We start from the raw sequence: 165639 nt of genomic DNA, 5'->3' as shown, positions 1-165639 counted from the left end.
AGATTTTTCGTATGACAGCAGATTCTGATCGATATTTGCTTGATGAGGATTTTGTCGATCCCGTCAATACGTTATGTGCCTCGTTGATTGGTCCTTATGATGTGGATTTTCTCGACGCGCGCCAGTGTCGTCTACTAGCTGGGTGGCTTGAGGCTCGTCTTGAGCAGCCGATTACGCCTCGATTGGCTGAGATTTACCGCAAGTTGGATGATTTCGCCCGTCGCGCGGTCGACTACAACACTGGTGTGGTTATCGAACTGTAGAGAAGGGGCAAAATGAAAAAACATATCAACTAATTGGCGTGTTTTGGGATCATCGGCCGGAATCTACTGTTTCTCTTGAACCGAAAACCTATGATTCGTTCTACCTGGAAGCGGGTCATCCGGATTGCCTTTTCGATGGTAATGGAAAGCATCGGTACGTCACGCTCACTGAGCTTCTGTCGTTGAATTCACAGAAGGATGCTGACGTGCTTGTCGCTCGCTTGGTGGGTAGTGCCGATATCGCTGTGATTTGTGATTTTGTGGTGCAATCTCGTGGCAGTGTAGTGCAGATGTTTCTTCGACATCGTGTATTGCAAGCGGTGCGCTTGCTTGAAGACATGATGCCCGAGTCTTCGGTGACGTTGATGAACCCGCCGGAACTGGGGATGGCTGCATGATCAGTGCTTTGACGGATATATTGGCTTTGATTGATGAGTATTCTCGATATCTTGAGGAACACGGCGTTCGCTGTGATGATCAAGGATTTCCATTGATGCAGCCTGAATGGTATTTGAATGAGTGGCCGGATTTGGTGGTGACGTACCGGGAACGAGGGTCCCAACTCGTTTCCGATCCGGCTCATACCGTACTCTGTTTTTACTGTTCGGATGACCGTATCTATCCACGTCTAGAGCAAGTATTGGAAGAACTGGACGAGTATAGGCCGTTTATGGGCGTGATTGGATCGGATGTAACCGTCACTGCGGATATGGATATCGAATGGCAGCGGTTGATTATCCTGCTCAATCAGTTGTTCGATGCGGTGCTTGCGGTTAATGGGATCAAACTTGTCCAGAATCTGCGCATAGGGCTGCCGTCAACGTTGGTGTGTCTGCTCAATGTGCCGGAGGGTGTCATGGCGGCTTCCGGAACGCTCGGATGCGAGCCGACCGCAGAGGGTGATTTCTCTTATGCGGTCAAAGTTCATACGCTCATGCCATCCAAGGTCATACTGTATGGACGAAGAGACCCTGTTATGGAGAGTCAGTTGGATGCTGCCCGCATTCCCTATAGGCATTATGACGATGTTCATACGCTGTACAGGCGGAGACTTACCTGACTTTGCTATCGCATGATGCTGCCGACCGTATGTGATTGCCGCGATATTGAGTGGCCGCCGCTATGATGGTGCCTTGTATGTGCAGTCTGAGGGCCGTGCATCGGTTCGCGACGATGAGGGCTTGACGAGGGGAGTGGAGCGGATGAACACGAGTAAGTTGCAGGCGTTTGCGGCCGGGGCTCGCGTGGAGCTCATCAAGGCGGTGCGTGCGAAGCTGGATGCGGCGATGGAGCCGGATTCGGCGGCGCGCGTGGACAATCCTCGAGCATTCGCCAAACTGGAGGAGGAGATCCGCACCAACGGCGGCGGCGAGGAAGGCCGTGCGAAAACCGCCGAACGGCATGCCTACCGCTGGTTCAACCGGATCATCGCCCTGCGGTACATGGATGCGAACGAGTTCACCAACCCGCATGTGGTGTCCGGCGATGATGCGGACAATCCGAATGCGCTGCCGGGTGTGCTGTCGGCCGCCAAGCGCGGGGAGTTCGACGAGAGCGTGTTCGGCAATGTCGGTGCGAAAGCCAAGGTGATGCCGACCATCCAGGCGCTGCTGGACGGCACCAAGACGAGCAACGACCCGCAGGGCGACGCCTACGGCCTGCTGCTGCGCGCCTACTGCGACTACTGGCACCGGTTCATGCCGTTCATGTTCGACGAATCCGGTGCGGCCGACGAACTGTTGCTGCCCGCCGATCTACTCGCCTCCGATTCCGTATTGCGCCGCGCCGTGGAGGCGATGCCCGTCGCCGACTGCATCGGTGACGATGGCGAGGGCACTGTGGAGATCATCGGCTGGCTCTACCAGTTCTACATCGCCGAGCGCAAGGACGAGGTGATGGCCGGCTTCAAGAAGTCGAAGAAGGCCGGTGCCGCCGAAATTCCCGCCGCCACCCAGCTGTTCACGCCCGACTGGATTGTGCAATACCTCGTGCAGAACACGGTCGGCCGCCTCTGGACCCAGAACCATCCCGAATCCAAGCTGCATGAATCGTGGGAATACTACATCGACTCATCCTCGGCCCCCTCGGCTGAGGGGGCTCCCGGCGTAGCCGGGTGGGGGAGAGACCCCCAGCAGTCCATTATGCCTCCCTCTGATGAGGGAGGGGTCAGCGAAGCTGACGGAGGGAGAGAAACATCCCAGCAAGCAATCCTCAAGATCGCCACCCCTGAAGACCTCACCGTCTGCGACCCGGCGTGCGGTTCCGGCCACATGCTCACCTACGCATTCGACCTGCTCTATGACATCTACGACGAGGCCGGCTACTCCGCCAATGAAATCCCCGGGCTCATTCTGGAACATAACCTGTTCGGCATGGAGATCGACGAACGCGCCGCCAACCTCGCAGCCTTCGCCCTGACGATGAAGGCGCGCGGCCGCTATCGTCGCTTCTTCCGCAAGCAGGTGCAGCCCAACATCCAGCGCATCACGCCCGAGTACTTCACCGACACGGAAGTGCAGGAGCTCAACGACCTCTACGATGTAACCTTCGACGCCGGCACCTGGAACATCTACCAGCACGCCGACGTCTACGGCTCTCTCATCCAGCCCTCAACTGATTTGACCGATTTGGCTGCTGCGTTCTCGGCCCCTTCTGATGAGGGGGCTCCCGGCGAAGCCGGGTGGGGGAGAGACAGTGGGGCAGCTTCCCTCTTCTCCGACCCCCTCGCCGACCGCGCCCACACCGTCCTCGCCCAAACTGCCTACCTCGCTCGTAAGTACGCCGCGGTCGTCGCCAACCCGCCGTATATGGGTTCAAGCAACATGGGCGGTGAACTCAAGGAGTATGTGAACGAGCATTACCCGGACGGCAACAAGGATCTGTTCGCCGCGTTCATCCTGCGCAACCTGCAACTCATCAAACCGAACGCCCTGCTCGGCATGATCACGATGCAAAGCTGGATGTTCCTCTCCTCGTTCGAGGAACTGCGTAAGGGATTGCTCGCAAAGCATTCCATCGAAACGATGGCGCATCTCGGTGCCGGCGCGTTCGACAGTATCAATGGTGAAGTCGTCTCCACCACGGCGTTCACCATTCGCAATGGTGTTTCCGACGGCAAGGGCACGTATCTGCGATTGGTTGATGTGCAAGGCGATGACAATCAGGCGGCGGCATGCGCGGAAGCAGTGAGCTTCCCTCTTCGAGAGGGGCTGTCGGCGAAGCCGACTGAGGGGAGCAAATCCCCGGTGCTCTTCACCGTCAACCAGCATGATTTCGCCCAGATTCCCGGCTCGCCAATCGTGTACTGGCTGTCCGACGCAATGTTGCACACTTTTGTCGATGTCAGATTCGTAGGGGATTTAGCAGAGCCTAAAAAGGGCTTAGACACGGGGAATAATGAACGGTTTCTTCGTTTCTGGAACGAGATTTCTTATGCCTCTATAGAGATGGAATGGGGCAAGGATAATAAATGGTATCCATACAATAAAGGTGGTGATTATCGGAAGTGGTATGGTAATCGTGATTATGTGATTCTCTGGGAGAATCATGGATCTGCTATCAAAAATGAGCTTGAAGCAAAATCTCATAAACCGACTATTAGAAATCCGATGTTTATGGGAAGAGAAGGATTGACGTGGACTACCGTTTCATCGGGTGATTTCTCTTTGCGCTACTGTCCGAGGGGCGCTCTTTTTGATAATGGAGGGTGTACGTTATTCTCTCAACAAGGAGAAGAAGTATTTCTTTCAGTATTGAATAGTTCGACTGTATCGAACCTTCTTTATGCAATTAATCCGACCCTTAATTTCCAGCCGGGAACAATAGCTGATATACCTATGCCCAAGAAGATTCTCGGTGGGGTATCCAGCTTAAATAAAGGTGACGTGGATTTACTTGTTCAGTCTTCTAAATCCGACTGGGACTCCTACGAGACCTCGTGGGATTTCACGGGTTTGGAGGTGTTGGACTACCCCTCAGTCGGCTACGCCGACAGCTCCCCTAACAAGGGGAGCGGAGAAGAGAAGTTGGGTGCCAGCCCCCTTGACAAAGGGAGCCTGGGTGCAAGGATTCCGGCGTACATTGCACATTGCAAGCAGATCGCCGAGGAACAACGCCAGCGTGAGATTCGCAACAACGAGCTGGTGGCGGATGCGTATGGCGTGCGTGATGAGGTTCCGTGTGACGTGCCGATCGAGCGCGTCTCGTTGAAGCGCAATCCGGCGTTCGCCTATCCGAAGGACACGCCCGCCGAGCGTGACGCGAAGATGGCTGTCGATGTCGTTAAGGAGATCATCTCCTACGCGGTCGGCTGCATGTTTGGCCGCTATAGTCTCGACAAGCCGGGCCTGATTCTCGCCTCCCAAGACGAAACCATCGATGATTATCACGCGCAGATCCCGAACCCCACGTTCGAGCCGGACGCGGACAACGTCATCCCCGTCACCGACGACGAATGGTTCGAAGACGATCTCGCCGCCCGCTTCCGCACGTTCCTTGCCGCATCGCTCGGCGAGCAGCATGTGAACGAGAACATCGCCTATATCGAACAGGTGCTCGGCAAGCCGTTGCGGAAGTATTTCGCCACGGATTTCTACGACGATCATGTCAAGATGTACAAGAACCGGCCGATCTACTGGATGTACTCCAGCCGTACCGACAACAAGGGCACGTTCAAGGCGCTCGTCTACCTGCACCGGTACACACCCGCCACCACGAACACCGTGCTGAAATACCTGCGCGAGTTCACCGGCAAGCTCAACGCCCAATCCGAAGCCCTGCTCGCCTCCGGCAAGCCGGCCGAAGTCCGCAAAGGCGAAAAGCTGCGCACCACCATCACCGAATGCACCAGCTACGAGCGCGACATCCTCTACCCGCTCGCCACCGCCAATCTCCCCATCGACCTCGATGACGGCGTGTTGGTCAACTACCTGCGCATGGGCCAAGCCGTCCGCGCCATCAAGCCCATCGAAGCCAAGCGCAACCTCGTCCAATCCTGGACCTGGCCCACCAATCCATTGGAGGGATGAAATGTCTGATAAGTGGCAACTGACTGAGCCCTTGACTGGTTATATCATTCTTGATAGTGGTCTTGAATCTGTAATACCTGCAGTTCTTAGGGATACTGGCGAACGAATTGAACTTTCTGTTCCATTTACAGATATACAAAACATTCCCGGAAACTGGTTCGTGTCTTCGTGGATGGCTCCTGATGGTGGTCTTGTTGTCGGAGGACAATTTCCTGACATTATGCCGCATGAGTTATTGTTTGTTTGTAATGCGCAAAGCTTCGCTTTAGTGGATTGTCGTATTGCGGATATTACTAGTTCCATATGCTTCGGACCCGGCACAGGAACAATTGTTCCCACGTATGTGATCTGTGGTGCAAGGAATAATCGATATGCAGAAATCAATGGCCTTAGAACACAATGGCTGGATGCGGTTCGCTGGTTCAATTTACCCTCCACGACCTATCATGTCGAACAAGACGAAGAAGGAAAATGTCAAGGCGTAGAAGTCTGTTCTAAATCTATTCCACCGATTCTCGTTAGTGATAATCTGGGTTTATCCATTCGGCCCGATTTTAATGTTGCTCCATTGAGAAAAAACGACTCAGTTATTTCACGTCAATTAGTCTATATTGAAACTAAAACGAATGTTGCTAAGAGCTGGGAAGAGCATCTTGCAACCCATCGGGCAATAAAAGATTTAATATCAATAGCCGATTGGAATTCGCGAGATTTTATTGACATGTCTGTCATGAGGACAGATGATCCAGAAATCATTGGAGGTAAGGGAGCCGTAAGGGATCGATGGTCTCCGGTTGTCTCTTACTATCCGCTTGTGCAGAGAGATAATAACGAGAATTTCCAAAATACTTTCCTGTTTGACTATGAGGATATAGGTAATACTGGAATCACGAAGTGGTTGGATTTGAGAAAAAATTGCGAGCAGGGTATGACCTTACTGTCCTATCTTGCACGTGATCATGGCCACTTAGCATTGGAAACCATGTCTATGCTTGTCGGCACTGCACTGGAATGTGTGGGTTGGTATATTGTGCAATCTGAGCGTCAAGAAACACGAATAAATAAGAGGTATGGAAAGGAACAGCCTTCCACATACAAAGATATGTTGGAAGCCATTATTGAAAAAATTGAAGTAGGTGATTTCTTCAAAGAGCGTGATTTATGGATAGAGGCTATGAGGGATGTCTATGTCGGTAATAAACATGCCGATGCTCATAGTTCAGACTTTCAAACTACATATGAGGCTACTATGCAGAGTCTCGTTGTTTTGCGTGTCTGGCTAGGTCTTCAATTAGGCGCAGATATTGTAAATATGAAAAACCGACTTGCAAGTGATGCAATTGGTAAACATATTACCAATCTACTTGCTTAAGTAGGTTAGCTAATATGACATCACACGGCTTCGCGCCGTATTGGCGCAGGGTGAGGATGCATCGGTGGAATTCAAGCGGTGCGGGACTCATCCTGAGCGTGTTTGTAGCTAGAGTTCCGGCCCCGTGGAACACGCAGATTGATGACGGGAAAGTGCCGGATACTTCATTGGGAGTGCGGGATACTGTCAAGAAAGTGCGCGATGCTCTGAATGGGGTGCCGGATACTGCTGCAAAGGTGCCGGATACTATGTCTGAAATGCCGGATACTGCCGGAAATTGCCGGATACCGAATCCGGAGTGCGCGATACTGCCGGATAAGTTCGCGATACCGCTGGCCTTGACGAACAGGAGCGTCAGGTCTACGCATTTATTCAACAACGTCGAGGTGCGCAGTCTGATGATGTTGCGGGTCTTCTCAAAGTCGGCAAACGTCAGACTCAGAAAATCCTTGCCAGACTTGTCGATTGCGGACTGTTGCGCCGTGTGGGTGCTGGGCGTTCGACACGATATGTGCTTGTCGGGGAGGTCTCGAAATGAGCGGCAGTACACAGATTGATAGCGATTGGGTGTTCATTCTCAATCATCCGTGAGCAGCAATGTCGAGGCTCCTGGGGATGGATGCCGGACCAATGACGCATTGGTACCGGAAGTGTGTTCCGGTGATTTGGATCGGTTATTTGATGGGTATGACGGTGCGTACAGGGGAGTTGAGCTTGATTCTGGCGCTCCGGTTGGTGAGGAGCTGATTTGATGCGTGATATGGAGTCATCGGTTATACGCTGATAATGGGCGTCGTCATATCGGGGTAGTGCAGCAATTGTAAAGTGTCGACTATACTCGATGCCTTCAGTGCAGCAGTGGTGCAGTTTTATTCATGTTGGATACCACAGAAAGAGAAGGACTCGCATGAGCACAGCTGAGCAGATTGGACGGTTGCTGGCGGCGCGGTTCGCCGGTTACGACGGCACCATGTACGGCGAGGGGCGCGTGGTGTTCTGGCATGACGAGCACGGCGAATTCGCCGATCTGCTGGATGAAATCGCAGGTCAGCAGGCCGCCGACGAGGCATTGCGCGACGTGGAGGTCGTGCGGTTGGAACGCAACCCGTTCGCCGTCAAATACCGTATCCTCCTTGAACGGCCGACCACGAAGTTCCTCGTGTACCTCACTGGCAAACTGCCGGCGGACGAGAACAATTGGCTGCTTGACCTCGAACTGGCGTACGGTCCTATGTTCACCGCCGATCGCCTGTCGATGATCATCAACGAGTTGTTCCCGCGCGAGGCATCCGCCGCCACACGAGACACTTGGCTCGCCATCATGCAACGCACCAAGCCGTTCTTCGACGACGACGATCTGGTTACCGGGCTGGCCGAGCGGCTGCGCGCGGACGACGACGAGCGGGACTTCCAGGCGAAGATGATCGCCGTACTGCTCGGCTTGCCGGCGGGGGAGCACAGTCTGCAGGCGATCTGGCGCGCGTTGCTCGCCCAATACTCGCAGGACGAAACTGACGGCATCGAGCGCATCGCGGCCATGAGCTTGGCCGACTATCACTGGGCCGGCACACGCGGCATCTACCGGTTCGACGCGGCCCGCGAACTGGAACACCCTACGGTGAAGGACTTCGCGCTATGGCTGTTCCGTCTGGCATGGAACGGATTCGCCGACGCCGAACACGGTCTGGATTATTACGCGAACATCCGCCGCGACTTCGATCTATGGCGCAACGATCCCCGATTCGCCCCGGTGGTCCGCACCTTGGCGGAGGATGCGTTCGCGGACCTCTCGCTTACCGACGACATTACCGGCATGGGTCTTGACGAACTGGCGTCGCACGACCTGTTCCGTGAGGTCGATGAACAGCTCGTGGAACTGCTGTATGCGGGTCTTGGCAACGAGAGCGTGACCGATGACGACGTGCAGCGCCTAGTCGCCTCGCGACGATACGGTCTATGGCACGACGAATTCGCCAAGGACTACGCCATCATCGCCTCGGCCAGCGCCCTGCGCGCCCGATTGCGTGCGGCACGGCCCGTCATGGAATCCATATCGTCCGCGCAGGAGGGCTTCCGTCTGTATGCGAACGACCTGTACCGGGTCGATGCATGCTACCGTCGGTTCATCGCCTCATGGAAGGCCGGAGGCCGGTTCAGCGGCAACATGGTCGCCGAAAGCCTGGAACAGGAATACGCCCGCTATCAAGCCGATCTGAGCGTGCAGTGGCAGGCGCAGGTCAACAAGCTCGACGAGTGGTCGATTGACGGCGTTCCCGCCCAGACAGACTTCTACGCGCGCAATGTGAAGAAAATCACCGATGCCGGCAGAAAGATCGCGGTCATCATCTCCGACGCGCTGCGCTACGAGGTGGCCGAGGAATTGCGCGAATGGCTGGATGCGCAGAGCCGTTGGAACGCCACGCTCGAAGCCCAATTGTGCGTACTGCCATCCTACACGCAGCTCGGCATGGCCGCTCTGCTGCCACACACGAGTCTGGCGCTGACTCCCTCCGACCATTACGGGGTGCTGGCGGACGGCAACTCCACTGTGGGATTGGCTGCACGGCAGTCGGTTCTTGGTTCTGTGGGCGGCGCTGCAGTGACGGCGAAGACGCTACTCAAGATGAAGCGCGACGAATACCGCGAGCTGGTGAAATCCTGCAGCGTGCTCTACGTCTACCACAACGTCATCGACTCCATCGGAGACGATGCAGCCAGCGAATCGGGGGTCTTCGATGCCTGTGCGAAGACGATCGACGAGCTTGACACCATCGTCAAGCGTCTGGCCAACGCGAACGTGACCAATATGATCGTCACCGCCGACCACGGATTCCTCTATCAGGACCACGATGTGACGGACGCCGAATGGCTTAGCGTCGGACCTTCCGGAGATGCGGTCTGGGTGAAGAAACGCCGGTTCGTCATCGGCTCGAATCTCGTCCCCAAGCCTGCGTTCACCACATTCCCCGCCGCCCGCGTCGGTCTGGACGATCCGGAAAACAAGGGCGTGACCATTCAGGTGCCCAACGGCATCCATCGACTGCGTATCTCGGGTGATGGCGTACGGTATGTGCATGGCGGTGCTTCGCTGCCCGAGATCGTAGTGCCGGTCATGCACATCAACAAGGGGCGTTCGGCCTCCGGAGACGCGCGATTGGTGGAATTCCGCATCCTGCAGAACACCGATCGCATCACCACCGGGCAAATCACGGTCGATTTCCTGCAAACCGAACCCGTGGGCGGCAAGATATCCGAGCGAACCGTACTCGCCGGCCTGTGGGGCGTGGAGCCCGGCGGCAAGGCTACGCTCATCTCCAACGAGGTGCCTTTGGCGTTCACGTCCACATCCAACGACGCTGCCGACCGACATGTTCCGGCCACGTTCCTGCTCGCCGGCGAGGCAGGCCGGTTCAACAACACCGTGGTCGAGCTGCGACTGGCTGAGCGAATCCCTGGCTCCAGCCAGATGCGCCGGCTGGATATCAAGGCCGAGTACCGGTTGCAGCGCGGGCTTATGTTCGATGACGGATTCGACTTCTAACGTAGCCGGGTGGAACGCGGAACCGTCCGGCTTTGATTGGTGGGACTACCCCTCAGTCAGCACGCTGACAGCTCCCCTGACAAGGGAGCCACGAGGGATGGGCATACAGGTAAGGTGGGAACATGGCAGACGAAGAGCATATGGAAAAGACAATGGATAAGGATTCGGGCGAGCCTGAGGAGACTGCGGCGAACGAAATTCCCGTGATGAACGACCTCGACCGCAAGGTGACTGCTGAATTCGCCGATTACACGGTGCGCAAGGACCTGGTCAGCAAGGTCAAGGGCAACGCCCTCGTGCCCTCATATGTGCTGGAATACCTGCTTGGAAAACACGTGACCACCACCGACGAGATCAGCGTGCAGGCCGGTGTGGACCGTGTCCGGGCCACTCTCGCGGACAACTATGTGCACCGCGAGGAAGCCAACCTCATCCAGTCGAAGATCCGTGAAAAGGGACGGTACAACGTCATCGACAAGGTGCAGGTGGCGCTCAACGAGAGGCTTGACCAGTATGAGGCCACGTTCGAGAACCTCGGCATCAGCCGCGTTGTAGTCGACTCGCAGACCGTCAAAAACAACCCGAAGCTCATGGTCACCGGCATCTGGTGCATGTGCGCGCTGGTCTATGCCTACTCCGGCGACTCGAAGGACGTGCCTTGGCGTCTGCAGCGGCTCATGCCTGTGCAGATGTCCCACGACGACAGGGAGAACTACCTCGCCATGCGTGAGAAATTCACCGCCGACGAGTGGATCGACCTGCTTATGCAGTCGGTCGGATTCAATCCCGACCTGTTCGGCAAACGGGCGAAGCTGCTGCATCTCGTGCGCATGATTCCCTTCGTGGAGCGCAACTACAATCTCATCGAACTCGGCCCTAAGGGCACAGGTAAATCGCACATCTATTCGGAATTCTCCCCGCATGGCATGCTCATCTCCGGCGGTGAGGTGACGGCCGCGAAGCTGTTCGTCAACAATACGAGCGGGCAGATCGGATTGGTCGGCTACTGGGACACCGTGGCGTTCGACGAGTTCGCCGGGAAGACCAAGAAGGCCGACCGAGCGCTCGTGGACATCATGAAGAACTACATGGCCAACAAATCGTTCTCACGCGGACGCAACACTATGCAGGCCGAAGCGTCCATGGTGTTCGTCGGCAACACCTCCCACAACGTGCCGTACATGCTCAAGAACTCCGATCTGTTCGAGGAGCTGCCGGCACAATACCACGATCCGGCGTTCCTCGACCGCATCCACTACTACCTGCCAGGCTGGGAGTTCGAGCAGATCCGCTCCGAGATGTTCACACGCGGTTACGGCTTCGTGGTGGACTATCTGGCCGAGATCCTGCACAACCTGCGCAACGTGGACTACGGTTCGGCGTTCGAGCGGTATTTCACACTGTCGCCCACGCTTTCCACACGCGACAAGGACGGCGTGCGCAAGACCTTCTCCGGCCTGATGAAGCTCATCTACCCGTCCGGCGAGGCGACGATGGACGAGATGGAGCCGCTGCTGCGTTGCGCCATCGAAGGACGCAAGCGGGTCAAGGACCAACTGTGCCGCATCGACTCCACCATGGCCGAGGTCGACTTCAGCTACACGCGTGTAGGGGCCGCGGAGCCAACTGCGGTACAGACGTTGGAGGAGATCGAGTATCCGGAACTGTATTGGAGGGAAGGGCATCACCGGTCGGATGATGCCGAAGAGCCGTCGTCAGCTGCCGGTGAGCCGGCCGAGCGAATCGGCGAGCCCGCCGGCAAGTCCACGGATGCCGAACGATCCGGGCGATCTACCCAGACCGTGGCGGTAGAAGCGGCGTCTGTCACAACGCAGCAGTCACCCGAACCGGCCACGCAGCCGAAGCTCAACCGAATCGAACGTGCCGCTGCGGCCGCCCGGGAAGGACGCCTCTCGTATGCCGAAGACCAGCGCGGAGTCACTTATGACAAACTCTTTGGCGCATTCGTTGCCGGTGCGCGCAACATCACCATCGTGGACCCGTACATCCGACTGTTTTATCAGATTCGCAATTACGCAGAATTCCTGGAAACAGTGTTCAACTACACCGAGCGGACCGAAGAGGTGCACGTTCATCTCGTAACCAAGCACGCGGACAAACAGCATATCGACGACCAACTTGCGAACTTGGCTGCGGTACGGGATTCGTTCGGGCAGTTGGGCATCACTGTTACCTATGAGTTCAGCGACACCGCCCACGACCGTTACATCGAGAGTGATACAGGGTGGATCGTCACGCTCGGACGCGGTCTTGATATTTTCCAGCAATATGACGCCTCCTGGCTGAGTCCTATGGCACGAAAGCAGCAGCTGCGCAAGGTCAAGGAATTCACAGTCATCTATCAGCGGGACCGATCCGCGGAACCTCATGCATTACACTGATACGGTTTGAGCTGTTGAGCATGCCGGGCGGGTGGACTTGTGCCATGATCGCGTCCGACACGTACGAGTGAAGGAGACCCATGAATCCGAGGCGGGGACCGTTCCAGGCGGGCGAGAAGGTGCAGTTCACCGATCGTAAGGGCAAGAAGATCACCGACCAGCTGGTGCCGGGAGGCTCCACACAGACCGAGCATGGGCTGATCCTGCATGATGACGTGATCGGCAACACCGAGGGCGCGGTGATCACCACGGTGCATGCCAAGCGCGAGGCGCAGGTCAATCAGGTCTACCCGGAGAAGGACAGGAACAAGCCGTGGAAGTCGTCGCGTGCAATCGGCGGATGGGACTATGCGGCCATGCGTCCGCGTCTCGCCGATTATGTGCTCTCCATGCCGCGCGGCGCGCAGATCATGTACCCGAAGGACATCGCCCAGGTGATTCAGCTCGGCGACATCCGGTCCGGCATGCGTGTGCTGGAATCGGGTGCCGGTTCGGGTGCCATGAGCGTGAACCTGCTGGATGCCGTGGGGGAGGGCGGCCATGTGACCACCATCGAACTGCGACCTGAGTTCGCGCGCGTGGCCAAGGCCAACGCCACGCTCTACTACGGCGAAGAGCCGGCATGGTGGGACCTGAAGACCGGCGACTTCGACACCGTGGCCGCGTCGCTGCCCGAACACTGGTTCGACCGTGTCATGCTCGACATGCTCGACCCGTGGAACCGACTGGAGCAGGCATACCGTGCGATCGCGCCCGGCGGTGCGCTGGTGTGCTACATCACCACCACCACGCAGATGAGCCGACTGGCCGAGGCGCTGCGAGATGCCGGATGCTGGACCGAGCCGCAGATCCAGGAGACGCTGGAACGCACGTGGAAGGCGCAGGGTCTGGCTGTCCGCCCGGATCATCAGATGATCGGACACACCGGTTTCCTGGTGGTCTCGCGTGCCATGGCACCCGGATTCGCCGCGTTGAAGAAACGCGAGCGGTATTCCAAGGACACTGTCACCGACATCGACGCCATGACCGACGAGCAGCGCGAAGCGCAGATCGAGGAGCTGGAGCTGCGCGACATCTCCGACCACAAGCTGCGCAAGGTGCTGCGCGACCTGGAGCGTCAGGTGAACGAATTGCATCAGCTTGGTGACGAGGCTGCTTGAGTGATTATGTGAACGCTCACATCAAGCGTATAATAGTTTTTCTCAATGTTTGTTGTGAGCTACGCATATCCGGAAGGGGAGCATAACAATGGGCATCAAGCTGAGCAAGGTGGCCAAGGCGGCCAAGAAATACAAGCACATCCTCATCGTCATGAGGCATGCCAAGGCCGAGCCGTTCGGAGGTAGTGACGACGCCGAACGCGAACTGACCGAAAAAGGCCTCAAGCAGGCGAAGGCGGTCGCCAAGGGCATTGAGGAGCTCGGCCTGAGACCCGATCAGATCTCCTGCTCGGCGGTGACCCGTGCCCGTCAGACACTGGACCGTATGCTGAACATCTTCGGCGACGGCCCCATCGTGGATTACCGCATCAATCTGTATGAAGGCGGCGTGCAGGCCATATTCGACGAGCTTGCGCACGTCAAGCCCAAGCAGCGCGTGTTCATGATTGTAGGCCATGAGCCCACCGTGTCCATCGCCTCGCAGTGGCTGTCGTCCTCGGATTCGGATGCGGAGCGCCTCGACCTGCTCAACCTTGGTCTCGCCCCGGCGGCGATTGTGATTCTCGGCTCAGACAAGCCGTTCGACGAATGGCAGGTGCACAGCGGCGACCTGCTTGCCGTAATCAACGTGAAGGACTTCGACTGATTCCGTGCCCTAGGGTCTGCGTCACTGATTAACGAGTATTTCAGATATCTCTTCCCCAGTCGGCTTCGCCGCCAGCCCGTCCTGCAATCATGGACGCGCTCTGCGCGCAGCCTGCCAGCTCGCCTGTCGGCTCGCACGTTGCCTACAAACAGCTCCGCTGTTTGCTTCACGGCAACGTCCCCTTAGTCCCGCTTCGCGGGACAGCTCCCCTGACAAGGGGAGCCGATAATACAGTCACCATATTTTGGCGTAGGATACTGGCTTCTTACCCTCGTGGTGTGGGGAATATCCCCGGGGCCTATAAATTTCAGCTATAACGACACTCAAACCGTTCTTATGGGCCCTCATGGACGATGGTTTGATAGCCTAAGTCGGGTTACGAACGCAACTATTGGAGGATTCATGTCCACTCTCACTTCCGTCTCCGGATTCCCCCGCATCGGGCAGAACCGCGAACTGAAGAAGATCATCGAAGGCTATTGGAAGGGCGCCAACGACCTGGCAGCGGTAAAGGCCACGGCGGCCGAACTGCGCGCCAAGCACTGGAAGCTCCAGCAGAACGCCGGAATCGATCTGATTCCAAGCAATGATTTCAGCTACTTCGACCAGCTGCTGGACACCGCCATCCTCCTCAACGTCATCCCGAAGCGTTACGAGCGTCTGGCCTTCGAGAACCAAGAGGACACGCTGTTCTCCATGGCGCGCGGCTATCAGGGCGACAAGGGCGACGTCACCGCACTGCCGATGAAGAAGTGGTTCACCACCAACTATCACTACATCGTTCCCGAACTGGAATCGAGCGAGGGGATCAAGCTCAACTCCACCAAGCCGTTCGATGAGTTCAACGAGGCCAAGGCGCTCGGCATCCTCACCAAGCCGGTGCTCATCGGCCCGTACACCTTCCTCAAGCTCGCCCGTGGCGCCAACGCGCAGAAGCTCGAGTACGACAAGGGCCTGGTCAACGCCGTGGCCGCCGTCTACGCCGAGGTGCTTGGCAAGTTCAACGAGCTGGGCGCCCAGTGGCTGCAGCTTGACGAGCCGTATCTCGTGCTCGACAAGGAACCCGGCGACGTGGAGCTCTTCAAGAGCCTCTACACCAAGATCCTGGCCGCCAAGGCCGGCGTCAAGGTGCTCCTCAACACCTACTTCGGCCATATCGCCGACATCTACGAGACCGTGAACCTCCTCGGCTTCGACGGCATCGGCCTCGACCTCAACGAGGGCCGCGAGGAGAATCTCGAAGCCGTGTCCAAGTACGGCGTCGCTTCCGAGACCACCATCTTCGCCGGCGTGATCAACGGCCGCAACATCTGGCGCAACAATTACGCCACCTCGCTCGGCCTGGTGGACGCCATCAAGCAGGTCACCGCCAATGTGGCCGTCTCCACCGCATCCTCGCTGCTGCACGTGCCGTTCAGCACCGAAGGCGAGACCGGCATCCCCGCCGAGGATCTCAAGCACTTCGCTTTCGCCGTCGAGAAGCTCGATGAGCTCAAGGAGGTGGCCGTCCTCGCCGATGCTACCGAGGACGAGAAGAAGGCGTCCGCCGCCCTCGCTGCCAACCAGGCCCTGTTCGACGGCACCCGCGTGGCCGCCGATCCCGCCGTCGCCGAGCGCGTGGCCGGGCTCACCGCAGACGATTTCGTGCGCCAGCCGGCCCGCGAGGAGCGTCAGAAGCTGCAGCGTGAGGCCCTTGGCCTGCCGCTGCTGCCCACCACCACCATCGGTTCCTTCCCCCAGACCAAGGAAGTTCGCGCCGAGCGCGCCAAGCTGCGCAAGGGTGAGATCACCAAGGAAGCCTACGACGAGTTCATCAAGGCCCAGATCGACGCCTGCATCAAGCATCAGGAGGAGATCGGCCTGGACGTGCTGGTCCACGGCGAATTCGAACGCAACGACATGGTCGAATACTTCGGCCAGAACCTCAACGGCTTCCTGTTCACTAAGAACGCCTGGGTGCAGTCCTACGGCACCCGTTGCGTCAAGCCTCCGATCGTCTGGGGTGACGTCTCCCGCGCCAAGCCGATCACCGTCGAATGGTCCGCATACGCACAGTCCCGCACCGAGCACGTGATGAAGGGCATGCTCACCGGCCCGGTGACCATCCTCAACTGGTCCTGGCCGCGCGAGGACATCACCCATGAGGAGCAGACCAAGCAGCTGGCTCTCGCCATCCGTGACGAGGTGCTCGACCTCGAGGCAGCCGGCATCAAGGTCATCCAGATCGACGAGGCAGCACTGCGCGAGAAGCTGCCGCTGAGGAAGTCCGACTGGCATGTGAAGTACCTCGACTGGGCAGTGCCCGCCTTCCGTCTGGTGCACTCCGCCGTCAAGCCCACCACGCAGATTCACACGCACATGTGCTACTCCGAGTTCAACGACATCATCCGCGACATCGACGCGATGGACGCCGACGTGATCTCCTTCGAAGCCTCCCGCGGCGATCTGGTGGTGCTCGACGCCATCCACGATGCCCACTTCGAGACCGAAGCCGGTCCGGGCGTCTACGACATCCACTCGCCGCGCATCCCCTCCGAGCAGGAGATTGAGGACCGCATCTACGAAATCCTCAAGAAGATGAACGTCGAGAAGGTGTGGATCAACCCGGACTGCGGTCTGAAGACCCGCGGCAACGCCGAGACCTGGCCGAGCCTCGAGCACTTGGTCGCCGCAGCCAAGGCCGTGCGCGCCAAGCTGGAGAAGTAGTCCTTATTCGGCTCTCTCATCAGAGGGAGCCGATAGCCAGCGCTTGCGGTTGTTGATTCGTTGTGATGGTTCCCCTCAGTGAGGGGAACCATAATGCGTGTAAGGAAGCTAATATGCATACGCCCATGTTTTCATTGGAAGTGTTCCCGCCGAAAAGGAACGCGCCTGTGGGAACGATCTATGACACGCTTGACGGCCTCGAGGGGCTGGAGCCGGACTTCATCTCAGTGACCTACGGGCACGGCACCCACACGGACCGAACCGCCACCGCCCGCATCGCCAACACCATCCGCAACGAATACGGCATCCCGGCAGTGGCCCATCTGACAGCGCTCTATTCCGATCGGAACAAGGTGGACGAAGCGCTCGACATGTTTGAACAGGCAGGCGTCCAGGCCGTGCTCGCCCTGCGCGGCGACTACATCGAGGGGGAGGAGCCGGTCGGCGTCTTCGAACACGCCAGCGACCTCGTCGCCTACATCCGCGAACGCAAGCCCGAGATCAAGGTGTTCGGCGCGTGCTATCCGGAAGGCCACTATCAGTCCTCCTCGCTCGACGAGGACATCGTCAACCTGAAGACCAAGGTGGATGCTGGCGTCACCCACCTGATCTCCCAGCTCTTCTACGACAACGACGACTTCTACCGGTTCCTCGACAAGGCCCATGCGGCCGGCATCGACGTGCCCATCGAGGCGGGCATCATGCCGGTTCGCGGCGCCAAGTCCGTCCGCCGCATGGCCGAACGCAACGCTTCTCGCATCCCCGACCATCTGGCCGTGATGCTGGACCGTTGGGAGGGCGACGCCGAAGCCATGCGCGCGGCCGGCATCGCCTACGCCTCCGAACAGATCACCGACCTCGTGGCACACGGCGTGGACGGCATCCACCTGTATTCGATGAACCACCCCGCGACCACCCGCCGCATCTGGCGAAACGTGCAGCCGCTCTTCAGCGAATAGTTCTGCGCCGTCTTCGCTGCGGCCATGAAGGTGCCGGTCTGCGGGAACCAAGACAATAACGGGCGGACCGTCGCCCACGGTATATAGTGGTGCCTTATGGATGCAGTGACGACGTTTACGCTCAGCTCGATGGCGCTTATCCGTGCCGGCATACAGGACCTGGACAAAGCCCGCGACCTGTTCCATCAGCTCAAGGTGGACGGCATTGACGATGCCCAGTGCTCCGAGCTGCTCGGATATCTATCCCATGCATGCGATCCCGATGTGGCTTTGGGCAATTTCGTGGACATCGTCAATGCCATGCAGTCCGGTGGCCGCGATCTGCGACAGGTGATACCGGACGGGGCCGCGCTCAAACGTCTCGTCACCGTGCTGGGCGTGTCCGACGCCATGGGCAAATTCATGCGTTTCAGGCCCGATCTTGTGGCGGCTGCAGCTGTGGACGACTGCAATAGCCACCTGTTCAACCATGCGCAGCGTCGCGCGCGGCTGCTGCAGGCGGTCGGTGCGGACCCTGAGGAGCGGACCAGCCCGAAAGCAGGCAAGGCGTTGGCGGAAGCGGCCACGGCTTTGCGGGCCGCATACCGCAGGCAGCTCGCCGCCATCATCGCCCAGGATGCGGAAGCGGATGATCCCACGGCCATCCAGCCCATCATCAGCCATGAGCTGTCCGATCTCGCCGACGCGGCGTTGGAAGGGGCGTTGGCCATCGCCCGCCGAGAGGTGGAAGGCAGCGATCAGGTGCGCTTCACCATCATCGGCATGGGAAAGCTCGGGGCGCAGGAGCTGAACTACGTATCCGATGTGGATCTCATCTATGTAGTGGAGCCGGCAAGCAAAGACGTCGACCATCAGACGCTGATTCGCGTGGGCACCAAAATGGGCACTATGCTGCAACGTGTATGCCAATCCACGATCATGGGAGTCGCAGAGCAGCCATTGTGGCAAATCGATGGGGGATTGCGGCCCGAAGGCAAGGACGGCCAGCTGGTGCGCGTGCTCGAATCGCACAAGAACTATTACGAGCAATGGGCCGAGAACTGGGAGTTCCAGGCGCTGCTGAAGGCCCGTCCTGTGGCCGGTGACCCGGAACTCGGCCAGGCGTACATGGCCATGACCCGTCCGTTCGTCTGGAGCGCGTCCAAGCGCAAGAACTTCGTCTACGATTGCCAGAAGATGCGCAAGCGAGTCGAGGACCTGATTCCGGCGCCGTTGAAGGACCGGGAGATCAAGCTGGGACGCGGTGGCCTGCGCGATGTCGAATTCACCGTGCAGATGCTTCAGCTGGTGCATGGACGCACCGATGAAACGCTGCGCACCAGCAACACGCTCGACTCGCTGCAACGACTGTCCGAGGGCGGATATATCTCCCGCAAACAAGCCGCGCGCATGTCCCAGGATTACCGATTCGAGCGCGTGATGGAGCATCGCCAGCAGATATGGTCGCTCAAACGCACGCATCTGTTCCCCGACCTCGGCCGCGCCTCGGTGGGCGGACTGGAGAAGAAGCGGGACATCGACGTCGACGAGCTCAACCGGAACCAGGAGCTGCGCCGCCTCGCCCGTGCATTCGGGCTGCATCCCGAACAGCTCGTGGACAAGTATGACGATACTCGCCGCGAGGTGCGTCACCTGCATCTGGACATCTATTACCGTCCGATGCTGCCGGTCAATGCACAACTCGAGGATGACCAGATCACGCTAAGCGTGGCGGCGGCACAGGAGCGTTTCGCCTCCATCGGATTCGGAGACCCGGATGCCGCCATCCGCCACGTGCAGGCGCTTACCGCAGGCGTGGGCCGGGCGGCGAAAATCAACCGCATCATTCTGCCTGCCGTGCTGCAATGGCTCGGTGACGGCCAGAATCCCGACATGGGTTTGCTGAACTGGCGCAAGCTGGAAGAGAACTTCGGCACTGAATCCGGCTATCTTGGATTCCTGCGCGATTCCACCTCCGCCGCGCAGCGCCTCTGCCATGTGCTGTCGAATTCGCGATTCCTTGGTGATGCGCTCAACAAATCCGTGGAGTCCATCAGCTGGCTCGGCGATGACGGCAATCTTCAGGCGCGCACCCGTGAGGCGCTGGATGTGCAGACCAGCTCCGCGCTCGAACGGTTCAGCGCCAGCATGAACGAGTTCGCCAATTCGGTGCGAGCCATGCGCCGCCATGAGATCGAGCGCATCGGATTGGCGTGGATGAGCGGCGTCATGGATGACGGGACAAGCCTGAAGGCGATGACCGACGTGTACGACGCCATTATCGACGCATCGCTGAATTGGTCGATACGCCATCAGACCGAAATGTTCGGCTTGGACCATGCGCCGGCGGATATCACGGTGATTGCAATGGGCCGCTACGGCGGGCGTGAAGTGAACTTCAGCTCCGATGCCGACGCGATTCTGATCTACCGTCCGACCGATGGAGCCGAAGACACCCAGGCCAACACCTTCGCCAAGAAGGTCGTGGAGGATCTGCGCAACATTCTTCAGGGCCCCACCACATTCGAGCCGAAGATCGAACTCGACCTGGACCTGCGGCCGGAAGGTAAGAACGGGCCGATCATCCGCTCCTACGCCTCATGCGAGGAGTATTACGGGTCCTGGGCATCCACATGGGAGCATCAGGCATTGCTGCGTGCCCGCTATGCGGCGGGGGACGCCGAACTGGCGCGTGATTTTCTCATCAACATCGCCGACCCGCTGCGTTATCCGACGCAGGAGCTGAGTGACGCCGAACTGCAAAGCATACGCAAGCTCAAAGCCCGTATGGAAGCCGAACGACTGCCGCGCGGCGTGCGTCGTGAGCGTCATCTGAAACTCGGCAAAGGCGGACTTTCCGACGTGGAATGGACCGTGCAACTGCTGCAGCTCCAACATGCCGGAACCATCAAGGACCTGCGTGTCAACGGCACGCTCGAGGCTTTGGACGTGCTGGAGGCCAAGAAGCTGGTCAGTCCGATGGACGCCATGCAGCTTCGCAAGGCATGGACGACATGCACCGCGGCGCGCAATGGCAACTACCTATGGTCCGGGCGCGCCAACCAGGCGGATATCCTTCCGGACGACATCTATTCGCTTGGAGGAATCGCCGTATATCTGGGCTATGGAGCACACCGTGGCCAGCATTTCGAAAACGATCTGCTCGCCGTGATGCGCAAATGCCGTGACGTGTGCCAGCGCCTGTTCTACGGACAGGCGGAGGACGATTATTCCTCGGGGCCCGGTTTGACGGTCGGCGGTCGCTCAGGAGCATCGGGCGGCGCAGCCGGTTCCGCCGGTGCGCAGAAGCCGGCGAAGCCTCGCATGCACGTCATAGCGCCAAGATTGGAGGCCAACCGCCGCCGCGCCCAGCGTTGACACTATATGAACGCGGGGTGACGCGCGGGTGACGGCAGGGCCCTGCGGGCGTCCTGAAAATGGTCTATAGTCGGAGAGGTCACATTAGTGGCCACCTTATCCGCTTCACGCACGAAAGGTGAGCCGTGTCAACTCCACAAGAGCCGGCGGAGACGCCGATGATCGGTAAAAGCGTCATCTCGCTTGATGATCTCTCCATCGCACAGATTCGGGATTTGCTACACAAGGCGCAGTACATCGACGCGCATCGCAAGGAGGTGTCACACACCTGCGAGGGTAGGGTATTGGCCACATTGTTCTATGAGCCGTCCACCCGCACGCGCCTGAGCTTCGAGACCGCGATGCTTCGCCTCGGTGGCAAGGTCATCGGTTTCGCCGGAGCGCAGCTTGCTTCGGTGACCAAGGGCGAGTCCATCGCCGACACGTTGAAAACCGTCTCCAACTATGTTGATGTGGTCGCCATCCGTCATCCGAAGGAAGGCGCTGCGCTCGTCGCGTCCCGTGCCGCCTCCGTGCCCGTCATCAACGCCGGCGATGGCGGCCATATGCACCCCACGCAGACGCTCGCCGACCTGGCCACGCTGCAGTCGCGCTTCGGCCGTGTCAACGACCTGACCGTGGGCCTGTGCGGAGACCTCATGTTCGGCCGCACCGTGCACTCCCTGATTGAGACCCTGTGCCGCTTCGGCAACGTGCGCTTCATCCTCATCAGCCCTGACGAGTTGAAAACCCCGCAATATGTCATAGACCGCATCAACGCCACGCCGAGCTGCTCCTATGTGGAGGTGCGCGACCTGGCGTCCGTGATCGGCGACCTCGACGTGCTGTACATGACCCGCGTGCAGAAGGAGCGCTTCTTCAACGAAGACGACTATCTGCGCCTGCGTGATACCTACATCCTCGACGAGGACAAGCTCTCCCTCGCCAAGCCCAACATGGCCGTGCTGCACCCGCTGCCGCGCGTCAACGAGATCGCCGTCGAAGTGGACGACGATCCCCGTGCCGCCTACTTCGAACAGGTCAAGAACGGCATGCTCATGCGTATGGCCCTCGAAAGCACCGTGGTGGGCGACGACCTGCCCGGTTACGAACCGCTCAGCTCCAAGGAGGTGCAAGCCTGATGGAAGTCACCAGCATCCAAAACGGCATCATCATCGATCACGTGCCCGCCGGCACCTCGCTGAAGGTACTGGAATACCTGAAGATTGATCCGTCAAAAACCAAGCTCGCGCTGATCATGAACACCACATCGCATCGGTTCGGCTCCAAGGACATCATCAAGATCGAGGACGACAAGGACATCGACCTCGATGTGCTCGGCTTCGTCGCACGCCAAGCCACTGTGGACGTGGTCCGTGGCGGACACATCGTTGAAAAGAAGCAGCCTCGCCTGCCCGAACACATCGTGGGTGTCATCAAGTGCGTCAACCCACGCTGCGTGACCACCACCGAACCGGGCATCAAACAGATGTTCCATCTGGTGCATTCCGAACGTCTCGAATACCGCTGCGATTACTGCGACGAGGAAGCAAAACTGTGAGCATCACCCTACGCAACATCAAGGTCTGGAACACCGGCGAAATCATCGATCTGACGGTTCCCGGCCTTGCGGACGCATACTTCGCCGACACCGATACCGTCCGTGACGGCGCCGACATCGACGCCACCGGTCTGACGCTGGGCCCCGGCTTCGCCGACCCGCATGTGCATTTCCGCGACCCGGGCCAGACCTACAAGGAGTCCATGGTCTCCGGGTGCCGCGCATCGGCTTCGGGCGGGTACACGAATGTGCTCATCATGCCGAACACCTTGCCGGCGCTCGACGGGCAGGCCGTCACCACGGTGGACGCCGAGGCCGGCAAGCCCGGCGCGCGCGAAGTGGTCGACGCCGGCTTCGCCAATGTCATCGATTTCCTGCAGAACTACGATGCCGCGCATGACGTGAAACTGCCGGTCCGTTACGACCTGTGCGTGTGCGCATCCAAGGATCGCGCAGGAGCGGAGGCCAGCGATATCTCCGATTGGCTACGCTATGTGCCCGGATTCCAGGATGACGCCAAGACGCCGGCGATGAACGAACACCCTGTCACCGCGATCAGTGACGACGGCGCTGCGGTTCCCGAGCCGATCCTCGACCAGGTGCTCGCCAATGCCAAGGCATCCGACCTGTACCTCATCGAGCATTGCGAGCATCATGACACTGGTGCGGTCAACGAGGGGCCGGTCTCCCGCAATCTTGGCGTGCCAGGCATCCCCGAAGACACCGAACTGAAGATCGTGACGCGGGACATCGAAGCCGCACGACGCACCGGCATCCATGTGCATTTCCAGCATGTGAGCACGGCGATCTCGTTCGAGGCCATACGCAAGGCCAAAGCCGAAGGGCTGCCGGTCACCTGCGAGACCGCGCCGCACTATCTGGCGCTGAGCGACGAGGCGCTGCTCGAATACGGCACACTCGCCAAGATGAATCCGCCGCTGCGTTCCGAAGCCGACCGTCAGGCCACCATCGCAGCCATCGCAGACGGCACCGTGGACCTGCTCGCCACAGACCATGCGCCACACACCATGGATGAGAAGGCGAAGGGCTTCCTCGAGGCTCCCAACGGCATCATCGGACTGGAATGCGCGTACGGCGTATGCCACAAGGTGCTGGTGGATGGCGGGCACATCTCGGACGAAAGGCTGATCGAGCTCATGTCCGTCGCACCTCAGGCCCTGATGGGCCATGATGCCACGGATATCGCGGCGCTGGTTGAAGATTGGGCCGAGCCTGCGCCCACCGGGGATGACCCGGACGGTGTGATCGCGGAGGAGAAGGCCGACTCGTCACAGACCGCCCGCGAGGGTGTGAACCGTCTGCTCGACCTGAGCCGCGTCGACGATGCCTCTGTCGTGGATCTCGTGGTACTCGCCACCGACAGGCCATGGACCGTGGACCCCGAACGGTTCCATTCCAAGGCCCGCAACACCCCGTTCGGCGGGTGGCAGGTCACAGGACGTCCGCTCGCCACCATCATCGGCTCGAAGTTCATGTTCAGCCGCCTGTAGTAGACAACGGCAAGTCCACCTCACAGCAGGAGACTTACGAAAAGCGCAAAAGGAACAGCATGGATCGTCTGATCGAAGCAATCACCAACGTACAGAATCCATCCGTCGTCGGACTCGACCCCACTGAGGCTCTGGTACCGCCGCAGGTGGTGGCGAGTTTCGCGGAAGAGGTACGCGATTCGGTGGACAGCCCGGAAGAGCTTCCGGCCGCCCAACTGGCCGTGGCGTATTTCGAGTTCAACCGAACCATCATCAATGCGGTCGCGGATATCGTGCCCGCTGTCAAGCCGCAGATTGCCATGTATGAGGCGCTCGGCCCCGCAGGCGTGGACGTGTATACGATGACTTGCGAATACGCCGCCCAGCAAGGCCTGTACGTGCTGGGGGACATCAAGCGCGGCGACATCGGCTCCACCGCCGCCGCCTATGCGCATCATCTGAGCGGCGTGGGCGCGGATGCTGCGAAAGGCGACGATGCCGCCGATAACGGCGAATCCATCATCTTCGACCCGTGGCATGAGGACGCCGTCACCGTCAATCCCTATCTCGGCACGGATGGCATCACCCCGTTCGTGGATGCTGCCGTCGCTTCCGACAAGGACATCTTCGTGCTCGTGCGTACCTCCAACCCGTCCTCCAGCGAACTGCAGATGCTCGATCTGGCCGACGGCACGAAGGTCTATGAACATGTGGCCGACCTCGTGGAGGGCTGGGGTGCCGAAACCCGCGGCCAGCACGGCTATTCCCGGGTGGGTGCCGTTGTGGGAGCCACGCATCCGGAGGAGGGCCGGGCCCTGCGCAAGCGTATGCCCCACACGTTCTTCCTGGTGCCAGGCTATGGCGCCCAGGGAGGCACCGCCCAGGACGTGGCCGGCATGTTCGACGAGACAGGCAGCGGCGCAATAGTCAACTCCTCGCGCGGTATCATCGGCGCATGGAAGAAGAGCGGCAGGTATTCCGAATCCATGAGCGCCGACCAGGCGCTCGAGCTTGTCGCGGAAAGCGCCCGCCAAGCCGCCATCGACATGCGTGACGCCCTTCGTTTCGCCGTGTACCGTTGACCGATCGGAGCAGGAATCCATAATGACAACATTCACACCAACGTATGATGTGGTGGCGGAAGCACAGGCTGCAGGCTATTTCCCGCCTCGCCACAGCGTCGAGATTACCGGCGTGCGTGAACTGACCGATAGGGTCATGCGCCTGACCTTCCGGGACCCGTTCATCGCATCCCACGCCAAGCCCGCACAGTTCGTGAACCTGTTCACCCACGACGATTTCATGTTGATGCCGCGCCCGTTCGGCGTCAGCGAGGTCGAAGGCGATGAGGTCAGCGTCATATTCGCGGTCATCGGCCACGGCACCGAACAGCTTGCTCGACTTGAACCCGGCGACACCGTGGATGTGCTCGGCCCCTTGGGACGAGGATTCAACCTCAAGGAGGACGCCAACTACATTCTGGTAGGAGGCGGGCTCGGCGTGCCCCCGCTGATCTATGCCGCGCAGAAGCTAGCCGAGAACGACGCCTCCTTCGCCACAGCGGTATTCGGCTACCGCAACGACCATTTCGCCGAGGAATATGTCTCCCGGTATGCGGACTGGTCCTGGAGCATCGACGACGCCGAGGGCAATGTAGTCGATCTGCTCAACAAACTCGAACAGAGTGATGACCTCAAGGCCTACGACCGCAAGCCAGTCATCCTCTCCTGCGGACCATTGCCGATGATGAAGGCGGTGGCCGCTTGGGCAGCCGAACGCGACATCCCGGCCCAGCTCAGCATGGAACAGCGCATGGGATGCGGCTACGGCACATGCGTGCTGTGCACCGTGGACACCGTGGACGGGCGTCTCAAGGTCTGCTCCGACGGACCTGTGTTCACCCGCGAACAACTGGGATGGGGGGAGTGACGATGATCGACAGCAATCAGAACGACAACCACATCAACATCTACGAACCGCACGAGTGGAAGCACTCCACCAAGGTCGCCGGCGTGGAATGGAAGAATCCCGTCGGAACCGCATCCGGAACCTTCCAGTATGCCGCGGTCCGTTGGTTCTATGATGTCAGTCAGCTCGGCGCGGTAAGCACCAAGGGTTGCTCGCCGGTGCCGTGGGAGGGCAACCCGAGCCCACGCACCGCCGAAGGCCCCGCCTCGAACCTCAACGCCGTAGGCCTGCAGAACCCCGGCGTCGACCATTATCTCGAGGACGATCTGCCGAAGCTCAAGAAGGCAGGCGCGCTGGTTGTGGCCAACGTGGCCGGTCACTGCGATGACGATTACATGCAGGTGGTGGCCAAGCTCGCCGACTCCGACGCGGATATGCTCGAAATCAACGTGAGCTGCCCGAACGTGACTCATGGAGGCATGAGTGTCGGCACCGACCCGGTGGCCCTCTCCTCACTGATGGATAAACTTCGCCCGATGACCGACAAGCCGATCATCGTCAAACTCACACCGAATGTCACCGACATCACTGTTCCTGCGCGCGCCGCAGTCGAGCACGGTGCAGATGCCCTGAGCATGATCAACACCGTGCTCGGCATGCGCCTGAACATCCGCACGGGCGAGCCGATCATCGCCAACAAGACCGGCGGCGTGTCCGGTCCTGCAGTTCTGCCCATCGGCATCGCCGCGGTCTACCGTACGCGCACCGTGCTGCCGGACATCCCGATCATCGGCATCGGCGGCATCGACTCCGGCGAGAAGGCGCTTGAATACCTGTACGCCGGCGCCAATGCGGTGGAAGTGGGAGCGGCCGCCCTATTCGACCCGGTGGCCCCATTGCGCATTGCCCGCGAATTGGATGATCTGCTGGACTCCCGTCCCGAGCTCGCTGCTAAACTTGCCGCAGGCAACACATGGAGGTAACACGGTTCGGCCGCCGATTCCCCTCGCCGAGGCGAACGTTGAGGCAAATCGGCGGTCGGACCGTCTGGGCGTCCGATACAAGACCTGGAGGTAGCTACAATGGCAGAAACGCTCGCACATCGCTTCACCGAATTCCTGCTGGAATCCAACGCGCTGAAATTCGGTGACTTCACGCTGAAGTCCGGCCGACAGAGCCCGTACTTCATCAACGCCGGCGCTTTCGACGATGGCCGCAAGATCGCCACTCTCGGTGCCTTCTACGCCGAGAAGATCAGCCAGGCGATCGTGCACAACACCATCCCGCGTGATGTCGACACCGTGTTCGGACCGGCCTATAAGGGCATCCCGCTCGCCGTCTCCACCGCCATCGCGCTGACCGCACGCCACAACATGACCGTGGGCTACACCTTCGACCGCAAGGAGAAGAAGGACCACGGCGATGGCGGCTGGATGGTCGGCACGCCGCTCAAGGACGGCATGAAGGTGCTGCTCGTCGATGATGTGATGACCGCCGGCACCGCTGTGCGCGAAGTGATTCCGAAGCTCAAGGCGGAGGCAGATGTGGAGGTCGTGGGTCTCGTGCTCTCCGTGGATCGCATGGAGAAGACCAAGGACTCCGACCTGTCCGCCGTCAAGGCGGTGGAGGCCGAGTTCGGCTTCCCGGTGCTCGCCATCGCCAACGTGCGCGAGATCTTCGACGCCGCAGCCAAGATGAAGAACGCAGACGGCACCCCGCTGCTCAGCCACGAGCTCAGGCAACGTGCCGAATCCTACCTCGAGCAGTACGGCGCCTGACCCTTCCGTGCTTCCGTGCTTTCAGGGACCGACTGAAAAACGCTTCTCGTATTCGGGAAGCGTTTTTTGATGCCCATACTTACCAAAGGGGAGCGAGGCTTAAGATCACGTTGAGATTGCGGGGAGATCATGGATGATCATACCTTCCAGACACGCTGTCCGGACACGCTGCATGTGTCGGGAATCGGAAAAGATGAACTTTAGGTGACAAAGCCCGCATCCAATACCTCGCCTCACTAGAGTAGAGGTATGAGGGAAGGTTCCAAATCTCGAAAGCCGATCATTCTGGTAGTCGGATTCATATTCATCGCCGCAATGGTGTTTGCCGGCGCATTCGCGGTGGGACGAGTCACCAAGGATCCCACCACCGACCAGAGCTACAAGGAAGTGGCATCACAGGTCGCCAAGACCGAGAATCAGATCAAAGCCAACCGCAGCACGACAAAGGAGCTCACCAAGAAACGGAATGAGCTGCGCGAGGATTTGGCCGAAGAGAAGAAGCAGGCGGAAGCAGACAGGAAGGTGTTCGAACAATACGGCGGCGATACCCAAGCAGGGAAGCCAGCCCTGATCGTCGAATCTATCAGCCCGGATGAGGACCCGCTGTATGCCGCTACCGGGGGCAGTATCGATTTGTATTATTACCCGAAAATCACCGTGCGCAACAACACCGGTCATGTCTTGCTCGGGGCAGTCGTCAAATACACCATTATCGGATCGAACGGAAACGTGCTGGATGGGGAGGGCAATGCCTACGTATCCAATGTGGTCGTATATCCCGGCAAGACCGTGGTGGCGGAGGACATGGTGAAGGATGCCGGGTTCTCCGGTGCCACAATCAAGCCGGTCAGTTTCAACGCGACGATTGCCGACAGCAAGGACCCCGATTCCACGAAAACCATCGGCGCACAATACGCCGATGACGTCAAGACGGTGACAATACCATGAGCCAGGACAACAAGAAGAACGAGCACAAGGCGGAAGAATCCAAAGAACCCGGATGGCTGAACCATGATGATTCGATAGGGGGCCACAACGCGGCGGACACTATGTTCGAGGCGTTGGACTCCTGGCTCACTGCCGTAAAGCACATTGCGCGCGGGATTATCCGGCATCATGGCGCCGACACGGACGAAGATAGCGCAGAGAAGGCGGGGAAGGGCGCGGCATCGGCACATATCGATGCACATCATATGGCCTCACCGGCCAAGCTGGCGGTGAGTCTTGTCGCATTAATCGTGGTTGTGTGGCTCGGCGGGGTCGCCTATGGTTTGGGAGGCAAGTCCGTCGTCGTGCAGCAGAGCCCCGACTACATCCGGGAATCGCAACGGCTCACCTGGGCGAACAGCGATTTGGAGGAGTCGAAGCAGGACATAGCGAACCGTGAGCGGCAGATCAAGGATGTCGGCACTCAGATAGAGGAGCTCAAATCAGAGCGCGAACGCTATGGCAATCTACTTGAAGAGATCAAACAAGTCCAGCGGCAGGACAAAACTCCGGAGCTGTCCGTCGCCGCCATCGGTGATGTCTCGCAGTCATCGTCTTCGTATTTCGCCATTACCGCCACTGTGCACAATCAGACGCAGTATACGTTGACGAGTTTCTCCGTCTATTATCAGGTTGAGGATGCTCAGGGGAATGTGGTGGGTACCGGCTTCGCCATGGGGGAGACCGGCGCCACTTGCGCTCCGAACGCGGATTGCCCTATCAGGTCACTCACCATGAACAATCCTACGGGCACGAAATTCGTACCCGTGAAATGGGGTGCCACCGCGTCGGACGGCAACAGCGAATACGGCCGGTATGGCACCGACGTCATGACCAAGCAGTTTTGATTCGTCTATATTGCACGTCCGTATCGCATGTCCATATTGCAAATGCCCCGAAGCGGCTGTATGTTCGCGCCTCAACGAATACGCCGCAAACATACGGTCGTTTTGAATGGTCTTGGCGGCTGTATGTTCGCGCCTCAACGAATACGCCGCAAACATACAGCCGCTTTGATGGTCATAACAGACCGTATGTTCGCGGCACCTGCGTTTGAACGCGAACATACGGTCGTTTGGCGTTATATCAGTGGCTCTTCCGCCTAGATGTTGGTGGTATGTATGCCGGTCGTATACCTACATACGGAAAAGGTGCTTCCTTCCTCAGTCAGGAGGGAAGCACCTTTTCCGCCGAAAGCGGCTGGTCAATGACACCTGACAGGTATGTCAGTCGATGAGCTTGTAGCCGTGGGACGCCACGACCGACTTGAGTTTCTCAAGATAGGTTTCGGCGGCCTTGGACAGCTTGGCGCGTTCGTTGGTGATCCAGCCGAGCAGCATCGTCTCATCGGATTCCAGCGGGACCGTGACAATCTTCTCGTTGTTGAGGTCGCCGTTGTCGATGCCGGTGCACACCGTGTAGCCGTTCAGGCCGATGATGAAGTTGAGGATCGTGGCGCGGTCGGTCACGTTGATCTGCTTGGGGGAGTACTCCGGCCAGACAGCCTCCTCGTAGAAGTAGAACGAACCTTCCTCACCCTGCTCGTACTGCAGGAACGGGTAGGGCTTCAGATCCTCCATAGTGATGACCTTCTTGGCGGCCAGTGGGTTGTTGCGCGAGATGAACACATGCAGCGGGGCGCGGAACAGCGGATGGAACTCGAGATGCTTCTCGCGCAGCAGCTTGCCGAGCACGTCCTTGTTGAAGTCGGACAGGTAGATGATGCCGATTTCGGACTGCATGTTGGCGACCTGGTTGATGATGTCGCGCGTGCGGGTCTCGCGGATGGTGAACTCGTATTCATCGGACTTGATGGAGTTGATCATCTCCACGAACGCCTCGACGGCGAACATATAGTGCTGCGTGGAGACCTGGCACAGCTGCTTGCGCGGCTTGGCGTGCTTGTAGCGCTCCTCAAGCAGGTCTGCCTGGTCAAGCACCTGGCGCGCGTAGGTGAGGAACTCCGCGCCGTCCACGGTCAGGGCGATGCCCTGCGAGGAGCGGGTGAAGATCTCGATGCCGAGCTCGTTCTCCAATTCCTTCACGGAGGAGCTCAGGGCGGGCTGGGAGACGTACAGGGCGTGCGAGGCCTCGTTCATCGAACCGCATTCGACGATTTTGACGATGTATTTGAGCTGAAGCAGAGTCATAAGCAACGGTTATAGCATCGGGCATGGTCGATGGGTTCGGTTATAGCCAGTTGTTTCCATGTTCCAGTCTGTCCTGTGAGATACGGATAGCGGTGAAACATGCGGTCTGTATGCCGGATGACTGCTAACCTGTTGATGTCGAAATCCACGAAATGGGGGAAGCAGGCCTCGAAATCCGCGGATGACAACGAAAACACGAAAGGTGGAACGGGTGGAAACCGTCAAGGTGCTGATGCGGCACATCGGGGAATTCAGGCGGGATGCCATCCTGACCCCGCTGGTGATGATTGGCGAGGTCATATGCGAGATGATCGTGCCGCTGCTCATGGCCACGCTCATCGACGACGGCGTCGAGAAGGGGGATATGGGCGTCATCGTGCGCACGTCGCTGATTATGCTCGTGGTCGTGCTGTGCGGCCTGACGGTCGGATGTCTCGGCTCGGTGTTCGGCTCGAAGGCCGCCGCCGGCTTCGCGAGGAACCTGAGGCAGGACCAATACGACAACATCCAGACCTTCTCGTTCACCAACATCGACCGGTTCTCCACGCCGAGCCTCGTCACACGCCTGACCACGGATGTGATGAACATCCAGAACGCGTTCATGATGATCATGAGGATGGTTCCGCGCGCCACGAGCTCGCTGATTGTCGCGATGTGCATGGCGTTCGTCGTCTCGGGGCGCATGGCCCTCATCTATCTCGGCGTCGTGATCTTCCTCGGCATCGTGCTCGGCGTGCTCATGAACATCGCCGCGCGCTTCTTCCGCCGCGCGTTCCCCGAATACGATGTGCTCAACGAGAACACCGAGGAGAACATCACCGCCATCCGCGTGGTCAAGGCGTTCGACCGCGGCGACATGCAGAACGAGCTGTTCCGTACGATCTCCAAGCGCATCTACGACATCTTCATGAAAGCCGAACTGACCCTCGCCGCCGTCAACCCGGTCATCCAGCTCACCGTCTGGGCCTCGATGCTGCTCATCAGCTGGTTCGGCGCGAACCTCATCGTCGCGGGCGACCTCACCACCGGCGACCTGACCTCCCTGCTCATGTACTGCATGAACATCCTCATGAGCCTTGTGATGCTGTCGATGACCATCGTGATGATCACGATGTCGTCCGCCTCCGCGCGCCGTGTGGCCGAGGTGCTCACCGAACGGGTCGACATGCCCGTGGCTGAGCATCCCGTCATGGCCGTCAAGGACGGGGCCATCGACTTCAACGACGTCGATTTCAGCTACCCCAAGGTCACGCTCTCCGAAAACGATCCCACCGCCAAACGTCGCGCCAACATGGCCGCGAGGATCACCGGTACGAGACGACGCGAGCGCGTGCTCGACGACATCGACCTGCACATCCCCTCCGGCGCGGTCGTCGGCGTGATCGGCGGCACCGGTTCGGCCAAGACGTCGCTCGTCAACCTCATCCCTCGCCTCTACGATGTGACCGGCGGCGAGGTCATGGTCGGCGGCGTGGACGTGCGCGACTACGACCTCGACACCCTGCGCGACAACGTCGCCGTCGTCCTGCAGAAGAACGTGCTGTTCTCCGGCACCATCGCCTCCAATCTCAAGTGGGGCGACCCGAACGCGACGCTCGAGGACATGCGCCGCGCCTGCCATATCGCCTGCGCCGACGAGTTCATCGACCGGATGCCCGACGGCTACAACACCGTGGTCGAACAGGGAGGCCAGAACCTGTCGGGCGGACAGCGGCAGCGCCTGTGCATCGCCCGCGCCCTGCTCAAACACCCCAAGGTGCTCATCCTCGACGACTCCACCTCCGCAGTCGATACCGCCACCGACGCGCGCATCCGGCACGCCTTCGCCACCGAGATGCCTGAGGTCACCAAGATCATCATCGCCCAGCGCGTCTCCAGCGTGCAGGACGCCGACATGATCGTCGTCATGGACGACGGGCGCATCCACGGCGTCGGCACGCACGCCGAACTCGTGGCGAGCGACGATATCTACGCGAGCATCGTCGAACTGCAGACCAAGGGCGGCGGCGACTTCGACGAGGCCGCGATGGGCGACCATGACGAAGCGCATGACGAATCGCACGATGAATCGGAGGTGAAGTGATGCCGGGGCCAAGGGGCAATGCGGGCAGGAACGCGGCCGCAGCCAAGGACTATCTGAAGATGGGCCACCCGTGGCGCACGTTCACGCGCCTCATGGGCGACCTCTTCTCGCACTACGGCGTGCAATACGCGCTCATCATGGCGTGCATCCTCGCCACCGTGTTCGCCAACGTGCGTGGCAACCTGTTCATCCAAAGGCTCATCGACGACTACATCATGCCGCTCGTCCACGCGAATCCCGCCGCACGCGACTTCGGCCCGCTGCTCGGGGCCATTCTTGGCCTCGCGGGCCTGTATGCGGTAGGTGTCGCGGCGACGGCGGTGCAGTCCGTGCTCATGGCGTTCGTCACCCAGGGATTCATGCGCCGGCTGCGCAACCGCATGTTCGGCCACATGCAGAAGCTGCCGCTGGGTTATTTCGACACCAACTCGCGCGGCGACGTGATGAGCCTGTACACCAACGACATCGACACGCTGCGCCAGATGGTCTCCCAGTCCATCCCGCAGATCCTCACCTCGGTGCTCCAGCTTGCCATGGTGCTTGTATCGATGATCTACCTGAGCGTGCCGCTGACCGGCGTGATGCTCGTCATCGCCGCGATTATGGTGCTGCTCACCAAGGTGCTCACGGGCCGCTCCGGCGCGCATTTCTCGCAGCAGCAGAAATCGGTCGGCAAGCTCAACGGCTTCGTCGAGGAGATGATGAGCGGGCAGAAGGTCGTCAAGGTGTTCACGCACGAGGATGCCGCCAAACGCGACTTCCGCGAAGTCAACGAGAAGCTGTACGACGCCTCCAACAAGGCGAACAAGTTCGCCGGATACTTGGGGCCCATCAACAACCAGCTCGGCTACATCGGCTATGTGATGTGCGCGCTCATCGGCGGGGCGCTCGCGATGACCGGCGCCACGGGACTCACGCTGGGCGCGCTCGTGAGCTTCTTGACGTTCGTCAAGAGCTTCACGATGCCGATCTCCCAGGTCTCCCAGCAGCTCAACTCCATCGTCATGGCGCTGGCCGGCGCCGAGCGCGTCTTCGCGCTGCTCGACGAGCGGCCCGAGGGCGACGACGGCCGCGTCGCGCTCGTCAACGTCACGCGCGACGACTCCGGACGCCCAGTCGAATCTCGGGAACGCACCGACGACTGGGGGTGGAAGGACCCCTCCGACGGGCATATCACGCCGATGCGCGGCGATATCCGGCTCGACCATGTGAACTTCAGCTACGTGAAGGGCAAGGAAGTGCTCCACGACATGACGATGTTCGCCAAGCCCGGCCAGAAGATCGCGCTCGTAGGCTCCACCGGCGCCGGCAAAACGACGATCACCAACCTCATCACCCGCTTCTACGACATCGACTCCGGTTCAATCACCTACGACGGCATCGACATCCGGAACATGCGCAAGGGCGACCTGCGCCGGTCTCTGGGCATGGTGCTGCAGGACACGCACCTGTTCTCCGGGTCCATCATGGACAACATCCGCTTCGGACGGCTCGATGCCACCGACGAGGAGGTGAAGGCTGCCGCGCGCCTCGCCAATGCCGACGCCTTCATCGCCAAGCTGCCCGACGGCTATGAGACGCAGCTTGCGGCAGACGGCGCGGCCCTGAGCCAGGGACAGCGGCAGCTCCTCGCCATCGCGCGCGCCGCGGTCGCCGATCCGCCCGCGTTGATCCTCGACGAGGCGACCTCGTCGATCGACACCCGCACCGAATCGCTGGTTCAGCACGGCATGGACGAGCTGATGAAGGGGCGCACCACGTTCGTCATCGCGCATCGCCTTTCGACGATCCGCAACGCCGACTGCATCATGGTCATCGAGGCCGGGCGCATCATCGAGCGCGGCACCCATGACGAGCTCATCGCCTTGAAGGGACGGTACTACACGCTGTACACCGGGCTCAAGGGGTGATGGAAGGCCGTGCCGGTGGGCACGGCCGAAAGCGTTACAGCGTTATATCGTTACAGCGTTACAGCCGCACGCCGAGGTTGGCGAGGGAGTCACGCGCCGCGATGGCCCCGGAGAAGAGGATGCCGTGAATGCCCACCTCGTTGGCTCCCACGATGTTCTTGGCGGTGTCGTCGAAGAAGACGCAGCGTTCGGGCGTGAGGCCGAAGCGTTCCATGGTCAGGTTGTAGATGTCGGCGTTCGGCTTGTGCATCTTCTCCATGCCGGAGACCACCGTGCCGTCCAGCAGCTGTTCGAGGCGAGGGAACTTCTCGAAGGCCAGATGGAAGGTCTCGTGCGACCAATTGGTCAGACCCCACACGCCGTAGCCGTGGCGCTTGAGGTCGGCGAGCAGCTCGGTCATGCCCGGCAGCGTGCGCGGCAACGCATCCGCGTAATGCTCGATGTAATAGCGGAAGATCGACGCGATGTCCTCGCCCTGCTCGCGCACCACATCCGGGTAGATGCTGTCGAAGTCCTCGCCGGCGTCCATACGGTCCTCATAGCGGAAAAAACCATGCGGATCGTCGGGCGCGCAGATCGCGGACACCACGTCATCCGCGAATCGTCCGGTCAGGCAGGCACGGGTGTCCCAATCGATCAGTACGCCGCAGAAATCGAAGATTACATCAGTGATGGTGGCGGGGGAGTCAGCCATACAAAAGCTCCTTGCATATCCCAAGAAAGGTTCCGGGAACCAGTGTACGGGAGCGACGGATATCGGGGGAGCGGCGGACGGCGTCGCGAGCCTTGCTCACAGTATCCATGGCGGAAAGGATAACTGAGTAGCCTGGTTTGGCCAGCGTCCTCGCCACACTGCATTCCCTCAATGACGCATCGTTCGACTGTTCGCGAACGTCCAGCCAAACGTCCAGCCAAACGTCCTGGCGAACATGAAAACAGTCATCGAATGCTCATCTGACCAAGATAGAAATGAAGGTGTTAGCGATGTGTTAGGAAATCGCCGCAGTGCGATAACGGGCATGTATGTAAGCCGTAAAAACCGTCACAAAACCATCACCGAATTCATAAGCTTGAGAATCGCAATGACCCGATGGTGTAGTCTGGGCTGCCCTGAACGGGGAAGCCGGAATGCTCTATCGGGTTTGTTCGATAATGAAGGAGAAAGCATGCCCTGGTGGGTTGATGTTGCCTATGTTGTCGGCACGGTAGTGTTCTTCGTTCTCGTTGATCTGTTCGGAAAGTGGGTTGACAGACTATGATGACGTTCTTCACTGTGCTGGGTGTCGTACTGGGGATCGTGGGCATCGGCTACATGATCTACTCCCTGTGCCGTCCTGAGAAATTCTGACGACCGAGCCAAAGCAATACAGAAATCCCGATGGATCCAGCCGCAGACAGCCGCAGACAGCCGGAGAGAAGAGCCTGCAATACAGGACGAAGGCTGCACAACAGTCTTGCTGCCTGACATCGGGAAAAGGAAACAAAGGTTCATCGCATGGTATATGTGTTTGCTGTTATGGCGTTCGCGCTGATCGCCATAATCCTCGCGGCCATCTACAAGCCGCTGGGTGATTACATGTTCAATGTGTTCACGTCCGACAAGGATCTCTTCTTCGAGAAGTGGATCTACAAGATCATCGGCGTGGACTCCAAGAAGGGACAGACCTGGAAGGCATACCTGCGCGGCGTGCTCGGCTTCTCCCTCATGAGCGTCTTGGTGCTCTACCTGCTCCAGCGCGTGCAGCAGTGGCTGCCGTTCTCGCTGGGCTTCCCGAACGTCGAAGGCCCGTTGGCGTTCAACACCGCCGCTTCCTTCGTGACGAACACCAACTGGCAGTCCTATTCGCCTGACGTCACGCTCGGCTACACCGTTCAGTTCGCCGGCCTCGCCGTGCAGAACTTCGTGTCCGCGGCCGTCGGCATCGCCGTGGCGATCGCGCTGGTGCGCGGCTTCGCATGGCGCAAGTCCGAGACCATCGGCAACTTCTGGGTCGATCTGACCCGCTGCACGCTGCGCATCCTCATGCCGATCTCCATCGTCATGGGCATCATCCTCATTGCGCTCGGCGTGGCCCAGAACTTCGCCGGCTTCGTCAACGTGACCACCGTCGCAGGTGGCCAGCAGACCATCATGCAGGGCCCAGTGGCCTCCCAGGAGGTCATCAAGGAGCTCGGCACCAACGGTGGTGGCTTCTTCAACGCCAACTCCTCGCACCCGTACGAGAACCCGAACATGTGGACCAACCTCATCGAGATCCTGCTCATGCTGTGCATCCCGGTGGCCCTGACCCGCACCTTCGGCCGCATGGTCGGCGACATTCGCCAGGGTTACGCGCTGCTCGGCGCGATGGTGATCCTCTTCGGCATCAGCTTCCTGTGCGTCGTCACCGCCGAATCCTTCTCCAACGACCCGATCACCTCCCTGACCGGCGGTTCGATGGAAGGCAAGGAGACCCGCTTCGGCATCGTATGGTCCGGCCTGTTCGGCACGACCTCCACCTCCACCTCCACCGGTGCCGTGAACTCCATGCATGACTCCTACACCGCGCTTGGCGGCATGATGTATATGCTCAACATGATGCTCGGCGAGGTCAGCCCGGGTGGTGTGGGCGCCGGCCTGTACGGCATTCTGGTGATGGCCGTCGTGGCAGTGTTCATCGCAGGCCTCATGGTGGGCCGTACCCCTGAATACCTCGGCAAGAAGATCGGTCCTCGCGAGATGAAGATGGCTTCGCTGTACTTCCTCGTCATGCCGATCACCGTGGTCGTGGGCGTCTCCCTGAGCTTCGCGCTGCCGTTTGCCCGCCAGTCGATCTTCGACACGTCGCTCAACAACAGTGGCAACCACGGCTTCTCCGAAGTCGTCTACGCGTTCACCTCCGCTGCGAACAACAACGGTTCCGCGTTCGCCGGCATCACCGCAGACACTCCGTGGCTTGATACCGCGCTGGGTCTCGCCGTGCTGCTCGGCCGCTTCCTGCCGATTGCTCTGGTGATCGCTCTCGCTGGCTCGCTTGCCAAGCAGGACAAGGTGCCGGTGACCGCAGGCACGATGAAGACCGACAATGGTCTGTTCGTGGTCCTTCTGGTGTTCGTTATCTTCCTTATTTCCGCGCTGACGTTCTTCCCGACACTTGCTCTGGGACCGTTGGCAGAAGGTTTGGTGGCCTGATATGACTTCCGCATTTGCGAATGACGTTGCGAACAACGCGGCTTCCATCGCGGACGACGTCAAGAAATCCAATAACAAGTCGCTGGGTGCCATGCTTGGCAAGAGCCTGCCGGATGCGTTCCGCAAGTTCGACCCGCGCAACATGTGGCACAACCCGGTCATGTTCATCGTGTGGGTTGGCGCTGCATTCCTGACACTGCTGGGCATCTTCCAGCTGTTCGACGCCTCGCTGGCCAACGGCGAGCCGGTCTACTTCACCTGGATCGTGGCCATCGTGCTGTGGGCCACCGTGCTCTTTGCCAACCTCGCCGAGGCTGTGGCCGAAGGCCGTGGCAAGGCGCAGGCCGACGCATTGCGCAAGACCCGCACCACCACGCCCGCCCACATCGTCAAGGGTTATGACGAGAAGAACGACCCGGATGCCCGTGGCCCGGAAAAGGGCGAAGGCCCCGCCTACATCGAGGAAATCCCGAGCTCTGATCTGAAGCTCGGCGATGTGGTGGTCGTCTCCGCCGGCGAGCTGATCCCGGGTGATGGCGACATCATCTCCGGCATCGCCTCCGTGGACGAATCCGCCATCACCGGTGAATCCGCCCCGGTGATTCGTGAGTCCGGCGGCGACCGTTCCTCCGTGACCGGCGGCACCCGTGTGCTCTCCGACCGCATCGTGGTCCGCATCACCCAGAAGCCCGGTGAGAGCTTCGTCGACAAGATGATCGCCCTGGTCGAAGGCGCGAACCGCCAGAAGACCCCGAACGAGATCGCCTTGGACGTGCTCCTGAGCTCCCTGACCATCATCTTCCTCGTCGTGGTGCTGTGCATCAACCCGCAGGCATCGTCCGTCGGCGCCTCCGTGAGCCTCACGGTCCTGATCGCCCTGCTGGTCTGCCTGATTCCTACCACCATCGGCGCCCTCCTCTCCGCCATCGGCATCGCCGGCATGGACCGTCTGGTGCAGCACAACGTGCTCGCCACCTCCGGTCGCGCCATCGAGGCCGCCGGCGACGTGACCACCCTGCTGCTCGACAAGACCGGCACCATCACCTACGGCAACCGTCAGGCCTCCGAATTCCATGCCCTGCCCGGCGTGGACCATGACGAGATGGCCAAGGCAGCAGCGCTGAGCTCTCTTGCCGACGCCACTCCGGAAGGCCAGTCCATCGTGGCCCTCGCCAAGTCCGAAGGCTTCGAACTTGATGAAGTTCCGGGAGCCGTGGACGTGCCGTTCACCGCCGAGACCCGCATGTCCGGCCTTGACCTGCCGAACGGCGACCGCATCCGCAAGGGTGCCACCTCCGCCGTCGAGGCATGGATCGACAAGGAAGGCGGCGTCATGCCCGTCGAGGTCCGTGACGCCCTGCACGAGAAGGTCAACGCCATCTCCGGCCAGGGCGGAACGCCGCTGGTCGTCGCCGAGCAGTACGCCAACGGCGAGGTCAAGGTCCTGGGCGTCGTCCAGCTCAAGGATGTCGTCAAGAAGGGTCTGAAGGAACGCTTCGCCGACCTGCGCAAGATGGGCATCCGCACCGTCATGGTCACCGGCGACAACCCGCTGACCGCCAAGGCCATCGCACAGGAGGCCGGTGTCGACGACTTCATCGCCGAGGCCAAGCCTGAAGACAAGCTCGCCTACATCAAGAAGGAGCAGGCTAAGGGCCAGCTCGTCGCCATGACCGGTGACGGCACCAACGACGCCCCTGCCCTTGCCCAGTCCGATGTCGGTGTCGCCATGAACTCCGGCACCTCCGCAGCCAAGGAAGCCGGCAACATGGTCGACCTTGACTCCGACCCGACCAAGCTGATCGATATCGTGGCCATCGGCAAGCAGCTGCTCATCACCCGTGGCGCCCTGACCACCTTCTCCATCGCCAACGATGTGGCCAAGTACTTCGCCATCATCCCGGCCATGTTCATGGAGAAGTTCCCAGGCCTTGGTGTGCTCAACATCATGGGTCTGCACAGCTCGCTGTCCGCCGTGCTGTCCGCGATTATCTTCAACGCGATCATCATCGTGCTGCTGATTCCGCTGGCCCTCAAGGGCGTCAAGTACCGTGCCGAAGCCAGTGAGAAGATCCTGGGCCGCAACCTCAAGGTCTACGGTCTGGGCGGCATCATCGCCCCGTTCATCGGCATCTGGATCATCGATCTGTTCGTCCGCCTGATTCCGGGCTTCTGATCGAATCCGCTGAAATAAAGGAAAGATGTCATTATGAAATCATCAATGTCATTGAATCTGCGCAGCTACTGGGCCGGTTTCAAGGCTGTGATCGTCTTCACCGTCATCGTTGTCGTCTACACGTTCGTGTTGGCCGGCATCGGTCAGCTCGGCATGCCGGACAAGGCCAACGGCTCGATGATCACCAACGCTCAGGGTGAAGTCGTCGGATCCTCGCTGATCGGCCAGTCCTTCACCGATGAGAATGGCGATGCTCTGCCGCAGTACTTCCAGTCCCGTCCGTCCGCGGCCTCCGACCCGAACAAGGAGGAGGACAACCAGGGCTATTACGGCGGCGCTTCCTCCGGCACCAACAAGGGTCACGCTGACGAGGACCTCATCAAGAGCACCACGGAACTGCGCAAGGCCATTGCCGAGCGTGAAGGCGTGAGCGTCAAGGATGTTCCCGCCGACGCCGTGTCCGCTTCCTCCTCCGGTCTGGATCCTGAGATCAGCCCTGAGTACGCGGCCATTCAGGTCAAGCGTGTCGCCAAGGAGCGCGGTCTGAGCGAAGAGCAGGTCGAGAAGCTGGTCAAGGAGAACACCACCGGACGTGGTCTCGGCTTCATCGGCGAGTCCACGGTCAATGTGGTCAAGCTGAACCTCGCGCTCGACGAGCTCGAGTAACGGTTCGACTGTTCGCAAAACAACAAGTTGCAACCGATCATCAGGGGTGATGGTGTGCATTGCGTGCGCCATCACCCCTGATGGTGTTTATCGTATACAGTCATAGATAAGGGATTCCATCATCCATCGGGGGAAGGCAAGGTATGGCAGAGGCAAGGGGTACATTCAGGGTGCTGCTGGGTGCCGCGCCCGGTGTGGGCAAGACGTGCGCGATGCTCAAGGAGGGGCATCGTCTTCAGGAGGACGGCAAGGACGTCGTCATAGCGTTGCTGGAAACCCACGGACGCACCGCCACGGCGAAGGCGGCCCTCGGACTCGAACAGGTCCCGCGCAGGCGCGTCCGGTATCGTGGCATGTGGCTTGAGGAGATGGATCTCTTCAAGATCATCGAACGTCACCCGCAGGTGGCGCTGGTCGATGAGCTGGCGCATACCAACGCGCCCGGCTCGGTGCATGAGAAACGTTGGCAGGATGTCGAGGATCTGCTTGATGCGGGCATCGATGTGATCACCACCATCAATGTGCAGCATATCGAATCGTTGAACGACGTAGTCCGTGAGATCACCGGCAGTACGCAGAAGGAGACCGTGCCCGACAAGGTCCTGCGCTCCGCGACCCAGGTCGAACTTGTCGATCTGCCACCGGAAGGCCTGCGCGAACGTCTTTCTGCGGGCCTTGTCTATAAGCCGGATCGTGTTGATGCCGCGCTCAGCAACTACTTCCGTGTCGGCAACCTCACCGCGTTGCGCGAGCTTGCCTTGCTGTGGCTTGCCGGACGCGTGGATGAAGCGCTGAAGGAATACCGCGACGAGCATCACATCAACGCCAAATGGGAGACGCGCGAACGCGTGATCGTGGCACTGTCCGGCGGACCCGAAGGCGAGCAGCTGCTTCGACGCGGCGCCCGTGTGGCCCGCGCTTCCGGCGGCGGCGACCTCATCGCCGTGCATGTGACGCCGGAAGACGGTCTGGCCGGCTCGAACCCTGCGCTGCTGATCAAACAACGTCAGCTGGTGGAGGAATTGGGAGGCACCTACCATCAGATCGTGGGCGAGGACATTTCCGATGCTCTGCTGGACTATGCGCGGGCGAACAACGCCACGCAGGTGATCGTTGGCGTATCGCGGCGGGGCATGTTCGCCAGATGGTTCGGTCGCCCCTCCACACCGAACGGCATCATTGAGAAATCCGGCGATATCGACGTGCATATCGTCACGCATTCCTTCGTGAGCAAGGGCATCTCCATGCCCTCCACGAATCGTCAGCCCATCGCGTTGAAACGTCAGGCAGCCGGTTTCGCATTCGCCATACTGTCGGTGATGTTGACGGCATTGGCGTTGTACGAGTTCAGCGAACCGTATTTCGCGCAACGAGACGCACTGATCCTGCAGCTGATGGTGGTGCTGTCGGCGGTCATAGGCGGGTTGGTTCCGGCCATGGTGTGCGCAGTGCTTTCGGGATTGGTGCTTGATTTTCTGTACACTGTGCCCATCGGGACGTTGCACGTCGTGCATGCCTCGGATGTGATGACCATCATCCTCTATGTCATCGTGGGCATCATCGTCTCCGCTGTGGTCGATCGGGCCGGCACCATCGCGCGTCAGGCCCAGCGCGCCAGCGCCGAGTCGGAGACCCTGGCCAGCGTGGCCGGAGCGGTGCTGCGCAGCGATGACCCGTTGCAGGCCATCGTCCATCGCACGCGGGAGGCGTTCGGTTTCAGCTGCGTGCGCGTCGTGCAGGACAAGCGCGTCATCATTTCGGATGGCGAACCCGGCACGAGAATGGATAACGAGGACGGCTCGGATGTCTCCTCGCCCATCGAGGAACCCGAGACTGTGTCGCTATCGGATCATGGGCCGAAGCTCAAGTTGTATGGCAAATCCATCGAGGCATCGGACCAGCGCATGCTGCTGGCGATCCTCTCGCAAATCCAGACCGTGCTCGAACATAAGGATCTGGAGCGCAAAGCCAGCGAAATCGGGCCGTTGGCCGCCGCCGAAAAGGTTCGTACCGGCCTGCTGAACGCGGTGAGCCACGATCTGCGCAGGCCGCTCGCCTCGGCCACTGCTGCGGTGTCGGGATTGCAGCGCATGGGCGACACCATGAGCGACCATGACCGCAAGGAACTGCTCAATGTGGCGTCCAACGGGTTGAAGCAGCTCACCAAGCTCGTCACTGACCTGCTGGATGTCTCGCGCATACGCGAAGGTGCACTGCCCCTGTCTTTGGTCGCCACCGACGTGGGGGAGGAGATCATCCCCCTGTTCGACGAGCTTGGCATCGGACCATGGTCCATAGATCTGGACATCGCGCCGGATCTGCCGCTGGTCGTGGCCGACCCCGCGTTGCTACGCAGGGCGCTGTCGAACGTGGTGGTCAATGCAATGCGATTCACGCCCGCAGGAAAGCGTGTGCGCTTGTCCGCTTCCGCGTTCAACGGTTTGGTGGAGGTCCGTGTGGCCGATCAGGGGCCGGGCGTTCCCGATGCGCGCAAGAACGACATATTCCTGCCGTTCCATCGTCTGGGCGACACCGACAACACGACCGGACTGGGGCTCGGCATGGCGCTTTCCAAGGGATTCGTCGAATCGATGGGCGGGTCCATCAGTCCTGAGGACACTCCGGGAGGCGGATTGACCATCGTGATCACGCTGAGGGAGGCCGACCATGCCCTGCGCGTGGGCCAGATGATTCCGGCGAACGAGCGCCCGAATCCCGCCGAGATTCTCGAACGGGATACATTGAACGTCTCTGGTGCGGTCTCGGATGTGATTCTGCCGTTGCCTGGACACGGCAATTCCGACGAACGCGGTCTTGATCGGTTCATCACCTATGGCATCATGCGCGGCGGCAAAGAAAAACAAGCCAACGGTACTGCAGCCGCCGCTGCGAAGAAGACAAGCACCACGCAGGTGCAACAGGGCGACGGGGAAGCAGCCGACTCGACTCATGCTCCCGTCCCCGTACCGGCAGTTTCGGACGACAAGGGACATGATGATGCAGATTCATCTGCCGGTCATGCACACAACAGCGAAAAGAAGGAGGCCTGACGATGAAGATTCTCGTGGCTGACGACGATCCGCAGTTCCTGAAGGCGCTGAAGATCACCCTGCATTCGCAGGGATACGACATCGTTACCGCACGCGATGGAGTCGAATGCATCACCGTGGCGGTCGAAGAGCATCCAGATCTGTTCGTGCTTGATCTGGGCATGCCGCGCATGGACGGCATGGGGGTGATCCAAGGAGTGCGAGGATGGACGGATGCTCCGATTCTCGTGGTATCCGGCCGTACCGACGCGCGTGAGAAAGTGGCCGCATTGGACGCAGGTGCGGACGACTATGTGACCAAACCCGTATCCATCGATGAACTGCTGGCGCGTATCCGCGCGTTGTTGCGAAGGGTCGCGCAAGAGAACCCTTCGGACAGCGAAACCCCACTGATCCAGTTCGGGGATATCACGGTGGACCTGAACGCCCATGCCGTGTTCCGTGGTCATAAAGGACGCGAAGTGCGTGTCAGGCTCACCCCTACGGAGTGGAAAGTGCTCGAGGTGCTGGCACGCAACACCGGCAAGCTGGTGACCCGTCAGGATCTGCTCACATCCATTTGGGGTTCCCAGCATGTCAAGGACACCGGATATCTGCGCCTGTATATTTCGCAGCTCCGCAAGAAGATCGAGCCGGATCCCGCGCATCCCAAATACCTGAAAACGGAGACGGGCATGGGGTATCGGCTTGACATCGACGGCGAACCCGAGGTGTAGACGGCCGAATCATCGGAACCGGTGTCGGGTTGTATTGGCGACTATCTCTTGCTTGTGGTCACCTATACAACCCGACACGCTAGGTGGATGCCTAAGCCTGGGCATTCACGCGATGATGTCGGCTATTGCCTCGGGAATCGCCTGAATGACATCACTGGCTACAATGGGGTGGCCCAGAGTCATGAATCGCTGGCGATGTGTGCGGCCGATCAGATCAGGTTCCTGCCACCCCTGTTGCTCGGATTCAGACGCGATGGCCGCCGCCTGCCCATGCAGATACGCTCCGGCGGCCGCGGTTTCTGCTGTCGTGATGGCCTCACCCTGCTGGGCGAGCAGAGCGCCGACCATGCCGGCCAGCACATCACCTGACCCTGCAGTGGCCAACCAGGCGGGAGCGCTGCCGGAGACATAGGTGTGGTCCTCGTCCACCACAATGGTTACCGCGCCTTTAAGCAACACCGTGGCACCGGTCAGCTCATGCGCCCTGCGCGCGCAAGCCAACGGATCCGATTGCACATCCTGTGCGGTAAGACGGGAAGCACCACTGGCGGACGCATGTTGCGGACGTCCTGCATGTGAACCGACACCATGCGCAGCATGGGCGCCGTCAGGCGTCGTGCTCCCGGTCCGTATCGACAACGATGACGGTTCGTCAAGAGGTTCGTCCGGTTGTTCATGAGGGAGCACATCCTCATCTGACGGGATATCGCGAGAGATGCTGTTATTGCGAGCAGCATCGGAGGATGCCTCATCCTCCAGTCTGTTCAGCAATGATGCCATCTCGCCGGCGTGCGGCGTGATCACCACCTGCCCCGGCACGCGGGCGGGAAGCAGATCCAACGCACCGGCATCGACCACGACGGGAGGCATATCGTAGACGATATCATCCGTCGCGGCATCACCGTTCAATGCATAATGCTTCAGCAGCGCCGCAATCGTCTCGCGTTGCGCATCGGCATCCGCCCCGGCAGCGCCTGCGGACGGCACTCCGGAACCGATCACCCAGGATTGCACGTGCCCTTTGCCAATCACCACCTCAGGCATGGCGGACAGCACCATGTTCTGTGCACGCTCCGGTCCCAGATACCGGACCATCCCCGTATTCGTACGGGCAGCCGCGCGGGCCGTCAGCACGGCGGCACCGGGATAACGCTGAGAACCGGTCACCAATCCCACAACACCGCGCGAATACTTGCCATCATCGACATGCGGAAGACGGATGGCGTCAGAGGCGAATGCGCCATCCACCACCTCCACGGCAGGTTCGACCTCATCGATGTCGAATCCGAAATCGACCAGGTCGATACGCCCGCATCCGAATGTTGCCGGCGGCAGTACCGCACAAGGTTTCATCGCGCCGAACGTCACCGTCACCGTGGCGGGGATATAGGGACCGGGCAACGCACCATCGTCCACGCCCACTCCAGACGGAGTATCCACAGCCACGATCAGAGGGAAGTCACCGGACGATTCACGCCCGGGCAACGCCGGTTCGTCAGGAATCGCGCCATCTCGGCCCAACGCCTCCGCCAGCGCAGCAGGGATGCCCCGCAATGCGCCATGCACGCCGATGCCGGTCATCGCATCGATGACCAGATGGGCCCGCGAAGCGACTGAGATGGCGGTCTGCAGCCGTTCTCCGGCCTCGCCGGCGGAGAACCCCGAAGCACAGCCGGGGATGTCGGCAGCCGGATCCAGCACTAGGATCTTGCCGCCTGACCGCACGAATTCGGCGAATCCCGACTCATGCAGAGAACGGCCCACGGCAATGGCCGTGACGGAAGCGCCCTCCTGAGCCAACATGGCGGCGCCGAAGAGGCCGTCGCCACCATTGTCGCCGGCTCCGGCCAGCAGAACGATTGACGCATCTTCCAGAGCAAGATCCTCGTCATCGAGCAATCCGGCAGCCACATGCGCCACAGCTTGCGCCGCCATGCGCATCAGAGGCACGCCCCTGTCCAGCAGAGGGCGCTCCATATCCCGTACGGTCTGCGTATCGTAGGCACTGTGCAGCAACAGTGCACGGCGTTCCGCATCATCGGTGTATTCCATGGCAATCCCCCTTGTGAGAACGGCATGACCATGAATCATTCTAGCCGTCACGCCACCATTCTTCACGCCTTCCGCTACCATGGTCTGTTGGTTTATTCGCAATAGTTCAGGATTCGAAGGAAAGCGGCAGGTGAGGCATGGCGATTGATGCACAGGGTCTGGAGATTCAGATCGGCGCGCGGACACTGCTTCACCCCACGGATTTCCACGTGGCCAAAGGGGACAAGATCGGTCTCGTAGGCCGCAACGGCGCCGGCAAGACGACGCTGACGCGCGTCATCACCGGGGATATGCTGCCCACATCTGGCAAGGTGCGCGTATCCGGCAAGCTCGGTTATCTTCCTCAGGACACGCATGCCGCCGACCCTACGCAGACCGCGCTCGACCGTATGATGAGCGCAAGGGACATCGCCACCATCATCAGCCGGATCCGCAAGGCCGAGAAGGAGATGACCGACCCCGACCCGGATGTGATGAGCAAGGCCATGACCCGGTACGACAAGGCCATGCAGGACTTCGAAAAGGCCGGGGGATATGCGGCCCAATCCGAAGCCACTGCGATGGCCGCATCACTGGGTCTGCCGCAGGATGTCATGGAGCAGCAGCTCGGCACCCTCTCCGGTGGCCAGCGCCGGCGTATCGAACTGGCGCGCATCCTCTACTCCGACGCGGACACGCTCATCCTCGACGAGCCGACCAACCATCTGGACGCGGATTCCATCGAATGGCTGCGTGGCTTCCTGAAGAAATACGAGGGCGGTTTCCTGGTGATCTCCCACTCCACCGAACTGCTCGACGAAACCGTGAACAAGGTGTGGCATCTCGATGCCCAGCTCGGACAGATCGACATGTATTCGCTCGGCTGGAAGGCGTATCTGCACCAGCGCGTCGTGGATGAGGAGCGTCGTCGCCGTGAGCGCGAGGTGGCCGAGAAGAAGGCCGAACGCCTGATGAAGCAGGGCATCCGACTGCACGCGAAGGCCACGAAGGCCGTGGCGGCGCAGAACATGATGCGGCGCGCGGAGAAACTGCTGGAGAACACCTCGGAGGCGCAGAAGAAGGAGAAGGTCGCCGACATCCGCTTCCCGGAGCCGGCCGCCTGCGGCAAGACGCCGATCATGGCCAAGGACATCTCCAAGGCGTATGGCTCCAACATCGTGTTCGCCGGTGTGAACCTCGCAATCGACAAGGGCTCGCGTGTGGTGATCCTGGGATACAACGGCGCCGGCAAGACCACCACGCTGCGTCTGCTGGCTCATCTGGAGCAGCCTGACACCGGATCCGTGGACTACGGCCACGGATGCAAGATCGGCTATTTCGCCCAGGAGCACGACACACTGGACCTCAACGCCACCGTGCTGGAGAACCTCACGCATGTGGCTCCGGAGCTCAACGACACACAGGCCCGCTCCATCCTCGGCTCGTTCCTGTTTTCCGGGGATGACGCGATGAAGCCGGCACGTGTGCTTTCCGGTGGCGAGAAGACGCGTCTGGCGCTGGCTACGCTGGTGACCTCGCGCGCCAACGTGTTGCTGCTCGACGAGCCCACGAACAACCTCGATCCGGCCTCCCGCGAGGAGATCCTCAAGGCCATCGCCAAATACGAGGGCGCGATCGTGCTCGTCACCCACGATGAGGGCGCGGTCGAGGCGCTCAACCCCGAGCGCGTGCTGCTCATGCCCGACGGCGACGAGGACCTGTGGAACGACAGCTATCTGGAACTCGTGGCGGAGGAGTAGCTGGCATATCAAGGCTCCCGCGCCAAGCGGAGCCGTGGCGGAGGTTTGCCGAGGAGGAAAACTCCGCCACAACGGACAATCGACAATCCCATTGAAAAACCAAAGGACCAACGGAGCAAAGGAGCCGATCATGGCAACCCCGACAGGACAGAAGATCGCCATCGTCACCGGTAGTGCCATGGGACTCGGTTACGAGTTCGCCAGCCAGCTCATCGCCAAGGGCTGGCTCGTGGCGGGCATCGACTTCAACGCCGAGCGGCAGGAGGAGCTGTCCGCGCAATGGCCGGCCGAATCGTACCGGGCTTATGTGGGTGACATCACCGACGAGGCGTTCGTGCGCGCTTCCGTAGCCGACATCGCCGCGCTTGGCCACATTGACCTGCTCATCAACAACGCAGGCCAGCCGTCGTTCAAAGTGCCCACCGCCTATGAGGCCTCCGACGTGGACAAGTGCCTCAAGGGTCTCAAGGGAATGATCCTGTGGACCGTGGAGACGTTGAAGGCCTGCGATGAGCAGAACGTGAAAATCGCGCAGATCATGAGCACCGCGGCCACCCGCGGCAATGCGAACGAAAGCGTGTACTGCGCCACCAAGTGGGGCGAGAAGGGCTACACCAAGAGCCTGCAGGCCGCGTACAAGGGCACCAGCGTCAAGGTGGTGGCCGTCTACCCGGGCGGCATCGACACCGCCTTCTACCGCGACAGCCATGACTACGTGTCCGAGGCCAAGCAGCATACATTCATGCAGCCCGGGCCCCTGGCCGAGGTCATCCTGTTCAACCTCGTCAACGAGGCGAACCTCACCGTCACCGACATCGAGATCAATCGCAACAGCTGAAGCCACTTCCTGGCCACCCGACAGGCGAGTCGGCATGCCGCGCACGCAGTGCGTTCCCAATTGCAGGACACGGACCATGTCGCGTCTCAACGCGAGCTAGTGGATTGCCTCGCCAATAACTACGGATTCCAGCTTGTATCTCTCTCCCAAGTCATTCGCTGCCGGCTCGTCCTGCAAACAGCTCCGCTGTATGCTTCGCGGTGAGCTCGACTACTGCAGGTGGTGCAACGCGCGGATGATTGCGCAACGGTCCTGGACGGTGCCCTCATCGGCGCACATGGTGGCATACCATCGCGGATTGTGTAGGGTCTCCGTGGCTGAGCCGGACGCGGTGCCTTCTGCATGAATGTCGGCATCCGGTTCTCCGCTGACGACCAGCGTGGCGAGGTCATTGGCGTACTGGAAATGCAGATGACTCAGCAGTCCGCCTTTGGTGAACGCCCTGCGCGAGGGCAATGGCGCGATGACCAGCAGCCAGCGGAACGGACTGTCCTCGGCATTGGGGTCGTCGGTCGTGAACACGAAAGTCGGGGAGCCTTCCAGGCCATGTTCGATCACATGGTCGATGCGGTAGTCGTAGATGTCGAGGCTGGTGTTGTCCTCGGCGAACCATTCGATGCGAATCACAGCGCTGGCGGCGGCACCGGCTCCGCCCGGCTCGCTCACCCGCCACCATCCGATATGGATGATGTTCTCTGGACTTGTGGTGGCGCACGCCATTGACCAGAATGTGCGGATGCCATGGGCGGCCATCGGCGCCATCCGGGGATCTGCGAGCACCGCCTGCTCGGCGGCCTCCCAGGTTTGCTGGATGGTGGGGTCGTCCGAATCAATGTAATGCTCGAAGCTTTCCCAGTCCCCAAGCCAGTCGGCGATGTCGAACGCCGGTGCGCCCGCTGTGCCTGACATGTTTGTCGCATTCATGATTGGTTCCTTTCCAGATTGATGATACGGTCGCACCAGCCGGCGGCCAGCTCCTCGTCGTGCGTAACCACGAGGATCGCCTTGCCGCGGGCGGCCAATTGACGCAGTAGTCCGCCCACCTGCTCCATGTGGTAACGGTCGAGTCCGCTCGTCGGCTCGTCGAGGATGATGAGGTCCTTGCCGCACATCAGCGCGGAGCCTATGGCGACGCGCTGCTTCTGCCCGTCCGATAGGCTCATCGGATGCCGGTCGGCGAACGCGGTGAGATCGAGGTCGTCCATCACCCGGTCAGCCTGCGCGATTACGGCCGGGTCGGTCTCGTCCAACCCGATCATGAGCTCCTCGCGCACGCTGTCGGAGAACAGCTGATAGTTGACGTCCTGCATCACCATGAATCCGGCGCGCGTGAGGTCACGCGGACGGGCCTTCCGACCGTTGAGCATGATGGTGCCGCCGGCCGGCTTGACGAGCCCGGTCAGTGTCTTCACCAACGTGGTCTTCCCACAGCCGTTGTGCCCCATCAGCCCGGTGATTTCACCGGCGCGGAAGGCCATGTCCGGCACATGCCGCATGAAGCCGTCGCGTCCTCGGTAGCCGATGGCGAGGTCGCGTGTGGCGAGCAGAGGCGTCGCCCCGCTGGAAGAGGAGGGGAATGCTCGCCGCCTCTCCAACTCCGCGATCTGCTTGCGGTACGGTTCGAGGTTGAGCGCGCGCAGACCCATCGCGGCGATGCAGCCGGGGGAGAGAGCGAGGAATTCGCTGGCCTCGTACTCCCTGACGATACGGCCGCCGTCGAAAACCACGTACCGGTCGGCCACACCGTTGAGCCATGCTAGCCGGTGTTCGGCGATGATGATGGTGAGCCCGTCGGCCTTCATCCGCTCGATCATGGTACGCATGTCCGCGATGGCGTGAGCGTCGAGATTGCTGGTCGGCTCGTCCAGCACCATCAGCCTCGGATTCAGCACGCTTGCCGCCGCCATGGCGATGCGCTGCTTCTGTCCGCCGGATAGGTGGAAGATGCTGCGTCCAAGCAGCGGTCCGATGCCGAACCGGTCGGACACCGACGCGATGCGCCGGTTGATGTCGTCCGCAGGCAATCCCATGTTCTCGGCGGCGAATGCCAGTTCGTCGGTGACGTTCGCGTTGAAGTACTGGGTCTTTGGATTCTGGAACACGCTGCCGACCAACGGTGTGAGCCGGTCAATCGGCACGGTCGACGCGTCGAGGCCGCAGGTGATCTGTCGGCCGGTGAACTCGCCGTGGAAGAACTGCGGCACAAGCCCGTTGACTATGCGGGAGTAAGTGGTTTTGCCACAGCCGCTTGCGCCGCACAATACGATGCATCGGCTTTGATGGACGTCCAATGAGACATCGTGCAAGGCTGTTTCCTGTGCATGCTCATATCTGAACGACACGTGGTCTGTTATGGATTCCCGGTTCCGCACGCTCATCTCAATACCCCAGCCATGTCAAGGATGATCGGCACGCTCACCACAACCATCGCCAGCCAGTCGAGGACCCCCATGCGAATCCGTGTGCGTGAGGTATGCGCTCCCTCACGACCCAACCCCTTGGTCAGGGCCGCCACGGACAGGTCCTGCGCCACGGTCGTGGCATTCATGAGCAGCGGTATGAGGATGTATTCCAGCGACTGCGCCGGATGCCTCAGCAGTCCCCAGCCGCCAGCCGCGATGCCTCGCAAAGCCATCGCGTTGCGGATCTGACGGTAATCCTCGGCGATGGTGGGGAAGAACCTGATCACCACCACACAGGGAATCACCACTGCCTCCGGCGCATGCATGCGCCGCATCGAACAGATGAACTCGCTGGCCGACGTGGTGGTGAACGCGTAGGCGCCTGTGATGAAGCAGGGCAACATCATCGCCAGCCCTACCGCCAGCGCCGAAACCACATGCAGCCACGGCAGTCCGAGCGCGTCCGGGTCAAGCAGGCCCAGCGCCGTGAACGCGGCATAGGTGATGGCGAAATTGAGCGTGGTTTTCCATCGTCCGGCCGCCGCCAGTGGGATGAGGAACAGGACGACCATGACGATCTGCGTGGTCAGCGCCACATGGAAGAACAGCATGAGATTGGCCGCGAGCAGCAGGAACAGCTTTGTACGCGGGTCGAGCGTGGGCCGGACGGCATATGCGAACGCCCCCGTCGCCGGTGTAGCCGACGGACGTGAGGCGTTCACTGAAGAATCATTCAGGTTGGCCCGCATCAGACGATGCCGGCCTTGACGAAATGCTTCTTGAGCATCTTCTGTCCGAACCAGCCGCCGAGGGCCGCGCAGACCAGGATCGCGCCCATCGCGAGGAAGAACGAGCCGGTGTTGATATTGGCGAAGACGCCATCGATGTACGCCGCGTCCTTGCCGCGGGCCTGCAGGCTCGCCACATAGGCGTCCTTCATGAACCACAATGGCAGGATCGGGCCGGTCAGGCCGTAGGAGAAGACCATGTAGCTGACGAGCAGCAACACCTTGCTCTTGTACTTGCCGGCGCGCGCGATAAGGTCGGCGGCCACGGGGAAGACGATGCTGGCGATGAACGAGAGCACGAAGTGGCCGGAGACGAACAGGAACAGGCCGATCACCACGCCCATGACGGTGATGCCGCCGAACTTGCCAAGACGTGCTGCGAGCAGCATGTACACGCAGCCGGAGATCAACGCGGCCACGGCAGGAAGGAAGATCGAGCCGAAGCCGCCCATGGCGATGGTGCTCACCAGCGTGGCGATGCACACCATCACGAAGTACAGCGCCGCGAAGACGCCGATGGTGATGAGGTCGGCGACCTGGAGCTTGCCGGGCTTCCTGGCTTCCGGTGCGGACTGAGACACGGACTGCGCGGGCTGGTTCGGGGTTTCTGCGGGTGTATTCGGTGAGGTCACAATGATTCCGTTTCGTATGAGTTCGCGTGAATGTTCGTATGAATGGATAATGGTCCTCTCGCCAATGTATCGGTGATTCGGGGGAAAGGCAATACCTGTTTTACCAACGGCACTATCCGGCCTGTCGCGCCGGATAGTGCCGTTGTCTCGGCTCAGAACAGAATCGCAGCGTGGAATCTATTATCCTCAGTTCGCCCCAGTTCCAATGTGGCGCCCATCGCCTTGCACGCGGCATCCGCGATGGACAGGCCCAGCCCCACGCCGGGCACGGCGCTGATACGCGAATTGGTGCCGCGATGGAACGGCTGCATCAGGTCGTCCAAGTCCTCCGGCAAGGTCTCGTCGGTGGTGTTCGTCACGGTCAGGGCGACGGATCTTCCGCCGGCCGTCATCCCAGGGGTGGCGTTGTCGTCTGCTGTCTCGGCGCCGCCCGGCACCTTCCCGTTTCCGTCGCTATCCGCGCCATGATCAACATCGATGGCGACCTCGATAGAGCCGTCCTGCACGTTGTGCACCGCGGCGTTGCGGATCAGATTGCCCACTGCAAGCGCCAGCAGCGACGGATTGACGGGCACTGTGACTGGATCGGCGGATTCGTCTGGACGGTCGACCCGTACAGTGAGGCTTTGCGCCCGGATGTCCGCGCCGATATCCTCGAGCGCGGCGCCCACGCAATCGTTCAGATTCGCGACGGTGCCGTCCGCCACGGTGCGGTCTGTCAGGGTGTCGTCCGTTATGGTGCGGTCGCCGATGACGCTGAGGCTGCTGCCACGATTGCCGCCATTACCGGTGCCATCTCCTGTGCCATCGAACGCCCCGCTCTGGATGCGCGACAGCGTCAATAACGCCTGCACCAAGGCCGCGCCGCGCCGGTTCGCGGCGAGCGCACGGCGCACGGACGGCTCCACGTCCTTGGGGAACCGGCCTTGGGCGAGCGGTGCGTCGAGGTTAGTTTCCACGGCGGCGATCGGCGTGCGCAGCTCATGCGAGGCGTTGGACACGAACCGTCGTTCGGCCTCGGAGGATGTCTGCACGCGGTCGAGCATGCCGTTGATCGAATCCACGAGCCGGTCGATGTCGTCATGGCCGGGCTTCACGTCGAGCCGCGCGCTCAGGTCGTCCGGCTGCAGCGCCGCCACCTGACGGTCCACGGCGGTCACGCGCCGGGAGAGCACCGTGCCGATGAACCATGCCGCCCCGACCGCGAGCAGACCGAACAGGGCGAGCATCACGATGGACACCGTACGCATCATGCCGGTCAGGGAGTCGGTGACGGCGTTCGCAGTGCCGATGATCACGCCGTTGCTCCGATCGAGGATGAGCGGCTTGTCCTGGGATGCGCTGGATTCGACGTCGTCCCATTCCTGCGTGTTCGCCGGGGAGTACAGTGTCGCCCCCCTCAAGGTTGCCGCGCGTGCCCGAGTAGCAGGCCATGGGGATGTCGCCCGTCGGGGCGGCGTCCGAATACTCCTTGCGCGTGGAGACGGAGACGCTGCCGTCGGAGTTCATGCACAGCGACATCATCTCATTCTGTCTTGCGGCGGTGCGGGTCACGATGATGTTCTGTGCGACGATCAACGCCGTCATCATCGCGATGATCGTCAGCGCGACGGCCAAGGTCACCTTCGCGCGGAACGATGAGGGACGCAGCCGGCGGGCCAGGGCGGCGAGACGGTTGAGCAAGGGACGGAGTCCTTGCATGCGGCCGCCCGCAGGGGAGGTCGGGGAGAGAGTTGTCATGACAGCCGGTATCCTTCCCCTCGCGTGGATTCGATGGCGTCGCGGTCGCCCAGCTTGCGGCGCAGCGAATAGATGGTGGTCTTGATCACGTCCGCCGGTTCGGCGGCGGACGCATCATCCCAGACCGTCTCATACAGTTCCTGCACGCTCACATACCCGCCGTCCGCACGCATCAGTTCGAGCAGTACGCCGTACTCCTTGGGCGTGAGTTTGACAAGCGTGCGGCCATGGTCGCGGAAGACCAGCCGGCGCGTGGTGTCGAGCGTCAGATCCCCATGCGTCAAGACCACGGCCGTGGCGTCGGCCCGGCCGGCGCGACGCTGCAATGCCCGGAGGCGCGCCAGCAGTTCCGGATAGGCGAACGGCTTGGTCAGATAATCGTCCGCACCGAGATCGAGCCCGCTCACCCGGTCGCTCACCTCGGCGGCGGCTGTGAGCATGATCACCGCCACAGGCAGACGGTTCGCGGCGATCGTGGCCATCACCGCGTCGCCCGACAGCACCGGCAGGTCGCGATCCAGCAGCACGATGTCGATGGTTTGCTCGGAGATGGCCTGCAACGCCTCGGTGCCGGTCGTGGCCATGCTCGTCGCATACCCCTCGTATCGCAGCGCGTCATCCAACGCGTCCGCCAGCTCACGGTCGTCCTCGACGATGAGAATCCTCATGATTCCGCCCCTTCCGCATGGTTCCGCTGGTCGGGTCTGGCCGGAACCATGTACGTCAATTATCCATCCGCCGTTACTCATCCATCGTTGCGGCACCACGGTAAGGCGAAGGTAAGGGATTCTCCCACCATCGCGCCACCGGTCCGGAGGTGTCATGGAAGCGACGCCGCGATGATGCCGTATGTCACGAAGGATGCGATATCCGCTACCGGCGTGGAACAGGAAGCGAGGGAGCAGCCGATGAACACGGGAAACAGGTTTGCAGGCAATAACGCGACGGCCGATGAGTCGCTGGCTTTGACAGCCGACCGCTACTGCCGGGACGCCCGGCCTTTCAGAACACTGCTGGCGGCCGTTGCCGTCATGACCTGTCTGATCGGGCTTGCCGCTTGTTCGTCCTCAAGCGCCGGAGACGGTACAACGGATGCTGCGCGGGACTCCGATCCGGCATCAGAGACCGGTCCTCAGGCTCAATCGGGCATGTCGTCGGACGGCATGGATGCCGACCCTGTCGCGAACCTCACCACGGCCGAACTGGAGACGATCGCCAAACGATTCACGGCCTGCCTGGTGGAGAAGGGCTTCGACGCGAAGGTGGTTGAAAGCAGCGCGCTGGCATCCATCGGCTCTTCGGAGCCGGCCCCCAAGACCACCGTAGTGGTGCGACGGCTCGACGCGGACGGCACCCCCATCATCCCCGGGCCCGGCACGCAGATCTCCGGCGACTCCGACCCGCTCTACCCGGACGTGATGTACACCATCGTATCCGCGGAAGAGGGAGCATGGGTGGGGTTCCAGAATTCCAAGGCGCTCTCCGGCTCGATCTACGCGGACAAGCAGGCCGACTATGCCGCCTGTGAACAGACGAACCCGGACTTCGCGCAGCCTAACTATGCGACGACCGTCGGATCATCCGATGGTACGGCGGACTCCGAGGCGCAACAGATCCTGATCGATTTCGCCCGTCAGGCCCGCGCGGACGGATTCGACTGGATGCCCGACCCCGCGCCGGGCGAGGACAAGATCGTGGAGATCCCCTCGGACGTCTCTTATCAGGAGCTGCGGCGCTTCTTCGACACCTATTCGGGCGACAAATGGCCCACCCATGACGGCATTCCATTCGGCGTCGGCTGCACCGGCGAATGCGAGGCCTACAACCGCATCCTTGCCGAACAGCCGTAAGGCGAAGGTAAGGCGATCGCTCACCGACACGCCACCAGTCGGGCTATTGAATGGACAGCGATGACAACGGGCCGGACAACAGCCCGTACACACAACTCGAGAAGGAACCCATCATGCGCACTGCAATCGTTGTGCCGACAAGCCTGAACGACAACTGCAAGAACAATTCATCAGGTGGCCGCCCGACCCAGTCCGCCGGACGTCCAAACGCCCGCGCAATCCGCCGTACGCTGGCCCTGACACTCGCGTCCGGCCTGTGCATGGCCGCGCTCGCCGGTTGCTCCTCGCCGTTCGCCGCGAACGGCGGCGACGATACGGGCGTCACCGGTATCGATACGTCCGCGAACGACGGCGGCAATGCAGCCGATGCCCTCCCCACAGATGCGACCGCCAAGCGGTTCCTCTCCTGTCTCACCGGCAAGGGTTTCGATGCGCAGGCGAGCGCGGCCCCCGGCATACCGGATGCGGAAGGCAAGGCGAAGGCGGCGACCTCCAAGAACATGGTCATGCTGCGCATGATCGACGCAAGCGGGCAGCCGGTCGCGTCCGGTGACGGCGGCACGAGCGTGAGCGCCGGCGCCGACACCCAGTCGTTGTACGCGAACGCCATGCTCACCTCCATCGACTATGGCACCGTATGGGTGGCGTTCAAGGACGCCACGGCGCTCGCCGGCTCGCCCTACGAATCGAAACAGCAGGAATACGCTGATTGCGAGGCGAAGAACCCGGACTTCACACAGCCGGCTCAGGATCTCACCGCAGGCGCGCCCACCTATTCCGAGGAAGAGCGGCAGGCGGCGCTCGACTACGCCAAGAGGGCGCGCGCCAAGGGCTTCGGCTGGGTCGCCGACCCGGCCGGTGACGAGCCGACGACGATTCTTATCCCCAAGACGGTCGGCGAGGAGGAGCTGCGACGCTTCCTCAAGGAATGCCCCGTCGGCGACGCACGCATCGCCTTCGGCTTCGATGGCACGGCCGAGGAATTCGGCTACGACTACATGAAGGTGCTGGACGAGGCGACGGGTGCGGTCTCGTGACGGCACAGTGTTGCGACGGCATGATTTCGCGACAGCACAGGCTTGTGACAACACAGTGGCGTGGCGGCATGATTTCGATGCGATACGCGTCTCATGTGTGCGAGTCCCATGCAAATCCTGTTTGACCCAGATTCCGACGCAATGACAGTGAAGGAGCCATAACCATGACACGGACGGAAGCCAGACGGTTTTCGAGTAGGCGGCGGATAGCCACGGTCGTCATCGTGCTCGTCGCAGCGACCGCACTGGCCGTGACCTGCGCCTTCATGAAGCCATGGACGCTCATCGGCCACATGACGGCGGATAGCCAGCAGACGACGCAATCATCCGCACCACGGAAGGTCGATGTGACCACGCTGCGCGCCCAGCCGGTCACCAAAGGCGTGCTCAACGCCGAAACCCGGCTCGGCGCCACCCTGACATATGACACGGCATCCGACTTCGCCGAGGCGACCGGCGTCATCACCCAGCTGCCTGTGGCCGGCAAGCAGATCGGCGCCGGTGAACAGGTGTACGAGATGGACGGCGTGCCCGTGGTGCTCTTCCACGGCGAGCGCCCGTTCTGGCGTACGCTCGACATCGGCGCCACGGATGGGCCGGACGTGGCCCAATTGGAGCAGAACCTCGCCGAACTCGGCTACTTCTGGGGCGCGCCGGACAACCATTTCGACGGATACACCAAGGAGGCGGTCCGCCAATGGCAGCGGTGGTCGCTCGGCCTCGACGGGGACGTCGCCAACGGCGTCTTCCAGCCATCCAGTGTGGCCGTGACCCCTGCGGCGCCGATCCGCATCAAGACCGTGGCCGCCAAACTGGGGCAGACCAATGTGAGTCCGGCCAGCTATACGGGCGTCACCCTGCACGCGCAGGCCACGATCACCGCCGGACAGGCCGCCACGTTCAAGGCCGGCGACAAGGCGAAGGTCGTCCTGCCGGACAACACCACCCTCGACACCACGCTCACCGCGGTCGATCAAGGTGGCCAGTCCTCCGGCGCGTCCACCGGACTATCCTCCGGCCAGTCCAATGGCAAGGATGGGCAGGTCACCCAGCCTTCGGTGCGCATCGACTTTCCCGATCAGACACAGGTGGCGGAATTCGGGGCCACGGCCATCCAGATCATCGTGCCGAACGCGGACGCCGCGACCGAGGAGACGCTTATCGTGCCGGTCACCGCGCTCATAGCATCCGCCGGCGACCAGTACGCGGTCGAGGTGATCAGAGGGGAGTCGCTCGAACGGGTGCCGGTCGAGATCGGGCTCGTGGCCAACGCGCAGGTGCAGGTCCTTAAGGCCGACGGCCTGAAGGCTGGAGACAGGGTGGTGGTCTCATGATGCAGGGAGGTCTCATGAGGCGCGATGATGCGGCGATGGGTATGACGCGGGGTGGCCTCGCGGCGTGCGACGATCCTGTGGCGTATGACGATCCTGTGACGCGCGAGGATTCCGCAATGCACGCCGGTCCCGATTCCGACCGGGGCGGGGACGCGGGGCATCCGCCGTTGCTGACGTTGCGGCATGTGACCAAGGCGTTCGTCGGCAAGGACGGTTCTCCGTTGGAGATCCTGCACGACACGTCGCTGGCGATCGGCCGCGACGAACGGATCGCCATCGTGGGCCCGTCCGGCTCGGGCAAATCGACGCTGCTGTCACTGCTCGGCACGCTCGACATGCCCACCTCCGGCATGGTCGCCTACGACGGTGCGGACGTGGCCTCCATGGGGGAGCGGCGTCGCAGCGCATTGCGCGCCGAACGCATCGGCTTCGTGTTCCAGCAGTTCCACCTCATCGCCACCGTCTCCGCTCTGGAGAACGTGATGACCGGACTGCAATACACCGCGTTGCCGCGCAGGGAGCGGCGCCGTCTGGCCGTCGAGGCGCTGGAGCGCGTGGGACTCGGCGAGCGCATGTACCACAGGCCCTCGCAACTGTCCGGCGGCGAACAGCAGCGAGTGGCAATCGCCCGCGCATTGGCCAAACGTCCGGACATCATCTTCGCCGATGAGCCGACCGGCGCCCTCGACACCGCCACCGGGCACGCGATAGTCGATATGCTGCTCGCCGCCGGTAAGGCAGGGGCAAGCCTGGTGGTCGTCACGCATGATCCGAACGTGGCCGCACGGTTCCCCCGACGCCTGCACATCCAGGACGGCGTGGTCACGGAAACGGTCAAGGAGGCGGTCGCATGAACAAGTCTGCAAACGTTCTCACCAATAATACTGCAAACGGTTGCAGCCAGGAAGTTGCAAACGATTGCAGAAGGACTCCGGCGCGAAGGACGATCGGCACCCGCGTCCTCGACCTGCTGCGCACGGCATGGTTCGGGGCAACCGGGCGCATCTCGCGTACGATACTGGCATCCTTGGGCATCGCACTGGGAGTAGCCGCCTATGTGGCCCTCTCCGGCATCGCCGCCTCCAATCAGGCGGCCCTGCTCGCCCGGCTCGACGCGCTTGGCGCGAACCTGCAGGTCGTCACCCCCGGTCAGGATTCCAGCGGACAGTCCGTACCGCTGCCCGAATACGCGCCCGAAACCATCGCACGGCAGAGCGCTGTCGAACGGGTGGGCGTGTTCCTCACCGCGCCGGACGGGGCGCAGGTGTTCAAAAACGAGCTCGTTCCCTCCACCAACGGCAACGCGCTAGCCGTCATGGTCATGCGCCCAGACGCGCTCGACGCGGTCGGCGTCGGCATCGCCCAAGGCCGAGGCATCGACCGGAACAACGAGCATCTGCCGGTCGTGGTCCTCGGCTCCGAGGCGGCATACCGGCTCGGCATCAACGAGCCGGGCGACCGTGTGCTCGTCGACGACGCCTGGTACGGGGTCATCGGCATCCTCGAGGCCGCGCCGCAGGCTCAGGACATCGACTCGTCGGTCCTCATCGGCGCCGACTACGCGCTCGCGCACTATGCGGACCAAGCCGACGACATCGGCCGTATCAGCCGGATCTACGTGCGCACCCGCCCCGGTAACGCGGAGGCATTGCGGCGCATGATCGCCCACGCGGCCAACCTCTCCGGCGGCAACGTGTCCGTGAGCGCGTCGGCGAACCTGTCCGAGGCGCGTAACACCACCAACGACTCGCTGACCGCGCTCGGCCTCATGATCGGCGTGATTGCTCTGGCGGTGGGAGGTATGAGCATCGCCAACATGATGGTCGTCACCGTGATGGAGCGGCGCGGCGAAATCGGCCTGAGGCGGGCATTGGGCGCCACGCGCGGCGCCATCCGCATGCAATTCGTCACCGAGGCGGCTATGCTCTCCGCCATCGGCGGACTCGCCGGCGTGACAGTCGGCGCCGTCACAGCCGTCGGTGTCGCGACCGGCATCGGCCAGCCTCCTGCACTCGACTGGCATGGCCTTCCGACCGCCTGGGCAGCCGCCGTCATGGTCGGCATCCTCGCCGGCATCTATCCCGCCTCCCGAGCCGCCCGCATGACCCCCACCGAGGCATTGCGCGGGGTTGTCATCTGATGCTGTATTCGTTTGATCTGCTTTGTTCTGGCATGTTATAATTTATTTATGCGTGTCAAGGAATGGGCGGCTCGTGAGGGTTTGAACGAGCAGACGGTGTGGAAGTGGTGTCGTGAGAATCGCATGCCCGTTCCGTTCGAGCGTTCGGGGAGCGTGTGGCTCATCCATGATCCCAAGTATGAGCAGCAGTCCGCTCCCGTCGTGGGGTCGCGTACCGTATGCTATGCGCGTGTCTCCTCCGCCGACCAGAGGACGGACCTGACGCGGCAGGCGGACCGGTTGAAGGCGTTCGCCATCAATATGGGTGTCGAATCCCCGGAGGTGGTTATGGAGACCGGTTCGGGCATGAACGACAGGCGGCGTAAATTGAACCGCATCCTCGCGGACCCCACGGTCGGCACCATCATCGTGGAGCATCGCGACCGTCTGGCCCGCATGAACGCCGGACTCGTCGAAAGCGCGTTGAAGGCGCAGAATCGCCGGCTCATCGTCGTGGACGACACCGAACCGGACGATGATCTCGTCCGGGACATGACCGAAGCGCTCACCTCGTTCTGCGCGCGCCTGTATGGCAGGCGTGCCGCACGGAACAAGGCGGAGGCCGCGTTGAAGGCGGCGCGTGATGCTTGAGGCCGTCAAGGTCGCGTTGGACCCGACACCAGCGCAGGAGCGTCTATTGTTTGCGCATGCGGGGGCGGCCCGGTTCGCGTTCAACGCTGGCTTGGCGCACGTCAAGGCGACGATCGACGCACACGGGAAACCGGAGTGGTCGCTGTACGCGCTGCGACGCTGGTGGAACGCCAACAAGAACACGCTGGCCGTGGACAAGGACGGCGTGCCATGGTGGCCGGAGAACAGCAAGGAGGCGTACAACAGCGGACTGGAATCATTGTCCGACGCGCTCATGAACTGGTCGAAAAGCCGGAAGGGGCGACGCAAAGGCCGTCGTATCGGCTTCCCCAAGTTCAGGGCGAAGGACCGGACGACACCCCGGTTCGCGTACACGACCGGCTCATACGGTCTGATCGACAATGATCCGAACGCGTTGAGACTGCCCCGGATAGGGCGCGTGCACTGCATGGAGAACATCACCGCCCGGGTCGGCGACGCTCGGGTGCTGCGCATGACCATCACCCGGCATGCGGGCCGCTGGCACGCCTCGCTGACCGTGGAACGCGCCGACCCCACACCGACCATCCCACCCAAGGGCGGCATGGTCGGCATCGATCTGGGAGTCAAGACGCTGGCCGTATTGTCGGACGGCACCATGATCGCCAACCCGCACACGCTCAAGACAGGCGAACGCCGGTTGAAACACGCCCAGAAGGCGTTGTCCCGCAAGGTGAAAGGCTCGAACCGCCGCCGCAAGGCACGCGAACGGGTCTCGCGTCTGCACGCCCACGTCGCCAACCAGCGACGCGACCTGCTGGACAAGCTCACCACACGACTCGCCTCCACCTACTCGGACATCTCGATCGAGGACCTGAACGTGAACGGCATGATCAGGAACCATCGGCTCGCCAAATCGATCATGGACGCATCGTTCTTCGAGATACGCCGCCAACTGGAATACAAGACCGCACGAACCGGCGCGCGACTCCATGTGATCGACCGCTGGTATCCGTCAAGCAAGACATGCTCGAACTGCGGGAGAGTGAAAGCCAAGCTCTCCCTCGACGAGCGCGTCTACCATTGCGACGGGTGCGGTCTCATCATCGACCGCGACCTGAACGCCGCGATCAACATCGAGGTCGCCGGGAGTGCCCCGGAGACCCTAAACGCGCGCGGAGCGGGCGTAAGACCCGCCACCCTCCGGGATGGCGGGCAATCCGCAGTGAAACGCGAACCAAGCAGCCGCACACGCGGCGTGAGACTTGGAGCGGACACTCGCAAGAGCGTCCTGCAAGCCAAAACAAACTAGCTTGCAACGGAATGAGTCTCCGGCTCATGTGCTAGCGTCGATACGTTGCGATCAATGGAACGTAAAGGAGACGCATGGGCGACATCAGGCGGGAGATGGAACGTCTGCGGCCGATCTACGAGACCGGCGTGCTCCGACTGCTGCTGCGCCAGCACGCCATGCTGTATGTGGCGCTGCTTCGCGCCGCGTTCGACCCATTGACCGGCGAGCTGCCCCGCGAAACCGTGGAGGAGCGCTTCGCGCAAAGTCTGCAGCTGTTGGAGAAGACCGGCGACTACGTACTGCACGACCAATCCTATGGCGATGCCGCGCACCGCATCCTCACCGACCTCACGCGTGAAGGGGAGGGTGACTACGCGTGGCTCGCCAATTCCCATGATGCGGCTTCCCACCGCTTCCTCTACCGGCTGACGGCCCGCGCCCATCGTGCCATCGAAGCCCTGAGCCGTCTGGAAGACCAATCCAGCGCATTGTCCGGCGCGCAGGCCAACAGCATCATCATGGAGATCGAGCACGCACGCATGCAACTGACCGCCGATCCCGGCGAGCGCGTCAGACTGCTCAACAAGGAGATCAAGGAGCGGCAGCATGAGATCAGACGGATCCAACACGGTCAGCAGCATGCCACGCTGAACCGGTCGCAGGTGGAGGACATCATCGCCGTGATCCATAATACGTTGCGCGGTGTGCCGATAGACCTGCGTGAACTGGTGCTCACCGAACGGGACAACGGCGATGCGCTGCGCCGCCGCATGCAGGCCGGAGCCATGAGCGTGGACGACACGCTGAACCGCTACCATGAGGACTATCGCCGTTCATTCCGCGAATCCGATGCCGGACGCCGGTTCGAGGACGCCTTCCAGGTGATCATCACCGATGAAGGACGCCGGCAGATCGACTCCGCATTGCGCGATATTGCCAAAACCCCGTATCTGGCCGGAGACTCGGCGACGCTGCTCGGGCAGATACGTGACGAGCTCGCCCGCATCTACGTAGGGCTGGAAGCGGTCCGCAACCAGATGCGCGTTTCGGATGAAGCCATCAGCCGTCTCGTACGCCAGCAGACCGACACCCGCTACCGCACGATGATGAACAGGCTCAACCGTCTGTATGTGAGCCTCAATGCCTCGGCGCAAGCCCATATGGGCGATGCCTCGCGACCATATGCCACCGATACGGCAAACGCGCTGTTCGCCCCGCTGCCGATGCGACCGGCACGGTCCATGACCCACACCGCGACGCCAAAGCTGAGCGGGGGACCATCGGCACCCGACACCGACATGGTGAGCCTCAAGGACATGGTCACCAGCGGAGGTCCACGGCTCAGGCACATGATCGACCTTATCCGGCACAATCCCGTCATCCAGGACGGTCTGGTGGATGTGGCCGCCAGCTTCAACCGGCTTCCGGAACGCGAACGACGCGAAAGCGAGCTCGTCGGATTCCTCGGAGGGCTGCCCTCGGCTGCCAAGGGGAACGTCGATGACGGACCGGCAATGGACGCAACCTGGCATTGCATCGCACTCGACGGCTCGGATAGGGATTGGCACACCATCCCCTTGTGGGCGACTTTGGAGGAACTTGACGCTATTGCGGAGGAGGAGCAGGCATGAACGAACCAGTGGCCAACCCATACGCCTTGTTCGAAGGCGATTGCGGCGACATGTCCGCAGACGCGCGCATGGCGGCCATCGCCCTGAAACGCGAGCGCTATATTTCCGGCCGGCTATATGATCTGGTGGACGACAACCGTGATGCAGTGCTGCGCTCGCTGAACAACGACCTGTTGGATCTGGTCGTCAACGAACGATACCGCATCATGTATGCGACACCTGTCGCCGGAGACGACGTGTCGCTGCGTTCGCTCAAGACGCGCTCCAGTCTGAAACGCGAGGAGGCGGCGCTGCTCGCCTTCCTGCGCATCCGCGTGCTCGAATACGAGAACACCCGGGTGGGCCGTGACGAATGGCTGGTGAGCTTCGAGGAGATGCGCGCGGCGCTCGCCTCCGGAGCAGGCTACCTGGCCGCGCGCAACGACGAGGAGGGCGTGCTCAAACAGATTGGCGCCGTCGTATCCTCAATGATCACCTACGGGTATCTGAATCGTCTGGACGACGAAGCCATGTATGTGATCACACCGCTGGTGCCGGTCGTGCTCGACCGCGAGCTCGCCGACACATGGCTGGATGCCGCCGCCCATGATCTTGAGGGACGAGACGAAGAGCGGGACGCTGCGGACGGCGACCGGCCTGCGTCGGATTCCACGCCATCCGACGATGCTCCTGACGATGGGGAAGCCATGCCCGATGAGTCCCTGTTCGCCGAACCGCTGTTCGGAGCCACGAATAATGCCACGGATGGCTCCGGCGAAGACCATGCCCGCAATAGCGTCGAACAGACGGATGCCGACACCGGCGCATCCACCGACTCGGACAAGCAAGGGGAGTGACGATGCCATCCACTGAACTGCATATGATCGCCGACCGATGGATGATGACCAGCCGTCGACTCGTCAACTGGGGGTCCTACGAGGGATACCACGAATTCCGTCCTTCCACGGATTCCGCACTGCCCGTGACGCTGCTCGCCGGCGCCAGCGAATCCGGCAAATCCACATTGGTCGACGCACAGATATCGCTGCTGTACCCGACCGGAACCCCATTCAACAAGGCCTCGAACTCCGGGCGTTCCGAACGCAGCGATTACACATACCTGCGCGGCATGATCGGCGTGACCAGCACCGCCCACGGCGACGAGCCGGTGTATCTGCGCGGACGCGACTCGGCCACCGGCGCACCTCAGGCCGTCTGGGGCGCGATTGTGGACACGTACCGCAACCAGACCACCGGCCAAGTGCTGTCCTGCGCCAAATTCCTGTATCTGATGCCCGGAGACGGCCGCGGAGACATGCGCCGCCAGTACGCGGTATGGGGCAAACCCATCGATCCTAGGCTGATGGACCAATACCGAGAATCCCCCTTCACCCCCGCGCAATTGCGGGCGGCGTATCCCGAATGCCTGACCTTCCCCAGCGCGGAATCCTTCCACAGCCATATCTGGTCCGTCATGGGGTTGAGCGAGGAGGCCTGCCGCCTGCTGCACAAAATACAGTCCGCAGACGCCCCATCACGTCTGGACGACATCTTCAAACAAGGCGTGCTCGGCGTACCCGAGGCGCTGGACCTGTCACGAGCCACCGTGCACGACTATGAACGCTATGCCACGAACTTCCATGCCATGCAGGAGAAAACCGAACGCGTGGAGGCTCTGCACGGCATCCAGCGCGCGTATGACGATTACGCCAAGGCTCGTGGACGCGTACATATGTTCGACACCATCCGCCCGATAGGCACAGGCGCATCCGCATCGCTGCACGACTGGGCGACAGCACGCATGGGCGCGGAAGTCAGCGCACAGCTGCCCATCGACCGCGCCGAAGCGCAGGCTTACGAGACCGAAGCGCGCAACGCAAAACGGAAAGCGGAAAACCTGCAAAGCCGCATCGACATGATCCGCGGCCAGATGCAAGGCCTGGACGGCGGAACCCTCTCCCGACTCGAAATGGAACTGAACCAGACCCGACGCTCCTGCGAGGACGCCGAATCGAACCACGCCCGAATGGAACAGGTGTTCGAATCCGTCGGCGAACAGCTGCCCTCCACCGAACAGGCATGGAACGAGCGGCGCATTAACGCAGTGAACTTCAAACGGTCCTACGACGAACGCGCCACCCGATGCGAGGAACAGCTCACCGCAGCCATCAACGCCCGCGCGGACGCACGCAACGCGATGGAACGGCTGCAACATGACTACGACCGTCAGAAATCCCGTCGCACCCGCATCACCCAACAGATGGACGACAGCCGCGCCATGCTCGCACGCGCCACCGGTCTGTCGCCGGACGAACTGCCCTATGTGGCCGAACTCATGGATGTCCGGGAGACAGAGGAATCCTGGCGACTCGCGATGAACGTGGCCTATGCGCCCATCGCGCAAACCATCCTTGTGGATAAACGGCACGAACAGGGATTCGCCGCCAAGGTAAGCGCCATCGACCCGCATGCCATGACCCGCAGAACCTGGCAGTTCATCGACACCGAACGCGAATACGCCGACGAAGCCACGCAGACCGAAACAACATCGCGAACATCATCGCAGGAATGGCTCTCCGACAAACTGCGCTATCGCGAGGACTCACCGTTCACCGGATGGCTGCGCTCGCAAACCCGGTCCGAACGTCTCGACGCCCTGTGCGTGGACGCCATCGACGATGCCGATCGCGATACACGTCAGATACAGGAGGACGGCCAGATCAAATCCGGCTCACGCGGGCAGCACGGCGTCAAAGACCGTACGCCGATCATCGGTTTCGTCAACGAGGCGTATCTCGCCGAACTCGAAGTGCAGATCGAGCAGTCCTGTCAAGCCTTCCAACAGGCCAGCCGCCAGTACGACGACGCCAAACGCGAGTCGGAAACGCTGCACCGCAGGCTCGAGCTCGCCAACCAACTTGCGTACACCTCATGGGAGCGCATCGATGCGGCGGGCCAGCGCAAGGCCGTCGCCGATATCGAGGCGTCCATCGCCTCGATCAAGGAAGACCCCAAGCTCGCCGAGCTCGCCCACCGCAAAGACGAACTCACCGAGGAACTCGAAAGTGTGGAACACGAACGCATGAACGCCAGGCAGTTGGCGACCGCATGCGCGCAGGCCGTCGAGGCCGCGCTCATCTGGATGCAGCGTCACACCACCGACACGGATGATGGCGGGAAAGGCGACGCCCTCCCATCGGCGGCCGACCTGCCGGAGACGGCGGCGGCAGCGTTATCCGAAGCATATGAGAACCGGTTCGCCGGCATCGATGACCCCGCCCTTCGCGCACACATGATCATCGGAGCCGGAACGCCGGCGACCGGCGGGAAAGGAACCCAATCGCCTGCACCGTCCTTCGCCGAACGAATCATCGCCGGACTGTCCAACGACATCGGCACACGCATCGAGGCGCTCGAGGCGCAGGCCGACGCCGCCCGCACCACCGTGGAATCCAAGATGAGCAACTACATCGCCATCTGGGCGGCTGGGGACGATGCGCTTACGGCCAGTGTGGATGATTACCGGTACTATATGGATGAGCTCGCCAGCCTCTCCCAGCTGGCGGCGACCACGGCCACCGACGCCGAATACGAGCGGTGCCTCGACCAGCTGCTGATGAGCTTCCTGACCATCAAACGCGCCATCGACACCGATGCCGACGACATCCACGACCAACTGGATCGCATCAACGCCATGCTCAAGGGGCAGCAGTTCGGCCCCAAACACGGCAGCCTGTCCCTCCATGCCGATGTGCGCAGCCCCGAGAGCACGTTCTCCCGAGAGCTGCAACGCATCATCGCCAAGCTCAATGCATGGAAGACCGGCGGCAAGACCGCGGACGACCAGGCGCGGCGAGACGGCGCCCACAACGCCTTCGCCGCATGCGCCTCGATGATCACACTGCTGAAAGAGGAGCTTGCGGACGTCAAGGACGCCAACGGCATCAAGCAATACGGCGCCCACAATCTCGATCCGCGCTGCCGCTCCTCGTTCTACGCCATCGTGCATCATCAGGACGGCATGGACGAACGCATCACCTCCACGGGCGGGCGATCCGGCGGCGCGCTGCAGGAGCTCACGTCATTCGTCTATGGCGCCGCGCTGATCTATCTGCTTGGCGGCGGTATGGAGAACAGGCTCAAACCCTGTTACACCACATTGTTCCTGGATGAAGCCCTGATCAAGGCCGACGGGCGGTATACGCAACGCGCCCTCACCGTGCTGCCGCGCCTCGGATTCCAAGTCATCGTATCCGCGCCGGAAAGCAAGACCGGCGAAATCCTCGAAGTATCCACCAAAGCGTACGTCACCTACAAGGATCCCGACACCGGGCTCACGTGCTTGCGGGAAGCCACCGTGGACGACTACGACGACTCCTTCGCCGAGGAGCAGCCGCGCATCGGGGAGTGACCATCGACACGTTTCGAACGCCTGTTCGAAACGTGTCGTGGAATCGGGTATCCTGAATACGGATCAGACGCACGCGCGCCCACAACGACAAGGGTCGGCACCACGCGTGCGGACACATGGAATACGACGGAAGGCGGGACAGCGGTGGTGGCATCGCAGAATGGGGCACGGCATGCGACCGGGGGAACGACCTCGAAGACGGGCAAGGGGAGGAACGGCGAGGTCATTGTCGAAAAGGTGATGACCAGCGACTCGTTCCTCGCGCGCGAGATCAGGAAAGCCCCTCTCGTCGAACATGACGGCACGCTCGTCGCCGACATCTCGCATATCCCGAACGACCTCAAGATCACCATTCAAGGCGCACGCGAGCACAATCTCAAGAACGTCGACCTCGCGATCCCGCGCAATCGCATGGTCGTGTTCACCGGGTTGTCGGGCTCAGGAAAATCCTCACTCGCGTTCGACACCTTGTTCGCCGAAGGGCAGCGCCGGTACGTGGAATCGCTGTCCGCTTATGCACGTCAGTTCCTGGGGCAGATGGACAAGCCGGACGTCGATTTCATCGAAGGTCTGAGCCCCGCCGTCTCCATCGACCAGAAGACCACGAACCGCAACCCTCGCTCGACGGTCGGCACGATCACCGAGATCTACGATTATCTGCGACTGCTGTTCGCGCGCACAGGCATCCCGCATTGCCCCGAATGCGGCGAACCGGTGGCCTCCCAGACCCCGCAGCAGATCGTGGACACGCTGCTGGGATACCCGGAGCGCACACGTTTCCAAATCCTCGCCCCAGTGGTCAAAGGGCGTAAGGGCGAGTTCGTGGACATGCTCGAGCTGCTGCGCTCCGACGGCTACGCCCGTGCGCTCATCGACGGCGAGGTGAAGCAGCTCTCCGATGACATCAAGCTCGCCAAGCAGAAGAAGCACACCATCGAGGTGGTGGTTGATCGACTGGTCGTCAAAGACGGCATCCGCCAACGGCTGACCGATTCGGTGGAGACCGCGTTGAAGCTCGCCAACGGCAGCATCGTCATCGATTTCGTGGACGAGGAGGAAGGCTCCCCGGCACGCAGGCAGCCCTTCTCCGAGCACCGCAGCTGCCCGAACGGACATACGCTGGAGCTTGACGAAATAGAGCCCCGCACCTTCTCGTTCAATGCGCCATATGGGGCTTGCCCGGCCTGCACAGGCCTCGGTTTCAAGCTGGAGATCGACCCGGAACTCGTGATCTCCGACCCGGACAAGTCGCTGGCGGAAGGCGTCATCGAACCGTGGAGCGGCACGAAGATGACCTCCCAGTATTATGGCCACATCCTCGAAGGACTGGCGCGGGACATGGGCTTCTCGATGAAGACACCGTGGAAGGACCTGCCGGCGGATGTGAAGCATGACATCCTGTACGGCCATGATTTCAAGGTCGACGTCTCCTACCGCAACCGGTGGGGACGTCTGCGCGAGTACTCCACCGGGTTCGAAGGCGTGGTCCGCACGTTGATGCGCCGCCATGACGAGACCGACTCCCAATCCATGCGCGAATACTACGAATCCTACATGCGCGAAGTGCCCTGCCAGGTCTGCCATGGCCGAAGGCTCAAGCCCGAGGTTCTGGCGGTCACTGTGGACGGCAAGTCCATCTTCGATGTCTGCGACATGCCAGTAGTGCACGAACTCGCGTGGGTGAACGGCCTCAAACTCGAAGGTTCGGCGCAGATGATCGCCGGAGAGGTGCTGAAGGAAATCAAGGCGCGACTCGGATTCCTCAATGATGTCGGACTGGACTATCTGACGCTCTCGCGCGCCGCCGCCACACTCTCGGGTGGCGAGGCGCAGCGCATACGTCTGGCCACACAGATCGGATCCGGCCTGGTGGGCGTGATGTACGTGCTCGACGAGCCGTCCATCGGCCTGCATCAGCGGGACAACGAGCGTCTCATCGAGACCCTGCATCATCTTCGCGACCTCGGCAACACGCTCATCGTCGTCGAACACGACGAAGACACCATACGTCAGGCCGATTGGGTGGTGGACATCGGCCCCGGTGCCGGCGAGCACGGCGGCGAAGTCATCTATTCCGGCCCCGCCAAGCATCTCATCGAGGCGAAACGGTCCATCACCGGCGATTACATCGCGCACCGACGTGAGATCGCCGTTCCTGCACATCGCCGTAAAGTCCACAAGACCAGCATGCTCAAGGTGGTTGGCGCGCGGGAGAACAATCTCAAGAACATCAATGTGAGCTTCCCCCTCGGCGTATTCACCGTGGTCACCGGCGTCTCCGGTTCCGGCAAATCCTCACTGGTCAATACGATCCTCTACCCGGTGCTCGCCGACAAGCTCAACGGCGCCCGCATCGTGCCGGGCAAGCATACGCGCGTCGAAGGTGTCGATCAGGTGCGCAAGGTCATCCATGTGGACCAGAACCCCATCGGCCGGACCCCGCGTTCCAACCCCGCCACGTACACCGGCGTGTGGGACAAGATCCGCACGCTGTTCGCCAAGACACCTGAGGCGCAGGTGCGCGGCTACGGACCGGGACGCTTCAGCTTCAACGTCAAAGGCGGACGATGCGAAGCCTGCCACGGCGACGGCACACTGAAAATAGAGATGAACTTCCTGCCTGATGTCTACGTTGAATGCGAGACCTGCCACGGCAAACGCTACAACCGTGAGACCCTCGAAGTGACATACAACGGCAAGACCGTCTCCGACATCCTCGATATGCCCATCGAGGAGGCCGCCGATTTCTTCAAGGCATACACCGGCATCTCCCGGTATCTGAAGACCTTGGTGGACGTCGGCCTCGGCTACATCCGTCTGGGCCAGCCGGCACCCACACTGTCCGGCGGCGAATCGCAGCGTGTGAAGCTCGCCACCGAATTGCAGCGCAGATCCGACGGCAAGACCGTCTATATCCTCGACGAGCCGACCACCGGACTGCACTTCGAAGACGTCAACAAACTGCTCAAGGTGCTGCAGTCCCTGGTCGATAAAGGCAACACCGTGATCGTCATCGAACACAACCTCGACGTGATCAAGGGAGCCGACTGGCTGATCGATCTCGGCCCGGAAGGCGGTGACGGCGGCGGCACCATCGTCACCGAAGGCACACCCGAGCAGGTCGCCGAATGCGCGGACTCCTGGACCGGCCGCTTCCTCAAGCCGATGCTGGATCAGCGGTGACGTGATTGTGCTGCATGAGCATTCATGTCGAGTTGACCTTGGCCGGTAGCGTCATCTGTTCGTAGGATAGGAGGAGGATTATGACGAACGATATTGAACGGCATAGTCCCGATGAGTGGCGAAAGACCGCTGCAGCATTGCAGTCGCGAAACAGTGGCCAATCCTCCACAGATGAAGCTATGGTGAACGTCAACGGGGCTCCTCTGCTGGGCGATTCCCGCGATCTGTTCCGTCCGAAGACCTCGGACATTCCAGCCAAACCGGGCGTATACAAATGGCGTGACGGGGAGGGACGCGTCATCTACGTCGGCAAGGCGAAGAACCTGCGCAACAGGCTCACCAATTACTTCCAGCCGCTGTACCTGCTACATCCACGCACACAGACCATGGTGCTTACGGCACGAAGCCTGGAGTGGACCGTCGTGGCCACCGAACTCGAGTCACTGACGCTCGAATACACGTGGATCAAGGAATTCGACCCGCGATTCAACATCCAGTTCCGCGACGACAAGACCTATCCGTATCTCGCGGTCAGCACGGGGGAGCGAATTCCCCGCGTGTGGGTCACCCGGTCGCGCAAACGGCGGGATACCAGATATTTCGGACCCTATGCCAAGGTGTGGGAATTAAGGCATAGCGTCGACAGGCTGTTGAAGACCTTCCCCGTGCGTACCTGCACCGCCAACGTGTTCCATAAGGCGCAATTGACCGGCCGTCCTTGCTTGTTCGCGTCAATAGGCAAATGTTCTGCGCCATGTGTGCAACGTATCGGCCCCGAGGAGCATCGACGGCTTGTCGAACAGCTGGTGGGCGTGATGACCGGCCGCCTTGGCCGCTCATATATCGCACAGCTCACCCGGGAGATGAAGGAGGCCAGCGCCGAACTGGAATTCGAACAGGCGGCCCGGCTGCGCGACCAGATCCAGATGCTGGAAACCGTAGTGCAGCAGAACGCCGTCGTGTTCGATCAGGATGTGGACGCCGACGTGTTCGGCTTCGCCAGCGACGAACTCGAGGCATCGGTCCATGCCTTCTACGTACGTGCCGGGTCCATCCGCGGAGAACGCAATTGGAGCGTCGAACGTGTGGAGGATATCGCCGATGCGGATCTGATGGCCGACCTCATCGTTCAGGTGTATTCCGACGCCGCCGCCGCTCGCAACGCCACCACTGGCGGCGCAGCCATCTCGGAGCGGCGCGAAGCCATCGGCTCGACACAGACCATCACCGCCACCGACGCCACAGCCCGTGCGCAAGCCACCCGCGAGCGCAACAGTAGGCAGGAGACCACGGGACGCATTGACCTGCTCGCCCCCATAGCTCCCGTACCGCGTGAAATCATCGTGCCCATCGAACCATCGCGTCGCCAGGAGCTTGAAACATGGCTGTCCGGACAACGCGGAGGAGCGGTGACCATCCGCGTCGCCTCGCGCGGCGACAAGAGACAGCTCATGGACCGCGCCAACGAGAACGCCAGCCAGGCGCTGCAGCGTGCCAAGATGAGCCGCATCTCGGATATGGGCGCCCGCACCCAGGCGATGAACGATGTGGCGAAGGCGCTTGGCATGAGCGAAGCTCCCCTGCGCATCGAATGCTACGACATCTCCAACACCGTCGGCGGGGCGTTCCAGGTGGCGTCGATGGTGGTGTTCGAAGACGCCATCGCGAAGAAATCCGAATACCGTCGGTTCGCCATCCGCGGCAAGGACGGCCAGGGCGCGGTCGACGATTTGTCGGCGTTGTACGAAACCCTGACGAGACGATTCCGGCATGGCAATATCGCCGGCGATTCAGGCGAGAGCATCGACGCCGAGCAGCGGGTGGCTCACGAGACGGCGGCGATGGATATGGGCACCGGCGACGCCAAGCGCGACGACGCGGCGGATGTCATCCAGCAGAACACCGACCGACGCCATTTCGCCTACAAGCCCAATCTCGTCGTGGTAGACGGTGGGCATCCGCAGGTCATGGCCGCGGCCAGGGCGCTTGCGGATTGCGGCGTGGATGATGTGGCCGTATGCGGCTTGGCCAAACGCCTTGAAGAGGTGTGGGTTCCGGACGACGATTACCCGATCATCCTCAAACGCCAATCCGAAGGCATGTATCTGTTGCAACGTGTCCGGGATGAATCGCACCGGTTCGCCATCACCTACCACCGCCAGCAGCGCCGCAAGGGCGCTCTGCGCAGCGCGCTCGACGAGATTCCCGGCATCGGAGCCAGCTATCAGAAACGACTGCTCAACCATTTCGGTTCGGTCAAAGCCATGCGCGAAGCCGATATCGAGGATTTCATGCAGGTCAAAGGCATCGGGCAGGCCAAAGCGGAAGCGCTGTACCAGGCTTTGCATGCCGCCCAATAGCATGAACGATCATGTCGGCTGACGGCATCTGCCCATGATGTCGGCTAGCATAGGAACAGTTGAAGAGGAGGGGACATGATCAACCATCGCTGTGCGGTGCTCGGCAAGCCCATCGCGCATTCGCTCTCGCCCGTGCTGCACAATGCGGCATACGCATCACTCGGATTGCATGATTGGGCGTATGGCAGGCATGAGGTGGGCGAGGACGATCTTGACGGATTCCTCAAGAACCTCGACCCCACATGGGCCGGGCTCAGTCTGACCATGCCGCTGAAACGGACCATCCAGCCGTATGGCAGGCCGACGAACCTGTGGGCGCGAGAGTTGAAGGTGGCCAACACCGCCATATTCGACTGGTCGCATCCCGTCGATGACCCGCAGTGGGCGCATGGCAGGCCGGAGATCAGACTGTTCAACACCGATGTCATCGGCATACAATTGGCGTTCGACCATGCCAATCGGGAACTCGGCCTGCATCACCGCCCCGACCGCGCCGGCACGGCATTGATTATCGGCAACGGCAACACCGCCACATCCGCGGTCGCCGCCTGTTGCATGATGCAGGAGATCGGCCACATCACTGTGGCCTCCCGTCACCCCGGGAAGAACGCCGCGCTGCGTCCCTTGGCGAGCAAATATCTCACTGGCCACGCCCCCTATGAGGAAATCGATATGGCGGATGACCGGAGGCTGACGGCCACCGCTCAGGGGGCTACGTACGTGATCAACACCATTCCCGGACATGCAGCTGACGGCATCGCCTCCATGCTCGATGAGACCATGCACGCCGCGTCGGATTCCGGCCTCTTGCTTGACGTGGTATACGATCCCCGACCCACCAGGTTGATGAATGCGTGGCGCGATCATGGCGGTCATGCCATCGGCGGTGAGGAAATGCTGCTGTATCAGGCTCTGATTCAAGTGCTGCTGATGACAGGAATCTGGGACAACGACCCGCCCAGCGACGCCGACAATCGTATTCAAGACACCACCACCGAGGACGATCAACTTGAGATAGCGATGCGCAACGCATTGGAGGAGGCACTGTGATGGATCAGCAGGCTGTACATGACGCCGGACAGGAGTCCGGTACGCCGACCGCTAACCGTCCCACTCCGGCCGACGCGTTCGAGGTACTGCTCATCACAGGCATGTCCGGGGCGGGGCGTTCGCGTGCCGCCGGCACTATGGAGGACATGGGATGGTATGTGGTCGACAACCTGCCGCCCAAGCTGCTCGTGCCACTGGTCGATATGATGACCACCTCCGGGTCCGACAGCGGCATCCACAAACTCGCCGCGGTGATTGACGTCAGGTCCCGCAGCTATTTCGATGATTTGTCCGCCGTGCTCAGCCATTTGGACGACCTCGGCGTGAAGACGCGGATCCTGTTCCTGGATGCCAGTGACGCCGTGCTGATCAAACGATATGAATCCGTGCGCCGTCCGCATCCGCTCCAGCACGGCAATCGGCTGATCGACGGCATCCTCGAAGAACGGCATCTGCTCGCCAATCTGAAGGAGCGCGCGGATTGGGTGATCGATACGAGCGCGTTGAGCATCCATCAGCTGTCCACCAAACTGTATGAGACGATGCTCGGGTCAGGCCCCACCACCGTCGCCGTGCATATCTTCAGTTTCGGGTTCAAATACGGCACACCCATCGACGCCGATTTCGTGGCCGATGTTCGTTTTCTGCCCAATCCTTTCTGGGTGCCCAGCCTGCGTGAACTCACCGGACATGACAAACCGGTCGCCGACTACGTGCTGTCCAGCAAAGGCGCCGTGGAATTCCTTGACGCCTATGAGAAGGCCATCGAGACCGCACTTGAGGGATATGCACGTGAAGACAAGCATTTCGTGACCATCGCCATAGGATGTACCGGCGGACAGCATCGCTCGGTGGCCATGAGCGAGGAGCTCGCACGAAGATTGCGCATGCACGGCCTTGATGTCACCGTCTCCGCAAGAGAACAGCATGATCGCCGCTCATCATGAGTGATCACACTGCGAGAAGACGGTGGCCAAAAACCATATCGAACGGGTTTAAATGTCCACGAGATTAGGTATCACGGTAACCCGATGGTTGTCGACGTGCGATGGCACGATGCAGCAGAAGCATTGAGAAGAACGAGACTGTAGGAGGTTGGATCTTGGCTCTTCTGGACGATGTCAAAAGCGAGTTGGCAGCTTTTGATGGCGATTCGCCAGCCGCAATCAAAGCCCAGGCGGCGGCCATGATTCGATTCGGCGGCGGACTTCACCGCATAAAGAACTCATACATAATCCAATTCGAATGCGCCTCGCTCGCGGCGGCCGAGTGGTTGCGAGACACGTTGAAGAACGTGTTCGGCCACGAGTCTGAAATCAAGCATCTGACCCGTCAGGCGCCGAACGGCCCGATGAAGACCTACGTGGTGTTTGTCACCCGCAACGTAGTCGCCTTGGCGTTGCAGACCGGCCTCGTCGATAGGCGCAAACAGCAGGTTCAGGGGCTTCCCGCCGAAGTGGTCAATGGTTCCATCGCTCAGATCAAGGCCGCCTGGCGTGGCGCGTTCCTGGCCCGAGGCTTCCTTTCCGAACCGGGCAAGGCGAGTTTCCTAGAGATTGCATGCCCGTCCGAAGAGGCGGCCATGGCATTGTGTGGCGTGGCGCGTCGTCTGGGCATTCAGGCCAAGCACCGCACGCTGCGCAGTTCCGAGCGCGTTACGTTGAGGGACCCCGATGCCATCGAGCGCATGCTCAAGCTGATGGGCGCCACCCGCTCGGCGAGGGAATGGACCGGGAAGCGATCCGATGGCGAGGCCAGGGGCAAGGCGAATCGCCTGGCGAATTTCGACGACGCCAATATGCGCCGCAGCGCCAAGGCCGCCGCAGAAGCCAGCATCAAAGTGCAGCACGCGTTCGAAGTACTCGGTGACAACATCCCCGAGAATCTGAGGCAAGCCGGCCAGCTGCGTGTCGACCATGTGGACAAGAGCCTCGAAGAGCTCGGCAAGATCGCCGAGCCTCAGATCACGAAGGACGCCATCGCGGGCCGAATTCGCCGGCTGCTCCAGCTGGCCGAGAAAACCGAGAAAGCGCGTGCGGCGGAAGGAAAATAGCTCTTCCCGCCCACTGTGCCAGTGAATTGACCACACCGCATTCGCCCTGCGAGGCAATGCGGTGTTTTGTTCTCAAAAGCCTGTATTATGCGAATTGGCAAAACTGGCCACTTTGGCGTCGAACGTCAAGGAAAGGATATTCATGAAGACACTCAAGGATCTTGGAGATCTCAAGGGTAAGCGCGTTCTGATGCGTGCTGATTTCAATGTTCCGCTGGACGGCACCACGATCACCGATGATGGTCGTATCAAGGCGGCCCTGCCGACCATCAAGACCTTGCGCGAAGAAGGCGCCAAGGTCATCCTGATGGCCCACCTCGGCCGTCCGAAGGGCAAGGTCGTCCCCGAGCTGAGCCTGGCTCCGGTCGCAGCGCGACTCGGCGAGCTGCTTGGCATCACTGTGCCGCTGGCCAAGGACACCTACGGCGAGGACGCTCAGGCCAAGGTCGCCGCCATGAACGATGGCGACGTCGTGCTGCTCGAGAACGTCCGCTTCAACCCGGAGGAGACCAGCAAGGATCCAGCCGTGCGCGCCCCGTACGCCCAGAAGATCGCCGCACTCGGCGAGGTCTTCGTCTCCGATGGCTTCGGTGTCGTCCACCGCGCCCAGGGCTCCGACTACGACGTGGCCGCCGATTTGCCGGCCGCCGCAGGCCTGCTGGTCGAGAAGGAAGTCAAGGCCCTCTCCAAGGCCACCGAGAACCCGGAGCGTCCGTTCACCGTGGTGCTTGGCGGCTCCAAGGTCTCCGACAAGCTCGGCGTGATCGAGAACCTGCTTGACAAGGCCAACCGCCTGGTCATCGGCGGCGGTATGGTGTTCACCTTCCTCAAGGCCAAGGGCTACGAGGTCGGCACCTCCCTGCTCGAAGAGGATCAGCTCTACAAGGTCAAGGGCTACATCGAAACCGCTGAGAAGAACGGCGTCGAACTGGTCCTTCCGACCGATATCGTCGTGAACCCCGGCTTCCCGGCCGGCGATACCCCGGTCGCCCCGGAGGTTGTCGCCGCTGACGCCATCCCGGCCGACAAGATGGGCCTGGACATCGGCCCGGAGTCCCAGAAGCTCTTCCACGACAAGATCGTCGACTCCAAGACCGTCGTGTGGAACGGCCCGATGGGCGTGTTCGAGATTCCGGAGTTCGCAGCCGGCACCAAGGCTGTGGCCCAGGGTCTGGTCGACGCGACCGCAGCCGGCGCCTTCACCATCGTGGGCGGCGGCGACTCCGCTTCCGCGGTCCGCAACCTCGGCTTCCCGGAGGATGGCTTCTCGCACATCTCCACAGGTGGTGGCGCTTCCCTCGAGTTCCTTGAGGGCAAGGAGCTGCCGGGTCTGAAGGTACTCGAGTAGTCGAGCCGTAAAGCAACCAGCCCGAAGGGCTGATTACAGGCGAAGGGGCGGCGACAGCCGCCTTTTCGCTTCGTGGGTCTCCCTCTGCATGAGGGGCCCACGCTCCACAGCATAAGAAGGGGAATCATGGCGTCCAAGCGCATTCCGTTGGTGGCAGGCAATTGGAAGATGAACTTCAACCATCTGGAAGCCACATATTTCGTGCAGAAACTGGTCTGGCTGCTGCGCGACGCGCATTTCGACTTCAAACGGTGCGAGGTCGCCCTGTTCCCCTCCTTCACCTCATTGCGCAGCGTGCAGGTGCTTGTCGAAGCGGACAAGCTGCGCATCAACTATGGCGCGCAATCCGTATCCGTGACCAATCAGGGTGCGTTCACCGGTGATGTGTCGGCGGATATGCTGGCCAGTCTCGGTTGCACCTACGTCATCGTCGGTCATTCGGAACGGCGCAAATATCATCCTGAGGATGATGCGAACATCGTCGATCAGGTTCGCGCCGTGCTCGCGGCGGGGATGCAGCCGATCCTCTGCGTGGGCGAGAGCTTTGAAGAACGCCGCCAGGGCATCGAGCTCGATTTCGCAGTAGGGCAGGTGCATGATGTCACCCGCGACCTGAACACCGACGAAGCCGCCAAGCTCATCGTCGCCTATGAGCCGGTGTGGGCCATCGGCACGGGAATGGTGGCCACACCGCAGACAGCGCAGGAGGCCGCCAACGCCATTCGCGACGATCTCAGATCCACGTTCGATGGGCATGTCGCCGATACCGTGCGCATCCTCTATGGCGGTTCCGTCACCTCGAAGAACGCCGCAGAGCTTATCTCCCAGCCGGATGTGGACGGATTCCTGATCGGTGGCGCTTCGCTCAACGCCGAGGAATTGACAAAAATCGCACGCCTTACGTTGAAAAGCACAAATTTCCGGTCATGATGCCGCGTTTTTCTTCCATATGCGCTATGCTGTTCTTCAGTTCGTTCAAACCGGAGGTACCTAGTGACCGCTCTTAAGATCACGCTAGAAGTCATTGTCGTCTTGCTCAGCTGCCTGCTGACGCTGCTCATCCTTATGCACAAGGGCAAGGGCGGCGGCCTGTCCGACATGTTCGGCGGTGGTCTGACGCAGAACGCGGGCACGTCCGGTGTCGCTGAAAAGAACCTGAATCGTTGGACCGTTGTCATCGCCCTGATCTGGGTTGCTCTGATTATCGGCCTTGACATGATGACGAAGTTCAACATCGGCTGAACATCGTGTAGACATAATGCGACCCATGATCGAATACGATCATGGGTCGCATTCGTTTTCGATATCTTGAGCCATACGGCACCGCCATTTCATAAGCCACGTTGCATAAACACAAGTACGAACAGGACAAATATGGTTACGATGAACCGCAACAAAGTCGTTATCGTCGGCACCGGTCAAGTGGGATCCACTGCCGCATACGCGATAGTCACGCATGGTCTGTGCAATGAGCTGGTGCTTATCGATCATTTCCCGGCAAAGGCGGTGGCGGAGGCGCATGACCTCGACGACGGCAGCGAGTTCCAGGACCGTCATGTCAAGGTGCATGCCGGAGACTACGGCGATTGCAAGGATGCCGACATAGTCGTGATCACCGTGGGGCGCAAGCCGCCGACCAACTCGAATCGAATGGCGGAACTCGGCTTCACGGTCGGTCTCGTGGGAGACGTGGTCGATCATGTGATGGCGTCCGGGTTCAACGGCGTCATCGTCATGGTCTCCAATCCGGTCGATGTCATGGCATGGTATGCATGGAAACGTTCCGGTTTGCCGCGTTCGCAAGTGATCGGTACCGGCACCGCCCTCGACACATCCCGTCTCAAGACCATCATCGGCGAGGAGACCGGATTGGATCCGCGTAACGTGGGCGGTTTCGTAATGGGCGAGCATGGCGACTCCCAGTTCACCGCATGGTCCACAGTATCCCTCGGCGGCAAGCCATTCGCCCGATTCCTCGCCGACAATCACGATCGATTCTCCTCGGTGTCCACAGCGGAAATCGAACACAAGACCCGAACCCGGGGTGATGAGATCGTCGCGGCAAAGCATGGCACCAATTACGGCATCGCCTCCACGGTATCCGGCATCGTACAGACCATTCTGTGGGATGAACGACGCATCGTGCCTGTATCCACATTGCTGGACGGCGAATACGGTGAACATGACGTGTTTCTCGGCGTGCCCACCGAACTGCGGGCGAATGGCGCCAACGAGATCGTCGAACTCGACCTGACCGGCGAGGAGCATGCCAAGCTCCATCATTCCGCCGAACTGGTACGCGACCACTGCAAAGGACTGCTGTGACTGAACCCCTGACCACCAACCCCAAACTGCTCGTCGCCGATTTGGATGGCACGCTGCTGCATGACGCAGCAGTATTTGAAGACAGGTCCATCACTCAGCGCAGCATCGAAGCCATCAACCGCGCCCATGACGCCGGATACCTGTTCGCCATCGCCACCGCCCGTCCGGTCAGTACAGGGTTGAGGTTTGCGCAGATGCTGCCGGCCGATGCTGTGGTGTATCTGAATGGTGCGCTGATTGATTTCGCACCGGGACAATCCGATTTCGCATCATTGACCTCGCCCGCAGCGGACGACGATCCCGATCTGGTCAAAATCGGCTTCCCGTCCGAACGGGCCTGCGAAGTATGCCGCATGATGCTCGAGCACATGCCTGGATTGCAATGCGGCATCGTGATGAACGATGTGCGATACACCAACTTCGATGTCCGTCAGTACTGGAAAACCCAGGAATTCCGCTATACGAACTTCCAAGTCGAGCCGAATGGCAATGTTCCTGTCGGAATAGCCGACAAAATCACCGTTTTCCCGGACAAGAGCCAGTGGGATACACTGCGCACATTGATTCCCGACGATTTCACCGTCTCCATCAGCGAGGGCGTGATGTGGATGCTGATGAACCCTCAGGCCAGCAAGGAGCACGCACTCACCATCCTGTGCGATCGTCTGGGGGTGGAGCCGGAGGACACGGTGGCTTTCGGCGACGACCTTATCGACATCAACATGATGCGCGCCGCGGGCAGGGGAGTGGCAGTGGCGAACGCCAATCCCAAGGTGCTGGATATTGCGGACGAAGTCTGCCCGTCGAATAACGACGATGGCGTGGCCCAATGGATTGAGGCGCGTCTACAGTAAGAAACATGGATAACAGTCTGCTGCAGCGCCGCGCCTATGGTGCGCTGGCTGGTCTCGCCATCGGGGATGCGATGGGCATGCCCACGCAAAGCATGTCTCCCGACCAAATCCGCGCCGAGTATGGCGTCAAGGCCATACGTACGTTCGTGGATGCGTCACCGAACCAGCCGATAGCACCGAGCATGCCGGCTGGAAGCATCACCGACGACACGGAACAGGCGTTGCTGCTGGCAAACCAGCTCATCGCCGGGCACGGCGAGCTCGACATCTATCGGTATGCGCAGTCCCTGCTCGATTGGGAGTCGGCGATGAAGGCAAAAGGCTCCTTGGACCTGTTGGGACCGTCCACCAAGAACGCATTGGCACTGTTCAAGGCGGGCGTGGATGTTGCGACGACCGGCATCGCGGGGACCACGAACGGCGGCGCCATGCGATCATGCCCCATCGGCATCGCCGATCGTCCAAACCCGCATCTGGCCGAAATCGCACGTCGCTCGTCCGTCGTGACGCATAACACCAAGCAGGGCATCGAATCCACGATGCTCATCGCCGCGACAGTCAGCTATGCGTTGGACGGTGCCGAGGCGCGTGAGGCGATGCTGTTGGCATGCAATTATGTGACTGCTTATCTGGCCATGAACCGCTTCGAGGGAAGGATCATTGGCCATTGGACACCGAAGGCCTCGGTGATCGCCCGCACCCGCTGGGCCATCAATTGGGCGCAGGAGCATGCCGGAGAACATGCCGGCGACATATATGACCATGACATGTTCGCCAATCAGCTGCGGGCGGTCATCGGCACCAGCGTCGAGGCGAACGAATCCGTACCTGCGGCGTTCGCCATCGCCACACGCTATGCCGAACGTCCGTTCGATGCCATCTGCGTGGCCGCGAATCTCGGCGGCGACACCGACACCATCGCGGCCATGGTCGGTGCCATGCTCGGCGCCGCACATGGCGTGCAGGCATTCCCCGAATCAATGGTCTATACCGTGCAGGAGGTCAATGGACTTGATCTCGCCGGAATGGCCGACGCCTTGTTGCATGTGGATGAAAGGCTGCAAGCATGAAAACCGAAGCCAACGGCGAGTCCTTGGGCGCCACCACGACGGGATCGTCCAGTGAAGGTCGGGTCATCAGCCTGGGACAGATGCTCGTCGATTTAACGATGCGCATCGACAAGGTGCCTGAACCTGGTGGTGACGCTTTCGCCGATAAAGCCGTGGCACAGGTGGGGTCAAGCTTCAACATTCTCCATGCCGTACGGCAGATGGGCGTGCGTGCGGCGCATGGCGGCATCATCGGTACGGGACCATGGGCCAATCAGATACGACATGCATTGTCCGATGACGGCATCGAGCATATCGGTCTGACAGATCGCACCCGGGATTCCGGCATCTGCATCGCCATGACCGACGCACGGGCCGAACGCACTTTCGTCACTGTGCGAGGCGCCGAGACACAGGGCGACGTACATTGCTTCGATGGGATTGAACCCGCTGACGACGATATCGTGCATATCAATGGATATACGTTCGCCCACCCTACTTCCCGCGGATTGCTGGCCTTCCTGCAGCGATACCGTGAGCATCGGTTCACCACGGTATTCGATCCATCCTCAGTGGCGGCCGGTTCGGAGGATCGACTCTTGGATGCCATTGTGGCCCATAGACCGATCTGGTCATGCAACTATGAGGAGTCATTGGCATTGGCTCGGCGCATGGGATTGTCCGGCGATGCCCTGCACGAGGCAAAGGATACGTGCGCGGCACTCAGCAAGCGACTCCTGGCCCCGGTGATCCTGCGGTCAGGCGCATCCGGCGCCTGGCTATGCGCCGCACCAGGCGAGCCGGCGGAACTGGTGCCTTCTCATCACGTACATGCCGTCGATACGAATGGCGCCGGCGACTGTCACGTAGGCGTGATGAGCGCTGAACTGATCCGAGGCGCTTCACTCGTGGATGCCGTCCGTGTCGCCAATGTGGCCGCAGCGGTTTCGGTGACACGCCGGGGGCCTGCCACATGCCCGTCACGTGGCGAAATCAGTTCCCTGTTGCCATCGAAGTGAGTAGCAAGACATACCGCGATTCCCGTATGTTCAATGGAACACACTAGGAATTGAACTTATTTTGAACCGGGCGTATGCTTTGAACCGTTGTTCAATATAAATTGAACTCAGGTTTGGAGGCATGATGAGCGTATCGGTGTTTGCAGAGCGTCTTCGCAATGCGATGACCAGTAGGGGATTGAAACAGATCGACCTGGTTCATGCCGCGGAGCGCCAAGCCGTGAAAATGGGCAAAAGCCACATCAGCCAGTATGTGGCGGGAAAGACCATGCCCCGTGAGGACGTACTGGAGTTTCTGGCCAATGAACTAGACGTGGACGTCAACTGGCTGCGCGGCGCATCCAGCACGCCCGACATCGTTGGATCGGCGCAACCGGTGACGGCCGCTTCAGATGCAGACAGCCATAGCGACTCGGCCACGCCCATGCCATCCAATCCTGCAACTCCGTCGGAATCCGAGATTCCGGCCGGCCGTCGACGCACATTCGGCAAATCCCACAAGCTTGACAACGTGCTCTACGATGTGCGCGGACCTGTGGTGGACGAGGCGGCACGCATGGAGGCGGACGGCACCCACATCCTCAAATTGAACATCGGCAACCCCGCGCCGTTCGGCTTCCGCACACCGGACGAGGTCGTCTACGACATGGCGCATCAGCTGACCGACACCGAAGGCTACTCTCCGTCCAAGGGCCTGTTCTCTGCGCGCAAGGCCATCATGCAGTACGCGCAGCTCAAGAACCTGCCGAACGTGACCATCGACGACATCTACACCGGCAACGGCGTCAGCGAGCTCATCAACCTGTGCATGTCCGCGCTGTTGGATGACGGTGACGAGGTGCTCATCCCGAGCCCGGATTATCCGCTGTGGACCGCCTGCGTGAACCTTGCCGGCGGCACCGCCGTGCATTACGTATGCGACGAGCAGTCCGAATGGTATCCGGACATCGACGACATCCGCGTCAAGATCACCGACCGTACGGTTGCCATCGTGCTCATCAATCCGAACAACCCCACCGGCGCACTGTATCCGAAGGAAGTGCTCCAGCAGATCGTGGATATCGCGCGCGAGCATCAGCTGATGATCTTCTCCGATGAGATCTACGACCGCTTGGTCATGGACGGACTGAAGCACATCTCCATCGCCTCGCTTGCGCCGGACCTGTTCTGCGTCACGTTCTCGGGCCTGTCCAAGTCCCATATGATCGCCGGCTACCGCGTCGGATGGATGGTGCTGTCCGGCAACAAGCGCATCGCCAAGGACTATATCGAAGGCCTCAATATGCTGGCCAACATGCGCATCTGCTCCAATGTTCCCGCACAATCCATCGTGCAGACGGCACTTGGCGGACACCAGAGCGTCAATGACTACATCGTGCCCGGGGGACGACTGTATGAGCAACGCGAATTCATCTACAACGCCATTAACGCGATCCCCGGTCTGACCGCCGTCAAACCGAAGGCCGCGTTCTACATCTTCCCGAAGATCGACGTCAAGAAGTTCAATATCCGCGACGACGAACAGTTCGCCCTCGACCTGCTTCACGACGAGCGTATCCTGATCACCCGCGGCGGTGGATTCAACTGGGGCGAACCCGATCATTTCCGCATCGTCTATCTGCCTCGTATCGAGGTGCTCAAGGACGCCACCAACAAGATCGCCGACTTCTTCAGCTACTACTGGCAGGCATGAAACCGTTCATGCGCAACCGGTCAGCGATCCGCCCACACCTCTTCGGCTATGGAACGGGCCAGAGCGATCTTGGCCCACTGCTGGTCTTCGGTCAGATGGTTGCCTTCCTCGGTGGAGGCGAACCCGCACTGCGTGGACAGGCACAGGCGCTCCAGCGGCACATACTGCGCCGCCTCGGCGATGCGGGCCTTGATGGTCTCGGGGTCCTCGAGCTCCGGCTTCTTCGACGTGATGAGGCCAAGCACCACCTGCTTGCCGTCTGAGACCTTGGCAAGGGGTTCGAAGTCACCGGAACGGTCGTCGTCGAACTCCAGATAGTAGGCGGCCACGTTCTCCTCGCCGAACAGCACATCCGCCACTTGGCCGTATCCGCCGGCGGAGAACCACTGCGACTGATAGTTGCCGCGGCAGATATGCGTGGTGACCACCATGTCGTCCGGCACTGCGGCGATCACCGCGTTGTTCACCGCCGCATACTGGCGCTGCACGGTCTTGGCGTCGACGCCGAACACGGTGTCCTTGAAGTCCTCGGACACGAACGCGCCCCATGTGCAGTCATCGAACTGCAGCGTGCGGCAGCCCGCTTCGTACAGGTCATGAGCCACCTGGATGTAGGCGTTGGCAATCACCTCGGCCAGAGCGTCATTGTCCTTGTACGGGTTGTTCGCGTCCTCGGCGATGCCCTGCTGCAGCACGAACAGCGTCTGCGCGGGGGAGGGGACGGTCTGCTTGGCGCGGGTGTTGTCATCCTCGAGCGCCTTGACGAACCGGTAATGCTCCACGAATGGGTGGTGTTCGCCGCTGATCTCGCCGTCCACTCCGGCCGCCTCGACCACGGCCGTGCCATCGGAGCCCTTGAACTGGATGGGAGCCGTGCCGCGCTTGACACCCTGCAGATTCCACATGAAATCAAGATGCCAATAGGCACGACGGAACTCGCCATCCGTGATCGCATGCAGTCCCGCCGCCTTCTGCTTGGCCACCAGATCCACGATGGCCTTGTCCTCCACGGACTTCAACGCATCGGCGTCGATGCGGCCCGCCTCGAAGTCGGCGCGGGCGGCCTTGAGCTCGGCGGGACGTAGATAGCTGCCCACCACATCCGCACGGAACGGCGCGTTCTTCGCATAGGTCATAGTCGTTCGTCTCCTTTGAACTGTTGGTATGAACCAGACCCATCAGAATCCGGCTCGTTCGTTCCAGTCAGCCGCTCCGACGATCGCCCTCGTGACAGCGTCATATGAAACGGCATATGTGACGTACCTTACCCGAATACTCCGCGGTGTGCCTTCGTTCATCTCACCAACAATCCCGACCATTCCACCAACCTGACTGCCGAACGTTAGGCCCGACCGTGAACCCGTCCGTCGGCGGCACCACGGACGAACGAATCAATCACGCCGATCGCAATACCTAGAGCAGCCGGGACCAGCCAGCCGAGCTGATAGGACTGCAGCGGCAACAGTCCCAATACTGCAGCGAGCCACGGCAGCGAGCCGCCGAACACCTGCACCAACGATTCGATACAGCCCAGTACCGCCACAATGCCGACCAGCAGAACGGTCCAGAAGTACACGCGCGGGAAGCGTTCACCGAACACATGATGGGTCAGGGCCAGTAGCACCAGCACGATGGCCATCGGATACAGGGCGGAGAGCACTGGCACGGACACCTTGATGATCGCGCTCAGTCCGGCGTTCGACACCACGAAGCTGAACACGGTGAACAGCACCTGCCAGGTGCGGTAGCTCACCTTCCGGCCGGCGACGGTGGGGAACTTCGCATGGAAATAGGTGGCGCATGTGCAAATCAGCCCAGTGCACACATTCAGGCATGCGATGACGAACACCAGACCGAGGAACACCGTGCCGCCCGCGCCGAACACCGAGGACGTGAGGTTGGTGAGCACCGTGGCGCCCGTGTCCGTCGCGGGATCGATTGAGGCAATTGCACCGGAGACCACGCCCACATAGGCGAGTGCGCCATAGATCAGCACCAGCAGCACGCCGGTGCCGAGGCCCGCGAACGCCGTCTCGCGTTGCACCTGCACCTCGTCGTCCACCTGCTGCGCGCGGATGTTCGCCGAGATCACGATGCCGAAGTACAGGGCGGCCAGCAGATCCATGGTCTGATAGCCGTCGAGGAAGCCGCGAGCCAGCTGATTGGACGCATAGTCGCCCATCGGCTTGGCCGGTGTGCCGATGCCATGCACCAGGCAGGACACGAACAGGGCGGCGATAAGGACGAGCAGCAGCGGGCCCATGAAACGGCCCAGTACTTTGGAGAGCTTTTCGGGATGCTGGGCGAAGGCGAACGCCAGTGCGAAGAACACGAACGAGTAGATGAGTCGTGCAATCCAAACGGAACCGTTCGGCGTGAACGGGGCGACCATCATCTCGAATGAGGTGGTGGCTGTGCGGGGGATGGCGAAGCACGGGCCGATGGTCAGGATGATGGCGACTCCCAGGAACAGTGCGAACCTGGGGGAGACGCGGATGGCCAGTTTGTCGAAGCCTCCAGCGAACGTCACCGCCATCACGCCAAGAATCGGCAGGCCCACTGCCGAGACTATGAACCCGATGGCCGCGGGCACCGCGGCGGAACCGGCCTGAGCGCCCACGAACGGCGGGAAAATCAGGTTTCCAGCCCCGAAGAACATCGAAAAGAATGTGAAGGTCATCGCCAACCGCTGGCGTACATCCAGACGGCGTGTATTCAACTGGCGTGCGTTCGATTGCATGGCGGACATCCTCTTCTCGCGTGTTTGTGATTCGTGCGCACTCCACCATACGCATTGAGGCTCCCGACCGTGGGGTCGGGAGCCTCAATGGTTCAGCTATTCAGCCGATATATGGACACGCGATGCGCAACTGAAGGAATCTCAGGCGTTCACACGGTCGATGCCGGACTGCACGTCGGCGAGCACGGAATCCCAGGACTTGATGAAGGCGGCGACACCGTCGGCCTCCAGCTTGTCGGTGACATCCTTGAGGTTGATGCCCAGCTCAGCCAGCTTGTTGATGATGGCGTGGGACTCCTCGTAGGTGCCCTCGATGGACGGAGCGCCGTTGCCGTGGTCGGCCAGGGCGTTCAGGGTCTTCTCCGGCATGGTGTTGACGATGTGCTTGGCAACCAGCTCGTCCACGTACTTGCAGTCGGAGTAAGCCGGGTTCTTGGTGCCGGTGGAGGCCCACAGCGGACGCTGGACCTTGGCGCCCTTGGCAGCCAGGTCGGCCCAACGCGGATCCTCGGCGAACTTCTTCTCGAACAGCTCGTAGGCCAGACGGGCGTTGGCCACGGCGGCCTTGCCCTCGAGGGCCTTGGCCTCGTCGGAGCCGTTGGCTTCCAGCAGCTTGTCCACGGCGGTGTCCACGCGGGAGACGAAGAAGGAAGCGACGGAGCCGATGTGCTTGAGGTCGTGGCCGTTGGCAGCGGCCTGGGCGATGCCCTCGATGTAGGCGTCGATGACCTGCTCGTAGCGCTCCAGCGAGAAGATCAGGGTGACGTTCACGGAGATGCCCTTGGCCAGGGTGGCGGTGATGGCCGGCAGGCCTTCGAGGGTCGCCGGGATCTTGATCATGGCGTTCGGGCGGTTGACCTTCTCCCAGAGCTCAACAGCCTGCTTCTCGGTGGCTTCGGTCTCGTGGGCCAGACGCGGGTCGACCTCGATGGAGACACGGCCGTCGACGAAGTCGGTGGCCTCGGCGATCTCGCGGAAGATGTCGGTGGCGTTGCGCACATCGGTGGTGGTGAGCTCACGCACGGCGGTCTCGACGTCGACCTTGCCGAGCTCCTTGAGCTGCTCGTCGTACGGGCCGACCTGGCTCAGGGCCTTCTGGAAGATGGACGGGTTAGTGGTCACACCGACAACGTTCTTGTTGGCGATGAGGTCCTGCAGGGAGCCGGACTCGATGCGGGAGCGGGACAGGTCGTCCAGCCAGATGGAAACGCCGTTGTCGGACGTGCGCTGAGTTGCTTCAGTCATATTGTTTTTCTCCTTGTTTGAGGCTTCCCTCGTAACGAGGGAAGCCAACAGTTTGTTGAATTATCTGGTGATGATCAGATGATCACTTGGCGGCGGCGACTTCGGCCAGAGATGCCTCGGCGGCTTCGACCACGTGCTCGGCGGTGATGCCGAGGTCGATCATGTTCTGTGCGCCGTTGCCCTGCAGGCCGAACTGCTCGATGGAGACGGGCTTGCCGTAGGAGCCGAGGTACTTGTACCACGGCATCGCAACGCCGGCCTCGACGGAGACACGGGCCTTGACGGCGGCCGGAAGCACGGCCTCCTTGTACTCGGCGTCCTGCTCCTCGAACCATTCCATGGAAGGAACGGAGACCACGCGGGCCTTGATGTTCTTCTCAGCCAGGGTCTTGGCGGCGGAGACGGCCCACTGGACCTCGGAGCCGGAAGCCATGAGGATGACGTCCGGGGTGCCTTCGGTGTCGACGAGCACGTAAGCGCCCTTCTTGACGCCTTCCTTGGCCTTGGCGGCGGTCTCGGCGAGGGTCGGCACACCCTGACGGGTCAGCACCATGGCGCCCGGCAGCGTGTTCTTCTTCTCGAAGAAGTAACGGTAGGCCTCAGCGGTCTCGAAGGCATCGGCAGGACGGATGACCTCGAGCTGCGGGATGGCGCGGAAGGAGGCGAGGTGCTCGACCGGCTGGTGGGTCGGGCCGTCTTCGCCCACGGCCACGGAGTCGTGGGTCCACACGTACAGGTTCGGGATCTCCATGAGTGCGGCCAGACGGACGGCGGAGCGCTCGTAGTCGGAGAACATGAAGAAGGTGCCGCCGAACGGACGGGTGTGGGAGCCCAGCAGGATGCCGTTGGTGATGCAGCCCATGGTGAACTCGCGCACGCCGAAGTGCAGCTGGCGACCGAACTCGTTGCAGTTCGGCCACTGAACGGTGGCGCACTCGGCCGGAGCGAAGGTGGCGGCGCCCTTGAGATCGGTCTTGTTGGAGCCACCGAGGTCGGCGGAGCCGCCCCAGAGCTCAGGCATGACAGCGGCGATGGCGTTGAGCACGGAACCAGAGGCGCCACGGGTGGCGACACCCTTGCCGACCTCGAAGGTGGCCTCGAGATCGTCGATGGCCTTGTCGAAGTCCTCAGGCAGCTTGCCGGCCTTGATGCGGTCGTACAGGGCGGCCTTGTCCGGGTAGGCCTTGCGCCAAGCGTCGAACTTCTCGTCCCATTCCTTGTGGGCCTCGAGGCCGCGCTCGGCGACCTTGCGGGCGTGGGCGAGAGCTTCCTCGTCGACGTGGAAGGATTCCTCCGGGTCGTAGCCGAGGATCTTCTTGAGGCCGGCGACGGCCTCGGCGCCCAGCTTGGAGCCGTGGGAGGACGGATCGTTGGTCTTGCCCGGGGTCGGCCATGCGATCAGGGAGTGGACCTTGATGAGCTTCGGCTGGTCCGGAGCGGCGGCCTCGGCCTTGGCGATCACGTCGGCCAGGCCTTCGATGTCCTCCTTGTAGGAGCCATCGGGCTGGATGAAGCTGAATTCGTCGGTGTACCAGCCATAGGCCTGGAAGCGCTTGAGCACGTCCTCGGCCAGCACCAGGTTGGTGTCGCCTTCGATCTGGATGCGGTTGGCGTCGAAGATCACGGTCAGGTTGCCGAGCTTCTGGTTGGCGGCCAGAGCGGCGGCCTCGCCGGAGATGCCTTCCTCGATGTCACCCTCGCCGCAGATGGCCCAGATCTTGTGGTAGAACGGGGAGTCTTCCTTCGGGGTCTCCGGGTCGAGCAGGCCGCGCTGGAAACGCTCGCCGTAGGCGAAGCCGATGGCGGAGGCGAAGCCCTGGCCCAGCGGGCCGGTGGTCATTTCGATGCCCGGGGTCAGGCCGTACTCAGGGTGGCCCGGGGTGCGGGTGTCGGCGCCGCCGCGGAAGTGCTTGAGGTCGTCCAGGGTCACACCGTAGCCGGAGAAGTACAGCTGGACGTACTGGGTGAGGGAGGCGTGGCCACCGGAAAGAATGAAGCGATCGCGGCCTTCCCAGTTGGGATCGTTGGGATCATGCTTGATGAAGTGCTGGTACAGGGTGTAGGCAACAGGCGCCAGGGAGATGGGGGAACCGGGGTGGCCGGAACCAGCCTTCTCAACCGCGTCAGCCGAAAGGACCTTTGCCATCTTGATGGCACGCTCGTCGAGCTCGGTCTCCTTGAATTCGGTCATGGATTTACTTTCCTTCCAATTGGTCGGGCCGCGTATCCGGCTTGTGCCGGGCGCATGACGCCCTCACATTGCGTTTTCCATGCTAGCGTCGCAAGACGACGTTTGTGGTGCATATTTGGCGTGTTTTGGTAGTTTGTGTGCTGTTAGCGTTCACAATTCACATCGCTTCGCTACCGACGAACGCGTTAGCACTCGAAACTCATGAGTGCTAATACAATAAGTACAGGCACGTTTGCCGTTGCCATTGCGGCGTATAGCTTGCAAGACACGCCGATAGGTGCCGGAGTCCCCCTCCGCGTGTCGTTGCTTTGGTCGATGGACAACGTAGGGACGTACCACTACATGAATAATCGGTGAATTGTCGTATATATAAGGAGGCGCGCATGGCGCAATCTAGACGCATGCTGGTGCTGCGCGCCGTGGTCGAAGATTACATTCGCTCCCAGGAACCGGTGGGGTCCACCTCATTGACCAGGGACCATGATCTCGGCGTCAGCTCCGCCACCATAAGGAACGACATGGCGGCGCTTGAAGATGAGGGGTATCTCATCCAGCCCCATACCTCCGCAGGCCGCGTCCCCACGGAAAAGGGGTACCGGTATTTCGTGGATCGACTGGCCACGGTAGTGCCTCTCAGCGAGGCGCAGCGAAGAGGTATCAACAGTTTCCTCTCCGGCTCCGTCAGCCTGAAGGACGCGCTGCAACGAGCCGCCCGGCTGCTGTCGGAGATCACAGGTCAGGTCGCCGTAGTGGCATCCCCTTCGCTCGCCAAGGCGACGCTTCGGCATGTGGAAATGGTCCCGGTCGCAATGACGACGCTGCTTGCCGTGGTCATTACCGATACGGGTCAGGTAGCGCAGCATGGCCTTGCCGTGTCCGCCATGCCGGCTGTCGACGACATCAATCGGATTTCTTCGACAGTCAACGAGCAATGCAGTGGGCTGTCGCTGTCGTCGGCGGCGGAGAAGGTACGCTCCATAGCTGAGGAAGCCGAATTCTCCACGGTGCACGAAGTGGCGTGCGCACTGGCGGACGCCTTCGCCTCGATGGCATTGGACGAACGCGCGAACGAGCTGTACATGTCCGGCGCATCCCATCTGGCGCATTCGCGTTCACTGTCCGACCTCGCACCGCTATTTGACGCGCTTGAAGAGCAGGTGGTGCTGATGAAGCTGATGAGCAACCTCAGTGAAGAAACCAACGCCACCGGCGTCGGCGTGGCCATCGGCTCCGAAAGCCATACTCCTGGATTGCTGCATGCCTCGGTGGTCAGCAGCGGATACGGCCACAGCAACGCTGTGGCCGACCACGCACAGGATGGGGAATCATCGTCCAGTTCCACGGACGCCGGTGAGCCAGTGGCCTTCGTCGGATCGATCGGCCCGACGCACATGGATTATCTGGCCACCATGTCGGCCGTCAAGGCAGTCGCCCGATACCTCACGGCGTTCATTTCCGAGAACGGCATACAAGACCGGCCTGCAGCCGATCAGCACCATTCGCACTGACCGAGGGCTGTGGCACAATAACCCGCAGATCATTCGAACACAAAAGGAACATATCAGTGGCAGATTATTACGAAACCCTAGGCGTCGACCGCAATGCCAGCGATGCTGATATCAAGAAGGCCTACCGCAAGCTAAGCCGCAAATACCATCCGGATATCGCGGGGCCCGAGTTCGAGGACAAGTTCAAAGAAGTGAACAACGCCTATGAGGTGTTGTCGAATCCCGATAAGCGACGAATGTATGATTCCGGCGTGGACCCCAACGACCCCAACGCCGGCGCAGGCGGATTCTCCGGCGGATTCGGCGACATGAACGACGTGTTCTCCACGTTCTTCGGTTCGGCGTTCGGCGGGGGAGCGCAGGGACCGGTGCCACGCACCCAGCCGGGGCGGGATGCGCTGGCATCCGCCTCCATCGATTTGAGGACCGCAGTGTTCGGCGGCACCGCCCATGTGAAGATCAATACGTTCTCCCTCTGCCAGGATTGCGGCGGCTCAGGAGCCCAGGGAGGCGCCCAGCCGGTCACATGCCCGGACTGCCACGGTCGAGGATTCATGCAGAAGGTCGTTCGCACCATGCTCGGTCAGATGATGACATCCGCGCCGTGCGAACGTTGCGAGGGACATGGCACCATCATCAAGAATCCATGCCCGAGCTGCATGGGTCATGGACGCGTGCGTTCCACGCGCAATGTCGGCGTTACCGTCCCCGCCGGCATCAGCGACAACGCCCGTCTGCGTCTCGCCAATCAAGGCGAGGTCGGAGAAGGCGGCGGCGCAGCAGGCGACTTGTACATCGATATCCGAATCCGAGCGGACAAACAATTCACGCGCGACGGCGACGACCTCCATTGCTGGATTCAGGTTCCTATGAGTTGGGCGATTCTCGGCCACGACCTCGATATCGATACGTTCGACGGCAAACAGACCGTGAGCATCCCCGCCGGATGCCAGCCGGAGGACACCGTGACGCTCAAGGGATTGGGCGTCACGAATATCCGCAACAACGAAGAGCGCGGCGATCTCATCGCACATGTGAACGTCATGGTTCCGACCAAACTCAGCGACGACGAGCGCAGTCTCATCGAACAGTTCGCAGCATCCCATGATGCTGGCGCCTCACATGTATCCCAGGCATCACGCCCGCAGAACAGCACCCAGAAGAAAGGCTTCTTCTCCAAGCTGAAGGACGCACTCAGCTGAGCAAGCGTTGGAATAAGCCGCTTTCCCTTACGGCAGTAGGGGAGAGCGGCTTTTCCGTTTTCAGGTCTGTACGATCAGCCCAGCAGCGAACGGCACATGGAACGGTATTCGCTCACATAGCCGCCACCGAAGAAAACACAATGACCGGCGATGGGGTAGAGCTGCCACAGCGTCAGACGTTCCTGCCAGCCGGCCTTCAGCGGATGGGCGGTCTGATACCCTTCCATGATCTGCGTAAGGTAACTCATGCCGAACAGGTGGAGCATGGCGAGGTCCTCCTCACGATGGCCGCCATGTGCTGCAGGGTCGATGAGCACGGCCTCGCTATGGCCGGAATCGGCCGTCCACATCACGTTGCCGCTCCACAGGTCACCGTGAACACGCGCCGGCTTGTCGTCAGCGGCACGGCCCATGAGATCCGGCAAGGCCTCAATGACTTTCTCCGTCAATTCCACATCGCGATGGTCAAGCTCACCGCGCTTGACGCCCAGCTCCACCATCGGGCGAAGACGACCGTCGGCGAAATAGCTGATCGGATCACCCCACGTGCCAGTATCCATTTTCACCGGATCCTGCAGCGGCCCGAAATAGCAGGTGCCTTCGTAACCATCAGGGGCGGAACCGAAATACCGAGCTCCGGCATCATGCATATGAGCCAAAGCCACACCGAAATCATAGGCGGCCTTCGCCGTGGGGGAGGAGCTACTCACCCGCTCGATGTCGAGGTAGTCCTTGCCCCAACCATATACCTGAACCACACGGGGGCCTCCCTGCGGACGGGCGGCGCCCAGCCATTCAAGGCCTCGCCCTTCGCACTCGAAGAATCCTTGCGGGGCGAAAAGCCTGCTTTTACGATACGTTGCCATCGCGGTTCCCTTCCTCATGCTGTGTCGAGTCCCATTGTAGAAGCCATGTATGTCAACATTTCTTATTCTTAGCGGTGTTCTACACCCCATTAGGTAGTGTGTTCAACGTCATAACTAGATAAGGAAACAAGAGGGGTTATGAATTTCTTCCAAGCCATAGTTCTTGGCATCATTCAGGCGCTGACCGAATATCTCCCGGTCTCCTCCAGCGCTCATATCCGCATCTTCGGTGACCTGATGCTTGGCTCCGACCCCGGTGCCGCGTTCACCGCAATCATCCAGATCGGCACCGAGCTTGCCGTCATCCTGTATTTCCGCCATGACATCATCAATATCCTGACCCATTGGTTCGCCTGCCTGTTCGGGCGAAACGGCAAAGATTTCAAATCCCGCATGGGCAAGGGCGACTACTACGCCACCATGGGCTGGAATGTGATTGTCGGCTCCATCCCGATCGTCATCCTCGGTTTCACACTGCAGAACATCATCGAGACCACGCTGCGCAACCTGTGGATCACGGTCACCGTGCTGTTCCTCTTCGGCATCCTGCTGTGGATTGTGGATGCGCGCGCACGCCAGTCCAAGACGATGGCCGATATGACCTACCGGGACGCGTTCCTGTTCGGTCTCGGCCAGTCTTTGGCGCTGATTCCCGGCGTCTCCCGTTCCGGCGGTACCATCACCGTCGGTCGTGCACTCGGCTATGAGCGTGAGGCCGCGGTGCGCCTGAGCTTCCTTATGGCCATCCCCGCGGTATTCGGCTCCGGTCTGCTTGAGGCGGTGAAGGCGTTCAAGAACTACAAGTCCGATGCATTGTTCCCCGGCTGGGGGCCGACCATCGTAGCGGCCATCGTCTGCTTTGTCCTTGGATACATCGTCATCATCGGCTTCCTGAAGTTCGTATCGACCTTCTCATACAAGGCATTTGCGATCTACCGCATCGGCCTTGCCGTCGTGGTGGCGATTCTGCTGCTGCTCGGCGTATTGCCCGCCATCGACCCCTCGGTCGCGGCTGCGGCGTAACCGGTGCCGTTCCGCTGTGTCCCGTGAGGAATGCCGGGTAACACATCAGAACAGTCCTGAACACAGGGTGTTGCAACTGTCCATACAGATGCAACACCTTTGTTTTTTACAGAAAAAACAACTGTATGCACGACGCAACGCGCCTCAGGCTGGGGGTACCGCTCAGGCTACGGGTACCGCCTTGATACCGCCGACAGCCTCACAGCCCTTTATGATTGTCCGACGCCTCGAATGTCCGAGCCCTCACAGGCCTTCACCGTCCGGCTAATCGCCGATGTGCCTGAGGAAGTCCTCGGCTTCCTTGACCAATTGTTCTGCCTGAGGCGCTCCCGGCGAGGCCTCATCGTCGGCCTTGCATTTGAGATCGTATTCACGTTCCAAATGACTGACATAGTCACCCAGCTGATCGTTGCACCTGACCAGCACCGACGCCTGGGCCTTCCAATGATCTGCTTTGGCCTGCAAATCACCGGTATCGAACGAGAAACCGATACGCTCGCCCAATGCTCGCAGCAGACGCATGGTCCCTGCGGCGCATTCGTCACTGCCCAGATATTGGGGGATTGAGACCCACATCGAAGCATGCGCAAATCCCTGATCGGCAGCAGACGCATCCAGTACGGTGGGGATGCCCACCGGACCGTTGTATTCGCGATCACCCTCGCATTGGCAAGCCCCATCACTGACCGAGAGCGGCAATGGCCTGGTATGCGGACAATCGGAAAACATCGACCCCAACGTGATGATCTGATTGACATCGAGCTCCTCGGCAATGGCAAGACTCTCACTGCAATACTGCCGCCACCGGTAGTTAGGCTCCGGCGCGATCTGCGCATAGATATGACGGACGTCATCCAGAGCGATGTCATAGAACGTGGTCTGGGGCCATATGAGATTCGCATAACCCGCAGCGTGGCACATCATCGGACGCGACACCTGATAGTCGTAATAGCCATCGCAGTTGATATGGCGGACTTCGCGTGATTCGTATCGGCCGACAAGATGCCGAATGACATTCGTGGCAGCCTGGCACGCGTCATTCCATCCTTCGAACGCCGCGATCAGCACAGGCCCCGTCATATGCGCTTCTTCACTCATACCTTCAGGGTAACGTGTACAAGCCTGACAACATGTGCGCTTCAGCCATAAGCGAGCGTACCGCGAAAGAGACGACACGCCGTGGCTGGACGAATGCGATGCATGTGGGTATAGTAATCACTCGTGCTTCGGCAGGGGAAACCACTGCGGAGAGCATCGCGGACATAGCTTAGTTGGTAAAGCGCAACCTTGCCAAGGTTGAGACCGCGGGTTCGAGTCCCGTTGTCCGCTCTAGGTCCGATGAGTTGACAGACCTTACGGTGGGTTAGCCAAGCGGTTAGGCAGCGGCCTGCAAAGCCGTATAGACGAGTTCGACTCTCGTACCCACCTCTCAGGCATTGGATTATTCCAATGTGTTGACCAAAGACCCGGGCGGTTGGCGCAGAGGTAGCGCACTTCCCTGACACGGAAGGGGTCACAAGTTCGAATCTTGTATCGCCCACTCAAGGCGAAGTGATTCGTCATATATAACTGAATACCGAATTGTTCGGGCGATTGGCGCAGCGGCTAGCGCACTTCGTTCACACCGAAGGGGTCGTAGGTTCGATTCCTACATCGCCCACTGGAAACCGCTTCTCACGGCGGATTCCTCTGCGGACATAGCTTAGTTGGTAAAGCGCAACCTTGCCAAGGTTGAGACCGCGGGTTCGAGTCCCGTTGTCCGCTCCATTGCATAAGGCCTCGATATTACATCGAGGCCTTTTTCATTCCATCACCCCATCACCGGATGCATCTCGCAGACGCCGAAACCGTCGCGGCGTCATTGTCGTACGCCCAACCTATCGTGTCCACTGTTGATTAACCAGTCCAGGCCTGCACATTAGTACCGCGGACCCCGATAGTAAAGGACAAATCATGGCGCAAGCTACCATCTCCATAACAGTCAACGGCGAAGCAAAGGAGGTGGAAGCAACCGCAACCGGTGTCGAGCTGTTCTCTGATGACAAGAACATCATCGCAGTGCGCCTCAATGGTGAACTGCGTGACCTGTACACGCCGCTGTCCGACGGCGACAAGGTCGAATCCGTCGCACTCGACAGCGAGGACGGTCTGGGCATCATGCGCCATTCCGCCACGCACGTCATGGCCCAGGCTGTTCAGGAGCTGTTCCCGAACGCGAAGCTCGGCGTAGGCCCGATCATCAAGGACGGCTTCTACTACGACTTCCAAGTCGACCAGCCATTCACCCCCGATGACCTCAAGAACATCGAGAAGCACATGCAGCGGATCATCAAGTCCGCGCAGTCCTTCCGCCGTCGCACGGTCACCGAGGAGGAGGCGCTGGCCGAGGAGGCCGACCAGCCGTTCAAGATCGAGCTGATTCAGGATAAGGAAGCACACCTCGACCCGTCCACCGCCACTGAGATCTCCGACAAGGAGCTCAGTTTCTACGACAACATCGACCGAGACGGCAACGTGGTGTGGAAGGACCTGTGCCGCGGACCGCACCTGCCGAACACGCACTTCATCAAGGCCTTCAAGATCGAGCGCTCCGCCGCCGCCTACTGGCGCGGCAGCGAGAAGAACCCCACCATGCAGCGTATCTACGGCACCGCATGGGCCACCAAGGAGGACCTCAAGGCCTATCAGACACGTCTTGAGGAGGCTGCCAAGCGCGACCACCGCAAGCTCGGCGCCGAAATGGACCTGTTCTCATTCCCGGAGGAGATAGGCCCGGGTCTGGCCGTCTTCCACCCGAAGGGCGCCGCAGTGATCAACGCGATGGAGGACTACTCCCGCGAGATGCACCGCAAGTATCACTACAGCTTCGTACAGACCCCGCACATCACCAAGGGCGGCCTGTACGAGACTTCCGGCCACCTGCACTGGTACAAGGACGGCATGTATCCGCCCATGCATCTCGATGAGGAATACGACGACGAAGGCAACGTGACCAAGCCCGGCTTCGACTATTACCTCAAGCCGATGAACTGCCCGATGCACAACCTTATTTTCAAGTCCCGCCAGCGCTCCTACCGCGAGCTGCCGCTGCGTCTCTTCGAGTTCGGCACCGTGTACCGCTACGAGAAGTCCGGCGAGGTCCACGGCCTGACCCGCGTGCGAGGCCTTACGCAGGATGATTCCCACATCTACTGCACCCGCGAGCAGATGAAGGGCGAGCTGACCAACCTGCTCACCTTCGTGCTGAAGGTGCTCAAGGACTTCGGCCTGAGTGACTTCTACCTCGAGCTGTCCACCAAGGACCCGAACAAGTACGTGGGCTCCGATGAGATCTGGGAGGAGGCGACCAACACGCTTGCCGAGGTCGCCAAGGAGTCCGGTCTGCATCTCGTGGCCGATCCGGGCGGCGCCGCCTTCTACGGCCCGAAGATCTCCGTGCAGGCCCGCGACGCCATCGGCCGTACCTGGCAGGTCTCGACCATCCAGCTCGACTTCAACCTGCCCGAGCGCTTCCAGCTCGAGTACATCGCGAAGGATGGCACCCACCAGCGCCCGGTGATGATTCACCGTGCCCTGTTCGGCTCCATCGAGCGCTTCTTCGCCGTGCTGCTCGAGCACTACGCCGGTGCGTTCCCTGCATGGCTTGCTCCGGTCCAGGTGCTCGGCGTGCCGGTGGCCGATGAGTTCGCCCCGCACCTCGAGGAGTTCATCAAGTCCCTCGAGGACGAGATGGTCCGCTGCGAGATCGATTCCTCCGACGACCGCTTCGGCAAGAAGATTCGCAACGCCTCCAAGTCCAAGGTGCCGTTCATCCTCATCGTCGGCGAGGAGGACATGAACAACAACGCCGTGAGCTTCCGCTTCCGTGACGGTAGCCAACTCAATGGTGTGCCGGTGGACGAGGCCCGCACGAAGATCCTCACCGTGATCAAGAAGCGCGTCCAGGTCAACTCCGCAGACGACTTCAAGGCCGCCACCGAGGACTGATCGTCAGCATCCTCCAACCCTGTACAGGTAGGCCGGCAATCGGCGATGTCTGATTACCGGCCTACAATCATTTCGTTTGACATCATTCGATTAATCGCTAGGAGCATTAATGTCAGGTCATTCCAAGTGGGCGACCACCAAGCACAAGAAGGCCGCCATCGACGCCAAGCGCGGCAAGCTCTTCGCCAAGCTCATCAAGAACATCGAAATCGCCGCCCGTCTGGGCGGTGGCGACCCGGATGGCAACCCGTCTCTGTATGACGCCATTTACAAGGCCAAGAAGGCTTCCATGCCGGCCGACAACATCGCTCGCGCCGTCAAGCGTGGCGCTGGTGACGAAGACGGTGCCGCCAACTACGAGGACATCGTGTACGAGGGCTATGCTCCTGCCGGCGTCGGCCTCATCATCGAGTGCCTTACCGATAACCGCAACCGTGCCGCGGCCGAAGTGCGATCCACCCTGACCAAGGGCAATGGCTCCTTGGCCACCTCCGGCTCTGTCTCCTTCAACTTCGAGCGCAAGGGCCAGATCGTGGTTCCGTCCGAGGGCGTGGATTACGACAAGCTGTTCGAGACCGCTGCCGAGGCAGGTGCCGAGGATGTGGCCGACGACGGTGAGGTCTACACCGTGATCACCGGCCCGTCCGACCTGTTCGTGGTGCGCAAGGCGCTTCAGGATGCTGGTTTTGATTACGATTCCGCCGATCAGGTCATGCAGCCGAAGAACGAGGTCGAGCTGGGCCTTGAGGATGCCCGCAAGGTGTCCAAGCTCATCGACAACCTTGACGATCTTGATGATGTGCAGAACATCTACTCCAACTGGACCGCTTCCGATGAGGTCATGGCTCAGCTGGATGAGGAGTAATCCGCAGTGATCATCCTTGGCGTCGATCCCGGGCTTACACGTTGCGGGGTCGGCGTGATCGAAGCCGGCGAACATCGCCGGCTTTCTTTTATTCACGTCGACGTCGTACGTTCCTCTCCTGACATTTCCCAAGACCTGCGCCTGCTCGCCATCTACAACGGACTGTCCGAGAAAATGGATCGTTTCGCCCCGGATAGCGTCTCCATCGAACGAGTGTTCGCACAATCCAACCGCAACACGGTGCTTGGCACCGCCCAGGCAGCAGGTCTCGCCATGCTTGCCGCAGCACAGCGTAACATTCCGGTGGCTTTGCACACCCCCACCGAGGCGAAATTGGCCATTACCGGCAATGGCCAGGCACAGAAAGTCCAAGTCGAGCGCATGGTGACGCGCATTCTGAACCTCACCAAGATGCCTACTCCGGCCGATGCGGCCGATGCGCTTGCCTTGGCCATATGCCATGCCCTGCGACCTGCGGGCGCGCTGCAAGGCGGGGAACGTGAGCAGCATCTGACCGCTGCACAGCGTCAATGGGCCGAAGCCGCTCAGCATACGACACGTCGCCGTATTAATCATGATCGCGGCATGTAGTGGAGGGCATATAGTATACTTCGAACAGTTGTTCGAGCGTTTGATCCGAATGCTGAACAGCAGCATTCAGCCGAGCGAAAGGAGATGCGGATGATCGGGATGCTGACCGGACGAGTCGAGTCAGTGGAATCCGATATCGCACTGATCGACGTCTCCGGCGTGGGGTATGAGGTGCGCATGTCGTCAACAGACCTCGGCAGACTTCATGCCGGGCAGGAAACGCGCGTCTACACGTATATGAATATCTCGCAGGACGCTGTATCTCTGCATGGTTTTCTCGACCGCGACGCCAAAATGACATTCCTGCAACTGATCAAGGTCTCCGGCATCGGCCCAAAGGTGGCACAGTCGTTGCTTTCCACACTCACGCCGATTCAGCTGGTGAAAGCCATAGCCGATAATGATGCGACCGCACTCGCCAAAGCACCGGGACTGGGCAAAAAAGGCGCGCAGAAAATCATCCTGGAGCTCAAAGGTTCGATTGACCTGAACACGATTGAAGACGAAAGCGTCCCAACCGCATCGTCGAGCCGCGCAACAGTGGACAACGGTTCCGAACAGGTGGTGGAGGGACTCATGTCGCTGGGATGGCGTCAACAGGACGCCCAACAGGCCGTCGCCGAAGCCATCGCGGACAACGACATAGCGACGCCGCTGTCCGATGACGATGTGCCACGGGTCCTGCGATTCGCTCTCACCTTGATGGATAGGGGACGCTCATGAACGAATCCGTTGATTTCGGCACGTCGAATACTGGGGCCAACGAGGAATCGTTGCGCATGGTGTCATCGCAGCCCATCGGCAATGAGCCGGTCAGCGACGAGGAACTGCGGCCACATGTGCTGGATGGGTTCATCGGGCAGCCACGGCTCAAAGCCCAGCTCCAGCTGTTTCTGGATGCCGCGCGCAAGCGGGATGTGCCGCCTGACCATATTCTGCTGGCCGGTCCTCCGGGCTTGGGCAAGACCACGCTGGCCATGATCGTCGCCAATGAACTGGAAGTGCCGATTCGTGTCACTTCCGGACCTGCGGTGCAGCATGCGGGCGATCTGGCATCCATTCTCAGTTCGCTCGATACCGGCGAGGTGCTGTTCATCGACGAGATCCATCGTCTGCCGCGTGCGGCGGAGGAGCTGCTCTATATCGCGATGGAGGATTTCCGTGTAGACGTCATGGTGGGCAAAGGTCCGGGTGCAAGTTCAATTCCGCTGACCCTGCCGCGATTCACCGTGATCGGAGCAACAACACGCGAAGGCATGCTGCCGAGTCCGTTGCGCGCGCGTTTCGGGTTCACGGCGCATCTGGATTTCTATCCTCATGAGGAACTCGAGAAGCTCATCGAACGATCCGCGAATGTGCTGGGCGTGAATCTGGATGAAGGATCGGCCCATGAACTCGCCCTGCGGTCCAGAGGCACGCCGCGAATCGCCAATCGTCTGCTGCGACGAGTCCGAGACTGGGCCATAGTCCATGATCTGGTCATGGTGCGCCCCTCGGATGTCAAAGAGGCTCTGGCGCTCTACCAGATCGATTCCGAAGGATTGGACCGGCTGGATATTGCGGTGCTGAACGCCATAGTCCGCAATTTCAACGGTGGACCGGTAGGCTTGAACAACCTCGCCGCCATGGTGGGGGAGGAGTCCGAAACCGTGGAGACCGTCTGCGAGCCGTACCTGGTGCGTGAAGGCTTCCTGATGCGCACCCCCAAGGGGCGCGTCGCCACCGAGAAAGCATGGGCGCATCTGGGCATTACGCCCAAGGATGATGTCAGCAAGCTCTTCTAGACTTTAGCCTGTTTGCATAACGTGGTCGGATGTCAACATGGCGGCAGTCAGACGCCTGATGTTTGGATCGCGATGGTTTATTAAAGGAGTGTTCCGTGGATCCTTCATACGCAATGCTTATCGTCATGGTCGTGGTCATCGGCGGCATGATGTGGTGGCAGTCCAAGAAAGCCAAGCAGCAGCAGGCCGAAAAACAGGACTTTCGCCGCAATCTCAAGCCTGGTACTGAGATCATCACCATCGGTCAGGTGATCGGTAAGGTCGTCGAGGTCGATGAGCAGTACGAGGAAATCGTCATTGACTCCGAAGGCTCCAAGATGCGTTTCTCCTTCAACGCCATCGCCCGTGAATACACTCGTCCGGCTTATGTATCCGACGACGAAGTAGACGAAAACGGCAACCCCCTGCCGGACAACGCCAATGAGACCCCGACGGACGACGCCGAGGCGCAGAAGCCGATTGAAGGCGTCACTGCCGAGGTCGAGACCAAGTCCGGCGATAACGGCGAGGCCAAGTAACACATCGAATCCGCAAGGCAACAGTCCTTGCGGTAACGTACGGCGAAGAACCCGGTCAGGACCAAAGAGGCAAAGCAACATGGCACAGTCGGACATCACTATCGAGGCATTGAACACCGTAGGCAAGGAGGATGCCGAATATCTGGTATCACTGGTTCGTTCCGTACCAGGTTTTCCCAAGGAAGGCATCATCTTCCGTGATTTCATGCCGGTTATCGCAGATCCGCGGGGCTTGCAGATCCTGATTGCCGCGATCGCCGAAACGCTTCCGGTCGCCCCCGAACAGTTTGATGCGGTAGCAGGTCTTGAGTCCCGTGGTTTCCTGTTCGGGCCGATTCTCGCCGCGCAGCTCGGCAAGGGATTCATCGCAGTGCGTAAAGCCGGCAAGCTGCCGCCCGAGACCATCGGGGAATCCTATGACCTCGAATACGGCACAGCCAGTGTGGAAATCGAAACCAGCGCGGTCGCCCATGGCGAGCGAGTGCTCATCGTGGATGATCTCATCGCGACCGGCGGCACTGCCAAAGCCGCCGCAGACCTCATCGAAAAGGCCGGCGGGAAGGTGGCCGGATTCAGCTTCGTCATGCGTCTCAACGGATTGGATGGCATCGACAAGCTCGGTGACGTGCCGGTGACTTCCTTGATTTCGATGCCAGCGTGAGCAATATGCACAAGAGGCCCGTCTGGGCGTTTCGTTGATATCTCAGACAATAGACTCGGTTTTTACTCTTCCGGCATGTAGCATGTACAGTTACATGCCGGATTATTCATTTCAGCAGGGAAGGATCCATGGATCTTTACGAGTATCAGGCGCGAGAGTTGCTGGAAGAACAGGACATCCCCACTCCGGGTGCCATCTTCGCACAGAACTCCCATGAAGTCGCTGAAGCCGCAGATAAAATCGGATACCCGTGCGTCATCAAAGCACAGGTCAAAATAGGTCACCGCGGCCAGGCTGGCGGCGTGAAGATAGCGCACAACCGGGATGAAGCCATCCTGGAATCAGAGAGCATTCTTCCGATGACCATCCATGGTCACAAGGTCTCTGGCGTGCTGGTGGCCGAAGCGAAGAACGTGCTGCACGAATACTATGTCTCCATCTCGGTGGATCGCACCTCTCGAGATTTCGACGTGCTGGCGACCGCCAATGGCGGCACGGAAGTCGAGGAGATTGCCAAAGAGCATCCCGAATCGGTCAAAAGGCTGCACATAGAAGCATTGGGCGATTTCGATCTTGAGGCGGCCACCAAGATGGCCGAAGCCATCGGCTTCTACCACGCTGATGTGGATCAGGCCGCTCAGATTCTGCTCAAGATGTGGAAATGCTTCAAGGACAACGACGCCACATTGGTGGAGATCAATCCTCTGGCCAAAATCGGTGACCCTGATGACGAATCCACCAAGCAGCTTTGCGCGTTGGATGCCAAGATCTCATTGGACGACAACGCGTCATTCCGCCATGACGGCTGGACCCGTTTCATCGACCCGGTCGTTCCCGACCCATTCGAGCAGAAGGCGCGCGAGCATGGCCTGCACTACGTGCATCTGCATGGTGAAGTCGGTGTCATCGGCAACGGTGCAGGCCTGGTCATGAGCTCGTTGGACGCCGTCTCGGGTGCGGGCGAAGAACAGGGCACCGGCATCAAGCCGGCGAATTTCCTGGATATCGGCGGCGGCGCCTCAGCGACGGTCATGGCCAACAGCCTCGAAATCGTGCTCTCCGATCCGCAGGTGGAATCCGTGTTCATCAACGTCTACGGTGGCATCACCTCGTGTGTCGAGGTCGCCAATGGCATTCTCGAGGCGGTCAAGACGCTGGGAAGCCCCAAGCCCATCGTGGTGCGTTTCGACGGCAATGCGGCGGCGGAAGGACTTCATATCCTGGCTGAAGCCGCAAGACCGACCATCCACGTATCCGAAACCATGGAAGGCGCAGCCTACAAGGCGGCACAGCTCGCCGCCGAATCCACCCATTCCAAGGAGGTCCGCTGATGCTGTTCATTGAGGATGGCGCACCGGTCATCGTTCAGGGTATGACCGGCCATCAGGGCATGACCCATACTGCACGCATGCTGAAGGCGGGCACCAATATCGTCGGCGGCGTGAACCCGCGTAAGGCTGGGACTTCGGTCACATTCTCCGCCGCTCATGACGGCCAGGATGCGAGCATCCCCGTATACGCCAACTGCGGTGAGGCGCGGGAGGCCACCGGAGCCAAGGCGAGTGTGGTGTTCGTGCCGCCGCGTTTCGCCAAGAGCGCTGTAGTGGAAGCGGTCGAAGCCGGCATCGAGCTCGTCGTGGTCATTACCGAAGGCATTCCGGTATCCGACTCCGCATATTTCGTGGAGCTGGCCCAGCAGAAAGGCGTTCGCATCATCGGACCGAATTGTCCCGGTCTTATCACGCTCGGCAATCCCGGAGTCAATCTGGGCATCATCCCGGATGGCATCGTCGCCCGCGGGCCGTTGGGACTGGTGTCCAAGTCGGGTACGCTCACCTATCAGCTGATGGGCGAGCTCTCGGACATCGGCTTCACCGCATGCCTGGGCGCTGGCGGCGACCCCATCGTGGGTACCACGCTGCTGGAGGCATTGGAGGCATTCGAAGCGGATCCGAACACCAAGGCCGTCATGATGATCGGTGAGATCGGTGGTTTTGCCGAACAAGAGGCCGCCGCATGGGCCAAGGAGCATATGACCAAACCCGTCGTGGCATATATCGCCGGATTCACCGCACCCGAAGGCAAGCAGATGGGTCATGCAGGAGCCATCGTCTCCGGAGGCAAGGGCACTGCACAGGACAAGAAGAACGCCTTGGAGGCAGCTGGCATCCCGGTGGGCAAGACCCCGGGTCAGGCTGCGCAGATCATGCGCGACCTGCTCGCCAAGATCGACCTGGCCTGATCGCCCGAATAGCCAACAGAACGGTCTCCATGAAAACAGTGATACGCCAATGGCTGCGAGGAATCGTCGTGTCCCTTGCAGCCATGGCCGTGTATGCCATCGCATTGGGATGCTTCATAGCGTTGATGCTTCTCGTCATATCCATGGAAGAGGGCGGCGATAACCTCACGTCCAGCACTGTGCCCCTTACGCAGGCCATAGTGCTGCTGAGCGAGGGATCCGGTTTCATCACCGACGCGGTGACCCTTACCATTACACCGTTGTTGCTCACCATCCTGCTCATCTGGCTCATCGATGCCCTTGCGATACGACTGCAGGCCGTCAGCATCCATGCCTTTCTGCCCGGACTCATCACATGGCTGATCATCAACCAGTGCTTCCAGCTGTCGCTGGGCGGGGGATTGGTGGATGCCGGCTGGCTTGTGCTCGTCAAATCGGCGTTGGTGTATGCGCTGGGCTATGGACTCGCCGGCATTATGCATTCGTCCATCATCGATGCGGTCTCCCGGGCAGCCGGAACCGTGCTGTCCCCGCAGGCGACCCGTTGCGTCAAGCTCGGCGGATTGGTCAGTGCGTTGATCATGGCATTGTATTTGCTGGCCGGAACGATAACGGTGATCATCTGGATTGTCTTGAACCATAATGCCGTGGGTTCCATATTCGCGATGTCCGGTATGGAGAACGGGTCGCGTATCCTCACCACCATCGCGATGATCATATGGCTACCTAACCTGGTGATATGGGCGATGTCGTGGCTCTTCGGAGCTGGATTCTCAATCGGCGAACTGGCCAGTTTCACCCTCTGGGTCGGTCAATCGAACGACTTGCCGGCGGTCCCGGTGTTCGGTATTCTTCCCGAACCGGTCACCAGCGAATTGTGGCGGACAGTGGCCATGAGCATTCCATTCGCCACCGCGCTGGTGGTCGGCCTGCTGGTGCTGTTCCTCCCTCAGGGATTCCGTTACAGGCCTTTGGACGTCCGAGATGCGCAATTGCGCGGTTCGGTGGCGATCCATCTGGCGTACCCCGCAGCCACGTTCTGCATCAGCGCAGCGCTGCTCTCCCTTGGTGCGACGCTCCTGTTCACCGTGTCCAACGGATCGCTTGGGCAGCATCGCCTCGCACACGTAGGCGTCGACGTGATGGCTTCGACCCAGACCATCGGCCATGCAGCGGCGTTGGGACTTCTCGCAGCCTGGCTTGTCGCGCTGATTGGCACAGCACTTGTTTTTTCGGTATTCTGGATTATTGGAAAAGTCAAGTCTTCCAGCACCACTGTTCCTGCAGCTGTCCGTTCCACGTCTCAGCCGCGCTCACATATGTCTCAACCCGAACAATCCAAGGAGGAACAAGGATGACAAACACGAACAGGCCGATACGACGGGCACTGGTTTCCGTCTTCCACAAGGAGGGAATCGAAGTACTCGCCGACGCGTTCGTGAAGGCAGGTACAGAGGTCGTCTCCACTGGTTCGACCGCCAAGAGGCTCATGGAACTGGGCGTCAAGGTCACTGAGGTGTCTCAAGTCACCGGATTCCCTGAATGCTTGGATGGTCGCGTCAAAACCCTTCACCCGTATATTCATGCAGGGATTCTGGCTGACATGACGAACCCCGAGCATGCGAAGCAGCTTGAGGAGTTTGGCATCAAGCCGTTCGATCTGGTCGTCGTCAACCTCTATCCGTTCGCCGATACCGTACGTTCCGGCGCCAACGAAGCGGATACCATCGAGAAAATCGACATCGGCGGCCCCTCCATGGTCCGTGGCGCAGCCAAGAACCATGCGACTGTGGCCATCGTCACCGATCCCGGCGATTATGCACTGGTCGCAGCCCGTGTGGCTGACGGCACCGGTTTCTCGCTGGAGGAACGCAAGTGGCTGGCGGCCAAGGCATTCGCGCACACCGCCGCCTATGACGCCACCATCAATGAGTGGGCCGCCAAGCATTGGACGAAGCCGGCTTCCCTTGCCGACACGGAGATCGATACGGACGATCAGGGCACGGAAGTCGATTCCGCGAAGTTCCCCGCCCAGTACACCCGCACCTGGGATCGTGCGCATACGCTGCGCTACGGCGAGAACTCCCACCAGCAGGCCGCCCTGTACATCGATCCGCTGAATCAGACCGGTTTCGCCCATGCTGAGCAGCTAGGCGGCAAGCCGATGAGCTACAACAACTATGTGGATGCGGATGCGGCATGGCGCACGGTATGGGATATGGCTCCGGCCATCGCCGTGGCTGTGGTGAAGCACAACAATCCATGCGGACTGGCCATCGGCGCCACAGCTGCCGAAGCCCACAAGAAGGCCCATGCCTGTGATCCGATGAGCGCATACGGCGGCGTGATCGCATGCAACTCCAAGGTCACGCTGGATATGGCCGAAAGCGTACGTCCGATCTTCACCGAGGTGATCGTAGCTCCGAACTATGAGCCCGAAGCATTGGAACTGCTGAAGACCAAGAAGAAGAACCTGCGTATCCTCAAGGTGGCGGAACCGCCTAAGGGCCATGAATCCGTACGCCAGATCGATGGGGGACTGCTGGTGCAGGACACCGATCTGATCAACGCCACCGGTGATGATCCCGATGCATGGAAGCTGGTGTCCGGCGACCCCGCCGACGAGTCCACGCTCAAGGATCTGGTGTTCGCATGGCGTGCCATCCGCTGTGTGAAGTCGAACGCCATCCTTCTGGCGCATGACCAGGCGACCGTCGGCATCGGCATGGGTCAGGTGAATCGTGTGGACTCCTGCCATCTGGCCGTCGAGCGTGCAAACACGCTCGCTGATGGTGCGGACCGTGCCACCGGCTCAGTTGCCGCATCCGATGCGTTCTTCCCCTTCGCCGATGGCGCCCAAGTGCTTATCGATGCCGGCGTGAAGGCCATCGTGCAGCCTGGAGGATCCATTCGCGATGAAGAGGTCATCGAAGCCGCCAAGAAGGCCGGCGTGACCATGTACCTGACCGGTACCCGCCACTTCTTCCACTGATCCTCTGCCGTTCCCCTCGAACGGAACCATGACAACACCATGACAGCGGCTGGGTTTCTGAAAGTTTGCGATGCAAACCGGCAGAAACCCAGCCGCTGTTGTTTACCTGCTATTCTGTTCACGTACCTCATGTACCTCAAGCGACACAAGGAAGCAACATGCGCAATCATCCTTTCGTATCCGAAGCCCACGAAGGCAAACCTTGGTTCGAATGGATCGTGCTCGGCATCGTTGTCGTCATCACGGTGATTGCCGCATCCGGATACACGATGGCCGCCACAGTATTGCTTGCTGTGACGGCCATCGGCACCGGGCTTATTCGTCTTGTGCTACGGGAGAAAAGCCCTTGGAAAGTACGCTCAGTGGCGTTCGATTCCTTCATCGGCATCGCGCTGGGAATCGGCTTGCTGATCACGTACTTCAGCTTCTTCGGCCCGCTCGCCGGCACCTTCCTGCACTGAGTCCTGTACGGTCTGGTCTGCGACGTCCTCTTGGACATCCGCAGTCACCTGGCCATCAGCCTCATCAGCCACGGAATCATAGGCCTTGGGCTTCGGCGTAGTAGCCATCTGCACGACGATCATGACCAACGCCACGATTGCGGCGGCCAGCACCGGAGCGATCCAGAACACCCACAGCTGCTGCACAGGGTTCTGGGTCAAGCCCTCGTTTATGGCAGCCAATGCGATACCCGTGGAGCGTGCCGGATTCAGGCCAGCGCCGGTCACCGGATAGCTGATCGCCACGGCGATGCCGTACGCGCCGCCCATGGTCAGCGCATAGCGATCGGAATTCGTGCCATCTGCGCTCATGGACGACATGGCGGCGGCCACCACCACCAGCGAGCCGATCACCTCGACCACGATCGCCAAAGTCACCGAGAACGTGATGCCGTACTGGGTCAGCAACGAATATGACACCGAACCTTGCTCGAAACCGTTGACGGCGGGGGAGAGCCACACCTTGGCTGCGACCTGCTCGGAAGTGGGGAGCAGCTTCACCACAGCGAACGCCGCGGCGATGGCGCCGATTACCTGCGCGATGACATACAGGATGCCGTCCGCCAGTTTGGTTTTCGCGGTGAGCACCGCTGCCACGGTGACGGCAGGGTTCAGTTGAGCGCCGGACACGCGTGCGAATAGCGCGGAGATGACCGCATAGGACAGACCTGTGGCGAGCGGCGCGAACACAACGTTCACACCATATACGGCGGAGCCCCAGGTGGAGAACGCGTAAATGGCAAAGCACAGCAGAAGGCTGCCGGCCAGTTCTGCGCATACGCGCAGGGCCAGCGGCTGTTGCTTGGTTTTTTCCATGATTTATTTCCTTTTCATCTGTTGGAAGGCGAGCGAACCCGCACAAACGGTTGCAAGTCTATCAGCAGTCCAACGATGCGGTATTATGGATAAGTTGAAAAAGGCTGTGAATGTCAGCCTGTCACTGATACAACTCACTGATATAACACCATAAAGATGAGATCAGGCCGCATATGGCGGCCTGCCCGGCCACGTTGGGAGAACGATGCCAAACGCATATTCCCGCGCCCAGATGGCGCATGATGATACCGATTCCATTCGACTCCAGAAGCTGCTTGCCCAAGCCGGTTTCGGATCCCGCCGCAAATGCGAGCTGATGATCACCGAAGGCCGTGTCGAGGTGGACGGCGAACTGGTCACCGAACTCGGTTCACGAGTCAATCCGAAGACCCAGCAGGTACGCGTGGACGGTTCACGCGTACGTGTGAATCCGAACCATGTCACGCTGGCGCTGAACAAGCCGCGCAGGGTCCTTTCCGCCATGGAGGACCCGAAAGGGCGTTACACGTTGCGCGACATCGTCGGCGACAAGTATGAGCGCATCTTCCACATGGGCCGCTTGGATTATGATTCCGAGGGCCTGATTCTGATGACCAATGACGGCGAGCTGTCCCAGCACGTCATGCATCCCAAGTATGAAGTCGAAAAGACCTATATCGCCACGGTGGAGGGCCGGCTGTCCGGCACCGTATGCCGCCGTCTCGTCAAGACCGGCGTGCAGCTCGATGACGGCTGGATCAAGCTCGACCATTGCGCGATCATCGACGCGACCCGTGATTTCACCATGGTCAAGGTCGTATTGCATTCCGGCAAGAACCGCATTGTCCGTCGTATCTTCGGCTCGATCGGTTTCCCCGTCAAGCGCCTGGTACGCACGCAGATCGGCCCGATCAAGCTCGGTGAAATCAAGCCCGGCTCGTATCGCGTGCTCTCCCAGACCGAGGTTCGTGCACTGTCCAAGGAGGTCGGCCTGTGATTCGTGTCGCCATTGATGGACCAGCCGGCGTGGGCAAATCCTCCACGTCCAAGGCGCTGGCCAAATATTTCGGATATGCCTATCTGGATACGGGAGCCATGTACCGAGCCTGCGCTTGGTGGTGTCTGAAGCAGGGCATCGATCTGGACTCCGAACAGGTCGATGAACGGACTGTGACCGAGACGGTGGGTGATTTCTTCACCGGCGATCATTTCGACATCTCCGTGAACCCCGACGATCCGCGCGTCTTCGCCGACGGCGAAGACATTTCCGATGCCATCCGCTCCTCGGAAGTCTCTTCGCATGTGTCGAAGGTGTCAAATGTGATTCCCGTGCGTAATGTGCTCATCGCTGCGCAGCGTGCCTACATCGCCCGCGAAGCCGCTCCCGACTCCTTCTCGGAGGGGCTCGGCATTGTCGCGGAAGGTCGTGACATCACCACCGTGGTGGCTCCTGACGCCGAAGTGCGCGTGTTGCTGACCGCCCGTGAGGAGGTGCGTCAGGCACGTCGCAGCGGTCAGGCCGCTGCGGGAGTGGGAGCGGAGAATGTCGTCGCACGGGACAAGGCCGACTCCAAGGTCACCAGCTTCATGACCGCCGCCGATGGCGTCACCACCATAGACAACTCGGATTTGGATTTCGAGCATACGCTGGACATGCTGATCGGCATGGTGGAGGATGCCATCGAAAACCAGGAATACGAGCAGTATGCCGCCAATCTCGAAGGCTATGACCTTGATGAGGCGGACAAGGCGCTGGTCGAGGGACGTGGCCCAGCCGCGGGTTCCGTCAAATCAGGGCCAAAACCTGTCGGCGTGCTTGCCATTGTGGGACGCCCGAACGTGGGCAAATCCTCGTTGGTGAACCGTATTCTCGGTCGTCGTGCCGCAGTGGTGGAGGATACTCCCGGCGTGACACGTGACCGTGTCAGCTACGATGCGGAATGGGCCGGTACCGACTTCAAGCTGGTCGATACCGGTGGTTGGGAAGCCGATGTCGAAGGCATCGATTCGGCGATTGCCTCGCAGGCGCAGATGGCCGTGCAGCTGTCCGATGCCGTGGTGTTCGTGGTCGATGCACAGGTGGGCATGACCGATACCGATGAACGTATCGTCAAGATGCTTCGTGCGGCCGGCAAGCCGGTGACCTTGGCGGTCAACAAGATCGACGATCAGGCGAGCGAATACATGGCCGCCGAATTCTGGAAGCTTGGTCTCGGCGAACCATATGCGGTGTCCGCCATGCACGGCCGCGGCGTGGGCGACATGCTTGATGTCGCGCTCGACAAGCTGAAGAAGGCCGAGAAGACCTCCGGATTCCTCACACCGTCGAACCTGCGTCGCGTGGCTCTGGTGGGTCGGCCGAACGTGGGCAAATCCTCCCTGTTGAACCAGCTCGCTCGCGAGGAGCGTTCCGTGGTCAACGATCTGGCCGGCACCACTCGTGACCCTGTCGATGAGATCATCGACATCGACGGCGAGGATTGGCTGCTCATCGATACGGCCGGCATCAAACGCCGTCAGCATAAGCTGACCGGCGCGGAATACTATTCTTCGTTGCGTACCCAAGCCGCCATCGAGCGTTCCGAGCTGGCGCTAATCCTGTTTGATGCCTCACAGCCTGTTTCGGATCAGGACCTGAAGGTCATGTCCACGGCCGTGGACGCCGGTCGCGCGATTGTTCTGGTGTTCAACAAATGGGACGCGATGGACGATTTCGACAAGCAGCGCCTCGAACGACTGTGGACCACCGAATTCGATCGCGTGACCTGGGCGCAGCGTGTGAACCTGTCCGCCAAAACCGGCTGGCACACCAATCGTCTGGCAAGCGCCATGCGCTCGGCGCTGGAATCCTGGGATCAGCGTGTTCCCACAGGAAAGCTCAACGCCTTCCTCGGCAAGATCCAGGCCGCGCATCCGCATCCGCTGCGCGGTGGCAAGCAGCCGAGAATCCTGTTCGCCACGCAGGCATCCACGCGCCCGCCGCGCTTCGTGATCTTCGCCACCGGCTTCCTCGATCACGGATACCGCCGCTACATCGAACGCTCGCTGCGCGAGGAGTTCGGCTTCGAAGGCACTCCGATTCAGATTTCGGTGAACATCCGCGAGAAGAAGGGCAAGAAGAAGTAGCGAATACTGCTCGATGGCGCCTCTGCTTTTGCAAAGATGCTGCAGAGGCGCCATCGAAGCGTTATGCCATCAATGTCATGCGGCTGAATGTTCCGTGTTTTGCGGTTCATGCCGTATACATCAGTTCACGATTGTGATATACGGCGTCACACGATGCCACACACGGGCGGTAACCCGGTTGTGCAGTCGCATGGCACGAATACCGAGCCATACATTCATGACGTATCAGCAGGCATGCCATCACGGTTATACCAATCACGGTTATGCCAGCCATGGTCATATGCGGCGCGACTCAGATTCGTCTCAACTCGGCCATGGCCGCATAATGCAATACCTCAAAGCGAGGCGGCGCGATGCGTTCCAGCAGTGCCATATGCTCACGCTCCCATGCGGCAACCTGCGCCGAATCAAGCGATGCACCGACACCCCGGCACGCTTTCATCCTTCCGTTCCAACTCTCCCGGGTGAATGGCACCTCCAGCTTGCGCTCCTCATGATGGACCAGCTCGAAACCACGGAGATAGCAACCCGGCACATCGATTGGATGCATGCGTTCGCCAGCACCGCTCCAATGAGGACTGTACTTGAGAATGAGACGCTCGCTCGCACCGGCGACCGGGTCCTCGAACGGCAGCCACTCCATCACCATGACCAGGAATGTGCCACCCGGTTTGAGCAGACGATGCAACCTCTCGCATACCATCTCATGGTTGAAATACCAGAAGCATTGGCACGCTGTGACGACATCGAACGAACCATCCGGAAAAACGGCATCTTCAGCCTTCGATACGCGGTATTCGATGTCCATTCCCTTGGAAAGCAGACGCGCCTGTTCAATCTGAGGCCCGGAAACATCGATTCCTGTCCACGAAGCGCCATACCGCGCCATGTTGCGTGGCAACACACCAGTACCTGTGCCCAAATCAAGCACGTGCTGCCCATCCCTGCACAATCCTCGATTGAGAATCATCCGGTAGAACTCCGGAGGATAAATATCACGGTATTTTGCGTAGTCGGCCGACACTTTTCCCCAGTCGAACGGCGTGCCGCCATCTATGCGTTCATCAACAATCATCAGGCATCACCTTCTTAAGTCTCACCCCATCTTTCCACGCATGGACAGTATCTCGACATGGGATGTATCTCTGGGCATACGAGAGCCTCCGAGCGCATTCCCGACTTCGAGGATGTCACTCCCGAAGACATGTTTCAGAAACATACCACTGTCGAAGTAGCTGGCAATGTCATTATTGTCAATGATGCTGCATTCCTCGGATCCATAATCTACTGGACGGCCGTATGGCTGCCCCATTGCAGCACGATGATGCCGACAATCATGATTGCCATGCCCAGCCACATACGCCAGTTCAACGGATCCTGGAAGGCGAAATGCGCGATGATCGCGGTGGCAATGATACCCACGCACGACCATACGCCGTACGCCAGCGCGGTCGGCATGCCACGATCCAGTACCTTGGCGAGCAGGAAGAAGCAGACGCCGTATCCAAACACCACAGGAGCCACCCAAGCAAGTCTGCTGAACCCCTCCGATGCGCGCAGCGACAGCGTGGCAGCCACCTCGCAGAAAATAGCTCCGAACAGCATCAACCACGTCAGCGCCATAGTCATCTCCTCCTCGCGATTATATGCTCCGATCCGGCTGAATCGGTCGATTCGGCCACAACCTATCATCCCGCGCAGGACAAAACATCATCGTCTCGATATCGCAAAAACGCAAACACCTTGTCATGGTTGCCGTGGTTCGCCTATGTCCACCCACCGTGACTGTCTCGTCCTGATGTCGCCATCGTTACCGCCCGCAAGGCACATGCACACCAAACCGCGAAGAGCCATGAAACCGCATGGCCCTTACACACCAAAATCGGAAGAGCCGGATAAGCCCCCATTCCGGCCGGAATACGAAAAAGCCCGGAATCGTTGAAATTCCGGGCTTTCTGGTCGGACCAGCGGGATTTGAACCCGCGACCCCTTGACCCCCAGTCAAGTGCGCTACCAAACTGCGCTATGGTCCGATGTTGCAAAAGCAACAGTTGAATAACTTACCATATTCGCTTGCATTCGCAAAACAGCGTGTCGCGTTGAAATCTCAAACGGACCACTAGTAAGCCTCGCCGTAAGTTCGTTGATTAATTCACTACCCCTCAGTCCCGCTTCGCGGGCCAGCTCCCCTGACAAGGGGAGCCCCCATTTTATTCAATGAATATCTGACGCGGGATACTAGTGTCTTGCACCAGATATTTGCCGACAAAATGACTTTCCCCTCAGTCCCTCGTCCCGCATGCAAAAGGTGACCGGCAATCGACTCGCAGAGGAGCAATCCTCATACCGGTCCATCATGTGCATCCGATGGCATCATCGCTCTGGCACCATCGTTACAATGAGGCGCGGCGGCATCATATGCGGCACACGCGGTACCAAGCATATAGACGGCACCAAGCATACGGACGAACTGGGGGAGAGGGAGACGATCATGGCATTGTCGTGGTGGGAGAGGCCTATCGCGCTAACGGAGGCTGTGGTCGCTCAGCATACGGTGAAGCTCGCGCCGGAACCGGATGGCGAGCGCCGCGGATCCGTGCCAATGCCCCATGACGCGGATGCGCAGCATGCAACAACCTCTGATATCGACAATGGAACTGTGAGTTCCGAGGCATCAGGACCAACCGTCCGAACGGCAGCGCCGTTCTCCCTGGTCGTCGTCGGCGATTCGCTGACCGTGGGATGCGGTGTCGACGACCAGCAGGAAGGTCTGGTGCCCGACATGGCCCGCACGCTGGCCTCCATAATCAATCGTCCCGTGCAATGGGCGACGTACGGCAGACTCGGTGCCACCATGCGCCGTGTACGCTTCCGTCTGCTGCCGCAGGTCAAGGAACAACCTGATCTGCTGGTGCTTTGTGCCGGGTCCAACGACGTGATGGCCAGACGCAGTGCCAAGGAGTGGCGCTCGGATCTGACTGCTGCCATCGACGAGGCAAAGGCTCTGTGCCCGCATGTCGTAGTCATCAGCTCCGGACAGGTGTACCGGTCTCCGGCGCTCGGACGGGTCCTGCGCAAAGCCATTCTGGACATGACCGACGCGCAGACGGCCATCAGCAAACGCATCTGCGCCGACAAACAGGTGCGATTCGTGGATATGACGCATTACGATACCGGCCTGACCGATGACGAATTCTGGGCTTATGACAACTTCCACCCATCGAAGCGGTGCTATCAGATGCTGGCGGACGGCGTCATCGCGCAGGCATCGACTGATTTCTGATTCCTTACTTCCAAGTACGGCTCCTCACACTTGGGACCTCATACACATCTCCATTCGGTATGCTGTTCACGTGTTGTTCATCAGAAAAGCATCCCGTTATCCCATCTGACACCCTTGTTACAGGGTATTCTGCTTGTTCAAGCGATAGACTTGTGCCTTGTAGTTTTGACGAAAGGGATTTGAATGACCGAACCGACCAACGGCACGCAATCAGGCGACGAGGAAGACAAGATCGAAAACACTCGTACTACTATCGACGTCACACCCTCAAGCGGCGAAGAGAACGCCGATGATGCGCTGTTCGAACGCTCCGCCGTCAAAATGCGCGAACATGGCATGAGCGAAACTGCCATCAACCAGTTCCATCACCTGTTCAATGTCTGGCGCCATGAGGAATCATCTAGTTGGATTCGCGAGGAGGACGTCGAGCCGCTCGAAAAGGTGCCGAGCTTCCATGACGTGTATGAGACCATCAACCACGACAAGGCCGTAGACGCTTTCGCCAAGACCGCTTTCCTCAAGCTCAACGGCGGACTTGGCACCTCGATGGGTCTCGAATGCGCTAAGTCCCTGTTGCCTGTTCGTCGCCATAAGGCCAAGCAGATGCGTTTCATCGACATCATCATCGGCCAGGTGCTGACCGCCCGCAACCGTCTTCACGTGGAACTGCCGCTGACCTTCATGAACTCCTTCCGCACTTCCGCGGATACGATGAAGGTGCTCAAGTACAATCGCAAGTTTGAACAGACCGAAATCCCCATGGAAATCATCCAGCATCAGGAGCCGAAGCTGGTGGCGGCCACCGGAGAGCCGGTCAGTTTCCCGCAGAACCCCGAACTGGAATGGTGCCCGCCGGGACATGGTGACCTGTTCTCCACTATCTGGGAGTCCGGTCTGCTGGACGTTCTGGAGGAGCATGGGTTCAAGTACCTGTTCATCTCGAACTCTGACAATCTGGGCGCGCGCCCCTCGCGCACCCTGGCACAGCATTTCGAGAATACCGGAGCGCCGTTCATGGCCGAAGTGGCCATCCGCACGCCTGCCGACCGCAAGGGCGGCCACATCGTGAGGGACAAGGCCACCGGCCGCCTCATGCTCCGCGAAATGAGCCAGGTGCATCCGGACGACAAGGAAGCGGCACAGGACATCTCCAAGCATCCGTATTTCAACACGAATTCGATCTGGATTCGCATCGACGCGCTGAAGGCCAAGCTTGCCGAATACAATGGCGTGCTGCCGCTGCCGGTGATCCGCAACAGGAAGACCGTGGACCCCACCAACCCTGATTCCGAGAAGGTCATTCAGCTGGAAACCGCGATGGGCGCCGCCATCGGACTGTTCAACGGGGCCATCTGCGTGCAGGTCGACCGCATGCGGTTCCTGCCGGTGAAGACCACGAACGACCTGTTCATCATGCGTTCCGACCGCTTCCACCTGACCGATACCTATGAGATGGAGGACGGCAACTACATCTTCCCGAACGTCGATCTCGATCCACGGTTCTACAAGAACATCCATGATTTCGACGAGCGTTTCCCCTATGCGGTCCCATCGCTGGCCGCCGCGAATTCGGTGACCATCAAGGGGGATTGGACGTTCGGACGCGATGTGGTCATGTTCGCCGACGCCAAACTCGAAGACAAGGACGAGCCGAGCTACGTGCCCAACGGCGAATATGTTGGCCCGCAAGGCATCGAGCCTGACGACTGGGTGTGATGGCACTGCGGAATTTGGCGGCTCCGGCAAAAAAGAGCCGCCAAATTTCGTGAAATGGCGCATAATACAGAAAAAACCCTCTAATATAGAGGGAGCGTGAGGAAAAAATCTCACACACTTATAACGAAACAATAATTACACGTGAGGACTAATGGCAGAAGGTACAAGCGGGCGTCGGCGTTTTTCCGACAAGTGGGGTAAGCACGAGCTGGATGTACTGGCCGTGTTGTCGTCCGCGTTCCCGCAATGGCTGACTTCCCGCCAGATTGCACAACGAGTCAAGGCCTACGCCGATTCGTATGGGGAACTCGCCGATCAGGCGGCAAAGGCGGCATTCGCCAAACAATTCCAGCGCGATCGCGCCAAGCTTGCGGCCATGGGCATTGCCATCGAATCACGCCAGCCGGAATACTCTTCGAAGTCCGAAGGCCAAGATTTCGCATCATATCGTCTGCAATTGGGTGATGAGCCTCGCATACGCCTGATGTTCGAGCCTGAGGACATGCCTGTTCTGGCCGCAGCCAATTATCTTGCACGCTCCATGGCGATTTCCTCCGAGCCCGACCAATCGCAGATCGCTCAGAGGGCATCCCGCACCACCCCCCGCGTCCCGCAGACACCCATTCCGGGCTTGGGTCTGGATTCCATCGCTCCGGGGCTTGGTACGCAGCACATTCCGGACTCGCTGGTCAAGGTGATCGACTCCCGTCGCTTCGCAGCCACGGTGGACGTTGATGGCGAACAGCTGAATGTGGCGTATACGGATTCCGACGATCTGGCCATGTACGTGCTGGAGCATCCCGGCGCCATGATTGTCAGCCCCCAGGAGGCGGTGGACGCCTATCACCGTCGTCTGCACGCCGCCAGCCAGTTCGCCTTGGCCGACGAATCCGCCGGTCCGGTCAGCGCATCCGTCGTGTCTCCCTCGATCAGCCGCGAAGTCAGCGAGCCAGGCGACCCGGAATCCATCAAGGCCCAGAACAAGAAAAGCAGCTCGGCGTTCCAGACGGGCAGCGAGGTCGATCGACGCCTGCGCCTGATGCTGTTCCTGTCTGCGCATCTCGGCGAGGAATTCTCGATGAGCGAGCTTGCGGTCCGCTTCATCGGCAAGCCCAAGAACGATGATGAGTTGAAGAAGTTCGTCAACATCATCCACAAGGACATCAATACCCTTACCACGGTGTCCGATGACGGCGAAATGGCGGGAAGCCAGTTCTTCGACATCGATTGGCCGCTGCTGGACTCGGAAGGCATCGTCTCTGCGACGAATTCCCTGGGCTTGGAGCGTCTCGCGGGCATCTCGCCCCAGTATCTGAGCATGCTGACCGCATCGGTGAGCTATCTCGCCCATTCCCCGCTGCTGCCCGACAAGCAGCGCGCCCAAGCCGAATCGCTGTATATGAGGCTCCGCCGTCACGTGACTCCCGGGCAGACACCGTGGCTGAGCCTGACCGGCTACGAGCTCGAGCCGCGCAGCTTCTCCGTGGTCAAGCGTGCCATCAACACCGAATCCCTGCTCGACATGGAATACACCGATGGCACCGGTCGCACCCGGCGCAAGCTGGTGGCGCCGGCGAAGATCTTCATCGATGAGGGCGTCTACTATGCGGCCGTCTATACGGACGTCGAATCCGCCGCCCCCAAGGAGAAGAAGGCATACGTCTCCAAAGACAAGACCATCGACAAGGCGAACGGAAAGCCTCGCACCTGGCAGGTGCTCCGTTTGGCCCGCATCGAAAAGGCCGAGGTCGTCAAGCCCGTCCAGGCCATCGATGTGCCCAACATGCCCGTCAGCGAACTGCGCAAGTGGAGCTTCGACAATGGCACGGAAGCGGTATTCATCACCGACCAGGCGGATCTGCCGTTCATCAAGACGCTGCCGGGTGCCACTGTGGAACAGTGCGGAGCGGGGGAGAAGGTGCATCTGACCGTTTCCTCCGACTCTTGGTTCGTCGCCTTCTGCATTGCGCACGCAAGACATATCACGGCGGTCGCCCCGGAAACGCTTCGCACCATGATCATCGCCCGCGCTGAACGGGAATTGAGCCTCAGCGCCAATGCATCCAAATAAGTAAGGAGTCGCCATGCCTTGGTGGATATGGCTGATATTGGCGCTGTTCATGCTTGCCATGATCATCTGCGGACTGGCATACGCAGGTATTCATGGAATCCGCGCATTGCGCGATGCAAGCGAAACGGGTGACCGCATCGGCGAAAAACTGTCGGCAATGGGCGAGCCAGATTCGGTCGGGCACACGCCTGAGCCCGCCATCTTCACCCAGCCGTTGAGCGTCGCGCAGGATCGCTATGCCGAAGCGCATGCGGAGGTCATTCGACGTAGGGCGGCAAAACGTGAACGCCACATCCGGGCCTGGAACAGGTGGAAGCGGTTCAACGACTAAACGAAAGACATCATGGCACGTCACCATCATCAGAAGGCTGATTCATCGGAAACGAAACTCAGTCCTGCACAACGGTACGCATCATTCCAGAAAACCAAGCAACGTCGTTCAACGATTGCCGCACGGTTCGCGGCGACGCTGCCATTCGACTTGGATGATTTCCAGCAGGACGCCAATGAGGCTCTCGAGGCCGGCAGCAATGTGCTGGTGGCCGCACCTACAGGCGCAGGAAAGACGGTAGTGGCCGATTTCGCCATCTATCTGGCTCAGGACCGCAACGTCAAAGCCTTCTACACCACTCCGATCAAGGCGCTGAGCAACCAGAAATACCATGATCTGGTCGCCGTCTACGGGCCTGACAAGGTGGGACTGCTCACCGGAGACACATCCATCAACTCCGAAGCGGACATCGTGGTGATGACCACCGAGGTATTGCGCAACATGATCTACGAGCGGTCGACCACGCTCAGCGCATTGCGGTATGTCATTCTCGACGAAGTGCATTATCTGGCGGATCGTTTCCGGGGACCCGTGTGGGAAGAGGTCATCATCCATCTTCCCCAAACCGTTAAAATCGTGGGGCTTTCCGCAACGGTATCGAATGTGGAGGATTTCTCCCGGTGGATAGCCTCGGTGCGCGGTGAGACCAAGCTGGTGATCAGTGAACATCGGCCTGTACCTTTGGAACAGCATGTCATCGTTCAGCAAGACGACCATACCGAGCCGGAAGTCATCGACCTGTACCGGCGCGATGGCCAGGGGCAGCAGACCACCAAGCTCAATCCGGAACTGATCAACACCCTTGACCGCTTGGATCGCAAAGCCGCCAGAAGGCGCGGCGAGCAGCGTCCCGACAAACGCAAGGGATTCAAAGGCAAGGGGCCTAAGGGCCGTGAGCCGAAGCCACAACGCCATACACCACGCCGCTGGGCAGTGGTGGATGAACTGCATTTCCTAGGCATGCTGCCGGGCATCTATTTCATCTTCTCCCGTAACGGCTGTGATCAGGCCGTCGAGCAATGCATCAACGCTGGTCTCGAATTGACCACGGATGAGGAGGCCATCAAGATCCGCCGCATCGTGGACGACATGGTGGCCGGACAGCTCAGCCAGGAGGATCTCAAGGCCCTGCAGTTCTCGAAATTCCGTTTCGCGCTGGAAGAGGGCTTCGCCTCGCATCATGCCGGCATGATCGCGCTCTTCCGGCAAATCGTCGAACGCCTGTTCGAGGAAGGTCTGGTCAAGATGGTCTTCGCCACCGAGACGCTGGCCTTGGGCATCAACATGCCCGCCCGCTGCGTGGTGGTCGAAAAACTCGAGAAGTACAACGGCACCGGACACGTCGCGCTGACCCCGGGCGAGTTCACCCAGCTCACGGGACGAGCGGGACGCCGCGGCATAGACACCATAGGCCATGCCATCGTGGTCGATCATCAGGATTTCATCCCCGCCACGGCGGCGGCATTGTCATCCAAGCGTGTCTACCCATTGCATTCCAGTTTCCGCCCGACCTTCAACATGGCGGTGAACCTGCTCAACGCCAGCGACTATCAGACCGCACGCATCACGCTGGACCAGTCCTTCGCGCAGTGGGAGGCCAACGAGTCGGCATGGCAGTTGGAATCGCAGATCACCACGCTGAACAAGGCGCTGGATGGCTATGAGCAGGCATTCCAATGCAGCCATGGCGATTTCAAGCAATTCATGACCATCCGTATGCAATTGAGCGACATCGAGAAAGAAGGGCGGAAGAAGCTCAAGCACGAAGTGTTCCTGACCGACCACGACCGTTCCCAGGCGTTCCGGCAACTGGAAACGGACATTCAAACCCTCCGCAAGGCCGAGCATGAGCATCCGTGCCGGGACTGCCCGGATCTGCAGCAGCATCTCAAGTGGGGGCATCGCTGGGCGCGCGAGATGCGTGAGCTCAATCGTGTGACCGATCGCTACAACTCGCGCACCGGTTCCGTGGCACGCCAGTTCGACCGCATCTGCGATATCCTGTGCCAGCTCGGATATCTCGATCGGCGGGACCGCGGCGACGGTCAGGTGGATATGACCCTTACCGACAAGGGACGCATCCTGCGACGTATCTACAGCGAACATGACTTGGAACTGTGCGAGGCGATGCTCAGCGGCATGTTCAACAAGCTCGACGCCAAGGGCCTTGCGTCGGTGCTCTCGTCGTTGGTGTATGAACCCCGCCGTGGAGCGCAAGGCGAGCCCAGACACTATCCAGGCGGTGTTTCCGGACATATCGCCATCGCGGCCTCGCAATTGCGAGGCGTGTGCGCGAATATCGGCGAACTGTGCACGGATCATGGTCTTGAGGAACCCGAACAACCCGACTGCGGCATCGTGGACGTCATGTTCGAGTGGGCTGACGGCAATTCGCTGGCGTCGTGCCTATACGGAACGGATATGACCGGCGGTGATTTCGTCCGAACGGCCAAACGTCTGGCCGACGTGCTGCAGCAGATTGCCGCAGCCGGCCCGTTGCCGTTGAACGGGGGAGAGGCGTTGCAGGATATCGCCCATGAAGCCGCCGATCGAGTCAATCGCGGCATCGTATCCTACTCCGGAGTGGAATGAGCGTGAGCGCGCATGCAGGGATGGACCGGAATAGAAGTCTAGTCCGAACTGTTGCGTAAATTAGTACGGTTACTGAATTTGCAAGGGAGGATGCCGATATGGCAGAACGTAGCCTCAGGGGCATGAGCATCGGCGCGAAATCGCTGGAGTCCGACGACAATGTGGATTTCGCAGCCAGAAACGATGTGGCATACGTATGCCCGAAGGGACATCGCACCATCCTGCCGTTCGCCGAAGGCGCTGAGGTGCCCGACGAGTGGGAGTGCCGCTGTGGCGCTGTGGCCCACCGTGAGGGCGATGACGACCGTGAGGCCGATGAAATCAGCAAGCCGAGTCGTACACACTGGGATATGCTGCTGGAACGCCGCAGCGAGGAGGAACTCGCCAAGCTGCTGGAAAAGCGTCTGCAGATGCACCGTGACGGCTGGATTCCGGATTACGAGTGAGTCACAGTCCACGGAATACTACGTAAGTTGAACAACACGTGAATCGATGCCCAGTCAAAGCGACTGGGCATAATCATTGCTGAGGTATGGTTGCCGATGCATGAGAGTGTGCCTTGTCGCAACGCCATCGGCAACCTCACGATTTGACATGACAGGGGAGTACCTTCAATGGCACAGCATCCGAGAAATGTAGTTCTTCTCGATCTCGACGGCACGCTGACCAAGTCGGACGGCGGCATCATCGCATCCGTGGTCAAGACGTTCGAGGCGCTTGGGCGTCCGGTGCCGGATGACGAAGAACTGCATCGTTTCATCGGACCGGCCATTGTCGAATCCCTGCAACGCAACCATGTTCCCGAGGACGAGCTGGATCATGCGGTGGAGATCTACCGCAGCTATTATGCGGACAAGGCTGTGTTCGACGATCCGAACGAACCGGGGAACAAGGTGCCGGGCCGTCTGGTGAACGTCGTGTTCCCCGGCATCCGCGAACAGCTGGTCAAACTGCGTGAAGACGGTTATTATCTGGCTTTGGCCAGCTGCAAGCCCGAATACCAGTGCGTGCCGATCTGCGAGCATTTCCATCTGACCGAACTGCTCGACGGCATCTATGGCGCCTCCAAGGACAACTCACGACTCGACAAAGATCAGGTCATCCGATACTGCTTCGACAAGATCGGCTTCGACGCGGCACAGGGGGATAAGGCTGTGATGGTCGGCGACCGGTACACCGACATCGACGGCGCGCACGCCTGCGGCTTGGACACCATCGGATGCCGCTGGGGCTACGCGCCAGCCGGCGAAATGGAGGAGCACGGCGTCTACGAGATCATCGAGACCGTGAATCAGCTCGAAGATGCAGTGAACCGTTACTTCGCCTCGCATTAAGCGATTGTCGCAGTACGTGTCACGCTGACACTGTCCCTGCTTGTTCTTTCTCTCCGTCTATGGAGCGGGGACAGAAGGCATCATGCCATTGCCCTGACGGAATGATGCCTTCTGAAGCACATCGGCTATGATTGCTCAGCCAATCACGCCGAGCGCCGCACAAATCACAACTGCCAAACCGGCCGTAGCGTCAATCAGCCCTGCTCCGATGAATGCATACAACAGGCATCCAGATCCGCGCTCACTTTGAACATAGGCATCCGACGGATCTAACGGATTATAGCCCACAACCACATGTTCTCCGACTTGGTATTGGGCAGGGCGAGAGGACACCGGAGACACGATGGTGTAGTTGTCCTCACCTACGGTATAGGAGAACACCGGTTTCCATAACGTCCCATCATTGTCTTCCTCTTCGATGAGCCGAGATACCACGCCTGGCACAATCGCAGTGCATTGAGCTTTGCTCTCATTGGCTTCATTGCTTGCTCGCAGAAAGAGAGCAATAACGATAACTCCGACAACTACACAAACCAAGCCGATGAACATCAACAATTCTTGATCGCTCATTGCCAATAGCCTTTCCCCAAGCACAACGTGGCTTGCATCGGCCTTCGTCGGCCGGGCATTGCAACACGTCATCACCTCTCTGGCTCCGATATGAGCAACAACCATCGGCGCCCATCACGATTATCTCATAGTGAAAGGAACAAGCAAAAGACAGCGAAAGTACAACAGTGGATGTTGTCCATAGGTCGCATGCCGAAACCACCCCATTCGATGAGCTGCAGGGGAGTAAGATAACTCATGTCAGAGACGACAACTACCCCCGTTAGGGTTGGCAGAGACGAGACAGAGAAACGAGGAGGATTCTCATGGCAAGCAAACTCATGAAAGCCGGTGTCGCCACATTGGCGACCGCGGCAACCTTGGCGGCTCCGGCCGTGGCGATGGCCGACGAGACCGCGACCACGCAGACCGACATGGCAGCACAGGCGATCAGCCAGGCACAGGATGCCGTGCAGGCGGCGCAGGAGAGCACGGCTCAGGCCGTTCAGGCCGCGCCGACCGGTGTGACCGAAGCGCAGGCAAAGGCCGATGCGGCCGCCGGCGCATTTGATACGGCCAAGCAGAACCTGGATGCCGCACAGCAGGCGCAGCAGCAGGCGGCGCAGGAGCAGACGAACGCGCAGCAGGCGGCCGATCAGGCCGGTGTCGAACGTGATCAGGCCGCGAAGGATGTGCAGGACGCGCCCGGGAAGATCGAGCAGGCGCAGCAGGCGGTCAGCCAGGCGCAGCAGGCGATCGATCAGTCCCAGGAGGCGATGAAGCAGGCGCAGGCCGACCAGCAGGCCGCCGAATCGGACAGGACGCAGGCCCAGTCCGAGCTGGATCAGGCGAAGCAGGAGTCCGCCGGGCATCAGTCGGATGTCGGCAAGGCCCAGGAGAAGATCGACGCCGCTTCCAAGCAGGCCACCATCGCACAGTCGAAGGCCGATGATGCGGACAAGACCATCACCGCCGCCCAGTCGAAGGCCGACAAGGCCGACGAGGCGCTGAAGCAGGCCGAGCAGGCCCGCATGCAGGCTCAGGCGGAGCTCGACAAGGCGAAGGCCGGGCAGGCCGCGGCCAAGGGCGACAAGGCGCAGGCCGACGAGCAGGTGGAGACGGCGCAGGCGGCTTTGTACAAGGCCAAGCAGGCGGAAGCGGCGGCGAAGGCGGCGAAGGAGAAGGCGGACGCCAAGGTCGACCAGTTGTCGAAGGATGACGGCGGCCTGTCGGATCTGCTCGCCCGGTTGAAGGCCGCCCAACAGGCGGAGCAGGCGGCGAAGGAGGCGCAGGCGAAGGCGGATGCGGCTTCCAAGGCGGCGGCCGACACCGTGAACGCCTCCTCCGAGGACGCGCAGGCGAAACAGGAGGCGGCCGACCAGGCGAAGGCGACAGCGGACGCTAAGAAGCAGATCGCGGACGGCGCGCAGGCGAAACTCCAGCAGGGCGCGGTCGCCTACTTCGGCGACAAGAACGCGACGGACGCGGTCAAGGTGCTCACCGACCCGACCGTCACCCAGTATCTCCAGTACGTGCAGAACGGGCAGGCGAAGGACGCTACCAGCCTGGACAACATGATCAAGGCGCTCGGGTTCATCAAGCAGGTCAACGAGCTGCGCGCCAAGGAGGGTCTGCCGCCCGTGCAGGTGTCGGACACGCTCATGGCGATCGGCATGGCCGACGCCGACTACGCGTCCCAGAACTTCGAGCACCCGCTCCAGTTCAACACTTCGGAGAACCTGGCCTGGGGCTATCAGGACCCGTTCGACGGCTGGTATGTGAAGGAGAAGGAGAACTACGACGCGTACCAGGCCGGCAAGTGGACGCTCGACGACCCGTCGGGATGCCCTAACCCCACCGACTGGGGCAACGGCAGCGTCTCATGCCAGACCGGCCATTACACGAACATCGTCGGCAAGGACTGGACCACCGCCGGCTTCGGCTTCAGCCAGAACGGCAACCTCGGCTTCGGCAGCACCGTGCACGCGCTTGAATTCCACGACAACGGCGGCCTCTGGTCGTCCGGTGCCAACGGAGTCAGGCTCGACCAGGGCCGCACCCTGGACGTGGACGCGTATCTCAAGGATCTGACCGACTGGAAGACCGGCTTGGAGAACGCGGGCTCCGTCTATCAGGACGCGTTGGCGAAGAGCGAGACCGCCGCCCAACAGGCGCAGGAGGCCGCGGACAAGCTTGCCGCCGCGAAGACCGCTGCAGACAAGGCCGCCCAGGAGGCCCAGGAAGCCAAAGCGAAGGCCGACAAGGCGGCTCAGGCGGCCAGGGAGGCGCAGGCCGCGTACGACGAGGCCGTCAAGGCGCAGGGCGACAAGGCGCACGCGTTGGAGCAGGCCCGCAAGGACCAGGATGTGAAGACCAAGGCATGGGAGACGGCCAAGCAGGACACCGCAGCCAAGCAGTCGGCCGTGGAGACGGCGGTGAAGGCGCAGTCGGACGCGCAGCAGCGTGTGGACGCGGCCGGCAAGGCCGTCCAGACCGCGCAGACAGACGTGGACAAGGCCGCCGCCCAGGCCGAACAGGCGAAGCAGGACAAGACCCAGGCGTTGGCCGCGATCAGCCAGGCGAAACTGGACAAGGCGCAGGCGTTGAAGGACCTTGACGCCGCAAAGTCCGCGAAGGCGAAGGCCGAGGCCGCGAAACGGCAGGCGCTTGACGCGAAGGCCGGTTCCGACCGGAAGGCCGCCGAAGCGCAGACCCACCTCGACGCCGCGCAGAAGAAGGTCGACGAGGCGCAGAACCGCTACGACACGGCAAAGGCCACATACGACAAGGCCACGGCCGACAAGAAGCAGGCGGAGGACACCATCACCTGGTACGAGGACGCGCAGCAGCGTCTCACGGTCAAGCAGACGGCATACCAGGCCGCGAAGACCCGTCTGGAAGCCGCGAATACAGCGAAAGCCAAGGCCGACAAGGCGTATGGGACCGCGAAGGCCACATACGAGTCGGCCAAGGCGGACAAGGATCGGGCCGACAAGGAGCTCGCCGCCGCTCTGAAGGCCCAGGCGGATGCGGACAAAGCCAAGCAGGACGCCGAAGCAGAGAAGGACCGGGCCGACAAGACGGCCGACCAGGCGAAGCAGGACGCGGCCGCCAAGCAGGCCAAGGCCGACCGGCTGTTCGGCGCCGACCCGCTCGCCACGACCGGCACGGACACTGCCACGATCCTCACCCTGACCGCTATCCTCACCCTGACTGGCGCCGGATGCGTGCTCACCCGCGTCCGCACCGCCAAGCACGCGGACGGATGGAGCCTCAGCCACAAGTGAAGCCTGCCGCCGGTGGGGGAGATGACGCACCTCTGCCGGCGGATTCAAGCTGAGACCCAGACGGACCGACACGCATTCAATTCAAACGGAATACGGTATCTGTGAGCACCATACGACAAAGACCCCCGACCATGAGCAAGCAACTTTGGCCCGCGATACCAGCGAATTCGTAGAAGCCGAAGAGGATATTACTCTCCATCTGCAAGAAACCGACGGTCTTCTTTTCTGAGAGAAGGAGACCGTCGGTTTCGTCAAAAACTGGAGGACCAGTGAAGTCGCGGAATAGTCCGATGATGGATGTGACTCTCGACTCTATCGGAAAGGCCGCTGAATGAATCCCATCCTCCGCAACCTGATTGTCGAAACGCTGGTCGTCATCCTCTTGGGAATATTGCTCGCCGCACGCATCGCTCCGGCCGAAATCGCATTCCCATCCGTCATCATCGTGGGAATCGCCGCCATATTCAACGCCATCATTCTCGTCGTGGGGCCGTCCACCGGCGAGGGCGTGGTACGACGGACGGATGACACCGGCAGGTATGACGAACCGGTGCACGGCTCCGAAATCGCGCTGACAGACGGCCGAACAGTCGAGGTGAAATGGAACGACATAACCCCGAACGGCAACAGAATCAACGACCTGCCGGAGGGGACCCGCGTATGGGTCTCGTATTGGAAGCGCCCGATCTTCGGTGACATCATCGGAGCCGTGAAGGTGCTTGGATAGCGCAGGTCTCGCATGTAAAAGCCAGCCGAGCCAACATTGCACGGCACCCAACCTGTTGCAGATCACCACAATACATTTATATGTCAGATAGTTTATATGCCAGATAGGCTGTACGTCATCTGTTCTTAAACCAATCTGACATAACGTACATTATCGGCTATTTGTCACTATTCTTATTTCCGCGCACAGCCAAGCCCAACCGCCGATCCATTTCGGTTTCCATCGCGTTATGCGCCTGCAGATACATGACCAGAATCTCAAGCATCACCAGCACGATGACGATGATTGCGCCAATCAACGCGTTTTGCTCATAGAATTCACGCACATCGATGTCCATCATGCCGGCGGTCAGCGCATAGACAGGAAACGGCACGATGGCCATCGCAAACGACACGACATGCGCCATGACCATCGTCCAGCTGACCGGATACACCGGCGGACGCCGCATTCTGGAGACAAACAGATGTCCACGAAGAATCGTCAACGCAATGATGTTCAGCGCCATGACCACAGCGATAATCCACAGCAAAGCAGGCAACAGCTCGATGAGCTTGGTCGTCACAAGTGTCTCCTTCAGGCGGTTTCGCGCTGTAGTCTACGCGCTTCGAGTTTCTTGCGCATGCGCATGGCAGTCAGCTCATCAATCGGACGGTTCATGGTGATTTTCATCGGCTGCGCCTCGAGATCAACATAATCCTCATGTTCCAAGGCTGCTTCAATCTGATGCCATAGCGAGCCTACGGACACGGCGAACACGGCCTTGCCGCTTTGCAGCAACTCCAGCATCTGCTCGCTGGTGGTGCATTCATGCACATGCTGTCCATCGCACATGATGGTCACATTGGCCAATTGCGCGGTGCTTCGCTGCGAGAGAAAACCTATGGCTGCAGTCACGTTCTGCAAGTTGACCCCGGCATCGAGTAGCCGTTTGGAGACAGCGAGAATGACCACGTCCTTGAACGAATACAGCCGTCGTGAACCGGAGCCATGCGATGGCGTAATCGACGGTTCCACAATCTGCTTTCTCGCCCAATAATCAAGCTGACGATAGGTAATGCCAGCGATTTTCGAGGCTACAGTGCCACGATATCCACGCTTGGCTTCCTGCGTGTCGGTGCTGGAGAACAACTCCCCCTGAATCGCCTCATCGTTCAAGTTCTCACGCTCCTTGAGCGGAATATGAAGATGCAAACCGATTGCTCCCATCGCACGCTCCTTGGCTTACACTGGATTCGGGATCGCTCATGTGATTCCGAATCCAGTGTAGGCCAAGGTCAAAAGGCGCTCATTGGGAGATAACGGCAGATTTGGTGAAGAACATGAGACGGAACTTGCCGATCATGATTTCGTCGCCGTTTTTCAGCACAGCCTGATCGACACGCTGACGATTCACATACGTACCATTCAGGCTTCCTGCGTCGATAACGGAGAAATGCCCATTGGCACGGCGGAACACGGCATGCTGACGGGACACGGTGGAATCGTCAAGCAGGATGTCGGCTCGCGGGTCGCGGCCGACGGTAATCTCATCCTCGTCAAGCAGGTAACGGGAACCGGATACCGCTCCCCTGGTGGAAATCAACAGGGCCGTTCCATCGGAAAGGCGCGTGATCGTATCCAGATCCTCCTGTGTCAGCGGACGGTCGCCGGTGGAGGTAACGGGCAATACATTGATTGCAGGCAAACCGATGATGGTGGTTTCGCCTGCGCTTGGAATCGGATCAGTCATAACTCCTCATTCTACAGTCTTCGCATACTGATTTTGCGTAGCTTCACGAACTTCGTCTATCACGATGTTATCGGAGGATTGCACATCGACATTCGCACCGTATTTCACCTGCAATTGAGCACCTACTCCCCCGGCGATATCAACTGCATTGGACAGTTCCTGAGGATTGCCGATGGCCTTGACGGTGTAAGGCGGCTTGATGGCGGTTCCGTCACAGATCAGCCCCTCATCGGCGTCGGCGATATATGTCGACGCGACCACGCGCACACTGTTCACCGCAATGACTTCGGCACCGGCGTTGCGCAGCTCCTCGATGAGGTTGAACATGATCGAAGCATCGACTTTGGCATCGGTCCCCAGGCTGATGGACACCGTCACGCCCCTGCCTCGAGCAGGCAGTCTGCCGGAAATCAGGCCACTGGCCTCCTCGTTCTGCTTGGCGATCTTACGCGCCTGCTCCTGCTCATCCGCAGCTGATTTCAACGACTCAAGCTGATTGGACAATTGCGTCTTGCGCTGCTCCAGATTGGAGATCTGCGTGTTCGATTCGTTGAGCAGACGAACCAGCTCGTTCTCGTCCAATGTCTCATACGTCGATTTAGTGTTGTTGATCTGGCTCATGTACGTGAATCCCAGCAACGCGCACATCAGCATGATGAGGATGGATGTGATCAAACGTGACCTGTTCGCGTGGCGGTTGAGATCCGCACGCGGCTTTCTGCGCACCTTGGGGAACGAGCCGGTTTCCATCCTGTCGTTGACTTTGTCCTGCGCATGCTGATCCCGCATTTTCTCCAGCATGTTATGCGATTGCGATCTGCGCGCCATGTCAGCCTCTGAAGATGAAACGCCTGATGGCAGACACATTCGAGAAGATACGAATGCCAAGCACCACGATGACGGCGGTCTGGAGCTGCGATCCAACACCGAGCTGATTGCCGAGGAACACCAGCAGCGTGGCAGTGACCACATTGGCGAGGAAGGATATGACGAACACGCGATCGGAGAAGCTGCGTTCGAAATAGGCACGTGCGGCACCGAGCAAGGCATCCAGGGCGGCGATCACCATGATGGGCAGGTACGGCTGCACAACTACGGGTATGTCCGGCTTGACGAACACGCCGACAACAACACCGATAATCAGACCCAGAACGGCTGCCATCACTGATTCCTCTCCGCATACTGAACATCGCCAGCAACTGCTGCTTTCAGTGTAATCGAGTTGGATGTGCTGATTTGAGGATAGATACCGGCTTTTTTGAATGAATCGTAAAGACTTTTCAATTTGGCGCTACCCATCTGCTCGGCCAACTCTGATTTGTTTCCTATCGCCTCGATGCTGTAGGGGCTTTCGATGGCAGTCATTCCAATGAGAATATGACCACCGGCCTTGCGTATGGATGTCTGCGCCCCTATGCGATTGCCGTTGATGGAGATCGCTTCGGCGCCGTTGCTGAACATCAAGGAGACCAGTTGCTGCAAATCAAGGTCAGTGACGACGCGGATATTACTGGTGGTTCCCACACGATTCGATGTGGATTGGTCAGCCTGGCTTGCCGCGATAGGGTCAGCCAGCGTCATGGTGATGCCAGGACCGGTGACCGCGACGGTGCCATTGACCAGTTCGTCTTGGATCAACGTGTCGCTTTTCACGTTGCCGGTGACCTTCTTTGACTGCTGGTCGACCTGAGACTTCAGGTCATTGACGTCGGCGGACAATTGCGTGATGGTATCATTACGGTTCTCAAGCTGGTTCACCAGAGTCTGTCGCACCTGCTTGCGGGGATCGGACTGCAATTGCTGCACGAACAGGCTGCCGGCGAAGCCCACAACAACGCAAATCACAAAGACAATGACGCGATTGGCCCAAAACGCAAACGTGGAACGATGCTCATGGACCAACCTCGAATCCGAGAACATGGGATCCATCGGCCTGTTGACCAAGTCGTCGATCAAGCGCAGGGAATCGTCGTCGGTCTTTCGCCGGCGACGTGTACGGATCGCGGCGACATCGTCGGGAGACAGGGCATGATGGGAATCGATGCCGGACACCGAGGCGGAGAATACGGCGCGCCGATGAACCGGAGCGTTCTCTTCCGATATCGGGAAGGATTCCGGTGCAATCGGATCAGGCGCCATACTTCTCCCCCAGTTCTTTGCGCAATAACGTGACGCCTTGACGGGTATAGATGTAACCGGCTAGCCAGTACATGGCCAGCCCCCAAATTCCGGCGGCAAGCGCCGCGAGATACAACGTGTGGAAGAACTGGCTGCTGCCCAGATCGGCGATGATAAGCGACACTATGGATATCATCAACAGCGCGGTGCCGGCCTTGCCCACAAAATGCACCGGCAACGGCCCGTATCCATATTGGGCGAGCCAGACAACCTGAATCGCCATCCACAGGTCACGGATACCGACCACCACCAGCATCCACATCGGTATGATTCCCGCAATGCCGAGTGCAAGGATGGAGCAGAAGATGAGCAGACGATCGGCCAGAGGATCGAGAATCTGACCGATCTTGCTGACTTGGTTGAATTTGCGCGCGATGATGCCGTCGACACCATCAGAAGCCGATGAAACGGCAATCAGCGCCAAAGCCTCGATCATGCTGTGGCGCGATATCAATGCGGTGATGAAGGGAATCGAAATGATCCTCAGTGCACTGATCAGATTCGGTACGGTGAAATAAATATCACGCGCTTCCGGACTGTATTGCGTATCGGTGTTCTGCTGTGACATGGCGGAAGACAGGTCTAGATGCGTGATGCCTGCAACGCGGTGACGATGATGCCGCGTGCGCCGACTTCATACAAATCATCCATCAGCTGGTTCACCTTGGCCTTGGGCACCATGACGCGCACGGCATTCCACTGCTTGTCGTGCAGCGGGGAGATGGTCGGGCTCTCGAAACCGGGGGTCACGGCCACGGCTGCGGACACCTTGCTGATCGGGATGTCGTAGTCCATAAGCACATACTGATGCGCGGTGAGCACGCCCTGAAGGCGGCGGGACAGCACCGCCAGACGCGGGTCGTCGGTATCAAGGCGCGGGGAGCGGATGAGGCAGGCTTCGGAGTGCATGAGCGGTTCGGCGAAGATGCGCAGGCCGGCGTTGCGCAACGTGGTACCGGTGGAGACCACGTCGGCGATGAGGTCGGCCACGCCAAGCTGCACGGAGGATTCCACGGCGCCGTCCAGGTGGATGGTCTCGGCCGTGATGCCGTGATCGGTCAGATAGTCCTGCACGAGCTTGTCGAAGGTGGTGGCCACGCGCTTGCCCTGGATGTCCTCAAGCTTGGAGATCGGCGACTCGTTCGGCGCGGCGAAGCGGAAGGTGGAGGCTCCGAAGCCGAGCGGCAGATGCTCGATGGCCTCGGTGCCGGAGTTCTTGAGCAGATCCTCGCCGGTGATGCCGACGTCGATGGCGCCACGGCCCACGTACACGGCGATGTCCAGCGGGCGCAGATAGAACAGCTCGATGTCGTTGTCCGGGTCCTGGACGACGAGCTGGCGCGGATTGGTGCGCAGACGGTATCCCGCCTCGGCCAGCATGTTCCAAGCGGGCTCGGACAGCATGCCCTTGTTCGGAACGGCGATTCTCAGCATAAATGCTCCTCTCCCTGATGGGAGTTACTGTGTGTACAGCTTCCTACGACTCAGATTTTCACGACGCAATCCATCGGTTGCGGCATTGAAGGCGTTGCTCTCGACTGTGGCCCGGACGATGCCCTGTACGTGGCACGGCGCGCGGTGCGCAGGGGCACGTACAAGGCATCGTCCGAAATGGCCAATCGGGATTGTGGCCGGTCAGATTCCGGCCCGCCGTCACAGATGCTTGTAGACGTCCTCGAGGGTCAGACCGTGCTTGATCATCATCACCTGAACGTGGTAGATGAGCTGGCTCATCTCCTCGGCGGTGCGGTCGGCGCCTTCGTACTCGGCGGCCATCCAGGTCTCGCCGGCCTCCTCGATGATCTTCTTGCCAATGAAGTGGGTGCCCTTGTCCAACTCCTCGACGGTCAGGGAGCCCTCGGGGCGGGTCTCGGCCTTCTCGCTCAGCTCAGCGAACAACGATTCAAACGTCTTCATATGTGTAACTGCTTTCATTGAATCCGACAGACATGCCATGCCATTGTCGGCTGTCGCACACGATGAGTCAATCCTCATCTCAAGTACGCGACAGCCGACATGGCATGCATTCCGTGTTCAGTCCTTGTATGCGGCCTCGGCCTTGACGCGGATGTCGTCGATGGCCTGGGCGGGGTTTTCGGCACCGTATACCGCGGAGCCCGCCACCAGCACGTCGGCTCCGGCCTCGGCCACGATGTGCGCGGTCTTGGGGCTCACGCCGCCATCCACCTGAATGCGAGTCTTGAGGCCACGGCGGGTGATCTCGTCACGCAGGCGACGCACCTTGGCCATCTGGTTGTCGAGGAACTTCTGACCGCCGAAGCCGGGCTCCACGGTCATGATGAGAACCATGTCGAACTCGTCGAGGATGTCGAAAATCGGTTCGACCGGTTCGGCCGGACGCACGGCGAAGCATGCCTTGCAGCCCATGTCGCGCAGCTGGCGGGCCAGCCGCACGGGGGCGTGCGTAGCGCCCATGTGGAAGGACACGGAGGCGGCGCCGAGCTTGGCGTACTCAGGTGCCCAACGGTCCGGGTCCTCGATCATGAGGTGCACGTCGACCGGCAGGTCGGTGACCTCGCAGATGCGCTTGACGATCGGCTCGCCCAGCGTGAGGTTCGGTACGAAATGATGGTCCATCACGTCCACATGGACGAGGTCGGCGTTGGCGATGGCCTTGAGGTCTCGCTCAAGGTTGCAGAAATCGGCGGACAGAATGCTGGGTGCGATTGCGATCTTGCTCATGGTTTCCTACCTTATCTTCCAAATGGGACTTGCCCTGTTATTTCATGGAGTATGGGATTCGCGTTAACGCTTCTTTTGCCTGCTCTTCTCCTCTTCGATGCTTTGGCGTTCGAGCTCGTCGGCGGTGACCGCCTGGAGTCTGCGCGCCAGCACCTGCGCATCGGAGCCGTGCTGGTAAAGCACAACGAAGAGGATGCAGCCGAGGACGAATACGATGATGGCGGTCCATACGTTGGTTCTGAGGCCCAGAATCACGGTGGAGTAGTTGATGCGCACATTTTCGATCCACGTGCGGCCGAGGCCATACCACATCATGTACATGGCGAACTGCTGGCCCGCCTTGAGCCGGTCGGCAAGTTTCTTGCCCAGATACACGATGAGGGCCGCGCCGATGAGGTTCCAGATCATCTCATAGAGGAACGTGGGGTGGAACAGCGTGGTGGTGTAATCCGGGCATTGCGAGCCGTCGTAGCAGATCTCGGACTTGCCGATGGCGTCGGCGTCATTGAGTTTCAGGCCCCAGGGCAGCGTGGTGGGCCATCCGTACAACTCCTGATTGAACCAGTTGCCGAGGCGCCCGATGGCCTGCGCGACCAAGAGTGCCGGTGCGATGGAATCAGCGAAGATGGCGAACGGGTAGCCGCGGTGCCGGCACCACAGGTACGCTGCCAGCGCGCCCACGGATATGCCGCCGAAGATGGCCATGCCGCCTTCCCAGACCTTGAGGATGTTGACAAGGTTGCCGGTGGGCGGGAAGTACATGCTCGGTGTGGTGATGCAGTGGTACAGACGGGCGCCGACCAAAGCGCAAGGCACGGTGACCAGCGTGGTGTCGAGAATCTGGTCGAAGTTGCCCCCGTACCGCTTCCATCGAGTGGTGAGGATCCACACGGCAACGCAGATGCCGATGAGGATGCAGATCGCGTACATGTGGATGGTGAATGGGCCGACCTGGAATTTGGAGAAGGTCGGCGAGGGGATATAAGCCAGATTCATGCTGCCTCTACTTGCTGGAGTTGCCGGACTTGCTGGTGCCGCATCTCACATGGTTTGACCTGATGTTGCGTGAACCACCCTACCGCGCGGTGCGCACCGTGACTGTCAGGATGATGTGCGGGCATGATGCATGCTGACATGCGACACGCCCAGTGCGCGCCGCATGTCAGGCAAATGTGTATGCCGACGCGCCCGGCGCATCAACGGGCGTTGTGGATGCCTTCGGCCAGTTCCTCGCTCTTGGCGGCCAGCAGCTTCAGGCCTTCGGCGGTGTCGCGCGCGGTCCTGTTGTCGTCCGCGAGCAGCGTGTGCACCAGCGCGGAGCCGACGATTACGCCGTCCGCGTAGGAGCCCACCTTGGCGCCCTGCTCGGCGGTGGACACGCCGATACCGACGCACACGTTCTCGGCGCCGGCCTTGCGGGTGCGCTCCACGAGCACCTCGGGAGAGGCGTCGAGATGCGCGCGTTCACCGGTGACGCCCATGCGGGCGGCCGCGTACACGAAGCCGCGGGCGTTCTTCGCCACCGTCTCGAGACGTTCGTCGGCCGAATCCGGGGAGACCAGGAAGACGCGGTCGAGGCCGTGGCGGTCGGAGGCCTCGATCCACTCGCCCGCCTCGTCCGGGATGAGGTCCGGAGTGATGAGGCCCGCGCCGCCGGCGTTCTCGAAGTCGGTGGCGAAACGCTCCACGCCGTAGTGGTAGATGAGATTCCAGTAGCTCATGACGAGCGGCACGCCGCCGGCGTTGGCCACCGTCTCTACGGCCTCGAACACGCGCTTGATGGTCTCGCCGTTCTTCAGGGCGATGGAGGACGCGGCCTGGATGACCGGGCCGTCCATGACCGGGTCGGAGTAGGGCAGGCCGATCTCGACGGCGTCGACGCCGTGCTCCACCATCGTCTTCAACGCTTCGAGCGAGACATCCGGGTTCGGGAAACCGTAGGGCAGGTAGCCGATGAAGGCGGGCTTGTTGGCGGCCTTAAACTTGGCGAACATAGCCTCGGTCTGGCTGGGCTTGTGGCTGATGCCCAACGGCTGTCCGGAAGGCGTGGTTGCAGTATTGGTCATATTCGTAAATCTCCTTATTCGTTCCCCTTGGCACCCCTGTGGGAAGCGCCGCGCAACGTAGCGATTGGCTTGCTATTCCCCGGTTCGGGAAACGGCAAACAGAGGACCTCTTATGGTTTGCTCTGGCTCCCCTCTCTGAGGGGAGCTGTCACGAAGTGACTGAGGGGAGCAATCGACGGTCTGTAGTTATTCCGCTATTCCGTTATTCCGCGCCTCACGCGACGGTGTTGCCGTGTGCGCCGGTCACCTCAAGGGCCTTGGCCTGGTCGTCGGTCAGGTAGCCGAACCACTTGCCGGCGGTGGCCATGTCCTTGTCGCCGCGGCCGGAGATGTTGATGATCATCACGGCCTTGTCGTAGCCCTTGGCCTTGAGATCGGCAGCGGCCTTGTATGCGCCGGCCACGGCGTGCGAGCTCTCGATGGCGGGGATGATGCCTTCGGTCTGGCTCAGGTCGCGGAAGGCGTTCATGGCCTCCTCGTCGGTGGCCCAGCTGTAGTTCACGCGGCCGATGTCCTTGAGCCAGGCGTGCTCGGGGCCCACGGAGGCGTAGTCAAGGCCGGCGGAGATGGAATACGTGTCGAGCGTCTGGCCCTCGTCGGTCTCCAGCAGGTAGCTCTTGGCGCCCTGGAACATGCCGAGCTGGCCGGTGCCGGGCGCGAAGCGGATGGCGTGCTTGCCGGACTCGGGGCCGTTGCCGCCGGCCTCGTAGCCGTAGAGGTTCACGCGCTCGTCGTCGAGGAAGGCGTTCATCACGCCTATGGCGTTGGAACCTCCGCCCACACAGGCGCATACCGCGTCCGGATGGTCGATGCCGTACCAGTCCTGAAGCTGCTGCTTGGCCTCCTCGCCGATGATCTTCTGGAAGTCACGCACCATGGCAGGGAACGGGTGCGGGCCCGCGACCGTGCCGAGCAGGTAGTGGGTGTCCTTGACGTTGGTGACCCAGTCGCGTAGGGCCTCGTTGATGGCATCCTTCAAGATGCGGTCGCCGAGCGTGACCTCGACCACCTCGGCGCCGAGCATGCGCATACGGGCCACATTGAGGGCCTGACGGCGGGCGTCGATCTGGCCCATGTAGATGCGGCACTTGAGGCCCATCATCGCGCACACGGTGGCGGTGGCCACGCCGTGCTGGCCGGCGCCGGTCTCGGCGATCACGCGGGTCTTGCCCATGCGCTTGACGAGCAGAGCCTGGCCGAGCGCGTTGTTGATCTTGTGCGCGCCGGTATGGTTCAGATCCTCGCGCTTGAGGAAGATGCGGGCGTCCAGACCGGTCTTGTCCTTGATGAGCTGGGCGAAGCGCGGCGCTTCGGTCAGCGGGCTCGGACGGCCCACATAACGCTGCTGCAGGGTCATGAACTCCTTGTGGAATTCGGGGTCGGCCTTGGCCTCATTGTAGACGCGCTCGAGCTCGTCCAGCGCGGTGATGAGGGCCTCAGGCACGTAGCGGCCGCCGAACTGTCCCCAGTACGGTCCCTGATGCTCGCTCAACGGGGTGGATTCGGATGCTTTCACTTGTGCTCCTGCCTTTACTAGTCGTTCCACTGCAAGTTCATGATCGTCGGCCGTGGCCACGCCCTCTCCCACCAGCACGGCGTCCGCGCCGGCGCGGCCGTAGTCCTCGACTTCGACCGCACCGAACACGCCGGACTCCGCCACCTTGATGACGTCGTCGGGCAGGTCGGCGGCCAGCTCGTTGTATTTGTTCACGTCCACGCGCAGGTTCTTGAGGTTGCGCGCGTTGATGCCGATCACCTTGGCGCCGGCTTTACGGGCGCGTTCGATCTCCTCGCGGGTGTGCGCCTCCACGAGTACGGTCATCTTGAGCTCATGTGCGAGGTCGAGCAGATGCTTGAGCTTCTCGTCATCCAGCGCGGCGACGATGAGCAGCACAAGATCGGCGCCGTGGGCGCGGGCCTCATAGACCTGGTAGTCGGTGATGATGAAGTCCTTGCGCAGCAACGGGATGTGCACGGCGGCGCGGACCTTGTCGAAATCGTCGAGGCTGCCGAGGAACCTGCGACCTTCGGTGAGCACGGAGATCGCGCTTGCGCCGCCCTGCTCGTATTCGCGGGCCAGCGCGGCAGGGTCGGGGATGTCGCTCAAGTGGCCCTTGGACGGGGACGCGCGCTTGATTTCGGCAATCACCGGGATACCGTCAGCGCGCTTGAGCCATCGCATCGCGTCGATTGGGGCCGGGGCCGCCAGCGCGGCCTGCTTCACTTCCTCCAGCGACACGGTACGCTCGCGGGTGTGCTGGTCCTCCAGCGCGCCCGCCACAAGTTCGTCCAAAACCGACATGATTCTCCCTTTGTTGCTGGTCGATCATGCGACACTCTAGGTCACCCTCTGGCCGATGGGCCTTGTGCGTCCTATATTTTGGGCGTTGCTGTCGGGGTGATCACCGGCTACCGCTGCACCAGCGAGCGCAGCAGCGCGATCTCCTCGCGATGCGTGTCGGGCGTGAGCTCCTTGGTTTCGAGGATCATCGGCAGACGCGCCATGTCTGGGTCGTTCACAAGCCGCGTGAAGAACGGGATGCCGAGATGGCCTTCGCCGATGTTGGCGTGGCGGTCCTTGTGCGAGCCGAGCCCGAACTGGGAGTCGTTCACATGGATGGCTTTGACCTTGTCGAGCCCGATGATGTCGTCCAACTGGCGCTTGACGCCGTCGTAGTCGTTGACCAGATCGTAGCCGGCATCCAGCACATGGCAGGTGTCGAATGTGACGCCGATGTGCTCCTTGTTCTCGACGCCGTCGATGATTGCGGCGAGTTCCTCGAAGCTACGGCCGCACTCGGTGCCCTTGCCCGCCATCGTCTCCAGCAGCACCATGACGCCGCTCGCCCGCTCGAGCACGCGGTTGAGCCCCTCGCTGATCAGACGGCAGCCTGTCTCGGCGCCTTGGCCCACATGCGCGCCGGGGTGGATGTTGATGTACGCCTCCTGCCCCACCTCGCGAATCGGCGTCAGCAGCTCAATGTCTTCGGCCAGCGCCTCGATGGCGAACGTGCGCTTGGTCTCCTCTTTGCTGGCGAGATTGTAGACGTAGGGCGCGTGGACGACCAGCGGCCCGCAGTGCTCGGCCTTCAGTCGCGCGCCGAACTCCCCAGCCTGCGCCGGGTCCAATGCCTTCGACTGCTTGCCGTACGGGGAGCGCGGGAAAAACGCGAACGCGGACCCGCCCTCCTCATGAGAGCGCTTAATCAGCGCGTCCCATCCGCCGGCCGTGGACAGGTGCGAGCCGACGAGCAGACCCGTCGTTGTCGTAGTAGCCGCGGTCGTTGCTGTCGGTTCCGTCGTTATAGTTGCCGTCGTTGCCGTAGCAGCAGTGGCCGTTCCCGTTGTTTTCGTCGGTATCGCTGTCGTCGTTCCCGTTGTTTCCGCCATTTCCGATCCTCACTCCCCTGAAGTCTTCCCTGGATGGTCCGCCGGGTTCCGGCGGACCATCCGTACTCCGTCTCCGTCCTCTTGCCAGGCCCGCAACCGGGCCCGCGAACGGTCACCTTCCGCATTGTACGGCGTCGCCCTTCGGTGTGCGGCATCATCACATTCCGCTGACATTTGAACTGGAAGAATCGAAAGCATGAAGCAATTCATCTCCCATTGGCTGGTGCTGACCGTTGCGGCGGGCGTCATGGTCGCCGTGCTGCCCGGCATGGAGGCGGTGGGCGAGCCGCCGATTCTCGGCATCGCCGCGTTCTCCCTGTTCATGGCGCTAATCAACGCATCCATCAAACCGGTGATCCACATGCTCGCTCTGCCTATCTCCGTGCTGACGCTGGGGCTGTTCGCGTTGGTGCTCAACTGGATGTTCATGGAGCTCGCCTCGTGGCTGGCCCTCTCCCTGTTCGACGTGGGCGTCATCATCCACGGGTTCTGGTGGGCGGTGCTCGGCTCACTCATCATGGCCGTCGTCTCCGGCATCGTCGGCTCGATCATCGGCGAATAGGCGGCGTCCGTTCCGCTGAGTCGGCATTCCGGCGTCTCCCCCGGTCGACGGGACAGACGCTTGCGGCCGGATGTGCGCAGCCGGGTGTGCGTTGCGCGCGCTCCGATAGGATTCCCGCCGGGTAGCACGCGTACGACGTGGGTCGGGGGTCGGGATCATCGCCGTTGGGCATGTCTCGCCGCCGACGGTATACAGTGGATACCGGAACAGGTGGCGGCGCATGGAGCCGTCATCCCGGCTCCGACGCCGCATGCTGGCGCACCGACGCGCCTGCCATGCCCGACCGTTGCAAAGGATCGCTCATGTACCTCGTTCTGGAATCGTTCGCATACGACTAATGCGGTTCGGACCGGCTCACCGCCCCATCCGTTCCTCATGCCTCGTGGCCGTACAGATTGCAGCCGCGACATGCCGTTATGCGAATATTCCAGACATCACCCCGATCATCCATACGAATCTGCGTCGCAGACTCTTCACGTTTTCTCGCGCGCGCTCGCCGGATTCCGTTCGGGGCTGACACACGAAACGAGTCACCATGAACGCCGATAATTCTTCCTCGTCCCCGCGGTCTTCACAGCTTCCGCATCCCTCGTCCTCCCCAGTCCCGACTGTCCCGCCGAATCCGGCGTCAGGGCACGATCGCTCAGGCACGGCCGTCCCGCCGACATCCCGCTCACTATGGCGCAGCCGCGCCTATCGCGACTGGTTCGCGGCCGACACCGCCGACGGGTGCGCGGTCAGCCTGCGCACGTTCTCCATACCGCTGGTCGGCCTTGCGCTCTCCGGCTCGCCGTTCGTGGCGGGTCTGCTCGTCACCGCGGAATCGGCAATCGGGCTGGTCCTGATGTCGTTCGGCGGCGCGATCGCAGACCGGCATGACCGGCGCCGTCTCATGATCGCCCTCGGCCTGATCGGACTGACGCTGTCCGCCGTCGCGACCGGCATGCTCGCATCCGGCACGATGACCACGCTCGCATTCGCCGTGTTGGTCGTCCTGTTCGCCGTCACGAACGGACTGCTGGGACCATCCAACGACGCGATGCTCAAATCGATCGTGCCGATGGAACGGTTCGCCAAGGCGCAGGCCATTCGCGAGGCGCGCGAATCCTGCGTCGAACTGTCCGGCGGAGTGATTGGCGGGTTGCTGTACCGGCTCGCCGGATGGCTCCCGTTCCTCGTCTCCACCATCCTGTACGGCATCGCCTCGGCCACGACGTTGCGACTGCCGAAGCGCACTGGTGCGGATGGAATCAAGGCCGTCGATGCCGCGGCAACGTCGCCGGCGATGCCCACGGTGACGGCCACATCCGGCGACAATCCGTCGTTTCTTACGCAGTTCATTGAGGGCTGGCGTTGGACGCTGACCCGGCGTGTGATCCTCGCAGCCATCGTGCAAGGCGCAATCATCAACGTCGCCTGCGTGGGAAGCATCGTCGGCGTGCAGATCATGCTCGCTGCGCGTGGCACCGACGCCGCGCTCATCGGACTGGTCGGCACGGTGACCGGCATCGCCGCGTTCGCCGGGTCGCTGGCCGCCGGATGGCTGGTCGACCACGTCCCCACCGGCGGAATCATCATGCTCACGTTCGCCGTGCTGACGGCTGCGATGATCCCGCTGCTGTTCACCGACTCCTACGCCGTGATCGTCGTATGCCTGGCCGCGCCGGCCCTGCTGTTCCCCGCGCTGAACGCCGGCGAACTCGGGTTCATCTACGGGCGCACGCCGGACGACATGCAGGGACGCGTCTCCACCGTGTTCGAGACGACAGTCGGCGTGCCCGGCGCGCTCGCCCCGGCGCTCGTCGGATGGCTGCTGCAGGCTCCCGGGTTCGGATTCCGCGCGGTCATGATGTTGGTCGTCGTGTGCTCGGCCGCGGGCCTCGTGCTCGCCTGCATCACCGCAACCCGTCATATTCCGTTGCCCGAGCATTGGAGTCAGGTCGAACTGTGATTGTTCGTTGCCGGCTTGGCACCTGATTGGCGGTACCAGGCGTCGAGCCGGGCGTCATTGCGGTACGGTAGCCCGAAAACAGCGTTCTCGCCATATTGTGTACAACCCGGTGCGGTACTATACGTGAAATCGGCTGTTTTTCGCATGTCGTACCGCGGCGGTGCCCGGGACCAATTTGCCGGACCGGAACAGAATGGCTTGTTTCCGCGGTTTGTGATTCCGCCATATTGTCACGACACCGAATGAAAACGATTGCTTGAACTGTCGTGCCACAGCAATGCGGTACGACAGTCCGAAATGAGCCGAATCGGTGTATCGTACCGCGCTCACCCATGTGAATCATGCTCACGCTGTCGCAATGGTTTGTTTCCGCAATGCCATTCGGCTAAGGCCGGTATTCGTCTTGGCTGCCGTTCCTTTCGCGTCGCAGGCCGCTACCATGAACTGTATGACGATTCGCATTGTTCCCATCGAGCCGAAATGGTTCGAGCAGAAGGCCCAGGTGCAGTCACGTACATGGCGGGAGCTCAATCAGGGGCGCATCCCGCAGGGGATTGTGGATGCGATCACGCCTGAGTTCGCACTTGCGCTGACTCGCAAGGCCACTCAGAATCGCGATCAGGTCACGCTGGTCGCTGTAGATGCGGATCAGGTGATCGGCTTCGCTGAGCTCCTGCGCACTCCCCGTCCGCCGACTGATCGTCCCGGCGCGGCGGAATTGGCATCGTTGTATGTGCTGGAAAGCCAGCATCATCGCGGAGCCGGACGAATGCTGGTCGAGGCCGGGCAAAGGGCAATCGGCAATAACCGACTCGCATTGTGGGTCATGCGGTTCAACACCAACGCGCAAGAATTCTACCGGCACATCGGGTTCCATGAAACCGGTCGCACCCAGACCGAGGACTTGGGACCGGAACTGGAGATGATCAATTACGGTGATTGAGCCACCGGCGTGGCCGCGTGCAACGCCATGCGCCGGCCGGCATTGCGCCACAGCAATCCGAGTGCCGTGTCGCCGGTATTTCCACCACCCATGGTGTAGGGATTTGCCCATGATGTAGGGAATGTCCCACGGTGTAGGGACAGAAAATGGCTTGTTTCCGCCTTTTCTTGAAAACGCATCCCTACACCATGGGCAAGTCACTACACCGTGGGCCTGCGTTGGCCTCTCGCAGGTCCACAGTTGGTCACACCAGAGGCCGGCGAGCGTCCAGCTCGCAGATGATGCCGGTCTCCTTGCGAATCCATTCGACTGCCTGCAACGCGGCAAAATTCCACAGTGCGTATGGCATGCCGCCGAAGTTGGGATGCTCGGCCCAGAAGGTCAGATTGTCGCTGTAGGCGGTGAGTGTGTCGCCCTCGGAGGCCGGCATCGTGGCACGGTACAGCTGATCGGCCAGTGCCGCGACGAATTCCTGCGCGGCGCCCAACGTATCGATGAGATGCTGGTCGGCGGTAGGCGGCGGGCCTACAATCTCCCATGATTCGACATCCGCGGCGTCCCAGTGGACGTTCTCGCCATCCACCTTTCGCTCGATCGTTACGAACAGTCGGGCGAACTCGTCCGAGGTCAGTCCGGTCACCCTGCGGCGGGTGGACAATTCGATCGGTGTCACATAGCCCTCCTTCTGTGGTTATTGCTCCGCTCGTACGGTAATTGCCGCACTTGCACGTGTGATGAGGCGAGCCATCATATGCTTGCTGCCATCCATCGGACATATTCCCATATCGCATGACCAGCTCATGGCCATCGCACACCAACACCGCGGGCTGCATGAACTATATGCGCAACATCACCACTGACATATGACGTTCATGCGATTGATCTCCATGGAGGTGATGATTGCTGCTTATCAGTAGCGTTACTTATCGAAGTGACAGTTGCCGAAGAAGCTGCGCCACGCCTGCACGAAACCATTCCAGTTACGACGTATGTACAGCTGGATTTTCCTGGTCGTCTTGGCGTCAAGTGTGGTTGAATCCACAACCACATCGCCATCGGCGGTCAACACAAACCTGGCGAGCCGATACGAGTTGTTGCGCTTGATGTGAAAGTGCACGCCGTGGCCGCCGTCATTGCTGGTCACATAGAACTCGTATCCGGCGACGTCTTCAAACCAGATTTCAGGCATATTCGCGATCTACTTCACGAGCATCCTCCACGAACGGGTAGGAACGCTTGAAATAGCCTTCCACCAAAGGAAGCGATTCGGAAGGGAACGTGTTGCTCCTCACGGAGCCGTCATTGTTGAACACAATCTTAAACCCGGTCGCCGGCTCAGTGACCGTGACCGTCTTCGCCGTGTATCCCAAGCGAAGACCATTGGCCTCCAACAAGTTACTCATACCGACCTTCGTCATAATTCTCCAACCAAGACGCATGATTCCGATTCCGCACCACATACTTCCCATTCATTCTACGCCCGCATCAATATGGCCGTCGCCGAACCAACCGGACCAGTCGACGACCGCTTCGACGTTGTTGCCGTCCGGGTCCAGTACGAACGCCGAGTAATAGCCGGGATGATAGGGGCGCGGTCCTGGGGCGCCGTTGTCCCGGCCTCCTGCGGCGAGCGCGGCGGCGTGGAATGCGCGGACGGCATCGATGCTTGGGGCGAGGAAGGCGATGTGGGTGACGGGTGAGACCGTTTCGGTTCCGTCATGGCTGTGGCTGGTTGCATCGGTGTCCGTCGGCGAGAGGTAGAAGTCGGAGTGGAGGGTGCCGTCGTCCACGCCGAATCCGAGCGTCGGCTCGTGATGCGCCTTGACGATGTAGCCGAGTGGGGCGAGCGCCCGTGTGTAGAAGTTGACGCTGCGTTCGATGTCCGTCACATGTAGGGTGATGTGGTCCAGCATGTGCGTAACGGTACGCGTTTCGGCTGTCGTCCGCATGCTTCCGGTCACGCCGTGGACATGTGCCGGCGTTTGCACATCGGCTAAAGGGCTGATACGAACGTGGGCGGAGGATGAGTCAGTGAGTGACGGCGAGCGTATGTCCTGTTTCCTGGTGGAGGTTGGCGGCGACCGTTGCGTCGATGAACCGTAGCGAACAGTCGTCCGGTTTGGGGTTGCCCAACGGTTCGATGGTGCCGAACCAGACGAGGGCTTCGTCGAAGATGACAAATTCGCTGCAGGATTCGACGGCGTGCACAGTGCATCCCAGCGCGCGGAGCCTGTCCATGTTGCGTTCGGTGCGGGCGCGCGAGGCCGGTGTCGCCGTGGACGAGAGGCGTACGGTGACGTCGACTTTTACTCCCCTGCCGACCGCCTTGAGAATTACGTCGTCGACTTGTTTGATGGCGCGTTCCGATAGGTATCCGGCATGGATGGTCATCGTGTGCCCGCAATGATCGATGTCATCACGGAGCGTCTTGAGGAATCCCGCCGCGGTGATGACGGGCGTATCCTTGCCGGCATCCGTCTGCGTCAGACTCGCCTTGCGCTGCATCAACGCCTTCGTCTTGGCCTGTCGCATCGCGCAGGTCCGGTCCTCTTCGGACAGCAGTGGCTCATATCCTTGCACCAAATATGCCTTCAATCGTTTGCGATACATGCCAGTGGCCATGGGCACGGTCGCATCGATATAGTCGTAGACGCGTACCTCACGTTTGCCATCATTGTCGCGGTGCAGACGCCCCACGTATTGGGTGACGGCCGCTTCCACGGACACCGGAGCGGCGAGCAGAAGCGTATCGAGCCGTTTCTGGTCAAATCCTTCGCCGATATAGCTGCCAGTCGCCACAACGGCAAGACTCTTCCCCGGGGAAACATGGGCGAGCCGGTCCAGGTTGGCTTGTCTGGTTTTCTTCGGATCTGCGCCATAGAGAAGGATCACATGCGCACATCCGCGTGTTTGTAGCCCATCGGCGAGCGCTTTGGCGTGTTCGATGCGTTTGGTGAGCAGAAGTGGCGTGCGGCCTTCGTCGATGATGTTCATGGCATCGTTGAGAATCATGGCGTTGCGTTCCTCATTGGCACATGCCGCTTCAAGATAGTCGTGATACGTGTATGGTTCGATGAGGTCGAGGTTGACGGGCGTGAATCGCGGAATGAACCGGCGTGTGAAGTGTTGCGAGGCCATCTGGTCTTTGACATCGACGGTGTACCGTACCGGCCCGCATTGCATGACGGTTATGGGATGCATGCCGTCGTCGCGTTTCAAGGTGCCGGTAAGTCCATAGACGTATTTGGCGGTGGCTGCTTGTGCGATGGCTTCTGTGTCGATGGATGCGACGTGGTGGCATTCTTCGAAAATCACCATGCCGTAGTTCCTGACGAGGGTTTTGACGTGCTTGTCTCCGGGTACGTCGCCCTGTTCGAAGAGCGACTGTGCCAATGCAATGTCGATGATGCCGTTGGGTTCGTTTCGTCCACCACCGATCTGGCCGATGACGCTGCGTTGCCGTCGGCTGATTCGTCCGGTTCTGGTTCGCAATGGCGGCAGTGTCGCTGTGACGTTGAGGAATTGTTCGAGCCGCTCCTTCCACTGACCGAGCAGTGCGGACGACCGTAGTACAATCAACGTGCTGGTTTTGCGTTTGGCGATGAGATTGGCTGCTATCACGGTTTTACCGAAGCCGGTTGGCGCGATGAGGATGCCGTTGTCATGTGCGAGCAGGGCTTTTGCGGCGGAGATTTGCTGTTTGTTGAGTGTGCCGGTGAATTGTGCGCGTATGCGTTTGCCCGCATTGCGTTCGTCCGTGCAGATCACTGTGGCTCCGGCCTCGCTCAGTAAGGTGGCCAGTGGATCTTTGCACCCACGAGGCAGTAGGATTGCGGCATCTGTTTCTTCGCCGCGATAGATGATTCGCGGCTTGTTGTACACGGGTTGGCGCATGGCCTGCGCTCGGTAGAAATCCGGATTGGCGAATGCCGCGAGTCGTCGTATCGCGTTGAGCGCAGGCGCCGTCATGTCGTTTTTCGGTATGACAAGCATATTGCGCTCGACGATATTGACGGTTTCGGGGACATCCGATGAGGTGAGCGTTCTGTGTTGTTTGATGGAATGATTCCCATTGAATTGGTCGAATATCACCTGCTGATAGGCGTTGTCATCCGGTCGCGTGTGCGTTGCGTCCGAATGTGCAGGGGATTTCTTGGCCCAAGATTCCGCAGGTGGTCCTTCCCGGTTGAGACTGCCCAGCGGTCCTTCCAACGTTGAGGACAGGGAAGCGATGGCATGCACTTGCTCGGGCGTGATTCGCCTGATTGAGGCCAGATATGCCCACTGGTCCGGGTATGGCTCGAATCGTTCATCCACGAACACGCTGTTGCCTTTGTCCCTTGCCAAACGTTGCAGAGGCAGTGCGATTAGATTGCCGAAACCACCGGCGGGTAACGTGTTCTGGTTGGGAAACATACGATCGTATGAGCGGAATGTGATGTTCACCAGATCGGACGCTTCGGTGAGCAATACGTCTCCCATACGCCGGGCTTGAGCGGCTTCGACCTGTTCGGTGAAGAACAGCCATAGGTGTCCTCCGTCACCGGAGCGTGAACGTTCCATGGCCGGCGTCAACCCATGCTGCTCGCAGATACGTCGGGTCGCAGTGATCTCATCGCGCCAGCCGGCGTCGTCGAAATCGATGGCCAGAAACCAGACCTTTGACTCCTTGGACATCGGGTACAGTCCGACGACATTCGTCATCCTCATGTCTCGCTTGGTGAAATGCTCAAGCAATATCTGATCGGTCAGAGGTTTGCAACGACGCCGATCCGGCGGAGTGGGCACCCTTTTGCCATTCGGCAATGTGGTCCATTCATTCCATGCCGCCGGCGCATATCCGACCTTGCCGGTTTTCTGGCTCACGAATCCGTGCGCGTATACGTCGTCACGGCCGCGAAACAGGGAGCGGAATAATTGGATCTTCCGTTCGGGCGCACTGTGGGCATTGATTGATGACACAGATGCATCGGCTCGTTTGCCTTCAACGCTTTTTGAATCGTCTCCGCCGCGCGTGGATTCCATCCGTTGCAGCTCCTGCGCGTGGGTTCGTCGTTTATATTCGCATTTGCCAAGTCGCCAGTCGGCCTGTGACACGTACCGGATTTCACCCATGCTGATGCCTGTGATAGAACCGTTTTTCACGCGTAATTCGTTCGCGCTGGCGCCTTTGCCCTCACGATGGCACAGTATTACCGCAGGCGCGGTTCCACCGGCATGTTCGATGACATCGTCAAGGACGAAAAGCTGATCAAACAGTACGGCATATTCCGGTTCAGCCATATCAGCCGCGCTCCTTTGACCGACGGATTCATCTGTTACCCAACACGCTACCGTCGTGCCCAAACAACCGCCGACATTATCAGGACGGAACGGCCATTTCATTATTCGTGATGAATCCGCAATTCATGACCATCGCCAATGGATGTACATAATTGAGAGGATTTAGCTTTTTTCTCTCCCCCAGTCAGCTTCGCTGACAGCCCCCTCGTCAGAGGGGGCCAGCACCACTCAACCAATTACGATACAGACATAGGATCAAACCACTCCGTTGAAAGGCGCCGACATGAAGAGCATCCAGACCGAACGACTGCTGCTGCGCCCTTGGAAGGCGGATGACGCGGCCGAGGCGGCCTCGCTGTTCCGGTACGCCTCAGACCCCGAGATCGGGCTCAGCTGCGGATGGCCGCCGCACACCAGCGTCGAGGGCAGCATGAATGACATCCGGGGCATCCTCGCCGTGGAGAACAACTGGGCCATCACGATAAAGGGCGGCGACGCGTCCGGACCCGCCGCGGATAACGAGCCGGTGGGTAGCATCGCGCTCAAACCCGTCAGTCATTACACCATCGACGCGGTGACCGCCGGTCCGGAGCTCGGCGGGAGCTACTACGACACGTATCTCGGCGGCAATGCGCTGGAACTCGGCTATTGGATCGGCCGTCCGTTCTGGGGCAAGGGATATATGCCCGAGGCGTTGCGTGCCGTGCTCGGATACGCGTTCGACGATCTGCACGCGGAGGCGGCATGGGGCGGCCACTACCGCGAAAACACGCAATCCGGCCGTGTGATGGCCAAGTGCGGACTGACCGTCGTGACCGAATCGCAGCACGACTACTATCCGCTCATCGACCGTTACCACGACGACGTGTTCCGCATCATCACCGCCGACGGGTGGCGCGACGGCGCACCCGAGCAATAAACGATGCTACTGATATCATCGGGATTCCCTGTTCTCTGGTTGCGACTGTTCTCTGGTTGTGAAGAATAACATACAGTATACTATTGCTTATCCTCGTTTACATAGAAAATACTAATCGTAAAGAGACCGCATGAAATATGTGCCCACAACAGTGAGACGTGATTTGCGAATCATGGGGGAACGACTGTCTCAGCAGCGTCGTCTACTGTCGCTGACTGTCGCCGACGTGGCGCAACGCGCAGGAGTGAGCCCTACCACGGTGTCGAATCTCGAACAGGGAAAGCCGGTTCGCACCGACTCCTTGCTGAGCATTGCCCGCGTGCTTCAAATGGCGGATGCACTGGTATCGTCGTGTGACCCGTATTCGACCGACCTCGGCAGATTACGGGCCGGAGAGCAACTTCCCCAGCGGGTGAGGAGATAGATCATGTCGGCGAAAACCGTCGAGGCGACAGTCGCCGTCACATTGGAGAGTGGAGACGAGACTACGGCCGGGACCCTATACGCCACCGGGGATGACTTGTCATTCCGATATGACGCAGACTACATCCACCGACAGGATTCATTCGACCTGTTCCCATCCCTGCCGCGCTCACTGGCTCCGTTCTTCTTTTCAGGACTAGGACCGTTTTCGGATTCCGCCCCCGACCGTTGGGGACGCAAGATACTCGCCCGCAGTCTGAAGAGAATCCGCGTCAGCGAATCAGAATATCTGTTCGGCGTGAATGACCTGACCCGTCAGGGCGCCATACGGTACTGCATCGAGGGCAGGCCTGTGGCCGGCGATGAAGGAGTACCGGTCTTGGCCAATCTGCCGGAACTGCTGAACACCGCCGACGCCGTGGAACAGAATCGTGATGTCAGCGACGTCTCGCTGCGCAGACTTTACCGGGCGACTGGATCCTTGGGCGGCGCTCGCCCAAAGGCATCGGTGACAGATCAAGGTTCGCTGTGGCTCGCCAAATTCCCCAAACCCGACGGAGACGAATGGGACGTCATCGGCTGGGAGGCTGTCACGCTGGAAATCGCGTGTATGGCGAATATCGATGTGCCTGAGCATCAAACCTTGACCATCAAAGATGCTGATGGACGCAATCGAACGGTTCTACTTACCAAACGCTTCGACAGGAGACCCGCGCCATCAGCGGAGGCCATGACCAGAATCCCCTATATGTCGGCGCTGACCGCATTGGAATCGTCTGATGGGGTTGGTGGAGATTGGCTTGATTTGGCGGAATTCACCCGACGTTCGGGAGGTGATACCGGTGAGTTGTGGCGTCGGGCCATGTTCGGCGCGGCTATCGGGAATCTGGACGATCATATGCGCAATCATGGGTATCTGCGGTGCGGCAATGGCTGGAAGCTATCCCCCGCGTTCGATATGAATCCCGAACCGTATGATGCGGCGGTTCCGGATGTGCATCAAATAGCGCTTTTCGGCGACGCCGAAGTAAGTATGGGCAAACTGCTGACCGATGATTGCCTTGAGTTGTTCGGCGTTAGCCGAAAATATGCGGAACAATGGTCCAGAACACTGCGATCCGCACTGTCTCAGGCAGTGCCTCGAGCCGCCATGCGCCGCATTGACGCCCAGTCCATCAACCTAATGAGTGAACGTTTCTCTGCGGCGATTAGGTCGTTGGAATGACCAGCGGATTCATGAACGCAGCCGCTGTCCTGCTTGTCGACGGCTACTGTGACGTGTTCCGCATCATCACCGCCGACGGGTGGCTTTGCCTATGATGTGACCTTCGCTGAACGGTTTGTTTTGCTGCAATGAATGCGAGGATCGTATATCCGACATTCGATTGTCAGAACAGGGTCGGGGCCTCGGCTTGGACCAGCGGCCGTATGATGCGGCGACCGTCATCCGTTGGGGCGAACGGGGCGACCTCATGGAAGGCGAGCCGGCGCGAAAGCTCGGTCCCGTTCGATGCGAGGTCCGCGAGCAACGACGAGCCGTCGATCGAGCGGTCGAGCCATGCGCCGGTCATGTCTGAGGGGACGAGCACCGGCATGCGGTCGTGGACCGTCGCCGGCCCGTCCACCGCCGGGCAGGTGAGTATCGTCGCGGTCAGCATCCATGGAGACGCTTTTCTCGGCGGAATTGACGAAATCATCGGATTCAACGAACTTGACGAATCCGCCGCCGATACCGGCGACGTCGCCGAAGACGAACTCGCCCGCCACCAGGAGAACAGTCCGGCCATTGCCAGTGGTCTGTCGTCCGGCGCATGGAAATAGAACGGCCGTCGGCCACGGAACTCGTAGTATCCGGAAGCGGGGATGACGGCCCGCATCGATCTGGTCGACTCGGCGAATGTCGGCTTCGCCTCGGCAGATTCGATGCGAGCATTGTATGTCGGATACGTCAGGGCCGGGCCAGCGCTCCACGACGGCACCAGAGACCAGCGCGCACCGGTCAAATGGCGTCGGCCGTCCCCGCCCTGCGCCACGACCGCGATGGTTTGCCCGGGCCTGACGTTATATGACGGCCGTGGCAGCGAAGCGGCATCCGCGCCACTGTTGCCGCCGTCCTCGTTCTCACCCGCCTCCACACCGAATTGTTTCGCAACCGCGCCCCAATCCAAATCAGCCGCAAAGCACCTGCACACAGCGAGAAGCATATCATTCGGCATGGCAGGAGCTTGCCGCCGATCAATCCCGACGTGTTGCTTAGCATCATTCCATCAGTCAATCATGTCGAAATCGGCATCATAGAAGCACAATCACAATCAGATACGTTTAAGCACATGCTGTAATCCACTAAAGAATCGATTATAATCGATTCTATTAAACAATTGGTCAGATACATCAATCATACTTGATTTCATATGAGGAAGGGATTCACCATGATTGATAGACCTGCATATATGCAGCAAATACGTCCCTTCATGGGAAAGAACGTCATCAAAGTGCTGGTGGGAGCCAGGCGCTCCGGCAAATCGACGTTACTGGAGCTCATCCGGCAACGGCTAATCAGCGAAGGCGTTGCCGAACAATCCATGCTTCATATCAATTTCGAATCAAGCGAGTATGCCGGTATCGCGAACGCCGATGATCTCACTCAGTATGTCGCGAAACACATGGCAGGAACACAAGGTACTATTCGCCTGTTCTTCGACGAAATCCAAGAGGTCATTCACTGGGAGAAGGCGGTGCGTTCCTTCATAGTGGATTACGATGCCGATATCTATCTGACCGGCTCGAATGCACGCATGCTGTCCAGCGATCTCGCCACCTATATCACTGGCCGTTACATCACCATCGACGTATACCCGTTCTCATTCGCCGAATTCCTTGATGCGTTTCGTCAAGCAGCCGGCCCGGTCGATGAACGATCTGCGTTCCGCAGATATGTAGCCCAAGGTGGATTCCCCTTCCAGACCGATCTGGCCTTTGACGAGACGGCTTCCCTGCATTACCTCGAGGACCTGTTCTCGACCATACTGTTCAAGGACGTCATCCGGCACGCGGGGATACGAGATGCCGACTCACTGGAAAGGGTCATACGTTACGTCATCAGTGAGGAAGGACATCTGGTTACCGCCGCGAATATCGCCGCATACATGAAAAGCGAGCAGCGCAAAGTATCGGCCGAGACCATCGCCAATTATCTCAACGCCGCGAGCAAGGCATTCCTCATCTACCGTGTTCCACGCGAGGACACGATAGGCAAGCGTACGCTGAAAATTAATGAGAAGTATTACGTGGTCGATCAGGGACTGCGTCATGCCATTGGACTTAACAACGCAAACGCAATCGATCAGGTTCTGGAGGGCATCGTCTACATGGAGCTCAGACGCCGTGGCTATGACGTTCGAGTCGGCAAAATCGCCGACAAGGAAATCGATTTCATCGCGCGTCGAGGAGACGATCTTTCCTACTATCAGGTCTCGTATCTCCTCGAATCACAGCAGACCGCTGACCGAGAATTCGGCGCATTCGATGGCATTCGTGATAACTGGCCCAAATATGTGCTGAGCATGGATGAGTTTCCTCAGACACGAGACGGTATCCAAGGAATGAACATCATTGACTGGCTACTTTCCAATAATCGGTGACGGTGGCTCAGCGAATCTCATACTGCAGGCCATGCCATACAACAAGCGGATAACAGCTAATCCAGCCGGTTCGCGTCGATGACCCGGTCGTCGAGGAACCAGTAGTCGTGCGGGTCGCCGCGCAGGGCGGTGAACGGCACCAGCGTCACGCCGGCTGCGGCTGCCTTGTCCAGCAGGTATCCGCGCACGATCCACGGATACTCCAGCACTCCGGTGCGCAGGTCGATGATGCGTTCGATGGTCTGGCCACTGACGCCGAAGTCCGCGCCGATCTGGTCGGCGGTCAGGCCCAGCAAACGCATGTTCTCACGGAATTCGCGGATGGTGTTCGCGCGCTGTTCACTGGTCAATGACATGATTCCACTCCCCTCGCAACAATGACGTTTCCCACGATAGTCACGACAGGAACCCGTGAGGATGCTTCCGTGTGGGCTTTGGCCAACAGCGAATGCCAAGGTACGGCAAAATCACGCCATACCTGTCCGCCAAGAGCGGAACTGCGTGCAATCGCATTCCCGTATGCCGTGTCGCGCGCGACAATAATCGAAGCCGCATCCTGGACCGTCGCTCCGGTCGGGATGCGGCGACGATTCGCGCAAAGACGACGAAAGGATGTCAAGATGACCGATCAGCGAGTGAAGGTGGGCGACAGCGACCTGGAGGTGTTCCCGCTGGTACTGGGCGGCAACACGTTCGGCTGGACCAGCGACGAGGCGACCAGCCGCAAGGTGCTGGACGAGTACGTCGAGGCGGGCGGCAACTTCATCGATACCGCCGACGTGTATTCGGCATGGGCGCCGGGCAACGCGGGCGGCGAGTCCGAGATCATCCTCGGCCGCTGGCTGGCCGTGCGGTCCAACCGCGACGACGTGGTCATCGCCACCAAGGTGAGCGAGCACCCGCAGTACAAGGGCCTGTCGCACGACAACGTGATCGCCGCGGCGAACGAGTCGCTGCTGCGTCTCGGCGTGGACGCCATCGACTTGTACTACGCCCACTTCGACGACAAGAACACCCCGCTCGAGGAGACCGTCGCCGCATTCGACGAACTGGTCAAGGCTGGCAAGATCCGCGCGATCGGTCTGTCGAACTACACAGCCGATCGCATCGAGGAGTGGTTCTCCATCGCCCGCGAGCACGGCTACGCGCTGCCGGTCGCACTGGAACCGCACTACAACCTTGTGACCCGCGGCAACTACGAGCGCACGCTCGCCCCGGTGGCCGCACGCGAGAACCTCGCGGTGTTCCCCTACTTCTCGCTGGCCGCCGGCTTCCTGACCGGCAAGTACCGTTCCGCAGCCGACGCCGAGGGCAAGGCCCGCCAGGGCATGGTCGCCGACTACCTCAACGCCGACGGGTTCGCGCTCGTTGACGCGCTTGATGCGGTGGCCAAGGCGCACGATGCGCAGATCGCCACCGTGGCGCTGGCTTGGCTGCGTCACCGTCCGCAGGTCGCCGGCCCGATTGCCTCCGCCCGAACGCCCGAGCAGCTGCCCGCCCTGCTGGCTTCGGTCGCCCTTGACCTGACCGACGACGAGGTGGCCGCGCTCGACAAGGCGTCCGAACCGTTCGCCAAGTAATTGCCAGCGTTCGGATATAACGTGGACTGAAGTCACCCATTGCCGTGATCGACTTCAGTCCATGTCCGGCCGTCGTCGTTGAGCCGCAGATACCAAGCCATCGATTGCGGACCGTCGGGCAGTGACGGGTCTCTGCCATCGCAGTCGAAATCGACGGTCGCCATGAATATGCGGTCCCGCCCATATTGCTGGTATGCGTCATACACGGACGACCAGTAGTCCGGCGATTCACTCTTGGCCTTATCCTCCCAATCCAGCATCTCATCGGTCTTCGCTTCGTCGTAGGAGACCTTGTGCAGTGTGCAACCGGTGAGTGTGGAGAACGATTGCGTGACGGTCCTGCCGGCGGCGTCGAGCTGCGCCTTGGAGAACCGGGTGGAGGACGAGTAGGAGTACTGGACGTGCGACGTGTCTGCGGGACGATGCATCCACCATCGTGCGAATACGCATATCGCGACCACCAGTATCACTGTGACGATCGCGATGATGATTCCGTATCGATAACCCTGCCTGTCCTCGGATATCATTGTCGGATTCCCCCTTCCGAGCGTCAGCCATACATGTGCTTATATCATAGATTTGGCCATACCGAGACGTTCTGTCGCCTGATGGCAACAACGCCGACCGGATTTCGGGGTCGGTTCCGGGAAGTCCCTGATGATTCGGGACGCGGTCGTTTGCGATACTGTGATGTTGTCTGCAAACAATGGAAAGGGGGAATGGCATGCGACTCATCGGCAATATTCTGTGGATCATTCTGGGCGGCATCGAAATCGCCATTGGTTGGGCCATCGTGGGCCTTGTCCTGTGCGTCACGATTATCGGCATCCCACTGGGCATTCAGGCATTCAAGATGGCCGGACTTACGTTGGTGCCGTTCGGCAAAACGGTGCGGTACGGCGGCGGGGTCGGTTCCACGCTCGCCAATATCGTATGGGTTGTGCTGGTCGGCGTATGGATGGCGATCGGCTATGTGATCGCCGGCGCGCTCAACTGTGTGACCATCATAGGCATCCCATTCGGCATCCAGTCGTTCAAGATGGCCAAGCTCGCGCTCTGGCCGTTCGGCGCGCAGATCGACAATCTGTGACGGCCGGCTGTGAATACCATGCCGTCGATTGCACTGAAGGGACCTGCTTCCCGCCGCATCTACCGGGGTGATTTCCCACGGATCCGACGCCGAATCCGCCTTTAATCCATCACTGCAGCGCCTTGATAAGCGCCTGCATGGCGTCGTTGTTGGGCAGTTCGGATACGTTGGTGACCTGATCGGTCACGCCGTTCACCCCGAACCGTGAGATGGGGTCGCTGCCCAGATAGTCCACCGATCGGAAGCCGTGCCGCCGCCACGCGAGCTGCTGCACGTCCTTCGACTTCAGCAGATCAAGCAGTTTCTCCCCGTTGGCATCCAAGGCCATCAGCGTATGCGTGCTCCAGACGGTCGGGGTCGGGTAGGCGACCACGATGTCGTCCTTGACCTGGGCGAATGCGTCCGGATTGTTGACCGCCAGATCGAGGATCTGCGACTCATAGCCGACGGTCATCGGTTTGGAGCCCACGCCAAGCGTCAGAAACTGTGTGAACGAATCCTCGGAGCTGGTCTCCATCCATCCCGATTTGGCGAACAGGCGCTTCACGGTCGCGCCGTCGCGCGCCACGGAATCCACGGTGGCTGGCGTGCCGCCGTTGAGCACGGTGGCGATGAGCGCCGCGTACTCGTTGCCTGAATTCGATTGCACCGGATCGGTCGAGTCGATGCGGAACTGGCCGTACCCGGCCGCATACCCCACATCGGTCCATGATTTGTCCGCGACCATCGCATCCACGGCCTTGGCCATGTCCAACCGGTAGACGCCGGATTCGTCTTTGGTCATGAGTCCACCGGCGACCAGCCCGTCGGCAACGGCTCGATGCGTGTAGACGACAATCGGAGAATTGAACACGATGTCCTGTCGTGTGGCCTTCACGCCCTTGGACTTGCCGTATTCGACGGCCGTGCGCGAGGAGGGGAACAGGTAGTCGAGGCCCTTGCGGTCGGCGTCCATCATCGCGAGGCTTCCCGCCTTGCGGTAGTTCACGTCGAGGCCGGCTTTGGTCGCCAATGCCTTGAATTCGTCGTCATCGAACAGACCGATCTTCTCGCCGCCCAGATAGCCGTCCACCTTCACTGCCTGGACAGGTTCCGCAGGCTTGGGCTGGGACGAGCGCCACACCACCACGCCGAGCACGACGGCCACCGCCACGAGCAATGCGATCAAACCTATCACCTTCGTGGGCCAACGATGCTGGGTTTCCATCGGCTATGGACCTTTCCTCTTGCTGGGTGCCGCGTGCATGCGGCACCTTGGACGCAGTGACAACGCCCGGACGGCACTGTAGTTCCGCTATCATTGTATGCCCGACATTACGCTTGACCCGGGGTTTCCGGGACCCCATGCCCGACCATAACCAGTAGTATATGAATTCGGCGTGAAAACGAGCAGCGCACGCACATCGACCACACACGATCAAAGGAGCCCAGACATGGCGGATGCCAGCGAAGGCAATACCAGCGGAACGGATGCCCAGAGCGGTCTCGAACGCAAGATGGAGTCACGTCATCTGACCATGATCTCACTGGGAGGTGTGATCGGCACCGGCCTGTTCGTCAGTTCCGGCTACACCATCCATCAGGCCGGCCCGCTCGGAGCGATTCTGGCGTATGCGGTCGGCTCCCTGCTCGTCTACTGCGTGATGGTCTCGCTGGGCGAGCTGTCGGTGGCCATGCCCTACGCCGGCAGCTTCCACATGTACGCCAAACGCTTCATCGGCCCCGGCACCGCATTCACCATCGCCATACTGTACTGGCTCAACTGGGCGGTAGCGCTCGCCAGCGAGTTCACGGCGGCCGGATTGCTCATGCAGCGATGGTTCCCGGATTCGCCGGCATGGGTGTGGTCGGCCGTGTTCATCGTGGTGGTGTTCGCACTGAACATCATGTCGGTGCGGCTTTACGGCGAGGCGGAGTTCTGGTTCGCGTCGATTAAGGTATTCGCCATCGTCGCGTTTATTGTGATCGGCCTGCTGGCGATCTTCGGCGCCATACCAATTGCCGGTCATGATTCCGCGCCGTTGTTCGATAACTTCGTGGCCGATGGCTGGTTCCCGAGCGGCATCGCGCCTATTTTCTCGACTCTGCTGACCGTGGTGTTCGCGTTCTCCGGCACCGAGGTGGTCGGCGTGGCCGCCGGCGAGACCAAGGACCCATCGCGTGCGATCCCGAAGGCCGTGCACACCACGGTGTTCCGTCTGGCCCTGTTTTTCATCGGTTCGATCGCGGTGATGTCCGCTCTGATCCCGTGGCATCAGGCCGGTGTGGAGACGAGCCCGTTCGTGCTGGTGTTCCAGTCGATCGGCATGCCGTTCGCCGGCGACATCATGAACTTCGTGGTGCTCACGGCAGTGCTCTCCGCCGCGAACTCTGGTCTGTATGTGTGCTCGCGCATGGTGTGGTCGCTGGCCAAGGAGCGTCTCATCCCCGCTCGGTTCGCCAAGACGAACTTCCACGGCGTGCCCGTGTGGGCGGTACTGTTCAGCATGGCCGGCTCGCTGCTCGCCCTGCTTTCCTCCGTGATCGCCGCATCCACCGTCTATCTCGTGCTGGTTGCCGTCTCGGGGCTCGCCACGCTGGTGGTGTGGTTCTCCGTATGTGTATGCCATATCCGGTTCCGCCGCGAATGGGTGCGTTCCGGACACAGTACCGACGAATTGGGGTACCGTGCGCCCGGATATCCGGTGCTTCCCTGGCTCGCCATGGCGATGTGCATCGGTGCGCTGGCTCTTGTGGTGCTCGATGAGACACAGCGTTCGACCCTGTATTGCATGATCCCGTTCGTCGCCTGTTGCTATGGCGGGTATTACCTGCTCGAACGTCGCCGCAGGCGCGCAGAACGAGACTAATCGAGCACGGCAGATGTGCCGTTACCGACCTTGTGTACCGCCCTGATCGCTGTGATGGTCACTATCGAGCACAATGAATGAGCCTTCTTGCCACAGTGTGGATTGCGACAAGAAGGCTCATGCTCAGTTGTTCATGTACCGCTTACAGTTCGCGCAGCTGGGCAGCAATCTGGACGGCCTCGACGCTGGCCTCGGCCTTGTTGCGGGTCTCCTGCCACTCGTTGGCCGGCACGGAGTCAAGCACGATGCCGGCACCGGCCTGCACGCTCGCCTCATGGTCACGCAGGAACGCGGTACGGATGGCTATGGCCATGTCCATGTTGCCGGAGAAGTCGAAGTAGCCGACGGTACCGCCGTAGATGCCGCGATCGGCGGGTTCCAATTCGTCGATGATCTCCACAGCGCGAGGCTTGGGTGCACCGGAGAGCGTGCCGGCGGGGAACGCGGACTTGAACACGTCGAAGGCGGTCAACGAGGGGTCGACCCGTCCGGTGACGGTCGAGCAGATGTGCATGATGTGGCTGAAACGCTTGATGTCCATGAGCTGCACGACTTCTACGGACTGCGGCACGCACACCTTGCTCAAATCGTTGCGCGACAGGTCCACAAGCATGATGTGCTCGCTGCGCTCCTTCGGGTCGGCGAGCAGCTCCTTCGCGAGCTTCTCGTCCTCCTCAGGCGTGGCGCCACGTGGACGGGAACCGGCGATCGGGAACGTCATCGCATGGCCGTTGTCCACCTTGATGAGCGTCTCCGGGCTGGAGCCGATGACGTTGAAGTCGCGTCCCTGCGCGTCGGTGAGCGCCATGAAGTACATGTACGGGCTCGGGTTCAATGTGCGCAGCACACGATAGACGTCGAACGGGTCGGCCGGCGAATCGATGTCGAGGCGCTGGGAGATGACCACCTGGAACACGTCGCCGTCGACGATATGCCGCTTGGCTTCCTCCACGGCATGTTCGTAATGGCTTTTCTCGGTACGGAAACGCAGTTCGGGCTGCTTGACCGACTCGTCCAGCACGTTGACGCGTGCCTCGCCCTCGGTGGGGGTGGCGGCGTCGCGCTGCATACGATCCAGTCGAGCCACGGCCTCGTCGTAGGCGCCGTCCGCACGAGTGGGCTTGTCGTCCACGTTCACGGCGTTGGCGATGAGCCATACGGAACCGGAGACATGGTCGACCACGGCGATGTCGGTGGCGAGGGCGAGCACGGTTTCCGGCTGGCCGGTCTCGTTCGGGGCCGAGCCACGCAACGTCGGCTCCCAATGGCGGATGGCATCCCAGCCGACAGTGCCGACCAAACCAGAGGTCAGGTTCGGCAGCCCCTCCACATGCGGGGCCTTGAGCGTCTTCAGTGCGGCATGGGCGACTTCAATGACATCGCCCTCGTTGGGTACACCGGCCGGCACCTTACCCAACCAGTCGGCTTTGCCGTCGTTAGAGCGCAACTGGGCCATGGAATTGACACCGATGAAGCTGTATCGGCTCCAGGAACCGCCGAATTCCGCCGATTCGAGAATGAACGTGCCGGAGCGTCCGCCGGCGAGCCGCTCGTAGAAACCAACCGGGGTCAGGGAGTCTGCGAGCAGTCGGCGCACAATAGGAATCACACGATAGCCTTCATCGGCGAGTTCGTGGAACTGATCACGGCTAGGCCAAGTGGCTCCCCATGTAAGATTCTTGACGCTGCATTCGCTCATTATCGCTCCTTGACTGATATCCCAATTCACTGCATGTATTCCCGCAATACTAACCGTCCCTTGGCCGTGCTGCGTATGGCGTCCACCGACAAAGGGAATCCGGCGTAAGCCTATTGCCCGGCAGGACGGTGGCCTTCGACCACGGGCAGCGGCCCTCCTTCGAGGAAGCAGCTGCGCTTGCCGGTATGGCATGCGGCACCCACCTGATCGACTTCGACCAGCAGCGCATCACCGTCGCAATCGAGCGAGACGCCCTTGACATACTGCACGTGGCCTGAAGCGTCTCCCTTGCGCCAGTATTCCTGACGAGAACGGGACCAGAACGTGACGCGCCCGGTGGTCAGGGTGCGCCGCAGCGCCTCGTCATTCATATAGCCGACCATCAGCACCTCGCGGGTGTCGTACTGCTGGATGACGGCCGCGACCAGTCCCTTGGCATCGCGCTTCAGTCGCGCGGCGATTCGTGGGTCGAGCTCGGTGGAATTGTCGTATTCGTGTTCTGCCATGTCGTTATATCCGTTTGCCTGCATTGTCCATGTATCGTACTTGTTCAGCGCACGGTGTAGCCGTGCTTCTTCAATTCCGCTTTCACATCGGCGATGGTCATGATGCCGTAATGGAACACCGATGCCGCCAGCACCGCGTTGGCGCCCGCCTCGATGGCCGGCGGAAAGTCCTCGACCTTGCCGGCACCGCCGGATGCGATGATCGGAATCTTCACTTCCCTGCGCACCGCACGAATCATCTCCAGATCGAATCCCTGCCGGGTGCCGTCTGCGTCCATGGAGTTCAGCAGGATTTCGCCGGCTCCAAGCTCCTCGGCCCGTTTGACCCACCAGATCGCATCGATGCCGGTGGATTTGCGGCCACCCATGGTGGTGACCTCGAAACCAGACTGGGTATGCTGTTCGCCCTGCTCGCGGCGGGCATCCACGGACAGCACCAGCACTTGGTTTCCGAATCGTTCGGCCACACGGCTGATCAGCGAAGGATCATTGATGGCGGCCGTGTTGACGCCGACCTTGTCCGCGCCGCAGCGCAGCAGCGAATCCACATCCTCGGGCGTACGCACACCGCCGCCGACCGTCATCGGGATGAACACCTGTTCGGCCGTACGGGAAACCACATCGATCATGGTCCTGCGATGCGAGCTTGAGGCGGTCACATCGAGGAACGTCAGCTCATCGGCGCCCTGACGGTAGTATTCGGCGGCCAGCTCCACCGGGTCGCCGGCATCCTTGAGGTTCTCGAAATGCACACCTTTCACCACGCGACCGTCATCGACATCCAGGCACGGGATGACTCGTACCGCCAGCGACATGCTCCACTCCCCTGTTCGGTTTCGCTTTGTACAGTGCTTCAGCCTACCTATCGGTCATTACATGAACCATATCGGCTTCTGCAATATGAGAATCATAAACGGTCACAACGGGTTTAC

134 protein-coding genes, 6 tRNA genes and 3 pseudogenes are annotated in these 165639 nt (G+C 60.5%); 97 read left to right on the top strand and 46 right to left on the bottom strand.

Features of this window, described 5'->3' with window-relative positions; genetic code table 11:
- The 22 genes and pseudogenes from BW09_RS10830 to BW09_RS03165 all read left to right on the top strand — a co-directional run.
- A partial coding sequence (locus tag BW09_RS10830; protein ID WP_181161763.1) for a hypothetical protein occupies window positions 1–263 on the top strand: 263 nt, incomplete at its 5' end.
- Between the two features lie 38 nt (window positions 264–301).
- The gene (locus BW09_RS03265) at window positions 302–661 is read left to right on the top strand and encodes a hypothetical protein (RefSeq protein ID WP_140462778.1); all 360 of its coding nucleotides are present in this window, start codon (window positions 302–304) and stop codon (window positions 659–661) included.
- Window positions 658–1323, top strand: a complete 666-nt coding sequence (locus tag BW09_RS03260) for a DUF4417 domain-containing protein (RefSeq protein WP_140462777.1) — start codon at window positions 658–660, stop codon at window positions 1321–1323. Before BW09_RS03265 ends, BW09_RS03260 begins: the two co-directional genes overlap by 4 nt.
- A gap of 142 nt (window positions 1324–1465) precedes the next feature.
- A complete protein-coding gene (pglX, locus tag BW09_RS03255) occupies window positions 1466–5290 on the top strand; it encodes a BREX-1 system adenine-specific DNA-methyltransferase PglX (protein ID WP_140462776.1) in 3825 nt (1274 codons plus the stop codon).
- A 1-nt stretch (window position 5291) separates the two neighbouring features.
- On the top strand, window positions 5292–6662 hold the full coding sequence (locus tag BW09_RS03250; RefSeq protein WP_140462775.1) for a HEPN domain-containing protein: 1371 nt from the start codon (window positions 5292–5294) through the stop codon (window positions 6660–6662).
- Between the two features lie 346 nt (window positions 6663–7008).
- A pseudogene (locus BW09_RS11310) lies at window positions 7009–7200 on the top strand (hypothetical protein); the annotation flags it as partial.
- Window positions 7201–7569: 369 nt separating this feature from the next.
- Window positions 7570–10203: a BREX-1 system phosphatase PglZ type A gene (pglZ, locus tag BW09_RS03240; RefSeq protein ID WP_140462774.1), complete on the top strand. Its 2634-nt coding sequence runs from the start codon at window positions 7570–7572 to the stop codon at window positions 10201–10203.
- Between the two features lie 122 nt (window positions 10204–10325).
- Window positions 10326–12605: a BREX system Lon protease-like protein BrxL gene (gene brxL, locus BW09_RS03235; protein WP_258184964.1), complete on the top strand. Its 2280-nt coding sequence runs from the start codon at window positions 10326–10328 to the stop codon at window positions 12603–12605.
- A gap of 80 nt (window positions 12606–12685) precedes the next feature.
- Entirely contained in the window at window positions 12686–13765 is a 1080-nt protein-coding gene (locus tag BW09_RS03230; RefSeq protein WP_140462773.1) for a tRNA (adenine-N1)-methyltransferase, read from the top strand.
- Window positions 13766–13853: 88 nt separating this feature from the next.
- The gene (locus BW09_RS03225; protein ID WP_140462772.1) at window positions 13854–14411 is read left to right on the top strand and encodes a histidine phosphatase family protein; all 558 of its coding nucleotides are present in this window, start codon (window positions 13854–13856) and stop codon (window positions 14409–14411) included.
- 402 nt (window positions 14412–14813) lie between these two features.
- A complete protein-coding gene (gene metE / locus BW09_RS03220; RefSeq protein ID WP_140464722.1) occupies window positions 14814–17117 on the top strand; it encodes a 5-methyltetrahydropteroyltriglutamate--homocysteine S-methyltransferase in 2304 nt (767 codons plus the stop codon).
- Between the two features lie 113 nt (window positions 17118–17230).
- On the top strand, window positions 17231–18076 hold the full coding sequence (gene metF / locus BW09_RS03215) for a methylenetetrahydrofolate reductase [NAD(P)H] (RefSeq protein ID WP_044088280.1): 846 nt from the start codon (window positions 17231–17233) through the stop codon (window positions 18074–18076).
- A 96-nt stretch (window positions 18077–18172) separates the two neighbouring features.
- Window positions 18173–21433: a bifunctional [glutamine synthetase] adenylyltransferase/[glutamine synthetase]-adenylyl-L-tyrosine phosphorylase gene (locus BW09_RS03210; protein ID WP_140464720.1), complete on the top strand. Its 3261-nt coding sequence runs from the start codon at window positions 18173–18175 to the stop codon at window positions 21431–21433.
- Between the two features lie 158 nt (window positions 21434–21591).
- Window positions 21592–22554: an aspartate carbamoyltransferase gene (gene pyrB, locus BW09_RS03205; protein ID WP_140464730.1), complete on the top strand. Its 963-nt coding sequence runs from the start codon at window positions 21592–21594 to the stop codon at window positions 22552–22554.
- Window positions 22554–22973: an aspartate carbamoyltransferase regulatory subunit gene (locus tag BW09_RS03200; RefSeq protein ID WP_140464718.1), complete on the top strand. Its 420-nt coding sequence runs from the start codon at window positions 22554–22556 to the stop codon at window positions 22971–22973. Before pyrB ends, BW09_RS03200 begins: the two co-directional genes overlap by 1 nt.
- Complete coding sequence (locus tag BW09_RS03195; RefSeq protein WP_140464716.1) at window positions 22970–24484, top strand: dihydroorotase; 1515 nt, start codon at window positions 22970–22972, stop codon at window positions 24482–24484. The genes BW09_RS03200 and BW09_RS03195 overlap by 4 nt, the downstream gene beginning before the upstream one ends.
- A gap of 59 nt (window positions 24485–24543) precedes the next feature.
- On the top strand, window positions 24544–25545 hold the full coding sequence (gene pyrF, locus BW09_RS03190; RefSeq protein ID WP_140464714.1) for an orotidine-5'-phosphate decarboxylase: 1002 nt from the start codon (window positions 24544–24546) through the stop codon (window positions 25543–25545).
- Between the two features lie 22 nt (window positions 25546–25567).
- A complete protein-coding gene (locus tag BW09_RS03185; protein WP_140464712.1) occupies window positions 25568–26392 on the top strand; it encodes a dihydroorotate dehydrogenase electron transfer subunit in 825 nt (274 codons plus the stop codon).
- Window positions 26380–27354 carry a dihydroorotate dehydrogenase gene (locus tag BW09_RS03180; RefSeq protein ID WP_375137542.1) on the top strand — a complete coding sequence of 325 codons (975 nt, stop codon included), beginning with the start codon at window positions 26380–26382 and terminating at the stop codon, window positions 27352–27354. Before BW09_RS03185 ends, BW09_RS03180 begins: the two co-directional genes overlap by 13 nt.
- A gap of 99 nt (window positions 27355–27453) precedes the next feature.
- Complete coding sequence (gene pyrE / locus BW09_RS03175) at window positions 27454–28149, top strand: orotate phosphoribosyltransferase (RefSeq protein ID WP_140464710.1); 696 nt, start codon at window positions 27454–27456, stop codon at window positions 28147–28149.
- 249 nt (window positions 28150–28398) lie between these two features.
- Entirely contained in the window at window positions 28399–29097 is a 699-nt protein-coding gene (locus BW09_RS03170; RefSeq protein ID WP_140464708.1) for a hypothetical protein, read from the top strand.
- Window positions 29094–29984 carry an FxLYD domain-containing protein gene (locus tag BW09_RS03165; RefSeq protein WP_140464706.1) on the top strand — a complete coding sequence of 297 codons (891 nt, stop codon included), beginning with the start codon at window positions 29094–29096 and terminating at the stop codon, window positions 29982–29984. The genes BW09_RS03170 and BW09_RS03165 overlap by 4 nt, the downstream gene beginning before the upstream one ends.
- A gap of 378 nt (window positions 29985–30362) precedes the next feature.
- On the opposite strand, the gene BW09_RS03160 is transcribed toward BW09_RS03165, so the two are convergent.
- Window positions 30363–31286: a LysR family transcriptional regulator gene (locus BW09_RS03160; protein WP_044088263.1), complete on the bottom strand. Its 924-nt coding sequence runs from the start codon at window positions 31284–31286 to the stop codon at window positions 30363–30365.
- Between the two features lie 211 nt (window positions 31287–31497).
- Here BW09_RS03160 and BW09_RS03155 point away from each other — a divergent pair, with 211 nt between their 5' ends.
- Window positions 31498–33369 (top strand): ABC transporter ATP-binding protein, encoded by a 1872-nt coding sequence (locus tag BW09_RS03155; protein ID WP_223847875.1) that lies wholly within the window; start codon window positions 31498–31500, stop codon window positions 33367–33369.
- Window positions 33369–35279 carry an ABC transporter ATP-binding protein gene (locus tag BW09_RS03150; RefSeq protein ID WP_223847874.1) on the top strand — a complete coding sequence of 637 codons (1911 nt, stop codon included), beginning with the start codon at window positions 33369–33371 and terminating at the stop codon, window positions 35277–35279. The genes BW09_RS03155 and BW09_RS03150 overlap by 1 nt, the downstream gene beginning before the upstream one ends.
- A 58-nt stretch (window positions 35280–35337) precedes the next feature.
- Here BW09_RS03150 and BW09_RS03145 read toward each other — a convergent pair whose 3' ends face one another.
- Window positions 35338–35973: an HAD family phosphatase gene (locus BW09_RS03145; protein WP_140464704.1), complete on the bottom strand. Its 636-nt coding sequence runs from the start codon at window positions 35971–35973 to the stop codon at window positions 35338–35340.
- Between the two features lie 235 nt (window positions 35974–36208).
- Here BW09_RS03145 and BW09_RS03140 point away from each other — a divergent pair, with 235 nt between their 5' ends.
- From BW09_RS03140 to BW09_RS03110, 6 genes are all read left to right on the top strand, one after another.
- On the top strand, window positions 36209–36538 hold the full coding sequence (locus BW09_RS03140) for a hypothetical protein (protein ID WP_140464702.1): 330 nt from the start codon (window positions 36209–36211) through the stop codon (window positions 36536–36538).
- 236 nt (window positions 36539–36774) lie between these two features.
- Window positions 36775–38451, top strand: coding sequence for a potassium-transporting ATPase subunit KdpA (gene kdpA / locus BW09_RS03130; RefSeq protein WP_044088261.1), 1677 nt, complete (start codon window positions 36775–36777; stop codon window positions 38449–38451).
- A 91-nt stretch (window positions 38452–38542) separates the two neighbouring features.
- Window positions 38543–40627, top strand: a complete 2085-nt coding sequence (gene kdpB, locus BW09_RS03125) for a potassium-transporting ATPase subunit KdpB (protein ID WP_202962218.1) — start codon at window positions 38543–38545, stop codon at window positions 40625–40627.
- 33 nt (window positions 40628–40660) lie between these two features.
- Window positions 40661–41293 carry a K(+)-transporting ATPase subunit C gene (kdpC, locus tag BW09_RS03120; protein WP_044088257.1) on the top strand — a complete coding sequence of 211 codons (633 nt, stop codon included), beginning with the start codon at window positions 40661–40663 and terminating at the stop codon, window positions 41291–41293.
- A gap of 143 nt (window positions 41294–41436) precedes the next feature.
- Window positions 41437–44343, top strand: a complete 2907-nt coding sequence (locus tag BW09_RS03115; RefSeq protein ID WP_081886519.1) for an ATP-binding protein — start codon at window positions 41437–41439, stop codon at window positions 44341–44343.
- Window positions 44344–44345: 2 nt separating this feature from the next.
- Window positions 44346–45059 (top strand): response regulator, encoded by a 714-nt coding sequence (locus BW09_RS03110; protein ID WP_044088256.1) that lies wholly within the window; start codon window positions 44346–44348, stop codon window positions 45057–45059.
- Between the two features lie 105 nt (window positions 45060–45164).
- Here the strand turns inward: BW09_RS03110 and BW09_RS03100 are convergent, their stop codons facing one another.
- Window positions 45165–47111 carry a bifunctional ADP-dependent NAD(P)H-hydrate dehydratase/NAD(P)H-hydrate epimerase gene (locus tag BW09_RS03100; RefSeq protein ID WP_044088255.1) on the bottom strand — a complete coding sequence of 649 codons (1947 nt, stop codon included), beginning with the start codon at window positions 47109–47111 and terminating at the stop codon, window positions 45165–45167.
- Between the two features lie 137 nt (window positions 47112–47248).
- Here BW09_RS03100 and BW09_RS03095 point away from each other — a divergent pair, with 137 nt between their 5' ends.
- Entirely contained in the window at window positions 47249–48850 is a 1602-nt protein-coding gene (locus tag BW09_RS03095) for an ABC-F family ATP-binding cassette domain-containing protein (RefSeq protein ID WP_044088253.1), read from the top strand.
- A gap of 130 nt (window positions 48851–48980) precedes the next feature.
- Window positions 48981–49688, top strand: a complete 708-nt coding sequence (locus tag BW09_RS03090) for an SDR family NAD(P)-dependent oxidoreductase (protein WP_044088252.1) — start codon at window positions 48981–48983, stop codon at window positions 49686–49688.
- A gap of 210 nt (window positions 49689–49898) precedes the next feature.
- Here BW09_RS03090 and BW09_RS03085 read toward each other — a convergent pair whose 3' ends face one another.
- The 6 genes from BW09_RS03085 to BW09_RS03060 form a co-directional block, all read right to left on the bottom strand.
- Window positions 49899–50612 carry a hypothetical protein gene (locus BW09_RS03085; protein ID WP_044088251.1) on the bottom strand — a complete coding sequence of 238 codons (714 nt, stop codon included), beginning with the start codon at window positions 50610–50612 and terminating at the stop codon, window positions 49899–49901.
- Window positions 50609–52066 carry an ABC transporter ATP-binding protein gene (locus BW09_RS03080; RefSeq protein ID WP_044088250.1) on the bottom strand — a complete coding sequence of 486 codons (1458 nt, stop codon included), beginning with the start codon at window positions 52064–52066 and terminating at the stop codon, window positions 50609–50611. The genes BW09_RS03085 and BW09_RS03080 overlap by 4 nt, the downstream gene beginning before the upstream one ends.
- Window positions 52063–52812, bottom strand: coding sequence for an energy-coupling factor transporter transmembrane component T (locus BW09_RS03075; RefSeq protein WP_044088452.1), 750 nt, complete (start codon window positions 52810–52812; stop codon window positions 52063–52065). The genes BW09_RS03080 and BW09_RS03075 overlap by 4 nt, the downstream gene beginning before the upstream one ends.
- Window positions 52813–52838: 26 nt before the next feature.
- Complete coding sequence (locus tag BW09_RS03070; protein WP_052382000.1) at window positions 52839–53510, bottom strand: MptD family putative ECF transporter S component; 672 nt, start codon at window positions 53508–53510, stop codon at window positions 52839–52841.
- 152 nt (window positions 53511–53662) lie between these two features.
- Window positions 53663–54913: a HAMP domain-containing sensor histidine kinase gene (locus BW09_RS03065; protein WP_140464699.1), complete on the bottom strand. Its 1251-nt coding sequence runs from the start codon at window positions 54911–54913 to the stop codon at window positions 53663–53665.
- A gap of 333 nt (window positions 54914–55246) precedes the next feature.
- Entirely contained in the window at window positions 55247–55918 is a 672-nt protein-coding gene (locus tag BW09_RS03060; RefSeq protein WP_044088249.1) for a response regulator transcription factor, read from the bottom strand.
- Window positions 55919–56158: 240 nt separating this feature from the next.
- Between BW09_RS03060 and BW09_RS03055 the strand changes: the two genes are divergently transcribed.
- The 23 genes and pseudogenes from BW09_RS03055 (at window position 56159) to BW09_RS02945 (ending at window position 86469) form a co-directional block, all read left to right on the top strand.
- Window positions 56159–57100 carry a hypothetical protein gene (locus tag BW09_RS03055; RefSeq protein ID WP_140464697.1) on the top strand — a complete coding sequence of 314 codons (942 nt, stop codon included), beginning with the start codon at window positions 56159–56161 and terminating at the stop codon, window positions 57098–57100.
- 113 nt (window positions 57101–57213) lie between these two features.
- Window positions 57214–58137, top strand: a complete 924-nt coding sequence (locus tag BW09_RS03050) for a hypothetical protein (RefSeq protein WP_140462750.1) — start codon at window positions 57214–57216, stop codon at window positions 58135–58137.
- A gap of 164 nt (window positions 58138–58301) precedes the next feature.
- On the top strand, window positions 58302–59471 hold the full coding sequence (locus BW09_RS03045; RefSeq protein WP_140462749.1) for a peptidoglycan-binding domain-containing protein: 1170 nt from the start codon (window positions 58302–58304) through the stop codon (window positions 59469–59471).
- Between the two features lie 116 nt (window positions 59472–59587).
- On the top strand, window positions 59588–60325 hold the full coding sequence (locus BW09_RS03040) for an ABC transporter ATP-binding protein (protein ID WP_375137545.1): 738 nt from the start codon (window positions 59588–59590) through the stop codon (window positions 60323–60325).
- Entirely contained in the window at window positions 60322–61611 is a 1290-nt protein-coding gene (locus BW09_RS03035) for an ABC transporter permease (protein ID WP_140462748.1), read from the top strand. The genes BW09_RS03040 and BW09_RS03035 overlap by 4 nt, the downstream gene beginning before the upstream one ends.
- Window positions 61612–61659: 48 nt before the next feature.
- The gene (locus BW09_RS03030) at window positions 61660–62241 is read left to right on the top strand and encodes an IS607 family transposase (protein WP_044088245.1); all 582 of its coding nucleotides are present in this window, start codon (window positions 61660–61662) and stop codon (window positions 62239–62241) included.
- Complete coding sequence (tnpB, locus tag BW09_RS03025; protein WP_044088244.1) at window positions 62234–63532, top strand: IS607 family element RNA-guided endonuclease TnpB; 1299 nt, start codon at window positions 62234–62236, stop codon at window positions 63530–63532. The genes BW09_RS03030 and tnpB overlap by 8 nt, the downstream gene beginning before the upstream one ends.
- Before the next feature lie 74 nt (window positions 63533–63606).
- The gene (locus BW09_RS03020; RefSeq protein WP_140464695.1) at window positions 63607–65145 is read left to right on the top strand and encodes a DUF3375 domain-containing protein; all 1539 of its coding nucleotides are present in this window, start codon (window positions 63607–63609) and stop codon (window positions 65143–65145) included.
- Window positions 65142–65771, top strand: a pseudogene (locus tag BW09_RS03015) (DUF4194 domain-containing protein); the annotation flags it as partial. The gene BW09_RS03020 and the pseudogene BW09_RS03015, both read left to right, overlap by 4 nt.
- A gap of 212 nt (window positions 65772–65983) precedes the next feature.
- Window positions 65984–69535 (top strand): ATP-binding protein, encoded by a 3552-nt coding sequence (locus tag BW09_RS03010; RefSeq protein ID WP_044088241.1) that lies wholly within the window; start codon window positions 65984–65986, stop codon window positions 69533–69535.
- Window positions 69536–69775: 240 nt separating this feature from the next.
- Window positions 69776–72718, top strand: coding sequence for an excinuclease ABC subunit UvrA (gene uvrA / locus BW09_RS03005; RefSeq protein ID WP_375137544.1), 2943 nt, complete (start codon window positions 69776–69778; stop codon window positions 72716–72718).
- Window positions 72719–72798: 80 nt separating this feature from the next.
- Window positions 72799–75078 (top strand): excinuclease ABC subunit UvrC, encoded by a 2280-nt coding sequence (uvrC, locus tag BW09_RS03000; protein ID WP_140462747.1) that lies wholly within the window; start codon window positions 72799–72801, stop codon window positions 75076–75078.
- A gap of 75 nt (window positions 75079–75153) precedes the next feature.
- A complete protein-coding gene (locus tag BW09_RS02995; protein ID WP_044088237.1) occupies window positions 75154–76128 on the top strand; it encodes a shikimate dehydrogenase in 975 nt (324 codons plus the stop codon).
- Window positions 76128–77075, top strand: coding sequence for an RNase adapter RapZ (rapZ, locus tag BW09_RS02990; RefSeq protein WP_044088236.1), 948 nt, complete (start codon window positions 76128–76130; stop codon window positions 77073–77075). Before BW09_RS02995 ends, rapZ begins: the two co-directional genes overlap by 1 nt.
- Window positions 77076–77230: 155 nt before the next feature.
- Window positions 77231–78181 carry a DNA-binding protein WhiA gene (whiA, locus tag BW09_RS02985; protein ID WP_044088235.1) on the top strand — a complete coding sequence of 317 codons (951 nt, stop codon included), beginning with the start codon at window positions 77231–77233 and terminating at the stop codon, window positions 78179–78181.
- Between the two features lie 142 nt (window positions 78182–78323).
- Window positions 78324–79529 carry a phosphoglycerate kinase gene (locus BW09_RS02980; RefSeq protein ID WP_044088234.1) on the top strand — a complete coding sequence of 402 codons (1206 nt, stop codon included), beginning with the start codon at window positions 78324–78326 and terminating at the stop codon, window positions 79527–79529.
- 126 nt (window positions 79530–79655) lie between these two features.
- Window positions 79656–80459 (top strand): triose-phosphate isomerase, encoded by an 804-nt coding sequence (gene tpiA / locus BW09_RS02975; RefSeq protein WP_140462746.1) that lies wholly within the window; start codon window positions 79656–79658, stop codon window positions 80457–80459.
- A gap of 63 nt (window positions 80460–80522) precedes the next feature.
- Window positions 80523–80771, top strand: a complete 249-nt coding sequence (secG, locus tag BW09_RS02970) for a preprotein translocase subunit SecG (RefSeq protein ID WP_044088232.1) — start codon at window positions 80523–80525, stop codon at window positions 80769–80771.
- A 132-nt stretch (window positions 80772–80903) separates the two neighbouring features.
- Window positions 80904–81854, top strand: a complete 951-nt coding sequence (locus BW09_RS02965; RefSeq protein ID WP_044088229.1) for an L-lactate dehydrogenase — start codon at window positions 80904–80906, stop codon at window positions 81852–81854.
- On the top strand, window positions 81851–82708 hold the full coding sequence (locus tag BW09_RS02960; RefSeq protein ID WP_140462745.1) for an HAD family hydrolase: 858 nt from the start codon (window positions 81851–81853) through the stop codon (window positions 82706–82708). Before BW09_RS02965 ends, BW09_RS02960 begins: the two co-directional genes overlap by 4 nt.
- A 5-nt stretch (window positions 82709–82713) precedes the next feature.
- Window positions 82714–83778 (top strand): ADP-ribosylglycohydrolase family protein, encoded by a 1065-nt coding sequence (locus BW09_RS02955; RefSeq protein WP_140462744.1) that lies wholly within the window; start codon window positions 82714–82716, stop codon window positions 83776–83778.
- On the top strand, window positions 83775–84776 hold the full coding sequence (locus tag BW09_RS02950; protein WP_140462743.1) for a PfkB family carbohydrate kinase: 1002 nt from the start codon (window positions 83775–83777) through the stop codon (window positions 84774–84776). Before BW09_RS02955 ends, BW09_RS02950 begins: the two co-directional genes overlap by 4 nt.
- A gap of 124 nt (window positions 84777–84900) precedes the next feature.
- The gene (locus BW09_RS02945) at window positions 84901–86469 is read left to right on the top strand and encodes an aminotransferase class I/II-fold pyridoxal phosphate-dependent enzyme (RefSeq protein ID WP_223847878.1); all 1569 of its coding nucleotides are present in this window, start codon (window positions 84901–84903) and stop codon (window positions 86467–86469) included.
- Between the two features lie 20 nt (window positions 86470–86489).
- On the opposite strand, the gene BW09_RS02940 is transcribed toward BW09_RS02945, so the two are convergent.
- The 4 genes from BW09_RS02940 to tkt all read right to left on the bottom strand — a co-directional run bounded on the left by BW09_RS02940 (window position 86490) and on the right by tkt (window position 92645).
- Entirely contained in the window at window positions 86490–87605 is a 1116-nt protein-coding gene (locus BW09_RS02940; protein WP_140464693.1) for a 5-methyltetrahydropteroyltriglutamate--homocysteine S-methyltransferase, read from the bottom strand.
- Between the two features lie 206 nt (window positions 87606–87811).
- Window positions 87812–89209 carry a branched-chain amino acid transport system II carrier protein gene (gene brnQ, locus BW09_RS02935; RefSeq protein WP_081977821.1) on the bottom strand — a complete coding sequence of 466 codons (1398 nt, stop codon included), beginning with the start codon at window positions 89207–89209 and terminating at the stop codon, window positions 87812–87814.
- A gap of 141 nt (window positions 89210–89350) precedes the next feature.
- Window positions 89351–90454 (bottom strand): transaldolase, encoded by a 1104-nt coding sequence (gene tal, locus BW09_RS02930; RefSeq protein WP_044088221.1) that lies wholly within the window; start codon window positions 90452–90454, stop codon window positions 89351–89353.
- 82 nt (window positions 90455–90536) lie between these two features.
- Complete coding sequence (gene tkt / locus BW09_RS02925) at window positions 90537–92645, bottom strand: transketolase (protein ID WP_044088220.1); 2109 nt, start codon at window positions 92643–92645, stop codon at window positions 90537–90539.
- Window positions 92646–93028: 383 nt separating this feature from the next.
- On the opposite strand from tkt, the gene hrcA reads away from it, so the two are divergent.
- Window positions 93029–94153: a heat-inducible transcriptional repressor HrcA gene (gene hrcA, locus BW09_RS02920; protein WP_140462742.1), complete on the top strand. Its 1125-nt coding sequence runs from the start codon at window positions 93029–93031 to the stop codon at window positions 94151–94153.
- A gap of 56 nt (window positions 94154–94209) precedes the next feature.
- Window positions 94210–95355: a molecular chaperone DnaJ gene (dnaJ, locus tag BW09_RS02915; protein WP_044088217.1), complete on the top strand. Its 1146-nt coding sequence runs from the start codon at window positions 94210–94212 to the stop codon at window positions 95353–95355.
- 74 nt (window positions 95356–95429) lie between these two features.
- Here the strand turns inward: dnaJ and BW09_RS02910 are convergent, their stop codons facing one another.
- Window positions 95430–96221 (bottom strand): fructosamine kinase family protein, encoded by a 792-nt coding sequence (locus tag BW09_RS02910; RefSeq protein ID WP_140462741.1) that lies wholly within the window; start codon window positions 96219–96221, stop codon window positions 95430–95432.
- 138 nt (window positions 96222–96359) lie between these two features.
- Between BW09_RS02910 and uppP the strand changes: the two genes are divergently transcribed.
- Complete coding sequence (gene uppP, locus BW09_RS02905) at window positions 96360–97244, top strand: undecaprenyl-diphosphatase UppP (RefSeq protein WP_044088215.1); 885 nt, start codon at window positions 96360–96362, stop codon at window positions 97242–97244.
- 264 nt (window positions 97245–97508) lie between these two features.
- On the opposite strand, the gene BW09_RS02900 is transcribed toward uppP, so the two are convergent.
- Window positions 97509–98342, bottom strand: coding sequence for a PAC2 family protein (locus BW09_RS02900; RefSeq protein WP_044088214.1), 834 nt, complete (start codon window positions 98340–98342; stop codon window positions 97509–97511).
- A 158-nt stretch (window positions 98343–98500) separates the two neighbouring features.
- On the opposite strand from BW09_RS02900, the gene BW09_RS02895 reads away from it, so the two are divergent.
- The 17 genes and pseudogenes from BW09_RS02895 to BW09_RS02815 all read left to right on the top strand — a co-directional run bounded on the left by BW09_RS02895 (window position 98501) and on the right by BW09_RS02815 (window position 111345).
- Window positions 98501–98573: transfer RNA gene (locus BW09_RS02895), tRNA-Gly, on the top strand.
- Window positions 98574–98601: 28 nt separating this feature from the next.
- Window positions 98602–98672, top strand: a tRNA-Cys gene (locus BW09_RS02890).
- Between the two features lie 40 nt (window positions 98673–98712).
- Window positions 98713–98784, top strand: a tRNA-Val gene (locus BW09_RS02885).
- A gap of 47 nt (window positions 98785–98831) precedes the next feature.
- A tRNA-Val gene (locus tag BW09_RS02880) sits at window positions 98832–98904 on the top strand.
- Window positions 98905–98935: 31 nt separating this feature from the next.
- A tRNA-Gly gene (locus tag BW09_RS02875) sits at window positions 98936–99011 on the top strand.
- Between the two features lie 186 nt (window positions 99012–99197).
- Complete coding sequence (thrS, locus tag BW09_RS02870) at window positions 99198–101231, top strand: threonine--tRNA ligase (protein WP_140462740.1); 2034 nt, start codon at window positions 99198–99200, stop codon at window positions 101229–101231.
- 109 nt (window positions 101232–101340) lie between these two features.
- Entirely contained in the window at window positions 101341–102096 is a 756-nt protein-coding gene (locus BW09_RS02865) for a YebC/PmpR family DNA-binding transcriptional regulator (protein WP_044088211.1), read from the top strand.
- Window positions 102097–102102: 6 nt separating this feature from the next.
- Window positions 102103–102687: a crossover junction endodeoxyribonuclease RuvC gene (ruvC, locus tag BW09_RS02860; protein ID WP_044088210.1), complete on the top strand. Its 585-nt coding sequence runs from the start codon at window positions 102103–102105 to the stop codon at window positions 102685–102687.
- Window positions 102688–102777: 90 nt separating this feature from the next.
- Window positions 102778–103410: a Holliday junction branch migration protein RuvA gene (gene ruvA, locus BW09_RS02855; protein WP_044088209.1), complete on the top strand. Its 633-nt coding sequence runs from the start codon at window positions 102778–102780 to the stop codon at window positions 103408–103410.
- Window positions 103407–104471 carry a Holliday junction branch migration DNA helicase RuvB gene (gene ruvB, locus BW09_RS02850; protein WP_140462739.1) on the top strand — a complete coding sequence of 355 codons (1065 nt, stop codon included), beginning with the start codon at window positions 103407–103409 and terminating at the stop codon, window positions 104469–104471. Before ruvA ends, ruvB begins: the two co-directional genes overlap by 4 nt.
- A gap of 113 nt (window positions 104472–104584) precedes the next feature.
- A complete protein-coding gene (yajC, locus tag BW09_RS02845) occupies window positions 104585–104989 on the top strand; it encodes a preprotein translocase subunit YajC (RefSeq protein WP_140462783.1) in 405 nt (134 codons plus the stop codon).
- A gap of 79 nt (window positions 104990–105068) precedes the next feature.
- On the top strand, window positions 105069–105650 hold the full coding sequence (locus tag BW09_RS02840) for an adenine phosphoribosyltransferase (protein WP_044088204.1): 582 nt from the start codon (window positions 105069–105071) through the stop codon (window positions 105648–105650).
- Between the two features lie 128 nt (window positions 105651–105778).
- Complete coding sequence (gene sucC, locus BW09_RS02835; RefSeq protein ID WP_044088203.1) at window positions 105779–106981, top strand: ADP-forming succinate--CoA ligase subunit beta; 1203 nt, start codon at window positions 105779–105781, stop codon at window positions 106979–106981.
- On the top strand, window positions 106981–107892 hold the full coding sequence (gene sucD / locus BW09_RS02830) for a succinate--CoA ligase subunit alpha (protein WP_140462738.1): 912 nt from the start codon (window positions 106981–106983) through the stop codon (window positions 107890–107892). The genes sucC and sucD overlap by 1 nt, the downstream gene beginning before the upstream one ends.
- Before the next feature lie 29 nt (window positions 107893–107921).
- A pseudogene (locus BW09_RS02825) lies at window positions 107922–109293 on the top strand (DUF6350 family protein); the annotation flags it as partial.
- Complete coding sequence (gene purH / locus BW09_RS02820) at window positions 109247–110884, top strand: bifunctional phosphoribosylaminoimidazolecarboxamide formyltransferase/IMP cyclohydrolase (protein ID WP_044088201.1); 1638 nt, start codon at window positions 109247–109249, stop codon at window positions 110882–110884. The pseudogene BW09_RS02825 and the gene purH, both read left to right, overlap by 47 nt.
- A gap of 158 nt (window positions 110885–111042) precedes the next feature.
- A complete protein-coding gene (locus tag BW09_RS02815) occupies window positions 111043–111345 on the top strand; it encodes a DUF3017 domain-containing protein (protein WP_081886515.1) in 303 nt (100 codons plus the stop codon).
- Here BW09_RS02815 and BW09_RS02810 read toward each other — a convergent pair.
- Window positions 111244–112200, bottom strand: a complete 957-nt coding sequence (locus BW09_RS02810; RefSeq protein WP_044088200.1) for an MIP/aquaporin family protein — start codon at window positions 112198–112200, stop codon at window positions 111244–111246. The genes BW09_RS02815 and BW09_RS02810 overlap by 102 nt on opposite strands.
- A 205-nt stretch (window positions 112201–112405) precedes the next feature.
- Between BW09_RS02810 and BW09_RS02805 the strand changes: the two genes are divergently transcribed.
- Window positions 112406–113176, top strand: coding sequence for a pseudouridine synthase (locus tag BW09_RS02805; RefSeq protein ID WP_044088199.1), 771 nt, complete (start codon window positions 112406–112408; stop codon window positions 113174–113176).
- Window positions 113173–115305, top strand: coding sequence for a bifunctional cytidylate kinase/GTPase Der (der, locus tag BW09_RS02800; protein ID WP_044088197.1), 2133 nt, complete (start codon window positions 113173–113175; stop codon window positions 115303–115305). Before BW09_RS02805 ends, der begins: the two co-directional genes overlap by 4 nt.
- A gap of 292 nt (window positions 115306–115597) precedes the next feature.
- Here der and BW09_RS02795 read toward each other — a convergent pair whose 3' ends face one another.
- From BW09_RS02795 to BW09_RS02785, 3 genes are all read right to left on the bottom strand, one after another.
- A complete protein-coding gene (locus tag BW09_RS02795) occupies window positions 115598–116380 on the bottom strand; it encodes a class I SAM-dependent methyltransferase (RefSeq protein ID WP_140462737.1) in 783 nt (260 codons plus the stop codon).
- 209 nt (window positions 116381–116589) lie between these two features.
- Window positions 116590–116928 carry a multidrug efflux SMR transporter gene (locus BW09_RS02790; RefSeq protein ID WP_044088195.1) on the bottom strand — a complete coding sequence of 113 codons (339 nt, stop codon included), beginning with the start codon at window positions 116926–116928 and terminating at the stop codon, window positions 116590–116592.
- 333 nt (window positions 116929–117261) lie between these two features.
- Window positions 117262–117338, bottom strand: a tRNA-Pro gene (locus BW09_RS02785).
- 266 nt (window positions 117339–117604) lie between these two features.
- Between BW09_RS02785 and BW09_RS02780 the strand changes: the two genes are divergently transcribed.
- The 7 genes from BW09_RS02780 to BW09_RS02750 all read left to right on the top strand — a co-directional run bounded on the left by BW09_RS02780 (window position 117605) and on the right by BW09_RS02750 (window position 126632).
- Entirely contained in the window at window positions 117605–118588 is a 984-nt protein-coding gene (locus BW09_RS02780) for an SGNH/GDSL hydrolase family protein (protein WP_258184961.1), read from the top strand.
- Between the two features lie 183 nt (window positions 118589–118771).
- Entirely contained in the window at window positions 118772–120304 is a 1533-nt protein-coding gene (locus BW09_RS02775) for a UTP--glucose-1-phosphate uridylyltransferase (RefSeq protein ID WP_375137541.1), read from the top strand.
- 151 nt (window positions 120305–120455) lie between these two features.
- Window positions 120456–122375, top strand: coding sequence for a YafY family protein (locus tag BW09_RS02770; protein ID WP_044090257.1), 1920 nt, complete (start codon window positions 120456–120458; stop codon window positions 122373–122375).
- 13 nt (window positions 122376–122388) lie between these two features.
- Entirely contained in the window at window positions 122389–122706 is a 318-nt protein-coding gene (locus BW09_RS02765; protein WP_044090256.1) for a hypothetical protein, read from the top strand.
- Window positions 122707–122718: 12 nt separating this feature from the next.
- Window positions 122719–125298 (top strand): RNA helicase, encoded by a 2580-nt coding sequence (locus BW09_RS02760; protein WP_044090255.1) that lies wholly within the window; start codon window positions 122719–122721, stop codon window positions 125296–125298.
- A gap of 98 nt (window positions 125299–125396) precedes the next feature.
- Window positions 125397–125744: an RNA polymerase-binding protein RbpA gene (locus tag BW09_RS02755; protein WP_044090254.1), complete on the top strand. Its 348-nt coding sequence runs from the start codon at window positions 125397–125399 to the stop codon at window positions 125742–125744.
- A 168-nt stretch (window positions 125745–125912) separates the two neighbouring features.
- Window positions 125913–126632: an HAD hydrolase-like protein gene (locus BW09_RS02750; RefSeq protein WP_044090253.1), complete on the top strand. Its 720-nt coding sequence runs from the start codon at window positions 125913–125915 to the stop codon at window positions 126630–126632.
- Window positions 126633–126767: 135 nt separating this feature from the next.
- Here the strand turns inward: BW09_RS02750 and BW09_RS02745 are convergent, their stop codons facing one another.
- Complete coding sequence (locus BW09_RS02745) at window positions 126768–127202, bottom strand: DUF3592 domain-containing protein (RefSeq protein WP_044095869.1); 435 nt, start codon at window positions 127200–127202, stop codon at window positions 126768–126770.
- Between the two features lie 305 nt (window positions 127203–127507).
- Between BW09_RS02745 and BW09_RS02740 the strand changes: the two genes are divergently transcribed.
- Entirely contained in the window at window positions 127508–130468 is a 2961-nt protein-coding gene (locus BW09_RS02740; protein ID WP_140462736.1) for a CAP domain-containing protein, read from the top strand.
- Window positions 130469–130799: 331 nt separating this feature from the next.
- The gene (locus BW09_RS02735; RefSeq protein WP_044090251.1) at window positions 130800–131195 is read left to right on the top strand and encodes a hypothetical protein; all 396 of its coding nucleotides are present in this window, start codon (window positions 130800–130802) and stop codon (window positions 131193–131195) included.
- A 157-nt stretch (window positions 131196–131352) separates the two neighbouring features.
- Here the strand turns inward: BW09_RS02735 and BW09_RS02730 are convergent, their stop codons facing one another.
- The 14 genes from BW09_RS02730 to BW09_RS02665 all read right to left on the bottom strand — a co-directional run bounded on the left by BW09_RS02730 (window position 131353) and on the right by BW09_RS02665 (window position 143261).
- A complete protein-coding gene (locus tag BW09_RS02730; protein WP_044090267.1) occupies window positions 131353–131700 on the bottom strand; it encodes a hypothetical protein in 348 nt (115 codons plus the stop codon).
- 68 nt (window positions 131701–131768) lie between these two features.
- Window positions 131769–132401 carry a MerR family transcriptional regulator gene (locus tag BW09_RS02725; protein ID WP_140462734.1) on the bottom strand — a complete coding sequence of 211 codons (633 nt, stop codon included), beginning with the start codon at window positions 132399–132401 and terminating at the stop codon, window positions 131769–131771.
- Window positions 132402–132480: 79 nt separating this feature from the next.
- Window positions 132481–132924: an FHA domain-containing protein gene (locus tag BW09_RS02720; RefSeq protein WP_044090249.1), complete on the bottom strand. Its 444-nt coding sequence runs from the start codon at window positions 132922–132924 to the stop codon at window positions 132481–132483.
- 6 nt (window positions 132925–132930) lie between these two features.
- Window positions 132931–133752 (bottom strand): DUF881 domain-containing protein, encoded by an 822-nt coding sequence (locus tag BW09_RS02715; RefSeq protein WP_140462733.1) that lies wholly within the window; start codon window positions 133750–133752, stop codon window positions 132931–132933.
- 1 nt (window position 133753) lies between these two features.
- Window positions 133754–134086: a small basic family protein gene (locus tag BW09_RS02710; protein WP_044090247.1), complete on the bottom strand. Its 333-nt coding sequence runs from the start codon at window positions 134084–134086 to the stop codon at window positions 133754–133756.
- Window positions 134086–135063 (bottom strand): DUF881 domain-containing protein, encoded by a 978-nt coding sequence (locus BW09_RS02705; protein WP_140462732.1) that lies wholly within the window; start codon window positions 135061–135063, stop codon window positions 134086–134088. Before BW09_RS02705 ends, BW09_RS02710 begins: the two co-directional genes overlap by 1 nt.
- Complete coding sequence (locus BW09_RS02700; RefSeq protein ID WP_140462731.1) at window positions 135053–135670, bottom strand: CDP-alcohol phosphatidyltransferase family protein; 618 nt, start codon at window positions 135668–135670, stop codon at window positions 135053–135055. The genes BW09_RS02705 and BW09_RS02700 overlap by 11 nt, the downstream gene beginning before the upstream one ends.
- A gap of 14 nt (window positions 135671–135684) precedes the next feature.
- Window positions 135685–136536: an ATP phosphoribosyltransferase gene (gene hisG, locus BW09_RS02695; RefSeq protein WP_140462730.1), complete on the bottom strand. Its 852-nt coding sequence runs from the start codon at window positions 136534–136536 to the stop codon at window positions 135685–135687.
- 219 nt (window positions 136537–136755) lie between these two features.
- Complete coding sequence (locus BW09_RS02690; RefSeq protein ID WP_258184959.1) at window positions 136756–137037, bottom strand: phosphoribosyl-ATP diphosphatase; 282 nt, start codon at window positions 137035–137037, stop codon at window positions 136756–136758.
- Window positions 137038–137136: 99 nt separating this feature from the next.
- A complete protein-coding gene (gene rpe, locus BW09_RS02685; RefSeq protein WP_044090242.1) occupies window positions 137137–137805 on the bottom strand; it encodes a ribulose-phosphate 3-epimerase in 669 nt (222 codons plus the stop codon).
- A gap of 63 nt (window positions 137806–137868) precedes the next feature.
- Window positions 137869–138801 carry a prolipoprotein diacylglyceryl transferase gene (gene lgt / locus BW09_RS02680; RefSeq protein ID WP_044090241.1) on the bottom strand — a complete coding sequence of 311 codons (933 nt, stop codon included), beginning with the start codon at window positions 138799–138801 and terminating at the stop codon, window positions 137869–137871.
- Window positions 138802–139001: 200 nt separating this feature from the next.
- A complete protein-coding gene (gene trpA, locus BW09_RS02675; protein ID WP_044090240.1) occupies window positions 139002–139871 on the bottom strand; it encodes a tryptophan synthase subunit alpha in 870 nt (289 codons plus the stop codon).
- A gap of 214 nt (window positions 139872–140085) precedes the next feature.
- On the bottom strand, window positions 140086–142173 hold the full coding sequence (locus BW09_RS02670; protein WP_044090239.1) for a bifunctional indole-3-glycerol phosphate synthase/tryptophan synthase subunit beta: 2088 nt from the start codon (window positions 142171–142173) through the stop codon (window positions 140086–140088).
- Between the two features lie 107 nt (window positions 142174–142280).
- Complete coding sequence (locus tag BW09_RS02665) at window positions 142281–143261, bottom strand: deoxyribonuclease IV (RefSeq protein WP_081886586.1); 981 nt, start codon at window positions 143259–143261, stop codon at window positions 142281–142283.
- 196 nt (window positions 143262–143457) lie between these two features.
- Here BW09_RS02665 and BW09_RS02660 point away from each other — a divergent pair, with 196 nt between their 5' ends.
- The 4 genes from BW09_RS02660 to BW09_RS02650 all read left to right on the top strand — a co-directional run bounded on the left by BW09_RS02660 (window position 143458) and on the right by BW09_RS02650 (window position 146717).
- Window positions 143458–143823 carry a phage holin family protein gene (locus BW09_RS02660; RefSeq protein ID WP_044090238.1) on the top strand — a complete coding sequence of 122 codons (366 nt, stop codon included), beginning with the start codon at window positions 143458–143460 and terminating at the stop codon, window positions 143821–143823.
- 194 nt (window positions 143824–144017) lie between these two features.
- Entirely contained in the window at window positions 144018–144161 is a 144-nt protein-coding gene (locus BW09_RS10825; protein WP_156100223.1) for a hypothetical protein, read from the top strand.
- A 197-nt stretch (window positions 144162–144358) separates the two neighbouring features.
- The gene (locus tag BW09_RS02655) at window positions 144359–145774 is read left to right on the top strand and encodes an MFS transporter (RefSeq protein WP_081886585.1); all 1416 of its coding nucleotides are present in this window, start codon (window positions 144359–144361) and stop codon (window positions 145772–145774) included.
- Between the two features lie 439 nt (window positions 145775–146213).
- On the top strand, window positions 146214–146717 hold the full coding sequence (locus tag BW09_RS02650) for a GNAT family N-acetyltransferase (protein WP_044090264.1): 504 nt from the start codon (window positions 146214–146216) through the stop codon (window positions 146715–146717).
- Between the two features lie 244 nt (window positions 146718–146961).
- Here the strand turns inward: BW09_RS02650 and BW09_RS02645 are convergent, their stop codons facing one another.
- The 5 genes from BW09_RS02645 to BW09_RS02625 form a co-directional block, all read right to left on the bottom strand.
- A complete protein-coding gene (locus BW09_RS02645) occupies window positions 146962–147390 on the bottom strand; it encodes a hypothetical protein (RefSeq protein ID WP_044090236.1) in 429 nt (142 codons plus the stop codon).
- Between the two features lie 246 nt (window positions 147391–147636).
- Window positions 147637–147906, bottom strand: a complete 270-nt coding sequence (locus BW09_RS02640) for a DUF4160 domain-containing protein (protein ID WP_044090234.1) — start codon at window positions 147904–147906, stop codon at window positions 147637–147639.
- Window positions 147899–148120, bottom strand: a complete 222-nt coding sequence (locus BW09_RS02635) for a hypothetical protein (protein ID WP_140462728.1) — start codon at window positions 148118–148120, stop codon at window positions 147899–147901. Before BW09_RS02635 ends, BW09_RS02640 begins: the two co-directional genes overlap by 8 nt.
- 66 nt (window positions 148121–148186) lie before the next feature.
- Window positions 148187–148630 (bottom strand): VOC family protein, encoded by a 444-nt coding sequence (locus tag BW09_RS02630; protein ID WP_140462727.1) that lies wholly within the window; start codon window positions 148628–148630, stop codon window positions 148187–148189.
- 115 nt (window positions 148631–148745) lie between these two features.
- Entirely contained in the window at window positions 148746–152000 is a 3255-nt protein-coding gene (locus BW09_RS02625; protein WP_181161765.1) for a DEAD/DEAH box helicase family protein, read from the bottom strand.
- 283 nt (window positions 152001–152283) lie between these two features.
- On the opposite strand from BW09_RS02625, the gene BW09_RS02620 reads away from it, so the two are divergent.
- From BW09_RS02620 to BW09_RS02610, 3 genes are all read left to right on the top strand, one after another.
- On the top strand, window positions 152284–152919 hold the full coding sequence (locus tag BW09_RS02620; protein WP_044090231.1) for a GNAT family N-acetyltransferase: 636 nt from the start codon (window positions 152284–152286) through the stop codon (window positions 152917–152919).
- A gap of 130 nt (window positions 152920–153049) precedes the next feature.
- Window positions 153050–153343 (top strand): helix-turn-helix domain-containing protein, encoded by a 294-nt coding sequence (locus tag BW09_RS02615; protein ID WP_081886583.1) that lies wholly within the window; start codon window positions 153050–153052, stop codon window positions 153341–153343.
- A 3-nt stretch (window positions 153344–153346) separates the two neighbouring features.
- Window positions 153347–154567 carry a type II toxin-antitoxin system HipA family toxin gene (locus tag BW09_RS02610; protein ID WP_044090230.1) on the top strand — a complete coding sequence of 407 codons (1221 nt, stop codon included), beginning with the start codon at window positions 153347–153349 and terminating at the stop codon, window positions 154565–154567.
- Between the two features lie 163 nt (window positions 154568–154730).
- Here the strand turns inward: BW09_RS02610 and BW09_RS02605 are convergent, their stop codons facing one another.
- A complete protein-coding gene (locus BW09_RS02605; protein WP_223847869.1) occupies window positions 154731–155558 on the bottom strand; it encodes an SOS response-associated peptidase in 828 nt (275 codons plus the stop codon).
- A 255-nt stretch (window positions 155559–155813) separates the two neighbouring features.
- Here BW09_RS02605 and BW09_RS02600 point away from each other — a divergent pair, with 255 nt between their 5' ends.
- Window positions 155814–156983 carry an ATP-binding protein gene (locus BW09_RS02600; RefSeq protein WP_219846512.1) on the top strand — a complete coding sequence of 390 codons (1170 nt, stop codon included), beginning with the start codon at window positions 155814–155816 and terminating at the stop codon, window positions 156981–156983.
- Window positions 156984–157039: 56 nt separating this feature from the next.
- Here BW09_RS02600 and BW09_RS02595 read toward each other — a convergent pair whose 3' ends face one another.
- Complete coding sequence (locus tag BW09_RS02595; protein WP_044090228.1) at window positions 157040–157339, bottom strand: DUF2316 family protein; 300 nt, start codon at window positions 157337–157339, stop codon at window positions 157040–157042.
- Window positions 157340–157603: 264 nt separating this feature from the next.
- Here BW09_RS02595 and BW09_RS02590 point away from each other — a divergent pair, with 264 nt between their 5' ends.
- Window positions 157604–158563, top strand: a complete 960-nt coding sequence (locus BW09_RS02590; protein WP_140462724.1) for an aldo/keto reductase — start codon at window positions 157604–157606, stop codon at window positions 158561–158563.
- 32 nt (window positions 158564–158595) lie between these two features.
- On the opposite strand, the gene BW09_RS02585 is transcribed toward BW09_RS02590, so the two are convergent.
- Window positions 158596–159090: a hypothetical protein gene (locus BW09_RS02585; protein WP_044090226.1), complete on the bottom strand. Its 495-nt coding sequence runs from the start codon at window positions 159088–159090 to the stop codon at window positions 158596–158598.
- 197 nt (window positions 159091–159287) lie between these two features.
- On the opposite strand from BW09_RS02585, the gene BW09_RS02580 reads away from it, so the two are divergent.
- On the top strand, window positions 159288–159653 hold the full coding sequence (locus tag BW09_RS02580) for a YccF domain-containing protein (protein ID WP_044090225.1): 366 nt from the start codon (window positions 159288–159290) through the stop codon (window positions 159651–159653).
- 109 nt (window positions 159654–159762) lie between these two features.
- Here the strand turns inward: BW09_RS02580 and BW09_RS11060 are convergent, their stop codons facing one another.
- Window positions 159763–160860, bottom strand: coding sequence for a hypothetical protein (locus BW09_RS11060; RefSeq protein ID WP_044090224.1), 1098 nt, complete (start codon window positions 160858–160860; stop codon window positions 159763–159765).
- 226 nt (window positions 160861–161086) lie between these two features.
- Here BW09_RS11060 and BW09_RS02565 point away from each other — a divergent pair, with 226 nt between their 5' ends.
- Window positions 161087–162502 carry an amino acid permease gene (locus BW09_RS02565; protein ID WP_140462722.1) on the top strand — a complete coding sequence of 472 codons (1416 nt, stop codon included), beginning with the start codon at window positions 161087–161089 and terminating at the stop codon, window positions 162500–162502.
- Window positions 162503–162644: 142 nt separating this feature from the next.
- Here the strand turns inward: BW09_RS02565 and trpE are convergent, their stop codons facing one another.
- The 3 genes from trpE to hisF form a co-directional block, all read right to left on the bottom strand.
- Entirely contained in the window at window positions 162645–164201 is a 1557-nt protein-coding gene (trpE, locus tag BW09_RS02560; protein WP_140462721.1) for an anthranilate synthase component I, read from the bottom strand.
- A gap of 110 nt (window positions 164202–164311) precedes the next feature.
- A complete protein-coding gene (gene hisI, locus BW09_RS02555; protein WP_140462720.1) occupies window positions 164312–164707 on the bottom strand; it encodes a phosphoribosyl-AMP cyclohydrolase in 396 nt (131 codons plus the stop codon).
- A gap of 44 nt (window positions 164708–164751) precedes the next feature.
- Window positions 164752–165522, bottom strand: coding sequence for an imidazole glycerol phosphate synthase subunit HisF (gene hisF, locus BW09_RS02550; protein WP_044090221.1), 771 nt, complete (start codon window positions 165520–165522; stop codon window positions 164752–164754).
- Window positions 165523–165639: the final 117 nt, after the last annotated feature.

This window comes from Bifidobacterium sp. UTCIF-1, assembly GCF_006408915.1.
Classification (GTDB): domain Bacteria; phylum Actinomycetota; class Actinomycetes; order Actinomycetales; family Bifidobacteriaceae; genus Bifidobacterium; species Bifidobacterium reuteri.
This window is presented reverse-complemented; position numbering and strand designations above follow the sequence as displayed.

Coding starts and splice junctions, on each gene's coding strand:
- metE (WP_140464722.1), top strand. CDS start 14,814: ATGTCCACTCTCACTTCCGTCTCCGGATTCCCCCGCATCGGGCAGAAC.
- BW09_RS02700 (WP_140462731.1), bottom strand. CDS start 135,670: ATGTCACAGCAGAACACCGATACGCAATACAGTCCGGAAGCGCGTGAT.
- BW09_RS03160 (WP_044088263.1), bottom strand. CDS start 31,286: ATGACTCTGCTTCAGCTCAAATACATCGTCAAAATCGTCGAATGCGGT.
- pglZ (WP_140462774.1), top strand. CDS start 7,570: ATGAGCACAGCTGAGCAGATTGGACGGTTGCTGGCGGCGCGGTTCGCC.
- BW09_RS02815 (WP_081886515.1), top strand. CDS start 111,043: ATGCGCAATCATCCTTTCGTATCCGAAGCCCACGAAGGCAAACCTTGG.
- BW09_RS02965 (WP_044088229.1), top strand. CDS start 80,904: ATGGTTACGATGAACCGCAACAAAGTCGTTATCGTCGGCACCGGTCAA.
- BW09_RS03165 (WP_140464706.1), top strand. CDS start 29,094: ATGAGCCAGGACAACAAGAAGAACGAGCACAAGGCGGAAGAATCCAAA.
- BW09_RS03170 (WP_140464708.1), top strand. CDS start 28,399: ATGAGGGAAGGTTCCAAATCTCGAAAGCCGATCATTCTGGTAGTCGGA.
- BW09_RS02760 (WP_044090255.1), top strand. CDS start 122,719: ATGGCACGTCACCATCATCAGAAGGCTGATTCATCGGAAACGAAACTC.
- BW09_RS02665 (WP_081886586.1), bottom strand. CDS start 143,261: ATGGCGGAAACAACGGGAACGACGACAGCGATACCGACGAAAACAACG.
- BW09_RS03225 (WP_140462772.1), top strand. CDS start 13,854: ATGGGCATCAAGCTGAGCAAGGTGGCCAAGGCGGCCAAGAAATACAAG.
- tnpB (WP_044088244.1), top strand. CDS start 62,234: ATGCTTGAGGCCGTCAAGGTCGCGTTGGACCCGACACCAGCGCAGGAG.
- BW09_RS02625 (WP_181161765.1), bottom strand. CDS start 152,000: ATGGCTGAACCGGAATATGCCGTACTGTTTGATCAGCTTTTCGTCCTT.
- BW09_RS02775 (WP_375137541.1), top strand. CDS start 118,772: ATGACCGAACCGACCAACGGCACGCAATCAGGCGACGAGGAAGACAAG.
- metF (WP_044088280.1), top strand. CDS start 17,231: ATGCATACGCCCATGTTTTCATTGGAAGTGTTCCCGCCGAAAAGGAAC.
- BW09_RS02705 (WP_140462732.1), bottom strand. CDS start 135,063: ATGGCGCCTGATCCGATTGCACCGGAATCCTTCCCGATATCGGAAGAG.
- BW09_RS02620 (WP_044090231.1), top strand. CDS start 152,284: ATGAAGAGCATCCAGACCGAACGACTGCTGCTGCGCCCTTGGAAGGCG.
- BW09_RS03150 (WP_223847874.1), top strand. CDS start 33,369: ATGCCGGGGCCAAGGGGCAATGCGGGCAGGAACGCGGCCGCAGCCAAG.
- pyrE (WP_140464710.1), top strand. CDS start 27,454: ATGGCAGAAACGCTCGCACATCGCTTCACCGAATTCCTGCTGGAATCC.
- BW09_RS02640 (WP_044090234.1), bottom strand. CDS start 147,906: ATGCCTGAAATCTGGTTTGAAGACGTCGCCGGATACGAGTTCTATGTG.
- BW09_RS02715 (WP_140462733.1), bottom strand. CDS start 133,752: ATGGCGCGCAGATCGCAATCGCATAACATGCTGGAGAAAATGCGGGAT.
- hrcA (WP_140462742.1), top strand. CDS start 93,029: ATGGCGCAATCTAGACGCATGCTGGTGCTGCGCGCCGTGGTCGAAGAT.
- BW09_RS03050 (WP_140462750.1), top strand. CDS start 57,214: ATGCGCACTGCAATCGTTGTGCCGACAAGCCTGAACGACAACTGCAAG.
- BW09_RS03035 (WP_140462748.1), top strand. CDS start 60,322: ATGAACAAGTCTGCAAACGTTCTCACCAATAATACTGCAAACGGTTGC.
- BW09_RS02900 (WP_044088214.1), bottom strand. CDS start 98,342: ATGAGTGAAGAAGCGCATATGACGGGGCCTGTGCTGATCGCGGCGTTC.
- BW09_RS03010 (WP_044088241.1), top strand. CDS start 65,984: ATGCCATCCACTGAACTGCATATGATCGCCGACCGATGGATGATGACC.
- uvrC (WP_140462747.1), top strand. CDS start 72,799: ATGACGAACGATATTGAACGGCATAGTCCCGATGAGTGGCGAAAGACC.
- BW09_RS02750 (WP_044090253.1), top strand. CDS start 125,913: ATGGCACAGCATCCGAGAAATGTAGTTCTTCTCGATCTCGACGGCACG.
- BW09_RS03250 (WP_140462775.1), top strand. CDS start 5,292: ATGTCTGATAAGTGGCAACTGACTGAGCCCTTGACTGGTTATATCATT.
- BW09_RS02565 (WP_140462722.1), top strand. CDS start 161,087: ATGGCGGATGCCAGCGAAGGCAATACCAGCGGAACGGATGCCCAGAGC.
- ruvB (WP_140462739.1), top strand. CDS start 103,407: ATGAACGAATCCGTTGATTTCGGCACGTCGAATACTGGGGCCAACGAG.
- BW09_RS02605 (WP_223847869.1), bottom strand. CDS start 155,558: ATGCCGAATGATATGCTTCTCGCTGTGTGCAGGTGCTTTGCGGCTGAT.
- BW09_RS02670 (WP_044090239.1), bottom strand. CDS start 142,173: ATGTCGGTTTTGGACGAACTTGTGGCGGGCGCGCTGGAGGACCAGCAC.
- BW09_RS03080 (WP_044088250.1), bottom strand. CDS start 52,066: ATGAGCGTGCGGAACCGGGAATCCATAACAGACCACGTGTCGTTCAGA.
- sucD (WP_140462738.1), top strand. CDS start 106,981: ATGCTGTTCATTGAGGATGGCGCACCGGTCATCGTTCAGGGTATGACC.
- BW09_RS03095 (WP_044088253.1), top strand. CDS start 47,249: ATGGCGATTGATGCACAGGGTCTGGAGATTCAGATCGGCGCGCGGACA.
- BW09_RS02955 (WP_140462744.1), top strand. CDS start 82,714: ATGGATAACAGTCTGCTGCAGCGCCGCGCCTATGGTGCGCTGGCTGGT.
- BW09_RS02790 (WP_044088195.1), bottom strand. CDS start 116,928: ATGGCGCTGACGTGGTTGATGCTGTTCGGAGCTATTTTCTGCGAGGTG.
- BW09_RS02600 (WP_219846512.1), top strand. CDS start 155,814: ATGGGAAAGAACGTCATCAAAGTGCTGGTGGGAGCCAGGCGCTCCGGC.
- lgt (WP_044090241.1), bottom strand. CDS start 138,801: ATGAATCTGGCTTATATCCCCTCGCCGACCTTCTCCAAATTCCAGGTC.
- BW09_RS02710 (WP_044090247.1), bottom strand. CDS start 134,086: ATGGCAGCCGTTCTGGGTCTGATTATCGGTGTTGTTGTCGGCGTGTTC.
- BW09_RS02865 (WP_044088211.1), top strand. CDS start 101,341: ATGTCAGGTCATTCCAAGTGGGCGACCACCAAGCACAAGAAGGCCGCC.
- pyrF (WP_140464714.1), top strand. CDS start 24,544: ATGGATCGTCTGATCGAAGCAATCACCAACGTACAGAATCCATCCGTC.
- BW09_RS02805 (WP_044088199.1), top strand. CDS start 112,406: ATGCCAAACGCATATTCCCGCGCCCAGATGGCGCATGATGATACCGAT.
- hisF (WP_044090221.1), bottom strand. CDS start 165,522: ATGTCGCTGGCGGTACGAGTCATCCCGTGCCTGGATGTCGATGACGGT.
- BW09_RS03180 (WP_375137542.1), top strand. CDS start 26,380: ATGGGGGGAGTGACGATGATCGACAGCAATCAGAACGACAACCACATC.
- BW09_RS02740 (WP_140462736.1), top strand. CDS start 127,508: ATGGCAAGCAAACTCATGAAAGCCGGTGTCGCCACATTGGCGACCGCG.
- BW09_RS02765 (WP_044090256.1), top strand. CDS start 122,389: ATGCCTTGGTGGATATGGCTGATATTGGCGCTGTTCATGCTTGCCATG.
- kdpA (WP_044088261.1), top strand. CDS start 36,775: ATGGTATATGTGTTTGCTGTTATGGCGTTCGCGCTGATCGCCATAATC.
- trpA (WP_044090240.1), bottom strand. CDS start 139,871: ATGACCAATACTGCAACCACGCCTTCCGGACAGCCGTTGGGCATCAGC.
- uppP (WP_044088215.1), top strand. CDS start 96,360: ATGAATTTCTTCCAAGCCATAGTTCTTGGCATCATTCAGGCGCTGACC.
- BW09_RS02950 (WP_140462743.1), top strand. CDS start 83,775: ATGAAAACCGAAGCCAACGGCGAGTCCTTGGGCGCCACCACGACGGGA.
- BW09_RS03185 (WP_140464712.1), top strand. CDS start 25,568: ATGACAACATTCACACCAACGTATGATGTGGTGGCGGAAGCACAGGCT.
- BW09_RS02650 (WP_044090264.1), top strand. CDS start 146,214: ATGAACTGTATGACGATTCGCATTGTTCCCATCGAGCCGAAATGGTTC.
- tpiA (WP_140462746.1), top strand. CDS start 79,656: ATGGCGTCCAAGCGCATTCCGTTGGTGGCAGGCAATTGGAAGATGAAC.
- kdpC (WP_044088257.1), top strand. CDS start 40,661: ATGAAATCATCAATGTCATTGAATCTGCGCAGCTACTGGGCCGGTTTC.
- BW09_RS02840 (WP_044088204.1), top strand. CDS start 105,069: ATGGCACAGTCGGACATCACTATCGAGGCATTGAACACCGTAGGCAAG.
- BW09_RS03055 (WP_140464697.1), top strand. CDS start 56,159: ATGAACACGGGAAACAGGTTTGCAGGCAATAACGCGACGGCCGATGAG.
- BW09_RS02580 (WP_044090225.1), top strand. CDS start 159,288: ATGCGACTCATCGGCAATATTCTGTGGATCATTCTGGGCGGCATCGAA.
- brnQ (WP_081977821.1), bottom strand. CDS start 89,209: ATGCAATCGAACGCACGCCAGTTGAATACACGCCGTCTGGATGTACGC.
- BW09_RS02610 (WP_044090230.1), top strand. CDS start 153,347: ATGTCGGCGAAAACCGTCGAGGCGACAGTCGCCGTCACATTGGAGAGT.
- BW09_RS02595 (WP_044090228.1), bottom strand. CDS start 157,339: ATGTCATTGACCAGTGAACAGCGCGCGAACACCATCCGCGAATTCCGT.
- hisI (WP_140462720.1), bottom strand. CDS start 164,707: ATGGCAGAACACGAATACGACAATTCCACCGAGCTCGACCCACGAATC.
- kdpB (WP_202962218.1), top strand. CDS start 38,543: ATGCTTGGCAAGAGCCTGCCGGATGCGTTCCGCAAGTTCGACCCGCGC.
- BW09_RS02995 (WP_044088237.1), top strand. CDS start 75,154: ATGATCAACCATCGCTGTGCGGTGCTCGGCAAGCCCATCGCGCATTCG.
- purH (WP_044088201.1), top strand. CDS start 109,247: ATGACAAACACGAACAGGCCGATACGACGGGCACTGGTTTCCGTCTTC.
- BW09_RS02795 (WP_140462737.1), bottom strand. CDS start 116,380: ATGATTGTTGATGAACGCATAGATGGCGGCACGCCGTTCGACTGGGGA.
- BW09_RS03210 (WP_140464720.1), top strand. CDS start 18,173: ATGGATGCAGTGACGACGTTTACGCTCAGCTCGATGGCGCTTATCCGT.
- BW09_RS02585 (WP_044090226.1), bottom strand. CDS start 159,090: ATGATATCCGAGGACAGGCAGGGTTATCGATACGGAATCATCATCGCG.
- BW09_RS02590 (WP_140462724.1), top strand. CDS start 157,604: ATGACCGATCAGCGAGTGAAGGTGGGCGACAGCGACCTGGAGGTGTTC.
- BW09_RS03040 (WP_375137545.1), top strand. CDS start 59,588: ATGCACGCCGGTCCCGATTCCGACCGGGGCGGGGACGCGGGGCATCCG.
- uvrA (WP_375137544.1), top strand. CDS start 69,776: ATGACCAGCGACTCGTTCCTCGCGCGCGAGATCAGGAAAGCCCCTCTC.
- BW09_RS02655 (WP_081886585.1), top strand. CDS start 144,359: ATGAACGCCGATAATTCTTCCTCGTCCCCGCGGTCTTCACAGCTTCCG.
- BW09_RS03115 (WP_081886519.1), top strand. CDS start 41,437: ATGGCAGAGGCAAGGGGTACATTCAGGGTGCTGCTGGGTGCCGCGCCC.
- BW09_RS02810 (WP_044088200.1), bottom strand. CDS start 112,200: ATGGAAAAAACCAAGCAACAGCCGCTGGCCCTGCGCGTATGCGCAGAA.
- BW09_RS02910 (WP_140462741.1), bottom strand. CDS start 96,221: ATGGCAACGTATCGTAAAAGCAGGCTTTTCGCCCCGCAAGGATTCTTC.
- tal (WP_044088221.1), bottom strand. CDS start 90,454: ATGACTGAAGCAACTCAGCGCACGTCCGACAACGGCGTTTCCATCTGG.
- ruvA (WP_044088209.1), top strand. CDS start 102,778: ATGATCGGGATGCTGACCGGACGAGTCGAGTCAGTGGAATCCGATATC.
- BW09_RS03060 (WP_044088249.1), bottom strand. CDS start 55,918: ATGAGGATTCTCATCGTCGAGGACGACCGTGAGCTGGCGGACGCGTTG.
- BW09_RS02770 (WP_044090257.1), top strand. CDS start 120,456: ATGGCAGAAGGTACAAGCGGGCGTCGGCGTTTTTCCGACAAGTGGGGT.
- BW09_RS03100 (WP_044088255.1), bottom strand. CDS start 47,111: ATGGAATACACCGATGATGCGGAACGCCGTGCACTGTTGCTGCACAGT.
- hisG (WP_140462730.1), bottom strand. CDS start 136,536: ATGCTGAGAATCGCCGTTCCGAACAAGGGCATGCTGTCCGAGCCCGCT.
- BW09_RS02660 (WP_044090238.1), top strand. CDS start 143,458: ATGAAGCAATTCATCTCCCATTGGCTGGTGCTGACCGTTGCGGCGGGC.
- BW09_RS03085 (WP_044088251.1), bottom strand. CDS start 50,612: ATGAATGCGACAAACATGTCAGGCACAGCGGGCGCACCGGCGTTCGAC.
- BW09_RS02980 (WP_044088234.1), top strand. CDS start 78,324: ATGAAGACACTCAAGGATCTTGGAGATCTCAAGGGTAAGCGCGTTCTG.
- BW09_RS03145 (WP_140464704.1), bottom strand. CDS start 35,973: ATGGCTGACTCCCCCGCCACCATCACTGATGTAATCTTCGATTTCTGC.
- tkt (WP_044088220.1), bottom strand. CDS start 92,645: ATGACCGAATTCAAGGAGACCGAGCTCGACGAGCGTGCCATCAAGATG.
- BW09_RS02635 (WP_140462728.1), bottom strand. CDS start 148,120: ATGAGTAACTTGTTGGAGGCCAATGGTCTTCGCTTGGGATACACGGCG.
- BW09_RS02755 (WP_044090254.1), top strand. CDS start 125,397: ATGGCAGAACGTAGCCTCAGGGGCATGAGCATCGGCGCGAAATCGCTG.
- BW09_RS02945 (WP_223847878.1), top strand. CDS start 84,901: ATGAGCGTATCGGTGTTTGCAGAGCGTCTTCGCAATGCGATGACCAGT.
- BW09_RS03090 (WP_044088252.1), top strand. CDS start 48,981: ATGGCAACCCCGACAGGACAGAAGATCGCCATCGTCACCGGTAGTGCC.
- pglX (WP_140462776.1), top strand. CDS start 1,466: ATGAACACGAGTAAGTTGCAGGCGTTTGCGGCCGGGGCTCGCGTGGAG.
- BW09_RS03030 (WP_044088245.1), top strand. CDS start 61,660: ATGCGTGTCAAGGAATGGGCGGCTCGTGAGGGTTTGAACGAGCAGACG.
- BW09_RS02940 (WP_140464693.1), bottom strand. CDS start 87,605: ATGACCTATGCGAAGAACGCGCCGTTCCGTGCGGATGTGGTGGGCAGC.
- BW09_RS03140 (WP_140464702.1), top strand. CDS start 36,209: ATGAAAACAGTCATCGAATGCTCATCTGACCAAGATAGAAATGAAGGT.
- BW09_RS03110 (WP_044088256.1), top strand. CDS start 44,346: ATGAAGATTCTCGTGGCTGACGACGATCCGCAGTTCCTGAAGGCGCTG.
- BW09_RS02725 (WP_140462734.1), bottom strand. CDS start 132,401: ATGGGAGCAATCGGTTTGCATCTTCATATTCCGCTCAAGGAGCGTGAG.
- sucC (WP_044088203.1), top strand. CDS start 105,779: ATGGATCTTTACGAGTATCAGGCGCGAGAGTTGCTGGAAGAACAGGAC.
- trpE (WP_140462721.1), bottom strand. CDS start 164,201: ATGAGCGAATGCAGCGTCAAGAATCTTACATGGGGAGCCACTTGGCCT.
- BW09_RS03020 (WP_140464695.1), top strand. CDS start 63,607: ATGGGCGACATCAGGCGGGAGATGGAACGTCTGCGGCCGATCTACGAG.
- BW09_RS02780 (WP_258184961.1), top strand. CDS start 117,605: ATGCAAAAGGTGACCGGCAATCGACTCGCAGAGGAGCAATCCTCATAC.
- brxL (WP_258184964.1), top strand. CDS start 10,326: ATGGCAGACGAAGAGCATATGGAAAAGACAATGGATAAGGATTCGGGC.
- BW09_RS03045 (WP_140462749.1), top strand. CDS start 58,302: ATGACACGGACGGAAGCCAGACGGTTTTCGAGTAGGCGGCGGATAGCC.
- thrS (WP_140462740.1), top strand. CDS start 99,198: ATGGCGCAAGCTACCATCTCCATAACAGTCAACGGCGAAGCAAAGGAG.
- yajC (WP_140462783.1), top strand. CDS start 104,585: ATGCTTATCGTCATGGTCGTGGTCATCGGCGGCATGATGTGGTGGCAG.
- BW09_RS03260 (WP_140462777.1), top strand. CDS start 658: ATGATCAGTGCTTTGACGGATATATTGGCTTTGATTGATGAGTATTCT.
- BW09_RS02745 (WP_044095869.1), bottom strand. CDS start 127,202: ATGAGCGATCAAGAATTGTTGATGTTCATCGGCTTGGTTTGTGTAGTT.
- BW09_RS02735 (WP_044090251.1), top strand. CDS start 130,800: ATGAATCCCATCCTCCGCAACCTGATTGTCGAAACGCTGGTCGTCATC.
- BW09_RS03200 (WP_140464718.1), top strand. CDS start 22,554: ATGGAAGTCACCAGCATCCAAAACGGCATCATCATCGATCACGTGCCC.
- BW09_RS02730 (WP_044090267.1), bottom strand. CDS start 131,700: ATGGCGCTGAACATCATTGCGTTGACGATTCTTCGTGGACATCTGTTT.
- rapZ (WP_044088236.1), top strand. CDS start 76,128: ATGGATCAGCAGGCTGTACATGACGCCGGACAGGAGTCCGGTACGCCG.
- BW09_RS02630 (WP_140462727.1), bottom strand. CDS start 148,630: ATGCTGGACCACATCACCCTACATGTGACGGACATCGAACGCAGCGTC.
- rpe (WP_044090242.1), bottom strand. CDS start 137,805: ATGAGCAAGATCGCAATCGCACCCAGCATTCTGTCCGCCGATTTCTGC.
- BW09_RS02690 (WP_258184959.1), bottom strand. CDS start 137,037: ATGAAAGCAGTTACACATATGAAGACGTTTGAATCGTTGTTCGCTGAG.
- BW09_RS02720 (WP_044090249.1), bottom strand. CDS start 132,924: ATGACTGATCCGATTCCAAGCGCAGGCGAAACCACCATCATCGGTTTG.
- BW09_RS02615 (WP_081886583.1), top strand. CDS start 153,050: ATGAAATATGTGCCCACAACAGTGAGACGTGATTTGCGAATCATGGGG.
- pyrB (WP_140464730.1), top strand. CDS start 21,592: ATGATCGGTAAAAGCGTCATCTCGCTTGATGATCTCTCCATCGCACAG.
- BW09_RS11060 (WP_044090224.1), bottom strand. CDS start 160,860: ATGGAAACCCAGCATCGTTGGCCCACGAAGGTGATAGGTTTGATCGCA.
- BW09_RS03230 (WP_140462773.1), top strand. CDS start 12,686: ATGAATCCGAGGCGGGGACCGTTCCAGGCGGGCGAGAAGGTGCAGTTC.